Annotated in this window: 198 protein-coding genes (2 of these 198 cut by a window edge); 81 read left to right on the top strand and 117 right to left on the bottom strand. The window is 65.4% G+C overall.

Going from position 1 to position 228,934, the window contains the following annotated elements; all coding sequences use genetic code 11:
* The 4 genes from rtcA to V3596_RS11790 all read right to left on the bottom strand — a co-directional run.
* Window positions 1–790 carry the 5' portion of an RNA 3'-terminal phosphate cyclase gene (rtcA, locus tag V3596_RS11805; RefSeq protein ID WP_334277941.1) on the bottom strand. The gene continues 266 nt to the left of window position 1, outside the view, so the window shows 790 of its 1,056 coding nt (coding positions 1–790); the start codon lies at window positions 788–790; its stop codon lies beyond the left edge, outside the window.
* Between the two features lie 32 nt (window positions 791–822).
* Window positions 823–1,638 (bottom strand): nucleotidyltransferase domain-containing protein, encoded by an 816-nt coding sequence (locus V3596_RS11800; RefSeq protein WP_334277940.1) that lies wholly within the window; start codon window positions 1,636–1,638, stop codon window positions 823–825.
* A 56-nt stretch (window positions 1,639–1,694) separates the two neighbouring features.
* Window positions 1,695–2,921, bottom strand: coding sequence for an RtcB family protein (locus V3596_RS11795; RefSeq protein ID WP_334277939.1), 1,227 nt, complete (start codon window positions 2,919–2,921; stop codon window positions 1,695–1,697).
* Window positions 2,922–3,595: 674 nt separating this feature from the next.
* Complete coding sequence (locus V3596_RS11790; RefSeq protein ID WP_334277938.1) at window positions 3,596–5,170, bottom strand: vWA domain-containing protein; 1,575 nt, start codon at window positions 5,168–5,170, stop codon at window positions 3,596–3,598.
* 206 nt (window positions 5,171–5,376) lie between these two features.
* Here V3596_RS11790 and rtcR point away from each other — a divergent pair, with 206 nt between their 5' ends.
* Window positions 5,377–6,981 (top strand): RNA repair transcriptional activator RtcR, encoded by a 1,605-nt coding sequence (gene rtcR, locus V3596_RS11785; RefSeq protein ID WP_334277937.1) that lies wholly within the window; start codon window positions 5,377–5,379, stop codon window positions 6,979–6,981.
* Between the two features lie 600 nt (window positions 6,982–7,581).
* Here rtcR and V3596_RS11780 read toward each other — a convergent pair.
* From V3596_RS11780 to V3596_RS11760, 5 genes are all read right to left on the bottom strand, one after another.
* Window positions 7,582–8,178: a hypothetical protein gene (locus V3596_RS11780; RefSeq protein ID WP_334277936.1), complete on the bottom strand. Its 597-nt coding sequence runs from the start codon at window positions 8,176–8,178 to the stop codon at window positions 7,582–7,584.
* Between the two features lie 94 nt (window positions 8,179–8,272).
* A complete protein-coding gene (locus tag V3596_RS11775; RefSeq protein WP_334277935.1) occupies window positions 8,273–9,826 on the bottom strand; it encodes a ThiF family adenylyltransferase in 1,554 nt (517 codons plus the stop codon).
* A complete protein-coding gene (locus V3596_RS11770; protein WP_334277934.1) occupies window positions 9,823–10,332 on the bottom strand; it encodes a hypothetical protein in 510 nt (169 codons plus the stop codon). Before V3596_RS11770 ends, V3596_RS11775 begins: the two co-directional genes overlap by 4 nt.
* A complete protein-coding gene (locus V3596_RS11765; protein WP_334277933.1) occupies window positions 10,329–10,769 on the bottom strand; it encodes a hypothetical protein in 441 nt (146 codons plus the stop codon). Before V3596_RS11765 ends, V3596_RS11770 begins: the two co-directional genes overlap by 4 nt.
* Before the next feature lie 3 nt (window positions 10,770–10,772).
* Entirely contained in the window at window positions 10,773–11,108 is a 336-nt protein-coding gene (locus tag V3596_RS11760; RefSeq protein ID WP_334277932.1) for a hypothetical protein, read from the bottom strand.
* A gap of 426 nt (window positions 11,109–11,534) precedes the next feature.
* Here V3596_RS11760 and V3596_RS11755 point away from each other — a divergent pair, with 426 nt between their 5' ends.
* Together V3596_RS11755 and V3596_RS11750 are read left to right on the top strand one after the other, a co-directional pair.
* A complete protein-coding gene (locus tag V3596_RS11755; protein ID WP_334277931.1) occupies window positions 11,535–11,924 on the top strand; it encodes a helix-turn-helix domain-containing protein in 390 nt (129 codons plus the stop codon).
* The gene (locus V3596_RS11750) at window positions 11,921–12,511 is read left to right on the top strand and encodes an ImmA/IrrE family metallo-endopeptidase (protein ID WP_334277929.1); all 591 of its coding nucleotides are present in this window, start codon (window positions 11,921–11,923) and stop codon (window positions 12,509–12,511) included. The genes V3596_RS11755 and V3596_RS11750 overlap by 4 nt, the downstream gene beginning before the upstream one ends.
* A 92-nt stretch (window positions 12,512–12,603) precedes the next feature.
* On the opposite strand, the gene V3596_RS11745 is transcribed toward V3596_RS11750, so the two are convergent.
* The 15 genes from V3596_RS11745 to V3596_RS11675 all read right to left on the bottom strand — a co-directional run bounded on the left by V3596_RS11745 (window position 12,604) and on the right by V3596_RS11675 (window position 28,509).
* Window positions 12,604–13,242, bottom strand: coding sequence for a hypothetical protein (locus V3596_RS11745; protein WP_334277928.1), 639 nt, complete (start codon window positions 13,240–13,242; stop codon window positions 12,604–12,606).
* A 1,485-nt stretch (window positions 13,243–14,727) separates the two neighbouring features.
* Window positions 14,728–15,567, bottom strand: a complete 840-nt coding sequence (locus tag V3596_RS11740) for a hypothetical protein (protein ID WP_334277927.1) — start codon at window positions 15,565–15,567, stop codon at window positions 14,728–14,730.
* An 84-nt stretch (window positions 15,568–15,651) separates the two neighbouring features.
* The gene (locus tag V3596_RS11735) at window positions 15,652–16,401 is read right to left on the bottom strand and encodes an abortive infection system antitoxin AbiGi family protein (RefSeq protein ID WP_334277925.1); all 750 of its coding nucleotides are present in this window, start codon (window positions 16,399–16,401) and stop codon (window positions 15,652–15,654) included.
* Between the two features lie 53 nt (window positions 16,402–16,454).
* Window positions 16,455–16,988 (bottom strand): RusA family crossover junction endodeoxyribonuclease, encoded by a 534-nt coding sequence (locus tag V3596_RS11730; RefSeq protein ID WP_334277924.1) that lies wholly within the window; start codon window positions 16,986–16,988, stop codon window positions 16,455–16,457.
* 82 nt (window positions 16,989–17,070) lie between these two features.
* A complete protein-coding gene (locus V3596_RS11725) occupies window positions 17,071–17,784 on the bottom strand; it encodes a hypothetical protein (RefSeq protein WP_334277923.1) in 714 nt (237 codons plus the stop codon).
* 63 nt (window positions 17,785–17,847) lie between these two features.
* Complete coding sequence (locus tag V3596_RS11720; RefSeq protein ID WP_334277922.1) at window positions 17,848–18,186, bottom strand: HNH endonuclease; 339 nt, start codon at window positions 18,184–18,186, stop codon at window positions 17,848–17,850.
* Between the two features lie 101 nt (window positions 18,187–18,287).
* Window positions 18,288–18,758: a hypothetical protein gene (locus V3596_RS11715; protein WP_334277921.1), complete on the bottom strand. Its 471-nt coding sequence runs from the start codon at window positions 18,756–18,758 to the stop codon at window positions 18,288–18,290.
* A gap of 70 nt (window positions 18,759–18,828) precedes the next feature.
* Window positions 18,829–19,425, bottom strand: a complete 597-nt coding sequence (locus V3596_RS11710) for an MltR family transcriptional regulator (protein ID WP_334277920.1) — start codon at window positions 19,423–19,425, stop codon at window positions 18,829–18,831.
* A gap of 666 nt (window positions 19,426–20,091) precedes the next feature.
* Entirely contained in the window at window positions 20,092–20,316 is a 225-nt protein-coding gene (locus tag V3596_RS11705) for a hypothetical protein (RefSeq protein WP_334277919.1), read from the bottom strand.
* A 729-nt stretch (window positions 20,317–21,045) separates the two neighbouring features.
* On the bottom strand, window positions 21,046–22,215 hold the full coding sequence (locus V3596_RS11700) for a hypothetical protein (RefSeq protein ID WP_334277918.1): 1,170 nt from the start codon (window positions 22,213–22,215) through the stop codon (window positions 21,046–21,048).
* 491 nt (window positions 22,216–22,706) lie between these two features.
* Window positions 22,707–24,290, bottom strand: a complete 1,584-nt coding sequence (locus tag V3596_RS11695; RefSeq protein ID WP_334277917.1) for a TniQ family protein — start codon at window positions 24,288–24,290, stop codon at window positions 22,707–22,709.
* Window positions 24,287–25,231: a TniB family NTP-binding protein gene (locus tag V3596_RS11690; RefSeq protein ID WP_334277916.1), complete on the bottom strand. Its 945-nt coding sequence runs from the start codon at window positions 25,229–25,231 to the stop codon at window positions 24,287–24,289. The genes V3596_RS11695 and V3596_RS11690 overlap by 4 nt, the downstream gene beginning before the upstream one ends.
* Window position 25,232: 1 nt before the next feature.
* Window positions 25,233–27,209, bottom strand: a complete 1,977-nt coding sequence (locus V3596_RS11685; RefSeq protein WP_334277915.1) for an integrase — start codon at window positions 27,207–27,209, stop codon at window positions 25,233–25,235.
* A gap of 9 nt (window positions 27,210–27,218) precedes the next feature.
* Window positions 27,219–27,896 carry a hypothetical protein gene (locus tag V3596_RS11680; protein ID WP_334277914.1) on the bottom strand — a complete coding sequence of 226 codons (678 nt, stop codon included), beginning with the start codon at window positions 27,894–27,896 and terminating at the stop codon, window positions 27,219–27,221.
* 184 nt (window positions 27,897–28,080) lie between these two features.
* Window positions 28,081–28,509 carry a helix-turn-helix domain-containing protein gene (locus V3596_RS11675; protein WP_334277913.1) on the bottom strand — a complete coding sequence of 143 codons (429 nt, stop codon included), beginning with the start codon at window positions 28,507–28,509 and terminating at the stop codon, window positions 28,081–28,083.
* Between the two features lie 112 nt (window positions 28,510–28,621).
* Here V3596_RS11675 and V3596_RS11670 point away from each other — a divergent pair, with 112 nt between their 5' ends.
* Genes V3596_RS11670 through V3596_RS11650 form a run of 5 tightly spaced genes read left to right on the top strand, consistent with a single transcriptional unit; the run spans window position 28,622 to window position 31,777 of the window.
* Window positions 28,622–29,245: a MerR family transcriptional regulator gene (locus tag V3596_RS11670; RefSeq protein ID WP_334277912.1), complete on the top strand. Its 624-nt coding sequence runs from the start codon at window positions 28,622–28,624 to the stop codon at window positions 29,243–29,245.
* Window positions 29,246–29,256: 11 nt separating this feature from the next.
* Window positions 29,257–29,814 (top strand): HAD domain-containing protein, encoded by a 558-nt coding sequence (locus tag V3596_RS11665; protein ID WP_334277911.1) that lies wholly within the window; start codon window positions 29,257–29,259, stop codon window positions 29,812–29,814.
* Window positions 29,815–29,850: 36 nt separating this feature from the next.
* Window positions 29,851–30,462, top strand: a complete 612-nt coding sequence (locus V3596_RS11660) for an HAD family hydrolase (RefSeq protein WP_334277910.1) — start codon at window positions 29,851–29,853, stop codon at window positions 30,460–30,462.
* Window positions 30,459–31,298, top strand: coding sequence for a metallophosphoesterase (locus V3596_RS11655; protein WP_334277909.1), 840 nt, complete (start codon window positions 30,459–30,461; stop codon window positions 31,296–31,298). Before V3596_RS11660 ends, V3596_RS11655 begins: the two co-directional genes overlap by 4 nt.
* A 5-nt stretch (window positions 31,299–31,303) precedes the next feature.
* The gene (locus tag V3596_RS11650; RefSeq protein WP_334277908.1) at window positions 31,304–31,777 is read left to right on the top strand and encodes an HAD domain-containing protein; all 474 of its coding nucleotides are present in this window, start codon (window positions 31,304–31,306) and stop codon (window positions 31,775–31,777) included.
* Between the two features lie 372 nt (window positions 31,778–32,149).
* Here the strand turns inward: V3596_RS11650 and V3596_RS11645 are convergent, their stop codons facing one another.
* From V3596_RS11645 to dnaA, 9 genes are all read right to left on the bottom strand, one after another.
* On the bottom strand, window positions 32,150–33,073 hold the full coding sequence (locus tag V3596_RS11645; RefSeq protein WP_334277907.1) for a hypothetical protein: 924 nt from the start codon (window positions 33,071–33,073) through the stop codon (window positions 32,150–32,152).
* Between the two features lie 5 nt (window positions 33,074–33,078).
* On the bottom strand, window positions 33,079–35,028 hold the full coding sequence (locus V3596_RS11640; protein ID WP_334277906.1) for an RNA-directed DNA polymerase: 1,950 nt from the start codon (window positions 35,026–35,028) through the stop codon (window positions 33,079–33,081).
* Window positions 35,029–35,040: 12 nt separating this feature from the next.
* The gene (locus tag V3596_RS11635) at window positions 35,041–35,925 is read right to left on the bottom strand and encodes a restriction endonuclease (protein WP_334277905.1); all 885 of its coding nucleotides are present in this window, start codon (window positions 35,923–35,925) and stop codon (window positions 35,041–35,043) included.
* A 2-nt stretch (window positions 35,926–35,927) separates the two neighbouring features.
* Entirely contained in the window at window positions 35,928–37,670 is a 1,743-nt protein-coding gene (locus V3596_RS11630; protein WP_334277981.1) for a restriction endonuclease subunit S, read from the bottom strand.
* Window positions 37,670–39,139: a type I restriction-modification system subunit M gene (locus V3596_RS11625; protein ID WP_334277904.1), complete on the bottom strand. Its 1,470-nt coding sequence runs from the start codon at window positions 39,137–39,139 to the stop codon at window positions 37,670–37,672. Before V3596_RS11625 ends, V3596_RS11630 begins: the two co-directional genes overlap by 1 nt.
* Before the next feature lie 37 nt (window positions 39,140–39,176).
* Entirely contained in the window at window positions 39,177–41,621 is a 2,445-nt protein-coding gene (gene hsdR, locus V3596_RS11620; RefSeq protein ID WP_334277903.1) for an EcoAI/FtnUII family type I restriction enzme subunit R, read from the bottom strand.
* 514 nt (window positions 41,622–42,135) lie between these two features.
* Complete coding sequence (gene gyrB, locus V3596_RS11615) at window positions 42,136–44,688, bottom strand: DNA topoisomerase (ATP-hydrolyzing) subunit B (protein WP_334277902.1); 2,553 nt, start codon at window positions 44,686–44,688, stop codon at window positions 42,136–42,138.
* 106 nt (window positions 44,689–44,794) lie between these two features.
* Window positions 44,795–45,919, bottom strand: a complete 1,125-nt coding sequence (gene dnaN / locus V3596_RS11610) for a DNA polymerase III subunit beta (protein WP_334277901.1) — start codon at window positions 45,917–45,919, stop codon at window positions 44,795–44,797.
* 148 nt (window positions 45,920–46,067) lie between these two features.
* Window positions 46,068–47,540 (bottom strand): chromosomal replication initiator protein DnaA, encoded by a 1,473-nt coding sequence (gene dnaA / locus V3596_RS11605; protein WP_334277900.1) that lies wholly within the window; start codon window positions 47,538–47,540, stop codon window positions 46,068–46,070.
* A gap of 387 nt (window positions 47,541–47,927) precedes the next feature.
* On the opposite strand from dnaA, the gene rpmH reads away from it, so the two are divergent.
* The 5 genes from rpmH (at window position 47,928) to mnmE (ending at window position 52,389) form a co-directional block, all read left to right on the top strand.
* Entirely contained in the window at window positions 47,928–48,062 is a 135-nt protein-coding gene (gene rpmH, locus V3596_RS11600; protein ID WP_054021782.1) for a 50S ribosomal protein L34, read from the top strand.
* 17 nt (window positions 48,063–48,079) lie between these two features.
* Window positions 48,080–48,583, top strand: coding sequence for a ribonuclease P protein component (locus V3596_RS11595; protein WP_334277899.1), 504 nt, complete (start codon window positions 48,080–48,082; stop codon window positions 48,581–48,583).
* Window positions 48,584–48,607: 24 nt separating this feature from the next.
* The gene (gene yidD, locus V3596_RS11590) at window positions 48,608–48,922 is read left to right on the top strand and encodes a membrane protein insertion efficiency factor YidD (protein WP_334277898.1); all 315 of its coding nucleotides are present in this window, start codon (window positions 48,608–48,610) and stop codon (window positions 48,920–48,922) included.
* Window positions 48,919–50,616 carry a membrane protein insertase YidC gene (gene yidC / locus V3596_RS11585; RefSeq protein WP_334277897.1) on the top strand — a complete coding sequence of 566 codons (1,698 nt, stop codon included), beginning with the start codon at window positions 48,919–48,921 and terminating at the stop codon, window positions 50,614–50,616. Before yidD ends, yidC begins: the two co-directional genes overlap by 4 nt.
* A gap of 396 nt (window positions 50,617–51,012) precedes the next feature.
* Window positions 51,013–52,389 carry a tRNA uridine-5-carboxymethylaminomethyl(34) synthesis GTPase MnmE gene (gene mnmE, locus V3596_RS11580; protein ID WP_334277896.1) on the top strand — a complete coding sequence of 459 codons (1,377 nt, stop codon included), beginning with the start codon at window positions 51,013–51,015 and terminating at the stop codon, window positions 52,387–52,389.
* A gap of 12 nt (window positions 52,390–52,401) precedes the next feature.
* On the opposite strand, the gene V3596_RS11575 is transcribed toward mnmE, so the two are convergent.
* Window positions 52,402–53,001: an ECF-type sigma factor gene (locus tag V3596_RS11575; RefSeq protein ID WP_334277895.1), complete on the bottom strand. Its 600-nt coding sequence runs from the start codon at window positions 52,999–53,001 to the stop codon at window positions 52,402–52,404.
* A 118-nt stretch (window positions 53,002–53,119) separates the two neighbouring features.
* Between V3596_RS11575 and V3596_RS11570 the strand changes: the two genes are divergently transcribed.
* Window positions 53,120–54,181 (top strand): hypothetical protein, encoded by a 1,062-nt coding sequence (locus V3596_RS11570; RefSeq protein WP_334277893.1) that lies wholly within the window; start codon window positions 53,120–53,122, stop codon window positions 54,179–54,181.
* A gap of 56 nt (window positions 54,182–54,237) precedes the next feature.
* Complete coding sequence (locus tag V3596_RS11565) at window positions 54,238–56,919, top strand: serine/threonine-protein kinase (protein ID WP_334277892.1); 2,682 nt, start codon at window positions 54,238–54,240, stop codon at window positions 56,917–56,919.
* A gap of 69 nt (window positions 56,920–56,988) precedes the next feature.
* Here the strand turns inward: V3596_RS11565 and V3596_RS11560 are convergent, their stop codons facing one another.
* On the bottom strand, window positions 56,989–59,583 hold the full coding sequence (locus V3596_RS11560; RefSeq protein WP_334277891.1) for a TonB-dependent receptor: 2,595 nt from the start codon (window positions 59,581–59,583) through the stop codon (window positions 56,989–56,991).
* 221 nt (window positions 59,584–59,804) lie between these two features.
* On the opposite strand from V3596_RS11560, the gene dgoD reads away from it, so the two are divergent.
* The 12 genes from dgoD to V3596_RS11500 all read left to right on the top strand — a co-directional run bounded on the left by dgoD (window position 59,805) and on the right by V3596_RS11500 (window position 73,400).
* Entirely contained in the window at window positions 59,805–60,953 is a 1,149-nt protein-coding gene (gene dgoD, locus V3596_RS11555) for a galactonate dehydratase (RefSeq protein ID WP_334277889.1), read from the top strand.
* Between the two features lie 2 nt (window positions 60,954–60,955).
* The gene (locus V3596_RS11550; protein WP_334277888.1) at window positions 60,956–61,894 is read left to right on the top strand and encodes a 2-dehydro-3-deoxygalactonokinase; all 939 of its coding nucleotides are present in this window, start codon (window positions 60,956–60,958) and stop codon (window positions 61,892–61,894) included.
* Window positions 61,894–62,529, top strand: a complete 636-nt coding sequence (locus V3596_RS11545; protein WP_334277887.1) for a 2-dehydro-3-deoxy-6-phosphogalactonate aldolase — start codon at window positions 61,894–61,896, stop codon at window positions 62,527–62,529. The genes V3596_RS11550 and V3596_RS11545 overlap by 1 nt, the downstream gene beginning before the upstream one ends.
* 27 nt (window positions 62,530–62,556) lie before the next feature.
* Window positions 62,557–65,016, top strand: a complete 2,460-nt coding sequence (locus V3596_RS11540) for a beta-galactosidase (protein ID WP_334277886.1) — start codon at window positions 62,557–62,559, stop codon at window positions 65,014–65,016.
* 106 nt (window positions 65,017–65,122) lie between these two features.
* Window positions 65,123–66,058, top strand: coding sequence for an SMP-30/gluconolactonase/LRE family protein (locus V3596_RS11535; protein WP_334277885.1), 936 nt, complete (start codon window positions 65,123–65,125; stop codon window positions 66,056–66,058).
* 31 nt (window positions 66,059–66,089) lie between these two features.
* A complete protein-coding gene (locus tag V3596_RS11530) occupies window positions 66,090–67,073 on the top strand; it encodes an arabinose ABC transporter substrate-binding protein (protein ID WP_334277980.1) in 984 nt (327 codons plus the stop codon).
* Window positions 67,073–68,584 (top strand): L-arabinose ABC transporter ATP-binding protein AraG, encoded by a 1,512-nt coding sequence (gene araG, locus V3596_RS11525; protein WP_334277884.1) that lies wholly within the window; start codon window positions 67,073–67,075, stop codon window positions 68,582–68,584. Before V3596_RS11530 ends, araG begins: the two co-directional genes overlap by 1 nt.
* A 6-nt stretch (window positions 68,585–68,590) precedes the next feature.
* The gene (gene araH, locus V3596_RS11520; RefSeq protein ID WP_334277883.1) at window positions 68,591–69,577 is read left to right on the top strand and encodes an L-arabinose ABC transporter permease AraH; all 987 of its coding nucleotides are present in this window, start codon (window positions 68,591–68,593) and stop codon (window positions 69,575–69,577) included.
* Entirely contained in the window at window positions 69,570–70,739 is a 1,170-nt protein-coding gene (locus V3596_RS11515; RefSeq protein ID WP_334277882.1) for a glycoside hydrolase family 53 protein, read from the top strand. Before araH ends, V3596_RS11515 begins: the two co-directional genes overlap by 8 nt.
* Window positions 70,736–71,509: an SDR family oxidoreductase gene (locus V3596_RS11510; protein WP_334277881.1), complete on the top strand. Its 774-nt coding sequence runs from the start codon at window positions 70,736–70,738 to the stop codon at window positions 71,507–71,509. Before V3596_RS11515 ends, V3596_RS11510 begins: the two co-directional genes overlap by 4 nt.
* Window positions 71,506–72,459, top strand: a complete 954-nt coding sequence (locus tag V3596_RS11505; RefSeq protein ID WP_334277879.1) for a LysR substrate-binding domain-containing protein — start codon at window positions 71,506–71,508, stop codon at window positions 72,457–72,459. The genes V3596_RS11510 and V3596_RS11505 overlap by 4 nt, the downstream gene beginning before the upstream one ends.
* 23 nt (window positions 72,460–72,482) lie before the next feature.
* The gene (locus tag V3596_RS11500) at window positions 72,483–73,400 is read left to right on the top strand and encodes an arabinan endo-1,5-alpha-L-arabinosidase (RefSeq protein WP_334277878.1); all 918 of its coding nucleotides are present in this window, start codon (window positions 72,483–72,485) and stop codon (window positions 73,398–73,400) included.
* Window positions 73,401–73,439: 39 nt separating this feature from the next.
* On the opposite strand, the gene V3596_RS11495 is transcribed toward V3596_RS11500, so the two are convergent.
* Both V3596_RS11495 and V3596_RS11490 read right to left on the bottom strand, forming a co-directional pair.
* Window positions 73,440–73,979, bottom strand: a complete 540-nt coding sequence (locus V3596_RS11495; protein ID WP_334277877.1) for a PAS domain-containing protein — start codon at window positions 73,977–73,979, stop codon at window positions 73,440–73,442.
* A 102-nt stretch (window positions 73,980–74,081) separates the two neighbouring features.
* Window positions 74,082–74,867: a class I SAM-dependent methyltransferase gene (locus V3596_RS11490; RefSeq protein ID WP_334277876.1), complete on the bottom strand. Its 786-nt coding sequence runs from the start codon at window positions 74,865–74,867 to the stop codon at window positions 74,082–74,084.
* A 161-nt stretch (window positions 74,868–75,028) separates the two neighbouring features.
* Between V3596_RS11490 and V3596_RS11485 the strand changes: the two genes are divergently transcribed.
* Entirely contained in the window at window positions 75,029–75,646 is a 618-nt protein-coding gene (locus V3596_RS11485; protein ID WP_334277875.1) for a TMEM175 family protein, read from the top strand.
* 52 nt (window positions 75,647–75,698) lie between these two features.
* Here V3596_RS11485 and V3596_RS11480 read toward each other — a convergent pair whose 3' ends face one another.
* Window positions 75,699–75,956, bottom strand: coding sequence for a hypothetical protein (locus tag V3596_RS11480; protein ID WP_334277874.1), 258 nt, complete (start codon window positions 75,954–75,956; stop codon window positions 75,699–75,701).
* Window positions 75,957–76,116: 160 nt separating this feature from the next.
* Between V3596_RS11480 and V3596_RS11475 the strand changes: the two genes are divergently transcribed.
* Window positions 76,117–77,064, top strand: coding sequence for a M14 family metallopeptidase (locus V3596_RS11475; protein ID WP_334277872.1), 948 nt, complete (start codon window positions 76,117–76,119; stop codon window positions 77,062–77,064).
* 12 nt (window positions 77,065–77,076) lie between these two features.
* On the opposite strand, the gene V3596_RS11470 is transcribed toward V3596_RS11475, so the two are convergent.
* The 17 genes from V3596_RS11470 to V3596_RS11390 all read right to left on the bottom strand — a co-directional run bounded on the left by V3596_RS11470 (window position 77,077) and on the right by V3596_RS11390 (window position 99,767).
* On the bottom strand, window positions 77,077–77,952 hold the full coding sequence (locus V3596_RS11470) for a hypothetical protein (RefSeq protein WP_334277871.1): 876 nt from the start codon (window positions 77,950–77,952) through the stop codon (window positions 77,077–77,079).
* 95 nt (window positions 77,953–78,047) lie between these two features.
* Entirely contained in the window at window positions 78,048–79,007 is a 960-nt protein-coding gene (locus tag V3596_RS11465; RefSeq protein WP_334277870.1) for a hypothetical protein, read from the bottom strand.
* 34 nt (window positions 79,008–79,041) lie between these two features.
* Complete coding sequence (locus tag V3596_RS11460) at window positions 79,042–80,016, bottom strand: glycoside hydrolase family 43 protein (protein WP_334277869.1); 975 nt, start codon at window positions 80,014–80,016, stop codon at window positions 79,042–79,044.
* Window positions 80,017–80,026: 10 nt separating this feature from the next.
* A complete protein-coding gene (gene yjfF / locus V3596_RS11455) occupies window positions 80,027–81,007 on the bottom strand; it encodes a galactofuranose ABC transporter, permease protein YjfF (RefSeq protein ID WP_334277868.1) in 981 nt (326 codons plus the stop codon).
* On the bottom strand, window positions 81,004–81,957 hold the full coding sequence (locus tag V3596_RS11450) for an ABC transporter permease (RefSeq protein WP_334277867.1): 954 nt from the start codon (window positions 81,955–81,957) through the stop codon (window positions 81,004–81,006). The genes yjfF and V3596_RS11450 overlap by 4 nt, the downstream gene beginning before the upstream one ends.
* The gene (locus V3596_RS11445) at window positions 81,954–83,465 is read right to left on the bottom strand and encodes a sugar ABC transporter ATP-binding protein (protein ID WP_334277866.1); all 1,512 of its coding nucleotides are present in this window, start codon (window positions 83,463–83,465) and stop codon (window positions 81,954–81,956) included. The genes V3596_RS11450 and V3596_RS11445 overlap by 4 nt, the downstream gene beginning before the upstream one ends.
* A 2-nt stretch (window positions 83,466–83,467) precedes the next feature.
* Window positions 83,468–84,427 (bottom strand): ABC transporter substrate-binding protein, encoded by a 960-nt coding sequence (locus V3596_RS11440; protein ID WP_334277865.1) that lies wholly within the window; start codon window positions 84,425–84,427, stop codon window positions 83,468–83,470.
* A gap of 79 nt (window positions 84,428–84,506) precedes the next feature.
* The gene (locus V3596_RS11435; protein ID WP_334277864.1) at window positions 84,507–86,837 is read right to left on the bottom strand and encodes a glycoside hydrolase family 127 protein; all 2,331 of its coding nucleotides are present in this window, start codon (window positions 86,835–86,837) and stop codon (window positions 84,507–84,509) included.
* A 292-nt stretch (window positions 86,838–87,129) separates the two neighbouring features.
* Window positions 87,130–88,698: a glycoside hydrolase family 43 protein gene (locus V3596_RS11430; protein ID WP_334277863.1), complete on the bottom strand. Its 1,569-nt coding sequence runs from the start codon at window positions 88,696–88,698 to the stop codon at window positions 87,130–87,132.
* Window positions 88,699–88,700: 2 nt separating this feature from the next.
* Window positions 88,701–90,245 (bottom strand): alpha-N-arabinofuranosidase, encoded by a 1,545-nt coding sequence (locus tag V3596_RS11425; protein WP_334277862.1) that lies wholly within the window; start codon window positions 90,243–90,245, stop codon window positions 88,701–88,703.
* Between the two features lie 24 nt (window positions 90,246–90,269).
* Complete coding sequence (locus V3596_RS11420) at window positions 90,270–91,856, bottom strand: aldehyde dehydrogenase (NADP(+)) (protein WP_334277861.1); 1,587 nt, start codon at window positions 91,854–91,856, stop codon at window positions 90,270–90,272.
* 18 nt (window positions 91,857–91,874) lie between these two features.
* Window positions 91,875–93,632: an IlvD/Edd family dehydratase gene (locus V3596_RS11415; RefSeq protein ID WP_334277860.1), complete on the bottom strand. Its 1,758-nt coding sequence runs from the start codon at window positions 93,630–93,632 to the stop codon at window positions 91,875–91,877.
* Window positions 93,633–93,737: 105 nt separating this feature from the next.
* A complete protein-coding gene (locus tag V3596_RS11410) occupies window positions 93,738–94,688 on the bottom strand; it encodes a glycoside hydrolase family 43 protein (protein WP_334277859.1) in 951 nt (316 codons plus the stop codon).
* 221 nt (window positions 94,689–94,909) lie between these two features.
* Window positions 94,910–97,534, bottom strand: coding sequence for a TonB-dependent receptor (locus tag V3596_RS11405; protein WP_334277858.1), 2,625 nt, complete (start codon window positions 97,532–97,534; stop codon window positions 94,910–94,912).
* A 206-nt stretch (window positions 97,535–97,740) separates the two neighbouring features.
* Window positions 97,741–97,974 carry a DUF2805 domain-containing protein gene (locus V3596_RS11400; RefSeq protein ID WP_334277857.1) on the bottom strand — a complete coding sequence of 78 codons (234 nt, stop codon included), beginning with the start codon at window positions 97,972–97,974 and terminating at the stop codon, window positions 97,741–97,743.
* Between the two features lie 16 nt (window positions 97,975–97,990).
* A complete protein-coding gene (locus V3596_RS11395) occupies window positions 97,991–99,226 on the bottom strand; it encodes an AGE family epimerase/isomerase (protein WP_334277856.1) in 1,236 nt (411 codons plus the stop codon).
* Entirely contained in the window at window positions 99,219–99,767 is a 549-nt protein-coding gene (locus V3596_RS11390) for an adenine phosphoribosyltransferase (protein WP_334277855.1), read from the bottom strand. The genes V3596_RS11395 and V3596_RS11390 overlap by 8 nt, the downstream gene beginning before the upstream one ends.
* A gap of 63 nt (window positions 99,768–99,830) precedes the next feature.
* Between V3596_RS11390 and V3596_RS11385 the strand changes: the two genes are divergently transcribed.
* Window positions 99,831–100,322, top strand: a complete 492-nt coding sequence (locus V3596_RS11385; protein WP_334277854.1) for a hypothetical protein — start codon at window positions 99,831–99,833, stop codon at window positions 100,320–100,322.
* Window positions 100,319–101,326, top strand: a complete 1,008-nt coding sequence (locus V3596_RS11380) for a Gfo/Idh/MocA family protein (protein WP_334277853.1) — start codon at window positions 100,319–100,321, stop codon at window positions 101,324–101,326. The genes V3596_RS11385 and V3596_RS11380 overlap by 4 nt, the downstream gene beginning before the upstream one ends.
* A 13-nt stretch (window positions 101,327–101,339) precedes the next feature.
* On the opposite strand, the gene V3596_RS11375 is transcribed toward V3596_RS11380, so the two are convergent.
* Both V3596_RS11375 and V3596_RS11370 read right to left on the bottom strand, forming a co-directional pair.
* A complete protein-coding gene (locus tag V3596_RS11375; RefSeq protein WP_334277851.1) occupies window positions 101,340–103,964 on the bottom strand; it encodes a protein kinase domain-containing protein in 2,625 nt (874 codons plus the stop codon).
* 58 nt (window positions 103,965–104,022) lie between these two features.
* Window positions 104,023–105,189: a hypothetical protein gene (locus V3596_RS11370; protein ID WP_334277850.1), complete on the bottom strand. Its 1,167-nt coding sequence runs from the start codon at window positions 105,187–105,189 to the stop codon at window positions 104,023–104,025.
* A gap of 450 nt (window positions 105,190–105,639) precedes the next feature.
* Here V3596_RS11370 and V3596_RS11365 point away from each other — a divergent pair, with 450 nt between their 5' ends.
* From V3596_RS11365 to V3596_RS11335, 7 genes are all read left to right on the top strand, one after another.
* Window positions 105,640–106,245, top strand: a complete 606-nt coding sequence (locus tag V3596_RS11365; RefSeq protein WP_334277849.1) for an ECF-type sigma factor — start codon at window positions 105,640–105,642, stop codon at window positions 106,243–106,245.
* A gap of 37 nt (window positions 106,246–106,282) precedes the next feature.
* The gene (locus tag V3596_RS11360; protein ID WP_334277848.1) at window positions 106,283–107,302 is read left to right on the top strand and encodes a DUF2157 domain-containing protein; all 1,020 of its coding nucleotides are present in this window, start codon (window positions 106,283–106,285) and stop codon (window positions 107,300–107,302) included.
* Complete coding sequence (locus V3596_RS11355) at window positions 107,299–108,918, top strand: GDYXXLXY domain-containing protein (RefSeq protein ID WP_334277847.1); 1,620 nt, start codon at window positions 107,299–107,301, stop codon at window positions 108,916–108,918. Before V3596_RS11360 ends, V3596_RS11355 begins: the two co-directional genes overlap by 4 nt.
* Before the next feature lie 63 nt (window positions 108,919–108,981).
* Window positions 108,982–109,500, top strand: coding sequence for an RNA polymerase sigma factor (locus V3596_RS11350; RefSeq protein WP_334277846.1), 519 nt, complete (start codon window positions 108,982–108,984; stop codon window positions 109,498–109,500).
* The gene (locus tag V3596_RS11345; RefSeq protein WP_334277845.1) at window positions 109,500–110,501 is read left to right on the top strand and encodes a FecR family protein; all 1,002 of its coding nucleotides are present in this window, start codon (window positions 109,500–109,502) and stop codon (window positions 110,499–110,501) included. The genes V3596_RS11350 and V3596_RS11345 overlap by 1 nt, the downstream gene beginning before the upstream one ends.
* A gap of 564 nt (window positions 110,502–111,065) precedes the next feature.
* Window positions 111,066–114,362 carry a TonB-dependent receptor plug domain-containing protein gene (locus tag V3596_RS11340; RefSeq protein WP_334277844.1) on the top strand — a complete coding sequence of 1,099 codons (3,297 nt, stop codon included), beginning with the start codon at window positions 111,066–111,068 and terminating at the stop codon, window positions 114,360–114,362.
* 54 nt (window positions 114,363–114,416) lie between these two features.
* A complete protein-coding gene (locus tag V3596_RS11335; RefSeq protein WP_334277843.1) occupies window positions 114,417–116,948 on the top strand; it encodes a zinc-dependent metalloprotease in 2,532 nt (843 codons plus the stop codon).
* 184 nt (window positions 116,949–117,132) lie between these two features.
* Here V3596_RS11335 and V3596_RS11330 read toward each other — a convergent pair whose 3' ends face one another.
* From V3596_RS11330 to V3596_RS11320, 3 genes are read right to left on the bottom strand one after another with little or no spacing between them, the layout of a single operon-like run.
* Window positions 117,133–118,422 carry a TRAP transporter large permease gene (locus V3596_RS11330; RefSeq protein WP_334277842.1) on the bottom strand — a complete coding sequence of 430 codons (1,290 nt, stop codon included), beginning with the start codon at window positions 118,420–118,422 and terminating at the stop codon, window positions 117,133–117,135.
* Window positions 118,413–118,901, bottom strand: a complete 489-nt coding sequence (locus V3596_RS11325) for a TRAP transporter small permease (RefSeq protein ID WP_334277979.1) — start codon at window positions 118,899–118,901, stop codon at window positions 118,413–118,415. The genes V3596_RS11330 and V3596_RS11325 overlap by 10 nt, the downstream gene beginning before the upstream one ends.
* A gap of 47 nt (window positions 118,902–118,948) precedes the next feature.
* Window positions 118,949–119,929, bottom strand: a complete 981-nt coding sequence (locus tag V3596_RS11320) for a TRAP transporter substrate-binding protein (RefSeq protein ID WP_334277841.1) — start codon at window positions 119,927–119,929, stop codon at window positions 118,949–118,951.
* Window positions 119,930–120,077: 148 nt separating this feature from the next.
* Between V3596_RS11320 and V3596_RS11315 the strand changes: the two genes are divergently transcribed.
* The gene (locus V3596_RS11315) at window positions 120,078–121,376 is read left to right on the top strand and encodes a pectate lyase family protein (RefSeq protein ID WP_334277840.1); all 1,299 of its coding nucleotides are present in this window, start codon (window positions 120,078–120,080) and stop codon (window positions 121,374–121,376) included.
* Window positions 121,377–121,474: 98 nt separating this feature from the next.
* Window positions 121,475–123,091 (top strand): family 43 glycosylhydrolase, encoded by a 1,617-nt coding sequence (locus V3596_RS11310; protein WP_334277839.1) that lies wholly within the window; start codon window positions 121,475–121,477, stop codon window positions 123,089–123,091.
* A 4-nt stretch (window positions 123,092–123,095) separates the two neighbouring features.
* Here V3596_RS11310 and ubiA read toward each other — a convergent pair whose 3' ends face one another.
* Complete coding sequence (gene ubiA, locus V3596_RS11305; RefSeq protein ID WP_334277838.1) at window positions 123,096–124,001, bottom strand: 4-hydroxybenzoate octaprenyltransferase; 906 nt, start codon at window positions 123,999–124,001, stop codon at window positions 123,096–123,098.
* A gap of 221 nt (window positions 124,002–124,222) precedes the next feature.
* Here ubiA and V3596_RS11300 point away from each other — a divergent pair, with 221 nt between their 5' ends.
* Complete coding sequence (locus V3596_RS11300) at window positions 124,223–124,915, top strand: substrate-binding periplasmic protein (protein ID WP_334277837.1); 693 nt, start codon at window positions 124,223–124,225, stop codon at window positions 124,913–124,915.
* A gap of 45 nt (window positions 124,916–124,960) precedes the next feature.
* On the opposite strand, the gene V3596_RS21755 is transcribed toward V3596_RS11300, so the two are convergent.
* The 9 genes from V3596_RS21755 to V3596_RS11260 all read right to left on the bottom strand — a co-directional run bounded on the left by V3596_RS21755 (window position 124,961) and on the right by V3596_RS11260 (window position 135,914).
* Entirely contained in the window at window positions 124,961–125,134 is a 174-nt protein-coding gene (locus tag V3596_RS21755; protein ID WP_395384769.1) for a PEP-CTERM sorting domain-containing protein, read from the bottom strand.
* A gap of 135 nt (window positions 125,135–125,269) precedes the next feature.
* Complete coding sequence (locus V3596_RS11295) at window positions 125,270–125,809, bottom strand: Lcl domain-containing protein (protein WP_334277836.1); 540 nt, start codon at window positions 125,807–125,809, stop codon at window positions 125,270–125,272.
* 85 nt (window positions 125,810–125,894) lie between these two features.
* Complete coding sequence (locus V3596_RS11290) at window positions 125,895–126,389, bottom strand: hypothetical protein (RefSeq protein ID WP_334277835.1); 495 nt, start codon at window positions 126,387–126,389, stop codon at window positions 125,895–125,897.
* Between the two features lies 1 nt (window position 126,390).
* Window positions 126,391–127,590, bottom strand: a complete 1,200-nt coding sequence (locus V3596_RS11285; protein WP_334277834.1) for a hypothetical protein — start codon at window positions 127,588–127,590, stop codon at window positions 126,391–126,393.
* Between the two features lie 73 nt (window positions 127,591–127,663).
* The gene (locus V3596_RS11280; protein WP_334277833.1) at window positions 127,664–128,887 is read right to left on the bottom strand and encodes a hypothetical protein; all 1,224 of its coding nucleotides are present in this window, start codon (window positions 128,885–128,887) and stop codon (window positions 127,664–127,666) included.
* A 151-nt stretch (window positions 128,888–129,038) separates the two neighbouring features.
* Entirely contained in the window at window positions 129,039–129,497 is a 459-nt protein-coding gene (locus tag V3596_RS11275; protein ID WP_282829225.1) for a hypothetical protein, read from the bottom strand.
* Window positions 129,494–132,178 (bottom strand): MORN repeat-containing protein, encoded by a 2,685-nt coding sequence (locus tag V3596_RS11270; RefSeq protein ID WP_334277831.1) that lies wholly within the window; start codon window positions 132,176–132,178, stop codon window positions 129,494–129,496. Before V3596_RS11270 ends, V3596_RS11275 begins: the two co-directional genes overlap by 4 nt.
* A gap of 74 nt (window positions 132,179–132,252) precedes the next feature.
* Window positions 132,253–133,155, bottom strand: coding sequence for a caspase family protein (locus V3596_RS11265; RefSeq protein ID WP_334277830.1), 903 nt, complete (start codon window positions 133,153–133,155; stop codon window positions 132,253–132,255).
* 2 nt (window positions 133,156–133,157) lie between these two features.
* Window positions 133,158–135,914, bottom strand: coding sequence for a CHAT domain-containing protein (locus tag V3596_RS11260; protein WP_334277829.1), 2,757 nt, complete (start codon window positions 135,912–135,914; stop codon window positions 133,158–133,160).
* Between the two features lie 238 nt (window positions 135,915–136,152).
* Between V3596_RS11260 and V3596_RS11255 the strand changes: the two genes are divergently transcribed.
* From V3596_RS11255 to V3596_RS11245, 3 genes are all read left to right on the top strand, one after another.
* Entirely contained in the window at window positions 136,153–136,683 is a 531-nt protein-coding gene (locus V3596_RS11255; protein ID WP_334277828.1) for an RNA polymerase sigma factor, read from the top strand.
* Window positions 136,673–137,224, top strand: a complete 552-nt coding sequence (locus V3596_RS11250) for a hypothetical protein (RefSeq protein ID WP_334277827.1) — start codon at window positions 136,673–136,675, stop codon at window positions 137,222–137,224. The genes V3596_RS11255 and V3596_RS11250 overlap by 11 nt, the downstream gene beginning before the upstream one ends.
* A gap of 78 nt (window positions 137,225–137,302) precedes the next feature.
* Complete coding sequence (locus V3596_RS11245; protein WP_334277826.1) at window positions 137,303–138,001, top strand: YebC/PmpR family DNA-binding transcriptional regulator; 699 nt, start codon at window positions 137,303–137,305, stop codon at window positions 137,999–138,001.
* Between the two features lie 7 nt (window positions 138,002–138,008).
* On the opposite strand, the gene V3596_RS11240 is transcribed toward V3596_RS11245, so the two are convergent.
* The 9 genes from V3596_RS11240 to V3596_RS11200 all read right to left on the bottom strand — a co-directional run bounded on the left by V3596_RS11240 (window position 138,009) and on the right by V3596_RS11200 (window position 147,680).
* Window positions 138,009–138,521 (bottom strand): hypothetical protein, encoded by a 513-nt coding sequence (locus V3596_RS11240; protein ID WP_334277824.1) that lies wholly within the window; start codon window positions 138,519–138,521, stop codon window positions 138,009–138,011.
* A gap of 51 nt (window positions 138,522–138,572) precedes the next feature.
* Window positions 138,573–140,405, bottom strand: coding sequence for a hypothetical protein (locus tag V3596_RS11235; protein WP_334277823.1), 1,833 nt, complete (start codon window positions 140,403–140,405; stop codon window positions 138,573–138,575).
* Between the two features lie 183 nt (window positions 140,406–140,588).
* A complete protein-coding gene (locus tag V3596_RS11230; protein ID WP_334277822.1) occupies window positions 140,589–141,923 on the bottom strand; it encodes a hypothetical protein in 1,335 nt (444 codons plus the stop codon).
* Window positions 141,924–142,005: 82 nt separating this feature from the next.
* Window positions 142,006–143,007 (bottom strand): catalase family protein, encoded by a 1,002-nt coding sequence (locus V3596_RS11225; RefSeq protein WP_334277821.1) that lies wholly within the window; start codon window positions 143,005–143,007, stop codon window positions 142,006–142,008.
* 3 nt (window positions 143,008–143,010) lie between these two features.
* Window positions 143,011–144,012 carry a branched-chain amino acid ABC transporter permease gene (locus tag V3596_RS11220; protein ID WP_334277820.1) on the bottom strand — a complete coding sequence of 334 codons (1,002 nt, stop codon included), beginning with the start codon at window positions 144,010–144,012 and terminating at the stop codon, window positions 143,011–143,013.
* A gap of 3 nt (window positions 144,013–144,015) precedes the next feature.
* A complete protein-coding gene (locus tag V3596_RS11215) occupies window positions 144,016–144,903 on the bottom strand; it encodes a branched-chain amino acid ABC transporter permease (RefSeq protein WP_334277819.1) in 888 nt (295 codons plus the stop codon).
* A 24-nt stretch (window positions 144,904–144,927) separates the two neighbouring features.
* Window positions 144,928–146,139, bottom strand: a complete 1,212-nt coding sequence (locus V3596_RS11210) for an ABC transporter substrate-binding protein (RefSeq protein WP_334277818.1) — start codon at window positions 146,137–146,139, stop codon at window positions 144,928–144,930.
* Window positions 146,140–146,193: 54 nt separating this feature from the next.
* Entirely contained in the window at window positions 146,194–146,907 is a 714-nt protein-coding gene (locus V3596_RS11205) for an ABC transporter ATP-binding protein (RefSeq protein WP_334277817.1), read from the bottom strand.
* Window positions 146,908–146,909: 2 nt separating this feature from the next.
* A complete protein-coding gene (locus tag V3596_RS11200; protein WP_334277816.1) occupies window positions 146,910–147,680 on the bottom strand; it encodes an ABC transporter ATP-binding protein in 771 nt (256 codons plus the stop codon).
* 253 nt (window positions 147,681–147,933) lie between these two features.
* On the opposite strand from V3596_RS11200, the gene V3596_RS11195 reads away from it, so the two are divergent.
* The 4 genes from V3596_RS11195 (at window position 147,934) to V3596_RS11180 (ending at window position 152,441) form a co-directional block, all read left to right on the top strand.
* A complete protein-coding gene (locus tag V3596_RS11195; protein WP_334277815.1) occupies window positions 147,934–149,694 on the top strand; it encodes a DUF885 domain-containing protein in 1,761 nt (586 codons plus the stop codon).
* Window positions 149,695–149,746: 52 nt separating this feature from the next.
* Window positions 149,747–150,676, top strand: a complete 930-nt coding sequence (locus tag V3596_RS11190) for an MBL fold metallo-hydrolase (protein ID WP_334277814.1) — start codon at window positions 149,747–149,749, stop codon at window positions 150,674–150,676.
* On the top strand, window positions 150,673–151,923 hold the full coding sequence (locus tag V3596_RS11185) for a hypothetical protein (protein WP_334277813.1): 1,251 nt from the start codon (window positions 150,673–150,675) through the stop codon (window positions 151,921–151,923). Before V3596_RS11190 ends, V3596_RS11185 begins: the two co-directional genes overlap by 4 nt.
* Before the next feature lie 119 nt (window positions 151,924–152,042).
* Window positions 152,043–152,441, top strand: a complete 399-nt coding sequence (locus V3596_RS11180) for a hypothetical protein (protein ID WP_334277812.1) — start codon at window positions 152,043–152,045, stop codon at window positions 152,439–152,441.
* 33 nt (window positions 152,442–152,474) lie between these two features.
* On the opposite strand, the gene V3596_RS11175 is transcribed toward V3596_RS11180, so the two are convergent.
* From V3596_RS11175 to V3596_RS11160, 4 genes are all read right to left on the bottom strand, one after another.
* On the bottom strand, window positions 152,475–154,103 hold the full coding sequence (locus V3596_RS11175) for a peptide chain release factor 3 (RefSeq protein ID WP_334277811.1): 1,629 nt from the start codon (window positions 154,101–154,103) through the stop codon (window positions 152,475–152,477).
* Window positions 154,104–154,206: 103 nt separating this feature from the next.
* Entirely contained in the window at window positions 154,207–154,629 is a 423-nt protein-coding gene (locus tag V3596_RS11170; protein ID WP_334277810.1) for a hypothetical protein, read from the bottom strand.
* A gap of 11 nt (window positions 154,630–154,640) precedes the next feature.
* Window positions 154,641–155,768: a hypothetical protein gene (locus V3596_RS11165; protein ID WP_334277809.1), complete on the bottom strand. Its 1,128-nt coding sequence runs from the start codon at window positions 155,766–155,768 to the stop codon at window positions 154,641–154,643.
* Between the two features lie 115 nt (window positions 155,769–155,883).
* A complete protein-coding gene (locus V3596_RS11160; protein WP_334277808.1) occupies window positions 155,884–156,507 on the bottom strand; it encodes an AraC family transcriptional regulator in 624 nt (207 codons plus the stop codon).
* Between the two features lie 76 nt (window positions 156,508–156,583).
* On the opposite strand from V3596_RS11160, the gene V3596_RS11155 reads away from it, so the two are divergent.
* Both V3596_RS11155 and V3596_RS11150 read left to right on the top strand, forming a co-directional pair.
* Entirely contained in the window at window positions 156,584–158,380 is a 1,797-nt protein-coding gene (locus V3596_RS11155; RefSeq protein ID WP_334277807.1) for an OPT/YSL family transporter, read from the top strand.
* Between the two features lie 4 nt (window positions 158,381–158,384).
* Window positions 158,385–158,804, top strand: coding sequence for a tetratricopeptide repeat protein (locus V3596_RS11150; RefSeq protein ID WP_334277806.1), 420 nt, complete (start codon window positions 158,385–158,387; stop codon window positions 158,802–158,804).
* A 31-nt stretch (window positions 158,805–158,835) separates the two neighbouring features.
* Here V3596_RS11150 and V3596_RS11145 read toward each other — a convergent pair whose 3' ends face one another.
* The 3 genes from V3596_RS11145 to V3596_RS11135 form a co-directional block, all read right to left on the bottom strand.
* Window positions 158,836–159,303 (bottom strand): nuclear transport factor 2 family protein, encoded by a 468-nt coding sequence (locus tag V3596_RS11145; protein WP_334277805.1) that lies wholly within the window; start codon window positions 159,301–159,303, stop codon window positions 158,836–158,838.
* 127 nt (window positions 159,304–159,430) lie between these two features.
* A complete protein-coding gene (locus V3596_RS11140; protein WP_334277804.1) occupies window positions 159,431–160,342 on the bottom strand; it encodes a hypothetical protein in 912 nt (303 codons plus the stop codon).
* 103 nt (window positions 160,343–160,445) lie between these two features.
* Complete coding sequence (locus tag V3596_RS11135; protein WP_334277803.1) at window positions 160,446–160,940, bottom strand: Dps family protein; 495 nt, start codon at window positions 160,938–160,940, stop codon at window positions 160,446–160,448.
* Window positions 160,941–161,090: 150 nt separating this feature from the next.
* On the opposite strand from V3596_RS11135, the gene V3596_RS11130 reads away from it, so the two are divergent.
* The gene (locus tag V3596_RS11130) at window positions 161,091–161,918 is read left to right on the top strand and encodes a hypothetical protein (RefSeq protein ID WP_334277802.1); all 828 of its coding nucleotides are present in this window, start codon (window positions 161,091–161,093) and stop codon (window positions 161,916–161,918) included.
* On the opposite strand, the gene V3596_RS11125 is transcribed toward V3596_RS11130, so the two are convergent.
* The 4 genes from V3596_RS11125 to V3596_RS11110 all read right to left on the bottom strand — a co-directional run bounded on the left by V3596_RS11125 (window position 161,915) and on the right by V3596_RS11110 (window position 166,811).
* Window positions 161,915–162,142, bottom strand: a complete 228-nt coding sequence (locus tag V3596_RS11125; protein ID WP_334277801.1) for a hypothetical protein — start codon at window positions 162,140–162,142, stop codon at window positions 161,915–161,917. The genes V3596_RS11130 and V3596_RS11125 overlap by 4 nt on opposite strands.
* Window positions 162,143–162,259: 117 nt before the next feature.
* On the bottom strand, window positions 162,260–164,398 hold the full coding sequence (katG, locus tag V3596_RS11120; RefSeq protein WP_334277800.1) for a catalase/peroxidase HPI: 2,139 nt from the start codon (window positions 164,396–164,398) through the stop codon (window positions 162,260–162,262).
* Between the two features lie 158 nt (window positions 164,399–164,556).
* Window positions 164,557–165,702 carry a trypsin-like serine protease gene (locus V3596_RS11115; protein ID WP_334277799.1) on the bottom strand — a complete coding sequence of 382 codons (1,146 nt, stop codon included), beginning with the start codon at window positions 165,700–165,702 and terminating at the stop codon, window positions 164,557–164,559.
* Window positions 165,703–165,890: 188 nt separating this feature from the next.
* Entirely contained in the window at window positions 165,891–166,811 is a 921-nt protein-coding gene (locus tag V3596_RS11110; RefSeq protein ID WP_334277798.1) for a hydrogen peroxide-inducible genes activator, read from the bottom strand.
* A gap of 130 nt (window positions 166,812–166,941) precedes the next feature.
* On the opposite strand from V3596_RS11110, the gene panB reads away from it, so the two are divergent.
* Together panB and panC are read left to right on the top strand one after the other, a co-directional pair.
* Window positions 166,942–167,757: a 3-methyl-2-oxobutanoate hydroxymethyltransferase gene (gene panB / locus V3596_RS11105; RefSeq protein WP_334277796.1), complete on the top strand. Its 816-nt coding sequence runs from the start codon at window positions 166,942–166,944 to the stop codon at window positions 167,755–167,757.
* Window positions 167,758–167,773: 16 nt separating this feature from the next.
* Complete coding sequence (gene panC / locus V3596_RS11100) at window positions 167,774–168,601, top strand: pantoate--beta-alanine ligase (RefSeq protein WP_334277795.1); 828 nt, start codon at window positions 167,774–167,776, stop codon at window positions 168,599–168,601.
* A gap of 37 nt (window positions 168,602–168,638) precedes the next feature.
* Here panC and V3596_RS11095 read toward each other — a convergent pair whose 3' ends face one another.
* Window positions 168,639–169,118, bottom strand: a complete 480-nt coding sequence (locus tag V3596_RS11095) for an FKBP-type peptidyl-prolyl cis-trans isomerase (RefSeq protein ID WP_334277794.1) — start codon at window positions 169,116–169,118, stop codon at window positions 168,639–168,641.
* Window positions 169,119–169,309: 191 nt separating this feature from the next.
* On the opposite strand from V3596_RS11095, the gene V3596_RS11090 reads away from it, so the two are divergent.
* Genes V3596_RS11090 through V3596_RS11080 form a run of 3 tightly spaced genes read left to right on the top strand, consistent with a single transcriptional unit; the run spans window position 169,310 to window position 171,669 of the window.
* Window positions 169,310–169,960, top strand: a complete 651-nt coding sequence (locus V3596_RS11090) for a peptidylprolyl isomerase (protein WP_334277793.1) — start codon at window positions 169,310–169,312, stop codon at window positions 169,958–169,960.
* Between the two features lie 6 nt (window positions 169,961–169,966).
* Window positions 169,967–171,034 (top strand): hypothetical protein, encoded by a 1,068-nt coding sequence (locus tag V3596_RS11085; RefSeq protein WP_334277791.1) that lies wholly within the window; start codon window positions 169,967–169,969, stop codon window positions 171,032–171,034.
* A gap of 5 nt (window positions 171,035–171,039) precedes the next feature.
* Entirely contained in the window at window positions 171,040–171,669 is a 630-nt protein-coding gene (locus V3596_RS11080; RefSeq protein ID WP_334277790.1) for an ABC transporter ATP-binding protein, read from the top strand.
* Here the strand turns inward: V3596_RS11080 and V3596_RS11075 are convergent.
* Window positions 171,666–173,318: an SMP-30/gluconolactonase/LRE family protein gene (locus tag V3596_RS11075; RefSeq protein ID WP_334277789.1), complete on the bottom strand. Its 1,653-nt coding sequence runs from the start codon at window positions 173,316–173,318 to the stop codon at window positions 171,666–171,668. The two genes, V3596_RS11080 and V3596_RS11075, sit on opposite strands and share 4 nt — an antisense overlap.
* 88 nt (window positions 173,319–173,406) lie before the next feature.
* Here V3596_RS11075 and V3596_RS11070 point away from each other — a divergent pair, with 88 nt between their 5' ends.
* A complete protein-coding gene (locus V3596_RS11070; protein ID WP_334277788.1) occupies window positions 173,407–174,648 on the top strand; it encodes a cytochrome-c peroxidase in 1,242 nt (413 codons plus the stop codon).
* Between the two features lie 117 nt (window positions 174,649–174,765).
* Window positions 174,766–175,680, top strand: a complete 915-nt coding sequence (locus V3596_RS11065) for an alpha/beta fold hydrolase (protein WP_334277786.1) — start codon at window positions 174,766–174,768, stop codon at window positions 175,678–175,680.
* On the opposite strand, the gene recG is transcribed toward V3596_RS11065, so the two are convergent.
* Window positions 175,670–177,811, bottom strand: a complete 2,142-nt coding sequence (recG, locus tag V3596_RS11060; protein ID WP_334277785.1) for an ATP-dependent DNA helicase RecG — start codon at window positions 177,809–177,811, stop codon at window positions 175,670–175,672. The two genes, V3596_RS11065 and recG, sit on opposite strands and share 11 nt — an antisense overlap.
* Before the next feature lie 110 nt (window positions 177,812–177,921).
* On the opposite strand from recG, the gene V3596_RS11055 reads away from it, so the two are divergent.
* From V3596_RS11055 to V3596_RS11045, 3 genes are all read left to right on the top strand, one after another.
* Entirely contained in the window at window positions 177,922–180,261 is a 2,340-nt protein-coding gene (locus tag V3596_RS11055; RefSeq protein WP_334277784.1) for a YCF48-related protein, read from the top strand.
* 69 nt (window positions 180,262–180,330) lie between these two features.
* Complete coding sequence (gene queA / locus V3596_RS11050; protein ID WP_334277783.1) at window positions 180,331–181,383, top strand: tRNA preQ1(34) S-adenosylmethionine ribosyltransferase-isomerase QueA; 1,053 nt, start codon at window positions 180,331–180,333, stop codon at window positions 181,381–181,383.
* Window positions 181,384–181,403: 20 nt separating this feature from the next.
* Window positions 181,404–183,710: a hybrid sensor histidine kinase/response regulator gene (locus tag V3596_RS11045; protein WP_334277782.1), complete on the top strand. Its 2,307-nt coding sequence runs from the start codon at window positions 181,404–181,406 to the stop codon at window positions 183,708–183,710.
* Here the strand turns inward: V3596_RS11045 and V3596_RS11040 are convergent.
* The 4 genes from V3596_RS11040 to V3596_RS11025 form a co-directional block, all read right to left on the bottom strand.
* The gene (locus V3596_RS11040) at window positions 183,674–184,267 is read right to left on the bottom strand and encodes an IMPACT family protein (RefSeq protein WP_334277781.1); all 594 of its coding nucleotides are present in this window, start codon (window positions 184,265–184,267) and stop codon (window positions 183,674–183,676) included. The genes V3596_RS11045 and V3596_RS11040 overlap by 37 nt on opposite strands.
* Before the next feature lie 20 nt (window positions 184,268–184,287).
* Window positions 184,288–185,109, bottom strand: coding sequence for a substrate-binding periplasmic protein (locus tag V3596_RS11035; protein WP_334277779.1), 822 nt, complete (start codon window positions 185,107–185,109; stop codon window positions 184,288–184,290).
* A gap of 210 nt (window positions 185,110–185,319) precedes the next feature.
* Window positions 185,320–186,081, bottom strand: coding sequence for a substrate-binding periplasmic protein (locus V3596_RS11030; protein ID WP_334277778.1), 762 nt, complete (start codon window positions 186,079–186,081; stop codon window positions 185,320–185,322).
* A gap of 16 nt (window positions 186,082–186,097) precedes the next feature.
* Window positions 186,098–186,895, bottom strand: a complete 798-nt coding sequence (locus V3596_RS11025) for a substrate-binding periplasmic protein (protein WP_334277777.1) — start codon at window positions 186,893–186,895, stop codon at window positions 186,098–186,100.
* Window positions 186,896–186,965: 70 nt separating this feature from the next.
* On the opposite strand from V3596_RS11025, the gene tgt reads away from it, so the two are divergent.
* On the top strand, window positions 186,966–188,126 hold the full coding sequence (tgt, locus tag V3596_RS11020) for a tRNA guanosine(34) transglycosylase Tgt (RefSeq protein WP_334277776.1): 1,161 nt from the start codon (window positions 186,966–186,968) through the stop codon (window positions 188,124–188,126).
* 36 nt (window positions 188,127–188,162) lie between these two features.
* Entirely contained in the window at window positions 188,163–188,672 is a 510-nt protein-coding gene (locus tag V3596_RS11015; RefSeq protein ID WP_334277775.1) for a hypothetical protein, read from the top strand.
* Here the strand turns inward: V3596_RS11015 and V3596_RS11010 are convergent.
* From V3596_RS11010 to V3596_RS10995, 4 genes are all read right to left on the bottom strand, one after another.
* Complete coding sequence (locus tag V3596_RS11010; protein ID WP_334277773.1) at window positions 188,658–190,553, bottom strand: MFS transporter; 1,896 nt, start codon at window positions 190,551–190,553, stop codon at window positions 188,658–188,660. The two genes, V3596_RS11015 and V3596_RS11010, sit on opposite strands and share 15 nt — an antisense overlap.
* A complete protein-coding gene (locus tag V3596_RS11005) occupies window positions 190,550–191,341 on the bottom strand; it encodes a DUF2145 domain-containing protein (RefSeq protein ID WP_334277772.1) in 792 nt (263 codons plus the stop codon). The genes V3596_RS11010 and V3596_RS11005 overlap by 4 nt, the downstream gene beginning before the upstream one ends.
* A complete protein-coding gene (locus V3596_RS11000) occupies window positions 191,338–191,751 on the bottom strand; it encodes a hypothetical protein (RefSeq protein ID WP_334277771.1) in 414 nt (137 codons plus the stop codon). The genes V3596_RS11005 and V3596_RS11000 overlap by 4 nt, the downstream gene beginning before the upstream one ends.
* Before the next feature lie 111 nt (window positions 191,752–191,862).
* Window positions 191,863–193,101 carry an amidohydrolase family protein gene (locus V3596_RS10995; protein WP_334277770.1) on the bottom strand — a complete coding sequence of 413 codons (1,239 nt, stop codon included), beginning with the start codon at window positions 193,099–193,101 and terminating at the stop codon, window positions 191,863–191,865.
* Between the two features lie 120 nt (window positions 193,102–193,221).
* Between V3596_RS10995 and V3596_RS10990 the strand changes: the two genes are divergently transcribed.
* Window positions 193,222–193,974 (top strand): helix-turn-helix domain-containing protein, encoded by a 753-nt coding sequence (locus V3596_RS10990; RefSeq protein ID WP_334277769.1) that lies wholly within the window; start codon window positions 193,222–193,224, stop codon window positions 193,972–193,974.
* A gap of 6 nt (window positions 193,975–193,980) precedes the next feature.
* Here V3596_RS10990 and V3596_RS10985 read toward each other — a convergent pair whose 3' ends face one another.
* Genes V3596_RS10985 through V3596_RS10975 form a run of 3 tightly spaced genes read right to left on the bottom strand, consistent with a single transcriptional unit; the run spans window position 193,981 to window position 196,740 of the window.
* Window positions 193,981–194,655, bottom strand: a complete 675-nt coding sequence (locus tag V3596_RS10985; protein ID WP_334277768.1) for a CAAX prenyl protease-related protein — start codon at window positions 194,653–194,655, stop codon at window positions 193,981–193,983.
* Window positions 194,656–194,698: 43 nt separating this feature from the next.
* The gene (locus tag V3596_RS10980; protein WP_334277767.1) at window positions 194,699–195,844 is read right to left on the bottom strand and encodes a CaiB/BaiF CoA transferase family protein; all 1,146 of its coding nucleotides are present in this window, start codon (window positions 195,842–195,844) and stop codon (window positions 194,699–194,701) included.
* Entirely contained in the window at window positions 195,841–196,740 is a 900-nt protein-coding gene (locus tag V3596_RS10975; protein WP_334277766.1) for a LysR family transcriptional regulator, read from the bottom strand. Before V3596_RS10975 ends, V3596_RS10980 begins: the two co-directional genes overlap by 4 nt.
* A 110-nt stretch (window positions 196,741–196,850) precedes the next feature.
* Between V3596_RS10975 and V3596_RS10970 the strand changes: the two genes are divergently transcribed.
* The gene (locus V3596_RS10970) at window positions 196,851–197,492 is read left to right on the top strand and encodes an NAD(P)-dependent oxidoreductase (protein WP_334277978.1); all 642 of its coding nucleotides are present in this window, start codon (window positions 196,851–196,853) and stop codon (window positions 197,490–197,492) included.
* A 16-nt stretch (window positions 197,493–197,508) separates the two neighbouring features.
* Here the strand turns inward: V3596_RS10970 and V3596_RS10965 are convergent, their stop codons facing one another.
* Together V3596_RS10965 and V3596_RS10960 are read right to left on the bottom strand one after the other, a co-directional pair.
* A complete protein-coding gene (locus V3596_RS10965) occupies window positions 197,509–198,363 on the bottom strand; it encodes a 23S rRNA (adenine(2030)-N(6))-methyltransferase RlmJ (protein WP_334277765.1) in 855 nt (284 codons plus the stop codon).
* Window positions 198,364–198,382: 19 nt separating this feature from the next.
* A complete protein-coding gene (locus tag V3596_RS10960; RefSeq protein WP_334277763.1) occupies window positions 198,383–199,519 on the bottom strand; it encodes a right-handed parallel beta-helix repeat-containing protein in 1,137 nt (378 codons plus the stop codon).
* Window positions 199,520–199,611: 92 nt separating this feature from the next.
* Between V3596_RS10960 and V3596_RS10955 the strand changes: the two genes are divergently transcribed.
* Entirely contained in the window at window positions 199,612–200,688 is a 1,077-nt protein-coding gene (locus V3596_RS10955) for an alkene reductase (RefSeq protein ID WP_334277762.1), read from the top strand.
* Here V3596_RS10955 and V3596_RS10950 read toward each other — a convergent pair.
* Together V3596_RS10950 and V3596_RS10945 are read right to left on the bottom strand one after the other, a co-directional pair.
* Window positions 200,685–201,263, bottom strand: a complete 579-nt coding sequence (locus V3596_RS10950) for an MOSC domain-containing protein (RefSeq protein ID WP_334277761.1) — start codon at window positions 201,261–201,263, stop codon at window positions 200,685–200,687. The genes V3596_RS10955 and V3596_RS10950 overlap by 4 nt on opposite strands.
* Complete coding sequence (locus tag V3596_RS10945; RefSeq protein ID WP_334277760.1) at window positions 201,260–202,870, bottom strand: MCP four helix bundle domain-containing protein; 1,611 nt, start codon at window positions 202,868–202,870, stop codon at window positions 201,260–201,262. The genes V3596_RS10950 and V3596_RS10945 overlap by 4 nt, the downstream gene beginning before the upstream one ends.
* 389 nt (window positions 202,871–203,259) lie before the next feature.
* Here V3596_RS10945 and V3596_RS10940 point away from each other — a divergent pair, with 389 nt between their 5' ends.
* Window positions 203,260–205,152 (top strand): phosphoenolpyruvate carboxykinase (GTP), encoded by a 1,893-nt coding sequence (locus V3596_RS10940; protein ID WP_334277759.1) that lies wholly within the window; start codon window positions 203,260–203,262, stop codon window positions 205,150–205,152.
* 150 nt (window positions 205,153–205,302) lie between these two features.
* Here the strand turns inward: V3596_RS10940 and V3596_RS10935 are convergent, their stop codons facing one another.
* Complete coding sequence (locus tag V3596_RS10935) at window positions 205,303–205,539, bottom strand: hypothetical protein (RefSeq protein ID WP_334277758.1); 237 nt, start codon at window positions 205,537–205,539, stop codon at window positions 205,303–205,305.
* 124 nt (window positions 205,540–205,663) lie between these two features.
* Between V3596_RS10935 and V3596_RS10930 the strand changes: the two genes are divergently transcribed.
* From V3596_RS10930 to V3596_RS10915, 4 genes are all read left to right on the top strand, one after another.
* Window positions 205,664–206,614, top strand: coding sequence for a LysR family transcriptional regulator (locus V3596_RS10930; RefSeq protein ID WP_334277757.1), 951 nt, complete (start codon window positions 205,664–205,666; stop codon window positions 206,612–206,614).
* Complete coding sequence (locus V3596_RS10925; protein WP_334277756.1) at window positions 206,611–207,348, top strand: UPF0149 family protein; 738 nt, start codon at window positions 206,611–206,613, stop codon at window positions 207,346–207,348. The genes V3596_RS10930 and V3596_RS10925 overlap by 4 nt, the downstream gene beginning before the upstream one ends.
* A 6-nt stretch (window positions 207,349–207,354) precedes the next feature.
* Window positions 207,355–208,149: a metallophosphoesterase gene (locus tag V3596_RS10920; RefSeq protein ID WP_334277755.1), complete on the top strand. Its 795-nt coding sequence runs from the start codon at window positions 207,355–207,357 to the stop codon at window positions 208,147–208,149.
* Between the two features lie 64 nt (window positions 208,150–208,213).
* Window positions 208,214–208,636 (top strand): universal stress protein, encoded by a 423-nt coding sequence (locus V3596_RS10915; RefSeq protein ID WP_334277754.1) that lies wholly within the window; start codon window positions 208,214–208,216, stop codon window positions 208,634–208,636.
* Between the two features lie 36 nt (window positions 208,637–208,672).
* Here V3596_RS10915 and V3596_RS10910 read toward each other — a convergent pair whose 3' ends face one another.
* Complete coding sequence (locus V3596_RS10910) at window positions 208,673–208,888, bottom strand: hypothetical protein (protein WP_334277753.1); 216 nt, start codon at window positions 208,886–208,888, stop codon at window positions 208,673–208,675.
* Window positions 208,889–209,143: 255 nt separating this feature from the next.
* Between V3596_RS10910 and V3596_RS10905 the strand changes: the two genes are divergently transcribed.
* Complete coding sequence (locus V3596_RS10905; protein WP_334277752.1) at window positions 209,144–209,317, top strand: hypothetical protein; 174 nt, start codon at window positions 209,144–209,146, stop codon at window positions 209,315–209,317.
* Window positions 209,318–209,340: 23 nt separating this feature from the next.
* Here the strand turns inward: V3596_RS10905 and V3596_RS10900 are convergent, their stop codons facing one another.
* Complete coding sequence (locus V3596_RS10900; RefSeq protein WP_334277751.1) at window positions 209,341–210,282, bottom strand: LysR family transcriptional regulator ArgP; 942 nt, start codon at window positions 210,280–210,282, stop codon at window positions 209,341–209,343.
* 143 nt (window positions 210,283–210,425) lie between these two features.
* On the opposite strand from V3596_RS10900, the gene V3596_RS10895 reads away from it, so the two are divergent.
* From V3596_RS10895 to V3596_RS10885, 3 genes are all read left to right on the top strand, one after another.
* A complete protein-coding gene (locus V3596_RS10895) occupies window positions 210,426–211,739 on the top strand; it encodes a D-amino acid dehydrogenase (RefSeq protein ID WP_334277750.1) in 1,314 nt (437 codons plus the stop codon).
* A gap of 64 nt (window positions 211,740–211,803) precedes the next feature.
* Complete coding sequence (locus V3596_RS10890; RefSeq protein ID WP_334277749.1) at window positions 211,804–213,117, top strand: Hsp70 family protein; 1,314 nt, start codon at window positions 211,804–211,806, stop codon at window positions 213,115–213,117.
* A gap of 74 nt (window positions 213,118–213,191) precedes the next feature.
* Entirely contained in the window at window positions 213,192–215,633 is a 2,442-nt protein-coding gene (locus tag V3596_RS10885; protein WP_334277748.1) for an alpha/beta hydrolase family protein, read from the top strand.
* Between the two features lie 10 nt (window positions 215,634–215,643).
* Here the strand turns inward: V3596_RS10885 and V3596_RS10880 are convergent, their stop codons facing one another.
* The 3 genes from V3596_RS10880 to V3596_RS10870 all read right to left on the bottom strand — a co-directional run bounded on the left by V3596_RS10880 (window position 215,644) and on the right by V3596_RS10870 (window position 218,699).
* Window positions 215,644–216,282 carry a YecA/YgfB family protein gene (locus tag V3596_RS10880; RefSeq protein WP_334277747.1) on the bottom strand — a complete coding sequence of 213 codons (639 nt, stop codon included), beginning with the start codon at window positions 216,280–216,282 and terminating at the stop codon, window positions 215,644–215,646.
* Window positions 216,283–217,012: 730 nt separating this feature from the next.
* Window positions 217,013–217,723: a queuosine precursor transporter gene (locus V3596_RS10875; protein ID WP_334277746.1), complete on the bottom strand. Its 711-nt coding sequence runs from the start codon at window positions 217,721–217,723 to the stop codon at window positions 217,013–217,015.
* A gap of 46 nt (window positions 217,724–217,769) precedes the next feature.
* Window positions 217,770–218,699 (bottom strand): LysR family transcriptional regulator, encoded by a 930-nt coding sequence (locus tag V3596_RS10870; RefSeq protein ID WP_334277745.1) that lies wholly within the window; start codon window positions 218,697–218,699, stop codon window positions 217,770–217,772.
* Window positions 218,700–218,789: 90 nt separating this feature from the next.
* Between V3596_RS10870 and V3596_RS10865 the strand changes: the two genes are divergently transcribed.
* Both V3596_RS10865 and V3596_RS10860 read left to right on the top strand, forming a co-directional pair.
* Window positions 218,790–220,304: a CoA-acylating methylmalonate-semialdehyde dehydrogenase gene (locus V3596_RS10865; RefSeq protein WP_334277744.1), complete on the top strand. Its 1,515-nt coding sequence runs from the start codon at window positions 218,790–218,792 to the stop codon at window positions 220,302–220,304.
* 79 nt (window positions 220,305–220,383) lie between these two features.
* Window positions 220,384–222,000 carry a GGDEF domain-containing protein gene (locus V3596_RS10860; RefSeq protein WP_334277743.1) on the top strand — a complete coding sequence of 539 codons (1,617 nt, stop codon included), beginning with the start codon at window positions 220,384–220,386 and terminating at the stop codon, window positions 221,998–222,000.
* Between the two features lie 36 nt (window positions 222,001–222,036).
* On the opposite strand, the gene V3596_RS10855 is transcribed toward V3596_RS10860, so the two are convergent.
* Window positions 222,037–223,182: a GGDEF domain-containing protein gene (locus V3596_RS10855; protein WP_334277742.1), complete on the bottom strand. Its 1,146-nt coding sequence runs from the start codon at window positions 223,180–223,182 to the stop codon at window positions 222,037–222,039.
* Window positions 223,182–224,366, bottom strand: coding sequence for a GGDEF domain-containing protein (locus V3596_RS10850; protein ID WP_334277741.1), 1,185 nt, complete (start codon window positions 224,364–224,366; stop codon window positions 223,182–223,184). The genes V3596_RS10855 and V3596_RS10850 overlap by 1 nt, the downstream gene beginning before the upstream one ends.
* 60 nt (window positions 224,367–224,426) lie before the next feature.
* Between V3596_RS10850 and V3596_RS10845 the strand changes: the two genes are divergently transcribed.
* Window positions 224,427–225,176, top strand: a complete 750-nt coding sequence (locus tag V3596_RS10845; protein WP_334277740.1) for an SDR family oxidoreductase — start codon at window positions 224,427–224,429, stop codon at window positions 225,174–225,176.
* Between the two features lie 13 nt (window positions 225,177–225,189).
* On the opposite strand, the gene V3596_RS10840 is transcribed toward V3596_RS10845, so the two are convergent.
* Window positions 225,190–226,083: a septal ring lytic transglycosylase RlpA family protein gene (locus V3596_RS10840; RefSeq protein WP_334277739.1), complete on the bottom strand. Its 894-nt coding sequence runs from the start codon at window positions 226,081–226,083 to the stop codon at window positions 225,190–225,192.
* 25 nt (window positions 226,084–226,108) lie between these two features.
* Here V3596_RS10840 and V3596_RS10835 point away from each other — a divergent pair, with 25 nt between their 5' ends.
* The 3 genes in view from V3596_RS10835 to V3596_RS10825 are tightly spaced (at most 17 nt apart) and all read left to right on the top strand, a layout consistent with a single transcriptional unit that may run on beyond the window.
* A complete protein-coding gene (locus V3596_RS10835; protein WP_334277738.1) occupies window positions 226,109–226,807 on the top strand; it encodes a fumarylacetoacetate hydrolase family protein in 699 nt (232 codons plus the stop codon).
* Between the two features lie 17 nt (window positions 226,808–226,824).
* Entirely contained in the window at window positions 226,825–227,700 is an 876-nt protein-coding gene (gene nadC / locus V3596_RS10830) for a carboxylating nicotinate-nucleotide diphosphorylase (RefSeq protein ID WP_334277737.1), read from the top strand.
* A protein-coding gene (locus V3596_RS10825) for a cytochrome P450 (protein ID WP_334277736.1) crosses the window boundary here: on the top strand, window positions 227,700–228,934 show its 5' portion. Its footprint extends 187 nt past the window's final position; the window shows 1,235 of its 1,422 coding nt (coding positions 1–1,235); the start codon lies at window positions 227,700–227,702; the stop codon falls past the right edge of the window. The genes nadC and V3596_RS10825 overlap by 1 nt, the downstream gene beginning before the upstream one ends.

The raw sequence follows: 228,934 nt of genomic DNA, 5'->3' as shown, positions 1-228,934 counted from the left end.
GCGCGACCTTCTCTGAGCTGACACCCTTCTCACCGAACTGTGTGAAAACCTCGCTGAGGTTCTCGTACACCAGTGTCGCCAGCAAGGCGTTCCCCGGCCCCTCGTTCTGCCGAACGGGCGCTATGCGTAGTTGCTCTTCGCTCCATCCCAGGGCGGCCCCCAACTGCTCAAGCTCACGCTGGGCCACAGTGCGAGGCAGTGCTGGCGCAAAGCATTCGGCGTAGCCCTCGCCCTTCGGCCCGCGCTCAGTCAGATCGAACGGCTGCAGCTTGTCCTCGGCCGGCCAGATCGTCACTTCGATTTCACCGCCGCCTGCCGGATAGAAGCCCAACCGACGCAGAGTCAGCTCGACGTTCGCACCCAGCTTCCGCATCAGCGGTGCGTAGCTGCGCTCCAGGAAATGGAAGGGCGGAGCCATCGGGTTGTGGGTGCCACCGCCCAACTTCAGACGGCTCGGCGCGTCGGCCATTAGCAGTGCAGGCCAGACGGTCTGCAGCACCAGCGTGCAGCTGCCTGCCGTGCCGACATTGAAGCTGTAGTCGCCAGCGCGCACCTTGCCAGGCACAAAGGTCAGCGACTGCGAGTTCATCTCGGCGCCGTGAACCTCCGCGCCGCAAACTTCTGTGGCTGCGTTCACGCAGGTCAGGTGCTGGCGCATCAGGCCAGGCTTGCTGCGACCTGCGCGGATGCGAGTCAGCGTGAAAGGCTGGCCCGTGCAAATGGACAGGGCCAGCGAGGTGCGCAGGATTTGTCCGCCGCCTTCGCCGACGGAACCATCAATTTCGATCATCTTCTTGCTTCTTCTTTTCTTCTGTTCTTGTTTTAAGACTGGGCGTCGAAGTGCAGCACCGCATCGTGAAGATACTGGTCGAGCTGACGCCCGTCGGCCTTCGGGCCCTTGTCGAGCGTATGCGCCATCGCAACGCCCAGCTCCCGCTCGATGAAGTTGTGGATTCCCACCCATCGTGGGCTGGTCGCCGCTTCTCCGGCGCGCATCTTGACCTCCAGCAGCGCGTTCACCTCGTCAATCAACGCCGCGTCCGTCAGCGTTTGCGCTGCCAGCTCGGCAAAGCGCATCGGCGGCACGCCGCGGCCCTCGCGTATCCAACGAGCTGCCAGTAGCGGCCGCAGAACGTAGAGGTATTTCTTGTACCGGACCACCTCGCCATAGAGGTGCTCTCGCAAGTTCTTCTTGGCCATCGACACGTAGTGGTGATAGCCACGGACCGGAGAAAAGCCCTCTTCGGCCAAGACCCGCAGGCGATCCGCCCACGGTGTCGCTTGTCGGTACACGATGGGCGAACGGAGCCATTCGAGCAGCGTCGGGTTGGATTCGCGCAGCAGTTGAAGCGCCTTGCGCAGGTCCCAGCCGTTGATGTCCAGTTCGCCGCTGATCGGCTGTTCGATGACATCCCGTCCGGAGTCAACGGTCAGATACCAGGGCAGCCTGTTCACGTAGACGAAGCGCACGTCATAGTCGCTGTCGGGCGAGGCAAAGCCCCAGCCGCGGCTGCCCGACTCGCAGGCAAACAGAACCTGTACCTGATGCCGTTGCTCCAGCTCAGCCAAGTTCTCCAGGACAGTGGCACGCATTTCGTCAGAGACGGGATGCGCGCTCAACAAGGTTTCGTCTTTCATGCCCTCACTCCCACTTCTATTCTCAAGTGGGTGAGAGCATGCAGCCCTCACCCTTCCTATCCCTTCACGCACACCACCTGCTTCAAGGTGTGTACCACTTCGACCAAGTCCTTCTGCGCCGCCATGACGGCGTCGATGTCCTTGTAGGCCATCGGGATTTCGTCGATGACGTTGGCGTCCTTGCGGCACTCAACGCCCTCCGTCGCCTTGATTTGGTCTTCCACGGTGAACATCTTCTTCGCCTTGGTACGGCTCATCACGCGACCCGCACCGTGGCTGCAGCTCTCGAAGCTCTCCGGATTGCCCAGGCCGCGCACGATATAGCTGCGCGCGCCCATGCTGCCCGGGATGATGCCCAGCTCGCCGCGCTTGGCGCTGACCGCGCCCTTGCGGGTCACGAACACGTCCTCGCCAAAGTGGCGCTCCTTCTGCACATAGTTGTGGTGACAGTTCACCGCCTCGACGTGCGACTCGAAGGGCTTCGTGATGACCTTGCGGACCGTGGCGATCAGGTTGGCCATCATCACTTCGCGGTTCTTCATCGCGAAGCGCTGCGCCCAGCCCACGCCGCGCACGTAGTCATCAAAGTGCTCGGCACCTTCCTCGAGGTACGCCAGGTCCTTGTCGGGCAGGTTGCGTTGGTTGCGCTCGGCATCCTTCTTGGCCAGCTCGATGAAGTGCGTACCGATGGCATTGCCCACGCCGCGCGAACCCGAGTGCAGCATGAACCACACGAAACCCAACTCGTCGAGGCAGACCTCAATGAAGTGGTTGCCCGTACCCAAGGTGCCCAGATGCTTGCGGTTGTTCGTGTTCTTCAGGCGCGGGTGCAACTCACACAGCGCATCGAAATCGTCGGCCAAGGTCGCCCAGACCTGATCCACCGTCTCGGGCGGGTTCTCCCAGCTGCCCGTGTCACGGCCACGGCCGCGGGGCACGGAACCGTGTGGCACGGCCTTCTCGATGGCCGAGCGCAGCGGGCCGAGGTTGTCGGGCAGGTCTTCCGCGCGCAGCGTGGTCTTCGCGGCCATCATTCCGCAGCCGATGTCCACACCCACGGCCGCCGGGATGATGGCCTTGATGGTCGGAATCACCGAACCGACGGTGGCGCCGATACCCAGGTGCACGTCCGGCATTGCCGCGACGTGCTTGAACACGATGGGCAGGCGCGCAGCATTGGCGAGCTGCTCCATGGCCTCGGTCTCGACGGGAACGCCCTTGGTCCACATCTTCACCGGCACACCGCCAGCGACGTCTTCAATGTTGTAGTTCAGGTCTGACATGTTGTTCTTCTCTATCAAAAGTGCGGTGACAAAGAGGCGATGAAATCTTCACTCCGCCATCCATTGCTGGACCGGGACTTGAACCCGAGCGTCCCGTGATCGCTCACGGGACACGCAGCAAGTGCTGCGTGCGTTTACCTGTAATTCCATCTGCATTCACCGCTAAAAGAGTGATGCCATGCTGCGACAAGGTTTTGGTGAAACATCGTGCTCTACCACTGAGCTACGGCTTCCTGACGGAGGCCGACGGGACTCGAACCCGCGACACCGAGATTAATAGTCTGTAGTTCCACCTGCATTCGCAGCAGGACATCGCAAAAGAGCGCGACAAGGGGCGACAGGAAGATGCCATGCCGGTTTCCCGGTTGAGGATTCGAACCCCCGGCGTTCCGATGTATTCCTGCCAGCATTCGCGCGAAATCAATTCGTGGACCAGAGCCCTGCGCGTGACGACTAAGCGGTGATGAGACGCTAACAATCTGAATGTAGTCTCATCGGCATTCGTCCAACAAAGGTCTCATTTGGGGGGATGCCGCAAGCGACGAGATTCACAAGAGGTGCCGGCCGCCGTTGCAAGCTCGGGCAGCTGCGGGCTTGCAGGCCCGCGTGGCTAGTTGGTGCTGTACTCCTGTGGGCATTCGCAAGCGACATCCCTTACTTCTTCATCCTTCTGTTTACTGCGCCGCCAGCGAGACCTTGTCGATCTCGCCGACCCAGTGATCGGCGTCCATCTTGCCGTTGGCAAAGTTCGCCACCATCGTGAACACCGCGTCGGAGAAGCCGCCGACATTCAGGATGTCATGGCGCTCCGCCGCCTGGGTGGTCGCGGTCGGCTGGATGTCGATGCACACCAGGCGCGCCTTCGGGTTGCGCTTCTTCAGCACTTCCCATTCGCGCAAGGTCTGCGTCGCGCCACGCCAGTTGGCGTCGACCCAGGACTCGTTGTCCGAGACCAGGACCAGCAAATCCACCGATGCGCGCTCACGGTTCAACAGCGCCAGCGGCGCGCTGCAGTTCGTACCGCCACCGCCGATCTTGGCCAGCGCTTGCGCGTTGGTCATGACCGAGTCGCGGGCGTTCAACGACAGCGTCACCACATCCTGTTCGAACGGCAGCACACGGGCCTGCGGGTTCTTGCGCAGCACCGCCGCAGCCACCAAGGCAGCCACGTCGATGCAACGCACGCTGGACGTCGCCGAACCGCGATGACCCGTCACGGCCGAGCTCATCGAGCCCGACACGTCGGGGCACACCACCACGCGCCCCTCAAAGCTGGGCACGTTGTTCAGCGCGACTTCCATCGCATCCTGCAGCGCGTCGCGAACCACCTGCGGCACGGCATCGCCGGTCGCCTTGAACGCAGCCATGAGCTGGTACGGCATCACTCGAGCCTTGGCCACAGCCTGCGGATCGCTCAACTTGGCAGCGACAACCTCGGCCATTCCTTCAATGTCGAACACACCATGACGAGCAAAGTTGTTCAGGTTCTGACGCACCATCTGCCATGAACCGGTGCGAGCGATCTGTGCCCACTGGGCCGAGCTCAGCTCCAGCGCAGTCAGCATCTGGAACGGAACCTCCGGTACATCGGTCGCCACGCCTTGGGCGCTTTCGCGCTTGAAGCGTTCGAACGCTTGGGTGATGGGCGGCAGAGCCGCTTCATCGACCGGCTTGCCGATCAGCCATGCGAACCAGGCGGCACGCCAGGCCTCGGTGGGCTTGGGGTGAACCATCTTGACCACGTCGGCCAGCGAGGGCGTATTGCCCACGGCGGCGTTCAGCAACTGCTTCTCGGTCGCCGTCAGCAACCAGTGCTGCACCAGCTTCTTCGGGCGAGTACCCAGCGACTTGCGGCCCACAGCGCCGCTTCGCAGGATCTGCACGAAGTTGCGCAGCATCTTGCCGTTGTCGACCACTCGCGAGAACACCTGGTTCAGCAGAGCAACGTCACGCACAGCCAGGCCGGCGGCCAGCAGCGCCGGCATGTCCTTCATGTGGCCGGACTGACGGGCGTAGATCGCGGTCTTGGCGACGAAAGCGGCTTCGACTTCTTGCGCCAGCGCTGTCACCTTATCGAGTTGGTCTTCCGCGTTGGCGTAGAAGGTCTGGCTCAGGCAACCCGTAGCTGCGAGTTGCGCCAGCTGATGGCGGGGGCTGAAAGCGTATGCCGGCGCCTGCTCAGCGTTGCGTGCCGCGGCGGTAGGCAGCAGCGCGCCCTTGAGGGTTTGGAAGAGTTGCGTGTTGACCATGAGTGTTCTCCTCTTTGCATTCAACTTGTTGTTCGTACCTTCTTCATTGCAAAGCGTGTGCCAGCTTCGAAAGTCGCTGATGCCAGAACAAATAACTCATTGATTTTCAAAGGAATATTGTGCTTTCTCCGTTGTGGCCTCCAAACTGCGCGTCAGTGGAATCATCAAAATACTAGAATCACAGCTAGTTAAATATCAATATAGCTATGTCCAAGAAGAATGTTGTCATCGGATTCATGGGAACCCAGCTGGACTCAGGCCAAGGTGCCGGCCGCTGGGAGAAGTGGCGGCCGACGATCTCCTTGGTCCAGCACGAAGACACGCTGATCGACCGGCTGGAGCTGCTTTACGCAACGAAGTACGAAGCGCTGGCGCAGACGCTTGTGCGTGACATCGCGAACGTGTCGCCCGACACCGTCGTGAACCTGGTGCCGATGGACGTCGCCGATCCGTGGGATTTCGGGGTGATGTATGCGGCGCTTTATGACTGGGCACGCGGCTATCGCTTCGATCCGGCACACGAGCAGTATTGGGCGCATATCACGACTGGCACGCATGTGGCTCAAATCTGCATGTTCCTGATGGTGGAGTCGCGCTTCATCCCCGGCGTGCTGCTGCAGACGGCACCGCCGAAGAAGCAGGAGCGCGGCAATCCCGGCAGCTACACGCTGATCGACCTGGACCTCTCGCGCTACGACGTACTTGCCCAGCGCTTCAGCCAGGCACACACGGAAGCGCTGGAGTTCCTCAAGAGCGGCATCCCCACCCGCAACAAGCGCTTCAATGCCTTGATCGAGGAAATCGAGCGTGTGGCGGTTCGCTCGCAGGCGCCCGTCCTGCTGACCGGCCCTACGGGTGCAGGCAAGTCTCACCTCGCGCGGCGCATGTTCGAGCTCAAGAAGTCTCGCCACCAAGTCCAGGGCGACTTCGTCGAAGTCAACTGCGCCACGCTACGCGGGGATGGCGCGGCATCGACCCTGTTCGGCCACAAGAAGGGCGCCTTCACGGGCGCTGCGGCCGATAGAGCGGGTTTGCTTCGCACCGCACATCAAGGTGTTCTTTTCCTCGATGAGATCGGCGAACTGGGCTTGGACGAGCAGGCCATGCTGCTCAAGGCGGTGGAAGAGAAGCGCTTCTTGCCGATGGGCAGCGACCGGGAGGTCAGCAGCGATTTCCAACTGATCGCTGGCACGAATCGAGACTTGCGCGTCGACGTTGCACAGGGCCGCTTCCGGGAGGACCTGTTCGCCCGTATCAACCTTTGGTCGTACACGCTGCCGGGCCTGGCGCAACGCCCTGAGGACCTCGAGCCTAACGTCGAACATCTGCTTACCCGAGCGGCGGCCGAGACCGGCCGGGCGGTTCGGTTCAACGCGGAAGCCAAGACCCGGTATCTTCAGTTTGCCAAGTCATCGGAGGCGCTTTGGAGCGGCAACTTCCGTGACCTGTCTGCAAGCGTCACGCGCATGGCGACCCTGGCGGACGGAGGGCGGATTTCGGCGGGATTGGTCGATGCCGAAATCCAGCGGCTTCGATGGCTCTGGCAGCCCGCAGGAGATATGCAGACGCCCGAAGTCGATCTCGACGCGATCCTGCCCGTAGATGCAGCTAGCAAGCTGGACTTGTTTGACCGCCTGCAACTCGAAGCCGTCATAGGGATCTGCAGGGAGTCCCTGACACTCTCCGACGCGGGCCGCCGGCTCTTTGACCAGTCACGCGCCCAGCGTTCGGTTGTCAACGACGCCGACCGGCTACGCAAGTATCTGCTCAAGTTTGGACTGACGTGGGAAGCAATCCGAACACCGAGGTGAGGCAGTCCTCGAGCAATAGCTTGGTTAAGTTCGCATGGGCTTAAATCATCGCAAGGTCTTGTCGCCGAATGACATTCGCAATACGGGCTGCGGTGGTGAAAGCCTGATCAAGAAAGAATGCGCTCGCTGCCTCCGGGCTACCCAGCTATCACGTCATCTACTGCGACGTTCTGGCCTTGCGCTGCCTGTCGTTACCAAGATCGATGTCAATCATTTTTAACGCTCGATGCAGAGATGCAGTGGATCGAAACGACGTTACCTGCGGCAGTGTTCGATGACTAGATAGATGCGGCGAGACAGAGTGTTCGGCAGGCCGAGAGCGAACGACATAGGAGACGCATCCTCTAAACCAGCGAGACGCACCTCGTCGGCGCCAGCGACGTTCAAGCGCAACCATGTGGAACGAGCGAATTGCAGGATCAAAGTCCACATAGTGCAGACCAGGAACGCTATCAAGCGTCTTGGTGACAAGCGTGGCCGCATGGCCATTGCCGCGCTGACGGATTGGAATCCTTAACTCAATCCATACGAACACTCTTGAACGTGGCTGATACAAAACTACGGTTCCGACTCCAGGCACGAAAAGCCTATGAAACGTGCCTAGATACGGCTCCACTTGCCCACTCCTGTAATGGTTTCAGCCGTATCGGGACTGACATACAGGAAATGCCCATGCCAAGTGTCCCCTGTACCGTCGAGTCGATAGAAAAAGCTTCCACAACGACGGCGCTCAGGTTTGCCAGTTTCGATGTAGTGCCCAATGAGGATGCTGTTGTTGACTATGTGACCTTGGCCTTCCAGGTGCAGGTCGTCGTGATCAAGGCGCAGCTTCACTGGAATCCCGCCTCTGTCTAGCGCGAGCGGAGAGAAGAGTATCTTGGCGGTTCCGTAGGGGATCTCTTGGTCACCCTCTATCTGGAACGCCTTGTAGTCGCCAGACAGCCTTGATCGCATCAAGAGTCTGAAGAACGCTAGGGCAATAGCCGCCAAGAGTAGGGCGGTAATCACATTCGAGATCACTCCCAGAATCAGCGTCTCAGCTACAGAATTCTGGGCAGCCTTCGAGAGGTGCTCGGCAAGTGGCATCAGCAGTTCATCGAAGAGCGCACGCCGAAAAATGACCACCAAGAGTAGGAAGGCAACGACCAGTGGTAGGTCTACATAGAAGCGGAAGAGCCTTGCAAGTGTTTTTCTCATAGGCGTTGCCAGCTAACGGCTTCTCGAGAAGCCTCGCAAGTTGAAAGCAAATCGTTGGTAATTCTGCCCATCATCAGAGCGGCGCTCTGCGCCGTCAATCGAAGGTGCGGTCGGCGGCCAACCGCCGTTTGGTCAGCGCCAGGATTGCGTCTCGTTGCGTCGTGCACTGGCAGCCCATGGATGCATGCCGTTGCAGTGTCAGAGATGTATGAAATCCTCTGAAGAGGTCTGCGATCTGAAATTCATGGATGCGCCGTGCGTCGGGCCAGTTCAGATGTCGCAAAACCTGCGCCATTGTCAGCGCTGCGGCTGCACTTGCGACGAACGGAACCGAAGGACGGAATCCCTCCTCCAGCTCGACGCCCAGCCGCTGACGAGCGAGCAGTCGGGGCAGCATTGAGCAAAGGGTAGCGCTGGCTTGGCGTCCGGCACGAAGCTCTTCCTGAACTTCTGGCGCGGCGGCTGCTATATCCGCTTCACTAATGGGTCGGTTGGTATCGCCGTCCAAGGAGGCTGCACCTAAACCAGTTGCGCGAGCCTGATCGCCGAGCGCATCCTTCTCCGGCAACGGAAAGGTGCACTTCAGACATGCCCAGTCGGGGCGCTCCAAGCTGTGCGTGACGACAGCGGCACCGAAAGAGTTGATGGCCCCATCGACAATGAGCGACGGCCAAAGGCGTTGAGCATCGTGTCGGGCCTGGTTGTCGTCCAGGCCGTTGATCACGAGGTTGATTCGCTTCGCAGTGAGCGATCCTCCGTCCACCGCATCGCCGACCATGCATTGCTCGCCAGTGGCTTCGATCGCGCCAACGGCATTGGCCTTGAGCCAGCCCGCCAAGAGTTCGGCCTTCCCACCGCCGAGCCACTGGTTCTGATCGAGGAGGCAACACGTGCCAAGGTTTTCTTCGCCGTACACCTGCTTGTCAAGGATGTGGACCGTGCCCTCAAGCGGCAGCTGCGACCAAAGCAGGATCAGGGCGTTTCCGATCGCTCCGGCTCCGACTATGAGCGTGCTTGGCAGGCGAACGACCTCAGGGAGCGGAGGCCCAATATCAGCGTGACCCGGGTCGAGACTGAACAGCGAAAGCTGCTCGCCGTCCATCATTGGATAGGCCTCGGTCGGGACGCCATAGACACGCTTGAACACCTCGGCGACGCCGGCCGAAGCAGCAAGCATCGCGCCGAGCGGGTTGGCCTGCCGGCAGTCGGCGGGAATGGCTGTCGCAGTCGAGGTGCAACGGGCCAGCCACCCGTCGGAATTGACGCTGGTCCAGGGAACATCATCTCTGCCCTGGTGACCGACATTGAGGATCGCAACCGCCATGTTGAAGTCGGTCTCGTCGATGTGACGAACCTCAACGCTGCCTTGCGACCAGAGGCCATCAGCGAGCACGCGTACCTCCGCATCGAGGTCGGGCAGGCCTCTGGGCAGTGCGACTTGCAGTACTCCCACCACACGGGAAAGAAGCCGCATTGCGTCGAACAGGCACCAGCGGCCGTTGGCGGTGGACAACGTGTCGAGTTCACCTGTCAAGACAACTCGTCGGGAGAAGATCGTTTTCGTGTCCAGCACGGTGGCTGAGAGTTCTTGGGCGACACCCATCGGCCGAGAGGCCTCCACCGGTGCCGTTGGTTTCTGCGCGTTCATGCGTATACCTCTAAGTCAATGACCGACACGTTCTTGTCGAGGATGTGGATCCGCGCTGCAACCTCGTGCGGCGGAAGGCGGCGATAGCTGCCCTGGTCGAATAGATGCACACCGCACTGTTCAAGCACTTCCGTGCGCGCCTGGGCATAGTGGGGACATACAACCGACAGGTATCCCTGGACCTTGATCCCCATCGCGCGGTCCACGGGCGACAAGTCCACGAAACGGCCAGGATGGCTATGGATCTGACCTGCCCAGTACACGCCAAGCTCGTCAGACAGGCCAGTGATGCGCGAGATCGCTCGCAACGAAAGGCTCAGTTGGAGTGGCCGAACGACCAGGCCCGGACCCTTAAGGCGAAGGACATGAGTGAACTCGACGAGGTCGTCATGTTCGTCGCCGAGCCAGAGGGCCAGCCCTTCGTTTCCTTGCGCGCCGTTCGGCCGCATGATTTCGACGGACTCCGAGATCAGATTGGCGGGCAGAGCCCACGAGATCTTGTTCATTGGTTGCACCTCCCTGTATAGGTGTTGTCCAAAAGGCTTTGAAGATTGAGCAGCACATACTCCAGCGGGTCGTCCACTGTCCGGTAGGCGTTGGCGCCGGTGGCCCATTCGCCGTGATGGTCATGGCCCTCTTTCGTGATTGGCAGGCAGACGAAGAAGCTCGTCGGCCGGCTGCCGTCGAAGTTCGGCCAAGCACGGGGCTCGGCCTCCGACCCTGTGGTCATGCCGACGAACTTCACCGACGGCGGCTTTGAGTAATCCGTCCAGCGCAGCCGGACGCGGTATAGCTCCTGAGGCGCCTTGCGCGAGGACAGGTCGACCGAGACGTCAAGCGCGGCGGTGTCGCCGCGCTTGATCGTCCAACGGTCGGCCTGCGGCAGCGCCTGGAGCTCTTCAAGATGCTGGTTGAACAGCATCAGGTCGAGCTCGCTTGCCATGCCTTAGCCCTGGGTGAATTGCTCAACCAGGAGCAGACTGAGCTGGCGGTGCTCGGCCAGATCGCCCACCGTCAGCGACAGGTTCGTCTGAACCACGTCGTTGAAGGACAGCGAGTAGGTCTTGCTGCCGCCATCGACAGGACCCTCGGACAGGTGGAAGTGCGCCAGTGCGCGAGCTTTCACGTCAGCCAGAGTGTCAGTCTGCGGGGTGTGGTTCGCAGTGAAGGGTTGCTTCACCGGCGCGTAGCGCACTCGGACCACGACGTCTTGAGATTTGTTCTGGGTGTTCTCGTCACCCTTGGAAGCCAGCTCTTCGCCAGCGATATCAGCACCCTGCATGGGTTTTCCTTTCAAAAGTTCCATCGCGGCATCAGGAAAAATATCCTGAACCGTTAAAGGCCTTTGTCTGGACGGTTGACGCCTGGGTGGGGCTCGCTGACACTCATGGTTCTCACACCGGGCGAGTGTCATCACTAGTCCAACTCAGGGGGTCTGGCCGTCCGGTTAGACCCCTTGTTTCATTCCAGCTTGTTCATTGCTCTCCTCTGCGCCATAGGCGCTTTTTTTTCGACTTCACCCGGTCTGCGTTCACAGGCCGGGCCGGACTTGCTATTGATAAGCACACATATGGTATCAAATGTCAGCACGGAATGGCAATAGCGGCGCTATTGGTTGGCATTGATGTGATTATAAATGACATCACCTTTTGGTGGCGGAGGCAAATGTCAAGGTTATTGACATATTTGCTTGGATGCCCTAAAGTTCGTGCACAAGATCGGGGGACCAAACAAAGTGATTGACGAGCGACGCCTCTACCAGCTCCTTGGCGAGCGTATTAGGAAGCTTCGCGAGGGGTTCGAAGCGCCTGAGGGTCGGATGACCCAGGCGGAGCTGGCTGCGTTGGTAGATCTGGAGCGAACCTCCATCACCAACATAGAGAAGGGGGCGCAAAAGCTTAGCCTTCACGTGCTGTACAAGATTTGCGAAGTCTTCGATGCCAATGTCCTTGACATCTTGCCTAGGCCATCAGAGGTTGAACAAGAGAGGGCTCTTCCAGAGATGACTGAACTTGAATTTGCGGGCAAGACCTATGTCGCCCCTCAAAAGACTCTGCAGAAAATCGCAGCCATCCTTGAGATGGATGAACCGCGATGAGTCAACTCTCCGCAGAACTGATCGAGCGCAGGGCCCAGCAGGTGCTGCGCAGCGCAAGCGCATTGACGATCCCAGTTGATCTAGAAAAGGTCCTCGCGAGCCTTAACGTCCGTGTTCATGATGAAGACATGGACGATGAGACGGCTGGCGTGCTTATCGTCAAAGGCGAGCAGCGCCACATCCTTGTGAACAAGGACCATCCGATGAATCGGAAACGGTTCACGATCGCTCATGAGTTAGGGCACCTGGTGCTCCATGATGATGAGGCCAACGGAGACGCGCTGGGTCAACGTATGTTCATCGATCGCCAGATTCGGGTCTATCAGCGTGTTGGCGAAGCAAGTTCTGCTGTTTATCAGCAGGAAGGCTCACTGACGACCATTCAGCAGGAGCGTGAAGCAAATGCTTTTGCTGCGTGCCTGTTGATGCCTGCACCCCATGTCACACGTGCGGCCCTTGAGCGCGATCTCTTCGACGAGATCTCAGTTGCATCGCTTGCTCGACACTTTGGGGTAAGCGAGCAAGCGATGTCCATTCGGTTGCAGCAACTTCAGGTTTTGACGGTGGATTCTGGACTGCATGCGTAGACGCCTGCGACACCGACCTCGATGTAGTCCCGGCTTATGGGCTTCGAATGTAGGAGCCCGCGAGCCGCGCCCTGAGTTCGGAGCCTGTAGCGCTACGTCAACGAGCTGACATGCTCGGCAGCTTCCATCGGCGAGGCTGCCTCAATGACGTCAAGTGCCTCAGCTTTTGCGAGTCGCTGCAACCGGTCCAGCATTGCTCCAGCTTCTTGGGCGGCCTCGTCGCTTGTTGCAGCGTTGAGGGCATCTGTATTGATCAGAAGCACTGGTCGCACAGTGTTGCCCTGCATGTAACGGCGGATCATGTCGATCTCATACAGCTTGCTCTGAGATTCGCGCAAGGTGTTCACGGCTTGCCGCTTGGTGCCTGGTAGGCTGGTTATTTGCAACAGCCATTGGCGCCACGCATAGTCAACCGTCAACTCCGGCAGATCGCTGCGAGGTTGGAGGCTGCGTTCGAAACGGGCTCGCCGCTCGGGATCGTCACCAGCGACTTGTCGGCGCACGGCCTGCAAGAACTCTTGCGTCTTGATCGTGTGACGCGGCTTCTCTGAGCTCTCATCCTCGTCGATGAGCGCGTCCGGTGTCCCGAACGCACTTACGCTGCGTACGGCCGCGTCCAGCAACTGTTCGATTCCGTAGCCCCGGCTGCGCAACTTCGGCCCGACCGTAAAACCGTGGAACGGTGCCTCCAGTTCGTCAAGCGGAAGGCCAGCCTGCTGGCGAAGCGTCATGAACTCGGCAGCACGCCGCAGCACTCCGTGTGCCGCGTTCCCGCGCTGTGTGCCAACTAGAGCGCGCAGTCGAGGGAGCGGTAACACGCAATACGTACCTGCGCTCACAAGCGCCCGACTCTCAGCGTCAGGCTCGATCGCAACGAGTGCAACAACACGCTCACCCGTACCAGGTACTGGCTCCCAGAAGACCGGTGCGAACCGGGCTATGAATGGGGGCGCGGAGTGCGGGTGCGACGGGGTGTCTTGGTGGTTGGCAGGTTGGAAGAGTTCCACAGTGAGGCTGCGTCTGGTTTTGCCAATCGGTGCTGCAAGTGTAGGGCGAGGGTCGGGAGTCGAAGCGCGATGCTGGACAAATAGACGTGGGCCATCATCAACACGGTATCCACGTCCAAGATCCCAACGGACCAATCCCTCGACTGCTCTACAAGCCACTGCAGACGCTGGCGCTGGCCGGTCCAAACGGGCGGAAGCGATTCCATCTTGTGATCCATAGGACGGCGCTGCAGCATCTCGCTCGCCAGAATGTTCTGCTTCGCCCGCTCCTCTATGACGAATTGCCTTGCCATCGCCTGGGCGAACTTCTCCATCACTTTGGCGACGCTGGGCAAAGCGCGCTCATGGTCAATTAGCCACCACCGAGCGCCATCGAACACGACGTTTTGACAGTGTCGGTCCTCGTTGGCGACAAGCTCGTCCCAAACCCCGCCGCTCGCGCCCTGTGCACTCTGGCAAACCTGCTGCCAAGTCCATTCCTCAGCGTCCTCGGCTGCTCGCGGCCGAGCCACCGTGTCATCTGGCCATTGCAGCTCACTCCCATAACACAGCACCAAGTCATTTGGCCTCCCGCGAACGCGTTGCGGCAAGCCAGGAAGGTCCGCCTTCTCAGCAAGGACCAGGACGCCTGGAGGTACCGGCAAACGAAGCGCCCGCGCCGCCACCGCGCAAGCTAGCTCGGCTGCGAGAACCTCCTTCTTTGCGACCCACTTGACCATCATCGGAAGGCCAGGCTCGAGGCTGTTTGAGCGCTGTGCCATGCCTCGCCAGACCTTATTCAAATGGCTCCCCTCAAGGAGCGTGCCGGTGCAAAGCAACCTCATAACTGGTGCTTCACGCCATCTTTGAAGATCGGCTGCGCCTTGTGTTGCCATAGCGAATGTGCCGTGAGGCCGGCTGAGTGTTGCTGCAGCATCTTAGGGGGTTCAGACCAACAGCAGATCCGCCTTGCGTAGAGGTGTGACGATCATCTCCCTACGTTGTGGCTCGTCGCAGGGAAAGTAGCGAGTCAACGGACTTAGTTCCGCACTCACGGCCACTTGAATTGACCGCAGATCCCCCGCCTGCATGGGTTCTGTAAGAACAGCCATCCCGCAGTCGAACGAGGACTCAATCCCTGCACCACAGCCGATCGCCAATGCGATGTCGACTCCAGCCTGATAGTCGTCAGTCGGTCCCGATCGTTCGACACCAGCCGAAAGCGGTCACTCAACGAAGCGAAGCCGCGAGCGGCGGTTCGCCGGCGCGAGTCGGCTCGGGCAGCCGGTTAGGGCTCGCTTCTGCAACTGCTGCCTTTTCCTCTGACGCGGCAGCAGACTCAATAGCAACAACGAGTTCCTGTACAGAAGCCGCCATCGGCTTCGCAATTGCGTCAAAGAACGCATCTGGCACTTTGACTCGATCCTGTCGTCTAAGAATCAGGTAAGTCTGCAAGAAGGCCAGAACCCCGACTTCGAATGAAGCCATGTGAATCAGCCCAGCAAGATTGCGCTTCGATTGGCGAGCGCCCTCCGCATGAAACCCGACACGCATCGATCTGGAGATCATTTCGACAACTCCGCTTGCTTCGGCAGGGAAGTCGGATGCACTGACTTCTGAAGCATCGCCAGGCAACTTGACTTCTGGCAGGGCCGCGGAAAGTCGATACGCAAGAATCGGCTGATCCTTTGCAAGGTCCGCTAGCGATTTAAGCAGCTGCGCCCGGATTTCCTGCAGTTCAGCGACGGATTGGCGCTCAGCGACGGCCGCCAGTATTGGGCGAGCCAGCTCCAACATCGACGCCGTCTCTTCGTCGTTGAGCTGCAAGCTTCGTTCAGCTAGTACCGAATTGAAAGCCGAAAGCACCCGCTCCGGAACTTGGGTGACAAGCAGCTCGTCCGTGACCGCACATTGGCGCAGCCGGAGTAGATAAAACAACGTTGAGCGAAGCGTCCTCTTTCGCTCATATCGAATCTTCGCGATATACCCGCAAGCGGCAAGCAAGGCGGAGCCGACGGCCCCGGCCGCTGCCGCAAGCTTTGGATCAATCGAAAGGAGAGTTTCAATCACGGCTTAGAGCCCTAACGTTGAAGCGGAGCCGTGAGCAGCGGCTTACCAAGACGAGTTGGCTCGAGCGACTGGTTAAACATCACTCTACGCGTGCTCAATGAACTCCCACGCGACGATGCTTATCGACGGCGGGTAGCGTTCTTGGTCGAAGTGCTCTCGAACTTCGCCGATTAGCGCTTCAGGCACAACCACTGCCGCTACATCGTCGACGGTGAATCCAAAATCGCCGATGTTCCTCCATTCCCGCTCTCGATAGAAGGTGTTTTCAGGGGCGGGGTCGAAGTCTGTGACTTTGACGAAATTCATTAGAAAGCCCTTCATCGCCTCCGCGTCAGGCTTACGAACCACTTCCTTGTTGTGCATTGCCAGGGACATGAGCTTCATCGCTTGCTGCTCTTGAAACGAGCTCTGGTACTTCAGGAAGTCATTGGCCATTTCCGTCAGTTTGCGGTTCGGCACCATCATCTCGACGACAGGCATGCTTTCCGTTGGGACATACATCACTGGCAAGAACGACTTATGAACCGCACTCGCTTTGAATCCGATTGCAACCTTCCCGTAGTAGGGCGCGTGGCTAGGTAGGTCTTTGAGCGGGATATCTGTCACACAGCAGAACTTGGCGGTCTCCAAGTCGGCAACGACTCGTTCAGTGCAACGCCCGAGCAACGTCTTGGACGTAAGGATCAGCTTCAGCGTGTCCTTGGCTGTTGCAGGATCCAAAACCGGGCCTTGATCTTTGATGTCTGCTGGGCGCCGAACCTCACGCCAATCGATCCCTTTAGGCGATCCTGTGAAGTGCCAGTAGATATTGGAGTAGTAGCGTTGTGCTGTCATTTGGCCCCGTAGTTCCTACTGTTGAAGCTGAGCGACTGACTAGGCCGCACTTTTTAGAAAACATTCCGCCGAATGGATGCAAAGCTCTGGCCTCCAAGAGCAACCGAATCGTCAATGTCCGTCTCTTGCGTCGTGACTCGAATGACTGTCATATCCCCATCCGACGAACCGCCCCAATGATGATCCGCAGAAACCGTGATGCTTGAGAGTTGCTTATCCTCAATCGCGAGTACGTGCAATTCCTGCGAGAAATCCGAGCCTTGCGGATGACTTGGACCCGATGGCGCGCAGAGAGCGTCGAAGAGAGTCTTCAGCGTGTTGTCGATGTCGGGAAGTCCTCCGATCTGAGTAGCCGGCGTAGCTCTCAGAAGAATGACCTCAATTGCGCAGACCCAACTAATTGGAAGAATTGCCCTGTAGCAGGTGTCTCCGAGGATCTGCCGGTTCTTCGCATCTAGCTTCTGGCTCGTCACTCGAGAGAGTGCGGCAAGCTGGGCCTGAAGATAGACATCTTTCCTAATCTTGGAAATCTGCTCAGCAGTCCCGACGGATGGGATGCGTCCACGATAGACGATAGTGAATCTCATTGTTCTTGCGCGATCTAACGTTGAGGCCGCACTGCGAGCGGCGGCTTGCCGACGCGAGTCGGCTCGAGCGACTGGTTGGGCCTCACCCCGCAGGCTGCCCGTAGGAAATGATGAGCGCCTCGTGTGGAGCGCCGCCGTCGCCAAATGCAACCTCATATCGATTTATCGGCAGCGCCTTTCCCTTTGTGCATTCACAGAGGGCGGCAAAGATGTCCGCAATAGCGATCCCGTGAGCTTCTAGGAGGGCCATCAGTTCATCGTCCGTCCAAGGGTCGTGTGGATCCAACCGAACGGCAGCGGTCCTAAATGCATCCTCGTGCCAAACGCAAGCCGACCCTTCTCCAGGCATGTAGCTAGGCTGCTTACTGAACGGGAACTCGCAATAGAACATCTCCCAAATTGCGGTGTTGTGGCGTTGCATCCGTTGGCGCAGAAGCTGCGATTGAAAATGGGACTCACCGGTCGATTTCTGTCTTGAGTCCCACGTATTAACGTGCGTGCTTAGACGCGGCCACTTGGCCTCAAAGATCGAGGCTTTGAAGTGACTTTGATTCTGAAGAATCACGCATGCGTCGGCGCCGAGTTCACGCTCGGCGCTCGGATTGAGCACCTGAATCTTTGCGCGCAGACCAGGGATAGCCCTCGCGTCGATCTCCCGCCTCAACGCGCTAGTGAAATTTGAGGTGTAGTCGTTCTCGCTGACGATGATTCCTTCAATGAGATCCGCCCTAACCAGCTTGTCGGCCCAATGCGCGCAGTTAACGATTTGCTGCGTGATGTCTGGTGGAAATAGCATGGCAATCTTGACTTGAGATCTAACGTTTAAGCTAAGCTGACGCGAGTCGGCTCGAGCGACGGGCTAGGCCTCATCGCCTGAGCCCAAGTTCAGCCCTTGCTCACTGACCGAAAGTTTGTTGTTCTTTTCCCAGGAAGCAGGAAGGCCGGTAGAACCGAACCCCTTCAGTGCTCGATAGAGATATGGGCGAAGCACCTCATCGAAGATGCGATGGCAGTTCGGACAAAGAGGGATACCGTTGATCTGCCTATCGGACCCGACCTTGGCTTTCCATTCCTTCTCGTCGATCAGATGAACCGCATCCGGCAAGGGGTATCGAGTTCCACACATGACGCAAGGTAGGTGCTCATTCGTCAGCTTGTCGCGAACAATCTTGCGCTTTACGCTTGGATTGAAAGGCATTGCGGTCCCTTTGCGGTCTTGGAATTTGGCCTAACGTTGAAGCTGAGCCGCGAGCGGCGACTTGCCGACGTGAGTTGGCTCGAGTGACTGGTTAGGTCGACTCATTGTTCAAGATCTCGCTTTGCTTCGAAGATCAGATCCTTAAGTGCTGCATCAGTCACCGCGTAGTCATGATCAAGGTGTTCCTGCCACATCGTGATCCCCTTCGTATCTCCGACGTCGATTTCATACTGCGTGACGAGCTGAAGTGCGCCCTCAGAAAGCGAGAAGCTTCCGATATCAGCCGCTCGGCGAATCTCCTCCCGAGCCTCCTTCGCGAGCGCGCGAAGCTCATCATTCCGTTCCTCTGAAACCTGTCGCCCCTCGTACTCCGCATCAAGGTTCTCCGACGAGAATTTCTTGGCCTTGTGGAATGCATCGATCAGCCGCTCATAGGCTGCAGCCTTCCGATCCCAAAGGCGCTCAGCCCGGAATTTCCGCTGAGACAGCCTGATAGTCAGCCACGTGCTGAATACAGCGATAGCGAATGTACATAGCGCCTGAACAAGGAGAGTGTCTAGCGATGGGATCATGCTCTAGACCTAACCTTGAGGCCGAGCCGGGAGCGGCGGCCTGCCCACGCGAGTCGGTTCGAGCGACTGGTTAGGCATCACCGGGTGGCTCCATAGCAAGCGACTGCAACATAGTCCGTGTGGCCTCCTCGGCCCTTCTTCTCGCAGCGACTTTCTCCTTCTCTGACGGCCGATCATCGGGCTTCAGCCGAGGTCGTTTTGCCTTGTGCGCAAGACCGTGCACGATTGCGACAAGCCCACTTGCCGCGGCAGTGAAGTGCGCCCTCGGCCTGGCGGCAGCATCCTGATACGAGAAGCCAAGATGCCTACAGCGATCTGCAATTGATTGGGATTCAAAACTGAGAATCGTTGCGTCATGAGCAAAGTCATTGCGTATCTTCCTGATCGTCTCAAGATCTGCTCGAACTTCAGCAGAGACTATTCCAAGGTAGTAAGCAAGCTTGATACGCGCGGAGAACGTGGCGAGTGGCGCACTGCCTTCGAACAATTCCTCGTCGGTCTTCTTACCCTCCAAAATGGAAGCGCGAAAAAGACCTTCAAGAGCGGTATCTAGATAGGCGGCCGCAAAAAGCGCGCATCCCCTGTCCGATTCATCGGACAATGCACGTCGGAACGCAACAAACTCTTCGTATTGCTTCTTGATCGGCTCCGGGATTCCCGTTGTCATTTTGTGATGCCTAACGTTGAAATTGAGCCGCTAGCGGAAGTGGGCTCGAACGACTGGTTGGGCCAGCCGACGGAATAGCTGACCAACCTGTGATAAACGACTGCGATGCCAAATTCGCTGCCTCCACGGCAACTAGACAGACCGATTTGTCTTCAAAGGCGCGCAGTGTGCATCGAACCAAGTTCCCAGGTGCGAATTCCCTGGCCTCATCAGTAGGTACCGAGGCGGGCAAGCGATACAGCTCGCCACCGACATGAGTCGCGTTGACTGGTCGCCAGACGGCGATTCCTTCTCCCTCCAGTGCAACGTAGACGATCTGCTGCATAGGCGATGCGACTAACATCGATATAGGGCAACAGCACTGTTGTGTAGTCCGTGCGGGTGTCGTCCCAACTCACAGTTTCGTGCAGATGCGTGTTTGGCTTGAATGCTGACCTCCCGTTGCGCACGCTGTACGCATGGACAGAACATCTGGTGAGTGAAAACCGACCCAACGCCAAATGCGTGTGTAGGCCTGGACTCTTCTAATGGGCGCTACAAATTTCGGTGGATTGGAGCGGCAGTTGATTGATTCGTCAATAACGAGAACCCGTCCGGATAGCGGGTCACCACGGCTACCGCGCTGGACGACCAAGTACGCGAACGCGTTCGGTTCCTGCATTGCAGTCAGCCCTTCGAGCCGAGCTTCAGACCATCGGAAATCGGACCGCGCGGAAGGCTGCTTTCTGTGGCGCGTCCCATGGTCTGGCGGATCGACGGATGTCCGCAATCGACGTAGCCCTTGGGGTCCTCGTACGAGTAGCATTGGTAGATGCATAGGAATGCAAAGCCAAAACGCCTTTCAAGGCCAGATTGCCAGGCTTCGAGCGAAGAGCGGGTATTGCTTGGCATGGCGCCTGTAGGACGTGAGTTTGGCTGTCCTGACTATGAACGTTGGGTTAGGTTGGATCAGGCGGCCTCTGACACCGAATTGCAGGCCTTTGAACTGGTCCGCAAGGGCACCAGGTGGCTGAACAGTGCAACGGTCGATGCGAGCTCGCGCAAGACAGGCAATGGGGTACGCGCGGATTTGAGCAACTCATATTCGATGGCGTGCCGATGGGCCGAGGAAGGGAAGATCTTCGGTATCAATCTGGATGGAACGATGTTGTTCCCAGCCTATGCATTTGAACCAAGCGGTCAGCCAGTGCTATCGCTGCAAGATGTCCTGAAGGTCCTGACCGGGATGAGCCCGTTTGCAATAGCAGCCTGGTTCGAGTCCCCGTCTTCGACGTTGGGCGGGATGCGACCGCGAGAGCTTCTCGCCTCGGATAGCAATGCGGTCATTGCCGCAGCGCGTACGCTTCGCGAAGGCCCATTGCAGGGCTAGTGCGGAGGATCGACGTCGTCGGCTCGGCGCACCTGGCGGGTGACGAAATTGCTGCTGCGCCGTACTTCTATTGCCGCCGGCCCGGATCGCGCATGGCCGGTCACACAAAGTTGGCTGCCGTCCGGCTACTAAAACTCCTTGAGCGATCGCTTGCCGCCCTGTTTGAGATGCTGCTCAGCCAGCGACTTCCGGCCGTTCAGGCCTGGAACGCAATGACGAAATGGGTGCTCGTCTTGGCCCGACTGACCGGTTCATGGGTTAGAACCGTTGAGGAGAGGACGAAGCGCGAAGTACTGGCGACCACCGTCGATGGAGGGGCCACTCACGAGGGCGATCCCCTGCGCTTTCGCCCAACTGAGGGCGCTCCGGTGATTCATACCTGCATCGTCCGCCAAGTGCACCAACGCCGCATATTTGCGCTTGAAGTGTTCGACGGCCTCCAAGGTCGTCATGCGTGCCGTTCGGCGTCGGCCCACTTTGACGGTATGCACGGGGAGCAGACCTACTCGCACCAGGTGATAGACCACCTCTTGTTTGAAGTGCAGGAGCTCAGCGCACTCAGGGATGGTCAGGCCTCCACCATCCGCAAGCTTGAGGTGCGCAACCCATTCCCGGCAGCGCGCTTCGCTGATCATTGCCTCCGCCAAAAGTTTCACGCCCTTGGGGACGAAAACGATCAGGGATCCATCGAGGACCGAACGGATGAGCTGCGAAGTCCAACAGACTGGCACGCAGTAGCGGAGGGCGCGACGCAACGAGATCGCGTCGGTATCGAGAGTGTTTGATCTGCCGGCGGCCAAGAACGACTGTGTGAGGCCCACGACCGCCTCGCGGCTAAGCCGATGCGTATGCTTCGCTAGCAGCCCAGCATCAATGAGTTGCACGATACGGCCGGGGCTCAGCCCCGTCAGCCGAGCCACCGCTTTGATCGAGAGTTCGTCGAGACGCAGCCGTTGTACCTGCTGGATCGCCTCCGTCGAGACCAACCTGCGACTGCGGCCACGCACTGTCGTACGCATGGCGACCAGCTCCACTGGCAGTCGATCAAGCGCCGCAACCAGACTGGTTGAGCGCATCCCAAGGTCACGAGCTATTTGCGCAACCGCCGGATGCCGGGCGCCGAGTACGTTTCTACCCACAATCGGCGAGCCGGATTGATGGCTCGCAGCGACATAGACGCCTAGCGCCTTTGCAATTCGTTCTCGCCATCGCTCGTCCCGAAGCTTGGTCATGCGCCTGGTGAGCCCGGGCAGAGCATCGTTCATGGAGCTCAGACCACCAGGGGTCCTGGCGTCCTGACGGCAGTGGTTCAGAACTGCGAAGAAGGCTTCAGGCCAACCTGCAATGATCCGCGCACCTGCTTCAGCCAGATCTACAACGTCGGACATGACCACCCGCGAGGCCTTCTTGAGCGGCTTCATCGTCAAGCCATGCCGAGCTAGCGAACCGAGCCACAACAGCACAGGGAAGGAAGCGGCCTCCGCGTCTAAGACTTGAATCATCTGAACGGAAAGTGCAGATACCACCTGCTCGCGAAGGTCCTGACCGCACCCGCAAGTCAAGAAGCTGACCCCACTCCATCTCAGCAGGCGACGGCACCCGCCGCACCGGTCGACGAGCCACAGCCCGTGCGCCATGCAGAATGGCTTGGACCGATCTTTCCAGTCCCTTGGCCAGTGCGTGCTCGGACGAGCGAGGCATCCTGGGCAAACACGAACGATCGATAGCGCGCGTCGATGACCGGTGCCAAGCAGCCACATCGGATCGGCAAGCCCATTCGAATGCGCAACGCGCAGCCAATGCCCTTCGCTCGATTCTTCGAGGCGTCGGACCGGCCGCACAGGCAGACTTCCGAGGGTTGCAGGGCTGAGCTCAAATGGCGCCAACGTCTTCGCGCAATGCTGGCTCACCGTCAGGCCGCTGCTCCCTCTTCTTGGGCATCGAACAAACCGCGCTGCCCCACTGCGGGCCTCCATTTGCGTTCGTAAAAGAATGCTCTGCGTCGTCTGGCCATCCAAACAATGCCATCAACACCAATCGAGAACGCGCTCAGCCCCGGTCTTGATAGTTCTCGATAAACCCTGATCCGTCCCTGGATCGCTGCACGGACGAGGGCAAGGAACGTGGCCCGCTGTTCAGCGCAATGCAGCGTCGTCTCGCAGAACAGCGGCCAACGCAGACTGGACGCCTCGTGCACGGGCGCGGACATCAGCTCGAGCTGGGCAATGAGGGCAGCAATGTCCTTGCGATGGAGGTACCCACGCAGGCCCAGTGCGCCAGTGTTGATCAGCCCGATGTCTCGTATTGCCTTGTATGTGCACCAGTCAAGATCATGCTGGGCGACGAAATCCCTCGCGTGGATCAACGACAACAGCGCCCTTCGAGCCTGCCGCGCATGCTCGCGCTCGATGAAAGTGAATGCCATGCCCTCACGAATCACTTTCACCGTGGTAATCAGCTTGCAGCGAATCCAGCGGTTGACGAGTTCTGGTCCCCCGCCAAGGGGCGCGAGGTCCTCCAGCAACACCGACTTGTTCACGGCGTGCTCGCGCAGATCGCGGAACGCCATGCCCCCGTGTGGCGTGCGCGGCGTGGCAACGGGGGCGAAGCACATTAGGCGCTCTCGCAGGACTTCTAGCGGCAAGGCAGAAAGGGCAGTCGGCGTCTTCCCTTCTTGGCCTATTAGCCCATCAATGAAGCGCCTTGCAGCGAGGAGATGAGCATTCTCGCGAAGACCGGCAAACATTGCCTGCACTCCGTCCAAAGAAGGCGCCGTGACAATGCCCAGGTCCCGACTGAGGCGGCCGACGCCCGGCAGCAACCCGGTCGTAGGCTGCCCGATCACCTTCTTGTGGTGAATACGAGAGATTTCCTCGAGAAGCCGCCACAACATGACAGTCCAACTGGCCAGTTCGCCGAGGGCCTCATTTTCCCGGGGGCTCTCCGCCCGCTGCGCCATCAGCTCGAGCGGCTGCCAGACCATCTTTGTCGCGTGGAGCTCGTGAGGCAAGCAGCACAATGCGGCATTGAGGATCTGCTCGTCCGTAGCGTCTGCGAATTTAAGTCGACCCTCGCGGTTGTAGTTGGCTGTAAGAGCCTGATCGACCAGGTCCGACTTGAGATAGCAGCCGTGGAATGTGCAGGCATGGAATCCTGAAAATCGCCATCGCGTCCTGAAATAGCGTTGCTCTAAGAGACAGTGGGGACAGTACCTCAGGGGCATCGCGCGGACGATGCTTGCCCAGGATGGGAGGGGATTCGCTCCGTATTGAGGTCTGCCTTGGAGGTACGGCGACGCCGATTCGCTTGCCGGCTGATTGCCTGTGGACATGGGGCGCTCCCAGGGCAGAACGCTCCGGATCAGCTCCACGTCGTAGCCCCAAGCTCTGCGCAGGCCTTGCGCGCGCGCCAGCGAAAGCAAGTAGGTCTCTGGCCACTCGTCCGGAAGCATGGGGCGACGCACGGGCAGGTGCATTCGAAGTGTGGCTTCGGTCATTTGCGAAGGCTCCTGCGAGGAGCAAACGGCTCCCCTAGCTTCGTCAGTGGCAAGCCATCGAACTTGGGGCTGAAGGGATTGCGTTTGTCAGGGGCTTCCCGCCAGATCACCTGCAGGAATGCCTGTGCCAGCGTTGAGCGGGTGATGGCAAAGCTTGGTTGATTCGCTGCTATTTCCACTGCACGCACCAATAGCCGCCGAATGTCGCGGAGCCTCCCGGCCGTTGCGAAAGCGATTGACTTGGCGTGAGCCTCCTCGGTGATGTCGATGCAGGGGACACCGTTCATCAGCCCCAGAAAGGCGCCGAGCACACTGCGCAACTCCCTTTGCCGATTCCCTTCCATGGAAAGAGGCTGAAGAACAATCTGCTCGCGAAACCGATCTGCAAGTTGCTCGTTGGTATCCCAGAGGATCGCGGCCGCCGGTGTGCCGGCAAGGATGACCGGCAGCTGTGACAACCGTATCAACTGCTTGATCCAATCACCCACGTGATAGTGCGACTTCTCAGCGCCGCGGTCGGCCAGGTGATTGACCTCATCGATGATGATCATTCGGACCCGGCAGCCCTTCAACAGAGTGACGAGCTGGTCCGTGCGCTCGACTTCATCACCCCGGTTCCAGAAGGGCGATCCAAGGGCACGGAGCATCAGCGCGGCAAGCATCTTGACGGAGCACTTGGCCGGAACTTCGACGTAGAGGACCTGCACCTCCGTCAGCTCGGGATGCTCCACTCGAGGTTTGGACTGGACGAAGTTCTCGATCAGCGTCGTCTTGCCGGTACCGGTATCCCCGATGATCGCGAGGCACTCAGGTTCTTCGCTGTCGCACGAATAGGCCACGAGATCCTCAAGTCGGCCCTGCGCGAGCTTCACCTGGGGAAAGCGACCGAAGAACTTTCGAAGACGACGCTTCACCGCACCTGCGAGTTGAGCGTTCGTCATGTCAGGCCTCCTGCGCGTCAACGGGCAGGTCGATCTCAAAGACCTCCAGACCATCTTGGTCGGTGTCCTGGAGCTGTGATGCCGTCAGGTCGTTTGCGTCTTCTTCCACATCACGACCGGCCGTAGCTGTGTTCGAGTCCCGAAGCGGCCGGCTGGTCTGGTTGGCCAGCCTGCTGCCCTTGCGGCGCACCGCGAGCTTCCGCGACTGACTAGCCTGTGCGATCTGGTCCCTGACGATGGCCCCCGCTTCTGTCATCGTCTGTGCATAGCTCGGATCGCCGCCGGACTTGGCGGCGCGGGCCGCCTTGGCCTGCTCCAGCGTCAACCCTGCATACTCCCGACTCTTGTTCTCGACCTTGAAGTAGTCCTGGGTCGTGATGTCCCAGACCCAAATGTGGCCTACATCGTTGCGCGGCCACTTCACGTTCACCTTGGACCGCGCAGGAAGCAGGCGCCCCATCGTCAGCAGGCGCTGGGAGCTATAGACGAACGTGTTTAGGTCGATGCCGTACCGCTGCAGCCGCGACTCAGCGACTTCGCTGAACTCGATGTCCACATCCATGGCATTCATCTTGAGCTGCGGGGGGTATCCCTTGGCCGACTCGAGCCAGACCGTCAGCGGCGCTCGACCGTCTAGTCCTCGATGGGGCCGCAGGTGGTAGACGTTGCAAATCCAGACGTGGATGAGCCGGTCCAGCTCGCCCAGCGTGAGCAGGGCGTCGTCCTCTGCCTTGAAGCCCACCCGTTTGTGAACCTTGTCGAGCGTGGTCCCCGGCAGCTTGTGGACGAAGCCGTAGTTCAAGGTTCGCAGGAAGCGTTCCACGAACGGCTTGTCGTTCGGGTCGCGTGAGCCGGCAAATTCAGGGGTGATGCCAAGGTTCAGGAGTGCGTCCGCGACTGCGTCTGCGTGAAACTCGGCCCCGTTGTCCATCAGGACGCGCTCCATCCAGCCGAAGCACGGCCAATTCAGCTCGAGGTCCTTGTAGCGCTCCTTGAGGTAGACCTTGGGGAGGAGCGCATGGCGCAGCGCTTCGAACACCGCCGGGACGCCATGGCCAGCCAAGCTGAGGTGAAAGCCGAGCACGCACCTCGAGCGGCGATCAAGAACGACAGTGGCGGTTGGCCGCACAACTGCATCGCCAGCTTCGTTCGTGACGATGAGATCAATGGGCGTGTGATCAATCTCAACCAACTCGAGAATTCGACTGACGGTGCGTGAGCGCCCTTGCATCGGGAACCGCCGCTCAGCCTCACGCAAGCTGCTAGACGCGGCGGTGAGATCGAACTCGGAAAGCAGAAGCACCCGACGCTGGATCGTGCGCTTGGATGGCGTGCTGAGCTGCCTGTCCAAGGAACGCGTCTTGTTGGCAGCCTGTACAGCCAACGTCACGTAGTCAAGGATGTCCTGCGCCGAGAAGCGTCGCTGCTTCATGACGATCGCATCGACTGCGTCGTCGATCAGCGCCTCCACCGCCGGATCCAGCCGGCTGCCACCCTTTCCACCTCGTTCATCGAAGCGCGCAAACAATGCGCGGACGTCTTGCTGGGCCCGCAGGTACTTGCGCTTCCATCGATAGATCGTCGACTCATGGGGGATGCTGCCGTCTCCGCGCGCGGCTGCCACGAAGGAGATCGCCTTGCGTAAGTCCTTGCGGCTGCCGGCAAATGCGGCCATTTTTTCTAGTCGGACCAGATAGTCGATGCGCCGATGCGTCTCCTTCTTGGCCGCAACCGAGAGTCTGTCCATTCGCGCTGGCTTTCGTAAATGGTGCTCCCCGTCTTTCAAGGCAGCCCTGCGCTGTGCTGCAGTCAGGAACTCGCCAGTGAGGTACTTGGTTACTAGCTTGTACGCATCGAAGTTGGCGCGCTCGCCGGTCTTCTTGTTTTCCAGCAGTACGCCTGAATCGTGGGAAGTGCTGATGACGAGGTATTCGACGTCATCGAGAAAAACAGTCTGATTCTTCAGTAGGGTGAGCATTTGGTCCTCCTACTTCGCGATGGCTTCAACGACCTCGTCGGGGCCGCGCCGCATGACGCGCTCGAGAAGCGCATCGCACTCCCGCTGCGCATCTCGCCAGCGTTTGAGTATCTGGGCATTAGGGTTTGAGCCGCCCAGTACATCCCAAAGGCTTGTATCGAGGCCAGTGCGGTTTCTGCCGCCGACCGGTCGAAGGCGGAGCAACTCCTTCAGTTCATCCTGCAGGCCGGCAGCACGTATGTCTGCCTCGGTCAGCAACGCGATAGGAACGCCATGCGAATCAAGGGCTCGAAAAGTTCTGAGCAGTGCGTCGACTGGCCCCTTGAGCTTCAACAGCCAGTCACCCTTGACCTCGACGAGTAGTGCATCGTCGCGGCGCGTGAGGAAGGCGTCAGGCGTGTAGTGGAAGGTTTGGCCGCTTAGGTCAATGAGGTCGAGGACCCAAGGATGAGTTTGGATGCCGAGCACCGATGCAGCAATCTCGAAGATGCACAGCGCGTCGTTCTCAACAAGGGACTCGTATCGAGTCTTCTTTCCCTTGAATGAAGGGAAATGGCCGCGTGCGCGGTGACCGCTTGGCGTCACGACGGGCCGCACCTTGCGTCCGGATTTCAGGGCTGCGATGAGCTGCTCAACGGCTTCGGCGGTAGGCAGCAAGTCGGGCCAGTGATGGCGAATAGAAGGCATGAGATCTCCTACGCGTCCAAAAATGGACGCAAGCTGGTCTAGTGGGAGACGCAGCTACAGCCGGTGGCGAGATCCGGCCTTGACGGAGGAGACCTGGGCTTGAATACTTGTGGTGACTGTGATCTTGGGATTACCCAGGACTTCTACCGGCGAGCTGCTCAGCAATGGGTGCTCGCCGTTTTCTTTAGGTCATGGCAGGTTCCTCCTTTGATCGAAGCGCCAGCCGGGATAGCTGGCGTTTGCCTTCGAGGAGATCGGAGATCAGGCTTTCCAGGCCCCTCATCTCCTCCTGCGACAGGGCGCGACTGGCCTGAAGCGCGAGCGACACAAGTGCGGTCGCCTTCGGCAAGCCTGATCTTTCGACGCTTGCAACCACGCGGTCATGGCTCATAGCCCATACGAGCTCGTCCAAGGCAGCCTGATCGAGCCTCAGAGCGCTTGCGATTCGCTCGAGTGTTTGCCGATCCTGGACACCCCTGCGTCCCTTCTCGAGAGCGCACAACTGCGTCTGGTCGACGGCGAGGTCCGCTGCGAGCGCTTTCTGGCTCACCCCAGCGGCCTCGCGAGCTGCTCGAATCATTGACGGTAGACGGCTACAAATCTTGGCGTTCATCCGTTCAACCGTACTCGGGAGCAGGTCAATCACAAAATTCTGGAGGTTGCCTTGGCGGTTGGATTGCGTAGCATCGTCGCGACGAGGCCCATGATTGCGGGGCAAGCGTCGAATGTCACCGCCTTACCGGCAGAAGAAATCGCAGGAATTCCGGAGCAAGTTCTTGGCAGATAAAGCGAACGAAACATGGGGCCCCTTTGCTGAGTTGGCCGCCCGGGAGATGATCGCCCGCAGTGAACGGATGAGCGCAGTGGAGCTCTGCAAGCGCTGCAAGATTGAACACTGCCGGTTTCGATACCTCAAGCAAGAGGGTCTCGTAAGCCCGGCCAAAGGTAAAGGTCGCGGCGCGTACTACACAGAAGAGCACGTAGCACAGGTCGAAAGAGCTGAACAGCTCGCGCCGCAGGTCGGAGGCCTAGCGAAGATTCGAAGGCTCGCCATTGAAAGCAAAGCGCAGCGGGAAGCGCAAATCCCGACGCCCGGCGAGTGCGGGTATCGGATTGAAAGGGTTTACCAGCTAAGCACCGGCATCAGGATCGTTGTGCCAGAGGTTATCGGTGAGATAGCCACAGCTCAGCTCAGCCGCCTACTCTTGGCAGCAGACGACTCCAAAGTAGAAAAATCTGATCATCGCTTCGAAGCAGTATTAAGCCTCCTCGAGGAAGGAGATCGCAGCAGGACTCGTCCGAAGACAAAGGCCAAAGGGAAGCCGCCAAACCCACTTCCGTCGGTGTAGACCTCATCGTCGTGGACACCATCTGCGACGCTTGCCTCTCCTTGCGCGAATCGACCATGTTGCTCTACTTAGACTTTGATGGCCCGTTGCATCCAGATGCCGTTTACATCACTGCCTCGGGCCGGATTGAGCTGCGCGCACCTGGCCATCGACTGTTTGAGTCTGCGTACCTGCTGAGCGAATTGCTGGAGCCTCACCCATCGGTCCGCATCGTGCTGTCGACATCCTGGGTTTGCATGAAGAGCTTCTCGTTTGCGCGTAGGCAACTGTCAGCTTCGCTTCAAAACCGGGTGATCGGCGCTACCTTCCATAGCCGCGAGGATCGACTCAGCTTTGGTCGGATGACGCGATGGCAGCAGATCGCGCGCGACGTCGCGAGACGACGGCCACACGCTTGGATCGCACTTGACGACGATGACTTGGAATGGCCGGACGAGCAGCGGCATCGCTTGGTGAAAGCCGATGAATGGCTCGGCCTGCAGGACGCGAACTGCCGCACTCGACTGGCCGAAGCAATCGCGTCGGCCGCAAGTGCTGCGGCAGCGTGGGGCAGCGATGCTCCAGTTTGATCCGATACGCCCGCGCGCCTCTCTATGCCTATTGACTTGATCGCGCTGGATGCAGATGGAGTGCTGCTTGACTACAGCGCCGCGTACGCTGGCACCTGGGCGCGAGCCTTCGGAGTGAGTCCCGTGGTTTGCAATCCAGACGCCTATTGGCCGATGGATCGGTGGGGTGTCGCCCGGTTGGAGGGGCCGGCACTGGAACGGTTTCGCGCCAGTTTCGATGAGGAGTTCTGGAGCACTGTTCCGCCGATCGAAGGAGCGCTTGAAGCTTGCAGTGAGCTTGTTGGCCAAGGCTTCGAGCTGGTCTGCGTGACTGCGTTGGCTAGCCGTTTTCGCCAGGCGCGAATCGCCAATCTGCGCACACTCGGATTCCCGCTAAGCGATGTTCTCGTCGTGGAAGATCAAGGCCTCCATCAAAGCCCGAAGGCGGACGTCATCAAGGCGCTGAACCCGCTGGCGTTCGTCGATGACTACCTGCCGTATTTCCGAGGAATGCCAGGTCATGTCCACAAGGCGTTGATTGTTCGGGAACCGGATGGCTCACCCAATGCAGGGCCGGAGCTGTCGATCGTCGACTCCCAGCACAAGGATCTGAGGGCGTTTTCGAATGCATGGGCCACGCGACGAGCAGGCAGGGCAGGTAAGCCATGAGGTTGCTTGTTCTCTCTGACCTGCACCGGGAACACGCTGAGTTCGTTCCGTCGCCCAATATGCAGTACGACGCGGTGATCCTGGCGGGGGATATCCACTCGCCTGGCCGACGGGTGATCGAATGGGCTCGGCACGATTCCATCTTCGGCCGTGACGTGCCAATCATTGTTGTGCCTGGGAACCATGAGTTCTATGGGTGTGTGCAGCCGCAGGAAATGACGGCTATGCGCGAGGTTGCAGCCGGGACCAACGTGACCATTCTTGCGCGGGACGAAATCTGCTTTGCAGAGCATGGGCTGCGAGTGCTTGGCGCGACGCTGTGGACGGACTTTCGACTACCTATCGAGATTGCTGATGGCGCGAGTCGGCGCGACGTGAAGTTGGCGCTTCATGAAGCGAACAAAAGGCTGAGCGACTTCCTGATGATCGAGGTGCCATACGCGGAACCCAATCGGCTCCAAACAAGCCCGCGTGTTCGCAAGCGGCCGCTTACCGCTGAAGACACCCTGGCCTGGCATTGGATTGATCGCGATTGGCTTGAGGCCAAGCTGGCACAGCCGTTTGACGGAAAGACCGTCGTGGTCACTCACCATGCGCCAACGCAGCACTCTGTGGCATTGCGATATCGAGGCGACTGGCTCACTCCGGCCTTCGTGAGTGAACTTCCAGAGTCATTTTTTGACGTGCCCTCACTTTGGGTGCACGGGCACACGCATACGGCCTTCGACTACTCGGTCGGATCCTGCCGCGTGGTGTCAAACCCTAGAGGCTACCGACTTCGAGACAGCAGCTTCGAGAATTCGGCCTTCAAGCCCGGACTCATCATCGAGGTGTAGATCGCATGGGCGTTCCCACGAACCTGCTCTTCCTCGATTTCGATGGCGTGCTGCATAGCCATGATGCGCACTTTGCGCTCGCGGACGTGAAGGTTCCGATTGAAGACTTGCTAGCGGCTGGCTTGTTCATCCACCGCGAGCTGCTCAGCGAGATACTGAAGCCTTACCCCCGCGTCGGATTGGTAGTGCATAGCACCTGGCGAAAGACGCACGACCTTCGGGCGTTGCGTAGGCTGCTTGGACCCGTTGGCGACCGTCTGGCGGGGGCAACGGCTGACGGGCTGGAACGGGAAGCGTCGGTCCTCGAATACATGCGAAGGCGTGGCATCCGCGCCGAGCGAATTCTGATCCTTGACGATGCTCCAGCCTCGTTTGCCGTACTTCGTTCTCGGGTCCTGCAATGCAGCCCGTCACTCGGACTTAGTGAACCGGGCGTTCAGCGCTCACTTGAGGCGGCGCTGGGCTGCCTGTCCAGTTAGGGTTTGGAGGCAGCACATAGAGTCCTAGCTGACATCGCCGTGCTTGCGCTATCACCAACTCGGCCTTATGCGCTTCCGTCTAGATCTGCCGGAACAACTTTTCCACCGCGCGGGATGATGAGAATCCAGAAGTACGTCCAAAGAAGCTGCGAATCCCAGGCCAAGTGCTCCGCACAAGCCAGCCCAAAGCAACCGGCCATTCCGACGCAAAGGCAGCCAGAAGTTCCGATGCGCTGGGGGCCAACGAATCCAATTGCCAGCGGCCCACATTGGTTATTCGTCCGGCGGCCACGGTTTCCGGCCGAAAGGCGCCACTGATTCCGATCGCCCATAGCACCGACGACCGAATGGCAGTTGCCATGTTTTCGCGTTCTACTTGCCTAGTGCGAGGCGTCGCCGCAAACCAGCCTTCGAGAAGTTGGGGGGCGTCGGCTTGAAGTCCTTGGACTCCTTCTGTAGCCCGTAGCCCTTACGCTGATGAGTGCGCAGGGCTTTCAGGTTGAGGCTCATCGTAAGAAAGGTGAGGTTGTCGCCACCCTTGATCCAAAGCGGGTTCATGCTGTCAGTCTTGGACGGACTGACGACCCGAGAGTCGCCAAAGCAGGAGTCGTTTACCTGAACTACAAAGCAATGCAAATCACGCGAGGCCGATTCGACGATGTTGGAGAAGTAGTTGACGTCCCGATTGAACTCAGTCGCTACGATGAAGTCGACTTCTCCCTTGAACAATGCGCGGTCCTCAATGGAGGTCAGTTCAAAACAGTTGTAGATCGCGAAGCTCGCGCCTCGCCACCTGAACAGGTGATAGGGGCGCTTTGATGTTGGCACGATCAGATCTTCATTCTCAAGAATGAACGCCTCTTCGGGCGAATAGAAGCGCTTCAGGCGACGCACTGGTACACACGACCAATGCCCGGCCGAACTTTGATACGGCAATATTGCCAAGACCTCGTTGAGTGCTTGGCCGTCGAAGTCGACGTAGTGTTCCAGTCCACAGATGACGCCAATTCGATGGCGCCGAGCCCAAGTGGTCAACATGCTTTCCCACGCATGCGGCACGCTGACCTCAGGAAAGACGACCAAATCAATGCGCCGGTTCGCGCCGCCCCTGAACTGCGAAATTTCGTTCAGCAAGCTAGCGAACTGCTTCATACGATCGCGACTCAGGTTGGGCGACCCCAAATAGCTCGCTTCGACGTCAGCGGTGGCAACGGGAATGTTTGCCAACGCGATCTGGATGTGATCGTGCAAATCCTTGGAATCGGTGCCCACTGAGACTTCTTCGTAACGTACCATGGCATTCAATCCTCAGTGTCAGCAGATGGCTTTGGCCATTTGACCCCACCAATCTCGGCACGATTAGCTCTCTCATAGACGTTTGACGCAAAGACAAACGGTCTGCTCTTCCTTGTATCAACGTTTCCGCTATAGGCGAGCAGCATGCATTCGTCGAAATTGACGAACCGAGGCGATCGTTCTAGCTTGCGCCGGTCAATCTCAACGGCCTCGTTGAGCTTTCTTGTGCTCAACGGTCCCGTGTATGTGGTGTAGTTGAGCAATGGAGCTCTGACGAAATGATGGCGCAGCAAGTTCGACCGCCGGAGTTCCTCAGAGTGGATGCCGTCAACCAGTTCTGAGAAGCCGAAGTCCTGCGCACAAACGGCGTCAGACATCGCCAACGCCAATTCCAAGTGTTGCTCAAGGTCCGCCTGCAGTTGCACTGTCACCGCATCATGGTGGTTCTGAACCCGACTCAGTTCGACCTTGAGTTGCTTGACGAACGACCGCATCGTCACCTTGTCGCCGGCTATGCCCAACAACGTGAAAACACGCTCCCACAAGTCAAAGAACTCAATTGCGCTGCGCCCCTTGAAGAACTGCTGCAGCCCCTTGCTCACCTTTCGGTCTGGCGGGTCGTCAGTCACCAGATGCAGTACTGTTTGGCGAGCTAAGTGCTTGGCCAGCTCGTACCGGTTCTCGGCGAGACCTTTGACACTCCGAAACTTGTTGACGGATCCCTCGTACAGCAATTCATAGGCAACGTCTTCCATAGAGTTGTCCGCCTCGTCCACAGGCAGCAGAAGGAAGTCACTTCCGTTTTCTTCCAACTTCTTCTGGAACTTCTCTAGCCCCGCAATGGAATGGCCTGCGTCGAAGTACTGAAGAATGCATTTCGATTGCTGCAGCAACAGGCCTGGACGTGAACGAATCTCGTAAGCTCCGCCGACAAGATCCTTCAAGATTCGCGGCCCTACGAGCAAGGAATGGATGAAAGTCCCTATCGGGTCGTCGTCATCCTCCGTCGGATCGACCGGCACGGGGACGACAATGAGAATGTCATCAACATATCGACCATAGTAGGCAGGTCGAATCCGTTTGAGCACGGCCGAGTCGAAACCCTGCAGATACCAATTGGCCAACACAAGGGACGAGCAAAGACCTATTGGTAGTCCGGTCGTTGATTCATCGATGGTTGGGTGCGTTTGGGACAACAGTGGACCGATGCACTCCCTGTAGGCGCGTCCAATCGCCTCAATGCAAGCCAGCAGCTGGATAGCTCGGTCGTCAGTCTCTTCGCTGGCTCGACTTGAGATCGGAAGCGCCTGCGCCACCTCGCCAAAGTCGACGTTGATTCGATAGAAATACTCTTGAATATCAAGTCCAAGAATTGCGACATTGCGCTGCTCATCGACCAGGAGCTGTTTAGCCTTCCGGATGCCCGTGTCTCGCCACCGCGCGTACTGCTCGTGGTACTTCGTGAACAACTCCAGTGACTCGTCTGTGATCCTGTTCAGCTTGTCTGACAGCCTCGATCCGCAGCATTCCGGAGCCAGCTGCGCGTCCAAATGCCTTCCGCCTGTCATGACCCACAGAACGGCAATCAGATGGAGCTCAATGGCACCGTCGAAGAAGTAGTTGACCTTCTCGACTTCAATGACCTTGGTTGTCGTCACATTCGTGATCAGGCGCCCATGCTCGGGGGCGCTCATCGCTTCATCTCGGGGGCTGTCCCTCAGTTTCTTAGGCACCACCCGGAAGCCGATGTCCTTCAGCCACCCCTTGAAGCGACGACTCTTTGACGGCGACTCGCTATTCAACACGTCACGCACGACCTCCAGGCGCGCCTCGAAGTCCTCTGCGCACTCAAACGCAGCCAAGCGAGCTCGAAGTCGAAGGTCCGTCTTGTCGTAGTAGACAAGGCTCTTCAGCTTTCGGTATGCCTTGTCGAGGTCATCGGTGGTGAAGGGCATCTCGACTCGCATTCATTTGGTGAAGATGTCGCGGACGCGAACAAAAGGCGCCCCGGTCTCGGCTGCGCGACGGACCTTGGCGGACAACACCACGTTCAGTGGCAGCTCCCGCTCAAGGCACTCGAAGATGTCTAGCCCGTCCATGCATATGATTCGTTTGCCACGGCCGAAGGCGGCCAGGCCCTCGTCGGTGAAGCCACTGTCGCTGACAAATAGGCCGCGGGTCCACGCGGCCTTCTGCTCAAGCTTTCCTTGAAAGGTATGCAGTTCTGCGACCCCGATTCGTTGGGCGTGCCACTTGGCCTCGACGAGATAGATCTCGTTCTCGAGCTGGAAGCTGCCGTCGATCTGTTCGCCCCGCAGGCTGAAGGGCTCTCGCGCAGCCATTCCGAAGGCGTTGAACAGCTTCTTCAGAAATGTTTCGTAGCCATAGCCTCTGGCCTGAGGAGTCAATTGCGCTAGAGCCAGAAGGTCTGTCTTCAGGGCCGCAAACTTGGGCTTATCGGTCGCTGGCGGTGGAGTGTGAGATGGTTGGCCGGCGGGCGCGTGTCCAGACAGCTTGTTGATCAGCTGCAGCAATCGTCCCTCAGCGTTTTCGACAGTCTCTGGCTTGCGGGTGCGGATTCGTACCGCCTCCCGATACTCCCAAAGCGCTTTCAAGGCTTGAAGGACAACAGCTTTGTTTGCCGTCTGGAGGAAGCATCTCAGGCGTTTTGCCTTAGAGCTTCCGTTTCGCGCATAGACAGGGTCATCGATGTCGATATTTAGTTCTTCGGCGAAGAAGATTGCAAACGTCCTGTCTGAGAAATCGAGGACGTATCCTCCGCCCATATCAAACACGTCATCGAGGAATAGCATGTCAGTGCTGCGAATCTGAGGCGCGCTCGGAAACTGCATGCTCAGGCCTCATTCACCAAAGCTTCAGCTAGGCCTTCTTGCGAGCGTCGGCCAGCTACCAGTTTCTGACGCAGATCAGCGCAGAGCTGACGAATCTCGGTCACTCGTGTGACGATACGGAATTGCTCTGCCAGAGGCGGCAATGGCACTCGTATGCTCTTCAACTTAGTTCCGTTGTAGTTCGCTTGACCGGTCTGCTGTGTGAGGTCGGGTTCGATCTCGTTTGTCCGGCAATCCCGTGTGTTCATGTAAATGTTGATGTACTCGGGGCTGCACAGTCCTGCCATCAGCCGTATGCGGATGAGGTATGAGGCGAACGTCACATCGCGCGAATGGCCTTCAAACAATGCCGTCTTACCGACCAGTTCAAAGCTGTTGGTTCGGTTGAACAGCAAGTCACCTCGGCGAAGAAGGAGCGCCGGTAGCTCAGCCTCTTGGTCCACCAGGAATTTCAGATTGCGCATCAAGACCTTGCCGCCCTGAACGTTCCCCATTCGCAGAATCGGAACAGCACTGCTGTCTTCGCCCGCCTTCTGTGAGGAGCCATAGTCGAACGATTCACCAAGGCTGCCAAGTCGAACCCAAGCCCACCCGCGAGGCAAGCCGAACGGCTGCTCTTCTTCTGCAATCGATACAAGCGGCTTGTCTCGCTTGATCTTCCGTTCGGCAATCAACCGATCCTTCTCGTCCCGGATGTTTGTCAGCAGCACGCTAGCCGGCTCGTCCTTAGGGTCTTGCGGGACAAGCAAGCCGCGCACGGCCAGTTGCAGGATGGTTTGCTCCAGCGCGTCCACGGCTTCGGGGCGATCGAGCAACAGGTCGAAGTGGGCAGCGACACGCTGCCAGTTGGCCGCCAGTTCGTCGGCGTTGCGGCTGTCGGTGAGCGTGCGCAGCAGCGTGTTCACCAGTTGGCTGTGCTGCGCTGCGCACAGCATGCCCTTGGCTTCGAGCTCATCGCACAGGCGCATCAGTTCTTCGACGCGGGCGACGATGCGGCCTTGTTCGGCGAGCGGCGGAAGTGAAACGACAACCTCTGCGAAGTCCTTACCTGAAATTTCCTTGAATGTTGTGCCGGATGCTCCCGCGTCAATTTCAGGAGCGAGATATTTGAGGTGCCAGTACAGGTACTCGCTCATTCCTTGCGCATATGGGACGCAAGACTTGAAGCCTTGATTTGTCGCGAGCGGGCTAGCAGCAACCGCGACGTAGCCGATCGGTGCACGGCTTGAAAAAAGGACCGTCCCAGCCGGCATCAATTGTGAAGATGACGCGGCCAACCCTTCGGGACTTATGTCTCGACGTCCCCGTGAAATGAACATCTCTCGGCGGTTATAGAGATCCGCTGGAGTCAGCCATGCAATGCCATTCTCAGCCCAGTACTCCGGCATATCCGATTTCGGCGTACCACCACCGACTATGCGCCCCAAACTACCTAACCGCGCCCTCGCCCAACTTTCAGGCAGATCAGATGACACCTCTTCGGCTGAAACTCCGGGCAGTGACTGGTCCTTCTTGATTCTGCGTTCGGCGATAAGGCGCGCGCGCTCAGCGCTGATCTGTTGCAGCAGCACACTTGCCGGCTCATCGCGCACATCCTGCGCCACCAGCCTCCCCTGCACCGCCAGGGTCAGGATCAACTCCCGCAGCCGCGCAACCCCGGCTGGCGCCTTCGCCAGCACATCGAAAGCGCGCACCAGCCCCGGCTGCCCGGCCTGCTTCTTGCCTTGTTGCGCCCGCATCAGCATCACGCCCGCCCTTCCAGCGATTCCGCCAAGATGCTCTTGAGCTGATCGCGCAACGCCTGTGCCTCGCTCTGCAGCCGCGCATAGTCGCGCAGCAGCGCGTCCGGGTTATGGCTGACCACGTCCGCCGCATGCGGGTTCTTCTGGTCGAGGTTGTAGTTGGCGGCCTTGATCTGCTCGATGCTGACCTTCCAGGCACGTTCGTTCTCCACGCGGGCGGCAAAGCCGTCGGACTCTTTGCCCCACCACGCCTTCTCTGCCTCGAACTCCTCGATGCGGATGGGCTTGGTCTTGTTGTAGTTCTTCGCGCCCTCTGGATAGGGGTGCTCGTAGTACCAGATGGCTTCGGTTGGCTTACCCTTGGCGAAGAACAAGAGGTTGGTCTTGATTCCTGTGTAGGGCGCGAACACGCCGTTGGGCAGGCGCACGATGGTGTGCAGATTGCACTCCTCCAGCAACTGCTGCTTGATGCGGGTCTTCACGCCTTCGCCGAACAGGGTGCCGTCGGGCAGCACGAGGGCGGCACGGCCCTGTTTTTTCAGGATGTGCTTGATCAGCACCAGGAACAGGTCGGCGGTTTCCTTGGTGCGCACATCGGCGGGGAAGCCCTGCTCGATGCCGGGCTCCTCGATGCCGCCAAAGGGCGGGTTGGTCAGCACCACGTCCACTCGCTCGGCCGGGCCGTAGTCGCGCAGCGGGCGGGCCAGGGTGTTGTCGTGCAGGATCTGGCTGGGCACCTCGATGCCGTGCAGCATCAGATTTGTGACGCACAGCATGTGCGGCAGCTGCTTTTTCTCGACACCGCCGACGCTGGTCTGCAGCAGGGCTTGGTCGTCGGCATTCTTCACCTGCCTCCGCAGATGCTCGATGGTGCAGACAAGGAAGCCGCCGGTGCCGGTGGCCGGGTCCAGGATCTTCTCGCCCAGGCGCGGGTTGACCATATCCACCATGAACTGGGTGACGGCGCGTGGCGTGTAGAACTCGCCGGCATTGCCGGCGCTTTGCAGGTCGCGCAGGATCTTCTCGTACAGATCGTTGAATTGGTGCCGCTCGGCCTGGCGGTTGAAGTCGATGCCGGCCAGCTTGTTGATGACCTGACGCAGCAGCTGGCCACTCTTCATGTAGTTGTAGGCGTCCTCGAACACGCCGCGCACCACATAGCCCCGCGGGTTGCGCTGCGGGTCGGCCGGCAGGTTCTTCAGCGTCAGGAACAGCTCGTTGTCGACAAAGCTCAGCAGCTCGTCGCCGGTCATGCCCTCAGGATCGGCGGCCCAGTTGCGCCAGCGCATCGGCTCGGGGATGGGACTCTTGTAGCCATCGCGGGTCAGCTCCAGCTCTTCCTCCAGCGCGTCAAAAACCTTCAAGAAGAGCAGCCAGGTCAGCTGCGAGATGCGCTGGGCATCACCGTCCACGCCGGCGTCCTGGCGCATGATGTCTTGGATGGATTTAATGACGGGCGATAGATTGGACATGGGGATAGGGGAAACAGGATTCGGGTGACTGTGGCCGTCAGGCCAGGGTGGGCGCGTAAATCTCGCGCTCCAGCGTGTTCAGGGCTTGCAGGTATTGCGGGCGACCGCCGAAGCTCTTGATCAGCTCCACCGGGCTGCCCAAATCAGACAGGGGCTGCAGGCGCAGCACTTCATTGCTTTCTATGGTGGCGATGCCTTCGTCGGCGTACTTGTCCAGCAGTGCGTCCAGCACCTTGCGGGCCACCGGGCCGTACTCGGTGAAGACATTGCGCTGTTTGACGCGGCGGGCACGCTCGCGGCGCGTCAGCGGTGGCTGGTCGTAAGCGACGTGGAGCAGCAGATCGAACGCGTCCAGATCTTTGTGGCCCACTTCGTCAGCCAAGGCATCGAAGAAGACGCCTTGGGCCTCTAGTTCTTCTAGCAGCGCGGCCTTACGGTCGACGCCGTTCCAGGTCTGAAGAAACTGGTCCAGTGAGTCGAAGCGCTTGGCCAGATTTATGCGGGTGTAGTCGCGCAGGCTCTCGGTGACGAGCTTGCCTTCGGCATTCAGATATTGCACGCGTTCGCGGGCAACTGCCACATGGACGATTCCACCCAGCACGTACCTCCGGGGCTCGCCCGGCGGCGGATCGGCAATCGTGCCGCCGGGGCCGCTCGGCGGATCACCCGGTAGGCCACCGGGCTCGTCGCCGCCAGGATCGTCTGGCGGAGCAACCGGATCTTGGGGGCGGGGCACATAGATCTGTACTGGCTCGCCGTCAAAGTCCTTGTCGGCAAACAGCTCGGTGGCGCGCTTGAAATCCAGGATGGTGAACCAGCTCTTGCCCAGGTCCTCACGCAGACGGGTACCTCGTCCGATGATCTGCTTGAACAGAGTCATGGACTTGATGTTCTGGTCAAGCACTATCAACTTACACGTCTGGGCGTCAACGCCGGTGCTCATCAGTTTGGAGGTGGTAGCGATCACCGGATAGATCTTCTCGGGGTCGATGAAGTTGTCCAGCTCGCGCTTGCCTTCCTGGTTGTCGCCTGTGATCTGCACTACGTACTTTGGATGGGTGGCGCAGAGATCAGCATTCGCGTTGCTCAGGGCCTGGCGCATGCGTGTCGCGTGATCGATGTCTTCGCAGAAGACAATGGTCTTGGCATAGCGGTCGGTGGACTTCAGGTATTCGGTGATCTTCGCGGCCACTACTTCATCGCGCCGCTCAAGCACGAGCTTGCGGTTCATGTCAGCGGCTGTGTAAATGCGGTCCTCAATGACATTGCCGAACTTGTCGGTCATGCCCTCGGTGGGGCGCCAGCCGAAGGTGTCCTTGTCCAGATCAACGCGAATCACCTTGTAGGGAGCGAGATAACCGTCTTCGATACCCTGCTTGAGGCTGTAGGTGTAGATCGGCTCGCCGAAGTAGTCGGTGTTTGAAACGTCCTCTGTTTCCTTGGGTGTGGCAGTGAGGCCAACCTGGGTGGCTGATTCAAAATAGTTGAGGATTTCGCGCCAAGCCGAGTCCTCCGAGGCGCTGCCTCGATGGCACTCATCCACCACAATGAGATCGAAGAAGTCGGGCGAGAACTGCTTGTAGATGTTTCGCTCTTCCTCGGCTCCAGTGACGGCCTGGTAGAGCGAAAGGTAGATCTCGTAGCTCTTGTCCACCTGCTTGGTGGTCTTGTTGACGGCAACGTCGACCTCTTCGACGGTGACCTGACCTTGGGCGTCGACGCGCTCAACACCTTTTGCGTTGGGGCTGAGCTTGGCCATCGCGCCCTTGAACGGGCGGAAGTCGTTGACCATGGTCTGGTCGATCAGGATGTTGCGGTCGGCGAGAAACAGAATGCGCTTCTTGGCACCGCTTTTCCACAGACGCCAAATGATTTGAAATGCGGTGTAGGTCTTGCCGGTGCCGGTAGCCATGACCAGCAGAACGCGGCTTTGCCCGCCTGCAATAGCCTCCACAGCACGGTTGATGGCGTTCAGCTGGTAGTAGCGAGGTGTCTTGCTTGGCGCATAGTCGTATTCAGCGACTTGGCGTTGCTCAGGCGTCCAGCCTTTCCATGCGCAGTACTTCGCCCACAGTGCATCGGGCGATGGGAATTCGTCGAGCGTGAGATTGCGCTCGAGCACCCCATCAGACAAGGTGGCATCTCGGAATACAAATCCGTCGCCGTTGCTGGAGAAGCTAAAGGGAACGTCCAGCAACTCGGAGTAGTTGATGGCTTGGGGCATGCCAGCGCCCATGGCATGGTTGTTGTCCTTGGCCTCGACAGTCGCGAGCGGGATATTGACCTTGTAGAACAAGGCATAGTCAGCTCGCAGGACTGTGCTGGCTTCCCTTTTGGCCTTGCGCCCTCTAACGACAACACGACCTGCGCGAAGGGGATATTCGCGGTAGATCTGCTCCATCCCGTTCCAACCTGCCTTCTCCATCGCCGGTCGGATGAACTTGTCGCAGATGTCGCTTTCTGACAGGTTGCCTTTATTCATCGCTCTCCCTTGGCTCGTGTCGAAAATCGAACGGGTCGTGTTCTATTTGGCTGATGTGGGCTGCTTGATCGCCATATTGTCCACGACACACTCCGCCAATCTACGCGACTGTCAGGCGCAGACCTTGGTTTCTACGCAGGAACCCACCGGTGCATGCTCTGCAGGATCGATGAATCCTTGCGCTGCTCAATTGCTCCCGGCATTTGCAGTCGTTGACGTTCCCGTGATGCCCACATGAAAAAGCCCGGCGTTGCCGGGCTCTTGATTGCATCTGTGGCGGTAGTTGTTCACTTACTTGTCTCAGATTGCACGAGCTTTTCATCCGACACGGGGCGTCAGCCCCCAGTAGGTCTCTCAAACTTCATGATGCTCGATGCATGCGGCGCATCCAAGCGAACACCGCTGATGTTCAGCATCGGAGCGCTTGAGGCCAGTCGCATAAACTTGCGTTGGTCAGTCGCAGGACTGTGGCGCGAGTCGCAATTAACTCGGCGCCCTACGGCAATGACCTAGCTCAAACGTCGATATTCCCCGCCCTCAACGCATTCGTCTCGATGAAGTCCCGACGCGGCTCCACCTCGTCGCCCATCAGCATCGTGAACACCCGATCCGCCTCGATGGCGTCGTCGATCTGCACGCGCAGGAGGCGGCGGACGTTGGGGTCCATCGTGGTTTCCCACAGCTGCTCGGGGTTCATCTCGCCCAGGCCCTTGTAGCGCTGGCGATTGACGGCGTTCTCGGCCAGCTGCATCAGCCAGTCCATGGCGCTGCGGAAATCGCTGACCTTGGCTTCCTTGGCCTTCTCGCCCTCGCCCTTGCGGACGCTGGCGTTCTCGCCGATCAGGCCCTTGAAGGTGAGGCCGGCCTGGGCCAGCGCCTCGTAATCGGCGCCATGCACGAAGTCGGCATTGATGATGGAGGAGCGTGTGTTGCCGTGGTGCTTGCGGCTGATGCGCAGGAACAGCTTGTCGGTACGCGGGTCGTACTCGGCGCTCACTTCGGCATCGTGCAGCGCGGCCTGCATCGCCGCGGCGGCGGCATCAGCCGTTTCCTTGGTGTCGAGGTTGATCGCAAGGCCGTTCGAGAGCACACGCAGCGCCTCGAAGTCCATCCAGTTGGACAGGCGGCTGATCACGCTTTCGGCCAGCACGTATTGGCGGGCCAGCGTCTCGAAGGTCTCGCCGCTCAGCACCGCATCGCCGATGCCGGTGTGCAGATGTGCATCCTGCAGCGCCACCTTCAGGAGGAAGGCGTCGAGGTCGTGCGCGTCCTTCAGGTATTGCTCGTGCTTGCCGACCTTGACCTTGTACAGCGGCGGCTGCGCAATGTAGATGTGGCCGCGCTCCACCAGCTCGGGCATCTGGCGGTAGAAGAACGTCAGCAGCAGGGTGCGGATGTGGGCGCCGTCAACGTCGGCGTCGGTCATGATGATGATGCGGTGGTAGCGCAGCTTGTCCGGGTTGAAATCGTCGCCACCGGCGCCGCGGCCGATGCCGGTCCCGAGGGCCGTGATCAGCGTCAGGATTTCGTTAGACGTCAGGAGCTTCTCGTAGCGGGCCTTCTCGACGTTCAGGATCTTGCCGCGCAGCGGCAGGATGGCCTGGAACTTGCGGTCGCGGCCCTGCTTGGCGGAGCCACCGGCGGAGTCACCCTCCACGATGTAAATCTCGCACATCGCCGGGTCTTTTTCCTGGCAATCGGCCAGTTTGCCCGGCAGGCCCAGGCCGTCGAGCACGCCCTTGCGGCGGGTCATTTCGCGGGCCTTGCGCGCGGCTTCGCGGGCGCGGGCGGCGTCGAGAATCTTGCCGCAGATGATCTTGGCGTCGACCGGGTTCTCCAGCAGCCAGTCGTTCAGCTTGCTGGCCACGATCTCTTCCACCGGGCCGCGCACTTCGCTGGAAACCAGCTTGTCCTTGGTCTGGCTGGAGAACTTGGGCTCAGGCACCTTCACCGACACCACGCAGGCCAGGCCTTCGCGCATGTCGTCGCCGGCCACTTCGACCTTGGCCTTCTTGGCCAGGTCGTTGTCGGTGATGTACTTGTTCAGCACGCGGGTCATCGCGGCGCGCAAACCCGTCAAGTGCGTGCCACCATCGCGCTGCGGGATGTTGTTGGTGAAGCAGAGGACGTTCTCGTTGAAGCCGTCGTTCCACTGCATCGACACTTCCACGCCGATGTTCGTGCCCTGGTCGGACATCTTGTCGCCCTGGGCGTGGAAGATGTTCGGGTGCAGCGTGGTCTTGCCCTTGTTGATGAACTCGACGAAGCCGCGCACGCCGCCGGCGTAGGCGAAGTTGTCTTCCTTGTTGTTGCGCTCATCGACCAGGCGGATCTTCACGCCGTTGTTCAGGAACGAGAGCTCGCGCAGGCGCTTGGCCAGGATGTCGTAGTGGAAGTCGTTGTTCTGCTGGAAGATCTCGGTGTCCGGCAGGAAGTGGACCTCGGTGCCGCGCTTGTCGGTTTCGCCGACGATGCGCATCGGGCTGGTCTCGACGCCATCGACGATCTCGATCAGGCGGTCTTGCGGGATGCCCTGCTTGAAGTCGAGCTGGTGGATCTTGCCATCGCGGCGCACGGTCAGGCGCAGCGTCTTGGACAGGCCGTTCACGCAGGACACGCCCACGCCGTGCAGGCCGCCCGAGACCTTGTAGCTGTTCTGGTTGAACTTGCCGCCGGCGTGCAGCTCGGTCAGCGCGATCTCGGCCGCCGAGCGCTTGGGCTCGTGCTTGTCGTCCATCTTCACGCCGGTGGGGATGCCGCGGCCGTTGTCGATGACGGAGACCGAGTTGTCGGAATGGATGGTGACGATGATGTCGTCGCAATGGCCGGCCAGCGATTCGTCGATGGAGTTGTCCACCACTTCGAACACCAGGTGGTGCAGGCCGGTGCCGTCGGAGGTGTCGCCGATGTACATGCCCGGGCGCTTGCGCACCGCTTCCAGGCCTTCCAGGATCTGGATCGAATCTGCGCCATAGACGGCGCCCGAAGAGGCTTCCGCGCTGACGGCAGCCTGCTGCTTGTCGGTCAGGCCATCGGGGTTTTGTTCGTTGCTGGGCACATCACTCATCGGGGACTCTCTCTCACTCGCGGGGGGCTTCAAGGCCGCCCTTTAAAAGCACTGAAGCGGGCTGGATGTGAATCCTCGCCCGCTGCATCTATTCAGGTCTGCGTTGTCAGATCCGCATCGGCATCACGACGTACTTGAAGCCGGTCTGCTCGGGGATGGTGATCAGCGCGCTGGAGGCGCTGTCGTTCAGGTCGATGTTGACCATGTCCTGACCCATATTGGCCAGCGCATCCATCAGGTAGGTCACGTTGAAGCCGGTCTCGATCAGGTCGCCGCCGTAGTCGATCTCGATCTCTTCCTTGGCCTCTTCCTGCTCGGCATTGCTGGAGGCAATCGACAAGAGGCCCGGCTCGAAGGACAGGCGCACGGCCTTGAACTTCTCGCTGGTCAGGATGGCGGCGCGCTGCAGGCTGGACAGCAGGGTGGCGCGGCCCAGCGTGACGCGGAACTTGTGGTTCTTCGGGATCACGCGGTTGTAGTCGGGGAACTTGCCCTCGACCAGCTTGGTCACGAACTCCATGCCGCTGAAGCTGAACTTGGCCTGGTTGCCGGCGAAGCGCATCTCGATGGGTTGGTCATCGGAACCGTCCTTGCCACCGTCCTTCAAAAGGCGCATCAGCTCCAGCACCGTCTTGCGCGGAAGGATGACTTCCTGCTTGGGGATGTCGGTTTCCAGCGTGGCCTGAGCCAGGGCCAGGCGGTGGCCGTCGGTGGCCACCAGCGTCAGGCTCTTGCCTTCGGCGACGAAGAGGATGCCGTTCAGGTAGTAGCGGATGTCGTGCACCGCCATCGAGAAGTGCACCTGGTTGATCAGGGCCTTCAGCGTCTTCTGCGGCACGGCGAACACCGGGCCGAAGTCAGCGGCTTCCTGCACCAGCGGGAAGTCGTCGGACGGCAGGGTCTGCAGCGTGAAGCGGCTCTTGCCACCTTGCAGGGTCAGCTTGTTCTGGTTGCTGGTCAGCGAGACGACCTGGTCGGCCGGCATGGAGCGAAGGATGTCGATCAGCTTGCGGGCACCGACCGTGGTCGAGAAGTTGCCGGCATCGCCACCCAGCTCGGCCGTGGTGCGCACCTGGATCTCGAGGTCGCTGGTGGTCAGCTCGATCTGCGAGCCGGTCTTGCGGATCAGCACGTTGGCCAGGACGGGCAGGGTGTGGCGGCGCTCGACGATGCCGGAAACGGCTTGCAAGGCACCAAGCACCTGGTCCTGGGCGGCTTTCAACACAATCATGTCAACCTCTCTCCACTTGTTCGGCATGGGCCGCGGCGGCAGGTCATTCCCACTATGACCAACGCGCGCGCGAGCGACAGCGCGCATTGTCGCCCAGGAATCGGGTTGTTCCCGAGGGTGGAAACCAGAGGGCTGCGCCGGGGGGGGGCTAGCCTTTCAGCGTCTGCTCAAGCACATGCAGCTGCTGGTTCAGCTCGGTGTTCTTCTGGCGCTCGCCGCCGATCTTGCGCACGGCGTGCAGCACGGTCGTGTGGTCGCGGCCGCCAAACAGCTCGCCGATCTCGGGCAGGCTCTTCTGGGTCAGTTCCTTGGCCAGGTACATGGCAATCTGGCGCGGCCTGGCGATGCTGGCCGGACGCTTCTTGCTGTACATGTCGGCGATCTTGATCTTGTAGAAATCGGCCACCGTCTTCTGGATGTTCTCGACCGAGATCTGCCGGTTCTGGATCGACAGCAGGTCCTTCAGCGCCTCGCGGGCCAGCTGGATGTTGATTTCCTTGTGCGAGAAGCGGCTGTAGGCCAGCACCTTGCGCAGCGCGCCTTCGAGCTCGCGCACATTGGCGCGCACGTTCTTGGCAATGAAGAAGGCCACGTCTTCGGGCATCGGCGTTTGCTCCGCCTCGGCCTTCTTGATCAGGATGGCCACCCGCATTTCCAGCTCGGGCGGCTCGATGGCCACCGTCAGGCCGGCGTCGAAGCGGCTCGTGAGGCGCTCGTCGATGTCCACCAGGCCCTTCGGATAGGTGTCCGAGGTCATGATGATGTGGGCGCGCTTGGCCAGGAGCGCCTCGAAGGCGTTGAAGAACTCTTCCTGCGTGCGGTCCTTGCCGGCGAAGAACTGCACATCGTCAATCAGCAGCAGGTCCAGCGAGTGGTACTTGGCCTTCAGCTCGTCGAAGGTCTTGCGCTGGTAGTTCTTCACCACGTCGGAGATGAACTGCTCGGCGTGCAGGTACAGGACCCGCGCATCCGGCTTGTCGCGCAGCAGCGCGTTGCCCACGGCGTGGATCAAGTGCGTCTTGCCCAGGCCCACGCCGCCATAGATGAACAGCGGGTTGTACATGGCACCGGGCGCGCCGGCCACATGCAGGGCGGCGGTGCGGGCCATCTGGTTGGCACGGCCGGGCACCAGGGTGTCGAAGGTCAGGGCCGGGTTGATGCGGTGGCGTGTGGCGCTCGGTGCCGGCGTGGCGGGCTCGGCCGGCAGGCTGGCGACGCCATGGCCGTTGGCGTGGCCATTCGAATAGCCCGACGCGGGCTCATGCGTCTTGGCCGTCACCGGCCGCAAGCCGTTGTGCAGCACCTGGCCGAGGGCGACCGGCTGGTTGGCCGGCAGGGCAGGGCGGGCCACGCCCGTATCGCGCGCGGCCAGGGCCAGCTCCAGGCGGGCGGGCTTGCCGGCCAGTTCGGTGAGGATGGATTCGATGCGACCCGCGTACTGGTTGCGGATCCAGTCCAGCTTGAAGCGGTTGGGCACGCGCAGCGAGACGACGATGGCGTCTGCGCCGCCCGCATCCTGCACCTCGGCCTCCGGCAAAGGCCGGATCCAGGTGTTGAATTGCTGTTCGGGCAGCTCAGCGGCCAGGCGTTCACAGCCGCGCTGCCAGAGGTCTAGGCTCATTGTGGAAAACTTGTTCTTGAGCGGCCGGATTGTACGGATTCGAAGTCGGCCAGACCGGGGTTATCCACAGATTTTTTTAGAGGGTCAAGCCCTTGAAATCCCCACCCGTGCGAACCCTCGCATTGACCATGCTTGCAAACTTTGGTGTAATCGCGGGTTTTCCAGGACGCCGGACGGATTTGCGTGGGCGCGTGGTTGATCTGGGCGGCTTCTCACTGCACGATTGCATGAGGGGTCACGCAGGACCAGCCACCTCTAAGCGCCCGTGACAGCTACCCAGATGGGGCTTCTCAATGATTGAGAACCCTTGAGTGATTGGGCGTCCCTTATCCACCGAGCGTCCGCAGGACGTCCCCCAGGGCCTGAAAGCCCGCCAGAGGTTGCAAAATGAAGCGTACTTACCAAGCATCGAAGACCCGTCGCGCCCGTACCCACGGTTTCCTGGTCCGCATGAAGACCCGCGGCGGCCGTGCCGTCATCGCTGCGCGCCGCGCCAAGGGCCGCAAGCGCCTGGCTGTCTGAGTCCAAAGGACCGACAGATGATCGGCCGGATCGTGCGATCGGCCGACTTTGAGCGCGTGCTGGGCACCCCCAGCCGCGTTCGCAGCAGCCACTTCGCCGTCCACCATGTGGTGGCGGAGCCGAGCTTGCCAGCACGGCGCTTATCCACAGCAGATGCTGAGTTATCAACAGCTGCTGCACCGGCTGCCCACACCCCTGTGGACGAAAAGCCGGTCGAAGGCTGCTGGCTGGGTACGGTCGTACCCAAGCGTCACGCCCGCCGGGCGGTGACCCGCAACCTGTTCAAGCGTCAGATCCGAGCGATCTTCGAAAACGGTGCACCCTCCTTGCCTCCGGGCCTGTGGGTGGTGCGCCTGCGCGCGCCTTTCGATCGCAAGCAGTTCGTCAGCGCATCGTCTGATGCCTTGAGAACCGCCGCCCGTGCCGAGCTGGCACAGCTGGTCGGCCGCGTGGCCAAGCGCCAGGGCGGGCAGGCCAGCCAAGTTGGCAACAGTGCACCGAACAGTGCCGCTCCGGCCTGAGCCGACGGCATAGCGAACGCTCACATGGCTTTCTCCCTGCGCAAGCTTCCCCAACAGGCCTTGATAGTCCTGGTGCGTGGCTATCGCCTGTTCCTCAGCCCCTGGCTGGGCGCCTCCTGCCGCTTCTATCCGACCTGCTCGGCCTATTCGATCGAGGCCCTCGAGCGCCACGGCGCCTTGTGGGGTAGCGGCCTGACCGCATATCGGATCCTGCGTTGCAACCCCTGGTGCGAAGGCGGCCATGACGGCGTGCCCGAGCATCCCCCGAAATTGTTCAGCCGGCTGCTCGGCCGGCAGGACGATTCCCGATCCTCTACCAATCCTGAAGCCTCCTCATGACTGATATACGCCGCACCGTGCTCTGGGTGGTGTTCACCATGTCGCTCGTCCTGATCTGGGACGGCTGGCAAAAGCACAACGGTCACCCGTCGATGTTCAGCCCTGTGCCCGTGGCCAAGCAGGCCTCGGCGGCCGGCAGCGCCGCCGCCGTGCCTGCCGTGCCGGGCGCCTCCAGCGAGATCGCAGCCGCCCCTGGCGCAGCACCGGCTGCTTCGGCACCTGCCGTGGCCAGCGAAAAGGTCGAGATCACGACCGACCTGGTCAAGGCCACGCTGGACAGCCAGGGTGGCAGCCTGGTCCGCGTCGAGCTGCTCAAGCATGCCGACCCGCATGACCCGAGCGGCCATGTCGTGGTGCTGAACAGCAGCGCGCAGCAGCTCTACAAGGCCGAGTCCGGCTTGACGGGTGTGGCCAACGCGCCTTCGCACCTGACCGTGATGAGCGTGCAGGCGGGCGAGCGCGAGCTCAAGGACGGCGCCAATGCGCTGACCGTGCGCTTCGAGTCGCCCGAGTCCGGCGGCCTGAAGCTGGTCAAGACCTACACGTTCACGCGCGGCAGCTATGCAATCACCGTCAAGCACGAAGTGCTTAACGCTTCCGGCGCTGCCGTGCAGCCGCAGCTCTACGTGCAACTGGTGCGCGACAGCCATGTCGAGGCCAAGCTCTCCTCGATGGCGCCGGCCAACTTCACCGGCCCGGCGGTCTACACCGACAAGGCCAAGTTCCAGAAGGTCGAGTTCGACGCGATCGAGAAGGACAAGGCCGAATACGAGAAGCGCGCGAACGACGGCTGGGTCGCCATGGTCCAGCATTACTTCACCAGCGCCTGGCTGCGCAACACGGCCGGCGACCGCGGCTTCTTCGTGCGCAAGCAGCCTGATGCCGTGAGCAAGCAATATGCCGTCGGCATGGTGTTCCCGCTGGCCCAGCTGGCACCGGGCGCGAGCGTGACGACCGAAGACCAGCTCTACGTTGGCCCGCAGGAAGAAAACAAGCTGGCCGAGCTGGCCCCGGGCCTGCAGCTGGTCAAGGACTACGGCATCTTCAAGGCCCTGTCGCAACCGCTGTTCTGGCTGCTCGACCAACTGCACAAGATCCTGGGCAACTGGGGCTGGGCCATCGTCGTGCTGGTGATCCTCCTGAAGATCGCCTTCTACTGGCTCAACGCCAGCGCCTACCGCAGCATGGCCAAGATGAAGGCCGTGGGCCCGCGCATCCAGGAACTGCGCGAGCGCCTGAAGGACAAGCCGCAGCAGATGCAGCAGGAGATGATGCGCATCTACAAGGAAGAGAAGGTCAACCCCATTGGTGGCTGCCTGCCGATCTTCCTGCAGATGCCTTTCTTCCTGGCCCTGTACTGGGTGCTGCTGTCCAGCGTTGAGATGCGCGGCGCGCCGTGGATCCTGTGGATCACCGACCTGTCGCAGCCCGACAGCCTGTTCGGCCACTTCCTGAGCGCTCCCATCGGCCCGCTGCCCATCCTGATGACGCTGACCAGCGTGCTGCAGGTCGCGCTGAACCCGAAGGCACCGGACCCGATGCAGCAGAAGATGATGTGGATCATGCCGCTGGCCTTTGGCGTGATGTTCTTCTTCTTCCCCTCGGGCCTGGTGCTGTACTGGCTGGTGAACAACATCCTGTCGATCGCCCAGCAATGGATGATCAACAAGCAGCTGGGCGTCTCGAACAAGTAAGCAAGACGCCGCAGCGGCAATAAGCCACGAAGCCCCCAGCGCACCCCGCGACTGGGGGCTTTTTTATTGACCCCTCGCCGCCTTTAATGGGATTCATGCGGGGCGCGAATTCCGGGCGGCGAAAGCCAATCTGAATCGAAGGCGCGAGTTCAGAGCTTACGAAAGCGGCTGATCCAGCCTCCCCCGCGCCATTCAAAAGCCCCCACGCGCCGGAGCACCGACGCTGCCCCCCGAGGGGGCGCGAACCGGCTTGGGGCGGCCCGGCGCCGAGCAAATGAGCCCCCATGCATTGGCATGCCAATGCCGCCCCCCAAGGTGGCGCGAACCGGCTTGGGGCGGCCCGGCGCCGGTTCAGGCCGCACGGAACGGGCTGATGTCGTACGCGACAATCCGCCGATGCTCTCTCGCCACCAAGACCCCATTGCCGCCATCGCCACCGCCCCCGGGCGCGGAGCGGTGGGCATCGTGCGGGTCTCGTCGCCACAAGACCTCGGCCCCATCGTTCAAGCGATCTGCGGCCGTACGCTGAAGGCGCGTGAAGCGACCTACCTCCCGTTCCGTTCCGCCACTGGCGACGCCATCGATCAGGGCTTGGCTTTGCTGTTTCCTGCGCCGCATTCCTACACGGGCGAACATGTGCTGGAACTGCAAGCGCATGGCGGGCCCGTCGTGCTGCAACTGCTGCTCGCGCGCTGCATGGACGCCGGAGCAGAGATGCGCGTGCGCCTGGCCGAGCCCGGCGAGTTCACGCAGCGGGCCTTCCTGAACGGCAAGCTCGACCTGGCGCAGGCCGAGGCCGTGGCCGACCTGATCGACGCCAGCACCGAAGCCGCCGCACGCAGCGCCAGCCGGGCCTTGTCGGGCGCCTTGTCGGAGGAGGTGGGCAAGCTGCGCGATGCGCTGATCAATCTGCGCATGCTGGTCGAGGCGACCCTGGATTTCCCCGAAGAAGAAATCGACTTCCTCGAGCAGGCCGATGCCCTGGGGCGCCTCGCACGCCTCTCAGCGCAACTTGACCGCGTGCTGGACCGCACCCAGCAAGGCGCGCTCTTGCGCGAAGGCATCAAGGTCGTGCTGGCCGGGCAACCCAATGTCGGCAAGAGCTCGCTGCTCAATGCCCTGGCCGGTGCCGAGCTGGCCATCGTCACGCCCATCCCGGGCACCACGCGAGACAAGGTCAGCCAGACCATCCAGATCGAAGGCGTGCCCCTGCACATCAGCGACACCGCCGGCCTGCGCGAGACCGACGACGAGGTCGAGCGCATCGGCGTGGCACGCAGCTGGGAGGCCATCACCGATGCCGACGTTGTGCTCTTCCTGCACGACCTCGGCCGCCTGGGCCAGCCGGACTACGAAGCCGAAGACAAGCTGATTGCCGAACGCCTGGCCGGCGTCGACCCCGGGCGCATCCTGCAGGTCTTCAACAAGGCCGACGTGGAGCATGGGCAAGACCTGGCCCCGGGCTCAATGACCTTGTCAGCCAAGACCGGCGCTGGCCTGGATGCGCTGCGCCAGCGCTTGCTCCAGCAAGTGGGCTGGCACGCTACGCCCGAGGGCCTCTTCATCGCTCGCGAGCGCCACGTGCAGGCGCTGCGCCGTACGCAGGAGCATCTGGCGATGGCGCATGCCGTGTCCATCCAGAAGCCTCCTGCATTGGATCTCCTGGCCGAAGAGTTGCGGATGGCGCATGACGCGCTGGGTGAGATCACGGGCGCCTTCACGGCCGACGAGTTGCTGGGGGTCATTTTCAGCAGCTTCTGCATCGGCAAGTAAGGCACCTTTTCCTCAGGCCTGCAGCTCCCGGAACAACCACGCCCGCGCCAGCAGCCAGTCGCGTTTGACCGTGGCCGTGGAGATGGCCAGCAGCTCCGCGATCTCCTCGATTTCCAAGCCGCCGAAGAACTTCAGCTCCACCACCTTGGCCGCGCGTGGGTCCACTTGCTCGAAAGCCAGCAAGGCCTCATGGACCTGAACGACTTCACGCGCACCGCCATCGCCGGCGATGTGCTGGGCCTCGGTGAGCGTGAGCGACGCCAGCGGCACGTCGCGCTTGTGCGCCTGCTTGGCCAGCGCGTGGTTCACGAGGATGCGCCGCATCATGATGGCCGCCATGCCCAGGAAATGGCTGCGGCTGGCCCAGCGGGTGCGGGTCTGCGCGGCCAGGCGTTCCCAGGCCTCGTGCGTCAGCGCGGTGGCGCTGAGGGTGTGGCCGGCGTGCTCCTTGCGCATCTGTGCGCCGGCGCTGCGCCGCAGCTCGTCATAGAGGGCGGCAAACAGCTGATTGACCGTATCTGCACCCGCCTCAGCTTGATCCAAGGTCTCCAGCCAGCGCGTGATTTCGGCGGCATCGGGCAGCGTGATCGGGGCTTCGCTTGAAGATGACATGAAAAAGATTATGGCGGCGTGATCCGTTTGCTGCGGTGCTCCTGCGCTAGTCATCAAGCCCCGGTGCATGCCGCAACCGGGCTTGACGAAATACCACTCACGCCCAAGGACCACCGCCATGACATGCAAGAACCTGACCTCGCCCCTCGCCAGCGCACTCATCGCCGCCAGCCTGATGCTTGCCGGCGCGGCCGTGCAGGCCAAGGACGCGCCCGAGCCCATTGCCGTCGATGCCAGCTTCAGGGCTTCGGAGCAGGCGATGAAAGTGCTCACCATCAACGACACCAAGGCGCTCAAGGGCCTCACCAAGGTGGCGGTGCCGCAGTTCAGCGTCGAGTTCGTGACCTTCGACCACGCCAGTGCCGAGACCTCCGGCTTTGCCGCTGCGGGCCGCGCCAGCGTGTCGGCGGCCTACAAGTTGATCGGCGTCGGCCAGGAGGATTTCCAGGCCATGACCGAGTCGCTCTACGCCGACTTCATTCGCGAGCTGCAGGCCAGTGGCCTGGAAGTGATGAGCGCGGAGCAACTGGGTGCCGCACCGTCCTATCGCAAGCAGGTGGCGGGCGGCACGCCGACGCCCATCATCTCGGACAGCGCCATCGTCGTGGCGCCCGCTGGCATGGCCTTGTACGGCGTGAACCGTGTCAAGGCCGAGGGCAGCAAGAACACGGGCATGTTCGGCGCCTTGTCGGCCCTCAGCAATGTCGGCTCCGCCATCAGCGGTGCTTTTGACAACGTCGAACTGCAGAAGGAACTGGGCGGTGCTGCACTGCTGGAGGTTCATATGCGTGTGCACTTCGTCAAGCTGACCAACAACAACAAGGGCTTCTTCGGCCGGATCTCCAGCACGGCTTCGGTGTCGGCCAAGGCCTATCCCAGCATCACCGCCGCCCATATGAGCGTGTTCGCCGGGCCGGAGGGCGGCCACCTGTCGCTGAAGCAGCCGCTGACGCTGGACGCCGCCGCCTTCAGCGACGTGCGAGAAGAAGCCACCACGGCCAAGGACGTTGCCGGCGCTGTGCTGACGGGCTTGATCAGGTTTGCGAGCGGCAGCAAGGACAGCGCCGAGTTCAAGCGTTTCGAGACCGTTGCGGATGCGGCCAAGTACCGTGAAGTGGTCGGTGGCGGCCTGGGCCTGGTGCGGGAGATGCTGGTGGCAAGGCTGAAGGCCGAGCGCTGAATCTGCGGAGATACTCTTCGGCACCTCGTTCCCGTGGCCTCAGCAGGAAGTCGCCCATGTCTGAATCGATGGCCCGCTGGGCCCGGATCAAGTCGCTGTTCGAATCCCTGGCCGAGGTGCCGGCATCCCTGCGGGAGCCGCTGATCAAGGCGGCCGAGCTCGAAGCCACCGAACTGGCCGAGCTGAGCTCGCTGCTGGCTCATCACGACCGGGCCGCCGCGGCCGATGCCTTCATGGCCGAGCCGGCAGCGCAGACGCTGATGGACCAGGAGGAGGGCGGCGCCGCCGTGCCCGGCCAGCGCCTTGGCGCCTGGGAGATCGTCCGCCTGATCGGCGCGGGCGGCATGGGCGAGGTGTTCGAAGCACGCCGGGCCGACGGCCGCTTCGAGGGCCGGGCCGCCATCAAGCTGCTCAAGCGCGGCATGGACAGCGCGGCCGTGATGCAGCGCTTCGCCCTCGAGCGCCAGGCACTGGCGCGGCTCAGCCACCCCCATATCGCACGCTTGCTGGATGCCGGCACTGCGCCCGCTGGCGTGCCCTACTTCGTGCTTGAGTATGTGGACGGCGAAGCGATCAGCGAGGCGGTACAAGACCTGACCCTGGACGAGCGTCTGCGCCTCTTCCTGCAACTGGCTGACGCAGTGTCCTACGCGCACCGCAACCTGCTGGTGCACCGCGACCTCAAGCCCGGCAACGTGCTGGTGGACCGCGAGGGCCAGGTGAAGCTCCTGGACTTCGGCATCGCCAAGGCGCTGGACCCGCTGGAATGCAACGACGGCCAGGCCACGGTCGGCGGCCAGCGTCCGTTCACGCCCAACTACGCGAGCCCCGAGCAGGTGCGCGGTGAGCCGGTCAGCACCGCCACCGACATCTACAGCCTGGGCGTGCTGCTCTATCAATTGCTCACCGGCACGCGCCCCACGGGCCGCAACGCCAGCACGCCGGCTGAAGCTGCCCGCTGCGTGCTGGAGGACGCGCCCACCAAGCCCAGCCGCCTGAGCCCGGAGGAGGTGAGCGACCCGCAATGGCTGCAGACCCGCAAGAAGCTCTCGGGGGACCTCGACAACATCCTGCTGAAGACGCTGGAGAAGGAGCCCGAGCGCCGCTACTCCAGTGTCGAGGCGATGGCCACCGATCTTCGTCGCTATCTCGAGGGCTACCCCGTCAGCGCGCGGCCAGCGAGCTGGCACTATCGACTGGCCAAGCAGGTCTCGCGCAACCGACTGGCCAGCGCGGCATTGGCAGCCAGCGTGCTGCTGCTCCTGGGCGGCAGCGCGGCAGTGGCCTGGAAGGCGCGTGAGGCAAGGCAGGCGCAGCTGCTTGCCGAACTCAGGTTGAAGGAAGTGCGCCGTGTCACGCATGAGCTGGTGTTCAGCTTCGGTGACAGCGTCGAGTACCTGCCTGGTGGCATGAAGATCAAGGCCGATCTGTTCAAGGAAGCGCTCGCCGCACTGGAGCGCTTGCAGCCTACGCTGGGCGAGAGCGACGAAGCGGCGCTGGCCGACATCGCCGAGATCCATGTGCGCCTGGCCGAGGCCTACACGCCCGACTATCCCGGCACGCTCAACGAGCCCGAGAAGGGCCTTCGTCATGCCGACCAGGCGCGGCTGCTGATCGACAAGGTCTGGGCCAGCCAGAAGGGCAATCCGGTGTTCGCCGGCTATGCCTCGCGCGCCTACATGGTGCTGGCCGGGCATGCGCGCGAAGCCGGTGACAAGGAGAAGGCGGTGGCGCTGTCCCGTCACGGCCTGGCGCTGGTTCAGGAGGCCGTGAAGCTCGCGCCTCCCAACAGCACCGACACGCTCCTGCTTCACAACGCCGTGACCGCCGGCTTGCAGGACCTCGCCGTCATGCTTGATGACAACGGCCTCGGCCTGGGTCGGCCCGAGGAGGCCATGCGCTACTACATCGCGGCGCGGGAATCCGGCCTCAAGGAACTGGAGATGAAGGCCGAGGCCGCGCGGCTCGATGCCAAGCTGCGCCCGGAGCAGACCCGCTTCCGGGCTGAGCTATTGCAGACCCTGGCCGTCATCAACGGCAGCATGGCCTCGTCGCACCAGCGGCGCGGCGACTACGAGCTGGCTGTGAAGGCGCGGGATGAAGCCATGGCGCATTTGCGCCAAGCGCGACAGATGCATCCCGAGCAACTGCAGTTGCAGGCCAGCACGGCTGCCAACCTGTTCCTGCTGGCCGGCCTGGAGTTGCAGATGGATCGGCCCGAGCAGGCGCTGAAAGCTTCGACCGAAAACCACGACTTGCTAGCGGGCCTGCTGGCCACCGACCCGAAGAACGCCGACTGGATTGATGCACGCGAGTACCGTGCGCTCGCCCAGGGTAGCGCGCTGCTCCGTCTGAATCGCCACGCTGAGGCGCAGCCCTGGCTGCGGCGCTCCGTGAACTATTGGCGCAAGGAGCTGGTGGCCAGCCCGCCTGCGGCCAAGCTGAAGCACCAGCGCGGCCTGGCCTTGGCCGAGTTCCGCCTGGAGCGCAGTCGGGCCGATTGGCCCGCAGTAGCGGCAGCGGCCGAGCAGCTCCAGACATTGGCAGACGCGGAGCCGCGCAATGCCGATGCCTACCAGGCGGCAGCCGAAGCAGCGCAAAGCCTCGCGAGCGACGGTCCGTCAGCCAGCCGCGCTACTTGGCAGCAGCGGGCCTGCCAGGCGTGGAAAGAGTCGGCAGCGCTGCGCCCGCTGTCGCCCTGGGCCCGGCGGCAATCCGGTGTTTGCCAGCCAGCATGAAAAAACAGCGGCGCGATTGCTCGCGCCGCCTTTCAAAGCCCCTGAAGGGGCCGACTCACAGCCTGGAATTCAGAGCTTGTAGCTGAGGCCCACATTGAAGCGCCGGCCGAACTCGGTCACTTCCTGCTGGTAGGGGTTGTTGCCGCTGGTGTAGACGGCCTTCTGGTTCGTGAGGTTGTCGATGCCCAAGCGCAGTTGCAGCTTCGGGCTCAACTGTTTCGCCAGGTTCAAGGTCACATAGGTCTCGGCGCCGTTGACGATCAACTGGCCCGAGGTCCAGGTCGGGTTGCGCACGAACTCGCTGTGATAGTTGGCCGAGAGGCGGGCCTCGAAGCCGTCCTTCTCGTACCAGAGCGTCAGGCCGCCGTTGTGCTTCATCAGGCCTTCGATCGGGAACGGGTTCACCGAAGGCATGTTCTCCTTCACGTTGCTGTGCGTGTAGGCGTAGTTGCTGTAGATGCCAAAGTTGTTGAACGGCGCCGGCAGCGGGCTTTGATAGACCAGCTCGATGCCGCTCACATTGCCGCCCTTGCCGTTGACCGAGCGCGTGATGTTGGCGGCGCGGCCGTCGATGGTGGTCGCGTCGGAGGTGATGCCGATGTAGCGGCTCAGCTTCTTGTAGAACAGGCCGGCCGAGAGCAAGGAGCTCTTGGCGAAGTACCACTGATACGCCACGTCCAGCTGGTCGGCCAGCATGGGCTTCAGCCCAGGGTTGCCGGCACTGCCGCTGATCGGCATGGCCGGGTTGGTGTCGATGCTGAGGTTGCGTGAGCCGCGCATTTCGTCCAGCGGCGCACGCGTCATCGCACGGGCCAGGCCCACGCGGATCTGGCGTTCCTGGTTGGCGTCGAGACCGAAGATCAGGTTCAGGCTGGGCAGCACTTCGGTGTAGCTGGTGCCGCCCTGCGTGGCCGTCGGCGCGGCGCCATTGAGCGACTGCATGCCGGCGCCGGTCTGGCTGGTGTGCACCAGGCGCAGGCCCAGGTTGCCGCGATAGGGCAGGCCGGCAATGTCGCCGTCCAGGTCGGCCTGTGCAAACGCCGAGCTGCTGCGCTCCTTCACCTGCCAGCCGGCCAGCAGGTCCCACTGGGTTCGCGGGCGGCCGGCAGCGCTGAAGGCGTCGTCACCGAACACTTGCGCGGTCGTGCCTTCGAAGTCCTTCAGGGCGATGAAGGGCGCGAGGCCGCTGACATTGATCGTCTCGAAGGCTGAAGGAGCGACCGTGCTCTTCGGGTTCACGCTCCAGGTGGTCTGGTGATAGCGCTTCTCGCGGTCGCTGAAACGCGCGCCGAGCTTCAGCGACTTGAAGTCTCCGGCATTCAGCGAGGTCGTGCCATTCAGGGCGAAGGCGTTGAGCTTGTCCTTGATGTGGCCGTCGGTGTCCACATACAGCGTGGGCTGGCTGAAGGCCGCCGGGTTGCCGGAGTCCTGGCCGATGGTGAAGGTCTGCACCTCGTTGCCGGTGAAGGACCATGTCAGCGTGCCGCTGTTGTTGGCCCAGTGGCGCACATCGCGCCACTGGCTGTTGCGCTTGGCCTGCGAGGTCGAGAGGTCGGCTTCCAGCTTCCAGTCGCCGGCGTTCAGCTTGGCGTTGATGCCGCCGGCCGTGGTCGTGTTGTCCTGCACCCAGACATAGTCGTTGGTCGTCAGGCCCACGTCCTTGACGGTGGCGCCCACGACATAGCCATCGCGGATGTCGACATTGCTGTAGTTGGCCTTCTGCCAGCCGTCCCAGTTGCCGACGTCGCCGGTCCAGTGCTGCAGGCCGGGCTCGTAGATGTCGGCCTTGGCGAAGTAGGCATCGGCGGTGATGAACAGGTCCGGCGTGGCCTTCATCTCGACCTTGCCGAGCAGGCTGCTGCGCTTGTCGGTGCCGCGCTTCACGTCGGTGCCGAAGCCCCAGGGCGATTTGTCGATCTTGCCGTCGCCGTTCAGGTCGCCGGAATGGTCTTCGTTGAAGCCCCAGTGTTTGATGTTCTTCTGCAGCGAGGGCTGGTCCTGGTAGCTGAAGGCCACCGCCACGCCCAGCGTCCTGTTGTTGAACTGGTCGACATAGATGCCACCCAGACGCGGCGCGGTCTTCTTGGCGCCGGCGATGTCGCCGCCCAGCTGGTAGTAGAGGCCGTCGAGCTTGACCGAGGCCTGGCGCTCGCGGAAGTTGAGTGGCGAGACGGTCTGCAGGTCGATGGTGGTGGCCACGCCGCCTTCGGCCAGCTCGGCCGATTGCGTCTTGTAGACCGTGGCGCCGCTGATCGACTCGGACGGGAACTGTTCGAAGCGCACCGCGCGGCCCGGTTCGCTCGACGCGAGCTCGCGGCCGTTCAGGGTGGCGCCGATGAAGCGGGGCCCAAGGCCGCGCGCGATCACCTGGCTGGCGTTGCCGCGGTCGAGGCCCGAGGAGAGGCCGGGCAGGCGGGCGAGCGTTTCGGCGATGGTGGTGTCGGGCAGCTTGCCGATGTCTTCCGAGGCGATCACCTCGACCATGCTGTTGGACGCTTCCTTGGCGTCCAGCGCCTGGCGCACCGAGGCGCGGATGCCGGTCACGACCACGGTCTCGAGGTCGGCCTTGGGCGCGGAGGCCGGCGCGGGCGCGGTCTGGGCGAGCGCCACGGTGGGCCACATGAACATCGCCTGGATCAGGCCAGCGAGCGGGGTCTTGCGCATCTTCTTGTCTCCGTCTTGTCGTGTTGGTTTTGGCGGCGTTGATGCTAAGAAGACGGCGAGATGCCGAGATATCACTTAATTGCTCATGTCTATGCGCATTTCGCAAGCCTGCGACCCAACCCTCTTGCTATGTGAAGACGAGATAGCTGACGATCAACAAAGCATATTTCGCAGCTAGGTTCCAACCCTAAGCTGCCAGCATCACTGCACCGCCCGTCCCCATGAAGATCACCAAGCTCACGACCTACCGTCTGGCACCGCGCTGGATGTTCCTGAAGATCGAGACCGATGCCGGCATCACCGGCTGGGGCGAGCCGGTGATCGAGGGCAAGGCCCGCTCGGTCGAAGCCGCGGTGCACGAGTTCGAGCCTTATCTGATCGGGCAAGACCCGTCGCGCATCAACGACCTCTGGCAGGTGATGTACCGCGGCGGCTTCTACCGAGGCGGCGCCATCCTGATGAGCGCCATCGCCGGCATCGACCAGGCGCTGTGGGACATCAAGGGCAAGGCGCTCGGCGTGCCGGTCTACGAGCTCCTGGGCGGCCTGGTGCGCGACAAGATGAAGATGTATTCCTGGGTCGGTGGTGACCGCCCGGCCGACGTGATCGCCGACATCAAGCGCCTGCGTGAAGGCGGCTTCGACACCTTCAAGATGAATGGCAGCGAGGAGATGGGCCTGATCGACAGCGCCGCCAAGGTGGATGCCGCCGTGGGCCGCATCGCCGAGATCCGCGCGGCATTTGGCTTTGACATCGAGTTCGGCATCGACTTCCACGGCCGCATCGGCGCGCCTATGGCCAAGGTGATGCTGCGTGAGCTCGAGCCCTACCGACCGCTCTTCGTCGAAGAACCGGTGCTGGCCGAGCAGGACGAGACCTATGCGCGCCTGGCGGCGCACACCAGCATTCCGCTGGCGGCCGGCGAGCGCATGTATTCGCGCTTCGAGTTCAAGCGGGTGTTCCAGGGCGGTGGCTTGTCCATCGTGCAGCCTGATCTCTCGCATGCCGGCGGCATCACCGAATGCATGAAGATCGCCGGCATGGCCGAGGCCTATGACGTGGCGCTTGCTCCGCACTGCCCGCTGGGCCCGATTGCTCTCGCAGCCTGCCTGCAGGTGGACTTCGTCTCCCACAACGCCGTGCTGCAGGAGCAGAGCATGGGCATCCATTACAACAAGGGTGGCGAGCTGCTGGACTACGTCCTGAACAAGGACGACTTCCATATCGAAGGCGGCTACATCTTGCCTTTGCCCAAACCGGGCCTGGGTGTCGAAGTGGATGAAGCGCGCGTGATCGAGGCGAGCAAGACGGCACCTGACTGGCGCAACCCGCTGTGGCGCCATGCGGACGGCAGCGTGGCCGAATGGTGAGCGTGACTTCGTTTCCCCGTGAGACGCGCCTGATCGGTCTGGACTGGGGCAGCTCCAGCCTGCGCGCGATGCTGATCGACGAGCAGGGCCAGGTCTTGCTCACGCGTCAGTCGACGCAAGGCGCGTCCACGCTGAAGGGCGGCGCCGCTGCCTTCAGCGCGGTGCTCGATGAATTGATCGGCGACTGGCATGCGACGGCGCCGGCCATCCTCGCCTGCGGCATGGTGGGCAGCCAGCATGGTTGGCGCGAAGTACCTTATGCAGCCTGCCCGGCCGACGCGAGCGCCCTGGCCGCTGGCGCTGTGGACGTGGACTGGCGGGGTCGCGCCGTGCGGTTGCTGCCGGGCCTGCGCTGCGACACCGAGGCCGGCCCGCCGGACGTGATGCGCGGCGAAGAGACGCAAGTGCTTGGCGCGCTGGAGTCGGCGCCCGAGCTGGCAGCGCGCAGCTGTATCGTCATGCCGGGCACGCACAGCAAATGGGCCCAGGTCATTGACGGCACTGTGCGCAGTTTCGCCACGCAGATGACCGGCGAGCTGTTTGCCGTGATGCGCCAGCATTCGGTGCTGGGCCGGCTGATGCCTGCTGACCCAGCCCACGACCTGCTCTCATTTGCCCAGGGCGTGCGCGCTGCGCGCGACCACGGCGAGCTGGGCCTGCCGCATCAGCTCTTTGCGGTGCGCACATTGGGCCTGACCGGCCGCCTGGCGAGCGAGGCGCTGCCCGACTATCTCTCCGGCCTGTTGATCGGCCATGAATTGCGCGCCGGCCTCCGGGCCCGCGATGCCGATGCACCGCTGGTTCTGCTCGGCGAGCCGGCCCTGTGCCAGCGCTATGCCAAGGCGCTGGACCTGTTCGGCATCGGCCCCGTGCAGGTGCTGCTCAATACCGCTGCCGCCGGCCTGTGGCGCATCGCCCAGGTGGCGCGAGGAGTGCTCTGATGTCGTCTCTTCCTGAAGCAAAGTTCGACGCGGCCTTTCGTGCCTTGCCGCTGGTGGCCATCCTGCGTGGCGTGAAGCCCAACGAGGTCGAGGCGATCGCCTTGAGCCTGTATGAAGAGGGCTTTCGCATCATCGAGGTGCCGCTCAATTCACCGCAGGCTTTTGATTCGATTGCGAGGCTGGCCCGGTGCCTGCCGGCGGATGCGGTGATGGGTGCCGGCACGGTCCTGAGCACCGGCGCGGCCGACAAGGTTCGCGATGCCGGCGGCCAGCTCGTCGTGATGCCGCATGCGGACACGCGCGTGGTGTCGCACGTCAAGGCGCAGGGGCTGCTTTGCGTGCCTGGTGCGGCCACGCCCACCGAAGCCTTTGCCTGCGTGGAAGCGGGCGCCGATGCGGTGAAGCTGTTCCCGGCCGAGCTGGTGACGCCGCAGGTGGTCAAGGCCATGCGCGCGGTGCTGCCGGCCACCTTGAAGCTGTTGCCGGTGGGCGGCATCACGCCAGAAACGATGGGCGCGTTCCGCGCCGCGGGGGCTGCCGGCTTTGGCCTGGGGGGCGCCTTGTATGCACCGGGCTTCAGCGCAGGCGATGTGGCCCAGCGCGCCCGCGCCTTCGTGACGGCCTGGCGCGCCTGAAGACAAGAGAACAACAGGAGACAAGCGATGAAGAAGATCCAGACCGCGGGCGCTATCGCCCTGGCGGCCGCGCTGTGCTGCTCGGCGCTCCGGGCGGAGACCCTGCTTCAAGTCGACGCCAGTGCACCCGTGGCCGCGCCGACGACCGGCCACTTGAAGCTCGGCGCTTCGGTGTCGCCCAAGGGCGAACGTCTGGCCGTCAACAACCAATACCTGAGCCTCAACGGCAAGCCCTGGCTGCCGGTGATGGGCGAGTTCCACTACACGCGCAGCCCGGCCTCAAGCTGGGCGGCCGAGCTGCAGAAGATGAAGGCAGCCGGCATCGACGTAGTGGCCAGCTATGTGATCTGGAATCACCACGAGCTGAATGAAGGCCAGTTCAGCTGGCAGGGCAATCGCGACCTGCGTCGCTTCCTGCAGCTGGCGCAGCAGGCAGGCTTGAAGGCAGTGGTGCGCATCGGACCCTGGTCACATGCCGAGGTTCGCTTCGGCGGCGTGCCGGACTGGGTGGTCAACACCATGCCCACACGGCAGAACGACGCGCAGTACCTGCGCCATGTCGAACGCCTCTATGCCCAGATCGGCCAGCAGCTGAAGGGCCAGCTCTGGAAGGATGGCGGCCCGGTCATCGGCATCCAGATCGAGAACGAATACAACCTCACCGGCCCGGGCAAGGGCGCCGCGCACATCTCCACCCTGAAGGGTCTGGCGCACAAGGCGGGCATGGATGTGCCGCTGTATACCGTCACCGGCTGGGATGGCACGGTCTATCCTTCTGGTGAAGTAACGCCGGTATTCGGTGGCTACCCGGATGAGCCCTGGGGTCTGCCGACCACCGAGCTGCCGCCGAAGGAAACCTACGCCTTTCGCTTCGACAGCCGCGTCTCCGGCGACCTCGGCGCGCAGACTGCCGCCACCGCGCGGGGCACGGCCGAGACCGATATTGCCCTGACGCCGTTTCTCGGCGCGGAATACGGCGCCGGCCTGCCGGCCATGTACCGCCGCCGCACCATGGTCTCGAGCGACGACATCGCCTCGATGCTGCCGGTGCAACTCGGCTCGGGCGTCAACCTGCTCGGCTATTACATGTTCCACGGCGGCCGCAATCCGCTGGGCGAGCATTCGCTGGAAGAGAGCACGGCGAGCGGCGGCTACAACGACACGCCCAGGATCAATTACGACTTCCAGGCGCCGCTGGGCCCGGACGGCCAGCAGCGCGAGGTCCTGACCAAGCTGCGGCCCTTCCATCTGTTCCTGCAGTCTTACGGTTCGCAGTTGGCGACGATGACGGTGCGCAAGCCCGCCGCCGTGCCGCCGCATCCGACCGAGCTGACCACGCCGCGCTATGCCGTGCGCTCCAACGGCGACAGCGCCTTCCTCTTCGTCAACAACCATGTGCGGCAGTACGCGATGCCGCAGTTCTCTGACGTTCGCTTCTCGGTGAAGCTGCCGGGCGGCACGCTCACGTTTCCGCAGCAGCCATTGACGATCAAGAACGGCGACTATTTCGTCTGGCCGGTCAACCTGGACCTCGAAGGCACTCGCCTGGTCTACGCAACGGCCCAGCCGGTGACGCGCTTTGATGCGGGCACGCAAGGCCTTGTCCACGTGTTCAGCGCTGCGTCTGATCAGCCGGTGGAGCTGGCTTTCAGTGCAGCCGATGCCAGCTTCATCGAAGCGCCCGGTGCCACGCGTCATGAAGTCGATGGTCGCGTGGTCTTCAGCGGCTTCAAGCCCGGCACCTCGCCAGTGCTGACAATCAGGAAGCCCGGCCAACGCCCGGTGCAGTTGCTCGCGCTGACGGCGGCGCAAGCGCGCAATCTGGTGACGGGCGAATTCGCCGGCCAGCCGCGCCTGCTGCTTTCGGACCAACAACTCTGGATCGCTGGCAGCCATCTGGAACTGCGCAGCGCGGGCGATGCCAGGCTGCGCTTGGCCATGTTCCCGGCCGCCGCGAAGACACCGCAGGGCAGCCTGGCCTTGAAGGCCGCAGGCAGTGATGGCCTGTTCCAGGTTTTCGAAGCCCAAGCGACCGCGCGCCAGCCGGTGGCCAGCTTCAGGCAGACCCGCCAGGCGCAAGGCGCGCTGCCGATCATGAAGGGCGGCCTGGCCAAGGCGGCCTTGCAACCGATTCCCGAAGCCTTCTCCGCCGCGGCGGCCTGGCAGGTCACGGTGCCCAAGGACGCGCTCCAGGGCCTGGACGACGTGATCCTCGAGGCCGACATCGTTGGCGACATCGGCCGGCTCTACAGCGGCACGCTCATGCTGGACGACTGGTACTACTTCGGCCCGAAGTGGCAGATCGGCCTGAAGTCGCTGGGCAAGGCGCTTGAACAGCCCATGAGCGTTTCGGTGCTGCCGCTGCGCGCCGATGCGCCGATCTACCTGCCGCGTGAGCACCGGCCCGACTTCGCCGGTCAGAAGCAAGTCGCCGAGCTGCGGGCTGTCCGGCTGATCCCGGTTTATCGGCTGTCGGTGAGGCCCTGAGTGAGCTATACGACTTTTGGATAGTTAAACCCTGACAAGCGATTGGTCGGATATGTTCCGACCCAGTAACTTCGCATTCTTGAGCGAGAGAGACGGAGACATCAGCGTGCCCTCGGAACCTGTGAGCATTGACAACCTTCAGCTGGCCCATCCGCACAGCGCCACGCTGGGCGAAGGCATCCAGTGGCATGGACCCAGCCAACGCTGGTGGTGGGCCGATATCGAGTCGGGCGTCCTGAACGCCTGGTCGGGTGATACCGGCGCGGCCTTGAGCTGCCGTCTGCCAGACCGCCTGGGCTGCTTTGCCCACACCCGTTCGGGCAAGCTGATCCTCGGCCTGGCCAAGCGCCTGTGCCTGGGGCAACTGACCGACCCGCTCGCACAAGGACCGGTCAACATGGCGCTGACCCAGCTGGCGGCCGTGGACCCGGCCGAGAGCCGCACCCGTGTGAACGACGGCCGCTGCGACCGCCGCGGCTACTTCGTCTTCGGCACGATGAACGAGGCGGCCGAAAAACGCCCCATTGGCAGCTTCTACCAATACTCGTTGAAGCACGGCCTGCGCCGCCTCGCCTTGCCCGCGGTAGCGATTGCCAACAGCATCGCGTTCAGCCTTGACGGCCGCACGATGTACTTCTGCGACACGCTCTCCCGCGTGATCCAGCAATGCGACTACGACGCCGAAGCTGCGCAGGTCAGCAATATCCGTCCCTTCGTGACCGTGACCGACAAGCACGCCTGGCCCGATGGCTCGGTGGTCGATGCCGAGGGCTGCTTGTGGAACGCGCAATGGGGCGCCGGCCAGGTCTGCCGCTACTCGCCTGATGGCGAATTGCTGCAACGCGCTGCCGGTGCCGCGCCGCACAGCAGCTGCCCGGCTCTGGGCGGCAAGCGCGGCGATGAACTGATGGTGACCACCGCCCGGGCTGATCTGAACCGCGAAGCGCTGGCCGCCGCGCCGCAGTCCGGCAGCCTGTTCGGCCTGCGCCTGCCGCGCGCGCTGGCTGTTCCCGAAACCTTGTTTGACGACGAGCCGGTCTGAGCTCGCGACTTGTGGAGACAAAGACATGACGATCCAACGCAGAACCCTCGCTTTTTGGGCCATGGCCGCCCTGGCTTCGCTGATTGCAACGGCCCAAGCAGCCGAGCCGATCAAGATCGGCTTCCTCGTGAAGCAGGCCGAGGAACCCTGGTTCCAGGACGAATGGCGCTTCGCCGAGCAAGCCGCCAAGGAAAAGGGCTTCACGCTGGTGAAGATCGGCATTCCCAATGGCGAGAAGATGATGGCCGCCATCGACAACCTGGCCGCGCAGAAGGTGCAGGGCTTCGTCATCTGTGCACCCGATGTGAAGCTGGGTGCGGCCGTGGCGCGAGCGGCCAGGCGCCACAAGCTGAAGGTGATGTCGGTGGACGACCAGCTGGTGGACGGCGCCGGCAAGCCCATCGCCGACATCCCGCACATGGGCATCTCCGGCTACGAGATCGGCAAGCAGGTGGGCCAGGGGATGGTCGAGGAAATCAAGGCACGCGGCTGGAACCTCGCCGAGGTCGGCGCCTTGCGCATTGCTTTCGATCAACTGCCCACGGCACGCGAACGCACCCAGGGCGCGCTCGATGCCCTGAAGGCCGCCGGCCTGCCCGCCGCCAACCTGGTCGACGCACCGCAAGCCAAGACCGACACCGAGAGCGCCTTCAACGCCGCCAACATCGCCTTCACCAAGAACGCGAAGTTCAAGCGCTGGGTCGCCTTCGGCCTGAATGACGAAGCCGTGCTTGGCGCCGTGCGTGCCGCCGAAGGCCGCGGCTTGAAGCAGGACGCAATGCTGGGCATCGGCATCGGTGGCAGCCAGACGGCGCTGAACGAGTTCTCCAAGCCCACGCCCACGGCCTTCTTCGGCACGGTGCTGATCAGCCCCAAGCGCCATGGCTACGAGACCGCCCTGAACGTCTACCAGTGGGTCGCTGAGAACAAGGCACCGGCGGCTCTGACGCTGACCAACGGCATCTTGATGACCCGAAAAAATCAAGCCGAAGTCCGGAAAACCATGGGCCTGTAATGACCGCAGTCCTGCAGTTCGAGAACGTCACCAAGACCTTCCCCGGCGTCAAGGCGCTGAACGGGGTGAGCTTCGAGGCGCACGCCGGCCAGGTGCATGGCCTGCTGGGCGAAAACGGCGCGGGCAAGAGCACGCTCCTGAAGATCCTGGGTGGCCAGTACCGCCCGGACGGCGGCCGCCTGATCCTGAACGGCAAGCCCTGCGACTTCCATTCGGCGGGCGACGCGATTGCTGCCGGCGTCGCGGTGATCCATCAGGAACTGCAGTACGTGGCCGAGCTGACGGTGGCCGAGAACGTGCTGCTGGGCCGCCTGCCCACGCGCTTCGGCTTTGTGGACCATTCGGCCGCGCGCCAGCTGGTGGCCGAGAAGCTGGCCAGCATCGGTGTCGATCTGGACCCGGCCGCCAGGCTTTCCGACTTGTCGATCGCGCAGCGCCAGATGGTTGAGATCTGCAAGGCCGTGATGCAGGAGGCGCAGGTCATCGCCTTCGACGAGCCGACCAGCAGCCTCTCGCACCGCGAGAGCGAGATCCTGTTCCGCCTGGTGCATTCGCTGCGCGCCGAGGGCCGCACGCTGATCTACATCTCGCACCGGCTCGAAGAGCTGTACGCGCTCTGCGACAGCTGCACCATCTTCCGCGACGGCCGCAAGGTGGCCACGCATCCGGTGATGGCCGAGGTCAGCCGCGAGCGCCTGATCGCCGACATGGTGGGGCGCGAGCTGCAGGACATCTACGACTACCGCGAGCGCCCCGCCAAGGAGGAGCGCCTGCAGGTGCAGGGTCTGCGCAGCAAGGCGCTGCCTGGTGGGGCATCGGGCTTGTCGTTCAGCGTGCGTGGCGGCGAAGTGCTGGGTTTCTTCGGCCTGGTCGGCGCCGGCCGCAGCGAGCTGATGCGCCTGCTCTACGGCGCCGACAAGCGCACCGGGGGGCAGGTGGTGCTCGACGGCAAGCCGGTTGACGCGAGCGGCCCGGCCGCAGCCATTGCCGCCGGCATCGTCTTGTGCCCGGAAGACCGCAAGGAGCAGGGCATCCTGGCGCAGAGCTCGGTGGCCGAGAACATCAACATCAGCTGCCGGCGCCACGGCCTCCTGGGCGGCATCTTCCTGCGCCACCGCCGCGAGGCCGAGCTGGCTGATGCCTTCATCAGGCGCCTGCGCATCAAGACACCGAACCGCGAGCAGGAGATCCGCCTGCTCTCCGGCGGCAACCAGCAGAAGGTGATCCTGGCGCGCTGGCTGGCCGAGCCGGGGCTCAAGGTCCTGATCCTGGACGAACCCACGCGCGGCATTGACGTCGGCGCCAAGAACGAGATCTACGGCCTGATCCACGAGGTGGCGGCGAGCGGCTGCTGCGTGATCGTGATCTCGAGCGAGCTGCCCGAGGTGCTGGGCATCTCGGACCGGCTGATCGTCATGCGCGAGGGCCGCATCAGCGGCGAGCTGAGCCGCGCAGAAGCCAATGAAACCGCCGCGCTTGCGCTGGCGCTGCCCGATGAAGTGAGCGCCTGACCCCCCATGAACACCGCAACGACAACCTCACCGGCCTCCGCCATGACCACGAACCGAACGCGCGCCCTCCTGAAAGAGCACAGCATGACGCTGGGCTACGGCCTGCTCTTCATCGTCCTCGCCGTGACGGTGGAGAACTTCTTCTCGGCCGCCAATATCGTCGGCCTGATGCTTTCTGTGGCGCAGATCGGCATGGTGGCCTGCACCATGATGCTGTGCCTGGCCTCGCGCGATTTCGACTTGTCGGTCGGCTCCACCATCGCCTTTGCCGGCGTGCTGGGTGCCATCATTCTTGAACGCACCGGCAGTACCGGCCTGGCCATAGCCGGCGGCCTCGCGGCAGGCGCCCTGATTGGCGCTGGCAACGGCGTCCTGATCGCCTACCTGCGTGTCAACGCGCTGATCGCCACGCTGGCCACCATGCTGATGGTGCGCGGCCTCGCCTTCATCGTCTCCCAGGGCCAGGCGGTTGGCATTGCCGACGAAGGCTTCATCAGTTTCGGCGACACGCTGGTCTTCGGCCTGCCGCTGCCGGTGTGGCTCACGGCCGCCTGCTTCCTGGTGTTTGGCGTGCTGCTCAATCACACGGTGTTCGGTCGCAACACGCTGGCCATCGGCGGCAACCCCGAGGCCGCGCGCCTGGCCGGTGTGCGTGTGGAGCGGCTGCGGGTCTGGATCTTCCTGCTGCAAGGCCTGGTCACGGCGATGGCCGGTCTAGTGCTGTCTTCGCGCATCACCAGCGGCCAGCCCAATGCGGCCACCGGCTTCGAGCTTGACGTGATCTCGGCCTGCGTGCTGGGCGGCGTTTCGCTGCAGGGCGGACGGGCGCGCATCTTCGGCGTGGTGATCGGCGTGCTGATCATGGGCACGGTCGAGAACGTGATGAACCTGATGAACGTGGATGCGTTCTACCAGTACCTCATGCGCGGCATCATCCTCTTGGCTGCGGTGCTGCTCGACCAGTTGAAAACCCGAGGCGAGCGTCATGCTTAGGCAAGCCCTCGTGCTGCTGCTGGCCGCGGCGCTCGGCACGGCGCAGGCACAGCAGTTCCTCGCTGGTGGCGACTTCTCAGTGTTGAGCTGGATGGAGCGCGCCGGTGCGCGCTACAGCGACCGCCAGGGCAAGCCCGGCGACGCGCTGGAGATCCTCAAGCGCTACGGCCACAACATTGCCCGCATCCGCCTCTACGACAACACCGGCCCAGGCACCGGCACTGACGGCTGGTATTGGCCCAAGGGCTCGATGGACCTGCCCGATGTGCTGGCGCTCTCCAGGCGCGCTGCGGCGCAGGGGATGCAGATCCAGTTGACCTTTCACTACAGCGACTTCTGGACCAACTCCAAGACCCAGGACCTGCCGCATGCCTGGCAGCGTGAGCTCAAGAAGCAGCCTGACGAAGCGGCTCGAATGGCGAGACTGACCGAGCTGGTCCATCAGCGCACCCGCGAGGTGATGCAGGCCATGGTGAAGCAGGGCACGCCGCCGCAATTCGTCTCGCTGGGCAACGAGATCGAGCACGGCATGCTCTACCCGTATGGCAAGGCCACGCCGGAGAACTGGCCGCGCCTGGCTGCGCTTCTGAAGGCCGGCCATGCCGCAGTGAAGGAAGTGAATCCTTCAAGCAAGGTCGTCCTGCACATCGACGATGGTGGCAACGAGGCCAAGTACATCGACTGGTTTGGCCAGGCGCGCACGAACGGCGTGCAGTGGGATGTGATCGGCGCTTCCTACTATCCCTTCTGGACCAGGAAGAACGTCGCGCAGCTGGCGGCCTTCAGCAAGGCCATCACCGAACGCTTTGACAGCGACCTCCTGGTGATGGAAGCCGGCTTCAATTTCTCTCCCACCAAGCCCGACGGCTGGCCCGGCCAGCTGGAGCACAACGGCCCGTATCCGGCGTCGATGAGTAGCCCCGAAGGCCAACGCGATTTCATGGTCGAGCTCTTTACCGCGCTGAAGAGGACGCCGCGCGTGATCGGCGTCCTTTACTGGGACCCGATCATGGTCGCCACGCCCGGTGTCGGCTGGGCCGTGCGCGAAGGCACGGGCGATGCAGGCCCCAACGTGGTGAGCAACACCACGCTGTTCGACTTCAAGGGCCGGGCACTGCCCGTGCTCGACATCTGGAAGCAATTCACCGGGACGACGCAATGAGCGGATCGACAAGACTCCATGGAAAGGTCGCGCTGGTGACCGGTTCGACGTCGGGAATAGGCCGCGCCATCGTGCGTCGCTTCCTGGCCGAGGGCGCGCAGGTCGTCTTCAACAACTTCCGCGACGACGACACCGCGGCTTCAGCACGCGCCGAGTTCGGTGATGCCAACGCGCTCTTCGTCGAGGCCGACGTGGCTGACGCCGCGGCCGTGCAATCGATGGTCGCGCGCGGCATCGAGCGCTTCGGCCGCATCGACGTGCTGGTCAACAATGCCGGTGTCGATGTCTTCAGCGATCCCTTGAAGATGAGCAGCGAGCAATGGCAGCGCTGCTTCTCCATCGACCTCGAAGGCGTGTGGAACAACTGCCGCGCCGTGTTGCCCGGCATGCTGGAGCGTGGGGCTGGCAGCATCGTCAACATCGCCTCGGTGCATGGCCACAAGATCATTCCGGGCGCTTTTCCCTACCCGGTGGCCAAGCATGCGCTGATTGGCCTGACGCGATCGCTGGGCATCGAATATGCAGCCCGCGGCATCCGCGTGAACTCGATCTCGCCAGGGCTGATCATGAGCGAACGAGTCCAGGTGTGGCTAGCTTCGCTGCCCGCTGAACAACGCCAGCGCCAGATCGACATCCTGCCCTGCAAGCGCGTCGGCGAGCCCGATGAAGTTGCCTACACTGCGCTGTTCCTGGCCAGTGATGAGGCGCGCTTCATCAACGCCACTGACATCCTGATCGATGGTGGACGCTCTCAGCTCTATCACGAATGAAAGACCCCCGCGCCAACCGCTTTGTCCGCTCGCACCTGAAGACCCGTCATCTGGTGCTGCTGGTCGAGCTCGGCCGGCATCGCTCCATCCTGCATGCGGCGCAGGCCGCCAATCTCACGCAGCCGGCGGCTTCCAAGTTGCTGGGCGAGCTGGAGCATGCGCTGGGCGTGCCGCTGTTCGAGCGCCTGCCGCGCGGCGTGCAGCCCACGCGCTATGGCGACGTGATGATCCGGCGCGCCGGCGCCGCGCTGGCCGAGATGGACGCCGCGCATCAGGAGGTGATGGAGCTGCTCTCGGGCCTGTCCGGCCGGGTGGCCGTGGGCAGCGTGATGACGCCGTCCAGCGGCCTCGTGCCCGAGGCGGTGCAGCAGCTGAAGGCCAGCCACAGCAAGGTGCAGGTGGCGATCACCGTGGACACCAGCAAGATCCTGATCCAGCGCCTGCGCGAGGGGCAGCTGGACCTGGTGATCGGCCGCATCCTCGACAGCGAGTCGGCCGCCGAGCTCAACTTCGAGCCCTTGACCGACGAGCCGCACAGCCTCGTCGTGCGCGCCGGCCATCCGCTCCTGCAGCGCGAAGGTCTGACGCTGCAAGACCTGGCCCGCGAAGGCTGGATCCTGCCACCGCCCGGCAGCATCCTGCGCGACCGCATCACCGCGCTCTTCCTCTCGCAGGGCCTGGACCAGCCTCAGGAAACGGTAGAGACGATCTCGCTGCCGGTGATCAGCAAACTGCTGACCGGCACCGACATGCTGGCGCCGCTGCCCGAGGAGATGGTGCAGTCCTATGTCGACACCGGCCTGCTGGCGGTGCTGCCCTTCGAGCTGGGCCTGCGCATGGACGCCTACGGCATCGTGACGCGCAAGCAGCACCAGCTGTCACCGGGCGCCGAGGCGCTTTTGCAGACGCTGCGTGACGCGGCCTGGCAGCGCTACGGGAAGCGAAAGTAGCTGTGGCAAATGAGGGTCGCGCCATGAAGGCAGTGCTGCTTGCGGCGCTGATCAGTGCCGGGTCATTTGCCCATGCCGCCGAACCCGCCGGCGACACCGGCGCCCACGACCCGACGCTCCTCTTGGGCGAGGGTGGTGTCCTGCATGTGTTCACCACCGGCGTCGGCCTGCAAAGGCTCAGGTCAGGCGATTCGGGCAAGACCTGGCACCGCGAGGCGCCAGTCTTCAACGAGGCAAGCAAGCCGGGCTGGTGGGCGCAGGCCGTGCCGGAGCACCAGGGGCTGGACGTCTGGGCGCCCAAGCTGTTCAGACATGCGGGCAAGGTGTGGGTGCTTTACTCGATCTCGACCTTTGGCAAGAACACCTCCGCCATCGGCCTGGCAAGCGCCGCCAACCCCGAGGCTGCCGATTGGAAGGACGAAGGCCTGGTCGTGGCCAGCCAGCCGGGCGACAACTTCAATGCCATCGACCCCGACTTGTTCATCGAGGGCGACAAGCTCTGGCTCAGCTATGGTTCCTTCTGGGGCGGCATCCGATTGACCGAGCTCGATGCCCAGACGCTGCGGCCCATCGGCGAGACGCGCTTCATCGCTCGCCGCAAGGGCGGCATCGAGGCGCCAACGATTGTCCGCCGCGGTGACTGGTACTACCTCTTCGTCTCGCACGACCTGTGTTGCCGTGGCGTAGCGAGCACGTACAACATCCGCGTCGGCCGCGCCAGGAGCGTGTGGGGACCTTACCTGGACAAGGATGGCGTCGCCATGATGGAACGTGGCGGCACACTGGTCGAGGAAGGCGGGCCGCGCTGGAAGGGTCCGGGCCATCAGGACCTGGTCGGCGATACCCTGGTGCGCCATGCCTATGACGCGCACGACGATGGCAAGCCACATCTGCGCATAGCCACCTTGCGCTGGTCGCCGGACGGCTGGCCCTCGCTCTGAATCAAGAACGACAGACGACCCGGGGTATCGGTGTCCGGGTCAAGCCCTGGGCGGTGCCTGGAGCAGCGAGAGCTCGAGAAGCTCGCTGACCTGGTCCTGAAGGCCACGGGCCGCTTGGCCGCTCAGCAGCTGGTGGAAGGCCCATGCGCTGCCGTCCGGCGCGTCTCCGCCATGCGGCAACGCCTCACGCAGCGCCGCCCCCGGCCGGTCGGTCAGGTCCACCATGGTGCCCACCATGCGCAGTGCCTTGCCCTGCGAATCCCGCTCCACCGCCAGCCCACGCGACAGCATCAGGCGGTAGCCCGAGCCGTTGCTGCGGATGCGGAACTTGGCTTCGTAGCCGGGACGGAATCCGTCCAGATGGGAGCGCAAGGCCTTGAGCATGGGCGCCAGGTCTTCAGGATGCACACGGCAACGCCAGAACGAGGTACTGTCGGCCGCCGTGACATCGGCAAAGCCCATGTGTTCCTTCCAGCGGGGCGAGTAGTGGACGATGTCGAGCCCCGGGTCCAGGTCCCAGACGCCAAAACGGCCTTGCTCCACCGCGGTACGCCAGCGCAGCTCTTCTCTATCAAGCATTCCCATGGGCCGATCTTCCACGAGCGGTATGAAGGAATTGTTGGCGCGGCGCGTCAGGATCGCAAATCTTCACGAGATTGCCGGCCATCGAGTGGGCAAAAGTCATGGCTTGATACCGCAGATCGCATTGGCGCGGGCGCTCACCGTCAAGGGGCCGTCGCCGGCCTCCAGCCTTTGCCGAACATTGGCCTTCAAGTCCTCGAGCTGCCCGGCGGGGAGTGCTTCGAACATCGGCTTCATCGAGCTGCTGTTGGCGGCGCTGTGCCAGTAATCGTCGAAGCTGGCGAATTGGCGTTCCACGGTGAACTGCGTCGTGCGGACATCCTGCAGCCCGGCTTCCTTCCACAGCACTTCCGAGGCTTCCAGCGTGGACGCCGAAGCGCTGGGCGGCATGCGCGGGGGCACGCCCAGCTTCATCATCTCGGCGCCGATGGCGGCCAGCGGGAAGCCGCCATTCAGGATGTCCCAGTGGTAGGCCGCCGCCACGCCACCAGGCCGGAGTACCCGCACCATTTCGGCCAGGCCGACCCGGGGATCGGGCACGAAGAACAGCACCAGAGCCATGGTGGCTGCATCGCAGCAGCCGTCTTCCAGCGGCAGTTTCATCGCATCGCCCTGAGCCCAGACGACGGGCGTGCCGGCGGGCAAGCGGCTGCGTGCATAGGCCAGCTGACCCTCGGAGGGGTCGAAGGCATGCACCTGCACCGGAGCGCAACGCTCCACCAGCCTTTCGGTGAAGGCACCGTTGCCGCAGCCGATGTCGACCCAGCGCTGGCCGCCCGGCACGGCGATCCAGTCGATGAAGCGGTCGCCAACGATGAGGCTCCAGCGCCCCATCATGATCTCGTAGCTGGCGCCGTCGTCGAAGCGGATGGTCTGGTCGGTCATGGTGCGTCCTTGCCTACACTGTGCGCGCACTGTAGCCGCCTCGAACCCATGGCCTGAAAGAGCTGCGCCGGCCCCTGAGGTGAGGTCTGCCCTTATCCGTTTCTGATGTGCCGCAGCTATGCTGCCGCCACCGATTGCAATCCGCACAGGTGACCGCAGCCATGAACAGCCCCTTCCGCATCCACCGCGCCCGCCTCGAAACCCTGGTGGATGGCGTGTTCGCCATCGCCATGACCATCCTGGTGCTGGAGGTCAAGGTGCCCGAGCTGTCCGACCGGGGATCCGCCGAGGAGCTGGTCCATGCGCTCATGCATCACGGATACGTGATTGGCGCCTATTTCTTCAGCTTTGCGATGCTGGGCTTGTTCTGGGTCTGGCATCACCGGCTGGCCGAGCAGGTGCGCGAGATCGACCTGCCGCTGCTGGTCTGCGCCCTGAGCTTTCTGGCCCTGGTGTGCTTCTTTCCCTTCGCCGCAGCCTTGCTGGGGCGCTACACCACCAACCTGGCAGCGCTGCTGGTCTATGTGCCGGTGATCGGCCTGATCCTGCTCCTGCAGACGCTGTTCTACTGGATGGCGATGCGGCGCGGCCTGGTGATCGAGACGGTCTCGGCGGCCAAGTCCTGGCGCACGCACCAGAACAACCTGATGGGGCTGGCAATCTTCTGCTTTGCCTGTACGCCCACGCTGATGCGGCTGAACGTCTATGCGCCGCTGTTTGGTGCCGCCCTGGGCGGCCTGCTGCTGTGGCGCGCCAAGCGTCGCGTGTCGCTGGTCTGAGGGCGGGCGTTCGCCGCCGCTTGGCGGCTTGCCTGCGTAGCCAGCAGTCAGATCAGGTCGTCTTGCCGGTCTTCTGGATGCTGGCCACATGCAGGTCCAGCGTGGTCACGGTGCGACCCAGGATCACAACGCGGGGCAGCTGGGCGGTCACCACTGGTGCTGCGGCGCGCTTGCCGCTGATCACCACGCGTTCCAGCTTCACGATGCCTGCTGCATCCTGGGCAGCGTGGTCGGCGTAGGCGGTGCCGATGGCGGCAGCGCTGGTGACGGCGACGAGGGCGAAAGCGAGTGCTTTGACGGTGGTGTTCATGGTGGGCTCCTGGGGTGTTTGCTGTGTCAGTGATTGCAGTGTCTGAGCCTTGCATCGGTGCCGGAAGCGGCTGTCGACGGAGTGCAAATCCGGGCCGCTGAGATGCGCTGGGTCAGGATGCGCCGGTTGCCCGGGCGCGCCGACTTGCCACAATGCAGACATGAGCACCCCCAGCACCCCCGCCATCACACCGCCCTATCCCATCGGAACGCCTGGCATGCCCTGGAGCGCGGCCGAGAGGGCTTCCTGGCTGCAGCGCCAGCAGATTCAACGCAGCTATGCCGACGAGGTCGTCGCGCCGCTGAAGGCGACCTTGCCGGAGCAGGCCGAGCTGTTCCAGTACGGCGTGATCGACTACGGGCGCCTGGGCCTGCCCAGCTACCCGCTCTACGCAGTACGCAGCGCCGAGTGGAGCGCAGATCGACCGACGGTGCTGGTGACCGGTGGCGTGCATGGCTACGAAACCAGCGGCGTGCATGGTGCCTTGCAATGGGTACGCGACGAGTTCACCCGCCATGCAGCCCGGGTCAATCTGCTGGTCCTGCCCTGCATCAGCCCCTGGGGCTACGAGACGATCAACCGCTGGAACCCGGACGCCATCGACCCGAACCGGCAGTTCAGGGCCGGCGGCCCGGCCGCGGAATCAACGCAGGCACTGGAATGCGTGGCCGCGAACGCGCCGCGCGTGGACCTGCATGTCGACCTGCACGAAACCACCGACACCGACAACAGCGAATTCGGCCCCGCCAAGGCGGCACGCGACGGCAAGACCTTCGACTGGCATGCGATTCCCGATGGCTTCTATCTGGTGGCCGACACCGAGCGCCCGGTGCCCGAGTTCCAGCGTGCGCTGATCGAAGCCGTGCAGCGCGTGACCCATATCGCCGAGGCCGACGAGCATGGCGCCATCATCGGCACGCCCCTGCAGCAGTTCGGCGTCATCAACTACGCCAAGCGCGAGCTGGGTTTGTGCGGCGGCATGACCGGCGCGCGTTTTGTCACCACCACCGAGGTCTACCCGGACAGCCCGACGGCCAGCCCGGCGCAATGCAATGCCGCGCAGATGGCGACGATCACGGCAGGGATCGAGTACTTGCTGAGGGCTTGAGACCTCAGCAACTCACTTGCCCGGCAGTTGCTTGACCGGCCCGACCTCGACCTCCACCTTGCCGCGCACCGACTGGTAGGCGGCCTTCTCCACCAGCGTGGTCAGCTGCTCCACCAGCTTGGCCGGCGTGATGCCTTCCATGACGTCGATGGACTTGGATTTAGGGTCCGCATACTTGGTGTTGGCGTAGTGCGGTTTGCGTGACAAGACCTGCAGCGTCCTGGCGTCGATGGTCAGGCGGTCGAAGTAGATGTAGGGCGCGACGAAGCCGGAGTCCTTGCCCTTCACGCCGGTGTTGGGGTTGACCGTGTCGTAGGTGTCCGCCTTGTACTCCGCGGTCCGGTCCACGCCTTCCTCGTCCTCGATGCTCCATTCGCTGCCCACGGGCTGGACGAAGATGCCGATGCCGCCGATATTGCGCGGCATGCCGTCTTTCTCGACCCAGGAGTAGTTGGGCACGATGGCTTCGATGCGGTCCCAGCCGGCGCGCTGGGGAATCTGGCTCAGCTGATTCACCAGGGCCTCGAGCAGCAGCTCGTTGGCGTTCTGCGTCGTGCTGCTCTTCAGCAGCGCGGTCAGCTCGGGCGAGGGCCGCCAGCGCAGCATCACGCGCTGTGCCTCGGGCTCGGCGGCGGCGATGGCGCTGTCCAGGCCGCGCAGCACCGAGTAGTTGAGCAACTGGCCGTCCACCTGGATCGTGCGGCGCGTGTAGGGCTCCACCTGGCTGGCGCGCGTGGGGCGCTTGTAGACCATGGTCAACTGGTCGCCGAGCGTGGCGATCAGCGCGACCGTCTGGGGCTTGCTCCCTCCTTCCATGGCGCTCGCCGGCATCAATGCCAAGAGCAGACAGGCGCTCAGCGACGCGCTCAACAGGACTCGCAGCTTCATCTTGGTTTCCCCCTGTGACGATGGGCATGCTACTGCGGCCGGCTGCCAGGGTGGGCGACAGGCGTAACGGCCGGGCTTGCTCGCCCACGTTCCGCTCATTGCAGGCGTTTGAACTCGGTCACTTCCAGCCGGCTTTGCCCACTCACTTCGAGCGACTGTCGCCAGTTGACCAGCAAGGGCCAGCTGCTGGCCGGCTGGATCCTGTAGCGGCTGTTGCGCCGCAATGTCATCGATGAAAAGGCGGCGCGCATCTCGGCGGCCGCTTCAGGTTTGCCCAAATTCCCGACCAGGGGCTTGATGATGTCGTCCAGGGCCGCAGCAAGCGAGTTTCGATCCAGGTCCTCGATGATGTCCAGCTGCAACTCCTGGGTGCCTTCGCCGCCGGCCTGGGTGGTGACGGAGAGCGTGGACTTGAAAGGCGCCGAACCAAAGGGTGAATGCATCGATGACTCGACCTGAACCGTCTGGCCGATCGTGAAGCTGCCGCCCAGCGGCGAGTAAAGGATATTCGCATCCTTGGCCATCAAGGCCAGCAGCCGGGCATCGGAGCCGAGCAGTTGCCCAACAAAGGCTTCGGTGGCGGCCAACGCCTTGGCGTCGAGGGGCTTGCCGTCCTTGCTGAGGGTACGCATGCTGTAGACGGCCTTCAGCTTCTGCCTGATCTCGTCGCCGTTGAGCAGGCGCACCGGCTGCGCCGCGCCATCGAACTCGATGTCCATCGAGAAACGCATCGCTTCGCGCAGCGTAGCGAGTGCCTCGGAGGCCAGGCCGCTGCTGGCGAGCGCTTCGCCCAGGATGTCGGAGTTCCAGCGCTGCAATGAGCCGGTCGCGTTGGCACGCAGCACGACGATGTCCAGCCGACCCTTGACGCAGGTGTCCACAGTTCGGCCCTCGGCCTTGATCGGCTTGCAGCGGGTGACTTCGTAGGCGGTTCTGTCCTTGGCCTTCCAGCTCGGCAGCCACTCCACCTCGGTGGCCCAGACATGGGAAGCCGCGACCGCAAGGAGGATTGGGGCAAGCGCTCGCGCGGCCGGGGCGTGGATGAAGGCATGCATGGCCGCAACTGTAGTGCGGTGGCCAAGCTTCAGATCACGTCGCCCGTTTGCACCCCGGGCTCGGGTTCGCCTTCGGGCCTTTCTTGGTCTGCGCTATCGGCTGGATCGTGCCGTCCGCGTTGTAGCGAACCTCCTCCACCGCGACGGAGCGGCGCCATTCGCCACCGCCGGGCAGCTCGGCGTTGTGATACAGCACATAGGACTTGCCGTTGAACTCGATGAAGGCCTGGTGGATGGTCTTGGTCTTGTCGTTCTTGCCCATGATCACGCCGCGCGGCGTCCAGGGCCCGGTCGGGCTCGGACCGGTCATGTAGGCGATCTCCTCGGGGAAGTGCTGGGCGTAGCTGAGGTAGTAGGTGCCCGCACGCTTGTGCAGGTAGGGCGCCTCGGTGAAGTTGGGCACCTCCACCACGTGGATGGGCCCATCGAACTCGGTCATGTTGCGCTTCAGCTTCGCGTACTTCAGCACCGTGTTGCCCCAGTACAAGTAGGCTTGCCCGTCGTCGTCGATGAAGACGCCGGGGTCGATGTCGTCCCAGCTGATCTTGGTCTGCGTGGTCATGTCGTTGGTGACCAGGGCGGTGCCGCGCGCATCGACGAAGGGGCCGGTGGGGCTGTCGGACACGGCCACGCCGATGGACATGCCGGGAATGGTCTTGTGCGCCACCGGTGCATAGAACCAGTACTTGATCTTCCCGTCAACTTCGCGCTTGACCACGTCGGCCGCCCAGGCCTTGTCGCGCGCCCAGCTGAAGGTGAAGGGCGTCAGCGGCACGCCGTCGTCGCGCCAGTTGACCATGTCGCAGCTCGAATAGACGCGCCACTCGTGCATCACATAGTCCTTGTCCTCCGGCCTGGCTTCGTCATGACCTACGTAGACGTAGACGCGGCCCTTGTCGACGATGGCCGCTGGGTCGGCGGTGAAGAGCTTGGGGAATAGCGGGTTGCCGGCTTGGGCGCAGGTGACACTCAGTGCGGCCAGTGCGAGGGCGGAGATCAGATGCTTCACGAAGGCTCTCTCAAGAGGCGCGGCGAGCCAGCAAGCGCTGCACGCCGCAGAACACGAACAACAGGGCGCCGATGACGATCCTGGTCCACCAGGAACTCAAAGACCCGTCAAAGGCGATCAAGGTCTGGATCAGGCCCAGCACCAGCACGCCCGACAGCGCACCGGCCACATAGCCATAGCCGCCGCTGAGCACCGTGCCGCCAATCACCACGGCGGCAATGGCATCCAGCTCGGTGCCCTGCGCATGCTGGCCGTAGCCCGACAGCATGTAGAGCGAGAACAGCAGGCCGGCCAGCGCGGCGCAGAAGCCGCTCAGCGCATAGATCAAGACCTTGCTGCGGCCGACATTGAGGCCCATCATCAAGGCCGATTGCTCATTGCCGCCGATGGCGTAGACGGCGCGACCGAACGCGCTGCGCTGCGAGAGCCAGATGCCGACGGCCAGCACCGCCAGCGCGATCACCGCGCCTGGTGAGACGAAGGCGCCGAACAGCGTCCACTGCGTTTGCGAGAGCGTGACGAACATCGGTGCATCGATGGTGATCGAGTCCACGCTGATCAGGAAGCACAGGCCGCGCGCCAGGAACATGCCGGCCAGCGTGACGATGAAGGCCTGCAACTTGAAGCGATGGATCAGCCAGCCTTGCGCCGCGCCGAAGAGCGCGCCACCCAGCAGCACGACCGTCATCACCAGGGGGGGCGGCCAGTGCGCCACCTGGAGCAGCCAGGCCGCCACCATGGTGGTCAGGGCCAGCACCGAGCCGACGGAGAGGTCGATGCCGCCCGACAGGATCACGAAGCTCATGCCCACCGCGAGCACCAGCAGGAAGGCGTTGTCGATCAAGAGGTTGAAGACGACCTGCAGCGAGGCGAAGCCGGTGTAGTTCACCGCGCCGGCGCCGAACAGGACCAGCAGGAGGGCGACGCTGACCAGGGAGGTGAAGGCGGGCGCGACGGCGAGGGCGCGCAGGCTTTGAAGGATTGAGCTCATGCGCTGCGGGTCCGCAGATTGGGCGACTGCGCGATGCAGACCGCGAACACCACCACCGCCTTCACGACCATGGTGACCTGGGGTGGTACGCCCAACGCGTAGATCAGGTAGCTGAGCGTCTGGATGATCAGCGCGCCGATCAGGCTGCCGGCCAGGCTGAACTTGCCGCCGGTGAGCTGGCCGCCGCCCAGGGTCACCGCGAGGATGGCATCCAGCTCCAGCAAGAGGCCGGCGTTGTTGGCGTCCGCGCTCTTGATGTTGGAGGCGATCATCAGGCCAGAGAGGCCGGCGCAGGCACTGCAGAAGACATAGGCAAGGAAGATCAAGGCAGCGGTGCGCACGCCGGCCAAGCGGGCCGCCACCGGGTTGATGCCCACGGTCTGGATGAACAGGCCGAGCGCCGTCTTGCGCATCAGCAGTGAAGTCAGGCCGAACATCGCCGCCACGACAAAGAGCGAGAAGGGCAGGCCGAGCAGATGCCCGCTGCCGAGGAAGAAGAAGGAGGCCGGTTCATAGACCGTGACGATCTGGCCGTCGGTGAACAGCTGGGCCAGGCCGCGGCCAGCTACCATCAGGATCAGCGTGGCAATGATGGGCTGCAGGCCCAGCGCCGCGACCAGAAGACCGTTCCACGCGCCGCAAACCAGCGCAGCGCCCATGGCGGCGGCCAAAGCGACCCAGAGGCCTTGCTGCGCGGCGACCAGCGCGGCGGCGACGGCGCCCGAAATCGCTACGACGGCGCCGACGGAAACATCGATGCCCCGCGTGGCGATCACCAGCGTCATGCCAAGGGCTGCCAGCATCAATGGTGCGGCGCGGTTGAGGATGTCGACGAGACTGCCATAGAGATGGCCGTCCTTGGTTTCCAGATGGAAGAAGCCCGGCACGCTGAACAGGGCGACGATCAGCAGCAACGCCAGCGCCGCGAGAGGGCGGGACAGCTCCTTCATGCAGCCTCGCCGGCAATCGCTTCAAGCACGGTCTTCTCATCCAGCTCGCCGCGCCGGTACTCGCCGCCGGCCTTGCGGTCTCGCAGCACCAGCAATCGGTCGCTGCAATGCAGCACCTCGGGCAGCTCGGAGGAGATGAAGAGCACGGCCATGCCGCCCTCGCGGTGGGCCAGGCCGGCCACGTGGTCCATGATTTCTTCCTTGGCACGCACGTCGATGCCGCGCGTGGGTTCGTCCAGTATCAAGAGGGCCGGGTCGGTGGCCAGCCAGCGGGCCAGCAAGGCCTTCTGCTGGTTGCCGCCGGAGAGCTGGGCCATGGGGGTTTCAGCGCTCGGCGTCTTGATGCCGAGCTTTTGAATGAAGCCGTCGGCCAGTGCCTGCGCCTCGGCATGGCTCATCACCAGCCGCAGGCCCTTGCGAGCCTGCAATGCCAGCACGATGTTCTCGCGCACCGACAACGCCAGGATGGCGCCCTCATGCTTGCGGTCTTCGGAGCAGAAGGCGATGCCGGCGGCAATCGCCTCGCGCGGTGACTTGAAGCGCTGCAGCCGGCCCTTGATCTCGATGCCGCCGCAGTCCGCCGCATCGGCGCCAAACAGCAGGCGCGCCGCTTCGGTGCGGCCCGAGCCGAGCAGGCCGCACAGGCCCAACACCTCGCCGCGACGCAGATGCAGGTCCAGAGGCTGCAGTGCGCCGAAGCGGCCAAGGCCTTGCGCACGCAGCACCGTCTCGCCCGCCTGGCAAGAACTTGCCGTGCGCTGCTGCGCCTCGGCTTGCGATTCGCCCACCATCTTGTTGACCAGGGCCAGGCGGCTGAGGTCCGCCGCCAGGTACTCGCCCTCGGTCTCGCCATTGCGCATCACCGTGATGCGGTCGGAGATTGCGTAGGTCTGGTCCAGAAAGTGGGTGACAAAGAGGATGGCCATCCCTTGCTCGCGCAGGCGCCGAAGGACGGCGAACAGCCGCTGCACCGCGGCCTCATCGAGGCTCGACGTGGGCTCATCGAGTATCAGCACGCGGGCCGAGATGGAGAGCGCGCGCGCAATCGCCACCATCTGCTGCACCGACAGTGAATAGCGAGCCAACGGCGCGCCCACGTCTATATCGGCGATGTCCATCTGCGCCAACACGCGGCGGGCCTCGGCGCGCATGGCCCGCCAGTCGATCTGGCCCCAGCGGCGCGGGTAGCGACCGATGCAGATGTTCTCCGCCACCGACAGATTGGGGCAGAGATTGACCTCCTGGTAGACCGTGCTGATGCCCAGCTTCTGGGCTTCCTCGGTCGAACGCGGAGCGACCTCTCTGCCGCTCAGGACGATGCGGCCCTGCTCCGGCGTGTAGAGCCCCGTGAGCACCTTGATCAGGGTGGATTTGCCGGCGCCGTTCTGGCCCATCAGCGTGTGGACCTCGCCGGGGAAGAGGCGCAGACGCACGTCCGACAGCGCCTTCACGCCCGGAAACTCCTTGTGGATGCCGGACAGCTCCAGCACCGGGACAGCACCCGACATGCTCAGTACTTCCGATTCGGCAGTTCCTTCGCCGCCACCTCGGCCGGGAACACGCCCTCGATCACCGTGATGCGCTTCTCCACCGGTTGGCCGGCCACGACCTTGCGGGCCAGTTCCATCAGCTGCGGGCCCAGCAGCGGATTGCATTCGATGGTCACGTTGAGCTTGCCGGCCAGCATGGCCTGGAATGCGCCCTTCACGCCGTCGATGGAGATGATGGTGATGTCCTTGCCCGGCTTCAGGCCCGCTTCCTCGATCGCCTGGATCGCACCGATGGCCATGTCGTCGTTGTGTGCATAGAGCACGTCGATCTTCTTGTCCTTGGCCTTCAGAAAGGCTTCCATCACTTCCTTGCCCTTGGCCCGCGTGAACTCGCCCGACTGCGAGCGGATCACCTGCAGCTTGGGGTTGGCCTTGATGACTTCCTCGAAGCCCTTCTTGCGGTCGATGGCCGGGGCCGAGCCCACTGTGCCCTGCAGCTCGACGATGTTCAGCGAAGCGCCGGGGTTCTTGGCCGCACGCTCCAGCAGCCAGCGGCCGGCCTTGCGGCCTTCCTCGACGAAGTCCGAGCCGATGAAGCTCACGTAGAGCGAGGGGTCCGACACATTGACCGCGCGGTCGGTCAGGACCACCGGGATCCTGGCGGCGCGGGCTTCCTTCAGCACCGTGTCCCAGCCCGACTCCACCACCGGCGAGAAGGCGATCACGTCGACCTTCTGCGCAATGAAGGTACGGATCGCCTTGACCTGGTTCTCCTGCTTCTGCTGCGCGTCGGCGAACTTGAGCGTGATGCCCGCCTGCCTGGCGGCGGCCTTCACCGAGGCGGTGTTGGCGCTGCGCCATTCGCTCTCGGCGCCGACTTGCGAGAAGCCCATCACCAGCGGCTTGTCGGCAGCTGTTGCAACGAGCGGCGCTAAGAGGGCAGCGCCCAGCAGGGTGCGGCGCAGAAGGGTGGTCGTCATGTCTGTCTCCGGTTCTTGGTTTGAATGGATGGTAGGAAGCGGTGGCCGGCGGCGGTGCTCAATCTGGCGAGCGTTTCGTTCAGCGGAGCAGGCGCAGGCCGTAGAGGCCGCCGGCGATGGAGCCGGGCTGAGCCACGAACTTGACGCTCAGCTTGCCGGCCGATGCCTTGACCAGGTCGGCTGGCAACTCGAAGTCCCGGCTGTAGATCTCTTGTGCGTTGGCGGAAAGCAGGATTTCGCTGATCAGCTGCTCGTTGACGATGAGGTCGAAGCGCCGGCCCGCGTCTCCGCCGGAGAAGCTCAGGCGCAGCTTGCGAGCTTGCAGCTCGCGGTCGGCGAGCTCATAGCTGAACCATTGGCGCGCATGGCGCCAGCGCGAGTTCTTGTTGATGCCGCTTTCCACGCCTTCGCCCCTGAAGCCGTGGTCCGACTCCGGCTGCTGCTCACCCGGCGCGACCTGGTCGATGGTCTGCGCATCGAGCTTCAAGCGTTCAGCCTCGGCAGCAGCCATCGAGCTGCGCAGCACGCTCTGCTGGGCGAGCGTGGTGTGCGCCCAGTACAGCATGTAGCGCGAGTCATGCAGGCGGAAGAAGGGGATGAGCTGTAGGCGCCCGGCATTGCGACCCTGGATCAGGCCCGGCGCGGTGAAGGTCAGCGGCTGGCCTTTAACCGGTTTGAAGCGGCGCTCGAAATCCTTGCGGGCGCTGACGAACACCGGCGCCGATTCCTGCGGGCAGACCGGTCCATGGGCGATATGGCCCATGCGCGAATCGTCCGCGCGGAAGTTCAATCGTTCGCCGGCAGGGCCTTCGGTCTTGGCGGCCAGCACGATGGGGCCGTGCAGCACCGCGTAGTAGTTCTTCAGGCCCGGCATGGGCTCGAGCTGAGTGCGCATCGGCAGCTCGATGTCCACCGTGTCGCCATCGGCCCAGCTGCGGCGGATCTCGATGTACTCACCCGGCTTGCCGCTCACCTTGATCGCGCGGCCGTTGAGCCTGAGCTTCATTGCGCCGGCGGCCACCCAGGATGGATAGCGCAGTTTCAAGGCAAAGCTGCCGGCATCGTTGATCTTGATGCGGCTGCGACTCTCGTCCGGGAAGCGCGTGCTCTGCGTGATGCGCACGCCCTGATCGCGCCAGTTCAGGGTCGAGGCGATGAACAGGTTCACGTAGAGCGCATCACCCTCATGCGCATAGATGAACTCGCCATGCCGCGCGTGGCTCTCGATGCCGGAGCCGACGCAGCACCACATGCCCTGGTCCACCTGCGAATAGACGCGGTAATGCTGCGGCCGCATCGGCGTGAAATAGACAAAGCCGCCGCCGCGCGGATGCTGGGCCGAGAGGATGTGGTTGTAGAGCGTGCGCTCGTAGTAGTCGGCGTAGGCGCCGCCCTTGGCAGCATCCGCGCGGTAGAGCGCGGCACTGAGCTTCAGCATGTTGTAGCTGTTGCAGGTCTCCGGGCCTTCGACCTCGTCCAGCATCGGCTGGAAATTGCCGTCGGGATGGAAGTGTTCCTTGACGCTGTTGCCGCCGATGGCCACCGTGCGCTTGTCCACCACGGTCTTCCAGAAGAAGCGGGCGGCCTGGTGCCAGGTCTTGTCTCCACCCGTTTCTGAAATGCGCTCGAAGCCGATCACCTTGGGAATCTGCGTGTTGGCATGCAGGCCGGTCAGCACGTCGCGCTGCTCGAGCAGTGGTTGAAGCAGCGCTTGATGCGAGAAACGCTTGGCGAGTGCGAGGTACTTCGCGTCACCAGTGATCTCGGCCACATCGGCAAAGATCTCGTTCATGCCGCCATGCTCGCTCTTGAGCATGGCCTGCACCTGCTCGTCGCTCAGCTTCGCGGTGAGTTGCAGGGCCCAGTCACTGAAGCGGACCAGCATCTGCTTGGCGTCTTCGCTGCCGGCGTGCACGTGGGCGTCACGCAGGCCGGCGAACAGCTTGTGCAGGTTGTACCAGGGCACCCAGCGGCCGTTGACCGAAAAGTTGTCGACCTTCAGCTGGCCCTTGGCGATCTCGGCCCAAGCTGTCTTGCCATCGGGGATGCCGCCGATGTAGCCCGTGCCCAGCTGGTCCTGGCAGCGCTTGAGTTCGGCGATCACATAGTCCAGCCGCTGCTTCACGGCAGCGTCGCCGGTGGACGCCCACATCAGGGCCAATGCCGAAACGTAGTGGCCGCCCATGTGGCCATCGAGCCCGCTGGATTCCCAGTTGCCGTAGCTAGGCTTTGGCAGCGGCAGGCCGGCCTCGCGGCGGAAGGGCGCGAGCAGCCGGTCGGCGTCCAGCGCCATCAGATACTGGCGGTCGGCGTCCTGCGCTTCGAGCAAGGGGCCGTCTTTGAGTCTGACGTCCGAGAGCGGAAAGAGCTGCGCTGCTGCGCTGCTTGCACTTGCAACGACCAGGAACACGGAGGCGAACAGCGCTCTGAGGATCTGGCCGTCTGGGCGCTCTCCTGCGCTCGTGTCCCCCGTCGTCGGCCTCTGGCCGACGCCTCCTTCTTTACCTCGCTCTGAAGAACGCCCAGCCGCCCAGCTCCGGTACGACAGGCTTTCGGTATCCGTTGCAGGACAGCGGCTGGCCAAGGACGTCGGGTGAGGGGTGCAGCGAGGTAAAGGAGGAGGGCCGGGCCAAGCCCGGTCCGGGGGACAGGAGCGGAACCCCTCGCCCGATGTCCTTGGCTCGCGCAAGGGCCACTTCATCCTAGTCACCCGTTCGGGCAGCCCACACCGAAACGCCGCCAGAGGACTGGGCGCTGAACGTCACGACGAAGGCATTGGCATTGGTGTTCCACTGCCGCGAGAGCACGCCGCTGAAGGTGGCCGCGCCGGTGCCGGTCAGGCTCACGCTGATCCTGTTCGAGCCCTTGTGCACCCAGGTGCCCGTCGCGCCGCCGCTGACCGTGCCATCGGCATTCAGCTTGATCGCCACCGAAGTCTTGATCGTCGCCGTGATGTCCTTGCCGTGATTGATCAGCTTGTAGCTGCCCACCGCCTGCGCGCTGCTCACCTCCGCCGTCTGCGCCGGCGTGGCCAGGCTCAAGGGCGCATAGCGGAAGGGCGCCACCACCAGCCAGCCTTCTTCGTTCAGGTGCATCTCATGCACGCGGATCTCGTGCAGCTCGCCGGTATTCGGGAAACGGCTGTGGAAGATCAGGAAGTACTGCTGAGTTGCCGCGTCGTAGTAGGCCGAGTTGTGGCCGGCCGAGACATAACCCAGCGCCGTGCCCGACTCGCTGCCGACCAGTTGCCACTGGTGGTTGCCCATCAGCTTCTGGCCATGCGGCGCGATGCTGGCGTCGTCGAACACCGTGCCCACCGCACCCTTGACCGTGGCCATGTCAGTGCCAGCGGCGTCGAGGTAGGGCCCGTCGGCCTTCAAGGAGCGGGCCACACGCAGGTTGTAGGCGCCGCTGGCATCGAGCCCGCCGAAGGACGTGAACAGGTAGTAGTACTTGCTCTGCGGGCTGTAGAGCACATAGGCGCCTTCGATGCGCGCATGGTTGCCGCCCATCAGGTGCTTGCCGTAGCCCTGGCCCGGCGTGGGCAGACCGGTGGCCTTGTCCAGCGCCAGGATGAAGATGCCGCCCGAGTAGGAGCCGTAGATCATCCACAGCTGGCCCGAGGCGTCCTTGAACACCTGCGGGTCCACGACATTGGGGTGCCTGGTTGCGTCATAGACCGTGCCGTCTTCGCTGGCCAGGCCCCACATCCCGGACTTCAGGATGATCTGCTTGTTGACGTAGGGGCCCTCGACCTTGTCGGCCACTGCAACGCCCAGCGCCGAGCGGGGCGAGTCGCCCTTGCAGGAGTTGTAGTACAGGTAGAACCTGCCATCGTCCAGGCGCGCCACGTCGGCAGCCCAGAGGCCGGTGACCTGCGACCACGCGAAGGCCTCGGCCAGCGCCGTCGTGACCTTGGTGATCAGCGGGTTGGCATCGTTCACGCCATCGGCGATCTTGGTCCAGCTCATCAGGTCGGTGGACTTGGCGGCGGCCAGGTGCGAGCCGAACACATAGAACGTGCCGTCCACGCGGATGACCGAGGGGTCGTGCACCGAGGCATTGCCGAAGGGCACGGCCGTTTGCGTGGCTGGGGCCGGAGCTGGCGCCGGGGCAGGAGCGGGTGCCGGTGCCGGTGCCGGTGCCGGTGAAGGCGCAGCGGCACCGCCGCCGCCACCGCCACCGCCACCGCCGCAGGCCGTCAGGGCCAGCGAGGCACCCATGCTCCCGGCGACCGCGAGGAAGTTGCGACGACTGTTCGGCGCAGTCATGCTCAGCGCTCCACCGCCAGCACGACGATGGCCTTGGCCGGCAGCTTGACGACCAGCTTGCCGTTCACGGCCTGTGCCTCGAAGGGCTCGGGCTTGATCGCGTTCGGTGCCTTGAAGCTGTTCTCTGCATCCATCGCAGCAGCAGTCAGGATGCGGCCTTTGGCCGACTTCACTGCCGCGCCCAGGTCCAGCGTCAGCTCCTGCGGCTTGGTCGCATCGGCATTCACCAGGCCCAGCCAGAGCTTGCCGTCCTTGCCCTGCGCGGCGGTGGCGCTGATCGTCGGCATGCTGTGCGCAGCCACGCTGTAGGTCGGGTTGTTCTGCACCGAGACAGGCAGCGAGGTCGCGTCCTGGAAGGGCGTGTACATCTCGAAAGCGTGATAGGTCGGCGTCAGGATCAGCTTGTCCTTGGTGGTCAGGATCATGGCCTGCAGCACGTTGACCATCTGCGCGATATTGCTCATGCGCACGCGGTCGGCATGGGCATGGAACACATTGAAGTGCAGGGCCGCCAGGAGCGCGTCACGCAGGGTGTTGCGCTGGACCAGGAAGCCGGGGTTGCTGCCGGGTTCCGGGTCGTACCAGCTGCCCCATTCGTCCATGTAGAGACCCAGGCGCATCTTGGGATCGTTCTGGTCGAGGATGGCCTTGTTCTTGACGATGGTCTTCTCGATGTTCAGCGTGTTGGCAAGCGTCGATATCCACTGGTCTTCGCCAAAGCCCACGGCCGGACCCTTGCCCTCCCACTTGCCGGAGGGGAAGGTGTAGTAGTGGTGGGCGATGGCGTCGAAGTTCCAGCGCACGTTCTTGCTGAGCACCTCGGTCCACTTGGTGTCCTGGTCGTTGCCGCCGCTGGCGATGAAGAGCGGCCGGTTGTTCTCGGGCGTCTTCAGGAAGGTGGCGACCTGGCGGTAGAGGTCGGCGTAGTACTCGGGGCGCATATTGCCGCCGCAGCCCCAGGTCTCGTTGCCGACGGCGAAGTAGTGGACGCGGAAGGGCTTGTCGCGGCCGTTCTTGCGGCGCAGGTCGGCGAGCGTGGACTTGCCTTCGGCCGTCATGTACTCCAGCCACTCGGCCATTTCCTGCGCGCTGCCTGTGCCCATATTGCCGTTCACATAGGCCTCGGCGCCGAGCTGCTCGACGAGGTCGAAGAACTCGTGCGTACCGACCGCATTGTTCTCGGGCACGCCGCCCCAGTGCGTGTTGACCTTGACCGGGCGCTTGCTGCGCGGGCCGATACCTTCGCGCCAGTGGTACTCGTCGGCGAAGCAGCCGCCGGGCCAGCGCACCAGCGGCACCTTGAGGTTCTTCAGCGCGCCGACCACATCCTTGCGCCAGCCGCGCACATTGGGAATCTTGGAGTCGGGACCGACCCAGATGCCCTCGTAGATGCCGGTGCCCAGGTGCTCGGCGAACTGGCCGTAGATGTTGCGGTGGATCACCGGGCCGGGCTTGGCCGCATCGACGACGACCTTGATCTCATCGGCTGCAAAGCTCGCAGCGCTCAGGGCGAGTCCGGCCACCAGGGCCAGCAGGTGCTTCTTCATTTTGCTTGTCTCCGTTGGGTCTTCTTAGTTGCGTGTGAGCAGGCCGTCGCGGCGCCGCCAGACGCCGCGCTCGTTCGGCTCGCGCAGCACCTCGGGCAGCAGGGCGCGCGGCAGGTTCTGGTACGACACCGGGCGCAGGAAGCGCTGGATCGCGGCGGTGCCCACCGAGCTGCTGCGGCCGTCCGAGGTGGCCGGGAAGGGGCCGCCGTGGACCATGGCGGTGGACACCTCGACGCCGGTCGGGAAGCCATTGGCGAGGATGCGGCCGACCTTGCGCTCCAGCGCCGGCAAGAGGCGGCGCGCGGCGGCGAGGTCGCTCTCGCTGTCTTCCTGCAATTGCAGCGTGGCGGTGAGCTGCCCCTCGAGGTGCTCGATCACCTGCAGCAACTGATCAAGGTCGTGGCAGGCGACCAGCAGCGAGGCTGGGCCGAAGACCTCGTTGGAGAGCAGATGGTTCGCCAGGAAGGACTCGCCCGTGGTGACGAAGAGGCCGGGCGCGCCCTTGCAGCCCGAGGACTCGCCGCGCAACAGTGAAGTGACGGCAGGCTGCGAAGCCAGCTCCTCCTCGGCGCGCTGGTAGGCGCGGGCGATGCCGGCGGTCAGCATAGTGCCGGCGGGCAGCGGCTTCAAAGCCTCGGCAGCCGCCGCAGCGAAAGCATCGAAATCCTTGCCTGCCAGGCCCAGCACCAAGCCCGGGTTAGTGCAGAACTGGCCCACGCCAATCGTCAGCGAGGCGGCAAAGCCCGCCGCAATCTCGGCACCGCGCGCGGCCAGGGCACCGGGCAGGAGCACGACCGGGTTGATGCTGCTCATCTCCGCGTAGACCGGAATCGGTTGCGAGCGCGAGGCGGCCGCCGCCATCAGCGCCAGGCCACCGCTGCGCGAGCCGGTGAAGCCCACCGCTTGAATCGCCGGATGCTTGACCAGGGTCTCGCCGATGCCGTGGCCACTGCCGCTGAGCAGGCCAAACGTGCCGGGATGCAGCTCGCACCGGCGCACCGCCTCGACCACCGCACGGCCCACCAGCTCCGACGTGCCGGGGTGCGCCGAATGCGCCTTGACGACGACCGGGCAACCCGCTGCCAGCGCGGCGGCGGTATCGCCACCTGCCACCGAGAACGCCAGCGGGAAATTGCTTGCACCGAACACCGCCACCGGCCCCACGCCGATGAAGCGCAGCCGCAAGTCAGGCCGCGGCGGCTGGCGCTGCGGCAAGGCGCTGTCGATGCGCGCGTCCTGCCACGATCCTTCGCGCAGCAGCTCGGCGAACAGCTTCAGCTGATTGACGGTGCGGCCACGCTCGCCTTCGAGGCGGGCGCGCGGCAGGCCGCTCTCAGCCATGGCGCGCACGATCAGCTCGTCGCCCAATGCCAGGATCTGCGCAGCGATCTGTTCGAGGAAGTCGGCTCGCTGATCGTCGGTCGTTGCACGGAATGAATCAAACGCTTCGCCGGCCAGGCCGCAGGCTTCGGCCACTTGCGCTGGGCTGACCGCGCGGAACTCCGGCTCGATCGCCTGTTCCAGATTCGGGTCGAAAGCCTTGAAGGTTGCGCCTGCGCCGGTAACGGCCACGCCGCCGATCAGGGCTTCGCCCTTGATGCTGTTGCTCACTGGGGAATCCTCAGGAATTCAATGGGAGTGGCGCGGCACGGCCGAGCCGCGCTTGCCGCGCAGGAAGTCGAAGTCGCAGCCTTCATCGGCCTGCAAGACATGCTTCACGTAGAGCTGGCGGTAGCCGCTGGCGTCCATAGCGTCGACGGTCTGACTGGCTTGCCACTCGGCCAGGCGGCGCTCCATCTCGGCATCGCTGATGTCCAGGTGCAGTCGGTTGGCGGCGCAGTCGAGCTCGATCCAGTCGCCGTCCTGCACCACGGCCAGCGGGCCGCCGGCACGCGCCTCGGGGGCCACATGCAGGACCACGGTGCCGTAGGCCGTGCCGCTCATGCGGGCGTCGGAAATGCGCACCATGTCCTTGACGCCGGCCGCCAGCAGCTTCGGGGGCAGGCCCATGTTCCCGACCTCGGCCATGCCGGGGTAGCCCTTGGGGCCGCAGTTCTTCATCACCAGCACCGAGCTGGCATCGACGTCCAGATCGGGGTCGCCGATGCGTGCCTTGTAGTGATCGAAGTCTTCGAACACCACGGCCCGGCCACGGTGCTTCATCAGCGCGGGCGTGGCCGCCGAAGGCTTGAGCACGGCGCCACGCGGCGCGAGGTTGCCGCGAAGGATGCAGATGCCGCCGTCCTCGATCAGTGGCTTGTCGATGGTGCGTATCACCTCGTCGTCGTAAATCGGTGCGTCATGGCAGTTCTGCCACAGCGTCTTGCCATTGACGGTCAGTGCATCCTTGTGGACGAGCAGGTCGTTCTCGCCCAGGCGGCGTATCACCGCCGGCAGGCCGCCGGCGTAATAGAACTCTTCCATCAGGAAGCGGCCCGAGGGCAGCAGGTCGACGAGCGTGGGCGTGCCCTTGCCGATGCGGGTCCAGTCTTCCAGCTCCAGGTCCACGCCGATGCGGCCGGCAATGGCCTTCAGGTGGATCACGGCGTTCGTCGAACCGCCGATCGCCGCGTTGACGCGGATCGCGTTCTCGAAAGCCTGCTTGGTCAGCACCTTGGAAAGCGTGAGCTGCTCCCAGACCATCTCGACGATGCGCATGCCGGACAAGTGAGCCAGCACATAGCGGCGCGAATCCACCGCAGGAATCGCCGCGTTGTGCGGCAGCGAGGTGCCCAGCGCCTCGGCCATGCAGGCCATCGTTGACGCCGTGCCCATGGTGTTGCAGGTGCCGGCCGACCGCGAATGGCCGGCCTCGGCGGCCATGAAGTCATGCATGGAGATCTCGCCAGCCTTGACCTGCTCATGCAGCTGCCAGACGACCGTGCCCGAGCCGATGTTCTTGCCCTTGAGCTTGCCGTTGAGCATGGGCCCGCCGGTGACGACGATGGCGGGCACGTCCACGCTGGCCGCGCCCATCAGCAGCGCGGGCGTGGTCTTGTCGCAGCCGACCAGCAGCACCACCGCGTCCATCGGGTTGCCGCGGATCGACTCTTCCACGTCCATGCTCGCGAGGTTGCGGGTCAGCATGGCCGAGGGCCGCAGGTTGGATTCGCCGTTGGAGAACACCGGGAACTCTACGGGCAAGCCGCCCGCTTCGATGATGCCGCGCCGCACATGCTCGGCGAGCTTCCTGAAATGCGCGTTGCAGGGGGTCAGCTCGGACCAGGTGTTGCAGATGCCGATGACCGGCTTGCCCTGGAACTCATGGTCCGGGATGCCCTGGTTCTTCATCCAGCTGCGGTACATGAAGCCGTTCTTGTCCTGCGTGCCGAACCACTCGGCGGAGCGCAGCTTGACCTGGCGCTTCTTCTCGTCACTGATTGTCATGGGGTGAGTGCTCTCGTGATGCCTTCGGGCCATGCTAGGCAGGCTCGGAATTGCAATCCAATCAATTCCTGGCGGCGCTCGATACCGATATCGACATACCGATCGTCAGTCGCACAAAGAGGGGCGTCCGAACAGCGGCATGCCGTCTTCGCTCCAGCGCATGGGCTTGATGAAGGTGTGCCTGTCCGGGTTCCAGAGCGGGTCGCCTTCGATCTCGGTGTAGGTGCGGGCGTGATAGACCAGCAGCACTTCTTCTTCACTGGCACCGGTGGTGAAGCTGTTGTGGCCGGGGCCGTAGATGCCGTGCTCGTAGCAGGTGCTCATCACCGGCCTTGGCGACTTGTGCCAGCGCTTCGGGTCGAGCAGGTCGGCTTCCTCATCGGCCCACAGCAAGCCCATCGCGTAGTTCTCGTCCGTCGCGCTGGCCGAGTAGCTGATGAAGACCTTGCCGTGGCTTTGCAAGACCGACGGCCCTTCGTTGACCAGGAAGCCGCGGCATTCCCAATCGAACTCCGGCTTGCTCAACATCACCGGCGGGCCGGCCAGCTGCCAGGGCGTCTTCATCGGAGCGATGTAGAGGTTGGAGTTGCCTGCGATGGCCGTGTCCTTCTGTGCCCACAGGTAGTAGAGCCGGCCGCGGTGCGTGAAGGTGGTGGCATCGAGGCAGAAGCTGTCGATGCCGGTATCGACCTGGCCGAGGAATTCCCATCGGCCGGTCAATGGATCTGGGTCGCTGCAGTGGATGGCATACATGCGGTGCTGGAACAGGTCGCTCTTGATCGCACGCGTCGGCGCCGCTGCGAAGTAGACGTACCAGGCGCCTTCGTTGAAGTGCAGCTCGGGTGCCCAGATCAGTTCGGAACAGGGGCCGGTGTCGGGCTTGCGCCAGACATCGAACAGCGGCGCGTCAACCAGGCCTTCGATGGTCGACGCGCGACGCAGCTCGATGCGGTCGTACTGCGGCACCGAGGCGGTCATGTAGTAGTGGCCATCCGCGTGGCGTGAGATGTGCGGGTCGGCGCGCTGCAGGATCAGCGGCTTCAGCAGGTGGGTCATGGCTTCGCGGGGATTGCTCGAAGATCAGGCCGGCGGCGGGGGACTGAGCCCGGACACAAACAGTCCTGAGGACTGGTTGTGCCTGGCGAAGGGATGGGCCTCTGGCCCAGCCACGAGCGCAGGAGAGCACCCAGGCGGCCTGATCTCCGCGAGATCTTGAAGAAAAAGGGCGTTGCCAGCTTCAGCACGGCAACGCCCGGTTCGCTGGACCCGTCAGGTCCTTACATCTTCCAGCGCAGCGAGATGCCGTAGGTGCGGTCGTAGTAGCGCACGTCGCGGACCATCGCCGGGTTCTTGTCGAAGTAGTCGTGATAGGCCTGGTTCAGCAAGTTCGTGACATCCAGCGAGATGGTCAGGTGCTTGTTGAACGTGTAGCCGGCCGATGCATCGAGCGTGGACAGCGGTGCGACCCAGAGTTCACGGCCGGTGGTGCGGTACGGGTACTCGGCCAGGAACTTGGAGCGCCAGTTGTAGGCCAGGCGGCCGTAGACGTCGTTCTTCTCGTACAGCGCCACCAGGTTGATGGCTCGCTTGGACTGACCGAGGAAGTCGCTCTCCAGACCGCTCTTGTTGATCTGCTTGCCGCTCATGTAGGTGAAGTTGGCTTCCAGCCCCAAGCCGCTGAAGACGCCCGGCAGCCAGTCGTAGAACTGGCGGTAGCTCAGCTCGTAGCCACCGAGGTTGGCCTTGTTCAGATTGATCGGCTGGCTGGTGTTGTAGCGAACGCCATTGATCGTCGTTTCACCGGCATCGATGACCACGCGGTTCTTGAACTTGTGCTCGAAGACGGTGGCCGTCAGGGAGCCGGTGCGGGCGAAGTAGTACTCCAGCGCCACGTCGATGTTCTTGGACTCGGTCGGCTTCAGGTTCGGATTGCCACCGGAGGCGGTACCGAAGGTCACGCCACCGCCCGGCGGCGTGTAGGTGACGCCCGGGTTGTAGTCGACGAAGTTAGGGCGCTCGATGGCCTTGCCCAGGACCAGGCGGCCGATCAGCTTCGGGCTGAACTCTGCCTTCAGCGCCAGGCTGGGCAGGGCATCGGTGCGCGAGGTGTCCACGTCCACCGGCGTGATCACGTTGGTGGCGGCGTTGCGCGAGTTGCCCATCAGGTGCTGCTGCGTGCGCACCAGGCGCAGGCCGGCCACGCCGCTGACCGGCACGCCGCCCGCGTTGAAGCCGAACTTGGTCTTGCCGTAGACGGCGCTGGTCTTCTCCTCGTCGTCGAACAAGGTCATCGGGTCGTAGGCGGTCAGCGCCGTGCTGCCGGTCAGCATCTTGCGGAAGGCCTCGCCGTTGTCGAGCAGCCATTCGCGGTCGGCGTACACATACTGCTTGACGCCGAAGTCGCCCCAGGTGGCCGGCGACACCGAGTAGATACCGGGGAAGTTCGACACCAACTGGCCCACGGCCGAGAAGCTGGTCGTCCAGGGCATGCTGGTGTTGACGGCCATGGCGTGGCGCTTGGCCAGGCGCACGCCGGTGCTGAATTCCTTGAAGAAGCTGTTGCCGGCCATGTCGTAGACCGCGTCGGCGCGCCAGTCGGTCGAGTCGCCACTGCGCTCGCCGCGCACGTCCACGCCGCCGTTGACACGGAAGTTCGTGGCCTTGGTCAGGTCCAGCGTCGGATAGTCGATGTAGCCGCCGCCGTCCTGCACCTTGCCGATGGTGTTGGTCGGTGCGTAGCCGGTGTCGAGGATGCGGTTGACCCAGTCGATGCGGCTCTTGGTGTGCGCGAGCTCGCTGCTCACGCGCAGGCGGTCGGTGGCGTCCCAGTGGCCGCCGAGCGCGAACTGCTTGTTCGAGGCTTCGTCGTGCTTGGCTTGCGTTGAGGTGAAGCCCCAGCCCGGGTAGTTGGTGTTGGTGACCGTGTCGAGGTTGTTCGTGCCCGGCTTGGTGGTGACCACCGACGTAGGCTCGAAGACCGGGATGCCTGCCACCAGGAACGACTGCTGGAAGCGATGGTCGATCTTGGTGGCGAAGCCTTCCAGGAAGAACTCCATGTCGGCGTTCGGCTTCCACTGCAGGGCCAGGTTGCCGGCCAGGCGCTTGCGGTCGCCGAGGTCGAGCACGCGGCCCATGGCGTCGGCACCGAGGATGCTCTTGCCGCCGTGGTTGAAGGTCACCGGGTCGCCGACCCAGGCGCGTTCATCGTGGTAAGTGCCCTTCTGGTAGGACAGACCCACCAGCGCGCCGAACTCGCCCTGCTCGGTCTTCCAGCGGTTCGAGGCCATGCCGCTCAGGTCGGGGTTGTCGGCCTTGGCCTTGTCGCGGTGCTCCATGCGGCCATTGATGACCACCTGCGAGTCCTTGAAGTCGAACGGCCGGTTGGTGCGCACATCGATCACGCCGGCGGTGCCGCCCTCCGGCAGGTCGGCGCCCTGGGTCTTGTAGACATCCAGGCGCTGCAGCATGGTGGCCGGCACGTCGGCCAGGTAGAGGCTGCGGCCGGAATCGGAGAAGAACTCGCGGCCGTTCAAGAGCGTCACGATGCCACCCAGGCCGCGCACGATCACGCTGCCGGCTTCGCCGTTGCCGCGCTGGATCTGCACGCCGGTGACACGGCCGAGGATCTCGGCCACGTTCTTGTCGGGGAACTTGCCGATGTCGTCGGCGACGATGGAGTCGACCACCTGGTCGGACTTCATCTTGATGAGCTGCGCGCTCTCGGCCGACTTGCGGGCGCCGGTGATGGTCACGCCTTCGAGCTGCTGGGGCTCGGCGGGCTTGGCTTCCTGGGCGCTGGCGGCGATCGCGAGTCCCAAGGTCATCGCTGCGGCCACAGTGCTGCGCAGCACAAGCACCTGGTTTCCAGCCGCGCGGGGCGGCTGCATGGCTGTCTTCTTCATCTTGTCTCCTGGATCGTTTTTGGGGGCAGTCCGACTGGCAAGCGGGCTGTACCGACCGAGCAGGTCGAGGCAGCGCTTGTTCTTGTTCGGAGCGGATGCTAGGCACCCCCTCGATCCAGGGCTAATCACATTTTTGGCTCTCTCGATGCTGGTTTTTGCATCGGAGACCCGGGCTTACCCCGATGACTCCGGGGCTGGCAGCTGGCTCAGCGCCCGTGCGGAAAGGTCGACTTCACCGTGGCTGCCTTGACGCTCTTGCCCTGGGCAGCCCAGGTCTTGTAGGCGGTGGGCGTGAGCTCGCGCTTCATCAGCGCCACCAGCTCGCCCTGGCCGATGCCATGCTCGACGAACACCCGTTGGTAGGGCGGACGATCGGCAAAAGCGGTCTTGATGATGCTCTTGATCTGTTCGGGGCTGAGGCGGGGAATCTGTTTGGCCATGGCGTGATTGTCCTCTCTAGACCACGCTGCCGGCGGCCCGCAGCGCTTCCATGTGCATGCCCAGCATGTGGTACGGCTCGGGCTGCACGTTGTCGCAGCCGCTGCGCCGGCACAGGCCGGGCCGCCAGCCGCCGTGCTCCTTGTCGATCAACTCGTTCTGCACCAGCGCCAGCGTCTGCTCGTAGCGGCGCCACAACTCATTGCGGCCGCTCGCGCTGGCGGCTGCGATCAAGGCGCGCGTGCACTCGGCCTGCTGCCACCAGCCCTTGTGCTTCCAGGGCGGCGCGTCGGGGTAGACCTGATTGATCGCGCCGCCGTCGATCTCGTCATAGCCTTCCAGCAGGGCGAACTGCAGCAGCCGGTCGCCCACCGCAGCATGGAGCGGTGCCACGTCCAGCGCCGTGGAGCGCAGGAGCAGATGGCTCCATTCGAACTGGTGGCCGATGTCGGTGTAGCCGCCCGCCTGCTTGGTCGGCAACGCTTGCCACTGGGCGTCGTACCACTCGGGAATGTAGGCCGAACCATCCGGCCGGCCCTGCATCAGCCGGTTGATGACGAAGTCCCCCAGCCGCCGCGCAGCCTGGCGAACCGCTGCATCGCCCGTCGCATCGAGCAGGGCCAGCTGGGCCTCGAACAGATGCATCAGCGGGTTCTGGCTGCGCGCGCCGGGCTGGCCGGGCATGAAGTTGCGCGCCGTCTGGCCGCGGAAGCCGCCGGCCGGGTCCGCCAGGCCGGCCTCGATCTGCTGCCAGGCTTGCAGCGCCGCCTGGCGCCATTTCGCGTCCTGCGTGATGCGGGCGAGGTGGGCCAGCGAAAACAGCGCGAAGGCATGGCCATAGCAGCGCTTGGCATCGCTCAAGACCTTGCCCTCGGGCGACAGCACAAGGAAGAAGCCGCCATGGACCGGGTCGGCAAAACGCTGCAGCAGGTACTCGCCACCTTTCAGGGCCGCTTGCAGGAAGCGCCGGTCCTGGCTCAGTTCGTAGCCGACGACCATCGCGTAGATCATCCGCCCCTGAAGCGTCACTTCCAGGTTCTGGTCGGCCTTGGGCTGCCAGTCGCGGCCGAAGTTGATGTGAAAGCTGCCGTCGGGTCGCGGCGCGTGGGCGAGCCATGGGGCCAGCAGGCTCTCCAGGGCAGCCTGGCGGTGCCAGGCACTGTCGATCTGGCGCTCGGTCTTGCTGCGCGAGTCGCATGCCGCCAGCGGTGATGAGGCCAGCACAAGCAGCAGCTGGCGCCTCAGCCTATTCATCGAGGGCGTATTCCAGCAGCGCGAACACCGGCAGGCCGGCCTCGCGCAGCTGCTGCGAGCCGCGCAGCGCCGGCAGGTCGATCACCGCGGCGCATTCCAGCAGCTCGGCACCCAGGCGCTGCAAGAGGCGGGCGCCGGCGCCCATGGTGCCGCCGCTGGCGATCAGGTCGTCTACCAGCACCACGCGCTGGCCCGGCCGCAGAGCGTCGACATGCGCTTCCACGGTGGCGCTGCCGTACTCGAGCAGATAGCTTTCCTCGATGCATTCATGGGGCAGCTTGCCCTTCTTGCGGATCGGCATGAAGCCGACGCCCAGCCGGTAGGCCAGCGCCGCGCCGATGATGAAACCGCGCGCCTCCAGGCCGGCGATCAGCTCGGGCCGCATGGCCTCGTAGCGCGCGGCCAGCGCGTCGATCATCAGCTTGAAGGCCGCCGGCTCGGCCAGCAGCGGTGTGATGTCGCGGAACTGCACGCCCGGCACCGGCCAGTCGGGCACGGTGCGGATATGGCGGCGCAGCTCGGTGAGGATGTCGGCAGACATGGCGGCGATCTTACGGTGACAATGCGCTCGCCGCGCTGCGGCTGCAACAAGGAGGCCTTCATCATGACGCAAAGAATCCATCACCGGCTCGTCGCCCTGGGTACCGTCGCCGCGCTGCTGCTGGCGCCCGGCGTGGGCCGCGCCGAGTCCTGCTACCAGGTCAGTGATGCCGACGGCAGGTTCGCCAATGTGGACCCCCAGCTGGGCTTCCCCGCGGAGGTGGAAGCGAGCTATGTGGAGGCGATGAACAAGAGCATGCGCACCCGGGCCCGCTGCTACAAGAAGGCGCTTGAACGCGATACCGACCGCAGCAAGGAGCGGCAGGTGGTCCAGTTCGGCATCGCCGTCAATGCCGATGGCTCGGTGGGCCGGGTGTCGGTGCTCAAGTCCGACTTCAACGACGGCATGCTGTTGGCCTGCCTGGGTGAAATGGTCTGCGGCTTCAAGCTGCAGGCCAGCGGCAAGGAACAGAAGGTGGTGCGTGCCTTCAACTTCGGCGTCAACAACCGCCGCCCCGACAAGCTCGACGACTTCCGCGACGCGCGCAAGCTGTGAGCGAGGCCGCTTTCCGCTGGGCGGTGATCGGCCCGGGCCGCATCGCCAACCGTTTTGCGCAGGCGGTGCAAGGCCTGCCCGAGGCGCGCATCAGCCGCATCCATGCGCGCGACGCGGCCAAGGCGACGGCCTTTGCCGAGCGCTGGGCGCCAGCCGCCGTGGCCAGCAGCTCGCTGGATGAATTGCTGGCCGATCCGGCGGTCGACGCGGTCTATATCGCCACGCCGCATGCCCAGCACGGCGAGGCCATTCGCGCCTGCCTGCTGGCCGGCAAGCCGGTGCTCTGCGAAAAGCCGCTGGTGCCCAGCCTTGCAGTGGCTGAACCCCTGCTGGCGCTGGCCAGGGAGCGCGGCGTCTTCCTGATGGAAGCGCTGTGGACCCGCTTCCTGCCCGCCTACGAGCAACTGGCCCAGTGGCTGCGCGATGGCGCCATCGGCGAGCTGCGCGGCATCCAGTCGAGCTTCTGCTTTTCGGCGCCCTACGACCCGAGCACGCGGCTGTTCGACCCCCACCTGGCGGGGGGCTCGCTGCTGGACATCGGCATCTACAACCTGGCCGCCACTCGCTTCATCCTTGAGATGGCGCTGGGTGTCTGCCCGGAGCCTGATCGCATCGAGGCCAATGCCCGCCTCGCGCCGACGGGCGTCGACCAGCAGCTCAGTGCCAGTCTTCATTTCGGCGACCTGGTCTCGCAATTCATCTGCAGCTTCGATGCGGTGTCGCCCAATGCCCTGCACATTCTCGGCACGCGCGGTCGCATCAGCCTGCCGCAGAGCTTCTCGCAGGCCACCGCATTGGAGCTGCAGCGCGGTGCGGAGCCGCCGCTGCGCGTGGAGGCGCCGTTCCGCATCAATGGCTTCGAGGGCGAGATCAGCGAGACGATGGCCTGCGTCCGCGCCGGCCTGGTCGAAAGCCCGCGCATGCCGCACGCCGAGAGCCGCGCGCTGCTCAGCTGGATGGACAGGATCCGCGCCCAGGTCGGCGTGCGTTACCCGTTTGAGTGAGCGTCTGGTGCGCTCAGCTTTCGCCGGCCAGCTCGCGGCACTTTTGCTGCCAGCTGGCGTAGTGCGGCGGAACCGGCCCCTTGCGCCAGAGGGCCAGGGCCTCCTGGGCGCTGCTGCGTGCTGCTGCCGCTTCGCCGAGCGCCGCATGCGCAGCCGCCTGTTCGCCCAGCAGCAGGGCCAGGATCCAGCGGCGGCTGGCGTTGTCGGGGCTGTCGTGCGTGCCGCGCATCAGGGCTTGGGCTTCGCGGGCCCAGGCCAGTGCCTGGGCGGGTTGCAGGCTTGAGCGTGCCAGCCACAACAGGCCTTCGGCGCGCCAGCGAGCCAGGTAGAAGTCTTCGCCCTTGCTGGGCGGCAGGGCCAGCGCGGCCTGTTGCAGGCCGGCGCGGCTGGCGGCATCGGGCTTGAGCTGCCAGGCGGCGCGTGCGCTGCCATAGCGCAGCAGCAGCAGGTCACGGCCGGCCGACTTGTTGGCGGCATCGCGCGCCTGCTCGGCCTGCAGCAGGGCGATGCCTTCGTTGAAGACCTGCAGGGCCTCGGCCGGCTTGTCGCGCTCCAGCAGCACCCGCGCCGCCACCGAGCGGCTCATGGCCCGCTGGTAGCGGTAGTTGGCGTTCTCCGGCGCCGCCTTGACCGCCGCATCGCGCAGCGCCAGCATCTGGCGGCTGTTGTCTTCGGCTTCTTCCAGGCGGCCGGCAAGCAGCGCCCAGTTGGCCAGTTGAAGCCGGGACCAGGCGGCCTGGTGGGCCCATTCGGGGTCGGCCGGCAGCTTCTGGCGCAGACGATCGAACATCTCGGCCGAGCGCTGCAGCAGCGGCCCGGCCGCAGCGATTTCGCCCAGCTGCGGCATCGCCGGGCTGCCACCCAGCAAGCCGCCGATGCGGCCGGTGACTGTGGCCAGGTGGGACAGGCTCAGTGGATCGTCCGGCGCCAGATGCATGGCTCTCTCGTCGAGCTGGCGCGCCTGCTCCAGCGCCGAGACCGCCAGCTGCAGCTGGCCGCTGCGCAAGGCCAGCATGGCACGGCCCTGCCACATCTCGCCGGCTGTTTGCAGCGCGGCGGCGTCGCGGGCGCTGGCATCGAGATAGAGCGGCTGCAGCGCCAGCGCCTTGACGATGTTCTGCTCGGCCGCCTGCAGCTGCTCCTGGCTGGGCGAGAAGCCGTCGCCCTGCAGGGCGGCTATGCGCGAATAGCTCTCGGCCAGTTCGCGTGCCAATCCGGGGTCGCGTGCCAGCTCCGGGCCCAGCTCGCCGGCCAGGCCGTCGAGCCAGCCCAGGGCGTCTTTCAGGAGCGCCTCGCGCGTGGCCAGCGCGCCGGGCAGTTGCGCGATCTGATCGTGGTAGCTGAACACCAGCTTGTTGGACAGCTGGCGCAGCTGGGCAAAGCGCCGCTCGGCCTGCGCCCGCGCGGCCTGCGCTTCATGCATTTGCCACAGCGTGCCAGCCAGGCCACCCACCAGTGCCAGCAGCGCCAGGGCACTCAGGCCCACGCCGAGCCGGTTGCGCTGCACGAAGCGCTCGAGCAGATAGGCCGGGCTGGCCGGACGCGCGCTGACGGGATAACCGCGCAAATGAGCGCGTATGTCGGCCGTCAGGGCATCGACGGTGGCGTAACGCCGGGCCGGGTCTTTCTCCAGCGTCTTCAGCAGGATGTTGTCGAGATCGCCGCGCAGTCGGCGGCGTCGCGCCGGCCAGGCGGGGTCGCCCACCTGGCCCGGTGAGAGCGAACTCGGCCGCGTGGGCTGTTCGTTGAGCACCGAATCCGCCGCTTCGCGCGGCGTGGCGGCATGGCGGCCATAGGGCCTGATGCCGGTGAGCAGCTGGTAGAGCAGCACGCCCAGCGAGTAGATGTCGGTGGCGGTGCTGACCGGCTCGCCGCGCACCTGCTCGGGGCTTGCGTAGGTGGGTGTGTAGGGGCGGTCGCCCTGCTGGGTCTGGCCGGCGTCTTGCGCATCGCCTTCCAGCGGGTCCAGCGCCTTGGCGATGCCGAAGTCCAGCAGCTTGACCTGCCCGGAGGCCGTGACGAGCACATTGCCCGGCTTCAGGTCGCGATGGACGAGCAGGTGGCGGTGGGCATGCGAGACGGCATCGGTCAGTTGCAGGAAGAGCTCCAGGCGCTGCTCCAGCGAGCGGGCTTCGCAGGCCTTGTCTATGGCCTGGCCCTCGACCTTCTCCATCACGAAGTAGGGCAGGCCTTGCGGGCTCAGGCCGGCGTCGAACAGGCGGCCGATATTGGGATGATCCAGTCGCGCCAGCGCCTGGCGCTCCTGGGCAAAGCGGCGCAGCACGGCGGCCGAATCCATGCCGCGCTTGAGCAGCTTGACCGCAGCCTCGCCCTCGTAGGCGCCGTCGGCGCGGCGCGCCCGCCAGACCTCGCCCATGCCGCCGCTGCCCAGCAGATCGATCAGCAGCCAGGGCCCCAGGCGCTGACCGGTCAGGCCGGCGGCCGAGGCCGGCGCGGCCAGGAAGTCGGGGTCGTCGCTGTTGCCACCGGTGCTGTGGGACAGCAGCGACAGCAGCTCGGCCTGCAGCTCCGCCGAGGCGCCGCAGCTGCGCACCCAGGCCTCCCGCTCGGCGGCGGGCAGGGCCAGGGCGGCGTCGTACAGCTGCTTGAGCTCGGTCCAGTCGGCAGAGGGTGTCATGGCCACAGTGTCAGAGCACCGAGGCCGGCCCGGCAAGCCCTGACCCCCGAAATCGGCCTCACCGCGCGGCCTTCGTGACCGCGATCAATTCCTGCGTCGTGGTCACCGCGCCGGTGGGCGCCGGCAGCGTGCTGACCGTGACGCTCTTGGGCAGCATGTAGGGCACCGCATTGGTGGTCCACAGCGTCACCTGGGTCGGGAACACGAAGCTGGATTGCAGGGTCGGCAGCATGACGGACAGCAGGGGGCTGCTGGCCGCCGGGCCTTGCACCTGCAGGTCCTTCAGCACGAAGTCGACGCGGAACTTGCAGCTGTTGGCGAAGCTGCCTGCGGGCACCGTGACCGACTCGTTGGCGTCGCGGTTGATGGTGAATTCGTACTTGATCACCAGGGCCGTGGCGCCGCCGAGCGAGGCAAAGCCGTCGGTGACGCTCTTGCCGGTGACGGTCGCGGTCACGCTGATCTTGCCGCTGCTGCCGGCCACGATGCCGGCATTGGCCAGGCGTTGCTGCCAGTCGGCCGGCTCGTAGGTGGTGATGGTGTCGCTGGCACCTGCGGTCGCCGTGTCCTGGCCCAGCGCCGCGCCGGTGCTCGGGTCGAGATAGAGCGTGGCCAGACCGGTGGAGGCCACGGTCGCGCCGGTCACGGTCAGTGTGCCGACGACGGCGGCCTGGCCCTTGTACGTGCCGTTCGTGAAGTCGTACTTGACCGTGTAGGGCGCGCTGCCGGCGCTGCTGCTGGTCTGGCGGTAGGTGACCGAGTCGCCGGCCTTGGCGATCAGAGGCGCGCATTCGCTGCCGCTGCCTGCCGGCGCGGGAGACGGAGCCGGTGCGGGTGACGGTGCGGGTGCAGGCGTGGGTGCCGGGGCGGCAGTCTTTGGCGTGGTGCTCTGCATGTAGCGGCCGGTGCTGGTCGCCGATCCGAGATCGGTACCCGACATGTAGAGCCCGCTGAAGGCCGGGGCGAAGAAGTCGACGTGGCGGTCCTTGTCGATCATGGCCACCACGCCGATGGCGTTGCCTGAGGCATCCGTGTTCTGGCAGACCTTGGCCACGACCGCGCTGGCGGCGCTGGCGCCGGCCAGGCCAGCGTTTGGCGTGTAACTCAGCACGCCGCCTGACAGCACCAGGCTGGCGCCGCCCAGCTCGCTGCCGCCGCTGTCGAAGACCTTGGCGGCATAGCTGCCTTCATGGACGGCCAGGGCGGACAGGGTCAGCTCCTTCATCGTGCCGCAGCTGGCGGTGCTGGCCGGGGCGGGCGCCGGAGCCGGCGTGGGAGCAGGCGCGGGCGCCGGGCTGGGTGCGGGAGCCGGTGTTGGCGCCGGGGCCGGGGCTGGGGCTGGGGCTGGGGCTGGGGCTGGCGTGGGCGCAGGTGCGGGGGCAGGGGCCGGCGTGGGAGCGGGTGCTGGCGCCGGCGTGGGTGCCGGGGCCGGAGCCGGGCTTGGCGCAGGCACCGGATCTGGCACGGGGTCGCCACCGCCGCAGGCGCTCAACACGGAACTGCCGATTAGGATGGCCAACCGGGCCAGGTGCTGAGGAGCAGGGGCGTTGCGCTTGATCATGGTGCGGGCCTTTCGGTGCATGGGACGATGGCTGACAGGGACTGCTGTTTGTTTACGCAGCCCAAACCGGCGCCAAGGCTCACGGCCGGCAACCTTGAATTAGGGGGGGAACGCATGACGGTGGACGAACAGCAGCCGGCGCCGGACCTGGCAGCGCTGACCCAATGGCTCAGCGACCAGCCGGCCGATGCCGCGGGTGTGGGCGACCAGCTGTTTGCCTTGCTGTATGACGAGCTGCGTCGCCTCGCGCGCTCGCACCTGCGCCACGAGCTCGGCGCGCATACCTTCTCGCCGACGGTGCTTTCGCACGAGGCCTGGTTCCGCCTGGCCGAGCAGAGCCGCACGCAGTGGCGCAATCGCAGCCACTTCCTGGCCGTGGCCTCGCTGATGATGCGGCGCATCCTGGTCAACCATGAACTGGCGCGGCGGGCCGACAAGCGCGCCGCCGAGCTGGTGCCCCTGACGCTCTCCGGCCTGGAGCACCTGGCCCTGCCGCCGGACCGCGACCTGGTCGCGGTGCATGAGGCCTTGCTGGCGCTGGAGCAGGTCGATCCGCGCGCCGCCAAGGTGGTCGAGCTGCGCTTCTTCGGCGGGCTGGAGAACGAGGAGATCGCCGAAGCGCTGGCCATCTCGCTGGCCACGGTGAAGCGCGACTGGAGCCTGGCTCGCGCCTGGCTGCACCGCGAGCTGGGTGGATCGCCCGGCGGCGGCGCGCAGTAGTCTGGTTACCATCGCCCCAGCATTCTGGGGAGCTTGCATGAGTCTGCATGAGCAGCTGTACCGCTGGACGGCCGAGCAGGGCCTGGACCGGCCAAAGGCGCAGCGCCTGTGGTTCCTGAGCGGGCTCGGCCAGCCGCCGGGCGATGTGCTGCAGCGTCTGCGGCTGGGTGCGGCCGGTCTGGCGGCCGGCCTGCTGGGCCTGGGCGTGATGATGTGGGTTGCCGCGAACTGGGCCGAGCTGCCGCGCAGTGCGCGCTTCGCCCTCCTGCAGCTGCTGCTGGCCACCAGCCTGCTGGCGGCGTGGGCGCGCCCGGCCTGGCGCGGCGCGCTGGGCCTGCTGGCCTTGCTGAGCCTGGGTGGCCTGCTGGCGCTGTTCGGCCAGACCTACCCCACCGGCGCCGACGCCTGGCAGCTTTTCGCGCTGTGGTCGGCCCTGGCACTGCCGCTTTGCTGGGGCGCGCGCAGCGAGCTGGTCTGGACGCCGTGGGTGCTGGTCGTCGTCACGGCCATCAGCCTCTGGGTGCATGCCCACGCCGGCTTCCGTTGGGACTTTGAGACCGGAACCCTGGGTGTTCACGCCTGCGGCTTTGCTGCCCTTGTCCTGCTGTGCGTGGCCATGGCGCTCAAGCCGGCCAGCGAGCAAGCGGAGCCCTGGGCCTGGCGCGCCGCGGTGCTGCTGGGCGTGACCGCGCTCTCGGCCACATCCCTGGGCGGCTTGTTTGCCAGCCGTGTGCGGCCGCAGTTCTGGCTGGGCCTGCTGGTGCTGGCGGGCGGGCTGGCCGCGGCCTGGCAGTGGCGCGAGGTCTATGCACTCAGCGCTCAGGCCCTCGCCCTGGACACCTTGCTGGTGTGCGGCCTGGCCCGGCTGCTGCTGGTGGGCCAGCGAGGCGAGCCCATCGGCACCATGCTGGTCCTGGGCCTGGTCGCAGCCGCCCTGCTGACGGCCAGCGTGCAGCTGATATTGCGCCGCATGCGGGGGCCCGAGGGGTCGGGCGAGCCGTCCGATCCTGTCGACCCTGCCGGTGCTGCAACGGCAGCGCAGGAGCGCCAGCGATGAGCGCCGTGAATTTGCCGGCCTGGCTCGAACAGGCGCAGCAACAGGGTCTTGTCCCCGCTGGTGCCAGCCGCCCCGAAGCGGCACGCCCGTGGCCGGTGCAGCTGCTCACGGCGCTGGGCGCCTGGCTGTCTGCCGTGCCCTTGCTGATCTTCCTGGCCCTGCTGTTCGGTCGCCTGTGGGAGCACGGGCCGACAGCCTATGTGCTCGGCCTGGCCCTGGTCGTCGGGTCGGCGAACCTGCTGCGGGGTCGCAGCACCGCGTTCTTCCTGGAGCAGCTGGCCCTGCCGCTGCTGCTGGTCGGCCTTTGCAGCCTGGGCTTCGCGCTGGGTCGCGACCTGCCTTTCCGCCTGGCGCTGGTGGCCGGCCTGGCGATCTGCGCGGGCCTGGTGCTGGCCTTGCCGCGCCACTGGCTGCGGCTGCTGCTGGGCATGGCTGCGGTGTTCATGTGCATCGGCCTGCTGCCGGGTGCGAGCTGGTCTCGCGGCGCCATGCTGCCGCTGTGGTGGGCCGTGTATCTGGCCCTGGCGGCCTGGGCGCTGGCGCAGTCGCTGGTCCATCACGGAGGCCAGCGGGCCGAGGGTGCCGCGCTGGCAGCGCTGCTGGAGCCGGTGCTGCGGGGCTGGGCGATGGGGCTGCTGCTGGCGCTGGTCTGGCTGTCCGGCCCCAGCTTCATGGCGGCTGGTGTGATGGGGTCAGGTCTTGCGCGGGAGTTGAACGCGCCGGTCGAATCGGGTCTCTCGCCCATGCTCTGGCGCGTGCCGGCAGCGTTGTCGGTGCTCGCCAGCGCCTGGGCCTTTGCTGCCTTGCTGAAAGCCTGGCCGGTCCTGCGCCTGCCCAGGCTCTTGCTGCCGGGCCTGCTGGGGGTCGCGCTGTGCTGGTGGCTGCCGGCGCTGGGGGGCTGCCTGCTGCTGCTGAGCCTGGCGCTGGTGCGCCGCCGTCGTGTGCTGGCGCTCAGCGCGGCGGCCGCGGCCCTGTGGGTGCTGGGCAGCTTCTACTACCGGCTGGACCTGCCGCTGAGCGACAAGGCCCTGGTGCTGGTGGTGGCCGGTGCGCTGCTGGGCGCGTGGCTGTGGCTGACCCGGCAAGGCGATCCTGCGCCGCAGCCGGCCATCGCGCCGGCCCGTGCCTCGGCGCGCTGGGCTTTGCCGGCTTGCGCGCTGCTGAGCCTCTGCGTGGTCAATGGCCTGATCTGGCAGAAGGAGCAGCTGATCGCCGAGGGCCGGGCCGTCTATGTGAAGCTGGCGCCGCTCGATCCTCGCTCGCTGATCCAGGGCGATTACATGCGGCTCAACTACGCGCTGCCGCCGATACCCCCGGTGGCGGAGCTGGCCCTGCCGTGGCAGCCGCGACCGCGCATTGCCGGCCGGCTGGATGAGCGCGGCGTGCTGGTCGAGCCGCGCCTGCTGCGCGCCGGCGAGCCGGCCGGGCCGGGCCAGCTGCTGCTGGAGCTCAGCCCTGTCAATGGGCGCTGGACCCTGGTCAGCGATGCCTGGTACTTCCAGGAAGGCCAGGAGCCCAAGTTCCGGGCGGCGAGCCATGGCGAGTTCCGGGTGCTGCCCGATGGGCGCGCGCTGCTCGTGGGCCTGGTCGGCCCGGACCTGCGGCGCGTGCCGTGATGTGCGAGCCACAGCGGCTTGCAATTTTGCAAGGCCCGGCCGCTCGCATATAGTCGCCGCCCCATGAGCCTCCTCGACATCTACCGCGCGCGCCGCCGGGCACTGGAGCGCTATGTCCAGCGCCTGCTGGGCAATGCGGACGAGGCGGCCGAGGTCTCGCAGGAGGCCTTTCTGCGCGTCTACGCGGCCGAGCTGGGCGACCAGACGCCGGTCAGCGAGGCCTTGCTCTACACGGTGGCGCGCAACCTGGCGCTGAGTGAATTGCGCAAGCGCACCTCGCGGGCCACCGACGCTGTGGGGGATTGGGACGACTTGCGCGTTGAAGACACGGGGCCCAGCGTGGAAACGCTGTTGCAGAACCGCCAGCGGGTGGCGGCCGTGGAGGCCGCCATGGAACGCATGGCGCCCAAATGCCTGGAGGTGTTCCGCCTGCGCAAGATCGACAATCTCTCGCATGCCGAGATCGCCAGCCAGCTGGGGATCTCGACCAAGACTGTGGAACGCCACATCACCCGCGCGCTGGAGCTGTGCCATGAGGCAATGGCTGAACACGATGGTCTGCAACGCAAGGAAGTACGCTGATGCAAGCCAAGGTGCTTGATTTCGAACGAGGTGGCGGCGCCAGCGCCGCCGAGGAAGCGCGTCGCTGGGTCGCGCGCATCGACGCGGGCGACCTGAGCGCCACCGAGCGCCAGCAGTTGAAAGACTGGCTGGCCGAAGACAGCAGCCATGCACGCCTGCTCGACGAGCACGCCCTGATCTGGGCGGCCGCCAGCCAGGCGAGCTTTGCACCGGCCTCGGCCCGGCCTGCCGCTCGCCGCAGCTCGCAACGTCCATGGGTGTGGGGTGGTGCCGCTGCCACCGGCCTGGCGCTGGCCCTGTGCCTGATGGTCTTGCGACCCTGGCAAGCGGACGACGACACGAATTTCGCCGCCTCGCACAGCACGGCCGTGGGTCAGCAGCATGTGGTGCTGCTGCCCGACGGCTCGCGCACCGAGCTCAATGCAGCCTCGTCCTTGGGCGTGGCCTATGGTGGCCAGCGTCGGCGCGTGGTGCTGGAGCGCGGCGTTGGCCTGTTCGACGTGGCCAAGGACAAGAACCGCCCCTTCGAGGTGCTGGTGGGCAATACCGTGGTGCGCGCCGTGGGCACGCGCTTCCTGGTGCAGAAGCATCGCGATGGCAGCGTCGAGGTGACCGTCTACGAAGGCGTGGTCGAGCTGCGCAAGGCCGATGCACCCGAAAGCAAGGGCGAGCAGCCCTTGCGTTTGGGCATCGGCCAGGTGGCGCTGGACCAGGCGCAGCAGACATTGCTGTCCACCGCCAAGCCGGGCGAGCTCGAGCGCAAGCTGGCCTGGCAGCAGGGCCGCATCGTCTTTGACGACTCAAGCCTGGCCGCTGCGCTCGAAGAAGTGAATCGCTACAGCAGCGAGCCCATCGAGCTGACCGACCCGGCGCTGCAGCAGATGCGCATCTCGGGCGCTTTCGCCACCACCGACGTGGCCGTGTTCCTGCGCAGCCTGGAGCAGGGCTTCGGCCTGAAGGTGCGCCAGCACCAGGGGCGCTGGCTGATCAGCCGGGGTTGAAACTCAGACTCAGCTGCGCAAGTCTTTGTCAACTGACCGCCAGGGCTTGCTTGAGGTTCAACGCCGAACTTCGGGGTGCGTCTCTTAACGGCACTTAGCAGCCACACGCTGGTTCCTTCTTTCGCGCTGCCGAGGCCATCGGGTGAGGGCTTGAGCTCCTGTCCCCCGGACCGGGCTTCGCCCGATCCTCCTCCTTTACCTCGCCCAAACCCTCACCCGACACCCTCGGCCGAACCTGCGCATGCCACCAGGCGAAGGCCACAGAGGTGCGGATCAGGACGGCAGTGGGTTTCCCGAAGCGAGGTAAAGGAGGAGGATCGGGCGCAGCCAGGGCCGGGGGACACGAGCGCAGGGGAACCCGCTGGCGGCCTGATCTTCGACCAACCGTGGAACAAGAAAACGAATGGCAGCAATGAGCCGCTTGGCGTCTCCCCGCAGATCGGCGAAGGCACTTTGAGGCCTAAGGGTTAGTCCCTGTGGGGGTGAATCGTGCGTCGCGCGTCGTATCCGCTAGTCCCGGACGACGCCATTCCAAGATCAACAAACAAGCCCCAGGAGTCCCCTGTGTCGCGTAGCCCCCGTTTTGCCTGCCATCCGCTGGCGCTTGCCGTCCTCATGCTGACGGCCCAAGCCCATGCTCAGGCCCAGAACCCCGCCGCCACCGAAGCGCGGCTGGTTGAAATTCCCGCCCAACCTGCTGCGCAAGCGCTGCAGCTGTTCGTCAAGCAACAGAATTTCCAGCTGCTCTATGCACCGGAGCTGGTGCGGGGCCTGACCAGCAAGCCGGTCAGCGGCACGATGCATCCCCGTGACGCCTTGAACCGCATGCTGGAAGGCAGCGGACTGCAAGTCGTCGAGACCGGCCCTAACGCCGCCACGCTGCGCCAGGCGGCCGCGCCGTCGCCGCGCGCCTCGGGTGCGCAAGCCGGCTCGGGGGCCGCCAGTGGCTCCACCGACGCTGCTGAACCGGAGGCCGACTCAAGCCCAAAACCCGCAGCCGCCGCAGCACCGCCGGCGCGCGTTCAGCGTTTTGAACTGGCCGCGGGTGATGCGGTCGAGACGGTCCGCAAGATGGCGGAACTGGGCGGCGTGAGCATCAAGTTCAAGGACGAGGATCTCCGCGGCATCCGCACCAACCGCATCAACGGCGACTACACCTTTGTGCAGGCCATGCGTGAGCTGCTGGCCAACACCCGGCTCTCGTTGGGCCAGCTGGTCGCGACCAACGAGTTCGTGGTGCGCAAGGTCGAGGTCATTGCGCCGGTCGAAGTGACCGGCTCGCACCTGCGCTCCATCGTTGGCGAGCAGGGCATCAACCAGGTCGAGGTGCTGACCCGCCAGGACATCGAGCGCTCCGGCGTGACAACGCTGGCCGAGCTGCGCAACCTGATTCCGCAGCTCTCGGTCGGTGCCTCGGCCAGCTTCGACGGCAACAGCTCGCGCGGCGCGCCGGACGGTCGCCTGCTGTTCAATCTGCGTGGCCTGGGCCAGGGCAATGCCCTGATCCTGGTGGATGGCTTGCGCCTGCCGCGCACCGGCTCGCGCACCGTGGCCGAAGCTTACGAGGCCACCGGCATCCCGATGTCTGCCATTGAACGCGTGGAAGTGCTGCTGGGTGGCGGCAGCGCGATCTATGGCGCCGATGCGGTGGGTGGCGTGGTCAATATCATCACGCGCAAGCGCTACCGTGGCACCGAGGTCGAGTACGCGCTCGACAACACCATGGTGACCGACGCGGCCAACAACCGCCTTGGCATCTCGCACGCCTTCCGGCACAACAAGTTCTCGGCCCGCGCCTCGGTCTCGGTCGAGACCCAGAATGCGCTGGCGCTGCGCGACCGCGATTGGCTGGCAACGGACGACCGCCGCTGGCTGGGCGGCAGCGATGGCACGGCCAACAACCTGCCCATGGGCGGTTATGTGCAGGCCGTCACGGGCAACCTGCCGGGCATCGGCAAGAACACGGCCTACATTCCCGCCGGCGCCAACGGCAAGACGGCCAGCATCGCCGACTACCTGAACGCACCGATCACGGCCCGCTATGACGCCGGCAAGGTCCTGAACGCCGTCAACGAGTACAAGCGCAGCTCCGCGACCGCGCATGCCGAGTACGAGTTCTCGTCCTGGGCCCAGGTCTATGCGGACTTCATGTGGTCCAAGAACGAATCCGAGGCGCAGAGCGACCCAGTGGCGCTGTCGGGCTACACCCTGCCCGCTGGCTATCAGGGCAACCCCTTCGGCGTTCCGATCCGCATCTACAAGTACATGTGGGAGCTGGGCACGCCGATCCGGCACTACACCTATGAGCAGCAGTCGACCTCGATCGGCCTGCGCGGCGACCTGCCCAAGGACTGGCGCTACCGCCTGAACCTTGCCGACGCGCGCAGCAAGCCCTCGCTGCCGGAGGGCGTCTACCAGTTCTACGCGCCGAGGATGAATGCGCTGATCAACGGCGCGACGCCGCCGGTGCTGCTGCACGACAGCTATGCGCTGGTCGGCAATGAAGGCGCGGCGCCCAACGCCGCCGGCGTGCTGGAGTCGGCCTACTACAAGGACGAACGCTACGACACGCCGGTCACCCGCACCTACAGCTTCAGCCTCGATGGCCCGGCCTGGCAGCTGCAAGCCGGCACTGTCAATCTGGCGGTGGGCCTGGAGCGCCGCGTCGATTCGGTCAAGTTCACCAACGTGACCGACAGCACCTTGGTCGACACCACGCAGGCGGCCCAACCCAAGCAGGACCGCATCACCAACTCGAGCTACCTCGAGACTTCGGTGCCGCTGCTCTCGCCCAAGTCCAGCCTGCGCATCCCGCTGGTGCACAGCCTTTCGATCAGCGGCGCGGTGCGGCGCGACAGCTACAACGACTTCGGTGCGGCCAGCAAGAAGCTGCTGGGCGGGCAGTACAAGCCGGTGTCGTGGATGTCGCTGCGCGGCTCGCGCAACGAGGCCTTCCGCGTGCCCTACCTGATCGACATCACGCGGCCGCGCTACGTGACCAATATGACCGTGCCGGCCACGGGCTCGAGCGCGCTGATCGACCTGTATCGCAAGAACGAGCCCTTCATCGGCACGCTGCCCACGACCCTGGGCGGCAGCAACAGCCTGAAGCCCGAACAGTCGGTGCACTACAACGTCGGCCTGCAGATCGAGTCGCCGTTCGAGGCCACCAAGGGGCTGTCGTTCTCGGTGGACCGCTGGCGCTCCAAGATCCTGGACCGCGTGGGCTCGCTGAGCCGCCAGGAGTACATGCTGTACTTCCCCGAGTCCTACTCGCGGGCCGCATTGACGCCCGAGGACGCAGCGGCCGGCTACACGGCGGGCAAGATCACCGGTGTCGATTTCACCTCGCGCAACATCTCCAAGTACCAGGCCTCGGGCTATGACTACTCGCTGCGCTATGTGATCCGTTCGAGCTGGGGCGAGTTCTCGCTGAACGGCCGCATGACGCGCACCGACAAGCTCGAGGTCGTTGCCACGCCGGCCGCTGCGCCAAGCCCCTACACCAATGCACGCCTGCAGCCCAAGCGTGTGGTGGCCACCGTCTCCTGGGCCTATCGCGGCGCCGGTGTCAGCGTCACCGGCATCCGCCAGAGCGGCTTCCCGGTCAGCCTGTTCCCGCCCATCGTCGACTACCCGGGCACCACGACCTGGAATACCAACGTCTGGTACGACTTCGGCAACGGCGGCTGGCATGACAAGCAGGGCCTGGTCGGCCGGCTGATGGGCGACACGCGCATCTCTCTCGGCCTGATCAATGCCACCGACGTGGCGCCGCCGCTGAGCCCGACGGGCCAGGTCAACAGCTCGGTCGACCCGCGGCTGATGCGCTACACGTTCACGCTGCGCCGCCGCTTCTGAGCATTGCCAGCACACCTCTCACGCTTCCCTCTCCAACAAGCAGACATGAACACCATGAAGTCTTCTCACATCCGCCGCCTGCCGCTGGCTGCACTGCTCTCGCTCGCTCTCGGCGCGGCCTTTGCCCAGGAAACACCGCCGGCACCGGCCGAAGGCGCCGCCTCGGCCGCCCGCCCGGGCGGCCCTGGCGCCGCTACGCCCGAAATCGAGCCCAAGGCCTATGACAAGGTCATCACCAAGGACGCCAAGACCCAGAAGGGCCTGGTCACGGTCCACCAAGTCAAGACCAAGCTGTACTTCGAGGTGCCCAAGGCCCTGCTCGGCAAGCAACTGCTGATGGTGGCGAACGCCACCTCGGTGCCTTCCGATGTGGACCATGTGGGCAAGTCGCTGGCCCAGGACGTGGTGCGCTTCAGCCTGCGCGGCAACAAGGTCTTCTTCCAGCAGGTCGACCACTCGTTCGCGGCCGACGCGGGCCGCCCGAATGCCGAGGCCGTGAAGAACTCGCAGCGCGATGCGATCCTGGCCAGCTTCAATGTCGAGGCCTTCGCGGCCGACGGCTCGCCAGTGATCGAGGTCAGCCGCCTGTTCCAGAGCGAAGTCGGCGAGTTCAGCGCCCGCCGCATGGTCAAGGGCACGGGCCTGGACGCACAGCGCAGCTATGTGGACACCACGCGCGCTTTCCCCGGCAGCGTGCGGGTCGATGCGGTGCACACCTACTCGGCGCCGATGATGCTCAACGGCCCGATGGGCCCGGCGCCGGCGCCAGCCGGCTGGCCGGCGCGCTCGGCCACCTTCGGCATCTCCTACAACCTGGTGGAGCTGCCGGCCGTGGCCATGATGCCGCGCCTGATGGACGACCGCGTTGGCTACTTCTACGAGAGCCGCACGGACTACGGCCATGACCGCCACACCATCGAGCGTGAGCGCATGATCACGCGCTGGCGTCTGGAGAAGAAGGACCCGAACGCCGCCGTGAGCGAGCCGGTCAAGCCCATCGTCTGGTACATCGACAAGTCGACCCCGACCGCGCTGGTGCCCTATGTGAAGAAGGGCATCGAGGCCTGGAACGTGGCCTTCGAGGCCGCCGGCTTCAAGAACGCGGTGCAGGCCCGCCCGTTCCCGACCAAGGAGCAGGACCCCGAGTTCGACCCCGAAGACGTGCGCTACAGCATCATCCGCTGGGTGCCATCGCAGATTCCCAACGCCTATGGTCCGCACCTCAGCGACCCGCGCAGCGGCGAGATCCTGAACGCCAACATCGTGATGTATCACAACATCCAGAAGATCCTGCGCGACTGGTACATCACTCAGGCCGGGCCGGTGGATGCACGTGCGCAGCAGCTGCCGCTGCCGGACGATCTGATGGGCGACCTGGTGGCCTATGTGGTGACGCACGAAGTGGGTCATTCCCTCGGCTTCCAGCACAACATGAAGGCCAGCTCGCAGTACCCGATCGAGAAGCTGCGCGATGCCAAGTGGCTCAAGGAGATGGGCCATGTGTCGTCCATCATGGACTACAGCCGCATGAACTACCTGGTGCAGCCGGAAGACAAGATCGACCCGGCGCTGCTGATCCCCAAGGTCGGTCCCTACGACATCTTCGCCACCAAGTGGGGCTACGCGCCCATCCCGAGCGCGAAGACACCGCAGGACGAGAAGCTGGTGCTGGACAGCTGGGCCCGCGAGCAGGACAGCAAGCCCTGGCTGCGCTTCCAGGCGCCCATGAATGGCGACTACGGCACGGTGATGGAAGCCGTGGGCGATGCCGATGCGGTCACGGCCACGACGCTCGGCACCAAGAACCTGCAGCGCCTGGTCAAGATGCTGCCGAAGATGACGCTGCGTGCCGGTGAAAGCAACAAGGACCTGGCCGACCTCTACAAGGGCGTCTGGGGCCAGTGGACCAAGGAACTGGTCCATGTGGCTGCCCTGCTGGGCGGCTATGACTTCCAGACCAAGGCGGGCTCGCAGCCGGGCGCCATCGGCAAGCCTGCAGCCAAGGCCCAGCAGGCACGTGCCGTGGCCTTCTTCAACGAGCAGCTGTTCGCCACGCCGAACTGGATTCTCGACACGGCCGTGACCGAGCGCCTGGCCCCGGGTGTGGGCACCGGCCTGCTGGTGACGACCCAGCGTGGCGTCCTGAACACCCTGCTCAGCAGCGAGATCCTGGGCCGCATGTCGGGCCAGGAGCAGCTGTACGGCGACAAGGCCTACCGCATCGAGCAGATGCTGGCCGACCTGCGCGGCGGCGTGCTTGGCGAGCTGAAGAGCGGCGCGGCACCGACGCCGGCCCGCCGCAACCTGCAGCGCAGCTACGTGGATGTGCTGGCCGGCAAGGTCGAGGGTTCGAGCTACGACGACGGCCGTGCCGCCGTGCGCGCCGAGCTGCGCCTGCTGGGCAAGCAGTTCGCCGAACGCGGCCGCACAGCCGGCGACTCGACGACCCGCGCCCACTGGACCGAACTGGCCGAGCTGACCGACAAGGCGCTCGACCCCAAGGCCGGCGGCGCCAAGAGCACGCGCCCGCAGATGGGTCTGCTGGACAGCGAAGAGGAGCAGGCCCATTGGCCGGCCGTGCGCTGATCTGAACGTCATTGCTCGGGGACGCCGTCCCCCCGCTCGCGTGAGCGTTCGGGGGGCTTGAGGAGAAGTCCGCACCGCCGTTTCTATCTCTCCTTCCGGCGGACAGCGGGCCCATCAAGGCGGCGGCGCAGTCATGTAGGGCTGGACAGCATGCGGGCTGTCCAGCCCTTGCGCCTTTTGGCACTCAGCCCAGCAAGCCCGGCAGCCACAGCGAGAACGCCGGCACATAGGTCACGAGCAGCAGCGTGCCGATCAGTGCGCCATAGAAGGGCCAGATCGAGCGCATCACCTGGCCCACCGAGATGCCGCCGATGGCGCAGCCGACGAATTGCGTGGTGCCCACCGGCGGCGTGTTCAGGCCGAGCGCGCAATTGATCAGCATGACGATGCCGAACTGCGTGGCGTCCATGCCGTATTGCTGGCAGATCGGCAGGAAGATCGGCGTGCAGATCAGGATGGTGGCCGACATGTCGAGGAAGGTGCCGAGCAGGAACAGCAGCACGTTCACCATCAGGAAGATCACCCAGGGGCTGCTGGTGAAGGACTGCATCAGCTCACCGGTCTGCTGCGGCACTTCGTAGAGCGCCATGAAGTAGCCGAAGGCCGAGGAGATGCCGATCAGCAGCAGCACCACGCCCGTGGTCTTGCAGGCCTTGGCGCAGGCGGCCAGGAAGCCGCGCCAGCTCAAGGAGCGATAGACCAGCACGGTGACGGCCAGCGCCCAGCACACGGCCGTGGCGGCCGACTCGGTGGCGGTGAACACGCCGGAGAGGATGCCGGCCAGGATGATGGCCACGACCAGCAGGCCCGGCAGTGCTGCGCCGAAGGCCTTGAGCACCGCGGGCCAGCCCGGGAAGGGCCCGTGCACTGGATAACCGCGTTTCACCGCCACGCCGTAGGCCGCGGCCAGGTTGGCGATGGTGAGTATCAGCGCCGGGATCAGCGCCGCCAGGATCAGCTTGAACACGCTGACCGAGGCGATGCCCGCGGCCGCCAACACGAAGATGATCAGGTTGTGCGAGGTCGGCATCAAGGCGCCGACCAAGGCCGCGTGCGTGGTCACATTGACCGCGTAATCGGCGTGGTAGCCCTCCTTCTTCATCAGCGGAATCATTACGGAGCCCATGGCCGACACATCGGCCAGCGGCGAGCCGGCCACGCCACCGAACAAGGTGCAGCCCAGCACATTGCTCATGCCCAGGCCGCCGCGCACATGGCCCACCAGGCTGTTGGCAAAGCGCACGATGCGCTCGGCAATGCCGCCATGCAGCATCAGCTCGCCGGCGAACACGAAGAAGGGAATGGCCAGGAAGGAGAACACCTGCATGCCGCCGACCATCTTCTGGAACACGATGGCCACGGGCAGGTCGGCCGCGATGATGGTGGCGATGGAGGACAGGCCGATGGCGAAAGCGACGGGCACGCCGAGGACGAGTAGCAGCGCGAAGCTGATACCGAGAATTGCTAGTTCCATGCGGGCTCCACGCTGCGGCCGCGCAGAAGCGCCACGATGTGTTCAATCGAGAAGAGCACGATCAAGCCGCCACCAATCACCAGCGGCAGATAGTCCATTCCCTCGGGCACGCCCAGCATCGGCTTGGCTTCGTCCCATTTGAGCGTGGTCCAGGTCCAGCCTGAGTCCAGCATCAGCGCGCCGAACAGGGCAACCAGCACGTGGATCAGCACTTCCAGCTTCAGGCGCAGCTTCTCGGGCAGGAGCACCAGCAGCGACTCCAGCCCGATATGCCCCGCATCGCGCACGCCCACGGCCACGCCGAAGGCGGTGATGTAGAGCACCAGCAGCAGGGCCAGCGCCTCGGTCCAGGTCGGCGAATCATTGAACAGATAGCGACCGATGACCTGGACCTGCACGCAGACCAGCACCAGGATCAGGCCGAGCACGGCGGCCATCAGCGCCAGCTTGGAGAGCCCGGCGCAAACGCGCGTGAGTATCTGCGTCGCTGGCCAAGGGTCAGGACTTGCCTGCTGATCAGGCTCGCTCATTTCACGTCCTGCAAGGACTTGACCAGGCGCTGCAGGTCCGGCGTGTTCATGAACTTCGCATAGACCGGCGCCATCTGCGCCTGGAACGAGGCCTTGTCCACGTCCACCACGTCGGCGCCCTTGGACTTCACGAGCGCCAGCGACCTGGCCTCCTGCTCATCCCACTTCTGGCGCTGGAAGGCGACCGATTCCTTGGCCGCGGCGCGCACCAGGGCCTGGTCGGCGGGGCTGAGCTTGTCGAACGAGCGCTTGCTCATCAGGAGCATCTCGGGCGCCATCGAATGCTCGGTGCGCGAGTAGTACTTCACCGCCTCGTAGTGCTTGTAGCCATCGAAGGAGGGCACGTTGTTTTCGGCCGCATCGATCAGGCCGGTCTTGAGGCCGGTGTAGACCTCGCCGAGCGGCATCGGCGTGGCGTTGGCGCCCATGGCGCTGACGATGGCCACCCAGAGGTCGGACTGCGGCACGCGGATCTTCAGGCCCTTGGCGTCCGCCACGGTCTTGATCGGCTTCTTGGCATAGATGGAGCGGGCGCCGCTGTCATAGAAGGCCAGGCCCACGAAGCCCTGCGGCTCGCAGCTGCGCAGGATCTCGTCGCCGGCCGCGCTGTCCAGCGCGCGGCGCATGTGCTCCACCGAGCGGAACAGAAAGGGCATGGTGGGCACCAGGGTCTTGGCGCAGATCGCATTCATCGGGCTCACGTTGACCCGGGCGATGTCCAGCGCACCGACCTTGACCTGGTCGATGCTCTCCTTCTCGGTGCCGAGCGCCCCCTTGTTGAAGACCTTGATCTTCAGACGGCCGCCGGTCCGCTGGGCAAGCAACTCGCCCATGCGCTTGACCGCCACCACCGTCGGGTAGTCGTCGCTGTTGTGGATGTCGGCGGCGCGCAGGGTCTGGGCCTGGACGACGCCGCCCAGGCTGCTCAGGCCGGCGAGCAGGGCCAGCATCAGGGCGCTGGTCTTGGGGATCTTCATGATGGTCTCCGCGCCCTCAGGGTCACTACCGTTTCGAAAGTTCCGGGGCATGAATCAGAATACCGAAACAGCGTTTCAGAATCATGAGTGGTTTCATGGGGGTGGCGATATGACGCAGAGGATCCAAGGCTTGCTTGCTGTCGCAGCGATGTTAGTGCTGGCTCCCGCGCAAGCCCAGGTGCCTGGCGTTGCCATCAATGCGGCCAGCTTCGATGTAAGCGGCTGGGCCGTCGGCACCCAGGGCGGCAGGGGCGGCCGCATCATCAAGGTGACGACGCTGGCCGAGTCCGGCCCGGGTTCGCTGCGGGAGGCGGTCGAGGCCGAGGGCCCGCGCATCGTCGTCTTCGAGGTCGGCGGCGTGATCGACATGCAGGGCCGGGAGCTGCTGATACGCCATCCCTTCATCACCATCGCGGGCCAGACGGCACCGCGGCCGGGCATCACCGTGATCAAGGGCGAGACCAATATCCGCGCCAGCCAGGTCATCATCCAGCACCTGATGTTCCGGCCCGGCGAGTTCGGCCGGCCCAAGAAGGGCGGGGCCGACCAGGACGGCATCTCCACGCAAGGCGCGGCAGCCCAAGTGATCGTGGACCATTGCAGCTTCTCCTGGGCGACCGATGAGAACCTCTCGGTCGGCGGCCCGCGCTTCAACGGCGGCGACCAGCCGGACGACTGGCGCCGCAACACCTCGCACCAGATCACCTACAGCCACAACCTGATCTACGAGGGCCTCGCCAACTCGGTGCATGAGAAGGGCGAGCATTCCAAGGGCAGCCTGATCCACGACAACGCCACCGGCATCCTGCTCTACGCCAACATCTACGCCTCGAACATGGAGCGCAATGCGCTGTTCAAGGGCGGCGTGCATGCGGCCATGGTCAACAACCTGATCTACAACCCCGGCGGCAAGGCGGTGCACTACAACCTGGTGGCCCATGAGTGGGCCGGCCGGCCCTTCCAGCCGGGCAAGGTGACCTTGATCGGCAACGCCTACCGGCAGGGGCCTGACACGCGCCCCAACACGCCGCTGTTCGCGCTGGGCGGTCATGGCGACGTGGAGCTTTTCCTGCAGGACAACCTCGCTGTCGACGAGGTCGGCAAGCCGGTGGCGCAGACCGGCGTCTACACGGCCGGCACGGCGCGCATCCTCAAGGCCGACAAGCCCTACCTGCCGCCCGACATCCGCATCCATCCGGTGGCCACCCTGGAAGCCGAGCTGCCGCTGGCGGTGGGTGCGCGGCCCTGGGACCGCGACCCCATCGACTTCAAGCTGCTGTCCGACGTGGCCGAGGGCCGCGGCCAGATCATCGATTCGGAATTGCAGAACGCGCATGGCTATCCGCATGGCAAGTTCTATGCACCGACCCGGCGGGCCTTCGACGCGGCGCAGTGGAACCTCGTCGACATGAGTCCCAAGGCGGGCTGGGCGTCCTTGTTCAGATGACCCACCCCCGTTGCGCCTGTGGCGCTCCCCCTCAAGGGGGCGCACCCAATGGCCTGGCAAAGCCAGTTCCATGGGTGCCGCTTGAGTGGGCGCCCGCGTTGCGGCGCCTGATCCAAGTCGGGCTGCTGGCGGCCTTTGCTTGCCCTAGCGCCGCGCAGATCTCCGAGGGTTGTGCCACGGTGCTGGGCAATGCCTATCTGCGGCCCTGCCTCGACAACGCGCGCGGCATCGAAGGCCAGCGCCGCGCCGACCTTGGCGACGGCCGCTACCTGAACCCCATCCTCGCCGGCGACCGGCCCGACCCCAGCATCCTGAAGGACGGCGACGACTACTGGATGGTGCACTCCAGTTTCGAGACCTACCCCGGCCTCACGATCTGGCACTCGCGCGACCTGGTGAACTGGACGCCGCGGGTCAGCGCCTTGAAGGACTATATCGGCAGCGTCTGGGCGCCCGAGCTCACCAAGCATGCCGGCCGCTACTACCTCTACGTGCCGGCCAAGAAGCCCGGCAACAACAACATCTACGTGATGAGCGCGGCCAGCATCGATGGGCCGTGGACCCCACCGGTGCCACTCGGCAACGACCGCATCGACCCCGGCCACATCGTCGGCGAAGACGGCAAGCGCTATCTTTTCGTCTCCGGAGGCGGCCGCCTGAAGCTCAGCGACGACGGCATGAAGGTGGAAGGCCCGCTCGAGAAGGTCTATGAGGGCTGGCAGTACCCGCCCGAATGGGACGTGGAGAGCTACTCGCAGGAAGGACCCAAGATGATGCGGCGCGGCGGGTACTTCTACATGACGCTGGCGCTGGGCGGCACCGCCGGCCCGCCGACCAGCCACATGGTCGTCTCGGCCCGCTCCAGGTCCATCCACGGCCCATGGGAGAACTCGCCCTACAACCCGATCACGCGCACGGTGACAGCGGCGGAGAAGTGGTGGTCCAAGGGGCACGCGACCCTGGTCGAAGGGCCGAAGCCGGGCACCTGGTACATGGTGCTGCACGGCTATGAAAACGGCTTCCACACGCTGGGCCGGCAGACGCTGCTGCAACCCATCGAATGGACGGCTGACGGCTGGTTCAAGGCGAGCAATCAGGACATCGGCCAGCCCATCGCCAAACCCGATGGCAAGAGCGAGCGGCCGCCGCATGGCCTGGCGCTGTCGGACGACTTCAAGACCGACCGCTTCGGCCTGCAATGGAGCTTCTTCGCCGCGGGCGCCAACGAACGCCAGCGCCTGAGCCATGGCGATGGCGTGATGGCGCTCAGCGCCAAGGGCAAGTCACCGGCCGACAGCTCGCCACTCAGCTTCATCACCGGCGACACCGCCTATCGCTTCGAGGTCGACCTCGACATCGACGAGGCCGCCCAAGGCGGCGCGCTGCTGTTCTACAACGACAAGCTCTTTGCCGGCGTCGGCATCAATGAGCGCGGCATCGTGCTCTACCGCTACGGCCAGGAAATCCGCACCAGCGCCAAGCCGGCCGGCATGGGAATGAAGCTGCGCCTGCGCGTCACCAACCAGCGCCATGTGATGACGATCCACAGCAGCGCCGACGCTGGCAAGACCTGGCACAAGTTCGGCACGCAGATGGACGTTTCGGGCTACCACCACAACGTGGCGGGCGGCTTCATGAGCCTGCGCCCGGCGCTGTTTGCGGCGGGGCAGGGCCAGGTGAGGTTTTCGCGCCTGAGCTACGAAGCCCTGCCCTGAGCGCTCAGCGCAGCGCCAGGTCCACCACCGTCCCCACGAACACCGCGAACCCCAGCCAGTGGTTTTGCCGGAAGGCCTTGAAGCAGCCTTCGCGCGAGCGTTCGCGTATCAGCGAGTAGTGCCACGCCACCTGGGCGGCCGCAACGACGACGCCGGCGATGAAGTACTTGCCGAGGCCGAAGCGCAGGCCGAGCCAGGTCCAGGCGGCGAGGTAGATCAGGTAGAAGGCCATTACACCGATCACATCGAAGCGGCCCAGCGTCAGCGCCGAGGTCTTGATGCCGATGCGGATGTCGTCGTCCCGGTCCACCATCGCGTATTCGGTGTCATAGGCCAGCACCCAGAACAGGTTGGCCACCAGGAGCGCCCAGGCCGACAGCGGCACGGCGGCGTTGAGCGCCTCCAGGCTGAAGCTGGTGCCGCCGAGGGAGGCCGAGAAGGCCATCGGGATGCCAAAGCTGAAGGCCACACCCAGCACCGCCTGCGGCATCGCCACCACGCGCTTGGCGTAGGGGTAGACCAGGGCCACGGCCAGCGCCGCGAACGACAGCATGATGGTTGTGGCATTGGTCGTCAGCACCAGGCCGAAGGCCAACAGCGCAAGGCCTGCCCCCAGCAGCAGCGCCTCCTTGACCGACACAGCGCCGCTGGTGACCGGCCGGTTGGCGGTGCGCTTCACATGCTTGTCGAAGTCGCGGTCGGCCACGTCGTTGACGCAGCAGCCGGCCGAGCGCATCAGGATGGTGCCGAGCGTGAACACGGCGAGCAGGTGCCAGCCGGGCCAGCCGTCGGCGGCAATCCACAGGCTGGCGAGGGTGGGCCACAGCAGCAGCAGCCAGCCGGCCGGGCGGTCCCAGCGGATCAGGTCGAGGTAGAGGGACAGGCGGGAGCGGGGCGCGGCGGGGCTCATGGCGGCATTGTCGCCGGCCGAGACCTGAGGGGTATCACCGAGTAGGGGCTCGCCCGCTTGTGCGACGGCAAGTCAATACCAAGAATGTCTGGATCCGGCCGTGCGGTGCTCGCGGGGCCGTTTCTGCAGGAGTTCACTTGCGACGCAGCTTGGGGTGGGCACTGGCCAGTGCGATGTGTTGGTTCGCTCCCCCGGTGTTGGCGGAGGAGGTCAGGCTGCGCGTGCTGGCCGATCCCTGGTGCCCCTACAACTGCGAACCCGGCAGCCCGCGGCCTGGCTATGTGATCGAGCTGCTGCAGGCAGCACTGCCGCCCGGCAATGCACTCGACTACCGCGTCGTGCCCTGGGAACGGGCATTGGCGGAAACCGCCGACGGCCGCGCTGACGTGGCCCTGGTGGTCACCTCGTCCGGGGTAGAGCGCTTCGGGTTGGTGGTGGGTCGGGAGCCTGCCGGCATGGCGGCGGACTGCCTGTTCGTTGCCACGACCTCGTCTGTGCGGAGCTTGCGCCGCCAGGATCTGGACCGTTTGAAGTCGGTGGGTATCGTGGCCGGCTACGAGTACGACGGGCCCATCGGTGCATGGCTGCAGAACCCCGCCTACAAGGACCGGATCCGCGTGACAGGCGGTGCCCGGCCCGCTGAGGTCAATGCCCGCAATCTGGCGCTGGGCCGGCTCGATGCCGTGGTCGAGGATGCGCAGGTGATGCAGCATGTCTTGCTCCAGCTGGGCCTTGGAGCCAAGGTGCGCCAGGCGGGCTGCCAGGCGGCAGGTCCGGTCTACGTGGGCTTCAGCCCGCGCCATCCCCAGGCCCGGCAACTGGCCGAAAGGCTCGACCATGCGCTGCAGGAGCAGCGCCGCAGCGGCCAGTTGGCACGCCTGCTGACGCGCTACGGATTGAGCGACTGGAAGTGATTGCGGGCCGGCTGGGCGTTGGCAGGGGTGCAGGGCCTTGCATGTTCATGGACGGAGCCGGGAACGACGCGCCTGAGCGCGCCGAGACCCCGATGCCGCAGAGTGCGGGCCGGCGTTCGACCTCATTCGCCGCCTCGCCATCGCAAGCAACAGCCCCAGTGCCCCAATGCCAGTCAGGGCCACCGAGCTGGGTTCAGGAACCTCTGCGCCGACCAGCACATCGCCCTCCCTCAGTGCAAAGGAGAAAGCACGGTTGGGCGCATCGCCAGCGGCTGCCGCTGCGTCACCCTTTGCTGAGAGGGGCCACGCGCGGGAACATCAGGCCTATCGAATCGGACCTCTCGGGCCTGGCGTTTACTTCGCATTCCTGACCAGCCGGACCTCGTACTCCTCTTCGTCCTTGCCGATGAGGTCAAAGCGGCCGCGATTCCCTGTCAGGTTCTCCAGGTCCTCCTTGCCGCTGACGACCCAGTGCATGTTGGTCATGTTCGTGACTCTGGACGCGGTCCAGTACACGAACACCTTGGAGCTCTGGCCGTGGAAGTGCGGGCTCAAATGCGTCAGGCGCTCATGCCAGGATTGCCTGGCCATGATCGACATCAGCTCCTCCCGACCCGGCAGCCGCCAGCCGTTGCCTGACTGCTTTGAGACTGCCTCGGCATCAAACCAGTTCATGCGCTGTGGCGTGCCCGTGCATTGGTCCTGACGCAACTCTTGCCCAACGAAGCAAGACATCCATTCCAGCTTCTGTTGATGGTCGACAACGACGGCGCCAACCTGCTTGTCTGGCTTCAAGGAGAACCGGTCTCTCTTGGCTTCGAGCTTGATACCCTGCGCGAAGACGGAAGAGGTCAGTGTGATCAACGCGGCAAGCAAAGTGGTGACGGCTTTCATGGGTTCACGAGTCCTTCGAATGTTGCTGACGGGGCCTGAGTTCAATGGGCAACGGAGACTGGACAAGTTCAGCGATGCGCCGCTGCTAGTTGCATTTCTGACTCGCTGCCATTTCCAGGGACGCTGCCGAGTTGTTGAACCCAGCTCCCACGCTGCCCCACTTGCCGTTCTTGTCGCGGTACAGCTTGTGCTCGGCGCCGCTGCGACAGCGGACCACGAAGATGGTGTGCCGCGTGTCGAAGCCGAACTCCGAGAAGCCGCCTTCGTACTGCCTGACGATCTTCCAAGCGCTGCCCGTGGCTGCTGTTGAAGGGTTGCTGTTGGTGCTGCTGGGGCCTGCGGCCGCCTGCTCTGCCTGACGCTGCTTGTTGCGCCGGTCCGTTTCGTCCACCTGGGCGCCCAGTGCGCTCCGGGCCCGCGCGATGTCGCTGCGGACTGATGCAGCGACGCTCAGTTCGACCTTGTTGCCCGAGCGGGCGTCTGCCTTGCGGTAGGCGTCATCGACGGGATTGGCCTGGCCAGAGACGCTGACGAATACATACAGCAGGGCGAAGCAGGCGATGTACTTGTAGGTGTTCATGTCAGTTCGGCAGAGGCCGTCCCTGTTTGTCGAACAAGCCAGCGAAGCTTCTTCCGGACTTGTCGGTGACCTTGCCGCAGCGTGGGACGAAGCCGATCTCATAGGTCGAATAGTCCCGGCCGCTGATCTGCTCGGTGCTGATGAAGGCGGTGCCCAGCGGCTCAGCCTCCCGTGAGCTGTTGGAGTAGATCTGACGCAGGCAGAGCTCATAGCCGCTGGCATCGAACTCGAGCGAATCGGACTTGAAATAGTGGACGGGAGACTGTCGCCATTGCTCACGATGCTCGTAGAAGGCGGCCATGAAGTTCCCTGCGGGTGTCTGGAGGCGATAGATGTAGTCGCTGGTGAGCGGCCTGGTCGATGTCTTGTCCGGCCGGACCGAGTTCAACAGCACGGCAGCCGAGGTGTTCTCCATCTGGAAGTCGAAGCGGCCGGCCACCGAGAGGGTCGGCGTCGTTGCATGGTGGGGCCAATCCTGGCGTCGTTGCGGGGAGACCAGGGTGCCATTCACTGCCTTGAGATTGAAAGTGGCGCGGATGAATTCGTTGAAGCCGCTCTTGAAATGCACCACACCCAGGCTGGCCGCCTGTGCTGTTCCAGACAGACTGAAGGGGTCATGCCGGTACTGGGAGGTCCCGGTCACGTCGACATGGTGGCCGGACACCCTGAGATCGACAGCCCCGTTCTCGTCATAGGCCAGCGTGCGCGCGGTCCACTTGTAGGACTGTCCGGCGATGTCAGCCTCATCCATCTCCAGGCGCACGCGCCCATTGACCTTCACCATCCTGACCATACCTGCGCGCGCCTTGGCGACGACGCCATTGCAGGCGATCGTGTTGTCGGCGGGCTGCCCATCGCGAAAGTTGACCAGGCAGGCCAGGCCTCGTCTATCGAAGGGCTTGCCATTCGCTCGGCTGATGACACGCTGAGCCGACTCCACCGTGCTGTTGATCTGTTGCCCCAGATCTTCCTTGGGCTTGCGTACATGGAACACGTGCTGCGGTCCATCCGGCAAGCCGTTGGCGAACTCGCCGATGAGCAGCATGTCGCCCATCGACGCGATGCCATGGCCCTGCAGCTGACCGGCCTGGTTGCAGGAGCCGCTGTGCCGGAACCAGCCCTGCGTTTGCTCCTGGCATTGCACGTTGCTGCCGATCTGGTAGCTCTGAGCCCAGGCCGACGAGGCGGGCAAAGCAGTCACAAGCAGCGTGATTGCCGCGGTGAGAGTCGTCCTCAAAGTGATTTCCTTTCCATGGGATGTCCGTTGGCGGCGCTTACAGCGGTTTCAAGGACTTCACTTGAAACTGCATGTCGAACCGTCCATCGGCCTTGAAGACGCGTGTGCCGCCCATCAGCAGCCCACTGGCGGCACCCGAGCCGCCGGAGATCGACTTCCACTCGATGTCGCGGCTGCCGCTGACCCGGTACTGGCCGTTGCGGCTGAAGACGAGCGAGACGGGGTACTCGAAGCTGCGACTCGTGGGTTCGTCCTTGATTTCGCATTTGTCGCCCCACAGGAAGCCGCAATTTCGCTCGCCGCTTTGAACGCCGTGGGCCACCAGGATGAGCACGCCATCGACCGCGTAGTCGAAGCGCGGCGCATAGATGTCGGTGCGGAGCTGACCGCTGAAGCTGAGCAGGGCGCGAAGCTTGGTCTCGACGACGCGGGCGATGACCACATTGCTGTCGTTGGCGTCGACGCGCCCAGTGCCGGCCAGAGTCGCCTTGAAGTCGAACAGCTTGTCCTGCAGAGACTGCATCACAAGCAGTTCCACCTGGGCCCGCTCTGCGTCTGTGGTGGCTGCATCATGCGCAACGCTCAGCAGCTCGCGGCGCTTGTTGATGGCATGGACTTTCAGCAGCGAGTCGACGCGACGCCCCTCGAGCGCCAGCCGTTGTGCCAAGGCAAGCGCCTTTGGCGATGACTCGACGCCATGGATGGACAACGCACGCTCGACCGTGTTCTCCTGCCCGGTCCGCCGCAGCAGTGCCTCCAGCACGCGCGGATCCTTGGTGGCGCTGTAGGTCTTCAATAGCGATGCGTCATCGTCAGACTCCAACGCCGCGCGGATGGCCCCTTCCTGTAGCAACTGCCCAACGTCGATCTTGGCGAGCAGCAGGCCTGCATCGGTGAGACAGCGCTCGCCCCATCCGCACACGGGCTGCGCCAAACCGAAGCGCGCGCGCTCCTTCAGCAATGACGGATCCAGCGGCTTGCCGTACTTGAAGAACAGGGTGCCTCGCCTGTCGGCCCAGTAGCGAACGCCCTGGTCGTTGGTCTTGATCGATGCAGACACGGCTGCGGGACCAGGGACGGCAATGTCGTCGATTACCAAGGCCAGGTCGGTGAAGCCGCAGCGTCCCGAGTAGGGCCTGTCGATCTCGATCTCCACAAAGCCGTTGCGCTGGTACACGGCGTGGCGCAGCGTGCGGCAATCGCCTTCACCAACGATCACACGGTCGGAATTGAGCAAACCCGCCACAGGTGCTGGGGGCACGCTTGCGGCAGTCTGAACCGGCGCGGTTGTGGTGGTACGTGTTGGTGGTTGTGTCGGCGGCGGCGGGGCGCCTGCGCAAGCCGTCAGCAGACCCGCGATCCACACCATCACACTTCGAATCTGTATCCCACGTGTCATTGCGTCGACCTCATCATCGTGAACTCCGGCACTCCCATTGCGCCGACTCCGCCAGGCTCTTGGTGACCGGGCCGGTACTGGACTGCCACCGGCCCGAGTTCAGCAGGTGGACTGAGAACTCCTCCCTGGCCTTGCGTCCAAAGTTGCAGCGCACGCGCACTTCCTTCTGGTACCAGTGCGCCAGGCCACCGCCCTTCTTCTCGCCGAGCACAGTCCAGTCTGCGCTGCTGCGGTCTTCATAGGCCTTGTCGGCTGCGGCCGCCGCCGCCATCTCACGGCGGCGCTGTTCGAGTTCGGCATGCCGCTTGGCCACCGCCTGGGCTGACTCATTGGCTGTCTTGTTCACGCTGGCGTCGACCGTGCTCGTCGTCTTCGCCGGCTTGTTCTGGGCGTCCAGCAACTTGTCGATGTCCTGCGCGCGTGCCAGCACGGACAGGCTGCCCAGCACCGCGATCGCGAGCAGCACTCTCATGGCAGCAGCTTCACCGACTCGATCGAGGCCACGCCGGCAAAGCCGCTGATGGCCTCGCCTGATTCGGTGCCGAACAGCGCCGAGGTGCGGGCACCGTCGAGGCTCAGTTCGAAGCTCCCCTTGGCGCGGTAGCCGTTCGTGGTGTCGAGGACGACTTGGACTTCCCGCACGTAGGGCACGGTCCCAACACGGTCGGAGCAGGCTGCGCCCAAGCAGGTCCGATGGGTCTTGTCGACTTTCAGACCTACCTTGAGCGTGACGGCGTAGCGCCCCTGCTTGAGCGGCAGCAGGGCCGTCTCCGGTGCCAGCGACCAGCTGAACTTGACCGGGATGGAGCTGGACACCGACCTGAAGAAGCCCAGCAGCCTCTCGGCGTCTTCCGTGCCAGCAGACTTGCCGCTGCCCTCGACACGGGAGGACAGGGTGAGCACCTTGTCGAAGCCGGCGAGCTGCATGAGTGTGTACTCGAGCCGTGCGCGCTCGGCGGGCGATGCCGCCAGTGCCTGAGCGCGTTTGAGGTCGTCCTTGTTGCCCTTGGCCTGGTAGGCACTCAAAGCGGCCTCAAAGGTCTTGGTGGCATCGCTGCCGGCCGCGCTGCCGGCCGCCGCGCTCGCGCTCAGCCAGGCCTGGCGTTCACTCGACAGGTCTTTGCCGGACAGCTTGGGAATGCAGTCGGCATAGGTGGTGCATTCAAAGGCCTTGCTGCCCTGCTTGAACCAGCCGATGTCGTTGACCCGCTCGCCCGAGCAGCCGGCAGCGCCGCATCCGCTGGCAGATTTCGCAGTGCCGTAGCCCTGCAGCTTGCCCTCACGGAACATGCCGGACTCGATGTAGATCGTGTAGTTGGTGACCGGCGCAAAGGCACTGAGCAGCGCCCCCATGGTGCCTGAGCCCATGCTGGGCTTGCTGCCACCCCGTCTGCCTGTCCGAAACCCGACGCCATGGGGTTGAGCATCCTTGCATTGACCCCGGTAGTCGTCCTTCTGGCAGTAGTCGGGCACGAAGGCCCAGTACTTCTCACAAGGCACAAAGGCTTCGGTGTTCGATTTCTCGGTGGGCTTGGAGTCTTTCAGGCAGGCGATGTCTACGGGGATGCCTTTGTGGCGGGTGACGACGATGCCGGTGGTGGCAAAGCCGGCGATGTTGCACTCGCCGTAGAAGTCAGCGCTGCCGTTGGCGCCTGGATGTATGTTCGAGACCTCCGCCTTGGCGCAGCGGCGAACGGCATCCTCCGTCGATTCGGTCACCCTGGCTGGCGGAGCTGCACGCTGGAACGGGACCCCCCCGTTGAGCTTCGCGCATTCCTCGTCACTTGTGCAGCGGGTGGTCAGGTTGTTTCCCGACCAGAGGCCCCTGTTCACACGCCCGTCGGCGTAGACGGACTCACCATAACCTTTGCGGTTGTTGTCGACCCAGTGACCATCGAAGTAGTCCCCGTCCGGCCAACTGTACAGACCGCGCCCGGTGCGTTCGCCTTCGAGCCAATCGCCCGAGTATTGGTGGCCGTTGGGCCAGACCATGCGGCCACGCCCGCTGCTGATGCTGTAGGGGAGGCCGAGGATGTTTGCTTGTGAAGGATCGGCTTCTACCTCGCCCTCATACACGGGGCCGTTGGAATAGATCAAGAGACGGTTGATGACGGGCCAGCCCCTGCGGCTATAGCGTCCAAGCTTTGCGGACACCACCGGTCCATCGACGGTCACTTCGGCTGCCTTGTAGGTCAGGCCAGCGGTATCGGCGAGGGTGGTAAGGGCCTCCCATTGCAGTGGAGACGACAGCTCGGCGATGGGCTTTGGGGTCTGCAACTGAATTTCACCGGAACCCTTGTCGGCAAAACGCAAACGCAGCGAATTGGCCGACCAGTATGCGGACTGGGCGGACCTTCTTGTGCTGGCAGACAGCCTCTGATCAGCCTCATGCAATGGCGAGTAGCTGATCCGCCCGTCTTCGAGTTTGACGGCCATGAAGTTGGATCCGACCAGCATCAACGCCTCTACGGAACCACCGCTGAGAAGTCGCAGGTCCTGGATCTTGGCGTGCTTGTCGAACTGCACGGCACGCCGCAGCTTGCCGCCAGATTCATACTCGGCCAGCCGGCTTCCCTCCTCTATCGCCATGAGCGTGCCTGCGCTCGTCCGGGCCAACCACTCAAGGGATCGCGTTTCCAGAGTCAAGCGGCTGAGCTCCTTCAGTTTTCCGTCGTTGATGCTGAAGATGACCAGCCGGGTCCGATTGCCAGCATCCTTGAGGTAGGTGTACTGCGCACCGGACACCACCGCGAACTCGTTGCCGCCGAGCTCGTAGAGCAGGCCCCAGGTTTGCGGCGATCCAAAGGGCTGCTCCGAGCTGGACATGAGCTTTTTCTCCAGGTCGTAAACCCGGACCATGCCCTCACCACCGGTCGTCGCGGTGACGAAGTAGCGACCGTTCTCCAGCGCAAGGGTGGACAGCACCAGTTCCTTTTCCTTGGCCGGCAGATTGGCCAGCAGCTTGCCGTTGGCATCGACGAGCTTGATCGCCGGGTTGGGGCAGCTGGAGCAGGTCTTGTTGGTCAGCACGATCCTGCGCCCGTCGGGCAGCAGCGTTTCTGCATCGGCCAGGGCGAGCCCGCTGGTGCAAAGCAGGAGCAGCGATGTGGCGAGGCAGCGCAGCCGGCGCGGCCAGGGGAGGGGAGTCGTCATGGGAGCTTTCAGCGGTCTGGCGAGTGGCACCCTGCTTTGGTGCCAGTCACCGCCTCGATATCAGCCCCGTTCCCTCAGTGCTTACCCGTAATCGCTCCACCGGCGAATATGGGCACCGGCTTCGTTCGCCCTTCGCTGGCATAGCGCCGCTGCAGCGCTTCCATCAGCGAACCAGCATCGCCCAGCCCCTGCTCACGCAACAGCGCCGCCACGTGCCAGCTGAACACGCCATGGCGCCGCGAGGCAGCGAAGCCGGCACCGCGTGGCAGCCATTCCTCGGCCACGCGCTCGTGGCTGCGGCCGGCGAAGACGAGCACGCGGCCGTCGAGGCGGGGGCCGCCCAGGCTGCGTGTGGCGCGTGGTTGGGCTTCCCGGGGCAGGCCCAGGTCAGCTGGCGCCACTGCGCGGCTGAGCGGCTTGACCGCACCACGCGCCATGCCCGCGGCATGGCAGGTGTCGAAGAAAGCCCAGACCGTGGCGCCCTTGTCGACAAGGGCATCGATCCAGTCGCCGATCTCGTCGTCGACGATGGCATTGGGGATGGCCTCGATCTGACCGGCGCCTTGCCATCGGCCCGCGTCCGCGGGCAGCAGCACCTCGTCAAGACCGTCCGGCTCGGGGTGACGTGGATGGCTGGGCTGCGGCTGCTGGCTGCCGTGGCCTGCGTAATGGAAGACCACGCGATCACCGGGGCGCACCTGGTCCAGCACGCCCGCCATGGCGCCCAGGATGTCCGCGCGGGTCGGCGCGTCACTGAGGCTGCGCACCAGGCGCGGGTCAAAGCCGCGGGCATGCAACGCCTCCCGCATCAGGCGCACATCGTTGGCCGGGCCCTCCAGCCACAGGGTCCTGGGCAGTGCGGGGTAGCGGCTCACGCCGACCAGCAGGGCATGGTCGGCCGCGCTGGCGTCCAGGCAAGCCAGCGCCATGCCCAGGCGAACCACCAGGCGAACCACCGGGCGAATCTTCAGGCGCATCATCAGTCGAACCATGTATAGGCCGCCCAGTAGTGCGGATGTTCGAGAGCGCTGCCTCGGTGCGCATCCAGCCAGCGGCGCTGCGCTGCAGCGAGCCACGTGGCGCTGGGGTGCGCCTGCCGGAGGTCGGTATCGGCCAGCCCGGCGTAGAAGGCGGTGACCCAGTCGGCGGCGGCTGTGTCGGCAATCCGCCAATGGGTGGCCATGACCTGCTGAACGCCGGCCAGCCTCAGGGCGCCGGCCAGGCTGCTGGCACCACGCCCGTCATGGTCGGGCAGGCCGGTCTCGCAGGCGGACAGCAGGGCCAGCCTGACGCCACGCCACGGCAGGCGGGCCAGCTCGCTGAGGCTCAGGACCTGGCCATTGCCGAGTTGCAGGTAGGTGGCCGCATCGCCGGCCGGGTCGAGATTGAAATGGCTGGCCAGGTGCACGAAGGCCGGCCGCGCGGCCAGGCCCGCGCGCAAGGCCTCAGCATCGAAGGCGGCGTCCAGCCGCAGCGTGGCGCCCGGCCAGCGCCGCAATGAGTCGATCTCGCGGGAGACGGCCGGCAGCGCGCCGCCGCGGCCGAGGGCGGCGGCATGACCGAGCCCGAGTGGCGCTCCGTGGTTGAGCTCGCCGGGGCTGACAACGCCCGGGCTGCGCTGGCTCAGCGACAGGCGCTCCGCGAGGAAGTTGCGGCCGTCGTGCAGCGCAGCGAACGGCAGGTAGCGCAGCACGCCATCGCTGCGCAATTGCAGCTCCCGAACATCGGCCGGCAGATGCCGGAGCAGCGGCGCCAGCAGCTGGCGATGCAGGACTTGGGCCTGTCGGAGCACGTCTTCAAGTGTGCTGTCCGGCCGCTCCAGGGATCGGCGGAACTCCTGGATCTGCCGCGCCAGTTGGGCTCGCGACAGGGGCAGCTGAATGCGACGTGTCGCGCCCGATGCTGAACGCAGCAGCACATCGGTCCGCTGCTCGCTGACGATGTAGCTGAGCTGTGCCTGACCCGCCCTCAGCCGATCTTGCGGCTCGTCGACCGGTGGCGCCCGACCGCGGCCTTCGGCTCGCAGCTGGTCGGTGGCTGCAGCGATGCGCTGTGTTGCCTGCGTGAGCGCCTCGTCCGCTGCCGCCAAGCGGACGCTGCCCGCAGGTTGTTGAGCCGTCAGGCGGTCAATCTCGGGTTCGAGCGCCAGGGCCTGCTTCAGGAGCGCTGCTCCAGCCTGATCGACGGCCTGGTCCCAGCGGCGTTCGGCCGGGTTGAGTGAGGGTGGTCCTCGCATGACCGACTGTCTGCGACCTGGTTCGTACAGGGCCTCCTCCTGCAGGAAAGCCAGGGTCTGGTCGGCTTCCGTGAGTCGCCCCTGGTCGAGCAGCAAGGCGATGAGCCGGCGCAGGTGCGGCTCGTACCGACTCATGCTGGCGCGGATCAGCTCGCTGGAGGACATGTCCGCACGGGCGCGGTGCAGCGCGCGGCACATGCGCTTGTACATGGCGATCGCCACGTGCGGCGCGGTGTCTGTACGGGCGGCCGCGGCTTCCACCAGGGCCAGGGCCTCGACCGCATGATCTCGCCCCATGCTGCCCAGTGCGACGGCTTGCAAACGCGCGGTTTCAGCCCGTGCCGGCTCGCGCCGAGCCTGCAGCAGGTGCGCCAGCCCTCGGTCTGATTGCAGGGGCGCGGTCCAGTGGTCCAGGAATCGTTGCAATGCCTGGCGGCCCCAAGCGATCATGTCCTGGTCGTCCTGCTGCTCGGCAGCCACGAAAAACTCTTCCAGTGCCTGGGACTGCAGGAAGAAATCGCTGGCGTCCAGTTCCATCAGAACTTCGCGCAAGGCCTGCAAGGCCTGCGGACGACCCAGGCGGAGCATCGCAACGGCCCTGGAAACGCGAGCCGTGATGTTTTCCGTGCGGACCTGGTCCGCCAGCAAGCCGGCGTCGAGGGCCCAGGCCTCGGCCCGGTCGGCGTGCCGCATCACGGCCTCATACCGGCCCAGCGAGAGCTGCTGGCTGGCCAGGTTGTACTCGGCTCGGGCGCCACGCATCCAGTGGCGCGGCTGGCGGATGGCCCAGTAGTCGGCAACGCGCTGCTGCGACTCCGCAGCTTCCTGCACGCGCCCCGTGTGATCGAGCACCAAGGCCCTTTCGCTTTCGATCCAGGCCAGCAGGTCGGTACCCGGCCAGGCCTTGGCTGCCCGATGGTAGGCCGGCTCGATCAGCGCGAGGGCTCGTTCGGGCCGGTCGGCCCGGCGATAGGCCACCGACAGCACACGTGCCATGGCCAGCATGGGGGCCGCCGAGTGGTCCAGCTGCTGGAGCAGCTGTCCGTTCAGGGCCTCCATGTCAGGAAGCAAGGGCTGGTGGCCGTAGAACGACTCGATCAGATGGGCCAGGGCAAGCTCGGCAGGGCGATCGCCGGCCTGGATTCGCGCCATCGCGGGCGCAAGCACCCGCTGGCCCAGCCAAGCCGCGGCCTCGTCGGCCGTCGTGACGGCCCGCAGATGCAGCCACAGGGTGGCCACCAGCCGCATGCGAAGTTCAGCCGGCAGTGGGTTGGCGCCTTCTGCGCTGAGGAGACCATTGCCCAGACGGCGCAGCTGGGCGGCCGCATCAGGCTGGGTCTTCAGCTGCATCGCGCGGCAGCCATGCAATGCCAGCAGCAACCACGCGGCCTGTTCGTCGTTCGCGCGCCGAGCAGCCAGGGTCTCCACAGGCGCCAGCGCCTGCACGCATGCGTTGGCGTCGCCTGGCCTTGCCCGCATGCGGGTGGCGGCCTCGCTCATGGCCTGCAGATCGGTACTTGCATTGGCAGACGGGCCTGCAGCAGCGGCTACAGTTGCACCGGCCGTGAGCAGTAGCACGGTGTGCACATGGCGCCAGCCCAAGATGCGCTTTTGAACTGCCCGCCTCGTCAACCCAAGCCTCCTCATTCCTTGATGGGGCCTTGACTGCCCTCTGAAACGCTGCGCGATGATACCGACCGATACCGATGCTGCTGCTGCGCTAAACCCTGGGAGACCGATGGACGGCGGGGTGGCCCGCGAGCTGCCCACGGCCGCCGATCTCGCGGCCTTGTATCCGAAGTGGTACCCGCGTCTTGCGCGCTATTTTTCCGCCTGCGGTTGCCACGAAGCCTTGTGCCACGAGCTGGCGCAGGAGAGCTTCGTCCAGGCCTTGCGCGGGCTCGACGGTTTTCGGGGGGGCGCGCAACTGTCCACCTGGCTGTGGGCCATCGGGCATCGAGTGCTGCTGGCCGAGAAGCGGCGCCGTCGACCGCTGGACCGCGTGGCGGACGTCGATGCGGTGGAGGACCTGATCTTTGCCGAGAGCCCGCATCTGAGCCTTGTCGGGGACTGCGTCCGACGAGGCTTTGCGCGTTTCGCTGCAGCCCATCCCGAGCGGGCCCAGGCGGTCTTCCTGGCCTACGTCGCGGGCTGGGCGCACGCGGAGCTCGCCGAGTTGCTGGGCCGCAGCGAGCGGGCCACCACGGTCTATCTGTCTGAGTGTCGTGTGAAGTTGCAACCGTTTCTGGAGGACTGCAATGGCTGTTGAATCCTCCGATCAGCAAGGCCAGGACTGGCTGCACGGTGTCGCGGGTGCCCCAGCGGGCGGTCAGGAGACTGAGGCTTTCGCTGAGGGGCGGCGCCTGCGCGCCGGCCTGGATCGCCTGCCTGAGTTCGACGCACCTGCCGAGGGGTGGGCAGACGTCGAGCAGCGCGCCCGCGCCCGACCCGCCCGCGCTGCCAACGATGCGCGGTGGCGCTGGGGTGCTGCGGCCGCCAGCCTCGCGCTGGCGGTGGGCCTGGCCCTCCATTGGCAGCCGGCGCCAGACCCGCAGTGGCGGGGCGCAGACGGAGGCGAAGCACAGTGGCGCAGCACGACACCGCAGGCCGATGCACAACGGCTGGCCGCGCAGCTGCGCGGCTGGGGCGCGCAGGTGGACATGCAGGCGGCGACCGAAGCGGGCGGATGGTCGCTGGACATCCGGTGCGCCTCACCCTGCGATGGACGGGTCGTGGCCCGCCTTGCCGAGCTGGAAACCGCCTTGCCGCCAAAGGGGGGCCTGAGGCTGCTCGTGTTGCCGCGGCGCTGACGGGGCCAGGTCAGGAGTGATCTGGTGGGGCGCAAGGTGTATAACCCGCCGCCATAAAGAAGCAATGGAGTACCTCTCATGGGCGCACAGTGGAAAGCCAAGCACAAGGACATCGCGGCAAACGCCAAGGGCCGGGTGTTCACCAAGTTGTCGAAGGAAATCATGCAGGCGGCGCGCAATGGCGCCGACCCCGACATGAATGCGCGGCTGCGCATGGTGGTGGAACAGGCCAAGAAGGCCTCGATGCCGCGCGATACGCTGGAGCGCGCCATCAAGAAGGGCGCGGGCCTCTTGGGCGAGGCGGTGAACTTCGAGCGGGTGACCTACGAGGGCTTCACGCCCCACCGCGTGCCGGTGATCGTGGAATGCCTGACCGACAACGTCAACCGCACCGTCTCCGAGATGCGCGTGCTGTTCCGCAAGGGCCAGCTGGGCGCCAGCGGATCGGTGTCATGGGACTTCGACCATGTCGGCCTGATCGAAGGGTCGCCGGCTACCGCAGGTGCCGATGCCGAAATGGCTGCCATCGAGGCCGGCGCGCAGGACTTCGAGGTCAATGACGAAGGCGCGCTCTTCATCACCGACCCGGCCGACCTGGACCTGGTCTGCCGCGCCCTGCCGGCGCAGGGCTTCAATGTCGATTCCGCCAAGCTTGGCTTCCGGCCGAAGAACCCGGTGACGCTGGGCGCCGCCGAGCTGGAAGAAGTCGAAGCCTTTCTGGCCGCCATCGACGGGCATGACGATGTGCAGGAGGTCTACGTGGGACTGGCGGGTTGAGGCGCGCTCACCTGGCGCGGCACTGCGAGGGGTTGAACCGCGATCCGGACGCCTTGCTGAAGCCCGTGCCTCGGCAAATCTGGTCGGCGTTCTCGTCAATCATCCGGGCCACGGTCTCGCGGTCCGGCCCCTTGAATTCGCGTTCGATGCGGGGGCCGCTAGCGCTGTTGCAGTAGATCGTGCAGACGAAGGTCTTCGGCGCACTGCCTTTGCCGGCGCTGGTGGACGAGGAGGACCCCGAGGAAGACGAGGGACTTGATGTGTTGCCGCTGCTGCTGCGAGCCTCTCTTTCGACGTTGTGCCCGCGGCCGAATCCGTCGACCAGTTCGTTGACCCGCGTGCTCACCCCCTGGGCACGGAAAGTGGTGCTGGGGTTGAGCCCGGCGCGAGCCAGATCGTCGAAGTCCAGGGGCTTGTCGGCCGTCCCCTGTGCCGATGCGAGGCTGCAAGTGAGCACCATCAGGCACATCAGGCCCGCGGCCCGGAGCTGCAATGAAGGGCGGTGCTGCAAGAGTGTCATGGATGGAGCTTTCAGGCGTTGATGCACGGATGCGGAGTTGAGGGTGGGCCGTTAGTTAACCGCCTTTAGCGACACGACTTCCAGCGTGGCCACGGGCTCGCCGGTCAGCTGGATCGCGGTGTAGCCGCCCATCGATCCGCTTTGGAAGTAGCCAAGTGAATGCACGCCCAGGTCGAAGGGCAGGCTGGCCTGGTAGTGGGGCGGCGACAAACGGACCTTCACCGTCTGGCTGCCGCTGGCGGGCGCGTCCTCGTCACGGCTGCCCAGCACGGACGAGCGCACGCTGCGCTTGCGATCGACGCGCCAGCTGATCCTGACGGAGGCCTCGTAGTGGCCTTGTCGAAGTCGCAAGGGGCTTTGGGCCTGCGGCTTGATACGCAGCAGGCCCTTCAGGCGCTGGTTCGCCGTGGCCGTGAAGTTGGCGAAGAAGCCGGCATTGCGTTGCATGTCGCCCGCTGGGGAGTTGCCTTCGAACTCGCCACTCACTTCGAACAGGCGCCCCGGAGACTTGAGCCATTCGACGGCGGCCTGTTCCAGCAGCAAGCGCTCCGGCGCGGACCTGGCGAAGCCCTGGCCTGCCTGCAACAGGCTCACGTCCTGGGTCAGCTGGTACAGGCGGTGCACCGGGCCGAACTCGCGGCGCTGCAGGTAGTCCTGCGTCAGGCGCTGGCTGGCGAGCTTGCGCAGCTCGGGCGTGGCATGAGGGTCCACCAGCAGTGCCTCGCGCTCGGCATCGCTGCCCTTGGCAATCTGTTCGCCGAGCTGCTGGCGCAGCAGGGCCAGGGCCGCGGCCATGCCCTGTGCGGTGGCCTGCGCCTCGGGCGCTATGGCGTCGACGCTGTGTTCCTTGAGAAAGCGCCGCAGGCCTTCGGCGGACAAGCTGCTCAACAGCGCCTGCTCCTCCTTCGGGGCCCGATCCGCAAGCACCGCCTGGGCCGCCTGGGTCCAGGCTGCGGGGGCGCCGGCTCCGTCGCGCGCCAGGCGTCGACGAAGCTCCAGCAAGGGCAGGTCCCGCAGCTGTTGCAGTTCGCTCCGGCGCAACTCATCGCGGCGCGCCTGCCCTTGGGCCTGCAGCTGGCTGCGAGGGTCCGCCCCGAAGCGCGCAAGAAATTCCTCCGCCGCCCGCCAGCTGGCAACGCCGGCCAGGGCGCTGCGCTCTTGCTGCAGCCACAGGCTGGTGGCCTCGTTGCGTGCCTGTGCGAGGTAGCCGTCCGGGTCGGGGCCGGCATGCGTGACCAGCATGCGCATCAGCTTGTCGTGATCCCCTGCGGCCTCCCGCAAGGCCTGGCGCCGGAGCACGCGCTGGGCCAGCTGGCGCTGGGCGGTGCAATGCTCGGGGCCGAGCATGCCGAAGCTGTCCAGCCAGGCGGTGGCTGCCTGTGCCGGGCCGTCCAGGGCGACCCCGGCGCCGCAGCTGCGGGCCAGTTGCAGACGCACTTCGTCCACGAGCTTGAGGCCGTCCTGCTGCGCATGGCGGGCAATGAACTGGCGCCTGTCCTCATCGGTCTTGATCTGCCCGAACTCGCGGTACTGGTGGGCCAGGGCCATGGATTGCTTGAAATCCTGGTTGATCCGAACGCACTGGTCGATCTCGTTGCTGCTCTTGCCCCGCAGGGCGCGCAGGCACTCCTGCCGGCGCTGCCCGATGGCGGCGCCCACATGCTTTCGGCACGAGTACCGCGCCTGGGCCTGCGCGTCACGGCCGACCCAGCCCAGGGCTTCGAAGTCGCAGAGCTCGGTCAGTTCGCGGTTGTTGCCTGGTATCACCAAGGGCTGCTTGACGGGCGTGCCGCTGCTGGTCCGCAGCTCGGGGCTGCCGCAGCCGCTCAGGACTGTCAAGGCGCCAACGGTGGCAGAGAGCAGCAGGATCTTGAAGGGAGGCATGGGTTGGTGTCCGTCCTATTCCAGTTGAAATGGTTCGCACCGACGCGGGGCCACGGACCAAGTGGTGCTTCGAGGGGATGGGGCCTTGGAAGATCAGTGCCATGAATTCAGGGTTTTCCCTTGACCCTTTCGCTCTCGACTCACCAGCAGGCAGACCTCGGCGGCTGAGACAGTCCCGCGGTTTCAACCGCCGATCTTCTGCTTGGCGACTTCGTCGGGCAGCCGGACCTGCTTGTCCTTGCCCGAGCAGACCTTGTTCAACCAGTCCTCGCCCGAGGTGCCAGGTGTGACTTTCTCTGCTTCTCTGGAGACTGGTTCCAGCGTGACTTTTCCCTGTGCGCTGCGGGCTATGTAGAGGGCCAGCTGGAGCGTTCGGTTCTTGCAGTCGGCGACCCACAGGTTCTGGAGAACGTCGCCGTCGGCCAGATCCAATCTGACCCAGAAGTTCCATGTATCGCCATCCGTTTCCTTGCCACGACGCCAGATGCGAGGATTCACGGAGGTCGTCTTGACCTTGGCGCTGGACTGGCCTGGCATTTCTTCCCACTGATGGTCCTGCACCTGGCCGTTGGTGTGCAGGCGCAGTTGGAACTCTTTGAGCGCAATTTCCTGTGCAATGGGGTCGTTCGGGTATTTCTTGTGCAGCTCGTACATCTGGACAAGGGCATCGGGGTGCCCCAAGAGCGCAAGCTGCGCAGCCACTGTCAAGAGGTCCCCGACATCTTGATCCAGCGAGGCCTTGAGCTGCGCCTCCAGGCTGACGATCTTCTTGTACTGCTGCACCCGTTCCGCCGGGCAGGAATCGGCGTCAAAGAGCCCCTTGTCGGCCATGTCCGCCGGGAAATACATGGCCATTGGAAGGCCCTCGAGCTCGGCCGCGATGCGCGATTCCTTCTTCAGCACTGCATTGCCGCAGACCGCCTGGCGTTGTGCCTCGGGCAAGGCTTTGATGACGTCAGGCGAGTCGCTGCGTTGCTGCAGATCCGCCACTTTCTGATGCAGGGCCGATGCGCCGACGTACAGGCGCAGACCCCAGAACGGCGTCTTTGCGCCGAGCTCGTGCCAGGTGTAGCTCACCCAAACCACGGCCCAGGCGGAGATAGAAAGCCAGGCCAGCCAGGGGCGCCCACGGCCGAACAGGAAGCTCCGCAAGCCCCAGAACACCAGGGCGAGAACCGCGATCACGCACAGCAGGTCCAGGCCATAGGCCAGTGGCAACCAATAGGCCTGGTCTGCATGGAAGCGCCAGGCGAAGGGGTAGCCGGTCAGGTGAACGAGCAGGCTGAGCACGCCCATCACCGCCATCAGCAACAGGAATCCAGCGCGTTTCAGAAACAGCTTCATGCTCACTTTTCTCCATGTAACGGCTGCCGGCCGTTGCGTGCGGCTTGCCTGTCCACTGAGAGTCGTGCGCTGCCGGTTTCGCACCCCCGAGTTGCGGGGTGAGGTAAACGCGAGGTGATCTATGCGAGGGTCAATGCCCGAGAGGTGCGGCTGACGGGCGGCGAGATCGAGCACACGCCCGAGGCCGCCTCGGATGCGCAGGGCGTCGATGTGCTGATCAAGACAAGGCCTTGAACGGGCGCCCGCTCCGCGCGACTCAGCCCGCGCCGCGCTCCTGCTGGCTGGCGTAGTAGACGACCTTGCGGGCACGTTGCACTTCGCCGAGAGGCCGGTGCGCTGCCAGCGCTTGCCAGGGGTCGAACACGCCCGCCTCGCATTCGTGCGCCAGGGCCGGGGACGGCTGCTGTCGCGGCAGCTTCAGGCGCGCGACCGTGGTGTACGGCGTTTCCCAGTTCACCGACGCATCCTCGACAGGCGTCAATGCCTCGCTGACGAAGGGCTGCAGTTGCAGCTCCCATTCGAGATCCTGCTTGGCCAGCCGCGCCGCGAAGTCGGCGCCCCAATCGGCATTGGCGCCCGGCGTGGCCGTACCGTTGCTTGCCGACGGTTGCAGCCGCACGCGCACGGCATATGGCCCGCAGGCGATGGGCACAGCGGTGAACAGCGGCTCGGTGGCAAAGCCGCCGAAGGGTCGGCTCACGGTCTTGAGCATCGAGACCAGCCGCGCGGGCCCGCCGAACAAGCCGTAGCGCTTGAACAGGTGCTTGAGCAAGGCGCCGTTGCCGTTCGACGCGGCCTGCACGAAGGCGACAAATTCCTCGCTCTTGGGGAAAGCGAACTTTTCCTGGTTGATCAGCAGGAAGTCCTGGCTCCTGGCCGGGCCGTTGCCCAGCGCCGATTCACTTTGCAGGCCTTGCACGCCCAGCACCTTGATGGCCAGGCCGCGGATGTCGGGCTGCTTGTCGCTGGCGTGGTCCATGCCGCCGTTGGAGAGGCGCAGACGCACGTCGAATGTGCCTGGCGATGCGAACAGGCCTTGGCTGGCGAACTCGGGCAGATTGCCCAGCACTTCCAGCGTGCCCTGCGCCACCGTCAGCTGCTTGCGGTGCAGGGCACGGCCTGCGCCGTGCTTCCTTGACTTGCGGGCCTGGATCGCCTTGAAGATCTCGACATAGCCGGCGAAGCGCTGCGCTTCATCGGGGTCGATCTGCTCCTTCCAGTGCGTGCTCGGGCTGGGGCTGGAAGAAGCAGTGCTCATGGTTCAACTCCGCTTGGTGTTCAACTTGTCGAATAGCGCGAGCGCCTCGCCAACGATGCCGCGCCGGAAGGCGAGCACGCAGACGATGAAGATCAGGCCGGTCACGAGGCTGACCGATTCACCCAGGCTGTTGAACCAGTTGATGCCGCTGGCGTCGGCCAAGGCCTTGCCGAAGTCGCCGATCTTGTTCTCCAGCGCGATGATGACGAGGGCGCCAACCATCGGGCCCACCAGGGTGCCCATGCCGCCGACCAGGGTCATCAGGATCACGAGGCCGGAGGTGGTCCAGATCGCGTCGGAGAGCGTCGCAAAGCCAAGGACCAGGGTCTTGGTGGCGCCGGCCAGGCCGGCCAGACCGGCCGAGAGGATGAAAGCCAGCAGCTTGAAGCGGTCGACGTCGTAGCCCAACGAGGTGGCGCGCGCCTCGTTCTCGCGGATCGAGGTCAGCACCTGGCCGAAGGGCGAGTTGACGGTGCGGTAGATCAGCCAGAACGCGGCGATGAAGACGGCCAGCACCAGGTAGTACAGCGTCAGGTCGTTCATCAGGTCCAGGCCCAGCAGCGAGCCGCGCGGCACCGATTGCAGGCCGTCCTCGCCGCCGGTGAACGAGGCCTGGAGGAAGAAGAAATACAGCATCTGGGCCAGGGCCAGCGTGATCATCGAGAAGTAGATGCCCGAGCGCTTGATGGCCAGCAGGCCGAACACGCCGCCCATGGCCGCTGCGGCCAGCGCACCGAAGGCCAGGCCCGCCAGCGGCGGAAAACCCCAGACCTTCAGCGCATGGCCGGCCGCATAGGCCGCCGTGCCCAGGAAGGCCGCATGGCCGAAGCTCAGGAGGCCGGTGAAGCCCACCAGCAGGTTGAAGGCGCAGGCGAACAACGCATAGCAGAGCACCTTCATCACGAAGATCGGATAGGCGCCCAGCTGCGGCAGCAGCGCGATGGCGATGAACAGCAGCGCGTAGCCGAGCAGCGGATTGCGGGACTTGGAGAGGGAGCCGGCCATCGCTTATTTCTCTTTCCCAAACAGGCCGGCCGGACGCACCAGCAGCACGATGGCCATCACCACGAACACGACGACGCTGGAGGCCTCCGGGTAGAAGACCTTGGTCAGGCCTTCGATGATTCCGAGGCCGAGGCCGGTCAGGATGGAGCCCATGATGGAACCCATGCCGCCGATCACGACCACGGCGAACACCACGATGATCAGGTTGCTGCCCATCAGCGAGCTGATCTGCAGGATGGGCGCGGCCAGCACGCCGGCAAAGGCGGCCAGTGCGACGCCGCCGGCATAGGTGAGCGTGACCATCAGCGGCACATTGACGCCGAAAGCCTGCACCAGGCGCGGGTTCTCGGTGCCGGCGCGCAGCTTGGCACCCAGCGAGGTCTTCTCGATCAGCGCCCAGACCGCGAAGCACACCACCAGCGAGGCCACCACCACCCAGGCCCGGTAGTTGGGCAGGATCATGAAGCCGAGGTTGGTGGCGCCCTGCAGTGCATCGGGCACCGTAAAGGGCTGGCCCGAGACGCCGTAGAAGCTGCGGAACACGCCTTCGATCACGAGGGTGATGCCGAAGGTGAGCAGCAGGCCGTAGATGTGATCCAGCTTGTAGAGCCACTGCAGGAGCAGGCGCTCGATCACGATGCCCAGCAGCCCCACTACCAGTGGCGCCAGCGCGAGCATGGCCCAGTAGTTCAGGCCCAGGTACTCGAAGCCCATCCAGGCGAGGAAGGCTCCCATCATGTACAGCGCCCCATGGGCGAAGTTGATGATGTTGAGCATGCCGAAGATGACCGCCAGGCCCAGCGACAGCATCGCGTAGAACGAGCCGTTCACCAGGCCGAGCAGTAGCTGCCCGAGCAGGGCAGGAAGAGGGATACCGAATAGCTCTGTCATGTCTCTGCTCGGGATTGCTTCAACTTACTTCTTGACCATCGGGCACTTGGAGTCGGCCAGCTTCGTATAGGCCTCGGCCGCCGGAATGGTCTGCACCACCTTGTAGTAGTCCCAGGGCTCGCTGGAGTCCTTGGCCGATTTCACCTGCATCAGGTACATGTCGTAGCGGTGGCGACCGTCGGGGCCGATCTCGCCGTTCTTGGCAAAGAAGTCGTTGACCTTGGTGGCCTTCATCTTGGCCAGCACCTTGTCGGCGTCGTCGGTCTTGGTGGCGTCGACGGCCTTCAGATAGTGCATGGTGGCCGAGTAGTCGGCGGCCTGCAGCATCGAGGGCATGCGCTTCATCTTCTCGAAGAAGCGACGGCTCCAGGCGCGCGAATCGGCGCTCTGGTTCCAGTACCAGCCGTCCGTCAGGTACATGCCCTCGGTGGCCTTCAGGCCCAGCGAGTGGATGTCGTTGATGAACATCAGCAGGCCGGCCAGCTTCATGGTCTTGGTGATGCCGAACTCGTTGGCGGCCTTGATCGAGTTGATCGTGTCGCCGCCGGCATTGGCCAGGCCGAGGATCTGCGCGCCCGAGCCTTGGGCCTGCAGCAGGAAGGAGGAGAAATCGCTGGCCGAGAGCGGATGCTTGACGCTGCCGACGATCTTGCCGCCGGCCTTGCTGACGACCGCCGAGGCATCGGACTGCAGCGAGGCGCCGAAGGCATAGTCGGCCGTCAGGAAGTACCAGCTCTTGCCGCCGGCCTTGACCACGGCGTTGCCGGTGCCGTTGGCCAGGGCCACGGTGTCGTAGGCGTAGTGCACGGTGTAGGGCGTGCAGTCTTCATTGGTCAGGCGGGCCGAGGCGGCACCGATCGAGATGAAGGCCTTCTTCTTCTCGGCCGCGACCTTGGCCATGGCCAGGTTGGCGCCGGAGTTGGTGCCGCCGATCAGCAGGTCCAGGCCTTGGGTGTCGAACCATTCGCGGGCCTTGGCCGAGGCCACGTCGGCCTTGTTCAGGTGGTCGGCATAGATCAGCTCGATCTTCTTGCCGGCGGCCATGCCCTTCATGTCGGCAATGGCCATCTTGATCGCCTCGACACCACCGGCGCCGTCGATGTCGGCGTAGAGGCCGGACATGTCGGTGATGATGCCGATCTTGATCACGTCACCCGAGACCTGGGCCTGGGCTCCGAGGCTGGCGCAGGCGAGGGTGCTGGCCAAAGCGATGCGCTTGAAAGTGCGGGTCTTCATCGACGGTCTCCTACTGTGGTTGTCAGGTAAAGCTTCAGTCAATCGATCAGTCAGTCAAACACTCAGCAGCTCGTCCAGCTTGGACTGCTTGGCCGCCAGTTCGGCGGCCGGGAAGGACTCGACCACTTCGCCATGCTCGATGACGACGAAATGGTCGGCCAGCGGCGCAGCGAAGCGGAAGTTCTGCTCCACCATCACGATGGTGAAGCCTTCGGCCTTGAGCGCAATGATCATGCGGGCCAGGGCCTGGACGATCACCGGGGCCAGGCCCTCGGAAATCTCGTCCAGCAAGAGGATGTCGGCACCGATGCGCAGGATGCGCGCCACCGCCAGCATCTGCTGCTCGCCGCCCGAGAGCCGCGTGCCGGGGCTCGTCTTGCGCTCGGCCAGGTTCGGGAACATGGCGTAGATCTGCGCTTCGCTCATCGGCTTGCCGCGCGGGTTCTTCAGAAGCGGCGGCAGGCGCAGGTTTTCTTCGGTGGTCAGCGAAGCAAAGATGCCGCGCTCTTCCGGGCAGTAGCCCAGGCCCAGGTGGGCGATCCTGTGCGTGGGCAGATCGATGGTCTCAACGCCATGCACCTTGATCGAGCCCTTGCGTGATCCGGTCAGGCCCATGATGGCGCGCAGCGTGGTGGTGCGGCCGGCGCCGTTGCGGCCCAGGAGGGTCACGACCTGACCCTTGTTCACGCTCAGGTTGACGCCATGCAGGATGTGGCTTTCGCCGTACCAGGCGTGCAGGTTGGTGATTTCGAGAGCGACTTCAGCCATGCTCAATGTGCTCCCTGCAGTTCGGTCGCTTCGCTGCCCATATAGGCCTCGAGCACTGCCGGATGCCTGGAGACCTCTTCGTACGTGCCTTCCGCCAGCACAGCGCCGCGCGCCAGCACGGTGATGCGGTCGGCGATCTTGGAGACCACACGCATGTTGTGCTCCACCATCAGGACGGTGCGGCCTTCGGCCACACGCTTGATCAGCGCGGTCACGCGCTCCACGTCTTCATGGCCCATGCCTTGCGTCGGCTCGTCCAGCAGCATCAGCTCGGGTTCCATCGCCATGGTGGTGGCGATCTCCAGCGCGCGCTTGCGGCCATAGGGCAGGTCGCCGGCGCGCAGCTGGGCCATGTCTTGCAGGTCCACTTGCTCGAGCAGCTCCATCACGCGGGCGTCGAGCTTGGCCAGGCCGCCCAGGCCCTTCCAGAAATGGAAGCTCGTGCCGGTGAATCGCTGCAGGCCGATGCGCACGTTCTCCAGCACGGTGAGGTGCGGGAACACGGCCGAGATCTGGAAGCTGCGGATCACGCCGCGGCGGGCGATCTCTGCCGGCTTCTCGCCGGTGATGTCCACGCCATTGAAATGAATGCTGCCGCGCGTTGGCGTCAGAAACTTGGTCAGCAGGTTGAAGCAGGTGGTCTTGCCGGCGCCGTTGGGGCCGATCAAGGCATGGATGTGGCCACGCCGCACCTGCAGGTTCACGCCGTCGACGGCGGTGAATCCCTTGAAGTCCTTGCTGAGGCCTTTTGTCTCGAGTATCAGTTCGCTCATGGGCTCTGAAAGCTTCCTCGTGCCTGCGCACTGCAGCCGCCGAATGTAGGACTCTCTCAGCCTGCATGGACCCCGGGCCTTCCCTTTACGTAGATTTGCACAAGGGTTTGCCCCGGGGCGCTTTTGTCAGGCCGGTGTCAGGGCCGAGCCGTCTGAAACTGAGGTGCGCACAAGGGCTGCAGATGCACTTTGGCGAGCGGCCCACAGGCGTCTAGGATCGGCCCCTTCTGTGATGAGCGACGAGAGCCTTCCGATGTCGACGAACCTGCCCTTCAAGCGATTTGCCCTGCTGGCCCTGCTGCCGCTTTGCGCCCAGGCGGCGCCTGACTTCGACAAATGGGCCGAGGGCCTGGCCGTGGCGCGCATGCGCGCCGAGCCCACGCTGGCCACCATGCGCCAGTACCTGCCCGAGGCCGAGCAGCAGGTGCTGGACGGCCAGCTCACGCCCAATACCCGCGAGCAGCGCGCCGCGCGCATCGCCGCGGCCAAGGCGGCCTTGAAGGAGCTGGGCGGCTTCGACCGCAGCAAGCTGAGCCCGCAGGAGCGCACCTCGGCGGCGGTGGTCGAGTGGTCGCTGCGCAGCACGGTGGACAGCGAGCCCTATGAGGATTTCGATTTCGTCTTCAACCAGTTCCGCGGCCTGCATGTCAGCCTCGTGAACTTCCTGAGCCAGAGCCACCCGATCCGCAATGAGCGCGACATCGCCAACTACCTGGCGCGCCTCGGGCAGGTGGCCGGCCAGATCGACACCGGCATCGCCCGCGCCAGGGAGGGCGAGGCGCGCGGCTTCCTGATGCCGCGCTTCATCACCGAGGCGGCGCTGGGTCAGTTCGAGCGCTTCCTGGCTGCGCCTGCCGCCGGCAATGTGCTGGTCGTGTCGCTGGCGCAGCGCAGCGAGAAGCTGTCCGGCCTGAGCGCCGAAGCCCGCGCCAAGGCCATCATCGAGGCCGAGAAGATCACCGCCGAATCCATCCTGCCGGCCTTCCGCCGCGCCCAGGCCTTGCTGCAGGCGCAGCTGCCCAAGACGACGGACGACGCCGGCCTCTGGCGCCTGAAGGGCGGCGACAAGGCCTATGCCTACGAGCTGCGCCGCAACACCACGACCGACTACACACCGGCGCAGATCCATGCCATCGGGCTCTCGGAAGTGGCACGGATCGAAGGCGAGATGGACGGGCTCCTCAAGCAGCTTGGCTACAAGGAAGGCAGCGTCAAAGAGCGCATGGTCAAGCTCGATGCCGACCTGCAGCCCAAGGAGGCAGAGCCTCGCCCGGCGCTCCTGGCCCGCTACGAAAGCCTGCTGCGCGACGCGGAGAAGCGCGCCAAGCTGATCTTCGATATCACGCCCAAGGCGCCGGTCATCGTCAAGCGCGAGCCGCCGTTCACGGAGAAGACCGCAGCCGCGCACTACTCGGCTCCGGCCAAGGACGGCACGCTGCCCGGCATCTTCTGGGCGCCGTTGCCGGGCCCCGTCTTCCGCATGACCAATATGCGTACCCTGACGTACCACGAGGGCGTGCCGGGCCACCATTTCCAGATCGCCCTGCAGCAGGAGGCCGAGAACCTGCCGCGCTACCGGCGCGACGGCGTGTTCGCCGCCGGCTCGGCGTTCGCAGAAGGCTGGGCCCTGTATTCGGAGCAACTGGCCGCCGAGAACGGCTGGTATGAGGGCGATATCGCCGGCCGCCTGGGCCAACTGGATGCCGAACTGTTCCGCGCCAAGCGCCTGGTGGTCGACACCGGCCTGCACGCGATGAAGTGGACCCGCCAGCAGGTGCTGGACTACGGCATTCCGGTGGCCGAGGCCGAGCGCTATGTGGTCATGCCCGGCCAGGCCTGTGCCTACAAGATGGGCATGCTGCACATCCTGGCCGAGCGGGCCAAGGCGCAAAAGGCGCTGGGCGCCAGGTTCGAGATGAAGAAGTTCCACAACCTCGTTCTGCAGACCGGCAATGTGCCGCTGGCGGTGCTCAGCCAGGTCGTGGATGAATGGGTGGCCGGCCAGCAGAAATAGCGCGCAGCCGCTATCCTGCGGCGCTGTTGCTGATCACCCCAAGGAGACTGTCATGAACATTCGTTTCACCACCCTGGGCTTCGCGCTCGCCCTTGCCGCTGCCACCAGCGCCCAGGCCGCCGCTCCCTTCGTCAAGAGCCAGGCGCCGGGCGTCTTCCGCATGATGCTGGGCGACTTCGAGGTCACTGCCATCAACGACGGCACGCTGGACCTGCCCGTCGACAAGCTCCTGAAGGAAAACCGCCCGGGCCAGGTGGCCGAGGCGCTGAAGCACAACCATCTTCATCTGCCACTTGAGACCTCGGTCAATGCCTATGTGATCAACACCGGCACCAAGCTGGTGATGGTGGATGCCGGTGCCGCCAGCGTGTTCGGCCCGACGCTGGGTCGCGTGCTGGCCAACCTGAAGGCGGCCGGCTACCAGCCCGAACAGGTCGACGAGATCTACATCACGCACCGCCACGGCGACCACATCGGCGGCCTGACCGTGGACGGCAAGCCGGTGTTCCGCAATGCCGTCGTGCGCCTGGACAAGCGTGACGCCGAGTACCTCACCGCCGCGCCAGCTGCTGGCAAGGGCCCGGACGGTGTGCAGCTGGCCGCCAAGCCCTATGTGGACAGTGGCCGGCTGAAGCCCTTCGACGGTGCCACCGAGCTGGTGCCCGGCGTTCGCGCCCAGCCGGCCTATGGCCACACGCCTGGCCACACGGTCTTTGTTGCCGAGAGCAAGGGCCAGAAGATGGTGTTCGGTGGCGACTCGATGCATGTGGCCTCGGTGCAGTTCCCCGACCCGACGGTGACCATCAGCTTCGACAGCGATTCCACCAAGGCCATGCCCGAGCGCCAGAAGCTCTATGCCGAGGCAGCGGCCGGCGGCTACTACCTGGCCTTCACCCATGTGTCCTTCCCCGGCATCGGCCGCGTCAAGGCCGAGGGCAAGGGCTACAGCTGGCAGCCGGTGAACTACACGCGCCTGCCTTGAGGCTGCTCCGGTGCATGACGCTGGCCGGCGCGCTGCTGGCCAGCCTGTTGCCGGTTCATGCCCAGGAACGCTCCTGGCGTGACCCCGACCGGATCGTCGGCCGCGCGGATGCCGATGCCAGCGGCCGCTGGCCGGTGGCCTTGCTGGTGCTGGACGGTGAGCGAAGGACCCTGACGATACGGGCACGGCGCGAGCAGCTGGGAACGCTTGAGGGCCGCGAATGGCGTGCCGTCGATGCCGATGCCTTGATGAGCCTGGAGCGCTATGGTGCGCCGCACCTTGTTGAGCAGAAGGACTTCGACAACTGCCTGGATGAGCTGACTTGGCGGCGCCCGCTGCTGGCGCCGCCTTCGGACTACATACGACCGGTCCGATTCGAGTTGGCGCATCCCGATTGCCAGGGCCCGCATTGCCAGGAGGCGGCCACGGCCTGGCAGATCGAGTTGAACCAGAGCGATGGGCCAGACCTGCCACTGGGCCGGCTCTTGCCTGGGCTGGGTCGGGCGCAGGCGGAACGGCTGGTTCTCTATGTAGCCTCTCGAGGTCAGGGGGCTCGCGTGGAGCGCCTGAAGGAGCTTGTACAGCCATCATTTCGCATGATTCACTGGCCGGCCGGCGCTGCTACCCGGTTTCCGAGCCTGCATGTCGCAATGCTGGAGCACTATGGCGAGGAGCTGGGGTTTGCGAAGCTTTCCGTGGTCGAGCGGGTGGAAGGCTCCGGTCCCGTCGGCCCATCGCTGTGGGGCCGCCGTTGGGGCGCCACCGAAGGGCAGCGCCAGGCGTTGGGCCTTGACGGACCCTCCCTGCGCGACCATCGGCTGACGCGCATCCTCCTGCGTTTGCATCCCGAGGACGTGGTGGAGTCCTTGCCTGTGCGGCCGGTCACGGCGGGCGGTGTCGGGTCCATCATCCGCTTCTGGGCGCTCGCTCCGGCCACGGCGGGCGTGGCCGCCTGCGAATCTCGCCTGCAAGCCTTGCACTGCGAGCCCGCTTGCGAGGAGCGCCTCAAGCTTCTGGGGGAGCGACGCCCGCCCTACCGGGAGATGTGGGGGGTCCCGCTTGGAGACGACCTGGCAAGCTGCAAAGCGTCCTGCGAAGCCCAGAAGCTGGCGGTACCCAAATTGGCCGAGCGCTATTACGGCACAGAGGCCGAGGCCCGCCAGCAACGTGGCTGGCAATTGGTCGAGGAGTTGACCGGCAAGCCGGCCGCGGAGTGGCGCAAGTCCGGCCCATCAGTGCAACACTGACTGTGAAGGCCTTACATCCGGTCACGCCCGTCACATGCTGTGTGTCGGCCCCGGCCCCTGCGACCTCGTTGTCTGCTCACGGCGCGGCCTTTGCCGTGCACGCAAGCAAGGAGCTCCGCATGAGCCTGAATCGCAAACTCGCCCTCCTGATGGTGGCTGCCGCTGGCGTCTTGTCGGCTGGCCTGGCCCAAGCCCGTGACGATGTCCGCTGGGCCGTCAGCGTCGGTGCGCCGGGTCTTGGTGTGCAGGTCGGTTCGGATCGCGGCTACGGCGTTGCCGTGCCGGTCTACCAGCCGGTCGTCGAGTACCGTCGTGTCTACTACCGCGAGCCGACCCGCTGGGATCGTGATGCCGATGGCATTCCGGACCGCTACGAGCGCAACTACTACCTGCCGCGCCATGGTCACGGCCATTGGGACCGTCGCGACTACCGGGATCACCGGGACTACCGCGACCGTGATGGCGACGGCGTGCCCAACCGCTACGACCGCCGGCCGGACAATCCGTACCGCCGCTGAATCCCGTCCTTGTCAGCGCCCGTGCGTGGGCGGTCAACCATCCAGCCGCTTCTGGAACACCAGCCCCGCATGCTCGCGCAGCGCGTGGAACTTGATCTTGGGCCAGTTGCTCTCGATGGCGCGCAGCTCGGGCGCGTATTCCACCAGGACGGTGGGCGCATCGACGGCGTCATAGGCCATGCGGTGGTCGTTGGCGTCGATGAAGCGCTTGAGCTCCTGCGGGTCGTCGCAGGTCACCCAGCGGGCCACCTGGAAGCGGCTGGGCATGATGCGGGCCTTGACACCGTACTCATGCTCCAGGCGGTGAGCGACGACTTCGAACTGCAGTTGACCGACAGCGCCGAGCAAGAGCACGGTACCGGCGATGGGGCGGAAGACCTGGATCGCGCCTTCTTCGCCGAGCTGCGTGAGGCCGGCCTTCAGCTGCTTGGTCTTCAAGGGGTCGGCCACTTCAACCGAGCGGAACATTTCCGGCGCGAAGAAGGGCAGGCCGGTGTATTGCAGGGCCTCGCCTTCGGTGATCGTGTCGCCCAGCTGCAGCACGCCGTGGTTGGGGATGCCGATGATGTCGCCGGCAAAGGCCTCGTCCAGCAGCTCGCGGCGCTGTGACAGGAAGCTCACCACGGTGTTGGGGCGCAGCTCCTTGCCCGAGCGCACGACCTTCAAGCGCATGCCGCGCTCGAAATGGCCCGAGGCCACGCGCAGGAAGGCGATGCGGTCGCGATGCGCCGGGTCCATGTTCGCCTGGATCTTGAACACCACGCCGGTGAACTTGGGCTCTTCCGGCTGCACCACGCGCTGCATGGCTGCGCGTTCGCCCGGCGCCGGCGCCAGCTCCACGAGCGCGTCCAGCACTTCCTGCACGCCGAAGTTGTTGACGGCCGAGCCGAAGAACATCGGCGTCTGCTTGCCGGTGAGGAACTCTTGCAGATCGAATTCGGGCGCGGCCTCGCGCACCAGTTCGATCTCGCCCTGGGCGTTGTCGTATTGCATGCCGAAGCGCTGGGCATAGGCCGGGTTGTCCAGGCCTTCCAGCACTTCCTCGGTGCCGGCGGCGCGGTCTTCACCGGGCGCGAACACGCGCATGCGCTGCTGGCGCAGGTCCATCACGCCATGGAACTGCTTGCCCATGCCCACCGGCCAGGTGAAGGGCACGACGGTCATGCCGAGCTCGCGCTCGATCTCGTCCATCAGGGCCAGCGGGTCCTGCACCTCGCGGTCCATCTTGTTGACGAAGGTGAGGATAGGCGTGTTGCGGGCGCGGCAGACCTGCAGCAGGCGCCGGGTCTGCGGCTCCACGCCGTTGGCCGCGTCGATCACCATCAGCGCCGCGTCCACGGCGGTCAGCACGCGGTAGGTGTCTTCGGAGAAGTCCTGGTGGCCGGGCGTGTCGAGCAGGTTGATCACGCAGTCGCGGTACTCCATCTGCATGACCGAGGAGGCCACCGAGATGCCGCGCTGCTTTTCGATTTCCATCCAGTCGGACGTCGCATGGCGCGAGGCCTTGCGGGCCTTCACCGAGCCGGCGATCTGGATCGCGCCCGAGAACAGCAGCAGCTTCTCGGTCAGCGTGGTCTTGCCCGCGTCAGGGTGGGAAATGATGGCGAAGGTGCGGCGGCGGCGCACTTCACCATCGATGCGGGTGGACAGATCGGTGGACATGAGGCTTTGTGGATTCGAAACGGGCTCGGGCAAGGAGCGAACCCGCGATTATCCCCGCAGCCTCAAATCCCGGCTGATCGGGCCGGCTCAGCGCATGGCTTCGCTATTGCCCGCTGATCACCTTCACCGTGCCGTCGACCTTGCTGCTGTCCAGCACGCCGATGCTGTTGGGCGTCGCGGCGATCCATTTCTTCAGCTCGTCGTCGTTCTCGAACTGCTTGGGCGCTTGCGCCTTGCCGGTGAAGATCAGCTGAGTCCAGACCGCCTTGTACTGCTGGTTGCTTTTGCCGACAAAGCCGGAGAGGAAGTCCTCGCGGACCTTGCCATCCTTGGGCAGGCCGGGCGTCACGGCGCCGGCGCCTGGCAGGGCGCTGGACTGGCCGAGGAAGATGGCCTTGATGTCGTCTGCCGCCGGCTTGCCCGCGAGGGCCGGGTTGGCCACGACGACCGGGCCGGCTGACGCCGCAACGCTGCCGATCAGCAGGACGAGGGCGGCAAACGCTTGGTGCATGGATTGCTTGCGCATGGCTGTGCTCCTCAGAAGGTGAAGTCCAGCGACATGGCGATGGCCTTGGAATTGCCAACGAAGGGGAAGGCCGACTTGTCCTTGAACACGTCGTACTCGAGCTTCAGCGCCATGTTGTCGCGGAAGTCCCAGCGCAGCGTGGCCGCCAGCGTGTTGTGCTTTTCATTGGCGGTCGGGTCGTCCTTGAAGTCTTCCGTGAAGCGCGAGTAGGTCAGCATCGGCAGCCAGTCGCCGAAGCGCCGGCCGGCGCCGACGAAGTAGACGTTGTAGATGTCCTTGGGTGCGTCGGGCCGCACGAAGCGGTTGAACTCGGTGCGCAGCACCCAGTCCGACTGGTCGACATTGAAGGTGAAGCCGTAGAAGTTCTGCTTCACGCCGGACTTGTTGACTGCGCCGCCAACGAGGCGATCCACCTTGTTGGTCATCATCACGAAGCGGGCCGAACCCCAGTCGGTGCCCAGCTCCACATAGCCGCCGACGATGCCCTTCCATTTCTCGTCGATCGGCGCGTCGTAGTAGATCTTGTCGAGCATGCGGTTGCCCTTGTCGCTCTCGCTGCCGGCCCAGATATTGGCCGAGACCGACAGGCCGCCAAAGTTCTTGCGGTAGAGCAGATTGGCGCCGTTGTAGGCCACGATCTGCCAGCCGTAGAGGTCACCCGGCGGACGGATCCAGGGGTAGGCATAGCCGACCTGGAAGAAGTCGGAGTAGCCGAACAGCGGCAGGCGCTTGCGGCCGGCCTGCAGGGTGAGCGAGTCGCTCAGTGCAAAGGAGCCATAGGCCCAGTCGACCGCAGGTTTGAGGCCGTTGCCGCCATGGGTGGTGATCTGGCCGGTGAGGCTCAGGCCGCCCTCGAAGCGGTAGACACCCTGCACGCCGAAGCGCGAATCAGGCCCGAAATCGATGCCTTTGCCATACACGCCCACATCGGGATAGTTGGCGATGAAGCAGGGGCACTTGAAGCCGAAGTAGGTCTGGTCGACACCGGAGATGGCTTTGCCGACTGCCAGCGTGCCGAAGCCCGACACCGTGAGCTCACCGGCGCTGGCACCAGCGGCAGCGCCGAGCAGCGCAAGCCCCAGTCCGAAAGAACGCAGTCCCGAAACGAAGACGCTAGAACCTTTGAACGCTAGACGCATGGCAACTCCCAACGTGATTGGTAGAAGGAGAGGAGGAGGCGAAGCAGGCGAGGCGCGATTGATGATGCTCCCGGTCGCCAGCGCCTGCCAATGGCTGCTTGGGCCAAATGTGGCGTCAGGCTGACGCAGGCCCGAAGCGCCGGACCTTGCCCAGCAGGCGCTCCACATAGGCGGCCTGCTCACCCACGGGTGCGGACCGCCACAAGGCCTCGCGCGCCGCCGTTTCACCGGCTTTGACATACATCACCCAGGCGGCCAGGTACTGGGCCGCGAGGCAGCCACCCGCCGTGGCGACCGGCCCCTGAGCATGGAAGGCTTCTTCATCGAGAACGCGCACGCCCGCCTGGATCAGGAAGGGCTTGCTGACGCTGTCGGTGCAGGCCGGTGAGCTGCCCAGCAGGCCGAGCCGAGCCAGCAGCAGGGCGCCCGAGCATTGGGCGCCGATCAATTGCTTCACCGGATCGAGTTGAAGGCGGTCCAGCAATGCGGAGTTCTCGGCGATGGCGCGGGTGTAGAGCCCCGAGCCGAACAGCACGACCTCGGCCTCGTTGGCCCATTCCAGCGGCCGCTGGATCTGCACCTGCACGCCGTTCATCGAGGTGGCCATGGTGCCGGGCCCGCACAGCTCGGGCGCGAAACCCTGGGCGCGCAGCCGGCCGAGCAGGCCCAGAGCGACGAAGCTGTCGATCTCGTTGAAGCCATCGAACGTCAGGATGGCGATGCGGGTGGCGGCCGGCATGGTGGGGTAATTGTGGAGCGAAGCCGGCCTTTGCGGCGCGCATCATGCGCGCCATCGCAAATTCACCGCTCTCCCCATGACGACCCTCGCCATCAACGATTCCAGACGCTGGGCCTGGCTGCCGCCCGTCGGCAGCTGGGGCTACTACACCCTGCTGGCCTGCGTCGGCATGTTCATCCTCGGCCCCCTGGGCGGCATCACGGCCGCCTTCATGAACTTCTCCATCGGCTTCTTCGTCGGCGGGCAGGTGCTGGCTGGCATCCTGGGCTCGGTGGTCACCTATGGCTACGGGGCCGAAGGCCGCCACGGCGCCAACTACATCCAGACCACGGCCGCCTCGGTGGCCGGCATGATGGCCATGAGCGCGCTGATCCAGGCCATGGTCTGGATGGGCATGCCGCCGGTGCCCAACTGGCAGCTGATGGCCTATCTGATGTGCATCGCCATGATGGCGGCCGGCATCGGCATGCTTTACACGCCCATCCTCGTCGAACGGATGCAACTGACCTTTCCCTCGGGCCTGGCGGTTGCGAACATCCTGCGCGCCCTGACCGACCCCGAACTGCTGCGCCGCTCGGTCTCGCGCCTGTTTGGCGGCATGGGCCTGGGCGTTGTGGGCGGCCTCGCCACCAACAAGGTGGCCTGGATCGCCGCCACCGAGTTCAGCTGCTCCACCTTTGGCGCCGGCCTGATCGTCGGCGCCCGCGTGGGCGTGCCGGCCATCGTGGGCGGCCTGACGTTCTGGTCGCTGACGCCGTACTTCATCAGCATCGGCTGGCTGAAGGACAACGAACCCTTCCGCAAGATCGCCTTCCTGATCGCCCTGGGCATGGTGCTGGGCGCGGCCATCATCGACCTGACGCTGATCTTCTGGCGCATTGCCAAGCAGCTGGCGCAGCCGGGCGAGAAGGTCCATGTGCCGGACGAGCAGCGCACCGGCCCCAAGGCCAGCATCAAGCGCCTGCTGGTCTGGGTGGGCTTCTGGACCGTGGCCACGCTGGTGGCCGGCATGCAGTTCTTCCACCTGAGCTTTGGCTACATGATCTTCGCCGTGGCCCTGGTGTTCCTGTTTGCCCTGGTCAACGGCATCTCGCTGGGCCTGACCGACTGGAACCCGATCTCCTCGGCCTTCGTCGTCACCGTGCTCCTGATGGCCACGCTGGGCCTGCACGACCCGATCCTGGCACTGATGGGCGCGACCGTGGTCTTCGTCTCCTGCAGCGTCGCCGGCGACATGCAGCAGGACCGCTCGACCGGCTGGCGCCTGGGCTCCAACCGGGCGCTGCAGTTCCGCTTCCAGGCCATCGGCCTGGTGCTGGGTGCGGTGATGACGGTGGTGATCGCCGAGTTCTTCATGACCGCGCACCCGGTGCTGCGCCTGGACCAGACGGTGATGAGCGCCTCCGAGGCGCCCTCGCAATGGACCTCGGCCATGACCTACAAGTTCGTCGGCGCGCTGCGCTCGATCACTGACCCCAAGCCCTACCAGACGCAGGCCATCCTGATCGGTATCGCGCTGGGCCTTTTGACCGAGTTCCTGCGCAAATTCATTCGCAGCCGGCAGGGCTACAAGAAGTTCGCGGCTTCTGGCCGGGCCGGATTCGCCACCGACTTTGTCGTCGACGCCGTGTTGCTGCCCAGCCCCTATGCCTCGTCCTTCGGTGGCTTCGTCAATCTGCCGACCTCGCTGTGGTTCGGTGCCGGCGGCGTGGTGGCCAGCCTGATCCAGACCCTGACGCCCAAGCCCAAGGCCGGCGAAGCAGCCCTGCCTGACGACATGAAGCCGACCTCGCTGTTCGGTGGCGGCCTGATTGCGGGCGACGCGCTGGCCGCGCTGGGCATCGGCATCGTCGGCCTGCTGGCGGTGCTGTGAGGTCATGACGGTTCCCAGCGCACGCATACAGGGCCTGATCGACCAGGCCGACCAGCGCGCCGACGAGGGTGATTTCGAGGCGGCGCTGGCGTTGTTCGAGCAGGCGCTGGAACTGGTTCCCGAGCCCTGGTCCGAACACGACGAGGCGCTGGGCCTGCTGATCTCGCTCGCCGACATGCAGTTCCTGCTCGACGACTTCGAGTCGGCTCGCGACAGCTTCCTGGCCGCGGTCAACTGCTTCGAAGATGCAGGCGACGAGCTGCTCGTGCAGCTGCGCCTGGGCCAGTCGCTGCTGGAGATGGGTGACGAAGCGGGCGCGGTCGAATGGCTGGCGGCCGCGCACAAGAGCGGCGGCGCCAAGGCCTTCGAGGTCGAGGATCCGAAGTACCTGGCCTTTCTCAAGGCGCAGGCCGACAGCGCTTGAATCGGTGGCGGGTGCCCGGGAGGGCGCCCATTCACTGCGTCAGTGGGTGGTGCTCATAGCTGAGCACCCGCATCATTTCCCAGCGCTCGCCCTTGCGCTGCCAGACGTTCACATACTTGCCCTGGCCCTCGCAGCGGCTGCCGTCCGGGGTGCAGAACTTGTGATCGCCCATCTGGATCGCGCCGAATTTCTCCAGTGGATAGACCACCATCGTGCCGGCGATCGGCTCGCGGCGGAACTTGCCGCAGACATTGTTCCTGACCGCCTTGATGAAGGCCTGGCGCGAGCGCATCAGGCCGTTCTTGTCGTGGAAGAACTCCAGGTCCTCGGCCACCATCCCGGTGAGCTTCTCTATCTTGCAGTTGTTGAAGGCGTCGAAGAATTCCTTATCCAGGGCCTCGACCTGGCGGGACAGTTCCTCGCGGGTCGGCTCGGCAGCCCAGGTGGCGTTGCTGGCCAACAGCAGCGCGGCAGCAAGAGCCGGGATCAAACGGGACATGGGGCGCATTGATAGCCTCTTGAATGAGTCTGTCCACGCGGAATGCGTGTGAGCGGTGCAGTGTGCCGACCTCGCCTGCGGTGACGGGTCAGCGGCCGACGGACGGCAGTATCAGCCTGCCGAGATGTCACCGTGGCGAGGGCCGCCAGCTGCCTTCCTGCTCGCGCTTGGGGCCGCCGATCACCAGCTGCGGCCGCGGCTCGCCCTGCAGGGGTACGGCCAGCAGGTCCATGTTGTTGGCATCTGCGCCGACGAGTGACGGGCCGGTGACCAGCAACCAGCGGCCATCCGCCGACCAGCGCGGATACCAGTTCTTGCCCTCGGCCCGCAGCGTGCGGCGCTCGCTGCCGTCGGGCCTGATCAATTGCAGCTGGGCGCTGCCCTTGCCAGCGTCGGAGTAGAAGGCGATCCACTGCCCGTCGGGCGAGAAGCTGGGTGAACCATTGTGGATGTCTTGCGCGCTGTCCTGTGTCAGCCGCCGTTCATTGCTGCCATCGCGGTCCACGATGAAGAGCTCGGCCCCCTTGCCGTCGACCTGGCGGGAGAAGACCAGCCGGCGGCTGTCGGGCGACCAGCTGGCGCCGGCCGAGGTCTTCAGCGACGCGATGGGCAGGCGGCGCTGCTCGCTGCCGTCAGGCTTCATCAGGTAAAGATGGGCGGCGCGCTCAGTCTCGCCGGCTTCCTTGCGCCAGGAGGTGAAGACGATCTCCCGGCCATCGGGTGACCACTCGGCCAGGTAGTCAGGCTCCGGATCGTTCGTCAGCTGGCGCGGCTCGCCGCCAGCCAGGTCCATTGCGTAGATGTCGAGATTGCCCGCGCGCCGGCTCTGGAAGACGATGCGTTGGCCGTCCGGCGCCCATGCCGGCCAGTTGCCTGGGCCACTGGCAAGCTTCTCGGGCTCGCTCTGGCCGGCCCTCAGCAGGTAGAGGGCGGCCGCGCCGTCACGCGTGGCGCTGAACAGCAGATCAGCAGCGGGCGGCGCCGTCGGCACCGCCACGCAGCCGGCCAGAGTCAGCACGGCGAGCGCGGCGGACTTCATCATCACTCCTCCAGCAGGCTGCGCAGCATCCATGCCGTCTGTTGGCTGCGCCGACAGCCTGCGGGCACGAGTCCGCGCCGTAAGCCTTGCGGCTTGCAGATGCTCATTCTTCAAGAAGACTCCTGAGCATCCAAGCAGTCTGTTCATGCACCGTGATCCGCTGCGTCAAGAGGTCGGCCGTCGGCTCGTCCGAAGCCTTCTCCACCGCCGGGAACAGGCTGCGCGCCGTGCGGGCGACGCCCTCGTGGCCTTGCATCAGGATGCGCACCATCTCCAGCGCCTTGGGCGGCGTGGCCGGCGCGTCCTTCAGGGAGCTGAGCTTGGCGAACTGGGCATAGGAGCCCGGCGCCACATGGCCCAGCGAGCGGATGCGCTCGGCCACCGGGTCCACCGCGTTCCAGAGCTCGGTGTACTGGGCCATGAACATCGCGTGCAGCGAATTGAACATGGGCCCGGTCACGTTCCAGTGGAAGTTGTGCGTGGTCAGGTAGAGCGTGTAGGTGTCGGCCAGCAGCTTGGAAAGACCGGCCGCGATGGCGGCGCGGTCCTTCTCGCTGATGCCGATGTTGATCGTGGAGGCGGGGGCTTTCTTGGCCATGGCGGGTCCTTGAAGTGGGTGGAGGTCGCTGGGTCGCAGCCATGCTAAGGGATTTGCTGCCCTGACGCTGGCCGGCGCTCGCCGGGCTTGGTTCGGCAGCGCACAGACGAGGCTCGGTCGCAACCGCAGGCTTGCGGCAACGGAATGCCCATGCCTGCCAACTCCTTTGATGCCAATCCAGCCGAGGGCGATGCCCCACAGACTGCGCCCAGCCCACGCCGAAGTCTGACCACCGGTCATCGCGCGATCGTCCTGGGCGCCGTCGTGGCGGTGACGCTGATCTTCAGCGCCGGGTTCGGCTGGTCTGCACCGGCGCCGCATCCCTGGCTGGGCTTCGCGGGCGGCATTCCAAGTGACCAGGCCCTGTGGAAGCTGGCCGGTGTGCAGCTGCTGGCTGCCGGGCTGTGTGGCTACCTGGCCGGGCAACGGCGCCATCATGTAGCGGTCGGCATGCGGCACGAACAGCGCGATGCCGTCGTCGCCTGGCTGCTTGCCCTGATGGTGCTTGCCATGCTGACGGTTTTCGTTGGCGATGCCAATCGCCGCGGCGCCGCTTTTGTGGAGATGCCTCACGATGTCTTGATGCGGCATGTCAATGGCTTGTTCCAAAGCCCGCAGGCCGCCAGCCTGGCGCCGCTGACGCCCGAGGCGGAGCTTGCGGCCCGGCGTGCCGTGAATGAGGTGGCCGAGACCTTCATCAACGCCGGTCAGATGAGCTCGCTGCCGCCGTCCGACCTGCGCTACGTGGGCCGGCTGGTCGCGTTGCGCACCGGGCTGGGTCAGCGCGAGGCGGAGTTGCGCGTGCGTGCGGCTCATGGACTGGCCAAGCAGGACTTGCAACAACTGGACGCAAACATCCAGGCCATCGAGGACCGCCGGTTCCATACCGCCTTGGTGGGTTCTCTGTGGCTGTGCGTCTCCCTGCTGGCGGGCGCGTTTGTGGCGAGCAAGGCCGCGATGTGCGGTCGTCGGCGCTAGAGGACTTGTCGGCGTGCGCCGTCGCTGCGCTGCGTCTGCAGCCTGCGCCGACGGCCCTCCCAGCCACACTCGGCCGTCACGCAGCGAAAGCGCAGCACAGGTATCAGCGTGTCGATCAGCATGTCGATGGCATGGCGATGCACGCGCCGCAGGGGCCCGCCGCATTGCGGGCAGACGGGGCGATGCTGTGCATCTTCAGTAGTCAGGTAGCGAGGGCTGTTCATTGCGCATCTCCGGCACAGGCGCCGTAGCGCCAATGCCTTCGACTCTCGCCCCACGCGGCGGCCGGCGCTGTGCGCTACCGCACATGCCGACCGCCGATTGCTGCCCGCGCATGCAGCTCAAGTCAGATCGAAACGGTCCAGGTTCATCACCTTGACCCAGGCTGCAACAAAGTCCCGCACCAGCTTGCCTTGGCCGTCCGCGCTGGCATAGACCTCGGCATAGGCGCGCAGCACGGAGTTGGAACCGAAGATCAGGTCGTTGCGCGTGCCCGTGTACTTCACGGCGCCAGTCTTGCGATCACGGCCCTCGAAGAGTTCAGCCTCGCCGTCAACCGCCTTCCAGGCCAGGTTCATGTCGAGCAGCTTGACGAAGAAGTCGTTGCTCAGGACCCCGACCTTTTCGGTGAACACGCCATGCTTGCTGTCGTCGGCATTGGCGCCGAGTACCCGCAGGCCGCCGACCAGGGCCGTCATCTCCGGCGCGGTGAGCGTCAGCAGCTGGGCGCGGTCGATCAGCAGCGCCTCGGTGGCTGCGCCGAGCTTGCCCGCCCCGTAGTTGCGGAATCCATCCACCACCGGCTCCAGCACGGCGAAGGATTCGACATCGGTCTGCGCCTGCGTGGCGTCCACTCGGCCCGGGGCGAACGGCACTTCCAGCGTCACGCCCGCCGCCTTGGCCGCCTGCTCGATGCCGACGCCACCGGCCAGCACGATCACATCGGCCAGCGAGAGCTTGCCGGCGATGCCCGCAAGCAGGGCCACGGCCTTGGCCACGCCCTGGTTGATCGCCCAGTCCTTCTGCGGCGCCAGCGCGATGCGCGCGCCATTGGCGCCGCCGCGCTTGTCGCCACCCCGGAAGGTGGAGGCCGAGGCCCAGGCCACCGAGACCAGCTCGGACACCGACAGGCCGGAGGCCGCGATCCGCGCCTTGGCATCGGCAATGTCGGCCGCTGTGGGCGCGAGCGTCGCGGCCGGCAGCGGGTCCTGCCACAGCAGCTCTTCCTTCGGCACTTCCGGGCCCAGGTAGCGAGCCTTGGGGCCCATGTCGCGGTGGGTCAGCTTGAACCAGGCACGGGCGAAGGCCTCGGCAAAGGCCTGCGGGTCCTCGAGGAAGCGCTTGGAAATCTTGCCGAACTCGGGGTCGAAGCGCAGCGTCAGGTCGGTGGTCAGCATCGTGGGCTTGTGGAACAGGCCCTTCACATGCGCATCCGGAATGATGTCCTCGGCGTCCTTGGCCACCCATTGCTTGGCGCCAGCCGGCGACCTGACCATGTCCCATTCGTACTTGAACAGGTTCTCGAAGAAGTTGTTGCTCCACAGCGCCGGCGTCTTGGTCCAGGTGACCTCGAGGCCGCTGGAGACCGTGTCCTTGCCATGGCCGCTGCCGAAATTGCTGGTCCAGCCGAGGCCCTGCTCGTGGATCTCTGCACCTTCGGGCTCGGCGCCCTTGTGCGACTCGGGCGCCGCGCCATGGGCCTTGCCGAAGGTGTGGCCACCGGCTATCAGGGCGACGATCTCTTCGTCGTCCATCGCCATGTTGTTGAAGGTGGCGCGGATGTCCTTGGCGGCGGCCAGGTAGTCGCCGCTCGCGTTCGGGCCTTCCGGGTTCACATAGATCAGGCCCATGTGGGTGGCGGCGAGGTTCTTGTCCAGCTCCCGGTCGCCATGGAAGCGCTTGTCAGTGGCCAGCCAGCTCGTTTCGGCGCCGAAATTCACGTCCATGTCCGGCTCCCACACGTCCTCGCGGCCACCGGCAAAGCCGAAGGTGCGAAAGCCCATGCTTTCCAGGGCCACATTGCCGGCGAGGATGAAGAGGTCGGCCCAGGAAATCTTCTGGCCGTACTTCTGCTTGATCGGCCAGAGCAGGCGGCGGCTCTTGTCGATGTTGACGTTGTCAGGCCAGGAATTGAGCGGCGCGAAACGCTGCTGGCCGCGCCCGCCACCGCCGCGGCCGTCCAGCGTGCGGTAGGTGCCGGCCGCATGCCAGGCCATGCGCACCATCTGAGGGCCGTAGTGGCCGAAGTCGGCCGGCCACCAGTCCTGGCTGTCGGTCATCAGCTTGACCAGGTCTGCCTTCAGGGCCTTGTAGTCGAGCTTCTTGAACTCGGCGGCGTAGTCAAAGCCTTCGCCCAGCGGATGGGACTTGTTCGAATGCTGGTTCAGGAGCTCAACGCGGAGCTGCTTGGGCCACCAGTCCTTGTTGGTGGTGCCGCCACCTGCTGCGTGGTGGAAGGGGCATTTGGCTTCGCTGGTCATCGTGGATCTCCGCTGAGTGCAGGCTGGGCTGCGATGGCGGCAACGATAGGCCCATGCTCCGGGGCTGGCAATTTGAATGGCTCAACCGCGGCGATAGCCAAAAAGATGGGGCCGCCTCCAGGCTGGAGGCGGCCCCGGTTTCAATCAGCGGCGAGGGCTCAGCCTTGCTGCTTCTTGCGGCGGGTCAGACCCAGGCCCAGCAGGCCCAGGCCCACCAGGGCCATGCTGGCCGGCTCAGGAATGAAGCTGGAGCGGATGAAGTCGGCATGGATCGAGGTCGGCACGAAGCCGTTGAACTCGCCGAAGCTGCTGTTCAGGCCTGGGTTGATGTCGCCGTAGAAGCCGCCGAAGCTCAGGCCGAACGAGGTCACCGATGCGACCTTTCCGTCGACGAACTCAGGGCCGCCGGAGTCGCCGCCGGCGCTGGACACCTCGTCGGCACCCACGCCCAGGTCGCAGTACTTGCCGGAGGCCGGCAAGCCCAGGCCCAGCACCACGGTGCGGCAGCTGGCGTCGTTGGCGTCCTGGCCGTTGTCGAAGTCCGCCAGGTAGGTGTACTCGATCTGCGACGAGGGTTCACCCAGCACATCGCTCCAGACCGTGTGGCCGTCCGGGAACAGGAAATCGTCGTCGCCCATGCGGAAGTCGTAGCGGTTGTCGCCCTGGCGCAGGCGGCCCGTACCCAGGTTGGTACCCACAGTGCCGCCGGTGTTGGAGCGGCCGCCGTAGCCGGCAATGTTGTAGCCCTGACCGGTCAGGTCGCTGGTGTAGAGGTCATAGGTGCTGATCGACGAGTCGACCCAGTTGTCCAGGGTCAGCACGGCGATGTCGTTCTGGTCGATCACGTGGCCGGTGTAGGCCGAGTGCACCTTGTAGTTGCTCACGGCATAGCTGAAGCTGGGCGCGGCGAGCGGGACGGTGTCCGGATTGGTGCCGTTGTAGAAATAGACGGTCGTGCTCAGCGGACGGTCGGCCGAGCCGTCGCTGACGCAGTGGGCGGCGGTCAGGATGGTGCGACGGTCTTCCATCAGCGAGCCGGTGCAGATGAAGGAACCGGCGGCGCCGTAGTTCATGATCAAGGTGGCCACGCCGCTGTACTGGGGCATGGGTGCAAAGTAGCGCGGATCGCCGCCGGCAGCGCCGGTGGCCGTGGAGGTCACGCCGACGATATTGCTCTGGGCGCTCCAGCTCAGGTCGCCATAGCTGCCGGAAACGGTTCGGGTGTCCAGGGCCAGGGCGGGGTTGGCCGCGGCCAATGCGGCAGCTGCCAGTGCCGCCACCAGGGCGGTACGCTTGTTGATCATGGTAGTGATCCCTCTGATTCAGTCTTGTTGTTGGACGATCAGCCGGGGTGGCCGGCGACCGACGCCGCCGGATGTCGTGAACTAATGCTCACATACTGGCGGTGCGGGCGCAGCATAAGGCTGATCGGTGCGGCCTGCGCCCGTGATGCCCGCAAATGAAGGGCGGGGTTTGCCCGAATTTGCAGGGCTCAGGACAGCCGCGTCACCCCGCCCAGCTCGCAGGCGTAGATCGCGTTGCGCAGCGCTGCGATGGCCTCGTAGCGGGTGAAGGTGCGACGCCAGGCCAGCACCACGCGGCGGCTGGGGATGGGCGCCTCAAACGGAACGAAGCGCAGGTGGGGCGAAGGATGGGGCGGTACGCTCAAGCTGGGCACGACGGTCACGCCCATGCCCGAAGCCACCATGTGCTTGATCGTCTCCAGCGAGCTGCCTTCGAAGCTCTTGCGAATGCCTTCGGCGTCGGACGAGAAGCGGGCGAACTCGGGGCAGACCTCGAGCACATGGTCGCGGAAGCAGTGGCCGGTGCCGAGCAGGAGCATGGTTTCCTTCTTCAGCTCGGCGGCGCTGATGCTTTCGCGCCCGGCAAACGGGTGGCTGGCGGGCACGGCCACGACAAAGGGCTCGTCATACAGCGGTGCGATGGCGAGACCCGTGTCCGGAAAGGGCTCGGCCATGATGGCGCAGTCCAGCTCGCCGGTGCGCAGCATCTCCAGCAGCTTGACGGTGAAGTTCTCCTGCAGCATCAGGGGCATCTGCGGGTAGAGCTCGATGGTCTGCTTGACCAGCGCCGGCAGGAGGTAGGGGCCAATCGTGTAGATGATGCCCAGCTTCAGGGCGCCAGCGAGCGGGTCCTTGCCGCGCTTGGCGATCTCCTTGATCGCACCGGCCTGCTCGATCACGGCCTGCGCCTGCCGCACGATCTCTTCGCCCAATGGGGTGACCGAGACCTCGGCCGCGCCGCGCTCGAAGATCTTGACGTCCAGCTCTTCCTCGAGCTTCTTGATCGCCACGCTCAGCGTTGGCTGCGACACGAAGCAGGCCTCGGCCGCGCGGCCGAAGTGCCGTTCGCGGGCGACTGCAACGATGTAACGCAACTCGGTGAGGGTCATGCGGGCTCCGACAACTTGAGCGCCGAGCCTAACCCGAGGGCCCCTCCGTGCAAACCCGGGGTGCCACCGCTACACTGCGCCCCGCCTGCCGTTTCGGCATTTTCGCGCCCAATCCGGGCGCACAGCGCCCATGAACACGACCACCGAAAGAAAGTCCGTCACGCTGCAGCGCCTGCTGGACATGCATGCCAGCGGGGACAAGATCGCCATGCTGACCTGCTACGACGCGGCCTTCGCCAGCTTGCTGGACGAAGCCGGCGTTGACGTTCTGCTGGTGGGTGACTCGCTGGGCAATGTGCTGCAAGGCCAGACCAGCACGGTGCCGGTGAGCCTGGCCGACATGGTCTATCACACGGCCAGCGTGGCCCGCGGCCGCAAGAGCGCCTGGGTGATCGGCGACATGCCCTTCGACAGCTACCAGGCCTCCACGGCGGAAGCCTGGAAGAGCGCGGCTGCGCTCGTGAAGGCCGGCGCCCACATGGTCAAGCTCGAAGGCGGCGGCTGGACGGCCGAGACGGTGCGCTTCCTGGTCGAGCGTGGCATCCCGGTCTGTGCCCACCTCGGCTTCACGCCGCAGACGGTCACCGCGCTGGGCGGCTACAAGGTCCAGGGCCGCGATGAAGCCGGCGCCGCCCTGCTGAAGAAGCAGGCGCATGAGCTGGCCGCTGCCGGCGCGCAGATGCTGGTGCTGGAGATGGTGCCCGCCGCCCTGGCCGCCGAATTGACGGCCGAGCTGCAGATTCCCGTGATCGGCATCGGTGCGGGTGTGGGTTGCTCGGGCCAGGTGCTCGTGCTGCACGACATGCTGGACATCACGCCCGGCCGCCGCCCGCGCTTCGTCAAGAACTTCATGCAGGGCGCATCCTCGGTGCAGGATGCCGTACGCCGCTATGTGGCGGAAGTGAAGGCGCAGACCTTCCCGCAAGACGACCTGCACGGCTATTGAGGCGATCGACCGACCGATGAAGCTGATCCACACCATCGCCGAGTTGCGCGCCGAGCTGGCGGGCCGGACGGGCCGCGCCTTCGTGCCGACCATGGGCAATCTGCATGAGGGCCATCTGGCCCTGGTGCGCCAGGCTCGCAGCGCGACGGCCGGCCCGGTGATCGCCAGCATCTTCGTCAACCGGCTGCAGTTCCTGCCGCACGAAGACTTCGACCGCTATCCGCGCACGCTGGAGAACGACTGCCGGATGCTGGAGAGCGCCGGTTGCGACCTCGTTTTCGCGCCGGACGAGCGTGAGCTCTATCCCGAGCCGCAGGGCTACAAGGTGCATCCGCCGGCCGAGCTGGCCGACATTCTGGAAGGCCATTTCCGGCCCGGCTTCTTCACCGGGGTCAGCACGGTCGTTCACAAGCTGTTCAACATCGTCCAGCCGCAGCTGGCCGTGTTCGGCAAGAAGGACTACCAGCAGCTGATGGTCATCCGCCGCATGGTGGCGCAGATGGCGCTGCCCATCGAGATCATCGGCGGCGAGACCTGCCGCAGCGAGCAGGGCCTGGCGCTGTCGTCACGCAATGGCTACCTGAGCGACGCGGAGAAGGTCGAGGCGCTGCGCCTGTCAGCCACGCTGAAGTCCTTGATCGCCGGCTGGCAGGCTGGCCGCCGCGACGTGGCGCCGCTGGAAACCGAGGCCCTGGAGGCCTTGCGCGCCCATGGCTGGCAGCCCGACTACGTTGTGCTGCGCCGCCAGCGCGACCTGGGCGCGCCCTTGGACGGCGAGCCGCTGGTGGCCCTGGCCGCTGCGAAGCTGGGCGCTACCCGGTTGATCGACAACCTGGAGCTGTAAGCTCTTCGGACTTGCTAGATGGAGGCCACGCTGGCCTTCAGTTGATCGACAGCAGTTCGACGTCGAAAACCAAGGCGGCGGCGCCCGGGATGGACCCTTTGCCGGCACTGCCATAGCCCAACGATGCAGGGATGATCAGTTGGCGCTTGCCGCCTACCTTCATGCCGACCAGGCCTTGGTCCCAGCCCTTGATCACCAGCCCCATGCCGAAGACGATTTCCTCGGGCTTGTTGCGGTCGACCGAGCTGTCGAACTTGGTGCCCTTGAAATCGGCCTTGCTCTGGTCATAGAGCCAACCCGTGTAGTGCACCATCACAGCATTGGCGGTGGCGATGGTGGCACCGGTACCGACCTTGATGTCGGTCGTCTTCAAGGCCGTGACAGACGACCAGCCGTAGGGATCGCTGTTGCCGGACGAGCCGCCATCGCCGCCGCCACCACCGCAGGCGGAGAGGGCCAGACCGAGGGCCAGGGCGGACAGCGTGGCGCGGCGGGAGATCAGGGACTTCGTGAACATCGGAGCAGCTCGGGTGGCAGAAAACAGGTCGGCGGACTATAGCCGCGCGCGCTGATCGCCCGTCGGCAAGGGGTGGCAGCAGTCGCCCTGCGACACTTGCGCTGCCGCGATTGGTGACCTTGGTCAGGTGAGCGGCGCCTCCCGGACAATGCTGAAACCCGAGCCTCGGGCTCCTTTCCTTCCCTAACTTCATGACGCTGACTTCCCTCGCAATCGCGCGCCGCACGCTGCTCCTGGCTGCCTGTTCCCTGGCTCTCACCGCCTGTGGTGGTGGTGGCTCCTCCTCTTCCGGTGGCGGAACCCCCGGCATGCCGGCACCGGTGCCGGCCGTGACGCTGACGGTCACGCACAAGATCCGCATCACGACCAACAAGGGCGTGATCGACCTGGGCCTGGACGCGACGCACGCGCCCACCACGGTCGCCAACTTCCTCAAGTACGTCAACGACGGCTTCTACAAGGACACGATCTTCCACCGCGTGATCTCGAACTTCGTGATCCAGGGGGGCGGCGTTGTCCGCACGGCCAACGGGCTGGTCGAGAAGACCGCGACCTATGCGCCCATCGTGCTGGAAAGCAATACCGGCCTGCGCAATGTGCGCGGCACGATTGCCATGGCCCGCACCAATATCGCCAACAGCGCGACCAGCCAGTTCTATATCAACGTGGTGGACAACGCGAGCCTGAACTATCCCGGCGCCGACAACGGCGGCGGCTATGCCGTCTTCGGCATGGTGACGGCGGGCCTGGACGTGGTGGATGCGATCAAGGGCGTGCAGACCGGCGCCAATGACGTGCCCGTCGCCGACGTGGTCATCACCGACGTCAAAGTCTTGCCTTGACCTGACATGACACCAGCCCACATGCGCCTGCGCTACAGCGCTGCGGCGTTGTGGGCCCTGGCGCGCCGCTGGGGCGCCTTCGTGCTGGTGTTGGCGGCCCTGCTGGGCCAGTACGCCGGCCAGGCGATTGGCTGGCCGGCGCTGCCGCTTTTCTGGGCCGTCAGCTTGCCGCTGTGGCCGGGCATTGCGGTGGTGGTGGCACACGCGCTCGTCGCGACGATGCTCTCCTGGGCCCTGCGTGACGCGCTGCTGCCCCGCCATTGGCTGGAGGCCGAGCGTGCCTTGCCCCAGCCGCGTGCAGCGGTGTACCGCGCCGACGCTGCAGTCGTGGCGCTGGCGCAGGCGCCGCTGCTCCTGCTGCATGCGCTCTCCTGGCTCAGCTGGCGCCTGCATCAGCCGGCCTGGATGCATGGCCTCTGGCTCGGCTCGGCTGTGGCGTTTGCCGCCTCGCTGCTGCTGGGGCTGGCGCTGGGTGTGCTGCTCCTGCGGTGGCGGCGTCAGCCCGGGCGCGCACGCTGGATGCGGGGTACCCAGATCGCCTCGGCAAGCCGGCCGCGGGTCTGGGCTGCCTTGCTCCTGATGCCTCTGTGGCGCGGCCCTGCGCGGCCCTTGGGTCTGTGGCTGCTTGCCGTGGCCACCGGCCTGCTCATCTGCCTGCAGCAGGCCTGGCATGCACCCGAGCATCTGCGCTGGTGGCTGGCGGGCTATGCCTTCGTCGCCTTGCTCGGCAGCAGCCGTGCCTTGGCGCTGGCCGAACGTGATCTGCAAGGCCTTGTGGACGCCAGCCTGCCCTTGCCGCTGCCAGCACGAGCCTGGCACCATGCCCGCCGCATGCTGGCGCTGGCGCCCGTGCTGCTCTGCTGGCCACTGCTGCTGCTCATGATGCTGGCCGGCCCCTGGCAGCTCGCGCCCCTGGCCGGGCCGCTGTCCCTGTTGGCCGCATTGCTGGCGCCCGTGCTGGCGCTCTATCTGCCAGCAGACCCTGGCCGCAAGGGCGACGAGATCCGCGCAGCGCGCTGGCTCTTGTTCCTGGCCGTCTGGATCGTGCTGGTCACCGAATGCCTGAAAGCCTGAAGCCCATGAGCGAAGCTGCTCCCTTGCTCTCCACCACCTCGCTGAGCATTGCCTATGAGCGCCGCCGCGTCGTCGATCTCTGGAGCCAGGATTTCGGACCCGGCCTGTGCTGGATGCGCGGCCCCAATGGCACGGGAAAGTCCACGCGGCTGAAGTTGCTGGCCGGTGCGTTGCAGCCGCAATGGGGCACGGCTCGCATTGCCGGCATCGACTTGATCAAGCAGCCGCTGGACTACCGGCGCGAGGTCTTCTTTGTCGCTGCCGAGCCGCCACCGTTCGAGCACCTGAGCCCGGCCGAGCGCTTCGGCTTCCTGGCGCGGCTCTACCCGCATGCCGACGCGGCCGTCTGGCAGCGCCATGTCGAAGGCTTCGGCCTGCAGGCCTTCCTGAATCAGCCGCTGCGCGCGCTCTCTACGGGCACGCAACACAAGGCCGCCCTTGCGGCCGCGCTGGCCTTGGGCACGCGGCTGCTGCTGCTGGATGAGCCCTTGATCGCGCTCGACGCCGCTTCGCATGCCCATCTGCAAGAGGCCTTGGCCGAGGCCTCTGCCTGGCGCGAGCGGCTGTGCCTGGTGGTCAGCCATGAAGCGCTGGGCGTGGAGCCCAGCACGGTCATCGAACTCGAAGCAGCCTAGGCACCGATGGCGTGCAACTGCGCGCCGTTGACCGCATAGACGAGGCCGCCCGGGCCTATCAGGCTGGGCGTGTAGGCCTGGCCGATGCCGTCATTCATCTTGACGTTTTCGGTCAGGTCATTGGCACGGAAGTCCCAGCGGTAGATCCGGCCATCCTCGTTGTTGACCAGGGCTGCGCCGGTCTGCAGGTCGACTACCGCCGTGTTGACGCACCATTCGCGCACACCCTGGCCGGTGCTGGTGTCAAAGGTCAGGCCGTTGGCGGTGAGGATTTCCTTCATCACCAGGACCTTGGCCTCGCTGGCGCCGGTGAAGCGGTCTTCCTGGCTGCTGAACGGGTCGACCACGGCCATCTGGTTCTGGCCGTTGCCGGTGCCGATGCCGGCGTAGTTGTTGTACTTGACCAGCAGCAGGTAGCTGGAGCTGCCGGTATAGCTGGGCACCAGGGCGGCTGGCACCACGGCCGGCGTGTCGTCCCAGCCGAAGGAGCCGGGAATCTTGGCCGTCGTCAGCCCGGCGTCGAAGTGCAGCAGCCAGCCGCGGCCGTTGTGGATGTCGCGCACGGCGTTGGTGACGCCGTAGTAGACGTCACCGTCGGGCCCGACCATGGGCGAGGCGGTCGAGATGTCGGTGACCCGCGCCGGCTGGTTGCCTTGCGGCTCGCGCAGCAACTGCTTGGCCTTGAAGGCCAGCGTGCCTGCGTCCAGCGCCATCAGATAGCCCGACTGGTTCGAACCGGCGCTCACCGATGAATTGACGACTACGTAGAGCGTCTTCTGGTCCAGCGACAGCGCCGGTGCCGCGTTTATCGCCGGCTGCGTCATTGTCGGGTCAGCGGCCAGCGCGGCGGCGCCCATCCACAGCCCGGAGCCGTCGGCCGCCACGCGGGCAAAGCCGCTGGACAGGCCGGCCGGGTTGCCGGCATTGGCCATGAAGCCGAAGAACACATTGCCCGCGTCGTCGACGGTCAGGGGCGTGCTGATCTTGATCTGCGTGTCCAGCGCCGTGGCATTGGCGCTGTAGACGGCATTGCCATAGAAGGCGATGCGGGTGATTGCGCCTGTCGCCAGGTCCACGTCGTCGCGGCGCAGGAGGCGGCCGCCGGACTCGGGAATGTAGACCCGCTTGTAGCGGTCCAGCGCGATGTTGAAGCTGGGCGTCCAGCTGCTGATCGGCAGGGTGTAGCCAGTGCTCTGCTCCCACAGCTTGGTGCCCGTGGCACCGGCGCGCGCCTCGACGATGAAGTCACCCTCGGCCGTGGTCTTGACCGGCACCAGCACGGTGTTGGCCGCCGAGATGGCCGGAGAGCCGTAGTGGATCAGCAGGAAGCCGCCGGAGCGGTAGGGCGGCACGCGATCAATGGGCGTGCTCCAGACGATGCGCTTGAGCGACTGGCTGGCAATGCTGCTCTGTGCCTGATGCTGGGCATTGCCCGCATAACCGGCCCAGGCCGGTGCGACCGCGGGGCCCGGTGCCGGGGCTGGCGCAGGTGTTGGCGCAGGCGTGGGTGCGGGCGTTGGTGCAGGGCTGGGGGCGGGGCTTGGCGCCGGGCTTGGCGCGCTGCTGCCACCACCACCGCCGCATCCGGCCAGCAGCACGGGCAGGCCCAGAGCCAGCACCTCGCGGCGGGTCTTCTTGCTGTCGCTCATGTCTTCGTCTCCTCAATCCGGATTTCTGATCAAGCCGCCGCACGTCGAGGTGCGGACTTGGGTGGTCGGAGGTTAGCATCGGCCCGCCATGAATCGCAGACCGCACAGCTACCTATTACTTTTGGCTCTCGGCCTGCTGCTGAGCCTCGGCGCTTGCGGTGGCGGTGGTGGCAGTTCGGCCGCTTCGGCCTCCGTGCCCACGCCCGCGCCGCCCGCTTCCACGCCAGCGCCGGTGCAGACGCTCAGCGCCATGGCTGCGCTCGGTGAGCGCGCCTTCAACGACCGCACGCTTTCGGGCTCGGGCCGCATGACCTGCGCCACCTGCCATGACCCTGACTTCGCGCATGGATCGCCCAATGCGCTGGCGGTGCAGATTGGCGGGCAATTCGAAAGCGAATTCGGCCAGCGCTCCGCGCCTTCCATCCGTTATCTGGAACGCCAGCCGGCCTTTGATCCGGTCGGGATCACCGGCGGCCTGACCGCTGATGGTCGGGCCGATTCCTTGGCGGCGCAATCGCACCTGGTGCTGTTCAATCCGCTGGAGTTTGACAACACCAGCGTGGAGCGCCTGGCCCAGCGTGTCCGCGCCTCGGTGATTGCCGCTGACTTCGCCAAGGTCTTCGGCACCGATGGCGACGCCGCCACCACGGTGGCCCAGCTGGAGCAGGCGCTGCAGGCCTTCCAGCTCGAGGACAAACGCCTGCATCCCTACGACAGCAAGTTCGATTGGGTGCAGGCCGGCAAGGAAACATTCACCGCGCCAGAGCAGCGCGGCCAGCAGGTCTTTCGCGACCCGGCGCGCGGCGCCTGCATCGGCTGCCACCTGGACACCAGCAGCGACGGCAAGCCACCGCTGTTCACCAACTTCGGCTATGTGGCCACCGGCGCGCCGCGCAACGCGAAGATTCCGGCCAATGCCGACCCGGCCTACTTCGACCTCGGCCTGTGCGGGCCGCTGCGCAAGGACCTGGCCCAGCGAGCCGAGCTGTGCGGCCTGTTCCGCACGCCGGGCCTGCGCAATGTGGCGCAGCGCCAGGTGTTCTTCCACAACGGCATCTTCAGCTCGCTGCCCCAGGTGCTGGACTTCTACAACACCCGCGACACCTCGCCCGAGCGCTGGTACCCGACGGTCGCCGGCAAGCTGCAGAAGTTCGACGACCTGCCGCCGGCCTACCGGGGCAATCTCTCCACGCTGCCGCCTTTCGCCGGCCTGCGCCCGGGCGACAAGCCGCCAATGAGCGCGCGCGACCTGCTGGACCTGGAGTGCTTCCTGATGACGCTCAGCGATGGCCATGTGATCGGCACGCCAGCCGTGGCCAGCTGCCGCTGATCGCCGCCTTCATCTGCCATTGATCGCACGAGCTTGCCATTCGTCGCAGGCCGGCTGAGCCGCGCCGGCCACGCCGGCACAGTCCGCTCCACTGTCAACCCGCAGGAGGAGAAAAGCATGAAGAAACAACTGACGAGCCGCACCCCTTGGATCGTTCTGGCGATTGCCATTGTTGCCGCGGTGAGCAGCGGTCGCAGCCAGGCAGCCACGCCTGAAGCACCGACCACTGCCTACCGCGACCTGCAGGTCCAGGTGATCGGTACCGGCAAGCCGGTGCTGATGATTCCCGGCCTGAACAGCGCTGCCAGCGTCTGGACCGAGACCTGCGCCACACTGCAACCGCAGGTGCAATGCCACATTGTCCAGCTGCCCGGCTTTGCAGGTGCCAAGCCGGTGCAAAAGGAGCAATGGCTGACGAGCATGCGCGACGAGCTGCTCGCCTACGTCGACGCCAACAAGCTCGACAAGCCGGTGGTCATGGGCCACAGCCTCGGCGGCGCGCTGGCCCTGATGATGGGCAGCGAGGCGCCGCAGCGCTTCGAGCGCCTGGTCGTTGTTGACTCGCTGGCCTTCATCGGCGCGGTGCAGAACCCGGCGGCGACCGAGGCGAGCGTCAAGCCCATGCTGCAGGGCATGCGTCAGCAGATGCTGGCAGCCACCGAGGAGCAGACCGCCATGCAGGTCCGCAGGATGGCGCCCGGCATGACACTCAGCCCGCAAGGCGTCGAGCGAGTCGTCGCCTGGGGCCTCACCAGTGACCGAGCGACCTCGGCCCAGGCCATGACCGAGCTGTGGGGCACGGACCTGCGCCCTGCCCTGAGCAAGATCCAGGTGCCGACCCTGGTGCTGGGTTCCTGGGCTGCCTACAAGCCCATGGGCGCGACACTGGAAAGCACCCGCCAGATCTTCACAACCCAGTACGCCAACCTCAAGGGTGTGGACATCCGCATGAGCGAGGCCGGCTACCACTTCCTGATGTGGGACGACGCCGCCTGGCTGACCGGCGAGGTCAAGCGCTTCATCAAGCTTTGAGGAACTCGGCCTTGCCGCCCAGCCAGCGTTCCACCTGGCGGCGGGCCGCCTCCGGATGCTCATTCAGCAGGCGCGGCGCCATGGCCCGCGCTTCTTTCAGCAGTGGTGCATCTTCCTGGAGATCGGCGAAGCGGAGCAACTCGGCACCGCTTTGCCGTGCGCCCATGAACTCGCCCGGGCCGCGGATGTCCAGGTCGCGACGGGCGATCTCGAAACCGTCATTCGTCTCGGCCATGGCCTTGAGCCGCGACTTGCCGGTGTCCGACAGGGGGCCGGTGTAGAGCAGCACGCAGACGCTGGCCACCGCGCCACGGCCCACGCGGCCGCGCAGCTGGTGCAATTGAGAGAGCCCGAAGCGCTCCGCATGCTCGACAACCATCAGGCTGGCGTTGGGCACGTCCACGCCCACCTCAATCACCGTCGTGGCCACCAGCACCTTCATCTGGTTGCCGCTGAACTGCGCCATCACGGCCGCCTTCTCGGCCGGCGGCATGCGGCCGTGCAGCAAGCCCACGGCATGGCCGGGCAGGGCGGCGCCAAGTTCTGCATGGGTGTCGGTCGCGTTCTTCAGGTCCAGTGCCTCCGATTCCTCGATCAGCGGGCAGACCCAGTAGACCTGCCTGCCTTGCTCCACCGCATCGCGGATCTTGGCGATCACCTCGTCGCGCTTGGCATCACCAAACACCTTGGTGACGATGGGGCTGCGGCCGGGCGGCAGCTCGTCGATGGTGCTCACATCGAGGTCGGCGAAGTAGGTCATCGCCAAGGTGCGCGGTATCGGTGTGGCGCTCATCATCAGCAAGTGAGGCTCGAGACCTGTTGGCCCCCCCGTCGCCTTCGGCGCCGGCCCCCCGAGGGGGTGCTCGACGCCTTGGGGCGGCCCTGCGGCGTCGGCCTGCGCAGCGAGCTTCTTGCGCAAGGCCAGCCGCTGCGCCACGCCAAAGCGATGCTGCTCGTCGATCACGGCCAGGCCCAGCTTCGCGAACTGCACCTTGTCTTCGATCACTGCATGCGTACCGACGACGAGATTCGCCTCACCCGAGGCCACGGCGTCCAGCATCTTCTGCCGCGTCTTGCCCTTCACGCTGCCGGTCAGCCAGGCCACCTGCACGCCCAGGGGTTCCAGCCAGGCGATCAGCTTTCGGAAATGCTGCTCGGCGAGGATCTCGGTCGGTGCCATCAAGGCGCATTGCCAGCCGGCGTCCATGCAGACGGCCGCGGCCAGGGCCGCCACCACGGTCTTGCCCGAACCCACATCGCCCTGCAAGAGCCGGTGCATGGGCTGCGGGCGCGCCAGGTCTTGCGCGATCTCTTCGGCCACGCGCTGCTGGGCGGCTGTGAGCTGAAATGGCAGGTGGCGCAGCAGCTGTTCCTGCAAGCCTTCGCGGCGGCCGCGCAGGGCCGGCGCCTTCAGGTGCGCTCGCTCTCGCTGCGACTTCAGCTGGCTCAGTTGCTGGGCCAGCAGCTCTTCGAACTTGAGCCGCTGCCAGGCCGGATGCGTATGGTCTTCCAGCGTGGCAAGCGGCACGCGCGGCGGCGGGTGATGCAGAAAATTCAGCGCATCGCGCAGTGAAGGCAGATGGGACGGCACGGTTCGCGGTGGCAGCAGCTCCTCCAGCGGCGCACGCTTCAAGGAGGCCTCGATGGCCTTGCGCAGATAGCTTTGCGGCAGGCCGGCGCTGGCCGGGTAGACGGGTGTCAGCGACTGGGCCAGCGGCGTGTGCTCATCCACCGCCTTGATGACCGGATGCACCATTTCGCGACCGAAGAAGCCGCCGCGCAGCTCGCCGCGCACACGCAATCGCTGGCCCTGGGCCATCTGCTTCTGCTGCGAGGGATAGAAGTTCAGGAAGCGCAGGAGCAGCTCGCCGCTCTCATCCTCGATCTTGACCAGCAGCTGGCGCCGGCCGCGCAGCTCGATGCGGCTCTCGATCACCTCGCCTTCGCATTGCACCGTCTCGCCTTCGCGGGCGGCGGCTATGCGCGTGGTCTGCGTTTCATCTTCATAGCGCAGCGGCAGGTGCAAGGCCAGGTCGATGTCGCGCAGGAGCCCGAGCTTGTCCATGGCCTTGCGGGGCGCGGATTTGGGCTTGTTGGCGTTGGCGCTGGCAGTGGGACGGGCCTCGGGCATGGGCGAGATTCTGCCTTGGGCGCACGCCCCAGGCGCCCGAGCTTGCAAGGCACTGCTGGCATCGCGTTAGGATGAAGCCCATAGCCAGAATGGCAGGGAGGAAAGTGAACATGCGTATAGCCAAGACGCGGATCGGTCTTGTCAGTGCACTGATACTGCTGCTGCAGGCATGCGGTGGCGGTGGTTCAAGCGGCGGTGCTGGCAGCCCGGCCGCCACGCCCTTGCCGACCCTGCTGACGATCTCCCTTGCCGGAGCCGAGGCCGACGTCGCCGCCCCGGTGCAGTTCGAGAACAGCGCGGCCGGCCTGACGGGCTTGCGCCATGAATGGAACTTCGGCGACGGCAGCAGCAGCACCGAAGCCCGTCCGGCCCATGGTTTCGCCAAGCCGGGCGACTACGAGGTGCGGCTGCGCATCCTCAATGCCCGCGATGAGGCCAAGACCGTCACGCTGACGGTGGCCGTGAACAACAAGGCCACCGTGCGCGACCAGATCTGCAGCGGCGCCAATCAATCCGGCTGGTGCTTCCAGTCCCCCTTGCCAGCGGGCCACATCGTCACCCAGCCGCAGCTCCTGACGGCCCAGCTGGGCTGGGCCCTGGCCGGCGATCGGCGGCTGATCAAGACCACCGATGGCGGGCGCAGCTGGAAGGTGCAGCCCATTGGCAGCAGCGGCAAGCTCGAGCGCTATGTCTTCACGGACGCCAACCTGGGCTGGGCGCTGGGAACACAGGGGCAGGTCTGGCGCAGTACGGACGGGGGCCAGTCCTGGGCGGCAGGGGCCAATGTGCCCTTCACGCAGCTGGAAAGCGACAAGACGCTGGAAGCCTTTGACACGCAACTGCTGCGTGTCGGCAATGCCGCTGGCGAGCGATTCGCCAGCCTGGATGGTGGAGCCAGCTGGTCGCGGATTTCTTCGCCGGCCTATCTCAGCGTCACGACGGCAGCGGGCCTCGTCTTTGCCCGCACCAGCGAGAACAACATCCTGCGCTCGACCGATCTGGGCTTGAGCTTCAGCGCGCAGGGCAGCCTGCCGCAGGAATGCCCGGGCGATCGGACCGACAGCTTCCTGGCCGATGGCGAATCCACTCTGCTGCTTTCGGGCTGGGCCGACCTGATCTCCGGCCCGTACAGCCACAGCCCGGTGACCGCTTCGCGCTGGTTTTGCCGCAGCACCGATGGGGGCAAGACCTGGCGCGTTGCCGCTGGCAAGGGCCTGCCCGAACGCGACCACATCAGGTACTGGACGCCGGGCCTGTGGTCGGTGGAGGGCGTGCTCTGGTTCGATTGGGGGCAGCTGTACCGCAGCACCGATGGCGGCGAGAACTGGGCGCCGGTCAGCAAGCCGGACCTTGGATCGCTGACGCTCACGGCGCTTGGCGCCTCTGCGGTGATGTTGACGGACGGCCGGATGAGCGTTGACGCGGGCCAGACATGGTCGGCCCTTCCAGGGCGACCGGTCCATTCGGCCAAGCGCCTGGATGCGCAGACCTACCAGCTGATGTCGAGCGGCCGGGCCTATCTCAGCAGCAATGCCGGCCAGATCTGGACACCGCTGTTCGAGCAGCTGGGCGATGGTCAAACGCTGGGGAGCCTGGGTGCTATCGTCTCGACGCCTGCCAATGCCCTGCTGGCCTTCAATGGCGCAGGCTTGCTGCAGAGCTTCAATGCCGGCCAGACCTGGTCGTCACGGGCCATGTTCCCGTTTGGAAACAGCGCCAGCTTGCAGTTCGCCTCGGCCACGCGTGGCTGGCTGATCGCCGGCTACGACGAGCTGTTTCGCACGCTGGACGGTGGCGTGAGCTGGTCGCGCATCTGGTCGGCTTCCTCTGCGGCCGGCCTTCCGCCCTTCAGCTTGCAGGTCTCGGCCCTGCAGTTCTTCGATGAAAGCAATGGCTGGCTGGCGCTGCAGACCAGCGACTTTGCCAGCGCGATCCGGCAATCGCGTGATGGCGGCCAGACCTGGTCAGCGCGACCGGAGCTGCAGTTGGCTGAACCCGCCCTGCTGGGACTGGATGCGGAAACATTGCTGGCCGGCGGTCGCGATGGCGCGATCCATGTCCTGGGCGCCAGCGGCGAGTGGAAGCTGCGCTTCCGGCTCAGTGTCGGCGGCGCTATCAAGCGCCTGGTTCGGCAGGACGCCCAACGGCTGTGGGCGGTGGGCAGCGAGGGCCTGCTGCTGTCCAGCAGCGATGGCGGCCAGAGCTGGAGCAAGCAGGACACCGGCGTGAGCACTGGCTTGAACGACATCCGCTTTGCTGACGACAAGCATGGCTGGATCGTTGGCAATGCCGGCCTCGTGCTGGCCACGCTGGACGGCGGCAAGACCTGGCAGCGCCAGGAGAGCGCCACCAGCGACGACCTGCTGAGCCTGGTTGCGCGGGATGCCAAGACGGTCTGGATCGTCGGCAGCTGGGGCACGGTGCTGGCGACGGGTACGGGTGGCTTCTAGGCGTCATGCAGGTGCATGGGACAATCCTGCCACCACCATTGGTACGGGTCCGTCCGGCCCTCAATCCCCATGTCCCAGCCCCGCGCCTACACGGTTGCCGATTTCGATTTCGAGCTGCCGCCTGAACTGATCGCCCAGCATCCGGCGGCCGAACGCAGCGGCTCGCGCCTGCTCGATGGCCGCGGGGCCGATCCGGTGGATCGAACTTTCCGCGAGCTGCCCAGCCTCTTGAACGCAGGCGATCTGCTGGTCTTCAACGACACCCAGGTCATCAAGGCCCGGCTTTACGGCCACAAGGCCAGCGGTGGCGCGGTCGAGGCGCTGGTCGAGCGAGTGCTGCCAGGAACGCAGGAGGTCTGGGCCCATGTGCGCGCCAGCAAGTCTCCGAAGCCGGGCACCCTGATCCGTTTTGCCGAGGCCTTCGACGCCGAGGTGCTGGGCCGCTGCGGCCCGGACGGCGGCATGTTTCACCTGCGCTTCCCCGCAGATCCCTTCCAGCTGCTCGAAGCGCATGGCCATGTGCCCTTGCCGCCCTATATCGAGCATGAAGATTCGGCCGACGATGTGCGGCGCTATCAGACCGTCTTTGCGCGCGCGCCCGGCGCGGTCGCGGCGCCGACGGCGGCTCTCCATTTCGATGAAGGCGTGCTCGCCGCACTGGCTGCCCGAGGTGTGCAAACCGCCAGCGTCACGCTGCATGTGGGTGCTGGTACTTTCCAGCCGGTGCGCGTCGAGCAGATTGCCGACCACAAGATGCACAGCGAATGGTTCGAGGTGCCGGCCGCCACCGTGGCGGCGATTGCCGCTACCCGCGCCGCTGGCGGCCGCGTGATCTCGGTGGGCACGACCAGCTTGCGCGCGCTCGAGTCCGCCGCGCGCGGCGGCGAGCTCAAGGCCGGCGCCAGCGAAACCGAGATCTTCATCACCCCGGGCTTCCAGTTCCGTGTGGTCGACGGCTTGCTGACCAACTTCCACCTGCCCAAGAGCACCCTGATGATGCTGGTCAGCGCACTGGCCGGCTATGAGCGGGTGCGCTCGCTGTATCGCCATGCGATCGAGCAGCGCTACCGCTTCTTCAGCTATGGCGACGCGATGCTGCTCGAGCGCAGCAGCGGCGGCTGAGCCGGCCCCGGACCATGCCCATGCGCGCCTGGCTGCTCGCTCTGCTGATGTTCCTGGCCCTGCCGGCCTCGGCCCAGCATGAGGCGGTGACGCGCCTGACCCGCGCCGAGTTCGCCACCAGCATCGACGGGCCCTGGCAGACCGTGGCCCTGCCCGACAGCTGGAGCAAGCGCGGACTGGCCTCGGGCAGCCGCGGCGTCTACCGTTTCGAGTTCGAGCTGCAGGCGCGGCCGCAACTGCCCTGGGCCCTGTGGGCCGCGCGCCTGTCCAATGCCCATGAGCTCTGGATCAATGGCCAGCACCTCAGCGGCGACCTGGGCAAGGACGCCCTGCAGCAACGCGGCCGCATGCAGACGCTGTGGATAGGCATTCCGCCGGTGATGCTCAAGCCCGGCGTCAACACGCTGGAGCTGCGCGTGGACAACGGTCCGCGCGCCGGCCTGTCGGTGCTCAACCTGGGCCCGGCGGACGAACTGGCCGGCGAGTTCGAGCGCGCCGAGATGCTGTGGGCCGACCTGCCGCGCTGGCTCAATATCGGCGGCGCCTCGCTGTCGGCCTTCATGCTGCTGATCTGGTGGCGGCGGCGCTCCGAGGTGGCCATCGGCTGTGTCGGCGCGTTGTGGCTGCTGTCTTCGCTGCGCAACTACAGCTACTTCACGCACAACCCGCTGAACAGCCACGTCTTCGTCGACTGGCTCTATTTCAGCTCCTTCGCCGTCTCCACCCTGCTGCTGGGCGAGCTGGCCATGGCCCTGGCCGATCGGCGGCTGATCTGGTGGCGGCGCATGCTGTACGCAACCGCCATCGGCCTCCCGGTGCTGGGCGTGATGCTGATGCCCTGGGGACTGCTGCAATGGATGCGGGGCTGGGCTTTTCCGCTGATGCTGCTGGTGTCGCTGCCGGCGCTTTCGCTGGTGCTCAGGCATGGGCGCGACAAGGGCTGGCAGCAGTACCGGGCGTTCGCGGTGGGCTTGGCCCTGACTCTGGCCGCCGGCGTGCACGACTACCTCTATCACCAGGGGCACACCTCGGTGATGGACCGGTACTGGATGCCGCTGTTCATGCCGGTGGTGCTGTGCCTGTTCGGCTGGGCGCTGATCACCCGCATGATCAACGCCATGGCCGAGGTGCAGAACCTCAATACCGAGCTGGAGCTGCGCGTCGCGCAACGCACGCGCGCGCTCGAGCTGGCCAATGCGGCCAAGACCCGCTTCCTCTCCAGCGCCAGCCATGACCTGCGCCAGCCGGTGGTGGCCATCGGCCTGTCGGTGGGTCTGCTGCGCGAGCAGATCGAGGCGCCGCCGCAGCGCCGCATGCTGGACCAGGTGATCGAGGCCGTCGGCGCGCTGGAGCGGCTCCTGATCGGCCTGCTGGACCTGTCGCGGCTGGACGCCGGCACCACGCGCACGTCGGTGCAGCCGCTGCGCCTGCAGGTGCTGTTCGATGCGATTGCGGTGCACGAGGCCGAGCCCGCGCGCAGCCGCGGACTGCGCCTGCGCTTCCGACCGACTTCGCTGGCCGTGCTGTCCGACCCGGTGCTGCTGGAGCAGATCCTGCGCAACCTGGTCAGCAACGCCTTGCGCTATACCCGTCGCGGCGGCGTGCTGGTGGTGGCACGCAAGCGCCAGGGCGGTGTGCTGCTGCAGGTCTGGGACAGCGGCGTTGGCATTGCGCAGGCCGACCAGGCGGCGATCTTTGAAGAGTTTGTGCAGGTCGACAACCCGGCTCGTCAGCGCCGCCATGACGGCGGCATGGGTCTCGGGCTGGCCATCGTGCGGCGCAGTGTGAACCTGCTGGGCCACAGGCTGAGCCTGGCTTCCAAGCCGGGCCGTGGCAGTTGCTTCAGCCTCTGGCTGCCTTGTGCCGGCCATGTCGAACAGCCGGTAGTGGAAGTTCAGCCCTTGCCGCTGAGCCTCGTGGGCATGCGGGTGCTGCTTGCCGAGGACGATGACGCCGTGCGTGCCACGCTGAAGGCCAGGCTGCAGGCCTGGGGCGCCACCGTGCTGGCCCATGGCTCGGGGCACAGCCTGCTCGCTGCGCTGCCGGGAGACCCCGAGAACGCCGCCCTGTATGCCGACCTCCTGATCAGCGATCAGCGCCTGCCTGACATCCCCGGCGTGACGCTGGTGCAATCGGTGCGCAAGCGCTGCGGTGCCTTGCCGGCCTTGCTGATCACCGGAGACACCGCGCCCGAGCAGCTCGCCCTCTTGCAGGCCAGCGGCGTGCCGGTGCTGCACAAGCCTTTCCGTGCCGAAGCCTTGATGGCGGCGCTGGAGCGCCTGCTGGTGGCTCAGTCCTCGGACCTCAACCAGCCTATCCTGCCCTGAGCGGCCTCGTTGAGCCGGGCCACGAAGGCGGCCGAGGCCGGTTCGGGCAGACTGAGGCTCATCTGCACCTGCGCGCCATGCAGCACCTCGCCGAGCTGCGCCTGGGCCAGCTCGATCTCGCGGCGGACCAGGCCTTCCAGCGCATAGGGCAGGGTGCAGCGCAGCGAGGCCTGCTTCACCAGCGGCACCTTCTCGGCGTGCAGCAGGGCCTGTGCCACCGCGTCGGTGTAGGCGCGCACCAGGCCGCCGGCACCGAGCTTGACCCCGCCCCAATAGCGCACCACGGTGGCCAGCACCAGTTCGAGGTCCTGATGGCGCAAGACCTCCAGCATTGGTCGTCCGGCCGTACCGCCGGGCTCGCCATCATCGTTGGCAGCAGACTGCCCGCCGGCCAGCAAGGCCCAGCAGACGTGGACGGCATTGGGATGCTGCGCACGCAGTTCCGCGACCCTGGCCAGCGCCGCTTCGCGGCCGGCGCAGGCTTGCACGCAGCCGATGAAGCGGCTCTTCTTGATGATCAATTCGCTGTGGGCCGGTCCGGCCAGGCTGAAGGGCATGCGGGCGGGTTCCGGGCGGTTCAGCGTGTGCTGGGGGCGGACTGCAGGCGGGTTGCGCGCGCCAGCTTCGCACCGAGGTGACGGACCAGGATGGCGTCCATGCTGCCGTCGGCCAGCAGCGCGTTCAGGGCGGCATGCAGGCGCTCGCGATCCCGGGCGGCCACGCGCTGCCGCGACACCACCAGGGAGCCCAGCACATCGTCGCCCGGCGCCCAGTCCATCAGCGCCAGGTCGGCCATCTCGCGCTCTGGCAGCAGCAGGTTGATCGGGTGTGCGAGCATCAGGTCGACCCGGCCGGCACGAAAGACGCGCAGTGCCGTGTCGAAATCGGCAGCTTCATGGACACGCCCTTCACTACGGAGTTGCTCCAGCCAGGCGTCGAAGAAGCGGCCGTGCCGGAAACTCTTCACCACCACCACCCGACGCTGGGTGTCGGCCAGGAATGCGGCCGGCGTCGACAGCTGGGACGCGACGCTGCGGCGCATCAGGGCCTGATTGCGGCTGCGCAGGTAGGGCCAAAATTCCGCCAGCTGCTCCCGCTCCGGCGTCGCGACCCCCGAAACCGTGATGTCCAGGTCGCCGCGCGACAGCCTCTCCCAGATGCGGGCGCGCGAATTCAATTCGGGCAGCAGCTCGCAGCCGCTGCGCCGGGCCAGCTGCTCGATCAGGTCGGTATCGATGCCCCGCGCCTGTCCCTGGTCGTCGCGGTAGAAGAAGCGTCCGAACTCGTAGAACGAGACATGGTAGGGGCCGCAAGGGGTGGTTTCGGCCATCGCAGCCGGCCACGCCATGGCGGCCAGCGTCCAGGCAATCGCAAGGCGGACCAGGGCATCGAAGCGCATTTTTTTGTTCTCGAGTAGCGGCGCACCGCCGGAGCCTGCGGGTCGCGCCGGGGGCCAACGATCCCCGGGCGGAGAGTTTACGCAGAGGGCCGGGCTGCGACAACGGCCCCAGCATGCTGAAGCTCGACCTGCCAAGGACCGAAGGCCGCGTTGAAGATCAGTTCGCCAGGGACCGCATCGGCCAGGCAGGAGCGCAAGGCGAGGCTGTGTCTATGCCCCGCCGGTCGGCAGGCCATATGCGCGCTTGAGCTTGTCGATCGCGCCGTTGCGGCGCAGCTGCTCCAGCGCCTTCTGCAAGGGCTCGGCCTGCCCGAGGTCGGCATCCAGGTGCAGGCCAAAGCTGTAGTCGGCCGATGCGTCGAGCACGGCCACTTCCTTGACGCGCTCCGGCAGCTCCTGCAGCTGCCCGAGTTGCCAGTAGAGGTTGAGGTCGCCTATCACCAGCAGGTCCATGCGGCCGGCCAGCAGCTTGCGGACGCTGGCGTCATAGCTTGGCGAAACCTCCAGCTCCTTGCCGGGCTTCAGGCCCTCGGCCAGCAGCTGTTCCAGCGTGGCCGTACCGGCCGTGGCGCCGAGCTTCAGGCCTTCGAGCTGCTGCAGGCCCTTGAAACGGATGTCGGCTCGCTGGCTGAGGCTGTAGATGGCAACGCGGCGCGGCAGCACCGGCCCGACCCAGCGGAAACGGTTCTCGCGCTCGGGCAGCCGGGCCAGCGGGAAAAGAAGGCTTGCGGGCGTTTCCAGAAATGACTTCTCGGCACGCAGCCGGGGTTGCAGTGCCAGCGCGAGGTCCATGCCGGCGTGCTCGGCCATGCGCTGCAAGAGTTCGACCATCAAGCCGGCCGGCCGGCCGTCCTGCTCGAAGCTCAGGGGCGGCAGGGCATGGCCAAAAGCCTGCAGCGGCGTGCGGGCTGCCAGGGCGGGCAGGGGCAGGGCGGCAGCGGCGAGGGCCAGCAAGGGTCGGCGGCGCAGCATGGCTCCCTTCCTGGCCTCAGCGTCGCGGCTCGGCATCGCTCAGCCGCAAGGCATGTGCCAGTTTGTCGCCCAGGTGGCGGCGCATGATGGCATCCAGGCTGCCGTCGAGGCGCATGGCCTGCAGCGCCTCGCGCAAGCGCGCCCGGTCCACCTCATTGACCCGCTCGCGCGACATGGCGAAGGCCCCCACCACCCGTTCGGTCGGCGCCCAGATGGCGGCCTCGTAGCTGTTGAAATCGGGGTCCTGCTGGCGCACGAGGGCCAGGCTGGTGACGCCGATCAGCAGCGCATCGGCCCGGCCCGCCTTGAAGGCCCTGATGGCGGTGGGCTGGTCTGGCGCCTCGACGATGCGCCCGCGCTCGCGCAACTGCGCCAGCAAGGCCTCCATCTGCGGGCCGTCGCGGGAGGCGCGCACCGTCAGCAGGTTTCGCTTGGCATCCATCAGAAATGCCTCGGAAGTGGTGGGCACGCTGCGGTTCTGCAGCAGCACCACGCGGCGCGACTGCAGATAGGGCACCAGCTCGACCAGCCGCTCCCGCTCGGGCGTGATGAGGGCCGAGACGGTGATGTCCAGGCCTCCGGACTCCAACAGCGCCCAGGTGCGCGCGCGCGACTCCAGCACGGTGTTGAAGCGGCAGCCGCTGCGTTTGGCCAGTTCCTCGACGACGTCCTTGTCGATGCCGCGGTACTGGCCGTCGGCATCGCGGTGGTAGAGGGAGGCGTACTCGTAGAAAGCCAGGCGATAGGGGCCGCAGGCATGGGCAATGGCAGGCAGCACGAACAGCAGGAGGCTGGCCAGGAAGGAGCGCCGCATGAATTTCAAGGAATACCGCATTGCGGGCCAGTGTAGGTGTGCAGGCCGGGCTGCGACAATCAGCCCCATCATGCTGAAGTTCGACCTGCTCAAGACCGAAGGCCGCGCCCGCCGCGGCACGCTCACCCTCAACCACGGCGTCGTGCAGACGCCGATCTTCATGCCGGTGGGCACCTATGGCACGGTCAAGGGCGTGATGCCCCGCTCGCTGGAAGAAATGGGCGCCCAGATCATCCTGGGCAACACCTTCCACCTGTGGATGCGCCCCGGGCTGGACATCATGGGTCAGTTCGGCGGCCTGCACAGGTTCGAGAGCTGGGACAAACCCATCCTCACCGACAGCGGCGGCTTCCAGGTCTGGAGCCTCGGCGACATGCGCAAGATCAGCGAGGAGGGCGTCAAGTTCGCTTCGCCGGTCAATGGCGACAAGCTCTTCCTGACGCCCGAGATCTCGATGCAGATCCAGACCGTGCTCAACAGCGACATCGTCATGCAGTTCGACGAATGCACGCCTTACGAGAGCAAGGGCAAGCTGACGACGGAGCGCGAAGCCCGTGCCTCGATGGAGATGAGCCTGCGCTGGGCCAAGCGCTGCCAGGACGAATTCACCAAGTTGCAGAACCCTAACGCGCTGTTCGGCATCGTGCAGGGCGGCATGTTCGAGAACCTGCGCGACCATTCCCTGGCCGGCCTGGCCGCGCTGGACCTGCCCGGCTATGCCATCGGCGGCCTGTCGGTGGGTGAACCCAAGGAAGACATGCTGCGCGTGCTGGACCACATCGGCCACCAGCTGCCCGCGAACAAGCCGCGCTACCTGATGGGCGTGGGCACACCGGAAGACCTGGTGGAAGGCGTGCGTCAGGGCATCGACATGTTCGACTGCGTGATGCCCACCCGCAATGCCCGCAACGGCCATCTGTTCACCCGCTTCGGCGACCTGCGCCTGCGCAATGCCCGATACAAGACCGACGAGCGGCCGGTGGATGAGACCTGCAGCTGCTACTGCTGCAAAGGCTCGACAACGCCCGACGGCCGGACGTCAGGCGGCTTCAGCCGCGCCTACCTGCACCACCTCGACCGCTGCGGCGAGATGCTCGGCCCCATGCTCACCAGCATCCACAACCTGCACTACTACCTCAACCTGATGAAGGAGCAGCGCGAGGCGCTGGATGCAGGCAGGTATGAAGCCTGGCGCCAGCAGTTCCTGGCGGACCGTGCGCGCGGGGTGTAAACCGGCAGGGGAGCTGCCCCGAGGCATGATCGGCGCATGTTGAAGATGCTCTTCAAGCCCATCCGGGGCTTGTTCCGCCTGGTGCTCGCCCTGCTCATCCTGTTCGAGGAATGGGGCTGGGCGCCCTTGCAGCGGGCCATGGCCTGGATCGGCCAGTTGCCTGTCCTGCGCCAGCTCGAGGCCCTGATCCAGCGCCTGCCACCCTATGCGGCGCTGCTGGTGTTCTTCCTGCCGGGGCTCTTGCTGCTGCCGGTCAAGCTGCTGGCGCTCTGGTTCATCAGCATCGGGCGTGCTGGCCTCGGCGTGGCGGTCATCGTGCTTGCCAAGGTCATCGGCACGGCCATCGTGGCGCGCATCTTCGCGCTGACGCAGCCGGCGCTGATGAGCCTGCCCTGGTTCGCGCGGCTCTACCTGCGCTGGTCGGCCTGGAAGGAGCAGCTGCTCGCCTGGATACGCGCCAGCGCCGCCTGGCGTCTGGCCCGGGCGATCAAGCTGAGACTGCGGCGCGTGCTGCGCCGCAGTTCTTCGTCTTCAGGCGCGGCCTAGCAAGTCGCCGACCCGGCGCTGCAGCAGTTCCGGCGACACTTCGTTCGCCTTCAGCGGCTCGGCTGCCACCAGGCCAACGCGGCTCCACAGCCCGCGCCGGAACGGCTTGACCATGGCCGTTCCGCTCTCGACGCGCGAGAAGAAGGAGCCCCAGAGATTGGTCAGGGCCATGGGCACGACCGGCATGGCTTCCTTGCCCTCGAGCAGCTTCATCACGCCGCCCTTGAAGGGCTGCAGCGTGCCGTCGCGGGTGATGCCGCCCTCGGGGAAGATGCACAGCAGCTCGCCGTCGTCGAGGACGGCGCGGGCCTTGGCGAAGGCGGCCTCATAGGTGGCCGGGTCTTCCTTCTGCGGAGCGATGGGAATCGCCTTGCCGAGCTTGAACAGCCAGCCCAGCACCGGCGTGGCAAAGATGCGGTGGTCCATCAGGAAGCGGATCGGCCGCGGCGAGGCGGCCATCACCAGCACCGCGTCGATGAAGCTCACATGGTTGCAGACCAGCACGGCCGGGCCCGTGGTCGGGATGCTCTCGTCGCCGGTCACCTTGAAGCGGTAGATCAGGCGCGACACGATGAAGGCGACGAAGCGCAAGAGGTACTCGGGCACGATCAGGAAGATGTAGAAGGCCACCACCGCATTGGCCAGGCCCACGACCAGGAACAGCTGCGGAATCGTCAGGCCCGAGCTCAGCAAGGCGCCGGCCGCCACCGAGCTGGCGATCATGAAGATGGCGTTCAGGATGTTGTTGGCCGCGATGATGCGGGCGCGGTGCGAGGCTTGAGAGCGCAGCTGTATCAAGGCATACATCGGCACGCTGTAGAGCCCGGCGAACAGGGCCACCAGGCACAGGTCCGCCAGCACACGCCAATGCGCCACCTGGGCCATGAACTGCGCGATCGTCAGGCTGTCGGCCGGCGGCAGGCCGCGCGAGGCAAAGTAGAGGTCGATGGCAAAGATGCTCATGCCGATGGCGCCCAGCGGCACCAGGCCGATTTCTACATGGCGGCGCGACATCAGCTCGCACAGCAGCGAGCCCACGCCGATGCCCACCGAGAACACCACCAGCAAGAGTGATGCGACCTGCTCGTTGCCATGCAGCACGTCCTTGGCAAACGAAGGAAAGTTGGAGAGGAAGACCGCGCCGAAGAACCACATCCAGGAAATGCCCAGCAGCGAGCGGAACACGGCCAGTTGCTGATGGGCCAGCTTCAGGTTGCGCCAGGTCTCGGTGACCGGGTTCCAGTTGATCTGCAATGAGGGGTCGGCTGCCGGGCTCATCGGAATGACCTGCGCCGTCAGGCGCCCCAGCACGGCCAGGCCCAGGCAGGCGATGGCCACATGCTGCGGCCCGACCTGCGGCGTGGCGATCAGGATGCCGCCCGCCACATTGCCCAGGAGGATGGCGACGAAGGTGCCCATCTCGACCATGCCGTTGCCGCCGGTCAGCTCGCGTTCGCTGAGCTGCTGCGGCAGGTAGGCGTACTTGACCGGGCCGAACAGCGTGGAGTGCAGGCCCAGCAGCAGCACGCAGCCGAGCAGCGCCGGCACGTTCACCGTGAAGAAGCCCCAGGCGGCGATCACCATGATGGCGATCTCGAGCGACTTGATGAAGCGGATCAGCCGCGTCTTGTCGTACTTGTCTGCCAGCTGGCCGCTGGTGGCCGAGAACAGCACATAGGGCAGGATGAAGAGCGCACCGATCACCAGGCCGGCCTGCGCCCGCGGCAGCCAGTCCAGGCTCAGTTGGTAGGTCACCAGCACGGTGAACGCGAACTTGAAGAGGTTGTCATTTGCCGCGCCGAGGAACTGCGTCCAGAAGAAGGGTGCGAAACGGCGCTGGGCAAGAAGCGCGAACTGGCTGCTGTGTTCTTGATGGCTCATGGTGTTCCAAGCTTGATCATCTGGTTCGGTCGGCCCAGGCCGCTGCGGGCCAGCCAGTTGAACATGGAGTCGGCGGTGATGGTTTCGATGTGGCCGCTGAAGCGCTTGTCAGCCGGATGGTCGTCGAAGGCCACGTTGGCCATGCTGATGCGTGCGCCCAGTCGCGTGAAGGTGGACAGGCGCAGGTCGGTCGGCTGGTAGTCGCGTGAGCGCAGCCAGGCTTGTGCCTCGCGGCGGCCAGCCACGCCGGGTGAGGCGGCCAGGGCCAGCGTCTCCAGCGCCCATTGATTGCTCTGCTGATAGCGCGTGCCCCAGGCATAGGACAGCATGCTGTAGCGCGGCTCATCAAGCCGCGCTGCGCGCCCGTTGTCGCGCAGCAGCGGCAGCAGGGCCGCCTGCAGCTCGGGCTGCAGGACCGAGTACGCTGCTTCATAGCGAACAGGCCGGTCCATGAAGAACTCGCCCAGACCCTGGCGGTAGAGGGCCGCGTTCGCCGTGCCGCAATGGTTGAGCTTGTGCAGCACCCGCCAGGCGCGGGCGTCAGGGTCGCGGTAGGCGAAGCCCACATGCGACCACTGCAGCCCGTACTTGCCCAGGTCCTGGCCGGCGCGGGCCAGCAGCACCACTTGCGCGCCGCTGGCGTCCAGCTGGGCGGCGGTGGCCTGCGCCAGGTTCATGCCGCGCTCGACCTGCTGAACGCTGAGTGGCTGCTCCTCGCAAGGCCGGCCCGCTTGCGCCAGGCCGGCGGCCAGCACCAGGAGCAGCAGGGCGGAGCGCCAGGCTTTCACTTGCTGACGCGCTCGTTGTAGAGCAGCGAGGCGCCAATCTCGTTCGGTATGAAGGCGATGGCCTTGCCCGCGGCCGACAACACATGGCCGCTGCCGATCAGGCCCACGGTGACCACCACGCCGGTGGACATCACGACGCCAGAGGCCAGCTGGCCAGACACCTGCAAGCTGATGCGAGCGCCGTCCGAGGCCCGCTCCAGCAACCACACCGTGCCTCGCGCCGTGGACTCGATGGCCACCACGGTCAGCGCCATGCCGGCCGATAGCACCACCGAGGGCGCTGCCACCGACACCGCCACCGGCAGCATCGACACCGCGCTCAGCTCCGAGGCCGCCATCGACTGGGCTTGCGCAGCGCCGCCGAGCAGCAGGCACAGGCTCAGAGGTATCAGTGCCAGACGTTTCTTCATCGCTTCATCTCCATCCATCAGGCTGTTTCAGTGAACTCGCGCTGCTCGCGGCGGCCGCGGCCTTCCAGCAGGTCGGCTTCGTGCGCATCGCGCAGCATCTTGGCCAGCGCGTCACGCTACCGACGCAAAGTGGCGGCGCGTGGCGAAGACCTGCGGCAGCAAGGCCTGACCCTGCCAGCGAACCACCCGCTTGAGCGCCAGGTCGAAGAGCAGCGGGTTGTGTTCGCGCAGCCGCTCCAGCGGCGACCGGTCGGCCTCGGCAAGCAGGCCGGCGCGCACCAGGCCACCGAGCCGGTACAGCGGGCCGACGCCGGGCAGGGGATAGTCCGATCCGTGCAGCAGGCGCGCATGCCAGTCCTGGCGCTTCAGCACGGTCTGCCAGACCTCGGGCCGCCGGTTGAACTGGAACAGGGCCGATACGTCGCCCAGCAGCAAATCCTTCCAGGCCGGTTCGTCCATCAGCCGGTCAAACAGCGAGAAGGCGCTGACCAGGCGCGGCCGGGCCTGGTCCAGGTCCAGCGCATCGCCCAGCGAGGCGCAGTGCGCCATGATCACCCGCACGCCGTGCGACAAGGGCAGCCGCGCGAGCAGCGGGTTGCCGAGCTCGCTGCGGCCGGCACCGGGCACGGCCTTCTCTTCGCCGCAATGGATGATCAAGGGCAGGCGCGCTTGTGCGAGCCGGTCGTAGAAGGGCCGCAGGCGGGCATCGCGCAGGTCGATGTTCATGCTGCTGGGCAGCCACTTCAGGGCCACCGCGCCGGCCTGGATGGCGGCGTCGAGGCGGGCCAGCGCATCTTCGCGGTAGGGATGGACCGAGCAGACCCAGGCGAATCGCTGCGGTATGGCTGCCGCCACCGCGGCGGCATAGCGGTCGGGCACATGGAAGCTGGTCCATTCGGGGCGCGGGCAGCTCTTCTCGTCGAGTGCCTCGTCGAAGGCATAGAGCATCCAGCGGGCGCCCGGCGGGAAATCGGCAGCCAGCTGTTGCAGGCGCTGCAGATACGCCTTGTCGACGCTGGGCGCATCGGCAGGCACGCAGGCGCCGGCCAGGATGACTTTGCGCCGCACGCTTTCCATCGGATGCCACCACTGCGTCATCCGCGCATCGATGCGGCAACCCGAGCCCGAGTCGCCGGTGCCCAGCAGGTGGGCATGCACGTCCCAGAGCTGCGTCGCGTCAATGCCCTGCCAGCAGCGCTGCATCAGCGGGTGCTCGCGCAGTTGCGCAGGCAGCGCACCGCGGCAGGGGTTGATCAGGTTGCCAGCGCGGGCTGCACTGCTCAGCGCGCTGAACAGGCCGGCCGCCGCAGCGCCGCCGCAGCACAGCAGATGGCGTCTTCGCTCTTGCATCTCGACTTCGCTCCTTTGCTGGGACGCGATGCTCGCCGCAAGGCCGGCGCTGGCAGCCGCTCTTTCTGCGCTGTAGCAAACACCGAGGCCGGCGGTATCGTTTTACGCTACCGTCCTGCCATGCCAAGCACCCAAACCCTGGTCGAGCTGATCAAGGCCGAGTTGAAGACGGCCGGCCTCAGCTATGCGCAGCTGGCGGCCGAACTGGGCCTGTCGGAATCCAGCGTCAAGCGCATGTTCGCCAGCGGCGGCGAGATGCCGCTGTCGCGCGTGGACGAGATCTGCCGCGCCTTGAAGACCGACTTTGCCGAACTCTCGCGCAAGGTCGCGGCCGCCGAGCCCTTGCGGCGCGAGCTGACGCTGGCGCAGGAGAAGGCCGTGGTGGCCGACCCCAGGCTGCTGCTGCTGGCGATCTGCTGCCTGAGCCAGTGGAGCCTGGAGCAGGTCGTTGCCAGCTATGCGATCAGCGAGGCGGAGGCCACGCGCTACCTGGCGCAGCTGGACCGGCTCGGTGTCATCGAGCTGCGGCCCCTGAACCGCTACAAGCTGAAGCTGGCCAAGACCTTCCGGTGGCGCGCGCAGGGGCCGGTGATGCAGTTCTTCCGCGAAGAGGTGATCAGCGACTACTTCTCGGGCGGCTTTGACGGCGACGGCGAACTGCTGATGCTGGTGCATGGCCAGCTGAGCCACGGCCAGGCGCGCGAACTGTCGGAGCGCTTGCAGCGCGTGGCCGAAGACTTTGCCCGCCAGCACCTGCTCGACCAGAAGCTGCCCGAAGGCGAGAAGCGCTCCTACACCCTGGTGATGGGCATGCGCTCCTGGCTCTTCGAGCGCTTCAGGTATCTGCAGCGCGATGCGAAGCTGCGCCGCTGAAGGTTTTCACCAGAACTGCCACTGCCCGGTCTTGATCACCCACAGGCCCAAGGCGCCATTGGTTACTGCATGGGCGATCACGGCGGTCCATAGCTTGCCGGTGCGGATGTAGAGCAGCGCATAGGCCAGGCCGGCCAGGATGGCGGCCAGCCACAGCGTGTGGGCCAGCATGAAGATGAAGGTCGAGAGCACGAGGGCCTTGATGCCCACGCGTGCAGGCTCCACCGCCTGAAACTGCGGCCGCTCAATCCAGCGCATCAGGAAGCTGCGCCAGAACAGCTCTTCCATCACTGGCACCAGCAGGGCCGCGCCGATCAGTCGGGCGGCCACCAAAGGCCAGATCAGGCCGCCGCTGCCATCCAGCGGCACAAAGCTGGCGGTGGGCGTGCCGAGTTGCAGCGCCGGCGCATCGAGGTGTATCCACAAGGCGAAGACGACCAAGCCGGTCGCCACACTCAGCCAGGCTTCGCGCATCGAAGGCAGGTTCTGCCGGCTGAGCTCGCCGTATTCGCGCCGGTAGTGCAGGAGCAGGCCGCCAACGACGAGCACGCCCGCTCCATAGATCCAGCGCGGGTCCAGGCCAGGCAGGCCTTCGGGCAGCATGCCACGCAGGCCCAGCAAGGCCATGAAGACGGCGAAGGGCAGGCAGCGGGCGAGGGCGGCGGGTTGGATGTTCATCATCGTCGCGACGGTGGGCTGATCGGTGGTGGCCCGCAGCCTAGCATTAGCGCTTGAGATGCCCGTTGTGCTCACCCAGCGCGGGCGCCAGCGAGCGAATCGCGCCGGGCGTGTCGCTGAGCTTGGGGCAGATGCCGGGCACCTCGAGCCGCAGGCCGGCGACCGTCGTGATCGTCTCGATCATCTGCCGGGCGCGGTAGTGCGGGTCTTCGGCGATGTCGCGGGCGGTGTAGATGCGACCCACGGGCACGCGTGCTTGCTGCAAGGTCTCGACCACGTCGGCCACCTTGCGCTGCACGGTCCAGGCGGTGATGGCGGCGTCCAGCTCGTCCACGCGCCCGGCGCGGCCGGCATTGCCAGCGAGGCCAGCGTCCTGCCCGAGGTCGTCGCGGCCGATGGCCGTCATCAGGCGTTTGAAGATCGAATCGCCATTGCCGCCGATGACGACCTGGCCGTCGGCGCAGCGGTAGGCATTGCTCGGCGCGATTCCGGGCAGGGCGGAGCCCGCCGGCTCGCGCACCGCACCGAAGGCGCTGTATTCGGGCAGCAAGGATTCCATGCAGTTGAAGACCGATTCGTACAACGCCACGTCGACCATCTGGCCGCGGCCCGTCGTTGCGCGCGCCTGCAGCGCCAGCAGCACGCCGATCACGCCGTGCAGCGCAGCCAGGGTGTCGCCGAGGCTCACACCGGCGCGCACCGGAACACGACCTGGCTCGCCCATCAGATGCCGCAAGCCACCCATGGCCTCGGCCACGACGGCGAAGCCGGGGCGGTCGCGATAGGGCCCGGTCTGGCCGTAGCCACTGATGCGCAGCATGATCAGCCGAGGGTTCAGGGCGGCCAGCGCATCAAAGCCCAGGCCCCAGTCCTCCATCAGGCCGGGGCGGAAGTTCTCGATCAGGACATCGGCCTCGGCGGCGAGCCGGCGGGCGACCTGGCGGTCTTCCTCGCTACGCAGGTCCAGCGTGATGCTCTGCTTGTTGCGGCTCTGCACCTGCCACCAGACGCTGATGCCCTCATGCAGCATCCGCCATTGGCGCAGCGGGTCGCCTTCGGGTGGCTCTACCTTGATCACTTCGGCGCCGAAGTCGGCCAGGGTCTTGCCGGCAAAGGGGCCGGCGATCAATTGCCCCAGCTCCAGCACCTTGATGCCGGTGAGCGGGCCGTTCTTGAGCGGGTTCTCGGTCATGGTGGAAGTATCGAAGCGAGATGGGTCTTCAAGGCCTGGATCGCATGCCGGACCTTGGCCGGCTGAGCGTCGCGCTGCGGTGCCAGGGCGTAGATGGGCAGGGCCGGCAGCTGTACGCCAGGCATCAGCGGCAGCAGGCGGCCCGCTTCGCGGGATTCGCGCACGTCGTCGGTGCCCAACATCGCCAGGCCCAGGCCCGATTCGCACAGCTGCTGCAGGCTCAGCTGGTTGTTGCTGCTGGCGCGCGGACTGATGCGCAATTGCTGCTGCGCTGCCTCCTGCTGCAGGTCCAGCATCTGCACGCCCTCGGTGCTGGAGCGCAGCACGAGCCAGTCATGCTGGCTCAGGTCGCTCAAGCTGGCCGGCACACCGCGCCGCGCCAGATAGCTGGGCGCGGCATACAGCGCCACCGGCTGAGCGCCTATGCGTTGCGCCACCCAGGGGCTGTCGGGCAGGCGACCGAAGCGGATTGCCAGGTCGATGCGCTTGGCAATCAGGTCGGTGAAGCCGTCTTCCACTTCCAGGTGCAGGCTCAGGGCTGGGTTGGCAGCGAGCAGGGGCGCCAAAGCGGGCCCGACGTGGCGTGCAAACCCCACCGGCGCCGCCACGCGCAGCTCGCCCTCCGGCGCATCACGCATTTGCAGCAGGCGCTCCTGCGCGCCCCGAGCCGCAGCCAGCATGGCGGCGCAGCCTTCATGGAAACGCGCGCCGGCGGGTGTCAGGGAAAGCTTGCGCGTGGAGCGGTGCAAGAGCGTCACGCCCATGTCGCGCTCCAGCGAGCGCACCTGCTGGCTCACCGCCGAGGTGGTGGTCTTGAGTTGCCGGGCGGCCGCCACAAAGCTGCCCTGCTCGACGACGGTGGCCAGCACGGCCATGCGCTTTAACTGGTCCAGCATGAAGTTTGTCTAAAGAGTGATGGCCAATTCTGAGGACTTCTGCAGTGATTGTGAAGTTTCTACAGTTCACCCATCGCAACAAGGGCCCGTTCAAGGGCAAGGAAATCATCATGAAGATCGCCCTCATCGGTTCCACCGGTTTCGTTGGCAGCGCCATCCTCAGCGAACTGCTGGCCCGTGGTCACCAGGTCACGGCCCTGGCTCGCACGCCAGCCAAGATCGCTGCCCAGCAAGGCTTGAATGTGGCCCAGGCCGATGTCCTGAACCCGGATGCCGTGGCCGCCGCGGTGCGTGGCGCGGACGCCGTGGTCAGCGCCTACAACCCCGGCTGGACCAACCCGGACCTGCATGACGAGTTCCTGCGTGGTTCAGACTCGATCACGGCCGGCACCAAGCAGGCCGGCGTCAAGCGCCTGGTCGTGGTTGGCGGCGCCGGCAGCCTGTTCATCGCGCCGGGTGTGCAGCTGGTCGACACGCCGGAATTCCCGGCGCAATGGAAGCCGGGCGCGCTGGCAGCCCGCGAAGCGCTGAACCGCATTCGCCAAGAGAAGGACCTGGACTGGAGCTTTGTCTCGCCCGCCGCCCACCTGGTGCCCGGCGAACGCCGCGGCAGCTATCGCCTGGGTGGCGAGGAGCTGGTGGTCGATGCTGCCGGTGAATCGAACCTCAGCGTCGCCGACCTGGCGGTCGCCATCGTCGACGAGCTGGAAGCGCCCAAGCACATCCAGCGCCGCTTCACGGCCGCCTACTGAGGCAAGCTGAGGCCGCTCAGGCGACCCGCTGTTCCAGCACGAAGTTCGCGCCGTCGTACTGGCCGAGCTTGTCGACCAGCCAGGGCAGGCTGTCCTTGAGCTGGTCGTGCAGGGTGAACGGCGGGTTGACCACAAACATGCCGCTGCCCAGCATGCCGAAGCCTTTTTCGTCAGGCTGCGTGACGGTCAGGCGCACATGCAGCCAGCCCTTCTTGGCCAGCGTGTCGGCGCTGGCCTTGAGGCGCTGGGCGAGCTGGGTGGATTCAAGCAGGGCGAGCTGCGGATACCAGATCAGGAACACGGTGTCCGGGAACTTCTGCAGGCCCTCGCGCATGGTGGCCAGCACCTTGGCGTAGTCGCTCTTGAGCTCGTAGGACGGGTCCATCAAGACCACGGCACGGCGCGAGGGCGGCGGCAGCTCGCCCTTCAGCGAGCTGAAGCCGTCCTTGTCGGACACCTGCGTGTTGGGCCGTGTCGAGAGGTAGCTCGCGAGGATGCGGTAGTCGGTCGGGTGCAGCTCGAATACGCGCAGCCGGTCCTGTTCACGCATCAGGAGATTGGCCAGCGCCGGCGAGCCCGGGTATTGGCGCAACTGGCCGTCGGGGTTGAATTCCTTGACCAGCTCGATGTAGGGCTTCAGGGGCTCGGGCAGGTCTTTGGCGTCGTAGAGCCGGGCGACACCGCCGCTGTACTCGCCCTTCTTCTGCGCATAGCGGCCTTCGATCGAATAGCCGCCGGCGCCGGCATGGGTGTCCACCAGGGTGTAGGCCTTGTCCTTTTCCGCCATGTAGCGAAGTACCTGGACCAGGACCAGGTGCTTGAGGACATCGGCATGATTGCCGGCGTGGAAGGCGTGTCGGTAGGCGAGCATAGGCCCGCATTGTCGCCGCTCAGGGCTCTTGCAGGGCGCCCACGCGCCGGGCCGGGCCACCGAGGCGCCGCCGGCCGCGGGGCTCGGCAGCCTGGTGGGTGGGCATCAGCTCGGGCGGCAGGGGTGCGGGCGGCTCAAGGGACGGTACGACCTCGAGCCTCGCCCACTGGTTGCTGGCAGCCTGCCAGCCGGGCTCGTCGCGCCAGGGTCGGCGTCCCAGCAGCAGGTTGTTGAAGGCCCGCACGCGGGTCTGCCCACCGCCACTGACGCGCAGGACGGAGCCGCCCAGTCGGTCGATCCAGGTGTTGTGCACCAGGTCCAGTTCGTTGCGCGGCCAGGCCCAGCCCTCGACGCCATAGGACAGCATCAGCGGGTTCTCGCTGTCGCGGCCCTGCTCGATCACGTTGCCAAGCACGCACACCTGCCCGCCATTGGGAAACTCCAGCTCGTAGCTGGCGCGTCCGCTGGCGAAGCGGTTGTATTCAACCCGGCTTTGCGCCGCCCGGCTCTTCAGGAGATGGCCGTGGTGCCCGTCGTGGAAGTTGCAGCCGCGCACCTCCAGCTGGGCGATGCGGCCGGCGTAGAGCAGGTGGGTGAAGGCCTGGGCCGGCCGAGGCCGGCCGAAGTCGCAGTCTTCCACGACCAGGCGTGCTGCGCCGTCATTGCTGCTCATCAGGCCACATTCGCAATCGCTGAAGCTGCAATCGCGCAAGGTCAGCGAGCCGCTTTCGAAGCGGATGCCGGCGCCGTTGCGGTCGGGCACGGTCGCACCGCTGAAATCAAAGCCTTCGACCTCCACGCCGCGGCCATTGATGACGAAGAGCGCCTTGCCCTCGGCATGCGCACCATCGGCAATCAAGCGCACCCGGCCGCCGACCGCGCGCAGCCGCAAGCCATCGCGCCGCCAGCTGGCCACATCGGCCCGGTAGTCACCGGCGGCCACCTCGATCAGCCAGCCATCGCGAGCCAGCCGTGCGGCCTCGGCCAAGGTGCGCACCCTCTCATTCGGGCCGACGCGCAAGTCGGGCCTGGTGGCCTGCGCCGGCAGCGCCAGCGTAGTCTGCACAGGCAGCGCCAGCGCTGCCAGGCCGGCGAGCAGCGCCCGGCGCTGGCTAGCAGCTTTGCCGCCGGCTTGCAGCAAGCATTGATGAGCCACTGCAGGGCCTGCGGCTGTCGCCGACGGGGCTGCAGCGCCAGCCACTTGCCGGTACGCTGCGTCTCTTCTTCTCACGCTTCCTGACATCGCCCATGCCCAGTCTTTTCGATCCGGTCCAGATCGGTGATCTGCAACTCGCCAACCGCATTGTGATGGCGCCCCTGACCCGCAGCCGCTCGCGCGGCCTCTTGCCGGGCGACATGGCGGTCGAGTACTACCGCCAGCGCGCCAGCGCCGGCTTGATCATCAGCGAAGGCGCGCAGGTGGTGGCCGCGGGCCAGGGTTACCTGGACACACCGGGCATCCACACGCCCGAGCAGGTTGCCGCCTGGAGGCAGGTGACCGACGCCGTGCATGCCGAAGGCGGCAAAGTCGCGGTGCAGCTCTGGCATGTGGGCCGGGTCTCGCACCAGGTGTTCCAGCCAAATGGCGCGGCGCCGGTTTCTTCCACGAGCAAGCCGGCGAACGGCAAGACCTTCACCAATGATGGCCTGCTGCCGCTGTCGGCACCCCGTGCGCTGGCCACCGAAGAAATTCCGGGCGTGATTGCCGGCTTCGTCCATGCCGCGCACTGCGCGATGGAGGCCGGCTTCGATGCCGTCGAGGTTCATGGTGCCAATGGCTACCTGATCGACCAGTTCCTGCGCGACAGCATCAATGACCGGACGGACCGCTATGGCGGCCCGATCGAGAACCGCGCTCGGCTGCTGGTCGAGCTGATGACCGCCATCGTCGCCGCCATCGGCCCGGGCCGCACCGGGCTGCGCCTGTCGCCGGTGACGCCGGTGAACGACGCCGGCCAGGACAGCGAGGCACAAGCCCTCTTCAACCATGTGGCCGAGCAGTTGGCGCCGCTGAAGCTGGCCTTCCTGCACATCATCGAAGGCCAGACCGGCGGCGCTCGCGACGTGGCGCCCTTCGACTACCAGGCGATGCGCCAGCGCTTCGGCGGCGCCTGGATTGCCAACAACGGCTACACCCGCGAGATGGCGCTGAAGGCCGTGGCTGAAGGGCAGGCCGACGCGATTTCCTTCGGCCGCGACTTCATCTCCAACCCGGACCTGGTGCGCCGATTGCGTCTGAATGCGCCGCTGCAGCCGCTCGACCGGGCCACGCTCTATGGCGGCGGTCCGGCTGGCTATACGGACTATCCGACGCTGGCGGCCTAGGTTGCGCGCCGGGTGCGCGCCTTGAACAGCTCGACGATGCCCACTTCGCGCGGGCCGGCGAGCAACTCGAACGGCTGGCCGGTTGACAGTGTGCCCGCGCGCGCCACGGCCAGGTAGAAGCCGCACCAGGCGCTCTGTGTCATCAGCTTGGCGGCCTGGTTGAAGCCCATCACCGCATTGAACTTGAAGCAGGGATAGCGCGGCTCGCTGACGATCAGCTCGCAGTCGGGGAAGACCAGCCGGTCGCCAATCCAGACCTCGTTCTCCAGGAGGCCGGACAGCGTCAGGTTCTCGCCCAGGCTGCCCCAGGGCAAGACCTGGCCCCATTCGGACACGCCGGCCTGGGCGCGCACCGTCTGCCAGAAGGCGTAGTGCTCGCTGGCGTAGGCATAGATCGCCTTGGCCGGCCCGCCGTGCACCGTGAGGTCGGCTTGCTCGTCGCCCTCCAGGCCCAGCGTACCCACGGCTGCCGCGCCGTCGCGGCCACGCTTGGCAATGCCGCTGCGGACTTCGCCTTGCGGCGTGGCCAGGGCCTGGACCCGGGCGGTATTGAGGCTGAGCAGGTGCAGGCTCATTGCTGTTGCGACTGCCGGCTCTGCTGCTCGCCGCGCAGCTCGGTGACATCGACGGCCGAGGCCAATGCGCAGGGCTCGCCGCGATAGTCGATCAGATCGCCGCTGACCAGCAGGCGACGCTGGCGGCCGTCGCGGCTGCGCAGCGCGATCTCCATATTGCGCACCTGGCCCCGTGCCTTGATTTCGCCATAGAGGCGGTTTCTGTCCGCCTCGCTCATGCCCACGCCGAGGTCGCCCGGACGCCGGCCCAGCAGTTCGGCGCGCGCAATGCCGTAGTAGCGGCACAGCTGCTCGTTGATTTCCATCACCGTGCCGTCGGCGATGCGGATCAGCGCAGCGGACACCGACGAGGCATTGAACAGCAGCTCGAACAAGGCCCGTTCGGCCTGCACCTTGCTCAGGCTTTCCAGCAGGACCCGGTCGCGCTCCAGGTTGTCGAGGGCGAACGAGACATCGCCGGCCATCTCGTCCAGCAGGGTCAGCATCGCGTGGTCAAAGAAGTCGAGCTCGCCGGCCAGCAGGCTCAGCGCGCCGACCACCTGGCCATTGCGGCGCAGCGGAAACGCCGCCATCGCTTCAACGCCAGGCGGAATCACACCGCCCACGGCCGTGCGGTTCTCGGCAATTGCCCGGTTGCTGATGGCGTGTTCGCCCGTGCCAATGGCCTCGCTGCTGAGCGCGGCCAGTGCATAGGGCGCGTCGGCGCTCCAACGCTTGGGGGCACCTGGCATCAGGCGCTCGAGCGGGCCGAAGCAGGCCGTGCGTTCGTACTGCCCGCCCTCGACCTGCTCGACCACCATGGCCAGCTTGGCTTGGCCAGTCTCCACGCAGATACGGCACAGCGCCTCATAGAGCTGCTGTGCGGACTCGGGCTTGCGCACGATCAGCTGGTTGGTCTGCGACAGTGCCATGTAGAAGCGCTGCAAGCGCGCCTCGCTGGCCAGGGACTCACTCTGTTCCTGCTGATGGCTTTGCAGCACCGACCAGGCCAGGGCCAGCCCCAGCGCAGCGGTCAGCAGCACCATCAGCGAGACCCAGAGCACGGCTTCGCCGAAGGCCTTGTTGCTGTCCTCCGCCTCGCGCCGCCCGATCTGCAACTGCACGTCGATCAGCTCGTTGAGGAGGCTCAGCAAGGGCTCGGTTTCGTTGCGCAGATCGGTGCTGTAAGCCGAAGTCAGGCTGTCCAGCTGGCCTTGCTGCAGCAACAGCCGCAGCCGGGCAATCGCCGCATGGCTGCGTTGCAGCTCAGGCTCGGTGCGCTGGATCAGACGCTTTTCCGCCTCGACCAGGTAGGTCTCGAGGTAGTCGCTCCAGCTGCGGCGCGCCGCCTGCTCGGCCCGCTCCAGCTGCTGGCGCGCCAATGGCAGGGACAGGCGGCCGTCGCGCAACTGGCCGACCATCATCGGCAGGTCGGTCTGAAAGGTCTGGGCGACGCGGCGCAACTGCTCGACCGGCAGCAGACGGTCCTTGTAGAGCGACTCCACACTTTGCGACACGCTGCTCAGCTGTCGCAGCGTCAGCACACCAGTGGCTGCCATCAGCAAGAGCACCAGCCCGATCAGCAACAGCAAGCGCTGGCGCAGTTTCGAGGGCTTGGTGGAGCTCATGGAGGGTGAGGGCTGGTATGCAAGAGGACTGGGAAGGCCGATTGATTGTGTACCGATCACAGGCCGGGTTCGAGCCTCGCACCGTGCCGGCCGGTATGCGCATGAACTTATTCCGGAATTGCATGACCCCGGGGGTGCGGGAGGTTACGGCATGGTTACATTGCGCCGACAATCGGCAGACCGGGCCCCACCATGGCCTGGCATAGGAGGAGCGGCTATCGCCCCGACCTCTGGTTCACCGCTGTTTGCCTGTCCCGGTCTTGTAATCCTTGGGCGATGAGACGAGCGGCATTGGGCCAGCCCCGGCCCAGCCTTCGCCCTGTGGGTGAAGCGCCTGCCGAGGTTGACCCAATCCTGCTTTTTTAATCTTGAATTGGATGGGTACAACCATGAACCAACCCGTGATGGAAGGCCTGCGCCTGAACGCACCGGCCTACTTGAAGCACCAGCGCCTCCTGGCCTGGGTGGCCGAGATTGCCGCGCTGACCGAAGCGCGCGACGTCTACTGGTGCGACGGCAGCCAGGCCGAGTACGACCGGCTGTGCGCCAAGCTGGTCGAGGCGGGCACCTTCAAGAAGCTCAATCCTGCACTGCGCCCCGGCAGCTTCCTCGCCTGCTCGGACCCGAGCGATGTGGCCCGCGTCGAAGATCGCACCTTCATCTGCTCCGAGAAGAAGGAAGACGCCGGCCCGACCAACAACTGGATGGCGCCGGCCGAGATGCGCCAGCTGCTGCAGACCGGTGATACGGCGCTGTTCCGTGGCTCCATGCGCGGCCGCACGCTCTACGTCGTGCCCTTCAGCATGGGCCCGCTGGGCTCACCGATCGCGCAGATTGGCGTCGAGCTCTCCGACAGTCCTTATGTGGCTGTCAACATGCGCATCATGACCCGCATGGGCCGCGCCGTGATCGAGCTGCTCGGTGAAGACGGCAATTTCGTGCCCTGTGTCCACACCGTGGGCGCACCGCTACAAGCCGGCCAGAAGGATGTGGCCTGGCCCTGCAACGCCACCAAGTACATCGTCCACTATCCCGAGACCCGCGAAATCTGGTCCTATGGTTCGGGTTACGGCGGCAATGCGCTGCTGGGCAAGAAGTGCCTGGCCCTGCGCATCGCCTCCTGCATGGGCCGTCAAGCTTCTGAAGGGCCCTCCGGTAGCCCAGGCTGGCTGGCCGAGCACATGCTGATCCTGGGCGTCACCTCGCCGGCCGGCAAGAAGTACCACGTGGCCGCCGCCTTCCCCAGCGCCTGCGGCAAGACCAACTTCGCCATGCTGATCGCCCCCCAGGCCTTCGCTGGCTGGAAGGTCACGACCATCGGCGACGACATCGCCTGGATCAAGCCGCACAGCGACGGGCGCCTCTACGCGATCAACCCGGAAGCCGGCTATTTCGGCGTCGCGCCGGGCACGAACTCGCTGACCAATGCCAACTGCATGGCCAGCCTCGGCAAGGACGTGATCTTCACCAACGTCGCGCTGACCGACGATGGCGATGTCTGGTGGGAAGGCATGACCGACACCCCGCCGGCCCACCTGATCGACTGGCAGGGCAAGGACTGGACGCCGGCGCTTGCCAAGGAAACCGGCGCCAAGGCCTCGCACCCGAACGCACGCTTCACCGTGGCCGCCACCAACAATCCGGCGCTGGACAGCGAATGGGACAACCCTTCCGGCGTGGCCATCGATGCCTTCATCTTCGGCGGCCGTCGCTCCACCACGGTGCCGCTGGTAACCGAGGCGCGCGACTGGGTCGAAGGCGTCTACATGGCTGCCACCATGGGCTCGGAAACCACCGCTGCGGCCGCCGGCCAGCAGGGTGTGGTGCGCCGCGACCCCTTCGCCATGTTGCCCTTCATGGGCTACAACATGGCCGACTACTTCCAGCACTGGCTGGATCTGGGTGCCAAGCTCGAGGCCTCCGGCGCCAAGCTGCCCAAGATCTTCTGCGTCAACTGGTTCCGCAAGGGCCCGGACGGCAAGTTCGTCTGGCCCGGCTACGGCGAGAACATGCGCGTGCTGAAGTGGATGCTGGACCGCGTCGAAGGCCAGGGCCATGGCGAGGAGCATGTGTTCGGCGTGACGCCGAACTACGAAGACATCAACTGGCAAGGCCTCGCCTTCAGCCGCGAGCAGTTCGATCAGGTCACCAGCATCGACAAGGCGGCCTGGCTGGCCGAGCTGGGTTTGCACGAGCAGTTGTTCCAGCAACTGGCTCAGGGCCTGCCGGCTGCGCTGCCAGCGACCAAGGCGAAGATCGAAGGGCGGCTCGCCGGCCTGTGAGCGTGGGGCTTCGCCTCATTCCCAATGCAAAAGCCCGCTCACCGAGCGGGCTTTTTGCTGGGGCCTTCAAGCGGCGCTCACTGATCCGGCTTTGCCGGGTCGTTGAGCGCGCCCCTTGAGGGGGAGGTGCGCAGCGCCTCGGGGGTGGGCTTATTTCCGTGCGTGCGCCGCGCGCAGCTCGGCGGCGAACGAGGGCATGCTGCTCTCGTACTGGGCGGCCAGGGCCAGCAGTTCGCGCTCGGCACGGACGGCGGCGGCGGCTTCCAGGCGGGCCTGGATCGAGGCCAACAGGCGCAGCCAGATGCGGGCGCCGATCGAGGCGAACGAGCCGCCGTGGGCGATTTGGCGACCCAGGGGCAGGCCGTAGGTTTGAGTTGCAATGCTCATGGCGGGTTCCTCCAGTGACAGACTCTCGTGGAGCCAATGCCGCGATTCTGGGTAAACCCTAGGAATGCGTCTAATGAATGTTTCGGATCTAAGATATTCGCAATCCTGATTTCAAGGGCGAATCGTGAATTTCCGCACACTGGATCTGAACCTCCTGCGCGTGTTCGATGCCGTGATGGCCGAGCGCAACCTCACCCGAGCCGCCGAACGCCTGGCCATGACCCAGCCGGCGGTCAGCCATGCGATCAAGCGGCTGCGGGAATCCATGGGCGAGGAGCTGTTCAGCCGCCAGGCCTTTGGCATGAAGCCCAGCCCCCGTGCCGAAGCCTTGTGGCCGGAGGTGCGGGAGGCGCTGGGCAGGCTGCAGCAGTTGCTGGACCCGGGCGAGTTCGACCCCCAGCAGCAGCCCTCCACCTTCCGCATGGCGATGGCCGACGCGACCGCCGCCCTGGTCCTGCCGCCGCTGGTGCGTCAGCTGGAGGCGGCCGGCGCTCAGGCGCAGGTCCATGTGCTGCCCCTGACCACGCGAGATCCGCGAGCGTTGCTCGAGCAGGGCGATGCCGACATGGCCTTGGGCTTTTTCCCCAATGCCGTCGCCGCCTTGCAGGCCCAGGGCCATGCCGCATCGATCCGCCAGCACCGGCTCTACAACAGCGAATACGTCTGCGTGATGCGCCGCGACCACCCGCTCGCCGCCCAGCCGCTGACGCTGGACGTCTATTGCGCCGCCCGTCACCTGCTGGTCAGTTTCTCGGGGCGGCCCCATGGCTTTGTTGACGAGGCGCTGGCGGCCCTGCACCGCAGCCGGCGCATCGAGTTGACGGTCAACCAGTTCTTCACTGCCGGGCGCATCGTGGCCCAGTCGGACCTGCTGACCGTCTTGCCAGCCTCGTTTGTGGAAGCCACCGGCTACCGCCAGCAACTCACCGAGCGGCGGCTGCCGATGCCGCTGACGCCGGTCCATGTCGACATGCTCTGGCACCTGCGCAACGAGGCCCGCAGCGAGCAGCGCTGGATGCGCGGGCAAGTGGTGGCCGCCTGCAAGGCCGCCGAAGCGGCGACAATCACCGCATGAGCACCAATGCCACAGATCTGACCGACGCCGAGTTCGCTGAACTCGACGAAATGCTGGCCACCACGCCGGAGCCGCTGCAAGCGCTGGACGCCTCCATGCTCGACGGCTATCTCTGCGGCGTGCTGGTGCAGCCGCGGCTGATCCCGGTCGACGAATGGATGCCCAACATCTTTGACTACGACGGGGGCTTGCTGCCCGAGGATGTCGACCAGGTTTGGCTCGGCCGCGTGCGCGAACTGGTGGAGCGCCGCCATGCTGCGCTGAACCGCCAGCTGGTGGAAGACGGCTGGTTCGACCCGGTCGTGCTGGACCTCGATGAAAGCGAAGCGCCTGACCCGCAAGACGACCCGGAAGTGGCCGCGATGAGCCCGATCTCGCGCACGCTGTTGCCTTGGGTGGCCGGTTTCCAGCATGCGCAGCTCTGCTTCCCCGAGCTGTCCGACATGCCGGACGACGCCGTGATGGCCGCGCTGGCACGCCTGTACCGCCACCTGCCGGCCGAGACCGACGAGGAGAAGGAAATCATCGCCACGCTGGACCGCGAGCATCCGCTCAAGGACCTGGACGATGCGATCGAGGAGATGGTGGTGACGGTGGCCGACCTCTGCGACCTAACCGAGGCCGAGCGCTATCGCGTGGAGACGATCCAGCGCGAAGGCCCCAAGGTCGGCCGCAACGATCCTTGCCCTTGCGGCTCGGGCCGCAAGTACAAGCAGTGCCACGGCAGCAATTGAAGCGCTGTGCGGCTGCAGCTGCTCTCTGACCTGCATTTGGAGACCGAGGCCTTCGACGCCGAGCCGGCGCCAGGGGCTGAGTTTCTGGTGCTGGCCGGCGACGTGGACAGCGGCTGGGCCGGTCTGCGGCATTTCCGCGATTGGCCAGTGCCGGTGCTTTTCGTGCCCGGCAACCATGAGTACGACCGGCGCGATGTCGATGAAGCACGCCTGGGCCTGCAAAGCCTCTCGGACGATCTCGGCTTCCTGATGCTCGACGCCGCGAGCCTGGTGCTCAAGGACGCAGAAGGCCGGCGCGTGCGCTTCATCGGCAGCACGCGCTGGACCGACTTCGATCTCTTCGGCGAGCGCGAGCGCGACCGGGCCTTGCGCGCGGCCGGCTATTTCCAGCGCGTGATGGCAGCCACCCGCGAGGGCCAGCCTTTTGATGCGCTGGCCGTGCGCGAGGAGGGTCTGCGTTGCCGAGCCTGGCTGGCAGCGCAGCTGAGTCAGCCAGAGCAGGGCGCCGATTGGGACGCGACCGTGGTCGTCACGCATTTCGCGCCCAGCCTGCGCAGCTGCGACCCGCGCTATGGGCGCCAGCCCGGCACGGCCAGCTTCTGCAACAACGATGAAGCGCTGCTGCCGCAGGCGCGCTTGTGGCTGCATGGCCACCTGCATTGCCGGCACGACTATCGGTTCGCGCATGCGGCGGGTAGCACCCGCGTGGTTTGCAATGCGCGCGGCCATCGTCACAAGGGCGAGGCCGAGGGCTGGCAGGGCCAGCGCGTGATCGAAGTTTTTGAGCCTGTCCCTGCTTGAGAACAAGCCGGCATGGCGCGCCCATGCCAGACTGTGAAGATCTATATCGACCGAGGAGCAGCTGATGAAAATCCTGGCAGCCGTTGATGGCAGCGACTACAGCAAACGCATGCTGGCCTATCTGGCCGCGCATGACGAATGGCTGGGCCCGGCCCACGAGTACACGGTCTTGCATGTCGTCCCGGCTGTGCCGTCGCGGGCGGCAGCCATGTTCGACAAGGAGACGCTGAAGGGCTATTACGACGACGAGGCGGAAAAAGTGCTGAAGCCGGTGCGCAGCTTCTTTGCCAAGCAGAAGATTGCCGCCAACTTCCTCACCAAGGTCGGCCCGGCGGCCGATGCCATTGCGGCCCTGGCGGAGAAAGGGAAATTCGATCTCTTGATGCTGGGCTCACATGGCCACGGCAGCCTGGGAAACCTGGTGCTGGGCTCTGTCGCCACCAAGGTGATGGCGCAGTGCGGCGTACCGGTCGTGCTGGTGCGCTGATGCCGCAGAAAAACGCTTGAGCTGCCTCGAGAGGGCTCAGGAGCGCGGACGTGAGAGCCAGGCCAGCGGCGATTCGCTGTCGGCACCCGAGCGCTCGGATTCGAGTGCATAGCTCGAGGTGCTGCGCTGATTCGGGTCCTCGCCTTCCAGGCTGGCCTCCATGCCGAAAGCAGTGCCCAGGTCGGCCGGGTCATGTTCGATGACCGGCGCGGGAGTCTTGCGGAAGAAACGGAGGGAGGGAGCGAATCTCATGACGAACCTCATCGGCTGCTGAACGAAGTGTGCGCGCTCCTGGGCCTGTCGTACCCCCCAAACTGAGTGCCGAAGTGGCTGCAGTTGGGAAAAACTCACGCGGGCACAAACGGAAACACAAGGACACATGTCCTGTAACAAGTGAGCGCTCTACTGCGTGCGGCCACCGGGCAACAAAGTCGGGTTCGGCTGGCAGGCCAATTCCCACTTCTGGAGGCTGTCCCAAGCGCTCGGCGCCACCTAAGCTTTCCCATCATGAATCAGCGTTTGCTCATCTGGCTGTCCCGCACCATCGTCACGTCGGTGGTGATGTCCGTCATGTGGCTGGCCCACCAGACCTCGCAGATCCCGGCAATCCCCGCCGCCAGCAAGCTGATGCTGGTGGCGGCACAGGCCCCGGCCCTGGCCGCCTCGGTCCCGATGCGCTGACCGGCACTGAGCCGACCTGAACTTCAGCCCGGCTGGCGCTTGCCCAGCGCGCTGCGAGCCCCGGCGGCCAGGGCCGCCCCGATCTGATCCAGCAAGGCCACCCGGCCCGGCGCGCCCAGCGCCTGGGCTTCAAGCTTCCATTGGTGCCAGTACAAGGCCACGTCCACGCTGGTCTGCGGTTGCAGCGCCACCAGGGCGCCGCTCTTGATGAAGGGCCGAACCAGCAGCTCACTGGTCACGCCTATTCCCCATCCGAGGCAGACCGCCCGGGTATAGGCCTCGCTGGAGGGCACGAAGCGTTCTCTCAACCGCGGCTTGCGCACGCCCAGTGCCTTGCTGACCCAGAGTGCCTGCGCGTCGTCCTTGCGATTGAACACCAGGAAGGGCTGGTGGGCGAAGTTGCCGGCGTTGAGCTCGCCGCCCAGGTGGTTCTTGACGAAGTCGGGGCTGGCTACGGCAACGTAGCGCATCACGCCCAGCGGCTGCACCACGCAGCCACGCAAGGCCTGCTTGACCGTGCTGACGCAGCCCAGCACCTCGCCCTGGCGCAGCCAGTCGTGGGTGAAATCCTGGTCGTCCACCACCAGCTCCAAGCCGAAGCCTTCCTCCAGGCCGCGCTGTACCAGCGGGTCCAGTGCCGGCAGCACCCAGGTGGCCAGGCTGTCGGCATTGACGGCAATCGCGATGCGCTCATGCGGAGCCGCACGCTCGCCCAGCTCCCGCACCACATCGCTGCGCAGGGCCTGCAATTGGCGGGCGAAGCGCAAGAGGATCTTGCCGCCCTCCGTCAGCCGCAATGGGCGTGAGCGCACCACGAGGAGCTGGCCGACCTGGGCTTCCAGGCTGCGCAGGCGCTGGGAGACGGCGCTCTGCGTGATGGAAAGCCGCTCGGCCGCGCGCTCGAAGCTGCGCTCGTCAGCCAGGGCGGCCAGGCAATCGAGGCCGGCGGAGTCCAGGTCTTTCATAAGTGCAACTAATGTACCGCTACAAATATGAATCCCGCTTCTTGTTTGAGAGGCCGCTCCCGACAATCCGCGCTTCGCCGCCCGCCGTGATGGACGCGGCCCCCGCTTGGGATTAAAAAGGCCTCCGGGCTGCAGGAGTTGGCATGAAAGTCGTCGTTCTCGGAGCCGGCATCATCGGCATCAGCACCGCCTGGTATCTGCTCGAGCAGGGCCATGAGGTGGTGGTGGTCGACCGCCAGATTGAGGCGGCGCTGGAAACCAGCTTTGCCAATGGCGCACAGATCTCGGTCAGCTTCTGCGAACCCTGGGCCAATGCCGGCGCACCTTTCAAGGTGGCCAAGTGGCTCTTGCGCGACGATTCGCCCCTCCTGTTCCGCCCGCGCATGGACCCGGCGCAATGGCGTTGGGGCCTGTCCTTCCTGACGCAATGCACCACCGCGGCTTTCGAGCGCAATGTCGAGAGCCTGGTGCAGCTGGGCCGCTACAGCCACGAGTCCCTGAAGTCGCTGGTGGCGCAGACCGGCATCGAGTACGAGCGCCTGGAGCGCGGCATCCTGCACTTCTTCTCCAGCCAGGCCGACTTCGAAGCCGGCGTGGCCGCCTGCGAGATCATGCGCCGCCATGGCGTGGACCGGCGTGTGCTGAACCACGATGAAGTCCTGAAGGTTGAGCCGGCCCTGGCGGCCTTCGGCGGGCAGGTCTTCGGTGGCACCTTCACGCCCAGCGACGAATCGGGCGATGCCCGGGTGTTCACGCAGAAGCTGGCCCGGCTGTGCGCCGAGCGCGGCGCCACCTTCCTCTACGGCCATGACGTGATCGCCCTGCAGCAGAGCGGCGGCAAGATCGAGTCGGTGCAGATCAGCTCCCGCCGGACCGGCCAGGCTCTGAGCCTCAAGGGCGATGCCTTCGTCACCGCCATGGCCAGCTACACGCCGGCCCTGCTGAAGCCGCTGGGCGAGTACCTCGCCATCTATCCTGCCAAGGGCTACTCGGCCACCTTGAAGCTCAAGAAGCCCGACCAAGCCAGCGTGGTCAGCCTGCTGGACGACACCCGCAAGATCGCCATCTCGCGCCTCGGAGACACGATCCGCATCGCGGGCACGGCCGAGCTCAGCGGCTTCGACCTCAACCTCGACAGTGCCACCGCCAAGGTGCGTTGCGACGCCCTGGTGAACCGCTATGAAGAGCTGTTCCCCGGGGTGGCTGACTTGTCCGAGCGCAATTACTGGACCGGCCTGCGCCCCAGCACGCCGACCAACATCCCCTACATCGGCAAGAGCAAGAAGGCCGGCAACCTCTGGATCAATGCCGGGCATGGCACGCTGGGCTGGACTCATGGCGCCGGCTCCGGCCACGCCCTGGCGGAGCTGATGGCAGGCCGCCGCCCGGACATCGACTTCGGCTTCTATGGCGACGCGATGCCGGCCAAGGCTATCCGGAGCATGGCCCACGCCTGAGGACAGCAGGCGGGAAAAATCGGCGCGGGCCTACAATCCGCGCCCCTCGTTCGTCCGGCCCGCCATGAGCAGTTCTCCGTCCTTCTGTGCCATCGACTTCGGCACCTCCAACTCGGCCGTGGCCATTCCCGGGCCTGAATCGGGTGCGCGAGCCATGCGCCTCGTCGAGCTGGAGCCGGGCCACAAGACCATGCCGACGGCGGTCTTCTATTACGCCGAAGGCCGGCACGACGCCGACGGCCCGCCGCGCGCCTTTGGCCGCGCCGCCGTGGCGGCCTATGTGGACGGCATCGACGGGCGCCTGATGCGCTCGATGAAGAGCATCCTCGGATCCGGTCTGATCGACCAGACGACCGACGTCGGCGGCGGCCGTGGCGCCAAGTACAGCGACATCCTCTCCGGCTACCTGAAGCGCTTGCGCAACCGCGCGCTGGCCGATGGTGCGACCGGCGCCCTGAACAAGCTGGTGCTGGGCCGTCCGGTGTTTTTCGTGGACGGTGAACCGGAGCGCGACGCCGCAGCGCAGAGCTCGCTGGAAGCGGCGGCTCATGCCGTGGGTTTCGATGAAGTGCATTTCCAGTTCGAGCCGATTGCCGCGGCCTTCGACTACGAGAGCCAGATCGACCGCGAACGCATCGTGCTGGTGGCTGACATTGGTGGCGGTACATCCGACTTCTCGGTCGTGCGCGTGGGCCCCGATCGCATGCAGCGCCTGGACCGTCGCGACGATATCCTGGCCAACCACGGTGTACACATCGCCGGCACCGACTTCGACCGCCACATCGAGCTGGCCAGCATCCTGCGCGAGTTCGGCTACCGCTCCCTGGGTCCGGTGCGCCCGGATGGCTCGGCCCGCGAAGTGCCCAGCGGCGTCTATTTCGACCTCGCCACCTGGCACTTGATCAACACCGTCTACAGCCCCGGGCGGGTTGCTGAACTGCGCAGCATGCGCAGTTTCTATGCCGATGTGCAGCAGCATCAGCGGCTGATGACCGTGGTCGAAGAACGGCTCGGCCATGAGTTGGCGGCGCGCGCCGAGGGCGCCAAGATCGAGGTCTCGGGCGGTGGCGACGCATTGATCGACCTCGGCCTGATCGAGAATGGCCTCGAAGTGCGCCTGAGCGAGGCGACGGCCGTGGCTTCGCTGGATGCCGACATCGGCCGCATCGTGGCCGCCGGCCGCGACACCGTGGCTCAGGCAGGCCTCAAGCCCGAGCAGATCGACGCGCTCTATTTCACCGGTGGTTCCACCGGCCTGCGCCTGCTGGCCGAGCGCATTGCCGCCGACTACCCGGCCGCCCAGCAAGTGCGCGGCGACCGCTTCGCCTCGGTGGCCACAGGACTGGGTCTGCACGCCGCACGCCTGTTTGCGCACTGAAGCCTTCGGCACGCGCGCCGCGCGGCCGGCTCTGCTAGATTGCTCGCTTTTCGACTTCACGAGAGACGAGCGCGATGAGCAGTTTGAGCAGCAGCAACAAGCGTCTTACCCTGTCGGCCCTGGCCTTGGCAACAGCCCTGGCTTTCGGCCCCGCAAGCTCGGCGCTGGCAGCCGAATCGCAGGTCTACCAGCAACCCTCGGCCGAGATCAGCGCCGTGCTGGACGCCAAGGGCCTGCCTGGCCACATGCTCTCGCCCGATCAGCGCACGCTGGCAAGCATCGAGACGCAGCGCAGCCGCAAGGTGGCCGAGCTGGCACGCCCGATCGCGCGCCTGGCCGGCAAGCGCATCGACATCGCTGCCAACGGCGTGCAGCTGATTCCGCACATCGAGTCGATCAAGCTGCGTGAGCTGGCCAATCCGGCCGCCGCCGAGCGTGAAGTGAAGCTGCCGGCCGGCGGCACGTTCTACCAGCTGCGCTGGTCGCCGGACAGCAAGCGATTCCTGCTCAATCGCCGCACTGCCAACGCCACCGAACTGTGGCTGGGCGATGTGGCCACGGCCAAGATCAGCCAGGTCAAGGGCATCAAGCTCAACACGGTGCTCGAGACCTCGGTGGTCTGGCTCGGCGCCGACGAAATCATTGCGCTGACCGTGCCCGAGAAGCGCGGCGCCGCACCGGTGTTCGAAGCACCCTCGGGCCCGACCATCCAGGAATCGATGGGCCGCATCTCGCCCGAGCGCACGCTGCAAGACCTCTTGAAGAACAGCCAGGACGACGCGCTGTTCACCTACTACGCCACCTCGGCGCTGCGCCGCATCAAGCTGAGCACCGGTGCCTCGCACGAGGTCGGCACACCGGGTCTGTACGCCAACCTCGAAGCCGTCGGCACCCAGGGCGCCTTCATCTCCGAGCGTCTGGTCGCACCATTCAGCTACCAGGTCACCTGGAATGACTTCGCCCGCCAGGTCGAGCTGCGCGACGCCGGTGGCAAGCTGCTGCGCGACCTGGGCCAGATCAAGCTGAAGGAAAGCGTGCCGGTCGAAGGCGTGATCACCGGCCCGCGCAACTTCTGGGCTTCGCCGCAGCTTGACGGCGCCGTCTACTGGGTCGAGGCTCTGGACGGTGGCGACCAGAAGAAGAAGGTGCCCTTCCGCGACCGCCTGATGAAGCTGGAAGCGCCCTACAAGGGCGAGGCCAAGGAAGTGCATCGCACGGTGGGGCGCCTCTCGGGCATGAGCTTCGTCGAAGGCGGCAATCGCGCCATCATCGGCGACGTGGACCGCGAGCGCCGCTGGATCGCCGCCGACCTGGTGTCGCTGGACGGCAGCGCCAAGCCGCAGCGCCTGCAGGACCGCGACATGCGCGACCGCTACCGCGACCCCGGCCAGCCGCTCACCCGCATCCTGCCCAATGGCCGCGCCATCGTTCGCGTGGAGGGCGGCGACAAGCTGATCTTCGTGGGCCAGGGCGCCAGCAAGGACGGCGACCTGCCCTTCATCGACAGCTACAGCCTGAAGGAAGGCCAGGCCACGCGCCTGTTCCGCTCCGGCCTCACGCACTACGAGCGCCCGATCACGCTGCTGGCCGATGGCCGCGTGCTCACCAGCCGCGAGACCTTCGCCGAGCCGCCCAACCTCGTGCTGCGAAGCGGCGCCGGATTCGAGCAGATGCAGGCGCTGACCAAGTACACCGACCCGACACCGCAGCTGCGCAACATCAAGCGCGAGCTGATCAAGTACAAGCGTGCGGACGGCGTCGAGCTGTCGTTCTGGCTCTACCTGCCGCCGGACTACAAGGCTGGCGAGCGCCGCCCGACCTTTGTCTGGGCCTATCCGCTGGAGTTCACCGATGCCTCCACGGCCGGCCAGGTCAGCGGTTCCACCAGCCGCTTCACCACCTTCTCCGGCGCCAGCCCGCTGATGCTGACGCTGGACGGTTACGTGGTGCTGATGGACGCGACCATGCCCATCGTCGGCGACCCAAAGACGGTCAACGACAGTTTTGTCGAGCAGATCACAGCGAACGCCAAGGCCATCATCCAGAAGGCCGACGAGCTCGGCGTGAGCGACCCGAAGCAGATGGTGGTCGGCGGCCACAGCTACGGCGCCTTCATGACGGCCAACCTGCTGGCGCACACCGACCTGTTCAAGGCCGGCATTGCCCGCAGCGGCGCCTACAACCGCACGCTGACGCCCTTCGGCTTCCAGAGCGAGCGCCGCACCTACTGGGAGGCGCAGGACGTCTATCTGAAGCTGTCGCCGTTCAACTATGCGGACAAGCTGAAGGAGCCCATCCTGCTGATCCACGGTGAAAGCGACGACAACCCGGGCACCTTCCCGATCCAGAGCGCGCGCCTGTATCAGGCGTTGGCAGGCACGGGTGGCAATGTCCGCTACGTGGTGCTGCCCAATGAATCACACGGCTACTCGGCCCGTGAATCCATCGGCCACACGCTGCGTGAGATGAGCGACTGGATGAAGCGCCAGACGAGCGACCCGCGCAGCGCCAAGTAAATAGCGCATCTCAGTAGCGCCCGCGTACCGGCGGGCCCTTTCTCTGCGGCGGCCTGCGGGCCGCCGTATTCATTTGGCTCCCATCTTTCTGCGGTCGGGCCACATCGGCCAGCAGCATGGTCGCGACGACGAGGCTCTCGACGGCCGCTTCCAGGTCCGTCGGCGGTTCCATCGATTCGATTTCCTCGAGCAGCTCGTCGGCATCCTCGAGATCGTCCGGATCGATGTGCATGTAGAGCATGGCCAGCGGCTCCAGCAGCTCCGCGCCGTCCTGCTTCATCAGCGCCGGGAACAGCTCCGTGGCCAGCGAGAAGCCGGCGACCCAGGGCATCAGCACTTCGGAGGGGTCGGCGTCTTCCTCCAGCTCGAACACCCAGGGGTCGAACCATTGGCGCTGCGAGATCGCCTGGTTCAGTTCCTTGTGGCGTCGCAGGATCAGGCCCTTCGCCGGCGCGAGATCAAGCCCGGGCGGAATGGGCCTGCCTTCGCTGTCGAAGATGGCGGGCAGCCATTGCGCGTCCGGCACCGCCTTGGGCTGCAGCAGCACGCCGCAGAGGTAGCCATCCAGCATGCTGATGTCCAGCGGCTCCAGCGGCGCGGGCAGTTTGTCCAGCAGCGACTGCAGGCGCTCCATCTCGGCTTCGCTCAAGCCGGCAGCGACGGCCTTGGCAGGCTTTGCGGCCGGCTTGCCTGGCCTGGCGGGCCCTTTGGCCGCAGGGCTGGGGCGAGCGTGACTTTTGGCAGGGGGCTTGGGTGCGTTCATTCACGGATTGTCACTTCAATGTCCCTGCTTTGCGGGCCAACTTCCCACCTCTTGGGGATGGCTGCGGGCGGGGGTGGGTCCTACAGTTGCGTTCAAGCGGTGTAGCAAGGCGCACCGCACCGATCCCAACGACGTCCTTTTCTGAAGGACTTGAAGCCCGCCCGGTTCGCCGGCCGGGCCTTTTTTTGCACCTTCGCCGACCTTTGTGGAAGGCGCCTACCGGCACGTAGCAGCCGTTCGCGTTGAAGCTCGTTCGCGCTGCCGAGGCCATCGGGTGAGGGCTTGTGCTCCTGTCCCCCGGACCGGGCTTCGCCCGATCCTCCTCCTTTACCTCGCCCAAACCCTCACCCGACACCCTCGGCCGAACCTGCGCATGCCACCAGGCGAAGGCCACAGTGGTGCGGATCAGGTCGGCAGTGGGTTTCCCGAAGCGAGGTAAAGGAGGAGGACCTGGCGCAGCCAGGGCCGGGGGACACGAGCGCAGGGGAACCCGCTGGCGGCCTGATCTTCGACCAACAGAGGAACAAGAAAACGAATGGCAGCAATGTGCCGTCAAGAGACATCGCCGGAACTCGGCGATGAACCTTTCATAGGCTCCTTCGCTGAGCGCCGGCTTTCATAGCTTGATGCTGAAGGGCGTGAAGTTGGTGTTGCGGTCGTAGAAGTCCTCGTTCTCGACGCGCTTCAGGAAGCCCACCACCTTGTAGGTGATCGGCGTCATCGCCGCTTCCCAGCAGGTCTTGAACAGATATTGCGTGATCGTCACTGCGATCAACTGTTCCTGCGGCCAGATGCCCCAGAAGGCGATCACGAAGAAGAAGCTGGTGTCGACGAACTGGCCGACGACCGTCGAACCGATGGTGCGCGCCCACAGATGCCGGCCCTGCGTGAGGATCTTCATCTTGGCCATCACGAAGCTGTTGACGAAGCTGCCGCAGCAGAAGGCGATCATCGAGCCGGCGACGATGCGCCAGGTGTTGCCGAACACGCCCTCGACCTGCTTTTGGTAGACGGCCATGAACTCGTTCTGCGCCGGCGGCAGGTTCACCACCACATAGGCCATGAAGGCCGCGAACAGCAGGGCGCCGAAGCCGGCCCAGACGACGCGGCGGTCGCGGCCGTAGCCATAGACCTCGGTCAGGATGTCGCCAAAGATGTAGGACAACGGGAAGAACATCAGGTCTGCGCCGAACGTGACCTGGCCAAGCAGCGGCAGGTTGAGCGTGGCCGCCTTGGCCGCACCGATCAGGTTGGAGCACAGCAGCACGCAGACGAAGGCGGCCATGATCAGGTCGTAATACTTGTAGCTGCGTGCTGTCTGGGTCATTGCGGGCCTTCTCTCTTGTCGATGTTCGCGCGAGTGTAGGGACGCCCTAGAACCCTGCACTCAGGTGTTGCCGCAGGTGCTCGATGAGGAGCTTGAGCGGCCGCGGCGTCGTGCTGCTCCAGGGGTGGATCGCATAGATCGCATCGCCGAAGAAGCCGACCGGCTTCCAGTCCGACAGCACCTCGACCAGCGCGCCGCTGCGCAGGGCCGGGCCGGCGCTGAAGTCAGGGAGGAGCGCCAGTCCCAGGCCGGCCAGTGCCGCATCGCGCAGGATTTCGCTGTTGCCGGCGCGCAAGGGGCCCTGAACGGGAACGCGCAGGCGCTGGCCGCGCTTCTCGAACAGCCATTGCGCCGGGCCGGGGCGCAGATAGGGCAGGCAGGCATGGCTCGCCAGTTCCTCGGGGTGCCGTGGCTCGCCATGGGCCGCCAGGTAGGCGGGTGCGGCGAGCAAGAGGGCACGCGAGCTGCAGAGCTTCACCGCCACATGCGAATCCGGCGGGCTGCTGGTGTGGCGTACCGCCAGGTCAAAGCCTTCTTGCGCCAATGGCTGCAGCCGGTCGCTCAGGTCCAGCTCGATGCGGATTTCCGGGTAGCGCTGGAAGAAGCTGGCCAAGAGTGGCGCCACATGCTGGCGGCCCAGCGCCACTGGCGCCGTCACTCGCAAAAGGCCGCGCGGCTGGCCCACCGCATCGCGCGTGACGCCCAGCGTGCGGGTGATGTGGGCAAAGCTCGCCTCGGTCTGCTCGACCAGCTCCCGCCCGGCCTCCGAGAGGCGCACCGCGCGCGTGGTGCGGTGCACCAGCTGCTGGCCCAGGGCCTTCTCCAGCTCGGCAATGCGCTGGCTCACCGCCGCCTTTGAAAGCCCCAGTCGCTGCGCCGCCTTGGTGAAGCTGCCCAGTTGCGAGATCACCGTCAGCGCATGCATCTGCCCCCACAGCAGTTCATGTCGCAGTTCGCTCGGTTTTGTCGTGGCCATTGTTCATATTAACGAACAATCAAATCGCCGAAAGCGGATTGGCAGTTGCGGTCGTCATTCCTAGACTTGGCTCATCTCCAGGAGACAAGAATGACCTCAGCTTTCAGCGGCAGCGCAGCCGTCACCCACTTCATCAACGGCACCGCCGTGCCCGCCACTTCAGGCCGCAGCCAGGCCGTCTACAACCCGACGACGGGCGCCGTGGCGCGCCAGCTGCAGCTCGCCAGCGTGCAAGACGTGGACCTGGCCGTGGCCTCTGCCCAGGCTGCCTTCCCGGCATGGGCAGATTCGCCGCCCTTGCGCCGCGCGCGGGTGATGTTCAAGTTTCTGGAGCTGCTGAACAAGCACCGCGACGACATCGCAGCGATGATCACGGCCGAGCATGGCAAGGTCTTCACCGACGCGCAGGGGGAGGTGACGCGCGGCATCGACGTCGTCGAATTTGCCTGCGGCATCCCGCAGCTCCTGAAGGGCGACTACACCGAGCAGGTGTCCACCGGCATCGACAACTGGACGATGCGCCAGCCCTTGGGCGTGGTCGCCGGCATCACGCCATTCAACTTCCCCTTCATGGTGCCAATGTGGATGGCGCCGCTGGCCATTGCCACCGGCAACTGCTTCATCCTGAAGCCGAGCGAACGCGACCCTTCGCCCAGCCTCTTCATCGCCGAGCTGCTCAAGCAGGCCGGCCTGCCGGACGGCGTGTTCAACGTGGTGCAGGGCGACAAGGTGGCGGTCGATGCGCTCCTGAATCATCCGGATGTGAAGGCGCTGTCCTTCGTCGGCTCCACGCCGATTGCCCAGTACATCTACGAGACCGGCGCCAGGAACGGCAAGCGCGTGCAGGCCCTGGGCGGCGCCAAGAACCACATGGTGGTGATGCCGGACGCCGACATTGATCAAGCCGTCGATGCGCTCATCGGCGCGGCTTACGGCTCGGCCGGCGAGCGCTGCATGGCGATCTCGGTGGCCGTGCTGGTTGGCGACGCGGCCGACAAGATCATTCCGAAGCTGGCCGAACGCGCCCGCACGCTGAAGATCAAGAACGGCATGGCACTCGATGCCGAGATGGGCCCCATCGTCACGCGGGAAGCGCGCGACCGCATCGAGAACTACATCGGCATCGGCGTCGAGGAGGGTGCCACGCTGGTGGTCGATGGCCGCGGCCACAAGGTGGCGGGTCTGGAAAACGGCTTCTTCACCGGCGGCACGCTGTTCGACAACGTCAAGCCGACCATGCGCATCTACAAGGAAGAGATCTTCGGCCCGGTGCTGGCCTGCGTGCGTGCGCACGACTTCGCTGAAGCCGTGCAGCTCGTGAATGATCACGAGTACGGCAACGGCGTGGCCTGCTTCACCAGCGACGGCAATGTGGCACGTGAATTTGCACGTCGAATCCAGGTCGGCATGGTGGGCATCAATGTGCCGATTCCGGTGCCCATGGCCTGGCAGGGCTTTGGCGGCTGGAAGCGCAGCCTGTTCGGCGACATGCATGCCTACGGTGAAGAAGGCGTGCGCTTCTACACCAAGCAGAAGAGCGTGATGCAGCGCTGGCCGGCCAGCATCGGCAAGGGCGCCGAGTTCGTCATGCCTACCAGCCGCTGACGCGCCAGTCGTTGCAGACCAACAGCCCCGTTTCTGCGGGGCTTGCACGGGGCATGACTTCCGCTACGCTGACGGGCCCATGCAGTACGCCACGCCACAGGATCCCGCCGTACCCGCCGCCGCCTCGCTGCCCGAGCTGATTGCGCAGGCCCGTGCCGCGCAGACGGCCTCGCGGCTGGAAGTCGGGCTCAACCTGGCCGGGCAGGCCTGGGCCCTGGGCCTGAGTCAAGGCCAGGTCAGCGAGCAGATCGAGGCCGGCCGGCTGCGCTGCTTCTTCCTCATGCGCCGCGGCCAGCTGGCCGACATGCTCGCCGCTGTCGAGCAGTTGCTGCCCCTGATGCGTGCCGGCGGCGCCAGCCCCGGCCTGTGTGAAGTCTTGCGCTGGACCGCCCTGGCCGCTGCCGATCAGGGGGAATTCGAAACTGCCCTGGCCGCCGCACAGGAAGCCGGTGCCGCTGCCAAGGAACTCGCGGATCTGCGCCTCGAGTCGGTGGCCCTGAACGCCTTGGGCATGGTGTTCGAGCGCATGGGCGACCCCTGGCAGGCCGAGCGCCTGATGAACGAAGCCGCCGCCCTGGTGCGCGAGCAGGCCACGCCCTTCGAGCAGGTGGTGGCGCTGAACAATCTCTGGACCGTGGCCATGGGCCGCTTTCAGCTGCTGCGCGATACCGGCCGCGAGGCCGAGTCGCAGCAGTCCCTGCAACGCGCCTTGCAGCTCGGCCGCCAGGTGCGGCCGCATCTGCGCGAGCTGGGCGACCCCTATGCCGTCGCGCTCGGCGACAGCCATCTCGGCGAGACCCTCCTGCATCTGCGCCAGCTGGACGAAGCCGGCGTGTTTCTCGACAGCGCCCAGCGCTGCTGCCAGGAGCATGGTTTCCTCGCGCTGGCCGGCCGGGTCGGCTGCCTGCGTGCCGAGCTGGCCCAGGCCCGCGGCCATGCCGATGCGGCCTATGCGGCGCTGGGCCGGCTCCTGCATGAGATGGTCGGCCAGTCCAATCTCGCCGAGCAGCGCCGGCTGCACGGCACCGCCTACCGATGCGCCAGGCAGTTGGGGCTGAACGAAGCGGCGCTGCGCCATCTGGAAGCGCTCACTCTCCTGGAGCGACGTCGCGCCAGCGCGCAGCTGATCGCCCAGTCCCGCTATGTGGCCAGCCGCATCGAGGCGCAACGGCCGCGTGCCGGTGAAGCCGCGCGCGCGCCCGAGGATACCGACGTGCTGCGCGACCCGCTCACCGGCCTGGGCAACCGCCGCCTGATGGAGCAACGCCTGCCCGAGCTGGTGGCCGAGGCCCAGGCGCGCGGCACGCCGCTCACGCTCGCGCTGGTCGACCTGGACCATTTCAGCGCCATCAATGCCCAGCACGGCGCCGCGGTCGGAGACCGCGTGCTGCAGGCCCTGGCCGGCATGCTGCAGGACAACACCCGCGGCAGCGACCTGCTGCTGCGCTACGGCGGCGAGGAATTCCTCGTGGTCCTGCCCGACACCGTGCCCGACCGTGCCTTCGAGGTCTGCGAGCGCCTGCGTCAATGCGTGGAGGGCTTTGCCTGGTCGGAGCTGGCGCCGGGCCTTGATGCGACGCTGAGCATCGGCCTGGCCACCGCGCCGCCGCATTCCACTGACCTGCTGGTGGCACGCGCAGAGAGCGCGATGTACCGCGCCAAGCACCTGGGGCGCAATCGCGTGGCACTGGCCTGAGGTGGCGACGGCCCCGCCTGCCGATCCACTCGCCGATCAGTCCGCTTCCACCCGGTTGCGGCCCGCCTCCTTGGCCCGGTAGAGCGCTGCGTCGGCGCGCTGCATCAGCGCATCGGCATCGTCGTGCGGCGCCTGAGCCACCGCGACACCGAAGCTGGCCGTCATCGGCCATGGCTGGCCCTGCCAGAGCAGAGGATGCGCTTGCAGCGTGGCACGCATGCGCTCTGCGGCAAGCAGGGCACCTGCCTGGTCGCTCAGCGGCAGCAGCACGCCGAACTCCTCGCCGCCCAGGCGGCCCAGGCGGTCGGCTTCGCGCAGGCAGCCTTGCAGCTGCTGCACGAGATGCTTCAAGGCTGCGTCGCCGGCTGCGTGGCCCAGCGTGTCGTTGATGCGCTTGAAATGATCGACGTCCAGCATCACCAGCGCATGGCCCTGGCCGCGAGCCAGCTGTGCCTGCTCGCGCGACAGCAAGGCACCGAAAGCGCGGCGGTTCAACGCATCGGTCAGCGCATCGCGCTCGGTCAGGCGGCGGATGCGCAGTATCAAGCGCATCAGCACCATGAAGGCCAGTGTCGCGTTCAGCACCAGGCCCATCAGCAGCACCGCCCACAGCCAGGCGACATTGCCCACGCTGGCGTCACGGATGCGTGCACCGGAACCCTGCAGCAGCAGGGCCAGGCGCAGCAGCAGCAGGGCGGTGACAAGGATCAGCGGGCTGCACAGGCCCAGCGCCAAGGCGAGCTTGAGCCGTCGGCGCAGGTGGCGCCAGGTCTCGAAGCTGGTGAAGCCCATCAACAGGCTCAAGCAGCTGAAGTTGATGACGGGCATCCAGTCGCTGTCCGGCGGCATCGGCGCCAGCAGCAGGCCCGCTACGGCCAGCAGCGCCAAGGTCGGCCACCAGGAGGGCGCCGCACCGATGGCCGTCGGAATGGACTGGCGCAGGAGCGCAAAGCTGCTGATCGCCATCATGTTGGCACCCCAGTAGCTCAGTCCGTCCCAGGCGATGCCGCGCAAGGCATTGCAGCCCAGCGATGCGGCCAGAAGCGCATTGGCCAAGGCCAGCAGCAGCACCGTGCGCTGCCCGATGACGAGCACCTGGCTCAAGCCCGCCCAGACCAGGGCGGCAGTCAGCAGGAACAGCATATTGGCTGCCAACAGCGTGAGCGGCACGGTCTCCAGCATCAGGCCGACCCTCCTGCGGCGGCTTCTTCCCCTGGCGCTTCCCGTTCGCCGTCTCCTTCCACGCAGACCCGGTTGCGGCCCAGCGACTTGGCCCGGTACAGCAATTGATCGGCCAGCACCAGCACGGCTTCGGGCCGCAATTCACCAGGCCGCGCCTGCGCCACGCCGAAACTGGCGCTGAGCGCGATATCGCCGATCGTGCCTGGGCAGGGCCGGTTTTCCAGACGGGCACGCAGTCGCTCGGCGATGCCGGCCGCCTCCGGCAACTGCGTGTGTGGCAGCAGCACGCAAAATTCCTCGCCACCCAGGCGGCCCAGCACGTCCGCCGGGCGCAACTCCTGGTGCAGCTCGCGCACCAGATGGACCAGCGCCGCATCGCCGCCGGCATGGCCGTGGCGATCATTGATGGACTTGAAATGATCGATGTCCAGGAGCACCGCGCAGAAGGGATGGCCGCGCTGCACCAAGGCCTGCAGACGCTGCAGCTCGCGCATCAGCGCGCGGCGGTTCAGGGCGCAAGTCAGCGGGTCCTCCAGCGAGAGCTGTGAGATCCGCCCGACCAGCCGGTCCAGGACCAGCGCCATCAGGCTGACCGCGCTCGCCAGGCTCAGGAGCAGCCAGAGCCAGATCGTCAGCGGCGAGATGCTGGTCGAGTCAGCGTCCCAGAAGGGCCGCGAGCCGCGCCACGCGAGCGCGGCGGCGATGGCCAGATAGGGCAGAGCGAGCAGCCAGCGCAGGCTGGTTCTCAGCAGCGGCCGCGCGCCGATGCGCACGTCGTGCCAGGTCAGCAGCGCGAGCAGGGCCATCGCGGCAGAGCCACCCACCTGCAGCAGGACAGGCTGGTCTCGCAGCGCCAGCACGAGCAGGGTGCCCGCCCCGACGATGAGGGCCACGTCGGTCCACCAGAAGCGCAGCCGCAGCAACTGGCGCACGCCCAGGCACATCAGGGCCAGGGTCAGCAGCGCGAACAAGTCGGGCAGCGCGGGCCAGGCGTGCAGCGGCCAATCGACGCGGCATTCATGACAGCGCAGTGCACCCAGCCTGGCCAGGTGGGCGCCCGCCAGCAGCCAGCTGGCGCGCGGCGCCACGCGGAACACGCTGCCCAGCAAAGCCCAGGACAAGGCGGCCATGCCGTTGAACAAGGCATTGACCAGCAACAGGGTGGTGGCGTCGAAGAACTGCATTCCGTTCGATCAGGGTGCGAGCCATCATCGCGCAGGCCCGTGCGCTGACACAATGCCTCCATGCACAGGATTGCCCTCATCACCGGCGCGAGCCGAGGCATCGGCGCTGCCATTGCGCGGCGAGCTGCAAGCGCCGGCTATGGGCTTGCACTCAACTATGCGCGCGATGCGGCCGCTGCTGAAAGCCTGGCCGCCGAATTGCGTGCCGGCGGCAGTCGCGTCGTCACGCTGCAGGCCGATGTCGCCGACGAGGGGCAGGTCTTGCACATGTTCGAGCGCATCGACGCCGAGCTCGGCCCGCTCTCAGCCCTGGTCAACAACGCCGGCATCGTGGTGCCGGGCGCCCGGTTGGTGGACATGGACCTGGCCCGTTGGCAGCGCCTGTTCGAGGTCAATGTGTTCGGCGCCCTCTTGTGCAGCCGCGAGGCGGCCAGGCGCATGAGCACGGCCCGTGGCGGCCGCGGCGGCGCCATCGTCAACATCTCGTCGCGCGCCGCGCAGCTCGGCTCGCCCGGGCTCTACGTGGACTACGCCGCCAGCAAAGGCGCGCTCGACAGCCTCACTGTGGGCCTGGGCCGCGAGCTGATCGAAGAGGGCATACGGGTCAACGGCGTGCGGCCCGGCATCATCGAAACCGAGATCCACCAGACCAGCGGCTTCGACGACGCGAAACTGCAAGCCGCCGCTGCGCAGATACCGATCCGCCGGCTCGGCCGTGCCGAAGAAGTGGCCGAGGCGGTGCTGTGGCTGATGTCCGATGCGGCGAGCTATACGGTCGGCGCCACACTGGACGTGGCGGGCGGCCGCTGAGCTTTGCTTGCAGCTACTTGCGCTCGACGATCTTCGCCGGCTCCTTCAAGAGCAAGTTGAAACGCGCGGCGGCCTCTTCGGCTTCCGCTCGCGAGCCATAGGGGCCCGCCATCAACTGGTGCTGCCCGCCTTGCTTGAAGACCGTCAAGAGTGGTGCCAGCGCCGGCTCGTCACCCACCAGCAGGCTGCGGAAGGCTTCCGCGCCATCGAGCAGCTTGAAGCTGCCGAGCTGCAGCCAGATCCTGCCGCTGCTGCTGGCGGCAGTGTTCAGCGACTCGCGCTGCGGCGCGCCCACAGGCTCCTGCGCCACATAGACCGGTGGCGGTTCCTTGGCATCGCGCTTCCATGCGCCGCTGCGGATCTGCTCGGCCGTCAGCCGCTCCACCTCCACCGGCGCCACGCCGCGCAGCAGGTCGAGCTTCAGGGCCGCGGTGTAGCTGAGGTCGATCACACGCCCCGGATGGAAGGGGCCGCGGTCGTTGATGCGCACGACCACCTCGCGGCCATTGGCCGGGTTGCGCACCCGCGCATAGCTGGGGATGGGCATGGTCGCGTGGGCCGCCGTCATCGCATACATGTTGTAGACCTCGCCATTGGCGGTCGGCCGGCCATGGAACTTCTTGCCATACCAGGAGGCCAGGCCGCGCTGCACCAGGGGCTTGTCCTCGACGAAGGGCTGGTAGCGAACGCCCTCGATCTCGTAGGGCTTGTTGGGACCGGAGAGGCGCACCAGCTCGACCTTGGGCACTGCGTCCGGCACCGTCATCAGATTGCTGGGTGGGTTGGCTTCCGGTCCGTCGCGGCCCGTCGCTGGCGTGTTCGACACCGGCGTCGGCGCACGCGTGGCGCAGCCGCCGAGAACGGCCAGCAGGGCGAGCGAGCAAAGAAGGGCGACGAGTCGGCGCATCGGGCGCGATGGTAGCCTCTCGGGCATGAGCGATTACATCTTCCCGCCAGCCTCCCAGGCTTCGGTGGCCGTGCGTGGCCGAGGCGAGCGCTACGCCGTCTCCCGCATCTTCTGCGTCGGCCGCAACTACGCGGCCCATGCCCGCGAGATGGGCTCCGACCCGGACCGCGAGCCGCCGTTCTTCTTCTGCAAGCCCGCCAGCGCGCTGTTCCCGTCTGGCGGCACGGTGGCCTATCCGCCGGGCACTCGCAATTTCCACTACGAGATGGAGCTGGTCATCGCCTTGGGCGCGCCGGTGTTCAAGGTCGGCGCCGAAGAGGCGAAGGCGGCCCTCTGGGGCTATGCGGCGGGCCTGGACATGACGCGGCGCGACCTGCAGAACGAGGCCAAGGCGACCGGGCGTCCCTGGGACTTCGGCAAGGCCTTCGAACAATCGGCGGTCATCAGCGAGCTCGTGCCCGCGGCCGGGATCGGCCACCCTATGGCGGGTGCCATCATGCTGTCGGTGAACGGGGAGGAACGGCAGCGCGGCGACCTGTCGGACATGATCTGGAACTCCGCCGAGATCGTGGCCAATCTCTCGCAGTACTACCACCTGGGCCCGGGCGACCTGATCTACACCGGGACGCCCGAAGGCGTGGGTCCGGTCAAGCCGGGCGACCAGCTGCAAGGCCTGATCGAAGGCGTGGCCGCGCTCACGCTGACAATTGGCGAACCCGAATAAGCAAGAAGAAGAACCCCATGTTCGATCACAACGAAACCCTGGACGAAGCGCGGCAGCGCAATATCCGCGAGGCCTTGTTCGAGGACATCGGCGTCTGCGACTGGACCGCGCAGCTGGTGCCGGCCGGCCGCCGCGTGCGCGCCCACGTGAGGGTGCGCGAGAACGCCGTGCTCTGCGGCCGCGAATGGTTTGACGGCGTGTTCGCCGCGATGGACGGCACGGCCCGCATCGACTGGCAATACGCGGAGGGCGCTGACATGGCGGCCGACAGCATCGTGTGCCGCATCGAGGCGGACGGCCGCGCGCTCTTGTCGGCCGAGCGGCCCGCCCTGAACTTCCTGCAGCTGATGTCGGCCACCGCGAGCCTCACGCGAGCGCATGCCCGCGCCATCGAGGGCGCCAGCCCCAACCCGCGCGGCTGCGCCGTGCTCGACACCCGCAAGACCATCCCGGGCTTGCGCCTGGCGCAGAAGTACGCGGTGCGGGTCGGCGGCGGTGCCAACCAGCGCCTGGCGCTGTACGACGGCATCCTGATCAAGGAGAACCACATCGCCGCGGCCGGTGGCGTGGGCGCCGCCTTGCGGGCGGCGCAGGCCATGAACGCGAACGTCGGCATCCAGGTCGAGGTCGAATCGATTGCCGAGCTGCGCGAAGCGCTCGATGCCGGTGCGGTCAGCGTGCTGCTGGACAACTTCAGCGAAGCGGCAATGCGCGAGGCCGTGGCCTTGAACGCCGCGAAGGGGAATCAGGCGCTGCTCGAAGTCTCCGGTGGGGTGGCAATCGACCAGCTGCGCTGGATTGCCGCCACCGGTGTTGATCGCATCTCCATAGGCCGTCTCACTAAGGACGTGAAAGCCGTGGACTATTCGATGCGCGTGGAAAATCCGGTCTGATGAGCCCTGCGCCGCGCAGCTTCAGCGACCTTCCAGCACCGGCCGGACTGCCACTGCTGGGCCAGATCTTCCAGGTGCGGCCGGCCCGCATGCATCAGCAGCTGGAGCAATGGGCGCGCGAGCTGGGGCCGTTCTACCGCGTGCACCTGGGGCGGCAGAAGTTGCTGGTGGTGGGCGACCACCAGGCCGTGGCCCAAGTGTTGAAGGACAGGCCCGAGGGCTTCCGGCGCACGCCCAGGCTGCAGCAACTCTGGACCGAGCTGGGCCTGCCCATCGGCCTGTTTGGCGCCAACGGCGATGTCTGGAAGCGCCAACGTCGCATGGTGATGGCTGGTTTCGACCCCGCCCACATACGCGGTTATTTTCCGAGCATGCAGGGCGTCAGTGATCGGCTTGGCGGGCGCTGGCGCAAAGCGGCGCACGGCGGCCAGATGATCGACCTGCAGTCGGACCTGATGCGCTACACGGTCGACACCATTGCCGGCCTGGCCTTTGGTGCCGAGGTCAACACCCTGGAGTCGGATGCGGACCGCATCCAGCAGCATCTGGACAAGCTGTTTCCTGCGGTGTTCGACCGGCTCCTGAAGCCCTTGCCGACCTGGCGCTGGTGGCCGAGCCAGGCCGACCGCGAGCTGGCGGCCAGCATCGTCGAGATCAAGTCCGCCGTGGCCGGCTTCATCGCGCTGGCGCGGCAGCGTTTGCTTGATCAGCCCGAGCTGCGCGAGCATCCCCGCAACCTGCTCGAGGCCATGATCGTGGCCGCCGACCAGCCCGACAGCGGTATCGACGACGAGCAGGTGGCGGGCAATGTGCTGACCATGCTCCTGGCCGGCGAAGACACGACGGCCAATACCCTGGCCTGGATGATCGACCTGCTGTGGCGCCATCCGGCTGCTCTGCAGAAGGCCACGGACGAAGTGCGCGCCGCGCTGGCCGCGCCAGGTGGCCTGAGCAGCATCGACAGCTACGCAGGCCTTGATTTCCTCGACGCCTGCACGCAAGAGACAATGCGCTTGAAGCCGGTCGCGCCGGTCCTGCCGTTCCAGGCGCTGCGCGACACGGTGATTGGTGATGTGCAGGTCAAGGCCGGCACCCTGATCGTCTGCCTGATGCGCCGCGACAGCGTGAGCGCGAGTCACGTGGAGCGCGCCGATGCATTCGAGCCGGAGCGCTGGCTCAGCGAGGGCGCGGGCACCGTGCATTCGGCCAAGCGCATCAGCATGCCTTTCGGGGC

This window comes from Roseateles microcysteis, from assembly GCF_036880965.1.
Classification (GTDB): domain Bacteria; phylum Pseudomonadota; class Gammaproteobacteria; order Burkholderiales; family Burkholderiaceae_C; genus JAUASW01.
The sequence above is the reverse complement of the archived record's forward strand: the minus strand, read 5'-3'. Positions and strand labels throughout refer to the sequence as shown.

Coding starts and splice junctions, on each gene's coding strand:
- rtcR (WP_334277937.1), top strand. CDS start 5,377: ATGTCCAAGAAGAATGTTGTCATCGGATTCATGGGAACCCAGCTGGAC.
- V3596_RS10955 (WP_334277762.1), top strand. CDS start 199,612: ATGCCCAGTCTTTTCGATCCGGTCCAGATCGGTGATCTGCAACTCGCC.
- V3596_RS11190 (WP_334277814.1), top strand. CDS start 149,747: ATGAACATTCGTTTCACCACCCTGGGCTTCGCGCTCGCCCTTGCCGCT.
- V3596_RS11155 (WP_334277807.1), top strand. CDS start 156,584: ATGACGACCCTCGCCATCAACGATTCCAGACGCTGGGCCTGGCTGCCG.
- V3596_RS11560 (WP_334277891.1), bottom strand. CDS start 59,583: ATGCGCAAGACCCCGCTCGCTGGCCTGATCCAGGCGATGTTCATGTGG.
- V3596_RS11235 (WP_334277823.1), bottom strand. CDS start 140,405: ATGCCTCCCTTCAAGATCCTGCTGCTCTCTGCCACCGTTGGCGCCTTG.
- V3596_RS11655 (WP_334277909.1), top strand. CDS start 30,459: ATGAGGTTGCTTGTTCTCTCTGACCTGCACCGGGAACACGCTGAGTTC.
- V3596_RS11715 (WP_334277921.1), bottom strand. CDS start 18,758: ATGATCCCATCGCTAGACACTCTCCTTGTTCAGGCGCTATGTACATTC.
- V3596_RS10945 (WP_334277760.1), bottom strand. CDS start 202,870: ATGAGCTCCACCAAGCCCTCGAAACTGCGCCAGCGCTTGCTGTTGCTG.
- V3596_RS10965 (WP_334277765.1), bottom strand. CDS start 198,363: ATGCTCGCCTACCGACACGCCTTCCACGCCGGCAATCATGCCGATGTC.
- V3596_RS11390 (WP_334277855.1), bottom strand. CDS start 99,767: ATGTCTGCCGACATCCTCACCGAGCTGCGCCGCCATATCCGCACCGTG.
- V3596_RS10900 (WP_334277751.1), bottom strand. CDS start 210,282: ATGAAAGACCTGGACTCCGCCGGCCTCGATTGCCTGGCCGCCCTGGCT.
- V3596_RS11115 (WP_334277799.1), bottom strand. CDS start 165,702: ATGATCAACAAGCGTACCGCCCTGGTGGCGGCACTGGCAGCTGCCGCA.
- V3596_RS11765 (WP_334277933.1), bottom strand. CDS start 10,769: ATGGCAAGCGAGCTCGACCTGATGCTGTTCAACCAGCATCTTGAAGAG.
- V3596_RS11495 (WP_334277877.1), bottom strand. CDS start 73,979: ATGCTTGATAGAGAAGAGCTGCGCTGGCGTACCGCGGTGGAGCAAGGC.
- V3596_RS11320 (WP_334277841.1), bottom strand. CDS start 119,929: ATGAAGATCCCCAAGACCAGCGCCCTGATGCTGGCCCTGCTCGCCGGC.
- hsdR (WP_334277903.1), bottom strand. CDS start 41,621: ATGAATAAAGGCAACCTGTCAGAAAGCGACATCTGCGACAAGTTCATC.
- V3596_RS10975 (WP_334277766.1), bottom strand. CDS start 196,740: ATGCTGGACCAGTTAAAGCGCATGGCCGTGCTGGCCACCGTCGTCGAG.
- V3596_RS11030 (WP_334277778.1), bottom strand. CDS start 186,081: ATGCTGCGCCGCCGACCCTTGCTGGCCCTCGCCGCTGCCGCCCTGCCC.
- V3596_RS11160 (WP_334277808.1), bottom strand. CDS start 156,507: ATGCCGGCCGCCACCCGCATCGCCATCCTGACGTTCGATGGCTTCAAC.
- yidC (WP_334277897.1), top strand. CDS start 48,919: ATGACTGATATACGCCGCACCGTGCTCTGGGTGGTGTTCACCATGTCG.
- V3596_RS10970 (WP_334277978.1), top strand. CDS start 196,851: ATGAAGATCGCCCTCATCGGTTCCACCGGTTTCGTTGGCAGCGCCATC.
- V3596_RS11670 (WP_334277912.1), top strand. CDS start 28,622: ATGTCACCGCCTTACCGGCAGAAGAAATCGCAGGAATTCCGGAGCAAG.
- V3596_RS11410 (WP_334277859.1), bottom strand. CDS start 94,688: ATGACCCACCTGCTGAAGCCGCTGATCCTGCAGCGCGCCGACCCGCAC.
- V3596_RS11470 (WP_334277871.1), bottom strand. CDS start 77,952: ATGAAGCTGCGAGTCCTGTTGAGCGCGTCGCTGAGCGCCTGTCTGCTC.
- V3596_RS11645 (WP_334277907.1), bottom strand. CDS start 33,073: ATGGTACGTTACGAAGAAGTCTCAGTGGGCACCGATTCCAAGGATTTG.
- V3596_RS11415 (WP_334277860.1), bottom strand. CDS start 93,632: ATGACAATCAGTGACGAGAAGAAGCGCCAGGTCAAGCTGCGCTCCGCC.
- V3596_RS10845 (WP_334277740.1), top strand. CDS start 224,427: ATGCACAGGATTGCCCTCATCACCGGCGCGAGCCGAGGCATCGGCGCT.
- V3596_RS11635 (WP_334277905.1), bottom strand. CDS start 35,925: ATGCAGTTTCCGAGCGCGCCTCAGATTCGCAGCACTGACATGCTATTC.
- panB (WP_334277796.1), top strand. CDS start 166,942: ATGAACACGACCACCGAAAGAAAGTCCGTCACGCTGCAGCGCCTGCTG.
- V3596_RS11270 (WP_334277831.1), bottom strand. CDS start 132,178: ATGACGACTCCCCTCCCCTGGCCGCGCCGGCTGCGCTGCCTCGCCACA.
- V3596_RS11375 (WP_334277851.1), bottom strand. CDS start 103,964: ATGACACCCTCTGCCGACTGGACCGAGCTCAAGCAGCTGTACGACGCC.
- V3596_RS11400 (WP_334277857.1), bottom strand. CDS start 97,974: ATGGCCAAACAGATTCCCCGCCTCAGCCCCGAACAGATCAAGAGCATC.
- V3596_RS11405 (WP_334277858.1), bottom strand. CDS start 97,534: ATGAAGAAGACAGCCATGCAGCCGCCCCGCGCGGCTGGAAACCAGGTG.
- V3596_RS11780 (WP_334277936.1), bottom strand. CDS start 8,178: ATGAGAAAAACACTTGCAAGGCTCTTCCGCTTCTATGTAGACCTACCA.
- V3596_RS11700 (WP_334277918.1), bottom strand. CDS start 22,215: ATGAAGCCGCTCAAGAAGGCCTCGCGGGTGGTCATGTCCGACGTTGTA.
- V3596_RS11225 (WP_334277821.1), bottom strand. CDS start 143,007: ATGAGCACTGCTTCTTCCAGCCCCAGCCCGAGCACGCACTGGAAGGAG.
- V3596_RS11090 (WP_334277793.1), top strand. CDS start 169,310: ATGACGCTGACTTCCCTCGCAATCGCGCGCCGCACGCTGCTCCTGGCT.
- V3596_RS10855 (WP_334277742.1), bottom strand. CDS start 223,182: ATGCTGGAGACCGTGCCGCTCACGCTGTTGGCAGCCAATATGCTGTTC.
- V3596_RS11265 (WP_334277830.1), bottom strand. CDS start 133,155: ATGCGCCTGAAGATTCGCCCGGTGGTTCGCCTGGTGGTTCGCCTGGGC.
- V3596_RS11465 (WP_334277870.1), bottom strand. CDS start 79,007: ATGCATGCCTTCATCCACGCCCCGGCCGCGCGAGCGCTTGCCCCAATC.
- V3596_RS11595 (WP_334277899.1), top strand. CDS start 48,080: ATGATCGGCCGGATCGTGCGATCGGCCGACTTTGAGCGCGTGCTGGGC.
- V3596_RS10990 (WP_334277769.1), top strand. CDS start 193,222: ATGCCAAGCACCCAAACCCTGGTCGAGCTGATCAAGGCCGAGTTGAAG.
- V3596_RS11085 (WP_334277791.1), top strand. CDS start 169,967: ATGACACCAGCCCACATGCGCCTGCGCTACAGCGCTGCGGCGTTGTGG.
- V3596_RS11240 (WP_334277824.1), bottom strand. CDS start 138,521: ATGACACTCTTGCAGCACCGCCCTTCATTGCAGCTCCGGGCCGCGGGC.
- V3596_RS11705 (WP_334277919.1), bottom strand. CDS start 20,316: ATGCCAAGCAATACCCGCTCTTCGCTCGAAGCCTGGCAATCTGGCCTT.
- V3596_RS11365 (WP_334277849.1), top strand. CDS start 105,640: ATGACGGTGGACGAACAGCAGCCGGCGCCGGACCTGGCAGCGCTGACC.
- V3596_RS11135 (WP_334277803.1), bottom strand. CDS start 160,940: ATGGCCAAGAAAGCCCCCGCCTCCACGATCAACATCGGCATCAGCGAG.
- V3596_RS11035 (WP_334277779.1), bottom strand. CDS start 185,109: ATGCGCTTCGATGCCCTGGTCCGCCTTGCGATTGCCTGGACGCTGGCC.
- rpmH (WP_054021782.1), top strand. CDS start 47,928: ATGAAGCGTACTTACCAAGCATCGAAGACCCGTCGCGCCCGTACCCAC.
- V3596_RS11685 (WP_334277915.1), bottom strand. CDS start 27,209: ATGCTCACCCTACTGAAGAATCAGACTGTTTTTCTCGATGACGTCGAA.
- V3596_RS11735 (WP_334277925.1), bottom strand. CDS start 16,401: ATGACAGCACAACGCTACTACTCCAATATCTACTGGCACTTCACAGGA.
- dnaA (WP_334277900.1), bottom strand. CDS start 47,540: ATGAGCCTAGACCTCTGGCAGCGCGGCTGTGAACGCCTGGCCGCTGAG.
- V3596_RS11385 (WP_334277854.1), top strand. CDS start 99,831: ATGACGCAAAGAATCCATCACCGGCTCGTCGCCCTGGGTACCGTCGCC.
- V3596_RS11170 (WP_334277810.1), bottom strand. CDS start 154,629: ATGCGCAAGCAATCCATGCACCAAGCGTTTGCCGCCCTCGTCCTGCTG.
- V3596_RS10840 (WP_334277739.1), bottom strand. CDS start 226,083: ATGCGCCGACTCGTCGCCCTTCTTTGCTCGCTCGCCCTGCTGGCCGTT.
- V3596_RS11545 (WP_334277887.1), top strand. CDS start 61,894: ATGTCGTCTCTTCCTGAAGCAAAGTTCGACGCGGCCTTTCGTGCCTTG.
- V3596_RS11290 (WP_334277835.1), bottom strand. CDS start 126,389: ATGAACACCTACAAGTACATCGCCTGCTTCGCCCTGCTGTATGTATTC.
- V3596_RS11430 (WP_334277863.1), bottom strand. CDS start 88,698: ATGACTGCGCCGAACAGTCGTCGCAACTTCCTCGCGGTCGCCGGGAGC.
- V3596_RS11145 (WP_334277805.1), bottom strand. CDS start 159,303: ATGTCCCGTTTGATCCCGGCTCTTGCTGCCGCGCTGCTGTTGGCCAGC.
- V3596_RS10870 (WP_334277745.1), bottom strand. CDS start 218,699: ATGGCCACGACAAAACCGAGCGAACTGCGACATGAACTGCTGTGGGGG.
- V3596_RS11775 (WP_334277935.1), bottom strand. CDS start 9,826: ATGAACGCGCAGAAACCAACGGCACCGGTGGAGGCCTCTCGGCCGATG.
- V3596_RS11345 (WP_334277845.1), top strand. CDS start 109,500: ATGCAAGCCAAGGTGCTTGATTTCGAACGAGGTGGCGGCGCCAGCGCC.
- V3596_RS11070 (WP_334277788.1), top strand. CDS start 173,407: ATGAATCGCAGACCGCACAGCTACCTATTACTTTTGGCTCTCGGCCTG.
- V3596_RS11210 (WP_334277818.1), bottom strand. CDS start 146,139: ATGAAGACCCGCACTTTCAAGCGCATCGCTTTGGCCAGCACCCTCGCC.
- V3596_RS10850 (WP_334277741.1), bottom strand. CDS start 224,366: ATGCAGTTCTTCGACGCCACCACCCTGTTGCTGGTCAATGCCTTGTTC.
- V3596_RS11165 (WP_334277809.1), bottom strand. CDS start 155,768: ATGCGTCTAGCGTTCAAAGGTTCTAGCGTCTTCGTTTCGGGACTGCGT.
- V3596_RS11760 (WP_334277932.1), bottom strand. CDS start 11,108: ATGCAGGGTGCTGATATCGCTGGCGAAGAGCTGGCTTCCAAGGGTGAC.
- V3596_RS10905 (WP_334277752.1), top strand. CDS start 209,144: ATGAATCAGCGTTTGCTCATCTGGCTGTCCCGCACCATCGTCACGTCG.
- tgt (WP_334277776.1), top strand. CDS start 186,966: ATGCTGAAGTTCGACCTGCTCAAGACCGAAGGCCGCGCCCGCCGCGGC.
- V3596_RS11075 (WP_334277789.1), bottom strand. CDS start 173,318: ATGAGCGACAGCAAGAAGACCCGCCGCGAGGTGCTGGCTCTGGGCCTG.
- V3596_RS11650 (WP_334277908.1), top strand. CDS start 31,304: ATGGGCGTTCCCACGAACCTGCTCTTCCTCGATTTCGATGGCGTGCTG.
- yidD (WP_334277898.1), top strand. CDS start 48,608: ATGGCTTTCTCCCTGCGCAAGCTTCCCCAACAGGCCTTGATAGTCCTG.
- V3596_RS10865 (WP_334277744.1), top strand. CDS start 218,790: ATGACCTCAGCTTTCAGCGGCAGCGCAGCCGTCACCCACTTCATCAAC.
- V3596_RS11110 (WP_334277798.1), bottom strand. CDS start 166,811: ATGACCCTCACCGAGTTGCGTTACATCGTTGCAGTCGCCCGCGAACGG.
- V3596_RS11690 (WP_334277916.1), bottom strand. CDS start 25,231: ATGACGAACGCTCAACTCGCAGGTGCGGTGAAGCGTCGTCTTCGAAAG.
- V3596_RS10915 (WP_334277754.1), top strand. CDS start 208,214: ATGAAAATCCTGGCAGCCGTTGATGGCAGCGACTACAGCAAACGCATG.
- V3596_RS11180 (WP_334277812.1), top strand. CDS start 152,043: ATGAGCCTGAATCGCAAACTCGCCCTCCTGATGGTGGCTGCCGCTGGC.
- V3596_RS11790 (WP_334277938.1), bottom strand. CDS start 5,170: ATGGTCAACACGCAACTCTTCCAAACCCTCAAGGGCGCGCTGCTGCCT.
- V3596_RS11540 (WP_334277886.1), top strand. CDS start 62,557: ATGAAGAAGATCCAGACCGCGGGCGCTATCGCCCTGGCGGCCGCGCTG.
- V3596_RS11355 (WP_334277847.1), top strand. CDS start 107,299: ATGAGCGCCGTGAATTTGCCGGCCTGGCTCGAACAGGCGCAGCAACAG.
- panC (WP_334277795.1), top strand. CDS start 167,774: ATGAAGCTGATCCACACCATCGCCGAGTTGCGCGCCGAGCTGGCGGGC.
- ubiA (WP_334277838.1), bottom strand. CDS start 124,001: ATGAGCCCCGCCGCGCCCCGCTCCCGCCTGTCCCTCTACCTCGACCTG.
- V3596_RS11350 (WP_334277846.1), top strand. CDS start 108,982: ATGAGCCTCCTCGACATCTACCGCGCGCGCCGCCGGGCACTGGAGCGC.
- V3596_RS11000 (WP_334277771.1), bottom strand. CDS start 191,751: ATGAAGAAACGTCTGGCACTGATACCTCTGAGCCTGTGCCTGCTGCTC.
- V3596_RS10875 (WP_334277746.1), bottom strand. CDS start 217,723: ATGACCCAGACAGCACGCAGCTACAAGTATTACGACCTGATCATGGCC.
- V3596_RS11315 (WP_334277840.1), top strand. CDS start 120,078: ATGTTAGTGCTGGCTCCCGCGCAAGCCCAGGTGCCTGGCGTTGCCATC.
- V3596_RS11295 (WP_334277836.1), bottom strand. CDS start 125,809: ATGAAAGCCGTCACCACTTTGCTTGCCGCGTTGATCACACTGACCTCT.
- queA (WP_334277783.1), top strand. CDS start 180,331: ATGTCCCAGCCCCGCGCCTACACGGTTGCCGATTTCGATTTCGAGCTG.
- V3596_RS11515 (WP_334277882.1), top strand. CDS start 69,570: ATGCTTAGGCAAGCCCTCGTGCTGCTGCTGGCCGCGGCGCTCGGCACG.
- V3596_RS11720 (WP_334277922.1), bottom strand. CDS start 18,186: ATGCCTTTCAATCCAAGCGTAAAGCGCAAGATTGTTCGCGACAAGCTG.
- V3596_RS11205 (WP_334277817.1), bottom strand. CDS start 146,907: ATGGCTGAAGTCGCTCTCGAAATCACCAACCTGCACGCCTGGTACGGC.
- V3596_RS11625 (WP_334277904.1), bottom strand. CDS start 39,139: ATGTCCAATCTATCGCCCGTCATTAAATCCATCCAAGACATCATGCGC.
- V3596_RS11725 (WP_334277923.1), bottom strand. CDS start 17,784: ATGCTATTTCCACCAGACATCACGCAGCAAATCGTTAACTGCGCGCAT.
- V3596_RS11500 (WP_334277878.1), top strand. CDS start 72,483: ATGAAGGCAGTGCTGCTTGCGGCGCTGATCAGTGCCGGGTCATTTGCC.
- V3596_RS11150 (WP_334277806.1), top strand. CDS start 158,385: ATGACGGTTCCCAGCGCACGCATACAGGGCCTGATCGACCAGGCCGAC.
- V3596_RS11505 (WP_334277879.1), top strand. CDS start 71,506: ATGAAAGACCCCCGCGCCAACCGCTTTGTCCGCTCGCACCTGAAGACC.
- dnaN (WP_334277901.1), bottom strand. CDS start 45,919: ATGATTGTGTTGAAAGCCGCCCAGGACCAGGTGCTTGGTGCCTTGCAA.
- V3596_RS11125 (WP_334277801.1), bottom strand. CDS start 162,142: ATGAACAGCCCTCGCTACCTGACTACTGAAGATGCACAGCATCGCCCC.
- V3596_RS11335 (WP_334277843.1), top strand. CDS start 114,417: ATGAAGTCTTCTCACATCCGCCGCCTGCCGCTGGCTGCACTGCTCTCG.
- V3596_RS11255 (WP_334277828.1), top strand. CDS start 136,153: ATGGACGGCGGGGTGGCCCGCGAGCTGCCCACGGCCGCCGATCTCGCG.
- V3596_RS10910 (WP_334277753.1), bottom strand. CDS start 208,888: ATGAGATTCGCTCCCTCCCTCCGTTTCTTCCGCAAGACTCCCGCGCCG.
- V3596_RS11065 (WP_334277786.1), top strand. CDS start 174,766: ATGAAGAAACAACTGACGAGCCGCACCCCTTGGATCGTTCTGGCGATT.
- V3596_RS11360 (WP_334277848.1), top strand. CDS start 106,283: ATGAGTCTGCATGAGCAGCTGTACCGCTGGACGGCCGAGCAGGGCCTG.
- V3596_RS11080 (WP_334277790.1), top strand. CDS start 171,040: ATGAGCGAAGCTGCTCCCTTGCTCTCCACCACCTCGCTGAGCATTGCC.
- V3596_RS11695 (WP_334277917.1), bottom strand. CDS start 24,290: ATGACCGAAGCCACACTTCGAATGCACCTGCCCGTGCGTCGCCCCATG.
- V3596_RS11730 (WP_334277924.1), bottom strand. CDS start 16,988: ATGAGATTCACTATCGTCTATCGTGGACGCATCCCATCCGTCGGGACT.
- V3596_RS10890 (WP_334277749.1), top strand. CDS start 211,804: ATGAGCAGTTCTCCGTCCTTCTGTGCCATCGACTTCGGCACCTCCAAC.
- V3596_RS11640 (WP_334277906.1), bottom strand. CDS start 35,028: ATGCCCTTCACCACCGATGACCTCGACAAGGCATACCGAAAGCTGAAG.
- araH (WP_334277883.1), top strand. CDS start 68,591: ATGAACACCGCAACGACAACCTCACCGGCCTCCGCCATGACCACGAAC.
- V3596_RS11045 (WP_334277782.1), top strand. CDS start 181,404: ATGCGCGCCTGGCTGCTCGCTCTGCTGATGTTCCTGGCCCTGCCGGCC.
- V3596_RS11130 (WP_334277802.1), top strand. CDS start 161,091: ATGCCTGCCAACTCCTTTGATGCCAATCCAGCCGAGGGCGATGCCCCA.
- V3596_RS11800 (WP_334277940.1), bottom strand. CDS start 1,638: ATGAAAGACGAAACCTTGTTGAGCGCGCATCCCGTCTCTGACGAAATG.
- V3596_RS10935 (WP_334277758.1), bottom strand. CDS start 205,539: ATGAGCATTGCAACTCAAACCTACGGCCTGCCCCTGGGTCGCCAAATC.
- araG (WP_334277884.1), top strand. CDS start 67,073: ATGACCGCAGTCCTGCAGTTCGAGAACGTCACCAAGACCTTCCCCGGC.
- V3596_RS11140 (WP_334277804.1), bottom strand. CDS start 160,342: ATGAAGTCCGCCGCGCTCGCCGTGCTGACTCTGGCCGGCTGCGTGGCG.
- V3596_RS11330 (WP_334277842.1), bottom strand. CDS start 118,422: ATGGAACTAGCAATTCTCGGTATCAGCTTCGCGCTGCTACTCGTCCTC.
- V3596_RS10985 (WP_334277768.1), bottom strand. CDS start 194,655: ATGATGAACATCCAACCCGCCGCCCTCGCCCGCTGCCTGCCCTTCGCC.
- V3596_RS11370 (WP_334277850.1), bottom strand. CDS start 105,189: ATGAAGGAGCTGACCCTGTCCGCCCTGGCCGTCCATGAAGGCAGCTAT.
- V3596_RS11675 (WP_334277913.1), bottom strand. CDS start 28,509: ATGAACGCCAAGATTTGTAGCCGTCTACCGTCAATGATTCGAGCAGCT.
- V3596_RS11565 (WP_334277892.1), top strand. CDS start 54,238: ATGTCTGAATCGATGGCCCGCTGGGCCCGGATCAAGTCGCTGTTCGAA.
- V3596_RS11485 (WP_334277875.1), top strand. CDS start 75,029: ATGAACAGCCCCTTCCGCATCCACCGCGCCCGCCTCGAAACCCTGGTG.
- V3596_RS11445 (WP_334277866.1), bottom strand. CDS start 83,465: ATGTCGGGTGCTGTCCCGGTGCTGGAGCTGTCCGGCATCCACAAGGAG.
- V3596_RS11395 (WP_334277856.1), bottom strand. CDS start 99,226: ATGAATAGGCTGAGGCGCCAGCTGCTGCTTGTGCTGGCCTCATCACCG.
- katG (WP_334277800.1), bottom strand. CDS start 164,398: ATGACCAGCGAAGCCAAATGCCCCTTCCACCACGCAGCAGGTGGCGGC.
- V3596_RS11440 (WP_334277865.1), bottom strand. CDS start 84,427: ATGACGACCACCCTTCTGCGCCGCACCCTGCTGGGCGCTGCCCTCTTA.
- V3596_RS11630 (WP_334277981.1), bottom strand. CDS start 37,670: ATGCTGATGCGGGCGCAACAAGGCAAGAAGCAGGCCGGGCAGCCGGGG.
- mnmE (WP_334277896.1), top strand. CDS start 51,013: ATGCTCTCTCGCCACCAAGACCCCATTGCCGCCATCGCCACCGCCCCC.
- V3596_RS11745 (WP_334277928.1), bottom strand. CDS start 13,242: ATGACGCTTCGCCAGCAGGCTGGCCTTCCGCTTGACGAACTGGAGGCA.
- V3596_RS11010 (WP_334277773.1), bottom strand. CDS start 190,553: ATGAGCCATCAAGAACACAGCAGCCAGTTCGCGCTTCTTGCCCAGCGC.
- gyrB (WP_334277902.1), bottom strand. CDS start 44,688: ATGAGTGATGTGCCCAGCAACGAACAAAACCCCGATGGCCTGACCGAC.
- V3596_RS11710 (WP_334277920.1), bottom strand. CDS start 19,425: ATGACAACGGGAATCCCGGAGCCGATCAAGAAGCAATACGAAGAGTTT.
- V3596_RS11450 (WP_334277867.1), bottom strand. CDS start 81,957: ATGAAGGAGCTGTCCCGCCCTCTCGCGGCGCTGGCGTTGCTGCTGATC.
- V3596_RS11200 (WP_334277816.1), bottom strand. CDS start 147,680: ATGAGCGAACTGATACTCGAGACAAAAGGCCTCAGCAAGGACTTCAAG.
- V3596_RS10940 (WP_334277759.1), top strand. CDS start 203,260: ATGAACCAACCCGTGATGGAAGGCCTGCGCCTGAACGCACCGGCCTAC.
- V3596_RS10950 (WP_334277761.1), bottom strand. CDS start 201,263: ATGAGCCTGCACCTGCTCAGCCTCAATACCGCCCGGGTCCAGGCCCTG.
- V3596_RS11215 (WP_334277819.1), bottom strand. CDS start 144,903: ATGACAGAGCTATTCGGTATCCCTCTTCCTGCCCTGCTCGGGCAGCTA.
- V3596_RS11480 (WP_334277874.1), bottom strand. CDS start 75,956: ATGAACACCACCGTCAAAGCACTCGCTTTCGCCCTCGTCGCCGTCACC.
- V3596_RS10835 (WP_334277738.1), top strand. CDS start 226,109: ATGAGCGATTACATCTTCCCGCCAGCCTCCCAGGCTTCGGTGGCCGTG.
- V3596_RS11040 (WP_334277781.1), bottom strand. CDS start 184,267: ATGCCCTTCAGCCTGGCCGGACCGGCCCACAGCGAATTGATCATCAAG.
- V3596_RS11795 (WP_334277939.1), bottom strand. CDS start 2,921: ATGTCAGACCTGAACTACAACATTGAAGACGTCGCTGGCGGTGTGCCG.
- V3596_RS11175 (WP_334277811.1), bottom strand. CDS start 154,103: ATGTCCACCGATCTGTCCACCCGCATCGATGGTGAAGTGCGCCGCCGC.
- V3596_RS10860 (WP_334277743.1), top strand. CDS start 220,384: ATGCAGTACGCCACGCCACAGGATCCCGCCGTACCCGCCGCCGCCTCG.
- V3596_RS11195 (WP_334277815.1), top strand. CDS start 147,934: ATGTCGACGAACCTGCCCTTCAAGCGATTTGCCCTGCTGGCCCTGCTG.
- V3596_RS11510 (WP_334277881.1), top strand. CDS start 70,736: ATGAGCGGATCGACAAGACTCCATGGAAAGGTCGCGCTGGTGACCGGT.
- V3596_RS11220 (WP_334277820.1), bottom strand. CDS start 144,012: ATGGCCGGCTCCCTCTCCAAGTCCCGCAATCCGCTGCTCGGCTACGCG.
- V3596_RS11575 (WP_334277895.1), bottom strand. CDS start 53,001: ATGTCATCTTCAAGCGAAGCCCCGATCACGCTGCCCGATGCCGCCGAA.
- V3596_RS11275 (WP_282829225.1), bottom strand. CDS start 129,497: ATGAGAGTGCTGCTCGCGATCGCGGTGCTGGGCAGCCTGTCCGTGCTG.
- V3596_RS11680 (WP_334277914.1), bottom strand. CDS start 27,896: ATGCCTTCTATTCGCCATCACTGGCCCGACTTGCTGCCTACCGCCGAA.
- V3596_RS11570 (WP_334277893.1), top strand. CDS start 53,120: ATGACATGCAAGAACCTGACCTCGCCCCTCGCCAGCGCACTCATCGCC.
- V3596_RS10995 (WP_334277770.1), bottom strand. CDS start 193,101: ATGCAAGAGCGAAGACGCCATCTGCTGTGCTGCGGCGGCGCTGCGGCG.
- V3596_RS10895 (WP_334277750.1), top strand. CDS start 210,426: ATGAAAGTCGTCGTTCTCGGAGCCGGCATCATCGGCATCAGCACCGCC.
- nadC (WP_334277737.1), top strand. CDS start 226,825: ATGTTCGATCACAACGAAACCCTGGACGAAGCGCGGCAGCGCAATATC.
- V3596_RS11770 (WP_334277934.1), bottom strand. CDS start 10,332: ATGAACAAGATCTCGTGGGCTCTGCCCGCCAATCTGATCTCGGAGTCC.
- yjfF (WP_334277868.1), bottom strand. CDS start 81,007: ATGAGCTCAATCCTTCAAAGCCTGCGCGCCCTCGCCGTCGCGCCCGCC.
- V3596_RS11055 (WP_334277784.1), top strand. CDS start 177,922: ATGCGTATAGCCAAGACGCGGATCGGTCTTGTCAGTGCACTGATACTG.
- V3596_RS10925 (WP_334277756.1), top strand. CDS start 206,611: ATGAGCACCAATGCCACAGATCTGACCGACGCCGAGTTCGCTGAACTC.
- V3596_RS11260 (WP_334277829.1), bottom strand. CDS start 135,914: ATGAGCGAGGCCGCCACCCGCATGCGGGCAAGGCCAGGCGACGCCAAC.
- V3596_RS11750 (WP_334277929.1), top strand. CDS start 11,921: ATGAGTCAACTCTCCGCAGAACTGATCGAGCGCAGGGCCCAGCAGGTG.
- V3596_RS11025 (WP_334277777.1), bottom strand. CDS start 186,895: ATGCGGCGCTCCTTCCTGGCCAGCCTCCTGCTGTTCGTGCTGCCTGCC.
- V3596_RS11490 (WP_334277876.1), bottom strand. CDS start 74,867: ATGACCGACCAGACCATCCGCTTCGACGACGGCGCCAGCTACGAGATC.
- V3596_RS10980 (WP_334277767.1), bottom strand. CDS start 195,844: ATGACCGAGAACCCGCTCAAGAACGGCCCGCTCACCGGCATCAAGGTG.
- recG (WP_334277785.1), bottom strand. CDS start 177,811: ATGCCCGAGGCCCGTCCCACTGCCAGCGCCAACGCCAACAAGCCCAAA.
- V3596_RS11425 (WP_334277862.1), bottom strand. CDS start 90,245: ATGAAGAAGCACCTGCTGGCCCTGGTGGCCGGACTCGCCCTGAGCGCT.
- V3596_RS10885 (WP_334277748.1), top strand. CDS start 213,192: ATGAGCAGTTTGAGCAGCAGCAACAAGCGTCTTACCCTGTCGGCCCTG.
- dgoD (WP_334277889.1), top strand. CDS start 59,805: ATGAAGATCACCAAGCTCACGACCTACCGTCTGGCACCGCGCTGGATG.
- V3596_RS11095 (WP_334277794.1), bottom strand. CDS start 169,118: ATGTTCACGAAGTCCCTGATCTCCCGCCGCGCCACGCTGTCCGCCCTG.
- V3596_RS11475 (WP_334277872.1), top strand. CDS start 76,117: ATGAGCACCCCCAGCACCCCCGCCATCACACCGCCCTATCCCATCGGA.
- V3596_RS11245 (WP_334277826.1), top strand. CDS start 137,303: ATGGGCGCACAGTGGAAAGCCAAGCACAAGGACATCGCGGCAAACGCC.
- V3596_RS11015 (WP_334277775.1), top strand. CDS start 188,163: ATGTTGAAGATGCTCTTCAAGCCCATCCGGGGCTTGTTCCGCCTGGTG.
- V3596_RS11250 (WP_334277827.1), top strand. CDS start 136,673: ATGGCTGTTGAATCCTCCGATCAGCAAGGCCAGGACTGGCTGCACGGT.